At 69.3% G+C, this 219,423-nt stretch carries 221 protein-coding genes, 3 tRNA genes and 3 pseudogenes (2 of these 227 only partly in view); 109 read left to right on the top strand and 118 right to left on the bottom strand.

The genetic code is table 11. The features are described from left to right. Window positions 1-1,024 carry the 5' portion of a phytoene desaturase family protein gene (locus tag ACQUQ0_RS04240; protein ID WP_435183357.1) on the bottom strand. Its footprint begins 497 nt before the window's first position, so the window shows 1,024 of its 1,521 coding nt (coding positions 1-1,024); the start codon lies at window positions 1,022-1,024; the stop codon falls past the left edge of the window. Between the two features lie 103 nt (window positions 1,025-1,127). Between ACQUQ0_RS04240 and ACQUQ0_RS04235 the strand changes: the two genes are divergently transcribed. Continuing rightward, window positions 1,128-2,183 carry a Brp/Blh family beta-carotene 15,15'-dioxygenase gene (locus ACQUQ0_RS04235; protein WP_435183356.1) on the top strand — a complete coding sequence of 352 codons (1,056 nt, stop codon included), beginning with the start codon at window positions 1,128-1,130 and terminating at the stop codon, window positions 2,181-2,183. Window positions 2,184-2,252: 69 nt separating this feature from the next. Continuing rightward, window positions 2,253-2,879 carry a hypothetical protein gene (locus tag ACQUQ0_RS04230; protein ID WP_435183355.1) on the top strand — a complete coding sequence of 209 codons (627 nt, stop codon included), beginning with the start codon at window positions 2,253-2,255 and terminating at the stop codon, window positions 2,877-2,879. A gap of 100 nt (window positions 2,880-2,979) precedes the next feature. On the opposite strand, the gene ACQUQ0_RS04225 is transcribed toward ACQUQ0_RS04230, so the two are convergent. Next, window positions 2,980-3,303, bottom strand: coding sequence for an ASCH domain-containing protein (locus tag ACQUQ0_RS04225; protein ID WP_435183354.1), 324 nt, complete (start codon window positions 3,301-3,303; stop codon window positions 2,980-2,982). Window positions 3,304-3,475: 172 nt separating this feature from the next. Between ACQUQ0_RS04225 and ACQUQ0_RS04220 the strand changes: the two genes are divergently transcribed. Beyond that, on the top strand, window positions 3,476-4,600 hold the full coding sequence (locus ACQUQ0_RS04220; protein ID WP_435183353.1) for a sensor histidine kinase: 1,125 nt from the start codon (window positions 3,476-3,478) through the stop codon (window positions 4,598-4,600). Window positions 4,601-4,628: 28 nt separating this feature from the next. Here ACQUQ0_RS04220 and ACQUQ0_RS04215 read toward each other — a convergent pair whose 3' ends face one another. The 3 genes and pseudogenes from ACQUQ0_RS04215 to ACQUQ0_RS04205 all read right to left on the bottom strand — a co-directional run bounded on the left by ACQUQ0_RS04215 (window position 4,629) and on the right by ACQUQ0_RS04205 (window position 6,562). Beyond that, window positions 4,629-5,144 carry a nucleic acid-binding protein gene (locus ACQUQ0_RS04215; protein ID WP_435183352.1) on the bottom strand — a complete coding sequence of 172 codons (516 nt, stop codon included), beginning with the start codon at window positions 5,142-5,144 and terminating at the stop codon, window positions 4,629-4,631. Between the two features lie 23 nt (window positions 5,145-5,167). Further along, on the bottom strand, window positions 5,168-5,392 hold the full coding sequence (locus ACQUQ0_RS04210; RefSeq protein ID WP_435183351.1) for a hypothetical protein: 225 nt from the start codon (window positions 5,390-5,392) through the stop codon (window positions 5,168-5,170). A 534-nt stretch (window positions 5,393-5,926) separates the two neighbouring features. Then, window positions 5,927-6,562 (bottom strand): annotated as a pseudogene (locus ACQUQ0_RS04205) (IS6 family transposase). Window positions 6,563-6,662: 100 nt separating this feature from the next. On the opposite strand from ACQUQ0_RS04205, the gene ACQUQ0_RS04200 reads away from it, so the two are divergent. From ACQUQ0_RS04200 to ACQUQ0_RS04185, 4 genes are all read left to right on the top strand, one after another. Beyond that, window positions 6,663-6,902 carry a hypothetical protein gene (locus ACQUQ0_RS04200; RefSeq protein ID WP_435183350.1) on the top strand — a complete coding sequence of 80 codons (240 nt, stop codon included), beginning with the start codon at window positions 6,663-6,665 and terminating at the stop codon, window positions 6,900-6,902. A 90-nt stretch (window positions 6,903-6,992) separates the two neighbouring features. Beyond that, window positions 6,993-7,760 carry a hypothetical protein gene (locus tag ACQUQ0_RS04195; RefSeq protein ID WP_435183349.1) on the top strand — a complete coding sequence of 256 codons (768 nt, stop codon included), beginning with the start codon at window positions 6,993-6,995 and terminating at the stop codon, window positions 7,758-7,760. Window positions 7,761-7,856: 96 nt separating this feature from the next. Beyond that, window positions 7,857-9,125 carry a saccharopine dehydrogenase family protein gene (locus tag ACQUQ0_RS04190; protein WP_435183348.1) on the top strand — a complete coding sequence of 423 codons (1,269 nt, stop codon included), beginning with the start codon at window positions 7,857-7,859 and terminating at the stop codon, window positions 9,123-9,125. Between the two features lie 77 nt (window positions 9,126-9,202). After that, complete coding sequence (locus ACQUQ0_RS04185; protein WP_435183346.1) at window positions 9,203-10,435, top strand: FAD-dependent oxidoreductase; 1,233 nt, start codon at window positions 9,203-9,205, stop codon at window positions 10,433-10,435. A gap of 66 nt (window positions 10,436-10,501) precedes the next feature. On the opposite strand, the gene ACQUQ0_RS04180 is transcribed toward ACQUQ0_RS04185, so the two are convergent. The 14 genes and pseudogenes from ACQUQ0_RS04180 to ACQUQ0_RS04115 all read right to left on the bottom strand — a co-directional run bounded on the left by ACQUQ0_RS04180 (window position 10,502) and on the right by ACQUQ0_RS04115 (window position 24,386). Then, a complete protein-coding gene (locus ACQUQ0_RS04180; protein WP_435183345.1) occupies window positions 10,502-10,756 on the bottom strand; it encodes a hypothetical protein in 255 nt (84 codons plus the stop codon). A 6-nt stretch (window positions 10,757-10,762) separates the two neighbouring features. Next, window positions 10,763-11,716 carry an SDR family NAD(P)-dependent oxidoreductase gene (locus tag ACQUQ0_RS04175; RefSeq protein ID WP_435183343.1) on the bottom strand — a complete coding sequence of 318 codons (954 nt, stop codon included), beginning with the start codon at window positions 11,714-11,716 and terminating at the stop codon, window positions 10,763-10,765. Window positions 11,717-11,808: 92 nt separating this feature from the next. Beyond that, window positions 11,809-13,605, bottom strand: a complete 1,797-nt coding sequence (locus ACQUQ0_RS04170) for an L-aspartate oxidase (RefSeq protein ID WP_435183342.1) — start codon at window positions 13,603-13,605, stop codon at window positions 11,809-11,811. Window positions 13,606-14,006: 401 nt separating this feature from the next. Next, on the bottom strand, window positions 14,007-14,615 hold the full coding sequence (locus ACQUQ0_RS04165) for a translation initiation factor IF-2 subunit beta (protein ID WP_435183341.1): 609 nt from the start codon (window positions 14,613-14,615) through the stop codon (window positions 14,007-14,009). A gap of 65 nt (window positions 14,616-14,680) precedes the next feature. Then, the gene (locus tag ACQUQ0_RS04160; protein ID WP_435183340.1) at window positions 14,681-14,989 is read right to left on the bottom strand and encodes a hypothetical protein; all 309 of its coding nucleotides are present in this window, start codon (window positions 14,987-14,989) and stop codon (window positions 14,681-14,683) included. 121 nt (window positions 14,990-15,110) lie between these two features. After that, a complete protein-coding gene (locus ACQUQ0_RS04155; protein ID WP_435183339.1) occupies window positions 15,111-16,229 on the bottom strand; it encodes a deoxyhypusine synthase in 1,119 nt (372 codons plus the stop codon). A gap of 80 nt (window positions 16,230-16,309) precedes the next feature. After that, window positions 16,310-17,005, bottom strand: a pseudogene (locus tag ACQUQ0_RS04150) (bacteriorhodopsin). A gap of 2 nt (window positions 17,006-17,007) precedes the next feature. Then, window positions 17,008-19,365, bottom strand: coding sequence for a methyl-accepting chemotaxis protein (locus tag ACQUQ0_RS04145; RefSeq protein WP_435183337.1), 2,358 nt, complete (start codon window positions 19,363-19,365; stop codon window positions 17,008-17,010). Between the two features lie 209 nt (window positions 19,366-19,574). Beyond that, on the bottom strand, window positions 19,575-20,366 hold the full coding sequence (locus ACQUQ0_RS04140; protein ID WP_435183336.1) for a Nif3-like dinuclear metal center hexameric protein: 792 nt from the start codon (window positions 20,364-20,366) through the stop codon (window positions 19,575-19,577). Window positions 20,367-20,422: 56 nt separating this feature from the next. Then, window positions 20,423-21,292, bottom strand: coding sequence for an arginase family protein (locus ACQUQ0_RS04135; protein WP_435183335.1), 870 nt, complete (start codon window positions 21,290-21,292; stop codon window positions 20,423-20,425). 6 nt (window positions 21,293-21,298) lie between these two features. Further along, on the bottom strand, window positions 21,299-21,673 hold the full coding sequence (locus ACQUQ0_RS04130) for a translation initiation factor IF-5A (protein ID WP_372391264.1): 375 nt from the start codon (window positions 21,671-21,673) through the stop codon (window positions 21,299-21,301). A 106-nt stretch (window positions 21,674-21,779) separates the two neighbouring features. Next, window positions 21,780-22,220 (bottom strand): DUF5518 domain-containing protein, encoded by a 441-nt coding sequence (locus ACQUQ0_RS04125; protein ID WP_435183334.1) that lies wholly within the window; start codon window positions 22,218-22,220, stop codon window positions 21,780-21,782. A 107-nt stretch (window positions 22,221-22,327) separates the two neighbouring features. After that, complete coding sequence (locus ACQUQ0_RS04120) at window positions 22,328-24,010, bottom strand: ABC1 kinase family protein (protein ID WP_435183333.1); 1,683 nt, start codon at window positions 24,008-24,010, stop codon at window positions 22,328-22,330. Between the two features lie 7 nt (window positions 24,011-24,017). Continuing rightward, on the bottom strand, window positions 24,018-24,386 hold the full coding sequence (locus ACQUQ0_RS04115; protein WP_435183332.1) for an Hsp20/alpha crystallin family protein: 369 nt from the start codon (window positions 24,384-24,386) through the stop codon (window positions 24,018-24,020). Window positions 24,387-24,538: 152 nt separating this feature from the next. On the opposite strand from ACQUQ0_RS04115, the gene ACQUQ0_RS04110 reads away from it, so the two are divergent. Next, window positions 24,539-25,837 (top strand): molybdopterin molybdotransferase MoeA, encoded by a 1,299-nt coding sequence (locus ACQUQ0_RS04110; protein ID WP_435183331.1) that lies wholly within the window; start codon window positions 24,539-24,541, stop codon window positions 25,835-25,837. Beyond that, window positions 25,834-27,747, top strand: coding sequence for a molybdopterin biosynthesis protein (locus tag ACQUQ0_RS04105; protein WP_435183330.1), 1,914 nt, complete (start codon window positions 25,834-25,836; stop codon window positions 27,745-27,747). The genes ACQUQ0_RS04110 and ACQUQ0_RS04105 overlap by 4 nt, the downstream gene beginning before the upstream one ends. Here ACQUQ0_RS04105 and ACQUQ0_RS04100 read toward each other — a convergent pair. The 10 genes and pseudogenes from ACQUQ0_RS04100 to ACQUQ0_RS04055 all read right to left on the bottom strand — a co-directional run bounded on the left by ACQUQ0_RS04100 (window position 27,725) and on the right by ACQUQ0_RS04055 (window position 36,350). Then, window positions 27,725-28,438, bottom strand: a complete 714-nt coding sequence (locus ACQUQ0_RS04100; RefSeq protein ID WP_435183329.1) for an HAD family hydrolase — start codon at window positions 28,436-28,438, stop codon at window positions 27,725-27,727. The genes ACQUQ0_RS04105 and ACQUQ0_RS04100 overlap by 23 nt on opposite strands. A 178-nt stretch (window positions 28,439-28,616) precedes the next feature. Further along, window positions 28,617-28,988 carry an LWR-salt protein gene (gene lwrS, locus ACQUQ0_RS04095; RefSeq protein WP_435183327.1) on the bottom strand — a complete coding sequence of 124 codons (372 nt, stop codon included), beginning with the start codon at window positions 28,986-28,988 and terminating at the stop codon, window positions 28,617-28,619. 5 nt (window positions 28,989-28,993) lie between these two features. Continuing rightward, window positions 28,994-29,269 (bottom strand): 4a-hydroxytetrahydrobiopterin dehydratase, encoded by a 276-nt coding sequence (locus ACQUQ0_RS04090; protein WP_372391279.1) that lies wholly within the window; start codon window positions 29,267-29,269, stop codon window positions 28,994-28,996. A gap of 71 nt (window positions 29,270-29,340) precedes the next feature. Further along, window positions 29,341-30,684 carry a glutamyl-tRNA reductase gene (hemA, locus tag ACQUQ0_RS04085; RefSeq protein WP_435183325.1) on the bottom strand — a complete coding sequence of 448 codons (1,344 nt, stop codon included), beginning with the start codon at window positions 30,682-30,684 and terminating at the stop codon, window positions 29,341-29,343. Then, a complete protein-coding gene (locus tag ACQUQ0_RS04080; protein WP_435183323.1) occupies window positions 30,669-31,373 on the bottom strand; it encodes a precorrin-2 dehydrogenase/sirohydrochlorin ferrochelatase family protein in 705 nt (234 codons plus the stop codon). Before ACQUQ0_RS04080 ends, hemA begins: the two co-directional genes overlap by 16 nt. A 70-nt stretch (window positions 31,374-31,443) precedes the next feature. Next, complete coding sequence (gene ahbB, locus ACQUQ0_RS04075; RefSeq protein ID WP_435183321.1) at window positions 31,444-32,511, bottom strand: siroheme decarboxylase subunit beta; 1,068 nt, start codon at window positions 32,509-32,511, stop codon at window positions 31,444-31,446. A gap of 66 nt (window positions 32,512-32,577) precedes the next feature. Beyond that, on the bottom strand, window positions 32,578-33,960 hold the full coding sequence (locus ACQUQ0_RS04070; protein WP_435183319.1) for an MEDS domain-containing protein: 1,383 nt from the start codon (window positions 33,958-33,960) through the stop codon (window positions 32,578-32,580). A gap of 155 nt (window positions 33,961-34,115) precedes the next feature. After that, window positions 34,116-34,979, bottom strand: a pseudogene (locus ACQUQ0_RS04065) (MFS transporter); the annotation flags it as partial. Beyond that, a complete protein-coding gene (locus tag ACQUQ0_RS04060) occupies window positions 34,976-35,887 on the bottom strand; it encodes a methyl-accepting chemotaxis protein (RefSeq protein WP_435183318.1) in 912 nt (303 codons plus the stop codon). The gene ACQUQ0_RS04060 and the pseudogene ACQUQ0_RS04065, both read right to left, overlap by 4 nt. Window positions 35,888-35,951: 64 nt before the next feature. Then, window positions 35,952-36,350: a DUF5778 family protein gene (locus ACQUQ0_RS04055; RefSeq protein WP_372391300.1), complete on the bottom strand. Its 399-nt coding sequence runs from the start codon at window positions 36,348-36,350 to the stop codon at window positions 35,952-35,954. Window positions 36,351-36,461: 111 nt separating this feature from the next. Between ACQUQ0_RS04055 and ACQUQ0_RS04050 the strand changes: the two genes are divergently transcribed. Together ACQUQ0_RS04050 and ACQUQ0_RS04045 are read left to right on the top strand one after the other, a co-directional pair. Then, window positions 36,462-37,370 (top strand): MBL fold metallo-hydrolase, encoded by a 909-nt coding sequence (locus ACQUQ0_RS04050; protein WP_435183316.1) that lies wholly within the window; start codon window positions 36,462-36,464, stop codon window positions 37,368-37,370. Between the two features lie 53 nt (window positions 37,371-37,423). Continuing rightward, window positions 37,424-37,714, top strand: a complete 291-nt coding sequence (locus ACQUQ0_RS04045; RefSeq protein WP_435183314.1) for a hypothetical protein — start codon at window positions 37,424-37,426, stop codon at window positions 37,712-37,714. Between the two features lie 203 nt (window positions 37,715-37,917). On the opposite strand, the gene ACQUQ0_RS04040 is transcribed toward ACQUQ0_RS04045, so the two are convergent. Next, a complete protein-coding gene (locus tag ACQUQ0_RS04040; RefSeq protein ID WP_435183312.1) occupies window positions 37,918-39,855 on the bottom strand; it encodes an aldehyde ferredoxin oxidoreductase family protein in 1,938 nt (645 codons plus the stop codon). Between the two features lie 202 nt (window positions 39,856-40,057). Here ACQUQ0_RS04040 and ACQUQ0_RS04035 point away from each other — a divergent pair, with 202 nt between their 5' ends. The 3 genes from ACQUQ0_RS04035 (at window position 40,058) to ACQUQ0_RS04025 (ending at window position 42,968) form a co-directional block, all read left to right on the top strand. After that, window positions 40,058-41,155, top strand: coding sequence for an archaeosine biosynthesis radical SAM protein RaSEA (locus ACQUQ0_RS04035; RefSeq protein ID WP_435183310.1), 1,098 nt, complete (start codon window positions 40,058-40,060; stop codon window positions 41,153-41,155). Between the two features lie 90 nt (window positions 41,156-41,245). Next, window positions 41,246-42,538, top strand: coding sequence for a hypothetical protein (locus tag ACQUQ0_RS04030; protein WP_435183308.1), 1,293 nt, complete (start codon window positions 41,246-41,248; stop codon window positions 42,536-42,538). Then, window positions 42,531-42,968, top strand: coding sequence for a type IV pilin N-terminal domain-containing protein (locus ACQUQ0_RS04025; protein WP_435183307.1), 438 nt, complete (start codon window positions 42,531-42,533; stop codon window positions 42,966-42,968). Before ACQUQ0_RS04030 ends, ACQUQ0_RS04025 begins: the two co-directional genes overlap by 8 nt. Before the next feature lie 25 nt (window positions 42,969-42,993). On the opposite strand, the gene purQ is transcribed toward ACQUQ0_RS04025, so the two are convergent. The 3 genes from purQ to ACQUQ0_RS04010 all read right to left on the bottom strand — a co-directional run bounded on the left by purQ (window position 42,994) and on the right by ACQUQ0_RS04010 (window position 45,096). Then, window positions 42,994-43,671, bottom strand: a complete 678-nt coding sequence (purQ, locus tag ACQUQ0_RS04020) for a phosphoribosylformylglycinamidine synthase I (protein WP_435183305.1) — start codon at window positions 43,669-43,671, stop codon at window positions 42,994-42,996. Window positions 43,672-43,726: 55 nt separating this feature from the next. Then, window positions 43,727-43,981, bottom strand: a complete 255-nt coding sequence (purS, locus tag ACQUQ0_RS04015; RefSeq protein ID WP_372391315.1) for a phosphoribosylformylglycinamidine synthase subunit PurS — start codon at window positions 43,979-43,981, stop codon at window positions 43,727-43,729. A gap of 80 nt (window positions 43,982-44,061) precedes the next feature. Continuing rightward, window positions 44,062-45,096 carry a phosphoribosylaminoimidazolesuccinocarboxamide synthase gene (locus ACQUQ0_RS04010; RefSeq protein WP_435183303.1) on the bottom strand — a complete coding sequence of 345 codons (1,035 nt, stop codon included), beginning with the start codon at window positions 45,094-45,096 and terminating at the stop codon, window positions 44,062-44,064. A 195-nt stretch (window positions 45,097-45,291) separates the two neighbouring features. On the opposite strand from ACQUQ0_RS04010, the gene cofH reads away from it, so the two are divergent. The 3 genes from cofH to ACQUQ0_RS03995 all read left to right on the top strand — a co-directional run bounded on the left by cofH (window position 45,292) and on the right by ACQUQ0_RS03995 (window position 48,540). Continuing rightward, on the top strand, window positions 45,292-46,719 hold the full coding sequence (cofH, locus tag ACQUQ0_RS04005; RefSeq protein WP_435183302.1) for a 7,8-didemethyl-8-hydroxy-5-deazariboflavin synthase subunit CofH: 1,428 nt from the start codon (window positions 45,292-45,294) through the stop codon (window positions 46,717-46,719). An 83-nt stretch (window positions 46,720-46,802) separates the two neighbouring features. Continuing rightward, entirely contained in the window at window positions 46,803-47,948 is a 1,146-nt protein-coding gene (locus tag ACQUQ0_RS04000) for a tubulin/FtsZ family protein (RefSeq protein ID WP_435183487.1), read from the top strand. Window positions 47,949-47,991: 43 nt separating this feature from the next. After that, entirely contained in the window at window positions 47,992-48,540 is a 549-nt protein-coding gene (locus ACQUQ0_RS03995; RefSeq protein WP_435183301.1) for a metal-dependent hydrolase, read from the top strand. Window positions 48,541-48,657: 117 nt separating this feature from the next. On the opposite strand, the gene cofG is transcribed toward ACQUQ0_RS03995, so the two are convergent. The 5 genes from cofG to ACQUQ0_RS03970 all read right to left on the bottom strand — a co-directional run bounded on the left by cofG (window position 48,658) and on the right by ACQUQ0_RS03970 (window position 53,867). After that, window positions 48,658-49,836 carry a 7,8-didemethyl-8-hydroxy-5-deazariboflavin synthase subunit CofG gene (gene cofG / locus ACQUQ0_RS03990; protein WP_435183300.1) on the bottom strand — a complete coding sequence of 393 codons (1,179 nt, stop codon included), beginning with the start codon at window positions 49,834-49,836 and terminating at the stop codon, window positions 48,658-48,660. A 196-nt stretch (window positions 49,837-50,032) separates the two neighbouring features. Next, the gene (cofC, locus tag ACQUQ0_RS03985; protein ID WP_435183299.1) at window positions 50,033-50,755 is read right to left on the bottom strand and encodes a 2-phospho-L-lactate guanylyltransferase; all 723 of its coding nucleotides are present in this window, start codon (window positions 50,753-50,755) and stop codon (window positions 50,033-50,035) included. Between the two features lie 28 nt (window positions 50,756-50,783). Further along, window positions 50,784-51,569: a hypothetical protein gene (locus tag ACQUQ0_RS03980; RefSeq protein WP_435183485.1), complete on the bottom strand. Its 786-nt coding sequence runs from the start codon at window positions 51,567-51,569 to the stop codon at window positions 50,784-50,786. Further along, window positions 51,538-52,719, bottom strand: a complete 1,182-nt coding sequence (locus tag ACQUQ0_RS03975) for a tubulin/FtsZ family protein (RefSeq protein ID WP_435183298.1) — start codon at window positions 52,717-52,719, stop codon at window positions 51,538-51,540. Before ACQUQ0_RS03975 ends, ACQUQ0_RS03980 begins: the two co-directional genes overlap by 32 nt. Window positions 52,720-52,940: 221 nt before the next feature. Further along, on the bottom strand, window positions 52,941-53,867 hold the full coding sequence (locus ACQUQ0_RS03970) for a complex I NDUFA9 subunit family protein (RefSeq protein ID WP_435183297.1): 927 nt from the start codon (window positions 53,865-53,867) through the stop codon (window positions 52,941-52,943). 134 nt (window positions 53,868-54,001) lie between these two features. Here ACQUQ0_RS03970 and tmk point away from each other — a divergent pair, with 134 nt between their 5' ends. After that, the gene (gene tmk, locus ACQUQ0_RS03965) at window positions 54,002-54,601 is read left to right on the top strand and encodes a dTMP kinase (protein WP_435183296.1); all 600 of its coding nucleotides are present in this window, start codon (window positions 54,002-54,004) and stop codon (window positions 54,599-54,601) included. On the opposite strand, the gene ACQUQ0_RS03960 is transcribed toward tmk, so the two are convergent. Further along, window positions 54,598-54,930: a hypothetical protein gene (locus ACQUQ0_RS03960; protein ID WP_435183295.1), complete on the bottom strand. Its 333-nt coding sequence runs from the start codon at window positions 54,928-54,930 to the stop codon at window positions 54,598-54,600. The genes tmk and ACQUQ0_RS03960 overlap by 4 nt on opposite strands. Window positions 54,931-55,092: 162 nt before the next feature. Then, complete coding sequence (locus tag ACQUQ0_RS03955) at window positions 55,093-55,323, bottom strand: Lrp/AsnC ligand binding domain-containing protein (protein WP_372391339.1); 231 nt, start codon at window positions 55,321-55,323, stop codon at window positions 55,093-55,095. 113 nt (window positions 55,324-55,436) lie between these two features. Here ACQUQ0_RS03955 and ACQUQ0_RS03950 point away from each other — a divergent pair, with 113 nt between their 5' ends. After that, entirely contained in the window at window positions 55,437-56,126 is a 690-nt protein-coding gene (locus tag ACQUQ0_RS03950) for a potassium channel family protein (protein ID WP_435183294.1), read from the top strand. Further along, on the top strand, window positions 56,126-56,356 hold the full coding sequence (locus ACQUQ0_RS03945) for an Lrp/AsnC ligand binding domain-containing protein (protein WP_372391343.1): 231 nt from the start codon (window positions 56,126-56,128) through the stop codon (window positions 56,354-56,356). Before ACQUQ0_RS03950 ends, ACQUQ0_RS03945 begins: the two co-directional genes overlap by 1 nt. Window positions 56,357-56,389: 33 nt before the next feature. Here ACQUQ0_RS03945 and ACQUQ0_RS03940 read toward each other — a convergent pair whose 3' ends face one another. Then, window positions 56,390-56,902 (bottom strand): DUF5813 family protein, encoded by a 513-nt coding sequence (locus ACQUQ0_RS03940; protein ID WP_435183292.1) that lies wholly within the window; start codon window positions 56,900-56,902, stop codon window positions 56,390-56,392. Window positions 56,903-57,207: 305 nt separating this feature from the next. On the opposite strand from ACQUQ0_RS03940, the gene ACQUQ0_RS03935 reads away from it, so the two are divergent. Then, a complete protein-coding gene (locus ACQUQ0_RS03935) occupies window positions 57,208-57,585 on the top strand; it encodes a 30S ribosomal protein S8e (protein WP_435183291.1) in 378 nt (125 codons plus the stop codon). Window positions 57,586-57,643: 58 nt separating this feature from the next. On the opposite strand, the gene ACQUQ0_RS03930 is transcribed toward ACQUQ0_RS03935, so the two are convergent. Beyond that, complete coding sequence (locus tag ACQUQ0_RS03930) at window positions 57,644-58,645, bottom strand: PhoU domain-containing protein (RefSeq protein ID WP_435183290.1); 1,002 nt, start codon at window positions 58,643-58,645, stop codon at window positions 57,644-57,646. Window positions 58,646-59,031: 386 nt separating this feature from the next. On the opposite strand from ACQUQ0_RS03930, the gene ACQUQ0_RS03925 reads away from it, so the two are divergent. The 5 genes from ACQUQ0_RS03925 to phoU all read left to right on the top strand — a co-directional run bounded on the left by ACQUQ0_RS03925 (window position 59,032) and on the right by phoU (window position 64,399). After that, window positions 59,032-60,081, top strand: coding sequence for a phosphate ABC transporter substrate-binding protein PstS family protein (locus tag ACQUQ0_RS03925; protein ID WP_435183289.1), 1,050 nt, complete (start codon window positions 59,032-59,034; stop codon window positions 60,079-60,081). A gap of 63 nt (window positions 60,082-60,144) precedes the next feature. Then, on the top strand, window positions 60,145-61,104 hold the full coding sequence (gene pstC, locus ACQUQ0_RS03920; RefSeq protein WP_435183288.1) for a phosphate ABC transporter permease subunit PstC: 960 nt from the start codon (window positions 60,145-60,147) through the stop codon (window positions 61,102-61,104). Window position 61,105: 1 nt separating this feature from the next. Beyond that, window positions 61,106-62,755 carry a phosphate ABC transporter permease PstA gene (pstA, locus tag ACQUQ0_RS03915; RefSeq protein ID WP_435183287.1) on the top strand — a complete coding sequence of 550 codons (1,650 nt, stop codon included), beginning with the start codon at window positions 61,106-61,108 and terminating at the stop codon, window positions 62,753-62,755. 11 nt (window positions 62,756-62,766) lie between these two features. Continuing rightward, entirely contained in the window at window positions 62,767-63,639 is an 873-nt protein-coding gene (pstB, locus tag ACQUQ0_RS03910; RefSeq protein ID WP_435183286.1) for a phosphate ABC transporter ATP-binding protein PstB, read from the top strand. Between the two features lie 82 nt (window positions 63,640-63,721). After that, a complete protein-coding gene (gene phoU, locus ACQUQ0_RS03905; RefSeq protein WP_435183285.1) occupies window positions 63,722-64,399 on the top strand; it encodes a phosphate signaling complex protein PhoU in 678 nt (225 codons plus the stop codon). 12 nt (window positions 64,400-64,411) lie between these two features. Here the strand turns inward: phoU and ACQUQ0_RS03900 are convergent, their stop codons facing one another. Continuing rightward, window positions 64,412-65,749 carry a KaiC domain-containing protein gene (locus ACQUQ0_RS03900; protein WP_435183284.1) on the bottom strand — a complete coding sequence of 446 codons (1,338 nt, stop codon included), beginning with the start codon at window positions 65,747-65,749 and terminating at the stop codon, window positions 64,412-64,414. 231 nt (window positions 65,750-65,980) lie between these two features. Here ACQUQ0_RS03900 and ACQUQ0_RS03895 point away from each other — a divergent pair, with 231 nt between their 5' ends. From ACQUQ0_RS03895 to mptA, 5 genes are all read left to right on the top strand, one after another. Continuing rightward, window positions 65,981-66,805: an NAD(+)/NADH kinase gene (locus tag ACQUQ0_RS03895; protein WP_435183283.1), complete on the top strand. Its 825-nt coding sequence runs from the start codon at window positions 65,981-65,983 to the stop codon at window positions 66,803-66,805. Between the two features lie 212 nt (window positions 66,806-67,017). Then, window positions 67,018-68,262, top strand: a complete 1,245-nt coding sequence (locus ACQUQ0_RS03890) for an NAD(P)/FAD-dependent oxidoreductase (protein WP_435183282.1) — start codon at window positions 67,018-67,020, stop codon at window positions 68,260-68,262. Window positions 68,263-68,415: 153 nt separating this feature from the next. Further along, window positions 68,416-68,646, top strand: coding sequence for a hypothetical protein (locus ACQUQ0_RS03885; protein WP_435183281.1), 231 nt, complete (start codon window positions 68,416-68,418; stop codon window positions 68,644-68,646). A gap of 51 nt (window positions 68,647-68,697) precedes the next feature. Next, entirely contained in the window at window positions 68,698-69,141 is a 444-nt protein-coding gene (locus ACQUQ0_RS03880; protein WP_435183280.1) for a DUF7124 domain-containing protein, read from the top strand. 130 nt (window positions 69,142-69,271) lie between these two features. Beyond that, on the top strand, window positions 69,272-70,210 hold the full coding sequence (gene mptA / locus ACQUQ0_RS03875; protein WP_435183279.1) for a GTP cyclohydrolase MptA: 939 nt from the start codon (window positions 69,272-69,274) through the stop codon (window positions 70,208-70,210). An 8-nt stretch (window positions 70,211-70,218) separates the two neighbouring features. On the opposite strand, the gene ACQUQ0_RS03870 is transcribed toward mptA, so the two are convergent. Continuing rightward, window positions 70,219-71,037, bottom strand: coding sequence for a TrmB family transcriptional regulator (locus ACQUQ0_RS03870; protein WP_372391382.1), 819 nt, complete (start codon window positions 71,035-71,037; stop codon window positions 70,219-70,221). A gap of 97 nt (window positions 71,038-71,134) precedes the next feature. After that, complete coding sequence (locus tag ACQUQ0_RS03865) at window positions 71,135-72,865, bottom strand: DUF255 domain-containing protein (protein WP_435183278.1); 1,731 nt, start codon at window positions 72,863-72,865, stop codon at window positions 71,135-71,137. 106 nt (window positions 72,866-72,971) lie between these two features. Between ACQUQ0_RS03865 and ACQUQ0_RS03860 the strand changes: the two genes are divergently transcribed. Together ACQUQ0_RS03860 and ACQUQ0_RS03855 are read left to right on the top strand one after the other, a co-directional pair. Continuing rightward, a complete protein-coding gene (locus ACQUQ0_RS03860) occupies window positions 72,972-73,460 on the top strand; it encodes an FxsA family protein (RefSeq protein WP_435183277.1) in 489 nt (162 codons plus the stop codon). A 122-nt stretch (window positions 73,461-73,582) separates the two neighbouring features. After that, a tRNA-Ile gene (locus tag ACQUQ0_RS03855) sits at window positions 73,583-73,656 on the top strand. Window positions 73,657-73,869: 213 nt separating this feature from the next. Here ACQUQ0_RS03855 and ACQUQ0_RS03850 read toward each other — a convergent pair. Then, complete coding sequence (locus tag ACQUQ0_RS03850) at window positions 73,870-74,499, bottom strand: hypothetical protein (RefSeq protein ID WP_435183276.1); 630 nt, start codon at window positions 74,497-74,499, stop codon at window positions 73,870-73,872. A 107-nt stretch (window positions 74,500-74,606) separates the two neighbouring features. Here ACQUQ0_RS03850 and ACQUQ0_RS03845 point away from each other — a divergent pair, with 107 nt between their 5' ends. Then, on the top strand, window positions 74,607-75,440 hold the full coding sequence (locus ACQUQ0_RS03845; protein WP_435183275.1) for a hypothetical protein: 834 nt from the start codon (window positions 74,607-74,609) through the stop codon (window positions 75,438-75,440). A gap of 128 nt (window positions 75,441-75,568) precedes the next feature. Continuing rightward, window positions 75,569-76,546, top strand: coding sequence for a transcriptional regulator (locus tag ACQUQ0_RS03840; protein WP_435183274.1), 978 nt, complete (start codon window positions 75,569-75,571; stop codon window positions 76,544-76,546). Between the two features lie 45 nt (window positions 76,547-76,591). Here the strand turns inward: ACQUQ0_RS03840 and ACQUQ0_RS03835 are convergent, their stop codons facing one another. The 7 genes from ACQUQ0_RS03835 to ACQUQ0_RS03805 form a co-directional block, all read right to left on the bottom strand. After that, window positions 76,592-76,846, bottom strand: a complete 255-nt coding sequence (locus ACQUQ0_RS03835; RefSeq protein ID WP_435183273.1) for a glutathione S-transferase N-terminal domain-containing protein — start codon at window positions 76,844-76,846, stop codon at window positions 76,592-76,594. Between the two features lie 94 nt (window positions 76,847-76,940). Beyond that, window positions 76,941-78,344, bottom strand: coding sequence for an aryl-sulfate sulfotransferase (locus tag ACQUQ0_RS03830; RefSeq protein ID WP_435183272.1), 1,404 nt, complete (start codon window positions 78,342-78,344; stop codon window positions 76,941-76,943). A gap of 95 nt (window positions 78,345-78,439) precedes the next feature. After that, window positions 78,440-79,846: an NCS2 family permease gene (locus tag ACQUQ0_RS03825; protein WP_435183271.1), complete on the bottom strand. Its 1,407-nt coding sequence runs from the start codon at window positions 79,844-79,846 to the stop codon at window positions 78,440-78,442. Between the two features lie 104 nt (window positions 79,847-79,950). Beyond that, window positions 79,951-80,670 (bottom strand): phosphoribosyltransferase family protein, encoded by a 720-nt coding sequence (locus tag ACQUQ0_RS03820; protein WP_435183270.1) that lies wholly within the window; start codon window positions 80,668-80,670, stop codon window positions 79,951-79,953. 95 nt (window positions 80,671-80,765) lie between these two features. After that, window positions 80,766-81,293 carry an orotate phosphoribosyltransferase gene (gene pyrE, locus ACQUQ0_RS03815; protein ID WP_435183269.1) on the bottom strand — a complete coding sequence of 176 codons (528 nt, stop codon included), beginning with the start codon at window positions 81,291-81,293 and terminating at the stop codon, window positions 80,766-80,768. A 266-nt stretch (window positions 81,294-81,559) separates the two neighbouring features. Beyond that, window positions 81,560-82,102 carry a CDP-2,3-bis-(O-geranylgeranyl)-sn-glycerol synthase gene (locus tag ACQUQ0_RS03810; RefSeq protein WP_435183268.1) on the bottom strand — a complete coding sequence of 181 codons (543 nt, stop codon included), beginning with the start codon at window positions 82,100-82,102 and terminating at the stop codon, window positions 81,560-81,562. 97 nt (window positions 82,103-82,199) lie between these two features. Next, window positions 82,200-82,352 (bottom strand): hypothetical protein, encoded by a 153-nt coding sequence (locus ACQUQ0_RS03805; protein WP_372391652.1) that lies wholly within the window; start codon window positions 82,350-82,352, stop codon window positions 82,200-82,202. A gap of 137 nt (window positions 82,353-82,489) precedes the next feature. Between ACQUQ0_RS03805 and ACQUQ0_RS03800 the strand changes: the two genes are divergently transcribed. From ACQUQ0_RS03800 to ACQUQ0_RS03790, 3 genes are read left to right on the top strand one after another with little or no spacing between them, the layout of a single operon-like run. Next, window positions 82,490-83,077 (top strand): DUF502 domain-containing protein, encoded by a 588-nt coding sequence (locus ACQUQ0_RS03800; protein WP_435183267.1) that lies wholly within the window; start codon window positions 82,490-82,492, stop codon window positions 83,075-83,077. A gap of 54 nt (window positions 83,078-83,131) precedes the next feature. Continuing rightward, the gene (locus tag ACQUQ0_RS03795; protein WP_372391447.1) at window positions 83,132-83,344 is read left to right on the top strand and encodes a hypothetical protein; all 213 of its coding nucleotides are present in this window, start codon (window positions 83,132-83,134) and stop codon (window positions 83,342-83,344) included. 14 nt (window positions 83,345-83,358) lie between these two features. Next, the gene (locus ACQUQ0_RS03790; RefSeq protein WP_435183266.1) at window positions 83,359-83,565 is read left to right on the top strand and encodes a hypothetical protein; all 207 of its coding nucleotides are present in this window, start codon (window positions 83,359-83,361) and stop codon (window positions 83,563-83,565) included. Window positions 83,566-83,658: 93 nt separating this feature from the next. On the opposite strand, the gene ACQUQ0_RS03785 is transcribed toward ACQUQ0_RS03790, so the two are convergent. The 3 genes from ACQUQ0_RS03785 to ACQUQ0_RS03775 all read right to left on the bottom strand — a co-directional run bounded on the left by ACQUQ0_RS03785 (window position 83,659) and on the right by ACQUQ0_RS03775 (window position 86,146). Further along, window positions 83,659-84,588, bottom strand: coding sequence for a branched-chain amino acid transaminase (locus ACQUQ0_RS03785; protein ID WP_435183265.1), 930 nt, complete (start codon window positions 84,586-84,588; stop codon window positions 83,659-83,661). Between the two features lie 89 nt (window positions 84,589-84,677). Then, complete coding sequence (gene ribB, locus ACQUQ0_RS03780) at window positions 84,678-85,439, bottom strand: 3,4-dihydroxy-2-butanone-4-phosphate synthase (RefSeq protein ID WP_435183263.1); 762 nt, start codon at window positions 85,437-85,439, stop codon at window positions 84,678-84,680. Beyond that, window positions 85,436-86,146, bottom strand: coding sequence for a DUF120 domain-containing protein (locus tag ACQUQ0_RS03775; RefSeq protein ID WP_435183262.1), 711 nt, complete (start codon window positions 86,144-86,146; stop codon window positions 85,436-85,438). Before ACQUQ0_RS03775 ends, ribB begins: the two co-directional genes overlap by 4 nt. 257 nt (window positions 86,147-86,403) lie before the next feature. Here ACQUQ0_RS03775 and argS point away from each other — a divergent pair, with 257 nt between their 5' ends. Next, entirely contained in the window at window positions 86,404-88,158 is a 1,755-nt protein-coding gene (argS, locus tag ACQUQ0_RS03770; protein WP_435183261.1) for an arginine--tRNA ligase, read from the top strand. Window positions 88,159-88,207: 49 nt separating this feature from the next. Here argS and ACQUQ0_RS03765 read toward each other — a convergent pair whose 3' ends face one another. Both ACQUQ0_RS03765 and ACQUQ0_RS03760 read right to left on the bottom strand, forming a co-directional pair. Continuing rightward, the gene (locus ACQUQ0_RS03765) at window positions 88,208-88,354 is read right to left on the bottom strand and encodes a hypothetical protein (protein ID WP_372386432.1); all 147 of its coding nucleotides are present in this window, start codon (window positions 88,352-88,354) and stop codon (window positions 88,208-88,210) included. A gap of 169 nt (window positions 88,355-88,523) precedes the next feature. Next, window positions 88,524-89,993, bottom strand: a complete 1,470-nt coding sequence (locus ACQUQ0_RS03760; RefSeq protein WP_435183259.1) for a P-loop NTPase — start codon at window positions 89,991-89,993, stop codon at window positions 88,524-88,526. Window positions 89,994-90,152: 159 nt separating this feature from the next. Between ACQUQ0_RS03760 and prf1 the strand changes: the two genes are divergently transcribed. Next, window positions 90,153-91,403 (top strand): peptide chain release factor aRF-1, encoded by a 1,251-nt coding sequence (gene prf1, locus ACQUQ0_RS03755; protein WP_435183257.1) that lies wholly within the window; start codon window positions 90,153-90,155, stop codon window positions 91,401-91,403. A gap of 207 nt (window positions 91,404-91,610) precedes the next feature. Here prf1 and ACQUQ0_RS03750 read toward each other — a convergent pair whose 3' ends face one another. Further along, a complete protein-coding gene (locus ACQUQ0_RS03750; RefSeq protein ID WP_435183256.1) occupies window positions 91,611-92,093 on the bottom strand; it encodes a DUF6276 family protein in 483 nt (160 codons plus the stop codon). A gap of 132 nt (window positions 92,094-92,225) precedes the next feature. Here ACQUQ0_RS03750 and ACQUQ0_RS03745 point away from each other — a divergent pair, with 132 nt between their 5' ends. Then, window positions 92,226-92,972: a CPBP family intramembrane glutamic endopeptidase gene (locus ACQUQ0_RS03745; RefSeq protein WP_435183254.1), complete on the top strand. Its 747-nt coding sequence runs from the start codon at window positions 92,226-92,228 to the stop codon at window positions 92,970-92,972. A 28-nt stretch (window positions 92,973-93,000) separates the two neighbouring features. Here ACQUQ0_RS03745 and ACQUQ0_RS03740 read toward each other — a convergent pair whose 3' ends face one another. After that, window positions 93,001-93,459: an NOB1 family endonuclease gene (locus ACQUQ0_RS03740; RefSeq protein ID WP_435183253.1), complete on the bottom strand. Its 459-nt coding sequence runs from the start codon at window positions 93,457-93,459 to the stop codon at window positions 93,001-93,003. A gap of 25 nt (window positions 93,460-93,484) precedes the next feature. Further along, the gene (locus tag ACQUQ0_RS03735; RefSeq protein WP_372386438.1) at window positions 93,485-93,739 is read right to left on the bottom strand and encodes a PRC-barrel domain-containing protein; all 255 of its coding nucleotides are present in this window, start codon (window positions 93,737-93,739) and stop codon (window positions 93,485-93,487) included. Between the two features lie 183 nt (window positions 93,740-93,922). Between ACQUQ0_RS03735 and infB the strand changes: the two genes are divergently transcribed. After that, window positions 93,923-95,752, top strand: a complete 1,830-nt coding sequence (infB, locus tag ACQUQ0_RS03730; RefSeq protein WP_435183252.1) for a translation initiation factor IF-2 — start codon at window positions 93,923-93,925, stop codon at window positions 95,750-95,752. A 21-nt stretch (window positions 95,753-95,773) separates the two neighbouring features. On the opposite strand, the gene ACQUQ0_RS03725 is transcribed toward infB, so the two are convergent. The 4 genes from ACQUQ0_RS03725 to ACQUQ0_RS03710 all read right to left on the bottom strand — a co-directional run bounded on the left by ACQUQ0_RS03725 (window position 95,774) and on the right by ACQUQ0_RS03710 (window position 98,629). Then, a complete protein-coding gene (locus tag ACQUQ0_RS03725; protein ID WP_372386440.1) occupies window positions 95,774-96,154 on the bottom strand; it encodes a DUF5811 family protein in 381 nt (126 codons plus the stop codon). Between the two features lie 94 nt (window positions 96,155-96,248). Continuing rightward, window positions 96,249-96,719 (bottom strand): pyruvoyl-dependent arginine decarboxylase, encoded by a 471-nt coding sequence (locus ACQUQ0_RS03720; RefSeq protein WP_435183250.1) that lies wholly within the window; start codon window positions 96,717-96,719, stop codon window positions 96,249-96,251. Between the two features lie 105 nt (window positions 96,720-96,824). Then, window positions 96,825-98,054 carry a proteasome-activating nucleotidase Pan2 gene (gene pan2, locus ACQUQ0_RS03715; RefSeq protein ID WP_435183249.1) on the bottom strand — a complete coding sequence of 410 codons (1,230 nt, stop codon included), beginning with the start codon at window positions 98,052-98,054 and terminating at the stop codon, window positions 96,825-96,827. 65 nt (window positions 98,055-98,119) lie between these two features. Beyond that, window positions 98,120-98,629 carry a deoxyuridine 5'-triphosphate nucleotidohydrolase gene (locus tag ACQUQ0_RS03710; protein WP_435183248.1) on the bottom strand — a complete coding sequence of 170 codons (510 nt, stop codon included), beginning with the start codon at window positions 98,627-98,629 and terminating at the stop codon, window positions 98,120-98,122. Between the two features lie 229 nt (window positions 98,630-98,858). On the opposite strand from ACQUQ0_RS03710, the gene ACQUQ0_RS03705 reads away from it, so the two are divergent. The 7 genes from ACQUQ0_RS03705 to engB all read left to right on the top strand — a co-directional run bounded on the left by ACQUQ0_RS03705 (window position 98,859) and on the right by engB (window position 104,472). After that, entirely contained in the window at window positions 98,859-100,835 is a 1,977-nt protein-coding gene (locus ACQUQ0_RS03705; RefSeq protein WP_435183247.1) for an aconitate hydratase, read from the top strand. Window positions 100,836-100,999: 164 nt separating this feature from the next. Beyond that, entirely contained in the window at window positions 101,000-101,494 is a 495-nt protein-coding gene (rimI, locus tag ACQUQ0_RS03700) for a ribosomal protein S18-alanine N-acetyltransferase (protein WP_435183483.1), read from the top strand. 66 nt (window positions 101,495-101,560) lie between these two features. Continuing rightward, window positions 101,561-102,010 (top strand): DUF5810 domain-containing protein, encoded by a 450-nt coding sequence (locus ACQUQ0_RS03695; protein WP_435183246.1) that lies wholly within the window; start codon window positions 101,561-101,563, stop codon window positions 102,008-102,010. Between the two features lie 207 nt (window positions 102,011-102,217). Further along, entirely contained in the window at window positions 102,218-102,688 is a 471-nt protein-coding gene (locus tag ACQUQ0_RS03690; RefSeq protein WP_435183245.1) for a DUF5809 family protein, read from the top strand. Then, the gene (locus ACQUQ0_RS03685; RefSeq protein WP_435183243.1) at window positions 102,685-103,254 is read left to right on the top strand and encodes an NUDIX hydrolase; all 570 of its coding nucleotides are present in this window, start codon (window positions 102,685-102,687) and stop codon (window positions 103,252-103,254) included. The genes ACQUQ0_RS03690 and ACQUQ0_RS03685 overlap by 4 nt, the downstream gene beginning before the upstream one ends. A gap of 41 nt (window positions 103,255-103,295) precedes the next feature. Next, entirely contained in the window at window positions 103,296-103,793 is a 498-nt protein-coding gene (locus ACQUQ0_RS03680; RefSeq protein WP_435183242.1) for a redoxin domain-containing protein, read from the top strand. Window positions 103,794-103,851: 58 nt separating this feature from the next. After that, window positions 103,852-104,472, top strand: coding sequence for a GTP-binding protein EngB (gene engB / locus ACQUQ0_RS03675; RefSeq protein ID WP_435183240.1), 621 nt, complete (start codon window positions 103,852-103,854; stop codon window positions 104,470-104,472). Between the two features lie 148 nt (window positions 104,473-104,620). Here the strand turns inward: engB and ACQUQ0_RS03670 are convergent, their stop codons facing one another. Next, the gene (locus ACQUQ0_RS03670; RefSeq protein ID WP_435183239.1) at window positions 104,621-104,971 is read right to left on the bottom strand and encodes a hypothetical protein; all 351 of its coding nucleotides are present in this window, start codon (window positions 104,969-104,971) and stop codon (window positions 104,621-104,623) included. Then, window positions 104,926-105,906, bottom strand: coding sequence for an NUDIX domain-containing protein (locus tag ACQUQ0_RS03665; protein ID WP_435183238.1), 981 nt, complete (start codon window positions 105,904-105,906; stop codon window positions 104,926-104,928). Before ACQUQ0_RS03665 ends, ACQUQ0_RS03670 begins: the two co-directional genes overlap by 46 nt. 143 nt (window positions 105,907-106,049) lie before the next feature. Between ACQUQ0_RS03665 and ACQUQ0_RS03660 the strand changes: the two genes are divergently transcribed. Further along, window positions 106,050-106,802, top strand: a complete 753-nt coding sequence (locus ACQUQ0_RS03660) for a coenzyme F420-0:L-glutamate ligase (protein WP_435183237.1) — start codon at window positions 106,050-106,052, stop codon at window positions 106,800-106,802. Continuing rightward, a complete protein-coding gene (locus ACQUQ0_RS03655) occupies window positions 106,795-107,817 on the top strand; it encodes a 5,10-methylenetetrahydromethanopterin reductase (RefSeq protein ID WP_435183236.1) in 1,023 nt (340 codons plus the stop codon). The genes ACQUQ0_RS03660 and ACQUQ0_RS03655 overlap by 8 nt, the downstream gene beginning before the upstream one ends. A 15-nt stretch (window positions 107,818-107,832) precedes the next feature. Here ACQUQ0_RS03655 and ACQUQ0_RS03650 read toward each other — a convergent pair whose 3' ends face one another. Continuing rightward, window positions 107,833-108,078, bottom strand: coding sequence for a hypothetical protein (locus ACQUQ0_RS03650; protein ID WP_435183235.1), 246 nt, complete (start codon window positions 108,076-108,078; stop codon window positions 107,833-107,835). A gap of 89 nt (window positions 108,079-108,167) precedes the next feature. Between ACQUQ0_RS03650 and ACQUQ0_RS03645 the strand changes: the two genes are divergently transcribed. Next, window positions 108,168-108,497 carry a DUF7573 domain-containing protein gene (locus ACQUQ0_RS03645; RefSeq protein ID WP_435183234.1) on the top strand — a complete coding sequence of 110 codons (330 nt, stop codon included), beginning with the start codon at window positions 108,168-108,170 and terminating at the stop codon, window positions 108,495-108,497. Between the two features lie 24 nt (window positions 108,498-108,521). Here ACQUQ0_RS03645 and ACQUQ0_RS03640 read toward each other — a convergent pair whose 3' ends face one another. From ACQUQ0_RS03640 to ACQUQ0_RS03625, 4 genes are all read right to left on the bottom strand, one after another. Next, window positions 108,522-109,733, bottom strand: coding sequence for an MFS transporter (locus ACQUQ0_RS03640; RefSeq protein WP_435183232.1), 1,212 nt, complete (start codon window positions 109,731-109,733; stop codon window positions 108,522-108,524). 187 nt (window positions 109,734-109,920) lie between these two features. Next, on the bottom strand, window positions 109,921-111,621 hold the full coding sequence (gene mutL / locus ACQUQ0_RS03635) for a DNA mismatch repair endonuclease MutL (RefSeq protein WP_435183230.1): 1,701 nt from the start codon (window positions 111,619-111,621) through the stop codon (window positions 109,921-109,923). Further along, window positions 111,614-114,523: a DNA mismatch repair protein MutS gene (gene mutS / locus ACQUQ0_RS03630; RefSeq protein ID WP_435183228.1), complete on the bottom strand. Its 2,910-nt coding sequence runs from the start codon at window positions 114,521-114,523 to the stop codon at window positions 111,614-111,616. Before mutS ends, mutL begins: the two co-directional genes overlap by 8 nt. A 2-nt stretch (window positions 114,524-114,525) precedes the next feature. Continuing rightward, window positions 114,526-114,771 (bottom strand): hypothetical protein, encoded by a 246-nt coding sequence (locus tag ACQUQ0_RS03625; RefSeq protein ID WP_435183227.1) that lies wholly within the window; start codon window positions 114,769-114,771, stop codon window positions 114,526-114,528. A 144-nt stretch (window positions 114,772-114,915) separates the two neighbouring features. Here ACQUQ0_RS03625 and ACQUQ0_RS03620 point away from each other — a divergent pair, with 144 nt between their 5' ends. The 13 genes from ACQUQ0_RS03620 to ACQUQ0_RS03560 all read left to right on the top strand — a co-directional run bounded on the left by ACQUQ0_RS03620 (window position 114,916) and on the right by ACQUQ0_RS03560 (window position 128,224). Further along, a complete protein-coding gene (locus ACQUQ0_RS03620) occupies window positions 114,916-115,890 on the top strand; it encodes an AAA family ATPase (RefSeq protein WP_435183226.1) in 975 nt (324 codons plus the stop codon). A gap of 18 nt (window positions 115,891-115,908) precedes the next feature. After that, complete coding sequence (locus ACQUQ0_RS03615; protein ID WP_435183224.1) at window positions 115,909-117,123, top strand: DUF58 domain-containing protein; 1,215 nt, start codon at window positions 115,909-115,911, stop codon at window positions 117,121-117,123. Continuing rightward, complete coding sequence (locus ACQUQ0_RS03610) at window positions 117,120-119,333, top strand: transglutaminaseTgpA domain-containing protein (protein WP_435183222.1); 2,214 nt, start codon at window positions 117,120-117,122, stop codon at window positions 119,331-119,333. Before ACQUQ0_RS03615 ends, ACQUQ0_RS03610 begins: the two co-directional genes overlap by 4 nt. Window positions 119,334-119,491: 158 nt before the next feature. Next, window positions 119,492-119,785: a stress response translation initiation inhibitor YciH gene (yciH, locus tag ACQUQ0_RS03605; RefSeq protein ID WP_372386461.1), complete on the top strand. Its 294-nt coding sequence runs from the start codon at window positions 119,492-119,494 to the stop codon at window positions 119,783-119,785. A gap of 122 nt (window positions 119,786-119,907) precedes the next feature. Beyond that, a complete protein-coding gene (locus tag ACQUQ0_RS03600) occupies window positions 119,908-120,744 on the top strand; it encodes a hypothetical protein (protein ID WP_435183221.1) in 837 nt (278 codons plus the stop codon). A 161-nt stretch (window positions 120,745-120,905) separates the two neighbouring features. Then, a complete protein-coding gene (locus ACQUQ0_RS03595; RefSeq protein ID WP_372386463.1) occupies window positions 120,906-121,157 on the top strand; it encodes a hypothetical protein in 252 nt (83 codons plus the stop codon). Continuing rightward, a complete protein-coding gene (locus ACQUQ0_RS03590) occupies window positions 121,157-122,707 on the top strand; it encodes an SLC13 family permease (RefSeq protein WP_435183220.1) in 1,551 nt (516 codons plus the stop codon). Before ACQUQ0_RS03595 ends, ACQUQ0_RS03590 begins: the two co-directional genes overlap by 1 nt. A 245-nt stretch (window positions 122,708-122,952) precedes the next feature. Beyond that, window positions 122,953-124,275, top strand: coding sequence for an amino acid ABC transporter substrate-binding protein (locus ACQUQ0_RS03585; RefSeq protein ID WP_435183218.1), 1,323 nt, complete (start codon window positions 122,953-122,955; stop codon window positions 124,273-124,275). Window positions 124,276-124,280: 5 nt separating this feature from the next. Next, window positions 124,281-125,168 (top strand): branched-chain amino acid ABC transporter permease, encoded by an 888-nt coding sequence (locus ACQUQ0_RS03580; protein ID WP_435183217.1) that lies wholly within the window; start codon window positions 124,281-124,283, stop codon window positions 125,166-125,168. After that, window positions 125,165-126,223, top strand: a complete 1,059-nt coding sequence (locus ACQUQ0_RS03575) for a branched-chain amino acid ABC transporter permease (protein ID WP_435183216.1) — start codon at window positions 125,165-125,167, stop codon at window positions 126,221-126,223. Before ACQUQ0_RS03580 ends, ACQUQ0_RS03575 begins: the two co-directional genes overlap by 4 nt. Further along, entirely contained in the window at window positions 126,216-127,019 is an 804-nt protein-coding gene (locus tag ACQUQ0_RS03570) for an ABC transporter ATP-binding protein (RefSeq protein ID WP_435183215.1), read from the top strand. Before ACQUQ0_RS03575 ends, ACQUQ0_RS03570 begins: the two co-directional genes overlap by 8 nt. 95 nt (window positions 127,020-127,114) lie before the next feature. Continuing rightward, complete coding sequence (locus ACQUQ0_RS03565; protein ID WP_372391489.1) at window positions 127,115-127,810, top strand: ABC transporter ATP-binding protein; 696 nt, start codon at window positions 127,115-127,117, stop codon at window positions 127,808-127,810. Window positions 127,811-127,813: 3 nt separating this feature from the next. Continuing rightward, the gene (locus ACQUQ0_RS03560) at window positions 127,814-128,224 is read left to right on the top strand and encodes a universal stress protein (RefSeq protein WP_435183214.1); all 411 of its coding nucleotides are present in this window, start codon (window positions 127,814-127,816) and stop codon (window positions 128,222-128,224) included. Window positions 128,225-128,417: 193 nt separating this feature from the next. Here the strand turns inward: ACQUQ0_RS03560 and ACQUQ0_RS03555 are convergent, their stop codons facing one another. Beyond that, entirely contained in the window at window positions 128,418-129,413 is a 996-nt protein-coding gene (locus ACQUQ0_RS03555; protein WP_435183213.1) for a site-specific integrase, read from the bottom strand. Between the two features lie 460 nt (window positions 129,414-129,873). Here ACQUQ0_RS03555 and ACQUQ0_RS03550 point away from each other — a divergent pair, with 460 nt between their 5' ends. Further along, complete coding sequence (locus ACQUQ0_RS03550) at window positions 129,874-131,106, top strand: Fic family protein (RefSeq protein ID WP_435183212.1); 1,233 nt, start codon at window positions 129,874-129,876, stop codon at window positions 131,104-131,106. A gap of 297 nt (window positions 131,107-131,403) precedes the next feature. Here the strand turns inward: ACQUQ0_RS03550 and ACQUQ0_RS03545 are convergent, their stop codons facing one another. The 8 genes from ACQUQ0_RS03545 to ACQUQ0_RS03510 all read right to left on the bottom strand — a co-directional run bounded on the left by ACQUQ0_RS03545 (window position 131,404) and on the right by ACQUQ0_RS03510 (window position 141,558). Continuing rightward, window positions 131,404-132,891, bottom strand: coding sequence for a methyl-accepting chemotaxis protein (locus ACQUQ0_RS03545; RefSeq protein WP_435183211.1), 1,488 nt, complete (start codon window positions 132,889-132,891; stop codon window positions 131,404-131,406). Between the two features lie 1,304 nt (window positions 132,892-134,195). Beyond that, a tRNA-Ala gene (locus ACQUQ0_RS03540) sits at window positions 134,196-134,267 on the bottom strand. Between the two features lie 162 nt (window positions 134,268-134,429). Next, the gene (gene rpsJ / locus ACQUQ0_RS03535) at window positions 134,430-134,738 is read right to left on the bottom strand and encodes a 30S ribosomal protein S10 (protein ID WP_049985148.1); all 309 of its coding nucleotides are present in this window, start codon (window positions 134,736-134,738) and stop codon (window positions 134,430-134,432) included. After that, entirely contained in the window at window positions 134,739-136,004 is a 1,266-nt protein-coding gene (gene tuf / locus ACQUQ0_RS03530; protein ID WP_435183209.1) for a translation elongation factor EF-1 subunit alpha, read from the bottom strand. A 301-nt stretch (window positions 136,005-136,305) separates the two neighbouring features. Continuing rightward, entirely contained in the window at window positions 136,306-137,268 is a 963-nt protein-coding gene (locus ACQUQ0_RS03525) for a homoserine dehydrogenase (protein WP_435183208.1), read from the bottom strand. Then, window positions 137,265-137,897, bottom strand: coding sequence for an amino acid-binding protein (locus ACQUQ0_RS03520; protein WP_435183207.1), 633 nt, complete (start codon window positions 137,895-137,897; stop codon window positions 137,265-137,267). The genes ACQUQ0_RS03525 and ACQUQ0_RS03520 overlap by 4 nt, the downstream gene beginning before the upstream one ends. A 204-nt stretch (window positions 137,898-138,101) precedes the next feature. After that, window positions 138,102-139,226, bottom strand: coding sequence for a sensor histidine kinase (locus ACQUQ0_RS03515; protein WP_435183206.1), 1,125 nt, complete (start codon window positions 139,224-139,226; stop codon window positions 138,102-138,104). Window positions 139,227-139,368: 142 nt separating this feature from the next. Then, window positions 139,369-141,558, bottom strand: a complete 2,190-nt coding sequence (locus ACQUQ0_RS03510) for an elongation factor EF-2 (RefSeq protein ID WP_435183205.1) — start codon at window positions 141,556-141,558, stop codon at window positions 139,369-139,371. A 200-nt stretch (window positions 141,559-141,758) separates the two neighbouring features. Here ACQUQ0_RS03510 and ACQUQ0_RS03505 point away from each other — a divergent pair, with 200 nt between their 5' ends. Further along, the gene (locus ACQUQ0_RS03505) at window positions 141,759-142,526 is read left to right on the top strand and encodes a DUF5781 family protein (protein WP_435183203.1); all 768 of its coding nucleotides are present in this window, start codon (window positions 141,759-141,761) and stop codon (window positions 142,524-142,526) included. Window positions 142,527-142,627: 101 nt separating this feature from the next. Here ACQUQ0_RS03505 and ACQUQ0_RS03500 read toward each other — a convergent pair whose 3' ends face one another. From ACQUQ0_RS03500 to ACQUQ0_RS03455, 10 genes are all read right to left on the bottom strand, one after another. Then, window positions 142,628-143,242, bottom strand: a complete 615-nt coding sequence (locus ACQUQ0_RS03500; RefSeq protein WP_372386476.1) for a 30S ribosomal protein S7 — start codon at window positions 143,240-143,242, stop codon at window positions 142,628-142,630. Between the two features lies 1 nt (window position 143,243). Then, entirely contained in the window at window positions 143,244-143,672 is a 429-nt protein-coding gene (locus ACQUQ0_RS03495; protein WP_372386477.1) for a 30S ribosomal protein S12, read from the bottom strand. 179 nt (window positions 143,673-143,851) lie between these two features. Beyond that, window positions 143,852-144,823 (bottom strand): mechanosensitive ion channel family protein, encoded by a 972-nt coding sequence (locus tag ACQUQ0_RS03490; protein ID WP_435183202.1) that lies wholly within the window; start codon window positions 144,821-144,823, stop codon window positions 143,852-143,854. Window positions 144,824-144,894: 71 nt separating this feature from the next. Next, the gene (locus ACQUQ0_RS03485; protein ID WP_435183200.1) at window positions 144,895-145,317 is read right to left on the bottom strand and encodes a NusA-like transcription termination signal-binding factor; all 423 of its coding nucleotides are present in this window, start codon (window positions 145,315-145,317) and stop codon (window positions 144,895-144,897) included. Between the two features lie 5 nt (window positions 145,318-145,322). Continuing rightward, window positions 145,323-146,570, bottom strand: coding sequence for a DNA-directed RNA polymerase subunit A'' (gene rpoA2, locus ACQUQ0_RS03480; protein ID WP_435183198.1), 1,248 nt, complete (start codon window positions 146,568-146,570; stop codon window positions 145,323-145,325). Beyond that, a complete protein-coding gene (locus ACQUQ0_RS03475) occupies window positions 146,563-149,487 on the bottom strand; it encodes a DNA-directed RNA polymerase subunit A' (RefSeq protein WP_435183481.1) in 2,925 nt (974 codons plus the stop codon). The genes rpoA2 and ACQUQ0_RS03475 overlap by 8 nt, the downstream gene beginning before the upstream one ends. A gap of 10 nt (window positions 149,488-149,497) precedes the next feature. Next, on the bottom strand, window positions 149,498-151,327 hold the full coding sequence (rpoB, locus tag ACQUQ0_RS03470) for a DNA-directed RNA polymerase subunit B (RefSeq protein ID WP_372386482.1): 1,830 nt from the start codon (window positions 151,325-151,327) through the stop codon (window positions 149,498-149,500). 1 nt (window position 151,328) lies between these two features. Continuing rightward, window positions 151,329-152,897, bottom strand: a complete 1,569-nt coding sequence (locus ACQUQ0_RS03465; protein WP_372386483.1) for a DNA-directed RNA polymerase subunit B'' — start codon at window positions 152,895-152,897, stop codon at window positions 151,329-151,331. Beyond that, window positions 152,894-153,121 (bottom strand): DNA-directed RNA polymerase subunit H, encoded by a 228-nt coding sequence (locus ACQUQ0_RS03460; RefSeq protein ID WP_435183196.1) that lies wholly within the window; start codon window positions 153,119-153,121, stop codon window positions 152,894-152,896. Before ACQUQ0_RS03460 ends, ACQUQ0_RS03465 begins: the two co-directional genes overlap by 4 nt. Window positions 153,122-153,471: 350 nt before the next feature. Further along, entirely contained in the window at window positions 153,472-154,764 is a 1,293-nt protein-coding gene (locus tag ACQUQ0_RS03455; protein ID WP_435183193.1) for a glucose-6-phosphate isomerase, read from the bottom strand. 112 nt (window positions 154,765-154,876) lie between these two features. Here ACQUQ0_RS03455 and ACQUQ0_RS03450 point away from each other — a divergent pair, with 112 nt between their 5' ends. From ACQUQ0_RS03450 to ACQUQ0_RS03430, 5 genes are all read left to right on the top strand, one after another. Continuing rightward, a complete protein-coding gene (locus ACQUQ0_RS03450; RefSeq protein WP_435183191.1) occupies window positions 154,877-155,410 on the top strand; it encodes a hypothetical protein in 534 nt (177 codons plus the stop codon). 69 nt (window positions 155,411-155,479) lie between these two features. Beyond that, window positions 155,480-155,971 (top strand): DUF5812 family protein, encoded by a 492-nt coding sequence (locus ACQUQ0_RS03445; protein WP_435183190.1) that lies wholly within the window; start codon window positions 155,480-155,482, stop codon window positions 155,969-155,971. Between the two features lie 91 nt (window positions 155,972-156,062). Further along, window positions 156,063-156,950, top strand: a complete 888-nt coding sequence (gene secF / locus ACQUQ0_RS03440; protein WP_435183189.1) for a protein translocase subunit SecF — start codon at window positions 156,063-156,065, stop codon at window positions 156,948-156,950. After that, complete coding sequence (locus ACQUQ0_RS03435) at window positions 156,950-158,536, top strand: preprotein translocase subunit SecD (RefSeq protein ID WP_435183187.1); 1,587 nt, start codon at window positions 156,950-156,952, stop codon at window positions 158,534-158,536. The genes secF and ACQUQ0_RS03435 overlap by 1 nt, the downstream gene beginning before the upstream one ends. Window positions 158,537-158,684: 148 nt before the next feature. Next, window positions 158,685-158,912, top strand: a complete 228-nt coding sequence (locus ACQUQ0_RS03430; RefSeq protein WP_435183186.1) for a DUF7511 domain-containing protein — start codon at window positions 158,685-158,687, stop codon at window positions 158,910-158,912. Between the two features lie 22 nt (window positions 158,913-158,934). Here the strand turns inward: ACQUQ0_RS03430 and rnhB are convergent, their stop codons facing one another. Genes rnhB through ACQUQ0_RS03415 form a run of 3 tightly spaced genes read right to left on the bottom strand, consistent with a single transcriptional unit; the run spans window position 158,935 to window position 161,625 of the window. After that, the gene (gene rnhB, locus ACQUQ0_RS03425) at window positions 158,935-159,645 is read right to left on the bottom strand and encodes a ribonuclease HII (RefSeq protein WP_435183184.1); all 711 of its coding nucleotides are present in this window, start codon (window positions 159,643-159,645) and stop codon (window positions 158,935-158,937) included. Further along, complete coding sequence (locus ACQUQ0_RS03420; RefSeq protein WP_435183183.1) at window positions 159,642-161,006, bottom strand: tRNA pseudouridine(54/55) synthase Pus10; 1,365 nt, start codon at window positions 161,004-161,006, stop codon at window positions 159,642-159,644. Before ACQUQ0_RS03420 ends, rnhB begins: the two co-directional genes overlap by 4 nt. 58 nt (window positions 161,007-161,064) lie before the next feature. Beyond that, on the bottom strand, window positions 161,065-161,625 hold the full coding sequence (locus ACQUQ0_RS03415; RefSeq protein WP_435183182.1) for a DUF4112 domain-containing protein: 561 nt from the start codon (window positions 161,623-161,625) through the stop codon (window positions 161,065-161,067). 154 nt (window positions 161,626-161,779) lie between these two features. Here ACQUQ0_RS03415 and ACQUQ0_RS03410 point away from each other — a divergent pair, with 154 nt between their 5' ends. The 7 genes from ACQUQ0_RS03410 (at window position 161,780) to ACQUQ0_RS03380 (ending at window position 166,870) form a co-directional block, all read left to right on the top strand. Beyond that, window positions 161,780-162,739 carry an ATP-binding cassette domain-containing protein gene (locus ACQUQ0_RS03410; RefSeq protein ID WP_435183180.1) on the top strand — a complete coding sequence of 320 codons (960 nt, stop codon included), beginning with the start codon at window positions 161,780-161,782 and terminating at the stop codon, window positions 162,737-162,739. Continuing rightward, on the top strand, window positions 162,736-163,545 hold the full coding sequence (locus ACQUQ0_RS03405) for an ABC transporter permease (RefSeq protein WP_435183179.1): 810 nt from the start codon (window positions 162,736-162,738) through the stop codon (window positions 163,543-163,545). The genes ACQUQ0_RS03410 and ACQUQ0_RS03405 overlap by 4 nt, the downstream gene beginning before the upstream one ends. A gap of 190 nt (window positions 163,546-163,735) precedes the next feature. Beyond that, window positions 163,736-164,641, top strand: a complete 906-nt coding sequence (locus ACQUQ0_RS03400; protein ID WP_435183177.1) for a S49 family peptidase — start codon at window positions 163,736-163,738, stop codon at window positions 164,639-164,641. Beyond that, a complete protein-coding gene (locus ACQUQ0_RS03395; RefSeq protein ID WP_435183175.1) occupies window positions 164,628-165,614 on the top strand; it encodes a DUF4350 domain-containing protein in 987 nt (328 codons plus the stop codon). Before ACQUQ0_RS03400 ends, ACQUQ0_RS03395 begins: the two co-directional genes overlap by 14 nt. Before the next feature lie 101 nt (window positions 165,615-165,715). Next, window positions 165,716-166,312 (top strand): tRNA (pseudouridine(54)-N(1))-methyltransferase TrmY, encoded by a 597-nt coding sequence (trmY, locus tag ACQUQ0_RS03390; RefSeq protein ID WP_435183174.1) that lies wholly within the window; start codon window positions 165,716-165,718, stop codon window positions 166,310-166,312. Window positions 166,313-166,315: 3 nt separating this feature from the next. Further along, window positions 166,316-166,732 (top strand): CHY zinc finger protein, encoded by a 417-nt coding sequence (locus tag ACQUQ0_RS03385; protein WP_435183173.1) that lies wholly within the window; start codon window positions 166,316-166,318, stop codon window positions 166,730-166,732. Window positions 166,733-166,797: 65 nt separating this feature from the next. Next, window positions 166,798-166,870, top strand: a tRNA-Pro gene (locus ACQUQ0_RS03380). Window positions 166,871-167,075: 205 nt separating this feature from the next. On the opposite strand, the gene ACQUQ0_RS03375 is transcribed toward ACQUQ0_RS03380, so the two are convergent. Next, complete coding sequence (locus ACQUQ0_RS03375) at window positions 167,076-167,420, bottom strand: hypothetical protein (protein WP_435183172.1); 345 nt, start codon at window positions 167,418-167,420, stop codon at window positions 167,076-167,078. Between the two features lie 146 nt (window positions 167,421-167,566). Continuing rightward, on the bottom strand, window positions 167,567-168,580 hold the full coding sequence (locus tag ACQUQ0_RS03370; protein WP_435183171.1) for a metal-dependent hydrolase: 1,014 nt from the start codon (window positions 168,578-168,580) through the stop codon (window positions 167,567-167,569). Between the two features lie 110 nt (window positions 168,581-168,690). Here ACQUQ0_RS03370 and ACQUQ0_RS03365 point away from each other — a divergent pair, with 110 nt between their 5' ends. The 4 genes from ACQUQ0_RS03365 (at window position 168,691) to ACQUQ0_RS03350 (ending at window position 172,001) form a co-directional block, all read left to right on the top strand. Next, on the top strand, window positions 168,691-169,086 hold the full coding sequence (locus ACQUQ0_RS03365; protein WP_435183170.1) for a VOC family protein: 396 nt from the start codon (window positions 168,691-168,693) through the stop codon (window positions 169,084-169,086). A 66-nt stretch (window positions 169,087-169,152) separates the two neighbouring features. Continuing rightward, window positions 169,153-170,463, top strand: coding sequence for an aryl-sulfate sulfotransferase (locus ACQUQ0_RS03360; protein WP_435183169.1), 1,311 nt, complete (start codon window positions 169,153-169,155; stop codon window positions 170,461-170,463). Window positions 170,464-170,516: 53 nt separating this feature from the next. After that, window positions 170,517-171,089, top strand: coding sequence for an NUDIX hydrolase (locus tag ACQUQ0_RS03355; RefSeq protein ID WP_435183168.1), 573 nt, complete (start codon window positions 170,517-170,519; stop codon window positions 171,087-171,089). Between the two features lie 93 nt (window positions 171,090-171,182). Continuing rightward, window positions 171,183-172,001 (top strand): CPBP family intramembrane glutamic endopeptidase, encoded by an 819-nt coding sequence (locus ACQUQ0_RS03350; RefSeq protein WP_435183167.1) that lies wholly within the window; start codon window positions 171,183-171,185, stop codon window positions 171,999-172,001. Window positions 172,002-172,102: 101 nt separating this feature from the next. On the opposite strand, the gene ACQUQ0_RS03345 is transcribed toward ACQUQ0_RS03350, so the two are convergent. Beyond that, window positions 172,103-172,378, bottom strand: a complete 276-nt coding sequence (locus tag ACQUQ0_RS03345) for a hypothetical protein (protein WP_435183166.1) — start codon at window positions 172,376-172,378, stop codon at window positions 172,103-172,105. 6 nt (window positions 172,379-172,384) lie between these two features. Further along, window positions 172,385-173,209, bottom strand: coding sequence for a M48 family metallopeptidase (locus tag ACQUQ0_RS03340; RefSeq protein ID WP_372386507.1), 825 nt, complete (start codon window positions 173,207-173,209; stop codon window positions 172,385-172,387). Window positions 173,210-173,500: 291 nt separating this feature from the next. On the opposite strand from ACQUQ0_RS03340, the gene tgtA reads away from it, so the two are divergent. Continuing rightward, complete coding sequence (gene tgtA / locus ACQUQ0_RS03335; RefSeq protein WP_435183164.1) at window positions 173,501-174,979, top strand: tRNA guanosine(15) transglycosylase TgtA; 1,479 nt, start codon at window positions 173,501-173,503, stop codon at window positions 174,977-174,979. A gap of 9 nt (window positions 174,980-174,988) precedes the next feature. Here tgtA and ACQUQ0_RS03330 read toward each other — a convergent pair whose 3' ends face one another. Further along, entirely contained in the window at window positions 174,989-175,510 is a 522-nt protein-coding gene (locus ACQUQ0_RS03330; protein ID WP_435183163.1) for a pyridoxamine 5'-phosphate oxidase family protein, read from the bottom strand. 159 nt (window positions 175,511-175,669) lie between these two features. Between ACQUQ0_RS03330 and arcS the strand changes: the two genes are divergently transcribed. The 6 genes from arcS to ACQUQ0_RS03300 all read left to right on the top strand — a co-directional run bounded on the left by arcS (window position 175,670) and on the right by ACQUQ0_RS03300 (window position 179,853). Then, the gene (gene arcS / locus ACQUQ0_RS03325; RefSeq protein ID WP_435183162.1) at window positions 175,670-177,505 is read left to right on the top strand and encodes an archaeosine synthase subunit alpha; all 1,836 of its coding nucleotides are present in this window, start codon (window positions 175,670-175,672) and stop codon (window positions 177,503-177,505) included. Between the two features lie 9 nt (window positions 177,506-177,514). After that, the gene (locus ACQUQ0_RS03320; RefSeq protein WP_435183161.1) at window positions 177,515-178,318 is read left to right on the top strand and encodes a carbon-nitrogen hydrolase family protein; all 804 of its coding nucleotides are present in this window, start codon (window positions 177,515-177,517) and stop codon (window positions 178,316-178,318) included. Window positions 178,319-178,366: 48 nt separating this feature from the next. Continuing rightward, window positions 178,367-178,774, top strand: a complete 408-nt coding sequence (locus ACQUQ0_RS03315; protein ID WP_435183160.1) for a hypothetical protein — start codon at window positions 178,367-178,369, stop codon at window positions 178,772-178,774. A 76-nt stretch (window positions 178,775-178,850) separates the two neighbouring features. Continuing rightward, a complete protein-coding gene (locus tag ACQUQ0_RS03310; protein WP_435183158.1) occupies window positions 178,851-179,138 on the top strand; it encodes a ubiquitin-like small modifier protein 1 in 288 nt (95 codons plus the stop codon). Continuing rightward, the gene (locus tag ACQUQ0_RS03305) at window positions 179,135-179,404 is read left to right on the top strand and encodes a hypothetical protein (RefSeq protein WP_372386514.1); all 270 of its coding nucleotides are present in this window, start codon (window positions 179,135-179,137) and stop codon (window positions 179,402-179,404) included. The genes ACQUQ0_RS03310 and ACQUQ0_RS03305 overlap by 4 nt, the downstream gene beginning before the upstream one ends. A gap of 8 nt (window positions 179,405-179,412) precedes the next feature. After that, the gene (locus ACQUQ0_RS03300) at window positions 179,413-179,853 is read left to right on the top strand and encodes a hypothetical protein (RefSeq protein WP_435183156.1); all 441 of its coding nucleotides are present in this window, start codon (window positions 179,413-179,415) and stop codon (window positions 179,851-179,853) included. Window positions 179,854-179,874: 21 nt separating this feature from the next. On the opposite strand, the gene ACQUQ0_RS03295 is transcribed toward ACQUQ0_RS03300, so the two are convergent. Beyond that, window positions 179,875-180,237, bottom strand: coding sequence for a DUF7562 family protein (locus tag ACQUQ0_RS03295; protein WP_435183155.1), 363 nt, complete (start codon window positions 180,235-180,237; stop codon window positions 179,875-179,877). Between the two features lie 143 nt (window positions 180,238-180,380). On the opposite strand from ACQUQ0_RS03295, the gene ACQUQ0_RS03290 reads away from it, so the two are divergent. From ACQUQ0_RS03290 to ACQUQ0_RS03270, 5 genes are all read left to right on the top strand, one after another. Beyond that, complete coding sequence (locus tag ACQUQ0_RS03290; RefSeq protein WP_372386517.1) at window positions 180,381-180,860, top strand: RNA-binding protein; 480 nt, start codon at window positions 180,381-180,383, stop codon at window positions 180,858-180,860. Window positions 180,861-180,965: 105 nt separating this feature from the next. Then, complete coding sequence (locus ACQUQ0_RS03285; protein ID WP_372386518.1) at window positions 180,966-181,325, top strand: cell division protein SepF; 360 nt, start codon at window positions 180,966-180,968, stop codon at window positions 181,323-181,325. A 108-nt stretch (window positions 181,326-181,433) separates the two neighbouring features. Continuing rightward, window positions 181,434-184,382, top strand: coding sequence for an excinuclease ABC subunit UvrA (gene uvrA, locus ACQUQ0_RS03280; protein WP_435183154.1), 2,949 nt, complete (start codon window positions 181,434-181,436; stop codon window positions 184,380-184,382). A 207-nt stretch (window positions 184,383-184,589) separates the two neighbouring features. Then, the gene (locus ACQUQ0_RS03275) at window positions 184,590-185,624 is read left to right on the top strand and encodes a WD40/YVTN/BNR-like repeat-containing protein (RefSeq protein ID WP_435183152.1); all 1,035 of its coding nucleotides are present in this window, start codon (window positions 184,590-184,592) and stop codon (window positions 185,622-185,624) included. 94 nt (window positions 185,625-185,718) lie between these two features. Beyond that, window positions 185,719-186,813, top strand: a complete 1,095-nt coding sequence (locus ACQUQ0_RS03270) for a geranylgeranyl reductase family protein (protein ID WP_435183151.1) — start codon at window positions 185,719-185,721, stop codon at window positions 186,811-186,813. A 122-nt stretch (window positions 186,814-186,935) separates the two neighbouring features. On the opposite strand, the gene ACQUQ0_RS03265 is transcribed toward ACQUQ0_RS03270, so the two are convergent. From ACQUQ0_RS03265 to ACQUQ0_RS03250, 4 genes are all read right to left on the bottom strand, one after another. After that, the gene (locus ACQUQ0_RS03265) at window positions 186,936-188,744 is read right to left on the bottom strand and encodes a PAS domain S-box protein (RefSeq protein WP_435183150.1); all 1,809 of its coding nucleotides are present in this window, start codon (window positions 188,742-188,744) and stop codon (window positions 186,936-186,938) included. Between the two features lie 5 nt (window positions 188,745-188,749). Then, window positions 188,750-190,249: an ATPase domain-containing protein gene (locus tag ACQUQ0_RS03260; protein WP_435183149.1), complete on the bottom strand. Its 1,500-nt coding sequence runs from the start codon at window positions 190,247-190,249 to the stop codon at window positions 188,750-188,752. 58 nt (window positions 190,250-190,307) lie between these two features. Further along, complete coding sequence (locus ACQUQ0_RS03255) at window positions 190,308-191,408, bottom strand: aminomethyltransferase family protein (protein ID WP_435183148.1); 1,101 nt, start codon at window positions 191,406-191,408, stop codon at window positions 190,308-190,310. Window positions 191,409-191,547: 139 nt separating this feature from the next. After that, on the bottom strand, window positions 191,548-191,850 hold the full coding sequence (locus ACQUQ0_RS03250; RefSeq protein WP_372386525.1) for a DUF6432 family protein: 303 nt from the start codon (window positions 191,848-191,850) through the stop codon (window positions 191,548-191,550). A 142-nt stretch (window positions 191,851-191,992) separates the two neighbouring features. Between ACQUQ0_RS03250 and ACQUQ0_RS03245 the strand changes: the two genes are divergently transcribed. The 7 genes from ACQUQ0_RS03245 to ACQUQ0_RS03215 all read left to right on the top strand — a co-directional run bounded on the left by ACQUQ0_RS03245 (window position 191,993) and on the right by ACQUQ0_RS03215 (window position 197,463). Next, entirely contained in the window at window positions 191,993-193,192 is a 1,200-nt protein-coding gene (locus tag ACQUQ0_RS03245; RefSeq protein ID WP_435183146.1) for a DUF7093 family protein, read from the top strand. Window positions 193,193-193,252: 60 nt separating this feature from the next. Next, window positions 193,253-193,633 carry a DUF5611 family protein gene (locus ACQUQ0_RS03240; protein WP_435183145.1) on the top strand — a complete coding sequence of 127 codons (381 nt, stop codon included), beginning with the start codon at window positions 193,253-193,255 and terminating at the stop codon, window positions 193,631-193,633. Between the two features lie 138 nt (window positions 193,634-193,771). Continuing rightward, window positions 193,772-194,230, top strand: coding sequence for a universal stress protein (locus tag ACQUQ0_RS03235; RefSeq protein ID WP_435183144.1), 459 nt, complete (start codon window positions 193,772-193,774; stop codon window positions 194,228-194,230). 110 nt (window positions 194,231-194,340) lie between these two features. Then, a complete protein-coding gene (locus ACQUQ0_RS03230) occupies window positions 194,341-195,309 on the top strand; it encodes an ROK family protein (RefSeq protein WP_435183143.1) in 969 nt (322 codons plus the stop codon). A gap of 129 nt (window positions 195,310-195,438) precedes the next feature. Beyond that, window positions 195,439-195,771, top strand: coding sequence for a NifU family protein (locus ACQUQ0_RS03225; RefSeq protein WP_435183141.1), 333 nt, complete (start codon window positions 195,439-195,441; stop codon window positions 195,769-195,771). Between the two features lie 49 nt (window positions 195,772-195,820). After that, window positions 195,821-196,822: a DUF5787 family protein gene (locus tag ACQUQ0_RS03220; protein WP_435183140.1), complete on the top strand. Its 1,002-nt coding sequence runs from the start codon at window positions 195,821-195,823 to the stop codon at window positions 196,820-196,822. A 116-nt stretch (window positions 196,823-196,938) separates the two neighbouring features. Further along, window positions 196,939-197,463 (top strand): TQO small subunit DoxD, encoded by a 525-nt coding sequence (locus tag ACQUQ0_RS03215; RefSeq protein ID WP_435183139.1) that lies wholly within the window; start codon window positions 196,939-196,941, stop codon window positions 197,461-197,463. A gap of 75 nt (window positions 197,464-197,538) precedes the next feature. On the opposite strand, the gene ACQUQ0_RS03210 is transcribed toward ACQUQ0_RS03215, so the two are convergent. Both ACQUQ0_RS03210 and ACQUQ0_RS03205 read right to left on the bottom strand, forming a co-directional pair. Beyond that, the gene (locus ACQUQ0_RS03210; RefSeq protein WP_435183138.1) at window positions 197,539-198,633 is read right to left on the bottom strand and encodes a sensor histidine kinase; all 1,095 of its coding nucleotides are present in this window, start codon (window positions 198,631-198,633) and stop codon (window positions 197,539-197,541) included. A 72-nt stretch (window positions 198,634-198,705) separates the two neighbouring features. Next, window positions 198,706-199,530, bottom strand: coding sequence for an MBL fold metallo-hydrolase (locus ACQUQ0_RS03205; protein WP_435183137.1), 825 nt, complete (start codon window positions 199,528-199,530; stop codon window positions 198,706-198,708). Between the two features lie 88 nt (window positions 199,531-199,618). On the opposite strand from ACQUQ0_RS03205, the gene ACQUQ0_RS03200 reads away from it, so the two are divergent. Both ACQUQ0_RS03200 and ACQUQ0_RS03195 read left to right on the top strand, forming a co-directional pair. Next, window positions 199,619-199,975: a hypothetical protein gene (locus ACQUQ0_RS03200; protein ID WP_435183135.1), complete on the top strand. Its 357-nt coding sequence runs from the start codon at window positions 199,619-199,621 to the stop codon at window positions 199,973-199,975. 68 nt (window positions 199,976-200,043) lie between these two features. Continuing rightward, window positions 200,044-201,279 (top strand): PQQ-binding-like beta-propeller repeat protein, encoded by a 1,236-nt coding sequence (locus ACQUQ0_RS03195; RefSeq protein ID WP_435183134.1) that lies wholly within the window; start codon window positions 200,044-200,046, stop codon window positions 201,277-201,279. 21 nt (window positions 201,280-201,300) lie between these two features. On the opposite strand, the gene ACQUQ0_RS03190 is transcribed toward ACQUQ0_RS03195, so the two are convergent. Then, window positions 201,301-202,692, bottom strand: coding sequence for an ATP-binding protein (locus tag ACQUQ0_RS03190; protein WP_435183133.1), 1,392 nt, complete (start codon window positions 202,690-202,692; stop codon window positions 201,301-201,303). A 118-nt stretch (window positions 202,693-202,810) separates the two neighbouring features. On the opposite strand from ACQUQ0_RS03190, the gene ACQUQ0_RS03185 reads away from it, so the two are divergent. Further along, window positions 202,811-203,944 (top strand): thiolase family protein, encoded by a 1,134-nt coding sequence (locus ACQUQ0_RS03185; RefSeq protein WP_435183132.1) that lies wholly within the window; start codon window positions 202,811-202,813, stop codon window positions 203,942-203,944. 9 nt (window positions 203,945-203,953) lie between these two features. On the opposite strand, the gene ACQUQ0_RS03180 is transcribed toward ACQUQ0_RS03185, so the two are convergent. The 5 genes from ACQUQ0_RS03180 to ACQUQ0_RS03160 form a co-directional block, all read right to left on the bottom strand. Further along, on the bottom strand, window positions 203,954-205,822 hold the full coding sequence (locus ACQUQ0_RS03180; RefSeq protein WP_435183130.1) for a cation:proton antiporter domain-containing protein: 1,869 nt from the start codon (window positions 205,820-205,822) through the stop codon (window positions 203,954-203,956). Between the two features lie 133 nt (window positions 205,823-205,955). Further along, the gene (locus ACQUQ0_RS03175) at window positions 205,956-207,917 is read right to left on the bottom strand and encodes an AMP-dependent synthetase/ligase (protein ID WP_435183129.1); all 1,962 of its coding nucleotides are present in this window, start codon (window positions 207,915-207,917) and stop codon (window positions 205,956-205,958) included. A gap of 91 nt (window positions 207,918-208,008) precedes the next feature. Then, the gene (locus ACQUQ0_RS03170; RefSeq protein WP_435183128.1) at window positions 208,009-208,743 is read right to left on the bottom strand and encodes a hypothetical protein; all 735 of its coding nucleotides are present in this window, start codon (window positions 208,741-208,743) and stop codon (window positions 208,009-208,011) included. A 42-nt stretch (window positions 208,744-208,785) separates the two neighbouring features. Continuing rightward, complete coding sequence (locus ACQUQ0_RS03165) at window positions 208,786-209,121, bottom strand: AzlD domain-containing protein (RefSeq protein ID WP_435183127.1); 336 nt, start codon at window positions 209,119-209,121, stop codon at window positions 208,786-208,788. Further along, window positions 209,121-209,864 (bottom strand): AzlC family ABC transporter permease, encoded by a 744-nt coding sequence (locus ACQUQ0_RS03160; RefSeq protein ID WP_435183126.1) that lies wholly within the window; start codon window positions 209,862-209,864, stop codon window positions 209,121-209,123. Before ACQUQ0_RS03160 ends, ACQUQ0_RS03165 begins: the two co-directional genes overlap by 1 nt. 121 nt (window positions 209,865-209,985) lie before the next feature. Here ACQUQ0_RS03160 and ACQUQ0_RS03155 point away from each other — a divergent pair, with 121 nt between their 5' ends. After that, window positions 209,986-211,323, top strand: a complete 1,338-nt coding sequence (locus ACQUQ0_RS03155) for a ribonuclease catalytic domain-containing protein (RefSeq protein ID WP_435183125.1) — start codon at window positions 209,986-209,988, stop codon at window positions 211,321-211,323. Between the two features lie 53 nt (window positions 211,324-211,376). Here the strand turns inward: ACQUQ0_RS03155 and ACQUQ0_RS03150 are convergent, their stop codons facing one another. The 3 genes from ACQUQ0_RS03150 to ACQUQ0_RS03140 form a co-directional block, all read right to left on the bottom strand. Continuing rightward, window positions 211,377-211,610, bottom strand: coding sequence for a DUF7385 family protein (locus tag ACQUQ0_RS03150; protein WP_372386544.1), 234 nt, complete (start codon window positions 211,608-211,610; stop codon window positions 211,377-211,379). Window positions 211,611-211,697: 87 nt separating this feature from the next. Next, a complete protein-coding gene (locus ACQUQ0_RS03145) occupies window positions 211,698-213,773 on the bottom strand; it encodes an ATP-binding protein (protein ID WP_435183124.1) in 2,076 nt (691 codons plus the stop codon). 41 nt (window positions 213,774-213,814) lie between these two features. Beyond that, complete coding sequence (locus ACQUQ0_RS03140; protein WP_435183123.1) at window positions 213,815-214,516, bottom strand: rhomboid family intramembrane serine protease; 702 nt, start codon at window positions 214,514-214,516, stop codon at window positions 213,815-213,817. Window positions 214,517-214,750: 234 nt separating this feature from the next. Between ACQUQ0_RS03140 and ACQUQ0_RS03135 the strand changes: the two genes are divergently transcribed. Together ACQUQ0_RS03135 and ACQUQ0_RS03130 are read left to right on the top strand one after the other, a co-directional pair. Next, the gene (locus tag ACQUQ0_RS03135) at window positions 214,751-216,067 is read left to right on the top strand and encodes a TIGR00341 family protein (protein ID WP_435183122.1); all 1,317 of its coding nucleotides are present in this window, start codon (window positions 214,751-214,753) and stop codon (window positions 216,065-216,067) included. Between the two features lie 78 nt (window positions 216,068-216,145). Further along, the gene (locus ACQUQ0_RS03130) at window positions 216,146-216,886 is read left to right on the top strand and encodes an SIMPL domain-containing protein (RefSeq protein WP_435183120.1); all 741 of its coding nucleotides are present in this window, start codon (window positions 216,146-216,148) and stop codon (window positions 216,884-216,886) included. Between the two features lie 31 nt (window positions 216,887-216,917). Here ACQUQ0_RS03130 and ACQUQ0_RS03125 read toward each other — a convergent pair whose 3' ends face one another. Then, window positions 216,918-217,892 carry an NOG1 family protein gene (locus ACQUQ0_RS03125; protein WP_435183118.1) on the bottom strand — a complete coding sequence of 325 codons (975 nt, stop codon included), beginning with the start codon at window positions 217,890-217,892 and terminating at the stop codon, window positions 216,918-216,920. Window positions 217,893-218,011: 119 nt separating this feature from the next. Here ACQUQ0_RS03125 and ACQUQ0_RS03120 point away from each other — a divergent pair, with 119 nt between their 5' ends. Then, window positions 218,012-218,401 (top strand): DUF5518 domain-containing protein, encoded by a 390-nt coding sequence (locus ACQUQ0_RS03120; RefSeq protein WP_435183116.1) that lies wholly within the window; start codon window positions 218,012-218,014, stop codon window positions 218,399-218,401. A 30-nt stretch (window positions 218,402-218,431) separates the two neighbouring features. Here the strand turns inward: ACQUQ0_RS03120 and ACQUQ0_RS03115 are convergent, their stop codons facing one another. Beyond that, a complete protein-coding gene (locus ACQUQ0_RS03115) occupies window positions 218,432-218,941 on the bottom strand; it encodes a DUF367 family protein (protein WP_435183479.1) in 510 nt (169 codons plus the stop codon). A 227-nt stretch (window positions 218,942-219,168) separates the two neighbouring features. Beyond that, a protein-coding gene (locus ACQUQ0_RS03110) for a HalOD1 output domain-containing protein (protein WP_435183114.1) crosses the window boundary here: on the bottom strand, window positions 219,169-219,423 show its 3' portion. The gene runs 48 nt beyond the window's last position; the window shows 255 of its 303 coding nt (coding positions 49-303); its start codon lies off the right edge, out of view; its stop codon occupies window positions 219,169-219,171.

Here is a 219,423-nt window from a genome sequence, read left to right as displayed (position 1 = left end):
CGAAGTGGTCGTCCCAGTCGGTCGGGAAGACCAGCGTGTGGTGGGCGAGCGGGTCGACGTCGCCCTCGACCCCCAGATAGAGGAGGAACGCCGAGGGCGCGTACGTCCGCGACGCCCAGTAGTCGGCGTCGTAGCTCCGGGCCGTCGGCGGCAGGAGGTCCCGCTCCACGTGCGCGGGGTTGGCGTTGCTGACGACGAGTTCGGACTCGACGGGGCCGGCGTCGGTCCCGAGCACGAAGTCGCCCGCCGCGCCCGTGATCTCCGCGACGTCGACGCCGGTCTCGATCTCGACGCCTTGCTCGCGCGCCAACTCTGCGAGCGCGTCGACGACACCGGCGATGCCGCCCTCGGGGTAGAAGACGTTCAGGTTCAGGTCGACGTGGCTCATGATGCTGTACAGCGCCGGGGTGTTGTGCGGCGAGCCGCCCAGGAAGACGAGGGTGTACTGGAGCAGCTGCTTGAGCTTCGGGTGCTCGACGAACCGGGAGACGTAGTCGTCCATCGTCCCGAACAGCCGGAGGCGGGGCGCCAGGGGCAGAAGCTCCGGGTCGACGAAGTCCCGCAGGCGATCGCGCCGCTCGTAGACGACCCGGTTCATCGCCAGTTCGTAGTTCCGCTCGGCCCGGTCGAGGTACTCCCGAAGCGCCTCGCCCGCGCCCGATTCGTAGGACTCGAACACCTCGTGGACGTTCTCGCGGTCGGGGCGGATGGCGACGCTGTCGCCGTCCTTCCAGAACACCCGGTACTGGGGATCGAGCCGTTCGAGGGCGTAGTAGTCGGTCGGCTCGCGGTCGAAGTGCCCGAAGAAGCGCTCGAAGGCGTCGGGCATCAGGTACCACGACGGGCCGGTGTCGAACCGGAACCCCTCGCGTTCGAGGACGCCGGCGTGGCCGCCGAGCCGGTCGTGCCGTTCGAGCACGCGGACGTCGGCGCCGGCCGCGCCGAGGTACGCGGCCGCCGCGAGCCCGCCGAATCCGCCGCCGACGACCGTCACGGTCGCGTCGTCCGGGAGGCGGTGTGACATACGAGACGGCAGGGACGCGACGCCCTTGCGCTCCGACCGCCGTTTTCAGTCGACTGGAATCGCGTCGGTCGTTTATGTGTGCCACGTCCTAACGTCCCGACTGATGAGCGCGATCGGCCTCCGTTCGGTGCGGCGGCGGTTTCTGCACAGCGACGCGCACCCGTCCCTCGCCCTCTCCCGGCTGTCGCTCCTCGCGTTGCTCGTCGCCTTCGCGGGCGCGAGCGCGGCCGGGATCGCGGTCCCGTTCGAGGCACAGATGGTGGTGTACCTCGTGGGGATGGTCGCGCTGAACCTCCCGCACGGCGGCTACGAGCACTTCGAGAACCTCCGGCAACGACGCCCCTCGTTCCGGTGGCGGTACGTCGCCGCCTACCTGGCCCTCATCGCGGGCTTCGTCGCCCTCCTGCTCGCGGCCCCGGTGGCGGGCGTCGCGCTCGCGATCGGCGTCGCGATGGCGAAGGGCGGCCTCGGCGGGCTGTCGGTCCTGGACGCCACTTCCGGGACCGACCACCTGCAGACGCGGCCGCAGCGCCTGCTCGCCGCGGGCGTCCGCGGCGGGGCCGTGATGCTCGTCCCGCTGGTGTTCCACCCGGGGACCTTCCGCACCTTCAGCGCGCTGATGGTCGGCCTCGTCGAGCCCGGCGGGCTCGCGCCCTACGCCGAGCACTTCGGGACGACCCGGGCGCTCGCCGCGGGCGGCTACGGCCTCGCGCTCGCGGCCCACGTCGGCCTCGGGTACGTCCGCGGCGGCGGGCGGTCGTGGCTCGTCGACGCCGGCGAGAGCCTGCTCCTGGCGTCGTACTTCGCGGTCGTGCCCGTCCTCGTCGCCGTCGGGCTCTACTTCCCGTTCTGGTACTCGGCCAGACAGGTCGCCCGGACGGTCACGGTCGGCGACGACGACGTCGGCGATCCCGAGTGGGACCTCGTCGGCGACTCGCGGGTGGCGCTCCGGGCCTGGGGCGTGCTCGTCGTGGGCGCGTTCGCGACGTTCGCGGTGCTGGCGGCGGTCTACTGGCTCGTCCCGAATCCCCTGGGGAACAGCGGCCTCCTCCCGGGCGCGGTGGCGTTCTGGAGCGTCTTCATCAGCGTCGTCGCCCTGCCGCACGTCGTGATCGGCTCGCTCCTCGACACCGAGCGCGGGATCTGGTACGTGCCCTGAGGAGCGCGACGGCGACGTCGCCGCCGCGCCGGCCGACGCGTTCACTACCGTCCGGCCCCTACCCCGCCCGTGCCCGATTCCCCGACCGTCGAGACCGCGCCGTGGGCGAAGACGGACGAGTGGACCGAGACGGCCTTCGAGAACCGATTCGTCACCGTGCTGTCGACGAACGCGGTCTACGAGGACCCCGCGTTCCTCGACCGCGTCGGGGCGCTGCTCCCCGACGGCGTCGACCAGTCCCCGCGGGCGGTCTTCACGACCGGCCTCTCATTCGACCCGCCGCCGCCCGGCGACAGGACGCCCGAGCGACTGCTCTCGGTCGCGGCGAAGTACGCGAGCCGGGAGTTCGAGACGAGCCTCGCCGAGGACGGCCTGCGGGACGTCCGCCTGACCGACTCCCAGGACCTCCGGCTCCACGGCCGCCGGACGGCGAAGGCGTTCCAGTACGACGCCGCGTACCCGCTCGACCCCGACGCCGTCGGGGCCCCGGGCGCGGAGCCGACGCTCGCGGTGCGCGTGTGGGCCGCGATCTGGCCGACCGCCGACGCCTTCGCGATGGCCGGCGGGATCTACCCGCTTGAGGACCTCGCGGATGCCGTCTCCCGGGTCGGCGGGGAGACGGAGGCGACGATCGAGGCCCGACCCGGCGGCGACCGCCGCGAGGTGCTCGATCGGATCCGCGAGGCCGCGACATAGGCGTCCGGCTCCGCGACGATTCATACTGTCGGACACAAGTCTGTGAAGAATTTCGCCGCCCTGGGCGGCGAATATCTTGAAACAGTTGTGTCCGACAGTATCAGTCCCGCCGCTCGAACCGATACGTGAGCACCTCGTCGCTGTCGTCCCACTCGAAGTCGCCGGGGTGGACCCGCTCCATTCGGCGCTTGTACGCCTCCAGGGACTCCGAGCCCTCCCGGCGGGCGTCGGCGTCGGTGAAGTCGCCGAGCGTCCGCCGCTCGACGCTCGTCACCTCGAACGTCGCGCCGCCGAGTTCGAAGGTGTCGCCCTCGCCGGCGTAGCGGTTGCTCGCGCCGCGCGTCAACTGCGACACGTCGCCGTCGAGCACGGACTGCTGGACGCGGTCGTTCGGCAGGAGGTCGTCGGGGTCGATTTCGGCCATAGCGGGCCGTAGGGGCGGCCGGCCAAAAGACCCGTCGGCTGTCGTGTGGTTCCATACTGTCTATTGTCACCGTTTGCCGCTGGTTCGCCACCCCGTTCCGGCGAACCGGCGGTAGTGGCTGGTAATGGACATTATCAAGTGGTGACCCGAACAACGGCCGGTATCCACGCAGATGAGCACCGACACGCCGGAGGGGACGGGAGGGAGACTGCCGAGGCTCGCGCGGGCGGCGCAGTACCGACCGCCGCTGCTGCTCGTCGCCGGGTGGGGGGCGCTGACGGGCGTCGCCCTGAGCCAGGCGGTCGTCGACCCCGAGCCGCCGGCGGTCCAGGTCTTCGAGATCGGCGTGCCGCTGTTGCTCCTCCTGCCGATCGGCTACGCGGTCCGGTACGTCGGCGGGTCCGAGCGCGCGACCGAGCGACAGTCGCGGATCCTGCTCGTGGCCTCTCTCTTCGCGGTGATCGGAGCCGGCGTCGTGTTCCTCACCTACCTGTCCGCCCTGGCCGACGGGGTCCGGTCCCACGAGCTGCTGTTTCCGATCCTGACCGGCGCCGCGACCGGGGCGAGCGTCGGCAGCCTCGCCGGGGTCAACTACGACCAGGTCCGGGAGACCCGAGCCGAACTCGAAGCGGAGCTCCGGCGGGGCCGTCGCCTCAATCAGCGCCTGACCGTCGTCAACCGCGTGCTGCGGCACAACGTCCGCAACACGCTGGCGCTCGTCTTCGGCCTGCTCGATCAGGTCCTCGACGGGGCCGACGACACCGAGGACACCGCTCGGCTCCGACGCGCGCGGAGCGCGCTGGAGACGCTCCACTCGAACACCGAGAACGCGCTCCACGTCGAGCACCTCTGGGACAGAGAGACCGAGACGGTGCTGACCGACCTCGAACCGATGCTCGCGACGGCCTGCGAGCGCGTCCTCGAGGAGGCCCCCGCGGCGACGATCGACGTCTCGGCGCCGTCGAGCGTCCGGGTCCGGGCGCATCCGCTGCTCCCGGTGGCGCTCGAAGAGACACTCGAAAACGCGGTCGAACACAACGACGCTGAGGCCCTGACCGTCGAGGTCGCCGTCACGCGCGGCGACGAGTGGGCCACGATCACGGTCGCAGACGACGGGAGCGGGATCCCGGAGTCGGAGATCGAGGCGCTCGGCCTCGACGAGGAGACGCCGCTGCAGCACGCGAGCGGCGTCGGCCTCTGGGTCATCAAGTGGGTCGCGGAGGCCTCCGACGGCGAATGGGCGATCCGCTCGACCGACGACGGGACGACGGTCGAACTGCGGATTCCGCGGGAGTGAAGACCCTCATCCGAGAATCCCGGTCTGTTCACCGCGCTCGCTGACTCTCTGAGACGCCTATGAATCGTGCTCGTTCCGGTGGTCGTAGCATCCGGATGCCGCGCTCGACGACAGCCTCGGACACGAAGAGGCTCGTCTCTCGCTGGAGCGCCCGCATACGCGATGCCGCGTCGTCCCGGTCCAGTAACCCACGGCTGTACCCGAGTGCGACGACACCGATCGAGCCGTGTACGTCGATGCCGTCCGCCGACGCCGAGTCCCGGGCGGCGAGATCGTCCGTCGGGAGAACGATCTCACGGTCCCTGGCGACGGCGATTGCGGCGCGTTCACCCGGATCCAGTTCGTCGGAGTCGACGCTGCTCTCCTCGGCGTCGACGAGGTCGTACGAGAGATCCGAGATCCCGTCCGGAAGACCGCCTCGTTCGATCTCGTCGTAGACCGTCTCCGGGATCAGGAGCGTCTCAAACGCCGACAGGAGAGCTAGCGAATCGATTTCGGCGAGGTGAATGAGCGATCCCGCGTCCGAGACGGCAGCGAGCGTCACGCATTCAACGCCCAGTCTACGTCTTACTCGACGAGGTCGCGCTCCCGCTCTGCACGTTCGACTTTCGCCCGGCCGACGCGTTCGACGGCCTCCTCGCGGTCGACCTCGCCGTCGAGGTACTGGGCGAGCACGAGGTCTTCCCACAGGTCTTCGAGTCCGCGTTCGAGCGCTCGTTCGAACACCTCGGACTCCGGAAGATCGCGAGCCTCCGCTATCTCACGGACCCGGTCGGAAATCTCGGCGGCCATACCGACCGATTGCTTGGCGACGGTCTTAAATCCGTGTCTGCCCGCTCACTGGGGGCTGACCGAACTGTTTCGGGCTACGACAGGAGTTCCTCGGCTACGTCGATCGTCAAAAATGCCGGCCTCGGCACTCACGACTCACAATCTATCCATAGTGAATGTGTTTAGCGGGGCTATAGACGCCGCTCAATCCGTAATCCGTTCACTCTCTCTTGCTACTCCGGCACTTCGGACGCCCCCTCCGTCAACCGGCCATCGGCCCGTCACGCGGTCACGACTCCCGGGTGTTCTTCCACGCCGGGTAGAACTCCAGTACGGCGATTGCGCTAATCACGACGCCGGCGAGGAGCATCAGCATATCCGAGTTCGTGTCGTTCATACCCGTACTCGGTGTCGTAGCTACGAAACGGTTTGGCAAGGGTCCGGCCGTTCGCGGCCGTGGGACCCCCGTAGACGGAACGGCCAGATGTCCGAGATGTCCGCCCGGAGCGCGGCGACGCCAATCCCGCAGAACCGCCGTCTCTGACACGGTAGTGTTCAGATAAGCTGGTTCCATGCGAAGGCGAACGCTTGCAGCCAATTTTCGACGGTGTTTGCTTCGGCGTGGCTGAAACAGTTTGAGAACTAGTTGGTTCGGCGTTTTAGTTCTCGAAGCACACGTTCGACGCTGTTCCGATTACCATGTTTTTCCTATCTGTAATCGAGGCTGTGGCGGTGGAGAGCTGCTTGCAGCCACGGTGCTGAATCGACGAGAAAGACTGCATCATCGACGAGATGTTTGTCGCGGAGTTCGGCGAGGAACATCTCGGTAATCGCTTGATTTCTCGCCGGAGAGAGCTTGATGTGCAGCAAGCGGTTCGTGTCGGAATCGACAGCAGCGTACAGCCAGAACCGTTCGTCGTTGAGCTGGATCACGGTTTCGTCAACCGCGACGTGATCCGGATCAGCGCCATCGGTCGGCTGTAGATCGGCCTTCTGCACCCAGTTGTGAACGGTCGTTCGGCAGCGTTCGACACCCAACCTATATAAAATCGAAATTGTATACAAAAGTGATGGTCAAGCCAGATGGAGTCGGATACCAAGCTTCATCGCAGGCTCGGGTGTCGCCTCTCGCTCCAGAAAATCTAATTCGAAGCAATCGCTACCTTCGTTGAGGCGGGCGATTTCGAGCATGAACCACTCAAAGATCGTTCCGCCTCACTCTTCATCCTTATCTGAACACCGCCTCTGACACGAGGACAAGTGCTATCCCTGTACAGCCCCAACGGTTGTTATGAGTCAGTCAGATAATGAGACGGCTGTCGAAACCGTGGATGGAGTCGGAACTGATGGCCTCAGTCCTGCCGTGCTGGCGTCGGTCGGGTCGGTCGCCCTCGCGCTGTACTTCTACTACGTGAGCGGCGACAAACAGCGCGGTCAGTTCGTCGGGCTCTGGCCCGTCACGATTCTCGGCCTCGCCTCGTACTTCAAACTGGAAGAAATCAAGCAACTGCTGGCCGGAAGCGACGAGTAAGCCGACCGCCCCATTCGGCGGAATCCTACGCCGGAGCCACGTCGGTTCCGGTTTAGGAACTCTTGTGGCCGTAGGAGTCTGATTCAGTATATGAGTATCCACGAGGAGAATTACCACGAGAACGCCGTCGCCGCCATCGCCGACCGGCGGTACGAGGCGGCGGGCAACGCCCTCGCGCGGGCCGGGTGGACGACACTCGCAGAGCCACGTCCTGGGCAGGACCCCTTCGACGCCGACGAGAAGGGCTGGGTCGGAGACGGGGTTACCCACCTGCTGACGAGCGCCATCTGTTACCGCGTCGCCGGTCGCCCGGACCGGGCCGCCAGTCGGGGTACCGAGGCCGGGGCGGTTGCGACCGACCTCAAGACGGCGCTTTCCCATCCCACACAACAGGCCTGCCTCTCGGAGTTGGTCGCCGATGCGCGACTCGTCGGCGGGTCGGACGACGCCGCCGAGGCGTACGAGGACGCCGCTGACGCCTACCGCGAGGCCACCGAGTCGGTCGACGACCCGCACGACTGGAGCACGACGCCGCTGTTCGTGGCGGCCGCGACGCCGCTCCAGCAGGTCGCGCGAAGCACCGCGAACGGGGAAATCGCCGTCTCGTGGGAGGACCTCCACGGGTCCGACCCGTCCGCACCGGGCCGGTTCCTCGCCCACAGGGCGACGTTCAAACGCCAGCGGTTCCCCACCCTGCTCGACGCGGTGGTCACGGAGGGCTACCTCGCCGCGCCACGCGGGACGACGGAGTACAACAATGCGAGCTATCAGTGTCCCCGGTGTGGGTCGACCGACGTCAACTGGGTCGCCGAGAACGTTCTCTGCCTGCGGTGTTCCACGCCGAGCGAGCGTAAGTAACCGCTTCCGTCGCGTCCGTTCGTCCCCGGTACGCTCCGGCGCGTTCGGGGGAGACGAACCTGTCACCTTAGACCCCGGAGCCCCTACACCGGAGAAATGGCCGACACCGAGCGACAGTACGACATCGTCGTCTGGGGTGCCACGGGCGTCGCCGGCCGCCTCGTCGCCGAGTACCTCACCGAGCAGTACGACTCCGACGTTGTCGCACTGGCGATTGCCGGCCGGAACGAGGAGCGCCTCGACTCGCTGGCAACCGACCTCACCGCGGGCACCGAGTGGGACGACGTGCCGATACTCCTCGGCGACGCGACCGACCCGGAGAGCCTTCGGGCGATGGCCGAACGCACGGCGGTCGTCTGTACGACCGTCGGGCCGTACACGGCGTACGGCACGCCGCTGGTCGAGGCGTGCATCGACGCCGGAACCGACTACTGCGACCTGACCGGCGAGGTGAACTGGATTCGCGAGACGGTCGACCGGTTCCACGACGCCGCGGTCGAGGCGGAGACGCGCATCGTTCACAGTTGCGGGTTCGACTCCGTGCCCGCGGACATCGGGACCGCACTCGTCCAGTCGTTCGCCCGCGAGGAGTTCGGTGCCCCCTGCGAGACGGTCCGCATCTACGTCGAGGACGGCAGCGGGGGTGTCAGCGGCGGCACGCTGGCCAGTTTCGGCGAACTGTTCGAGGCAGCCGCCGATGACCCGGCGGTTCGGCGGGCGCTGGCGAACCCGTACTCGCTGGCCCCACCGGGCGAGCGTGAGGGCGTCGACCCCGGCGAACAGCGACGGCCCCGGAAGGATTCGCTTCGGGGCGGGTGGACGGCACCGTCGCCGATGGCTCCCGTCAACGAACGCGTCGTCAGGCGGAGCAACGCCCTCCTGCACTATCCGTGGGGGCGGGAGTTCCGCTGTTCGGAGGTGATTCCCACCGGGCGCGGCCTCAGGGGTGCGGCGACGGCAGGGGCGGTTGCCGGGGGTCTCGGCCTGTTCTCGGCGGCGATGGCCGTCGGCCCGCTCCGGTCGGGCATCCAGGAGTACGTCTTCCCCGACCCCGGCGAGGGACCGACGAGCGAGGAGACCGAACAGGGGTACTTCACGGTCCGGGTGCTCGGCCGCCGGACGGCCGACGACGACCCCTTCACCGTCGAGGCGGAGTTCGGGGCCGACTGGGGGCCGGGGTACGGCGCAACGGCCCGGATGCTGGGCGAGGCCGGGATGTGCCTGCTGGAGGACGACACCGACTCGCCGCTCTCCGGGGGCGTGTTGACCCCCGCCTCGGCAATCGGGACGCCGCTGGCCGACCGCCTGCGAGCGGTGGGGTTCACCGCGATCGTGAGCGAGGCGACAGGGGCGGGAAGCGAGTGAGCGCAACCCGCGTCAACACCGTTCCGACGGCGTGTCACGTCCGGTAGAGGAATACGTGCGGAGCCAAACTGATACCTATGTCTACAGATACCACGGTGCTGGTCGTTGGTGGCGGCGCGACCGGCGCTGGCGTCGCCCGCGACCTCGCACTCCGTGGCGTCGACGTCACCCTCGTCGACCGTGACGGGCTGGGTGGCGGGACCTCGGGGCGGTCCCACGGACTGCTGCACAGCGGCGCGCGGTACGCCGAGTCCGACCTGGTCGGCGCTGAGGAGTGCATCGAGGAGAACCGGATACTCAAGGATATCGCGGGCGACTGCATCCGGGACACCGGCGGACTGTTCCTCCAACTCGCCGCCGACGACCCGGCGTACTTCGAGGAGAAACTCGACGCCTGCGAGGCGGCCGGCATCGAGACGAAGGTACTAGACGCGACAGCGGTCAAAGAACTCGTCCCGGCGGTCACGGACGCCGTCGAGCGGGCCATCCGCGTCCCGGACGGGGTCATCTACCCGTCCCGACTGGTCGCCGCCAACGCCGCCGACGCGGCGGCCCACGGGGCGACCGTCCACCCGGACGCGCCGCTGACCGACCTGACGCTCCGGGACGGCGACGTCCAGCGCGCTCACCTCGGCGGGGAGGCGTCGCAGACGCTGGACCCGGAGCACGTGGTCAACGCGGCCGGCGCGTGGGCGGGCCAAGTCGCGTCGATGGCCGACCTCCAGGTCGACATGGCCCCGGCGCGGGGCGTGATGGTCTCGGTCGATTACGACTCGCTCGGGCCGGTCCTGAACCGGTGTCGGGCCCCCGACGACGGCGACATCGTGGTCCCCCACGAGAGCGAGGCGGTGCTCGGGACGACGAGCGTGCCGTCGCCGGACCCCGACGACTACGAGCGCGCCGACTGGGAGGTCCAGACCTGCATCGACGAGTGTGCGGCGATGCTCCCGGCGGTTGCCGACGCGAGCGTCGAGCGCACCTGGTGGGGCGTCCGCCCGCTCTACGCCCCCGACGAGGCCGAGGCCGACCGCCGTTCCATCTCGCGTGGCTTCGTCCACCTCGACCACGCCGACGACGGGGTTGGGAACATGGCGACCATCATCGGCGGAAAGCTGACGACCTACCGGCAGATGGCCGCGGCGACGGCCGACCTCGTCTGTGAGCGCCTCGGCGTCGAGGCGACCTGCGAGACGGCCGAGCAGAGGCTTCCCGGCGCTGACGACGCCGACCAACTGGACCGATACGTCGCCCGGTACGACGGGCAGGGACCGACTGACCAGGACGTGGTCGCGTCCCCCTCGGACCCGTAACGCGGTTCAACCGGCGGGCCCACACAGCCTCCGCCGAATCGAGAACGCGGTCGCCGGCTTCTTGGACTACGGCGTGTTGCCGCCGTGCTCGCGGTACCAGACGCGTTCACCGACGGGCGACTCTCCCTCCTCAATATCCAGCCGACTCACGAACAGGTCGCGAACGGCGAGCGTGACGACGAGGTCTATCGCCTCACCGGCCTCGGGGGTGACCGTGACGACACAGTGACCGTCCTGCTCCGCAACCGACGCGATACGCCCGACCGACCACCGGTCGCGGTGGTGAGCGGGTTCCCGTGCGTGAATACGGTCGTGATTCACGGGGAATCAGGGCTCGCTCGGGTCCGTTCCCTCGTCGGCCGCGATAGGGTTCTGGTCGCGTTTTGCCAGTGGCTCCTCGATGTCGAGCATCCTCGCGCTCTCGGTCCAGAGTCGTCGCGCGGCCTCGCCGTCCCGGGCGGCCGCGGAGGGTGTGCGCGCCTGCTGGCCGAAGAAGTACCGTCCGGATACCTCCGCAGTGCGTGGGGAGACGCCGACGAACAGGATTTCCGCGGCCCCGTCGGCGACGGACGTGACCCCGGGAAGCGCTTCGAGTCGCTGGAACAGGCCCGGAAGGGGGCCGGGGAGGAACCGAGCGAACCCACTCCCGGGAATCGCGCCCGGATGGATACTGTTGGAGGTAACCTCCCGGCCGGCCACGTCGAGTCGTCGAGCGAGTTCCCGGGCGAAAAGTACGTTCGCGAGCTTCGAGTGACTGTAGGCCGTAAACCCGGTGTAAGGGTCCGAGCCCTGCACCCGCTCCAGATTCAGCGAGGCCCCCTTGTGAGCGCCGGAGGCAGTCGTGACGACCCGAGCCCCCTCGGAGAGCTGGTCGAGCAGGTCGGCCGTCAGGAGGTACGGCGACAGATGGTTGACGTGGAACGTGTACTCGATGCCGGCGTCGGTCAGCCGCCCGTCCCGAAACAGGCCGCCGGCGTTGTTGACGAGGAGGTCGAGGCCCTCGGTCTCCTCGCGCACGGCGGCCGCGAGGTCCCGGACCGCGTCGACATCCGCGAAGTCCGCCTGCACGAACGTCGCGTCCGCACCGGTTCCGGCGAGTTCCTCGACGACCGCCGCGCCGGCCTCGGGGTCGCGGCCGTGGACGATAACGTCCGCACCGAGTCGCCCGAGGGCGAGCGCCGCGGCGCGGCCGATGCCGCTGGTCGACCCCGTGACCAATGCCTGCAGTCCGGTACAGTCGACCTCGGACACGCCCGCGAGACGTTCTGGGTGTTCACTCATTACCAGTGACAGGGGCCCGACGGTCAAAACACCCCGACCTCGAGCCGGAGGACTTCGGGTCGCCGGGCGCTCTCGACGGTGTTCTCGGCTGACTACTCGAGTTGGTGGTAGTCCAGTTCGTGTCCCTCGTCGAGCGCGGCTTGTACGGTCTCGCTGGGCGTTCCGACCGTCTCGGTGTGCGTGGACATCCCGCCGACGTCGGCCCGTTCGTAGTAGATGTTCCGCCGCCAGTCCGGGTCGGTGTCGGGGTAGTCGGTCCGGTAGTGTGCCCCTCGGGATTCCGTCCGCTGGAGGGCCCCGCGCAGGACGGCCTCCGCAGTCGTCAGCATGAACCCAAGGTCGACGGCGAACTCGAAGGAGTCGCTCGTAATCGGGCCGACATCGAGGTCCGAGACCCGGTCCCGCAGTGTGTCGAGTTCGCGGAGTCCGGCCCGCAGGGAGTCCTCGTCGCGGAGGATGCCGGCGTGCTCCCACAGCAGGTTCTGCAGGCCGGTGAACACGCTGCTGACCTCGTGGGTGCCGTCACGCCCTGCCAGCGCCGCGAGGTCACGCAGCTGCGGTTTCGCGTAGTCGTCGACGACGTGGTCCGGAAGCCGACCCGGCCCGTCGACACGCTGGGCGATTCGTTCCCCGGCGACGGCCCCGAACGCGACGGTTTCGGCGAGTGAGTTGCCGCCCAAGCGGTTCGCGCCGTGGACGCCCGCCATCGTCTCGCCGATGGCGAACAGGCCGTCGACGCTCGTCTCGCCGTGTTCGTCGACGGCGACGCCGCCCATGCCGTAGTGGGCCGTCGGCGCGACTTCGACCGGTTCGGACGCCATATCCACCCCGAGGTCATCGAACCGCTCGTACATCCTCGGGAGGCGTTCGCGGATGAACGACCGGCTCTTGTGTGAGAGGTCGAGGGAGACGCCGCCGTTCTCGGTGCCCCGGCCCTCGGCGACTTCCTGTGCGATGGCGCGGGCGACCACGTCGCGGGCGTCGAGTTCCATCTGGTCCGGGGAGTACCGCTCCATAAACCGCTCGCCCTCCGCGTTGTAGAGGTGGCCCCCCTCGCCGCGGACCGCCTCTGTAACGAGGCGGCCGCTCCAGGGCTCCCACTCGGGGTCGTCCTCGTCGACGGCCATCCCCGTCGGGTGGAACTGGACGAACTCCATATCCATCAGGGCCGCGCCGGCGTCGTAAGCCAGCGCCGGCCCGTCGCCGTTGTTCTCGTCGTCCCTCGACGTGTGGCGGTTGTAGATCGCCGCGTACCCCCCGGCCGCGAGGACGACCGTTCCGGCGTTGATGAGCAGGTAGTCGCCGGTGTCCGCGTCGAACCCGACTGCCCCGTACACTCGGTCGCCGTCCGCGAGCAGGGTCGTAATCATCACGTTCTCGCGGTAGGGGACCGATAGCTCCTGTGCCCGGTCCACCAGCGTGTTCAGCATCGACTCGCCGGTGTGGTCGCCGGCGAACGCAGTCCGCCGGAACGACTGGGCACCGAAGAAGCGCTGGTCGAGTTCGCCGTCCTCGGTCCGGGAGAACGCCATCCCCCAGTCGTCGAGTTCCCGGAGCAGTCCGGGCATCCGCTTCGTGACGGTCTGGACCTTTCCGGGGTCGTTGAGGAAGTGCCCCTCGTTGAGCGTGTCCGCGGCGTGAATCGCCCACGAGTCCTCCGGGTCGTGGGTCCCGAGAGCGCCGTTGATACCGCCGCGGGCCCACGTCGTGTGGGCGTCGCCGTGGCTCCGTTTGCCGAGCACCAACACGTCGTCAACCCCGCGCTCGGCGAGTTCGATGGCGGCGCGGGCGCCCGCCGCGCCAGCCCCGATTACGAGAACCGATACGTCGACGCTGTCGTACTCGGGAATGCCGGCACGGGCACTCCCGGTTTTCGGTGAATCACGCACACTAGGGGGAAGGTGCCAGAGACCGATAGGGGTTGCGCGCGTGCGCGCGAGGCGCACCGCTGGTTCCGTAGGCTGGGGACGATTCCCGACTGCTTACAGCGAGCGTTCCCGTGCCTGTTGGAGAGACGTAACGGGACAGACATAGACGGAGGACGACATATCCATCTGACTACTTAGAGTGACTCTCTTCGGCCTGAACCGTCGACTCTCCCCTCAGTGGGTGGCAGAGGCGATTGCGCAACGTTCAGTTCGCTTCGCGGATATTGGCGCGGAAAGCTGGCCTCGGCACTCATAGGGCTCGTCGTCGTCGAGCGCCACCCCGACTCGGAGCGGTGCCGTCGTCATCGGCCGTCCGAAGCGAGGGCGGCGACTCAAAAGAGCGTTGCGAGCGTGGCGGAGCGTCAGACCACGCGAGCGAACGCGAGGGTGCCACTCGTGCGCTCGATGAGCGCGCGGACGGTCTGGCCCTCCTGCGCGCCGGAGACGAAGATCGTGTATTTGCCCTTCTCGGCGACGCCGTCGCCCTTCCGGCCCGTGCCGGTGATCTCCAGTTCGTAGGTCGTCCCCTCCTCGACGGCGGGGCCCGACGACGACTGGGTCTTGGCGGCGCGCTTGGCGACCGGGCGGAACGCCCCGCAGGCCTCACAGCGCAGCATATCGACGCCGTCCTCGGTCACGAGGCGGGTGTCGGGGAGGCCGCACTCGGTACAGGTGACGTACTCGGCGACGTACTCGTCGATGGCGGCCTGGAAGTCCGCGACGGTGAACGAGCCGTTGTAGCGCGCGCGGTCGCCGTTGAACTGGCCGTTTGTGCCGAGTTCGCGCTGGACGTTCCGGTGGACGTGCTCGGCGTCGCGGCCGAGGGCGTCGGCGATCTCGCCGAGGTTCGTCAGCCGGGTGAACGCCCCGTCGGTCTCGCCCGCGGGATCGGGGACGTCGAGACGGGACTCCTCTTCGTTTCGCTCCGGGAGCGCGTCGATCGCCCTGTCGAGAGAATCAGCGTAGTTCATACCACACAGAACCGCCGGGGATGTATAGCCGTTCCGTGTGTCGCGTTCGCGAGCGACAATCGACGCTACTCGTCGCCCGGCGAGATGACGACGAGGTTCGACTCGTCGACGAGGTTCGCCAGCCGATCGGTGGCGCGCGGTTCGAACTGGCGCTGGCAGCGCTGCGTCCAGGAGTCAGTCCCGGAATCGGGGTCGGCCGAGCGCGGCTCCGGTGCCGCTCCGGAAGCGGGGGCCTCCGGTGAGGTCGTCGTCGACGGTTCGGGCGTCGTCGACGGCGCGTCGGCCGTCGAGGCGGCGGACGGACGCGTCTCGGTGTCGTCTTCGGTCGGTCGATCGGTGCGGTTCGGGCGTGCGTGTTCGACGTTCGTGCTCACGGGCGGTGGGATCGGATCGGGCGGTCGTACGGCGGTACACGGCTCGGAGAAGGATTACTCGTGTACGCGTACGACGGGCATACGACGACCGACGCCCCAGTATATAATAAATGTTTATGATCTACTCGCCGGCGCGCTCGCGGGCCGCGGCGACGACGAGCGGCAGCGTGACCGTGGCGTCGGCGACGACCGTGACGTTCCGGGCGGACTTCTCCAGTTTGCCCCACGATCGGGCCTCGTCGAGCGTCGCGCCCGAGAGGCCGCCAGTGCGGTGGGAGTCCATCGTCAGCTGGACCGCGTAGTCGTAGGCGTCCGGGATGGTCAGCATCGTCTGGAGGACGTAGTTCTTCGGAACGCCGCCGCCGACGAGCATCGCGCCAGCGCGCTCGGCCTCGAACGCGAGGTCCGAGAGGTGGGACATGTCTTCGAGGGCGTTCAGGCCGAACTCGGAGGTCTGCGAGTAGATCCACGCCTGGATCCCCAGCACCGAGTCCTGGATCGCCGGGCAGTAGATCGGCACGTCGTGCTCGTAGGCGGCCGCGGCGATGCCGGCGTCCTCCTCGACGTCGCGCTCGCGGTTCTGCTCGGCGTTCGCCCGGCCGAGTTCGGCGGTGAACTCCTGGATCGAGACGCGGCGCTCGACGGCCGGAAAGACGTTGTCGCGGAGGTGCGACTCGAACAGCGCGAAGTGCTCCTGGGGGAGGTAGACGTTGTAGATCCGGTCGACGCCCTCGTCGCGGAGGTGCTCGTCGTGGTCCCGCGCCGTCTCGCCGGTCGGCTCCGCGTCGGGGTTCGCGGGGTGAGGGTCGTGCGGCTCCGCGCGGCCGTGGTGGTGTTTGCCGCCGATCGCCTCGATGGCGTCGTGGGTGAGGTTCGCCCCGGTCGTCACCAGGACGTCGATGTGGCCGTCGCGGATCAGGTCGACGACGACCTGCCGCATCCCGGCCGGGACCATCGCGCCCGCGAGCCCGAAGAAGTTCGTCACGTCCTCGTCGGCGAGCATCTCGGCGTAGACGTCGACCGCCTCGTCGACGGTGGCCGCGCCGATGCCCGCCTTGCCGTACTCGTCGGCGAGCTCGCCGACGGACATCCCGCCGCGGACCCGCGCGTGACCGATCGGCGCCTCGTGGAACTCCTCGCGGTGGGACTCCGGCGCGTCGTCGGCGCCGTGCGGTTCGGCGTCGTGCGACTCGGCGTCGTCGGGACCCTCGCCGTCCGGACCGTGGTGCTCGTCGCTCATAGTGCTGCTGGACGGGCCGAGCGGTTATGTCCCGCGATTCGTCGGCGGCGGGGGGAAGAGAAGAGAGCCGCGAGCCGCGCTCAGTCGGCCGTCACGCTCATATCGGAGCGCGCGTCCGACAGCGCCGTCATCCCGCGGACCGCGACGGCGACGAAGCCGACCTTCGAGACGAGGTCGAGATAGGTGAACACGAGCGTCTGCGTTTCCGGCAGCAGCAGGCCGACGCCGGTCGGCGCCAGCAGCCACACGACCGGGTACAGCGTCTAGACGATGACGGTGAGGTTCCGGAGCGTCGTGAACGACGACTCCTCGCGCGGCGTCGAGAACGTCGCCCGCTCGGGCAGCGTCTGCACCAGCAACTGGACGAGCACGAGGTACGCGATCGTCCCCAGGCCGAAGAAGACGTACTGGAGGAGCCCGGCCACCGCCGTCGCGGCGATCCCGGCGAGCACGACCGCGACGTCGACGGCGACGAGCCGCCGGAGGACCCGCCGGCCGGGCCGCGAGAGCAGCCCGAGGTAGAGGACTATGAGCGGCGTCGTGAGCAGCCAGTCAACGTAGCGGACGATCTCGACGCTCTGGGAGCCGACCGCGATCGTCCCGTAGCCGAGCGCCATCAGCAGGTACGCCACGGCCGCGATGCCCGTCACGCCGAAGAGGACGGCGTTGAGCTCGCGGTGCTCGTCGGTCGTCACGAGCCGATAGCCCGTCGGGAGCGACCCCGCGGTCATCCCCGCGATGCCGATCCACAGCCACAGGCCGGTGGTGAACTCCATACTCACTCACCCCCTCCGGTCTCCCACTCGCCGGGCCAGTCCGCGTCGCCCCGGCGGGTCGAATCCGGCGTACCGCCGTCGGTGCGGTGCGAGTCCGGCGGCGTCCCGCCGTCGGCGCCGACGCGTCGATCCGACCCGGGCGCCGCCGAGCCGGGAGTCCCGGTGCTGAGCCCCGTGCCGGCGTCGTCGGGGACCGTGAAGTCCTCCAGCGCCGTCCGGAGTTCGCGTGCCTGTGCCGTCAGCCGCTCTGCCTCCTCGCTCACTGTCGTCATCGTGCTCGTCTGTTGTTGGGCCGCGGCGGCCGCGTCGGTCGCCTCCTCGGCGGTCTGGTCGCCGATCGCGGCCACGTCGTCGACCCGATCGACGACCGCAGTCGCCGACGAGGCCTGCTGGGCCGTCGCGTCGCGGATCTCCTGGATCGAGTTGTCCGTCTCCTCGACGGCGGCGGCGACGTTGTCGAGCGCGTCGATCGCGTCCTCGACGGTGTCGACGCCGCTTTCGATCCGTTCCTGGGTCGAGAGCATCGCCTCCGTCGTCTCGTCGGCGCGCGCCTGGATCCCCTCGATCCGTTCTTCGATCTCGGCTGCCGACTCGGCCGTCTCCTCGGCCAACTGCTTGACCTCGTCGGCGACGACCGCGAAGCCGTCGCCGGCCTCGCCCGTCCGCGCGGCCTCGATCGAGGCGTTCAGCGCGAGCATATTCGTCTCCTCGGCGATCTCGCTTATCACCTCGACGACCTCGCCGACGGCGTCGAGTTCGTCCGCCAGGTCCGTCACCTCCTGTGCGGTCTCGGCGGTCGTCTGCTCGACGGCGTCCATCTCGTCGACGGCCGCCTCTGCGTAGGACTGTCCCTCGTCGCCGAGTTCGGCCGCGCGCTCGGAGGCCTGGGCGACCTCGTCGACCGTCGCGGCGATCTCCTCGGCGGAGGACGAAAGCGCGTCCATCTCGGTCGAGACCTCGTGGAGCGCCTCGGTCTGCTGTTCGGCGCCGTCGGAGATCTCGGTCGTCGCCGTCGTCACCTTCGCGGAGGCCGCCTGGACCTCCTCGGCGCCCTCGTCGACGTGCTCTGCGGTCTCGACGACGTGCGCGGAGAAGGCCTTCACCTCGGCCATCGTGTCGGCGACGGCGTCGAGCATCTGATTGAACGAGACGGCGATGTCGGACATCGCCTCGTGCTCGGTGTCGGGGTCGAGCCGGCGAGTGAGGTCGCCGTCGGCGACGTCGTCCATCACCTGACCGTACTCCGCGGCCGTCGATTCGAGCGTCTCGTTCTTCTCTTCCATCGCCCCGATCTGTTCGCGGAGCGCGGTCCGCATCTCGTCGAAGGAGCGGTACAGCGTCCCGAACTCGTCGGTCCGCGTCGTCGAGAGGTCGACGTCGAGGTCCCCCTCGGCCATCGCGTTCGCCCGGCGGGCGAGATACCGGAGCGAGACGATCGAGTTCGACCCGACGACGACGCCGACGAACGCGAGGCTGATCAGCGCGAGCAGGATCAGCCCGAGGATCGAGGAGGTGATCTGCGAGCCCAGCGCGTAGGCGTTCGCGCGGTCGGACCGCACGAGGACCGTCCAGTCGAGCGACTCCATTCCCGCCCCGGCGACGAGCAAGTCGCCGCGGCGTTCGAAGCCGCCGTCGGAGAGCGACGCGAGGTCGCCCTCGTACTGGCTCAGCAGCTCGACGTGGTGGCCGTCCTCACCGCTGTCGGGGTGGGCGATGACGCGGCCCTGGCCGTCGACGACGACGGTCGAGCCCTGCCCGGCGATGTCGGCGAACTCGGCCGCGTGCGCCCTGAGGTTGATCATGTACACGAGCATCTTCCCGTCAGTCCCCTCGATCGGCGAGATCACAGAGAGGACCGGGAAGTCGACGACGGGGACCCGGAACGGCGAACTGACGTAGGTGTCGTCCGGCCCGGAGAACGTCGGCGGGTCGGTCGCGAAGGGCGCGCCCTGCTCGGCGGCGTTTACGCCCTCCATCTTCGGCATCGAACTGGCGCGGATGGTCTGGGAGTCGGCGTCGTAGTAGTGGACGGCGACGACGCCCTCGGGGACGGCGTCGCTCTTGACGGTCTCGCGCAGGTGCGCGGAGATCTCGCTCACGTCGCCCGACTGCAACACCGCCTGTGTCGAGTGCAGTCGCGTCTGTCGTTCGATTCCGCTGATCCAGGTGTCGAGCTCTGCGGCCCGGGTCTCGGCGGAGGTGGTCAGTTCCGTCCTGACCTCCTCTTGCAGCGTCGCCGAGGTCTCCTCGTGGACGACGACGCCGAACCCGACCACGAGGGCGACGACCGCGAGCAGCGCCACGGCGAGCTTCGCCCCGAAGCTCGACCTGACGGACTCGAGCGCTCCGTTGTGTGACATCTACACGTGATAGCCCGGTGTGAAATAAAAAGCCACCCCGCTGATTATCGGCGCTGATACTGCTCTACTAACTGTTGTGGCCGAATCCCGGAACGGCGGTACTGGAGCGGAAGGTCGCCGGCCGCCTCATAGTGAGTACTCTCACTGTGTACCGCCGAACGCCAGCCCCGGTGACGGCGCTCGGCGGGAAGAGACGAGCGTAATCAGTATCAGAGCCCCGTCGGATGCGAGAGGACCGTCGTCTCGACGCCCCAGTCTCCGACCAGGTCGGCCAGACGCTCGACGCCGAAGGTCTCGGTGGCGTAGTGGCCGCCGAGGAAGACGTGGATTCCGGCCTCGCGGGCCTCGTGGTAGACCTGCTGTTTGCCCTCGCCCGTCACGAGCGCGTCGACGCCGGCGTCGGCGGCCTCGCCGAGCCAGTCGACGCCCGAGCCCGTGACGACGGCGACGTCGCGGATCTCCGCGGGGCCGAAGTCGAGCACCTGGGGCTCCCGACCGTCGGTGTCGAGGTCGGCGAGCCGCGAGCGGACGTCGTCGACGGCGTAGGGCTCGGGCGCGCGGCCGCGACGCCCGATCGTCACGGGCCCCAGTTCGCCGAAGGCCGCCTGCCGTTCGAGGCCGAGGTGGTCGGCGAGCCCCGCGGCGTTGCCGAGCGAGTCGTGGCCGTCGAGCGGGAGGTGCGAGACGTACAGCGCGATGTCGTGGTCGACGAGCGCGGAGACGGCCTCGTACGCCCGGCCGGTCACGCGGTCGAGCCCGCCCCAGACGAGGCCGTGGTGGGTCACGAGCAGGTCCGCGCCCGCCTCGGCGGCAGCCTCGATGGTGGCCGCGGCGGCGTCGACCGCGAAGGCGGCGCGCTCGATCCCGGGCGAATCGTCCCGAGGAGTGTGCTGGAGGTCGCCGGGGCCGACCTGGAGGCCGTTGGCGCTGGCGTCGACGTCGGCGTACGCGTCGGTGTCGAGTCGGTCGTCGAGTCGCGCGGTGAGCGTCGCGAGGTCCATACCCCGTGTTCTCGGCCTCCGGGGAATAGGTCTTGTTTCCGCGGTCCGCGGACCGATCAGTCGTCCGCCGCGTCGGCGTGCGCGTAGACGAACTCCCGGCAGAGCTTCGCCGCCAGCGACGCGGCCTGGCCGTCGTCGCGGTCGTTGACCTCCACGACGTCGAAGCCCGCGGCGCGGGGCGCGACGGTCCGCACGACGTCGCGGAGCGCTCGGGGATCGAGGCCGAACGGCTCGGGCGTGCCGGTGCCCGGCGCGAACCCCGGGTCGGCGGCGTCGACGTCGACGCTCAGGTACGCGGTGCGGTCGCCGACGGCGGCGGCGAGATCGAAGCCCGCGACGTCCTCGGGCGCGACGACGGTCACGTCGTCGGCGGCGGCGCGCTCCCACTCCCCGGGGCTGCCGGTCCGGGCGCCGAGGACGATCGCCTCGTCGACGTCCGGATGGGCGCTCCCGCCGTCGCTGTCGGCGTCTTGGTCCGAGTCCGCGACGCCGTCGAGGATCCGCCGCGTCACCGTCGCGTGGCTGTAGGGGTTGCCGTCGTAGTCGGCCCGCAGGTCGAGGTGGGCGTCCAGACAGACGAACACGTCGGGATCGACGGCCGCGACGCCCGCCGAGGAGACGGTGTGTTCGCCGCCCAGGAGGAGCGGCACGGCGTCAGAATCGACGACGTCGCGGAGTTCGCCCGCGAGCCACGACAGGTACTCGGGCGCGTCGTCCCACGCGCGGACGTCGCCGTGGTCGTGGACGGAACAGTCCGAAAAGCGCAGGTCGGTCCGCCGGTCGTAGTCGTCGAACGGCCGGGCGAACCGCCGGATTCTCTCGGGGCCGAAGCGGGCCCCGGGTCGGAACGAGGTCGAGATATCCAGCGGGGCGCCCACGACGACGTACGCGGCGTCGGTACGCGATGCGGTCGCCCCGGGGAACATCGCCGATCAGACGATCTTCCGCTGGCCCTCGTACTCGAGGTACTCGATCTCGTCGTCGGGCGAGAGGTCCTCGTCGTCGGGGACGCGCATCGTGAACGTCTCGTAGGTGTCTAAGTCCATAATCTGGGCGTCCTCGCCGGTGACCGAGACGACCTGGCCCCCCTTTCGCTCGATGATCGGCACCCAGACCTTCGCGTCGACCGGCTGGCTGAGGGATCGCTTCTTGCCGTCGAAGACGCCGCGGCCCTCGATTCGGGCCTTCGCGCTGCCGTGTTTCCCGGGCTTGGCCGTGCTGTAGGCGTTGATCTTGCACGGGGAGTCTTCCATCATCACGTAGCTGCCCTCTTGCAGTTCGCGGACCTGCTTTTGCTCTTTCGCCATATCCCGGGATTGTCGTGTGGCCGGTATAAACGGTTTGGAAACGCGCGGGAGCGCCGGAATCGCCCGATCCGCGACCGAGCGTCTGCGGATCCGGGTCGAGACCGGCTCACGCCTCGTCGGCGTCGCCGTCGGCGCGCCGGCGCTGCGGTCGCTCGCCGTCGCGTCGTGCCCGCTCGTCCTGACTCCGCGTGTAGCTTCCGATGGCCCCGGCGGCGACGTTCGGGAGGCTCGCCGTCAGGAGAATCGCCGCCGTTGCCTCGCCGGCGCTGTCGAGGTAGGGTACCAGATACTCGATCGGAAACGGGAGCGGCGCGTCGGTGACGACAGAGAGGGCGACGAGTCCGGGGATCAGGACGATCCCCCACGCCATCGCCGTCAACAGCCCGTGCCAGGCGCCCTCGGCGGACCCGCCGCCGGCCAGATAGCCCGCGAGGGCGCTCCCGGCGAGGCCGCCGAGCAGCGTCACCCGGCCGGTCCAGGCGAAGACGAGCGCCTCGCTACAAGCGGCGAGGGCGAACCCGCCCGCGACGGCGCGCCACCGCGTCATAGCCCGCCGGTTTCGGCCCGCACCGAATAAAGCTACCCTCCGAGTGATCAACTCTGATAACCGAGCGGCCCGAAGGGCCGCAGCGGGAGCGGAATCGACAGGTCCCGCTACTCGCGTCCCTCGCGGCGCTCGCGCATACTCTGCCGGGTGAACTGCGGCTTGGCTCGGATGCCGCGCTTCCGCCGGAAGGAGCGGTACAGCGCGATCAGCGGCGGGATCGTCAGCGCCGCGGCGACGGCCGCCGGTAGCACGCTGGACTGGTCGAACGCGTAGAGGATCGCCGTCGAGAGCGCGCCGACGGCGACGAACAGGCCGTAGACGATCCGGCGGGCCAGCTTTGAGAGCACGTCGTTTTCGTCTTCGAGCCGGACGTTGACGGTGAGGTTCTCGTTTTCGACCCGATCGAGCGTGCGGTTCAGCTTCGGCGGCACCTCGAAGAGCGCCCGCGAGGTGTCTCTGACCTGCTCGCCGCCCTGCTGGATCAACTCGCGGGCGGTCTGCTCGTAGTAGCCCTCGTCCTGGAGGTAGTCGGTCGCGACCGAGATGAAGTCGAAGTCGGGATCGAGCGTCACGCAGACCCCCTCGACGACGGTCGCGACCCGGAGCACCAGCGCGAGGTTCCGGGGCAGCCGCAGGGGGAACTCGTAGATCGTCGACTCGACCTGCTCGATGATCTGCTGGACGCGGTACTGCTCGATGTCCTCGCCGCGGGCGTCCGCGATGGCCAGTTCCATCACCTCGCCCATCACCTGCCGGTCGGCCTCCGGCGAGAGCGTCCCCATCTCGATAAGGGTATCGAGGATGGCGTCGATGTCCTGGTTCGCGACCGCGACGTAGAAGTCGATGATCTTCTCCTGGATGAACGGCTCGACCGTGCCGGACATCCCGAAGTCGTAGAAGATGATCTTCCCGTCGTCGGTCACGGCCAGATTCCCCGGGTGGGGGTCGGCGTGGAACACGCCGTCGTCGACGATCATCTGGAGGTAGACGCGCTGGAGGGTCGTCGCCAGCTCCGTCCGGTCGATCCCCTTTCGGTCCAGGGTCTCGACGTCGTTGATCTTCGTCCCCGGGAGGTACTCCATCGTGAGCACGCGCGGCCCCGAGCGCTCCTCGATCGGCTTCGGGATCAGGATCTCGGGCGTGTCGGCGAAGTTGCCGCGGATCTCTTCGAGGATGCGCCTCTCGCGGCTGTAGTCCATCTCCTGGCGGATCGTCTTCGCGAACTCGTCGGCGAGGTTCTCGAGCGAGAAAGCCCGCCCCTGGCCGATGAACCGCCGGACGAGCGGCAGCGACCAGCGGATCACCCGGAGGTCGGCCTCGACGAGGTCCTCGATCCCCGGGCGGCGGATCTTCACCGCCACGGGGTCGCCCTCGTGGGTCGCGGTGTAGACCTGCCCGAGGCTCGCGCCGCTGATCGGGTCCCGGTCGAAGTCGTCGAAGGCGTCGTCGACGTCGCCGAGTTCCGCCTCGATGACGCGCCGCGACTCCTCCCAGGGCGCCGGCGGGACGTCGTCCTGGAGGCTCGACAACACGTCGATGTACTCCGCGGGGAGGATGTCGGGGCGCGTCGACAGCAGCTGTCCCAGTTTGATGAACGTCGGCCCGAGCGTGAGAAGCGAATCGAGCAGGACCTCGGCCCGCTCGATCCGCGTCTCGGGGTCGACCCGGCGGCTCCCGCCGAACAGGACGTACTTGCGGCGGTCCCGGGTGTAGGCGACGATCAGGGGGAAGAACTGCCGGACGACGACGAGGAACCGCCAGTACGCGCGGAGATTCACCAGCGTGACCACCCGACGGTTACGCGTCGTCTCCGGCCGACGTGATCGGGATCGTCTGCTCGGGGGCGGCGTCGCGCTTCGGCAGGCGGACCGTGAAGACCCCGCGGTCGACCTCCGCCGACGCGCCCGCGCCGGTCGCATCCGGCGGCAGCGGCAGTTCGGCGTCGAGGAAGAGCGGCCGGTCCTCGGAGACGTAGCGGAACTCCGGCGGCACCGCCTTCTCGCGCCGGGCCTCGACGACGAGCCGCCCGCGCTCGACCCGCAGGTCGGCGGTCTCGGCGGTCACGCCGGGGAGATCGAGTACGATCAGGTAGGCGTCGTCGGACTCCAACAGATCGGCGAACACCGACTCCGGAAGCTCCTGGAGTGCGTCCCGCAGTGCTGACATACGCCGGGGTTGGGGCGGCGGATCGAAAAAGGCCGCGGTCGCGTCGGCCGAAATCGGCCACAAGAGTCATATCGGAGTAGCGGAGCGCCTCGCGCGAGCGGGGATCGACCGCCGTCGCGGCTCTTTTTGTACTCGCGCGCGGACCGTCCCGTATGGACTCCTCGGACGCAGACGAGACAGCCCACGACCGGCGGTCGGCCGGGTTCAAAGACCGGACCCGGCTGGCCGTCGCCCGCCGCCGGCTCCTGGAGGCGGCGACGCCCCACGAGCGGACCGAACGCCTCTCGCTCATCCCCGCGGACGGCCGCGCGCTCGCGGAGACGGTCACGTCGCCGACCGCGGTCCCGGACTACGAGCGCGCCGCGATGGACGGGTGGGCGGTCCGCGCCAGCGACACCTTCGGCGCCTCCGACCGCTCGCCGGGCGTCCTCCGCGTCGCCGACGCCGACCCGCAGACCTCGCCCGACACGAGCGTCGGCCCCGAGTCGGCGGTGCGCGTCCATACGGGCAGCGAACTCCCCGAGGGCGCCGACGCGGTCGTGATGATCGAACACGCCGACGAGGTCGGCGGCGACCTGGAGGTGTTCGACGCGGTGACCGAGGGCGAGAACGTCGCGCCCGTCGGCGAGGACGTCGCCGAGGGCCAGGAGCTCTTCGAGCCGGGCCACCGGCTCCGCCCCTCCGACCTCGGCCTGCTGAAGTCGGTCGGCATCGACCGCGTGACCGTCTACGAGAAGCCCACCGTCGGGGTCGTCCCGACCGGCGAGGAGCTGGTACAGGAGGACCCCGGGCCGGGCGAGGTGATCGAGACCAACGGCCTGACCGTCTCGCGGCTGGTCTCCCGCTGGGGCGGCGTCCCCACCTACCGCAACGTCGTCACCGACGACGAGGCCGCCCTGCGCGCGGCGATCCAGCGCGACCTGACGAAGGACGTCGTCGTCACCACGGGCGGCTCCTCGGTCGGCGAGCGCGACCTCATCCCCGAAGTCGTCTCCGAGCTCGGCGAGGTGCTCGTCCACGGCGTCGCCCTCAAGCCGGGGCATCCGGTCGCGCTCGGCGTCGTCGAGGACACGCCCGTCGTGATGCTCCCCGGCTACCCCGTCGCGGCGATCATCAACGCCGTGCAGTTCCTCCGGCCCGTGCTGAAGCACGTCGGTCACCTCCCGGACGACCCGCCACCGACGACCGGGGCGGTCCTCGACCGAAAGATCCCGAGCGAGCCCGGGGTGCGGACGTTCGCCCGCGTGCAAGTGGACGACGGAGTCGCGGACGGGGACGACGCGGACGAGGGACCGGACGCGCTCCCGACCGCGACCCCGACGCGCGCCTCCGGCTCGGGCGTGCTCTCCTCGGTCGCGCTGGCGGACGGCTGGGTCGCCGTCCCCGAGGAGCGCGAGGGCTTCGACGAGGGCGAGACCGTGACCGTCGAGCGCTGGGAGTGGTCCGCGTGAGCGACCGCAAGCAGTTCCGCGACCTCGTCGACCCGGACGTCGCCCACGACGCCATCGACTCGCTCGACCTCGCGCCGGAGCCCGAGGCGGTCCCGCTCTCGGAGGCGCGCGGCCGCGTGCTGGCCGAGCGGGTCGACGCCGACCTCGACGTGCCGGGCTTCGACCGCGCGACCGTCGACGGCTACGCCGTCCGCGGCCGCGACACCTTCGGCGCCGACGAGGCCGACCCGGTGACGCTCAATCTGGTGGGCACGGTCCACGCGGGCGAGGAACCGGACGTCCCGATCGGCGAGGGCGAGGCCGTCGAGATCTCCACGGGCGCGGTGATGCCCGACGACGCCGACGCGGTCGTGATGGTCGAACGGACCGAAATCGATGGGGAGAGGGTCCGCGTCCGCACCGCCGTGGCCCCCGGCGACAACGTGATGGTCGCCGGCAGCGACGTCGCCGCGGGCGCGCGGGCGCTCGGCCCGGGCACGCGACTCACCGCCCGCGACGTCGGCCTGCTCTCGGCGCTCGGCCGCGACGCGGTCCCCGTCCGCGGCCGGCCGAAGATCGGCATCGTCTCGACGGGCGACGAGCTGGTCCGGCCGGGCGAGGAGCTGAACAGCGCGCGCGGGGAGATCTACGACGTCAACAGCTACACCATCGCCGCGGGCGTCGAGGCGGCGGGCGGCGAGGCCGAACTCTACCCCCACGCCGGCGACGACTACGACGAGATGGAGCGGCTCCTCCTCGAAGCGGCCGACGAGTGCGACCTCGTGCTCTCGTCGGGGTCGACCTCCGCGTCGGCGGTCGACGTGATCTACCGCGTCGTCGAAGAGCGCGGCGAGCTCCTCCTCCACGGCGTCGCGGTCAAGCCCGGCAAGCCGATGCTGATCGGCGAACTCGGCGACAGCGCCTACGTCGGCCTCCCCGGCTACCCGGTCTCGGCGCTCACGATCTTCCGGACGTTCGTCGCGCCCGCGATCCGCGAGGCCGCCGGGCTTCCGGAGCCGCAGACCGCGACCGCCAGGGGAAGAATGGCCGTCCGCGAGCGCTACAGCGAGGGGCGGCTCCGCCTGATGCCGGCCGGGCTAGTGACCGACGCCGACGGCGAGACGCTCGTCTATCCGGTCGACAAGGGCTCGGGCGCGACGACCTCGCTCGTCGAGGCCGACGGCGTCGTCGCGGTCGATCCCGACACCAAATATCTGGACCGGGGAGAAGAGGTCGAGGTCCAACTGTTCTCGCCGGATGTCCGCGCGCCCACCCTCTTGGCCGTCGGCGAGGACGATCCCGCGCTGTCGCGCGTACTCGACGCCCTCGAACGACCGCGGTTCCTCCCGCTCGGGAGCCGCGAGGGGCTCCGCCGGCTCTCCAATTCGGTGCCGGACGTCGCGGTCGTCGCCGGGCCCACCGAGAGGGACGTCGAGACGGTCGACCTCGGCGGCTGGGAGCGCGAGTGGGGCCTCGTCGTTTCCGACGGGAACCCGGATGCCGTCGACGGCCTTTCGGACCTGATCGATCGCGACCTCGCGTTCGTCAACCGCGGCCGCGACGCCGGGCTCCGGGCGAGCCTCGACGCCGCCCTGTCGGATCTCGCCGACGAGCGCGGCGCGTCGCTCGCGGACCTGACCGGGTCGATCCGCGGCTTCGAGGCCGGCACGAAGGGCTTCGAGAGCCCCGCGCGAGCGGTCGCGCGCAGCGAGGCCGACGCGGGGCTCGGACTCCGGGCGACCGCCAAGAAATTGGGGCTGACGTTCGTCCCGGTCGGCGTGGAGGACGTCCGCGTCCGAGCGAACCCCGACCGGGTCGAAAAGCCCGGCGTTCGGGAACTGGAAGCGACGCTGGCCGAGACGGGCGTCTACGAGTCGCTGCCTGGCTACGAGCGGGCGTGGCGGGATTCTATTTCCGAGCGGGGTCGCTGACCCCGCCGTCGGCGGCGACGTCGCGGTCGGGGCCCAGCGGGAGGTCGTCGAACGACGCGACGCGGTAGTCCGCGAGGACACAGCGGCCGCGCCGGTCCGGCGAGTGCCGCTCGACGTGGATGCCGTCGAGCCCCGCGTTCCAGGCCGCGCCGACGTCGCTCGCGCCGTCGCCCGCGAGGACGCCTCTTCCCGGCGTATCGGGGTTCCGTCCGAGCCGTTCGATGGCGTGACGGACGGGCGCGGGGTCGGGCTTCCAGCCGAGTTCCGGCGTGCAGGAGACGAAGGCGTCGAACCAGTCGCCGACGTCGAGGTGGTCGATCACGGGCTCGGCCAGGAACGCCTGGCAGTGGGTCACGACGCCGACCGGGCGGCCGGCGGCGACGAGGTCGGCCACGAGCGCCGCCGCGTCGTCGTGGAGGTAGGTCGCCTCCGCGCGGGCTTGCGGGTCCTCGACCGCGTGGAACGCCGGCCAGAACTCCTCGGGGTCGATCCCCCACTCGCGGAGCTGCGGGTCCCGCGCGCCGCCGAGGCCGTGCCAGAGGACCTCGGCCTCGCGGTCGGTGAACTCCCGGCCGATCCGGTCGCCGACCCGGTCGAACACCTCGCGGGTGTAGGACCACTCGGCGTCGACGAGCGTGCCGTCGAGGTCGAACAGCCAGAAGTCGTAGTCGGCGGGAGCGTCGGAAACCATCGGACCTCCTCTACGGAGCGCCGGCGTAAGTCGATTTCGCCGCGCCGGGCGAGCGTTTATATATCAAAATGGAGCCACCGACGGCGTGCGCTGAGTGCAGCCCCGGGCCGGGCAGCGGTCGTTCGGCACGACGGTCCGGGAGCCGGATGCGGAAGTGCCGACTGTTCGCCATCGCGACTCAGCCGTCGATGACTCGCAGACTGGAGCCGAGGTGCCGGTGAAGCACCTCGCGGGGACCATCGCCGCCGAACGCCTCGGGTTGGGACTCGATGGCGTCCGCCAGCGCCGTCCGGTACGCCTCGTCGAGGCGGAGTTCGCTGAACTGCACGTCCTCGACCGGCGCCGCGACCCACGATTCGGCCAGGTCGCGAGCGTACGCCCCGTCGTTCACCGCGCCGCGCCAGAGCGCGTCGCGGAAGAGCAGCCAGCCCTCCTCGCCGGGGTCGGCGGCCTCGACCTCGACGACCGTCTCGACGGTCGCGGGGGTGACGGCCACGTCGTCGCGGGCCCGCAGGCGGACCGTGACGCGGAAGACGTACGCGGCGCGCACGTGCCTCAGTACTCGGCGTCGAAGAGGTTCGCCAGTCGGATGTCCTGGCCGGTGATCCCGCCCTCCTCGTGGCTCGTCAGGCGCACCTCGACCTCCTTGTAGCCCACGCGGATCTCCGGGTGGTGGAACTCCTCTTCGGCGACCTCGCCGACCTGGGTGACGAAGGCGATGCCCGAGAGGTAGTCGTCGAACTCGTAGGTTCGGACGATCTCGTCGCCGTCGCGCTCCCACTCGCCGGGGAGTCGCGTCCGGATCTCGTCGTCTGAGAGTAGCTCGGCCATACCTAGGGTGTCTCTCGCCGGGCGGATAACGTTTCGCCTCGGACCGACCGCGCCGGCAGAACCGGGCGGCGTCAGTCGTCGGAGATGCTCTCGAGAACGTACTGCGGGACCTCGGAGTCGCCGCGCTCGGGGTCGTTCGATCCGGCACCCGTACGGCCGGTCGGAGCGTCCCCGAACTCGGGGTTGAAGAGCGCCATCGCGGTCTGGATCGTCGACCAGTCGTCCTCGACGGCGGCCTCGCGGAGGCTCTTCGTCGGCGCCGAGAGCAGCTGTCCGACGAGCGCGTCCGCCATCGACTCGACGATCTCGCGTTCCTCCTCGGAGAGGTCGCCGTCGGAGTGCGCTTCGAGCCGCGAGAGGGCCGTCTCGACCTCCCGGGACTTCACCCGCTCTGCGGCCTCGTACATCTTGCTGATCGCCTCGTCGGCCTGCCGCCGCTTGTAGGCGTCGAGCAGCCGGTCGAACTCCTCGTCGATCATCGCTTCGACCGCCTCGGCGGCGTCCTGTCTGATCTCGCGGGTCTCCTCTGTGACCGACTCCAGGGCGTCGATGTCGTGGACGACGACCTCGTCGACGGTCGCGGCGTCGGGGTCGACGTCGCGCGGCTGGGCGAGGTCGATGAGCAGCGTCTCGCCCGCGCCGTCGACGTCCCCGGGGCCGAGGAGGTACTCGGGGTGGCTCGTCGCGGTGACGACGATCGTCGCGTCCGGCAGGACGTCGCCGACGCCGTCGATCGGGATCGCGCGGGCCTCGGTGTCGACCGTCTCCGCGAGGTGCTCGGCGTGCGGCACCGTGCGGTTGGCGACGATCAGTTCGGCCACGCCCGCGTCGGCCAGCGCCTCGGCGGTGAGCTTGCCCATCTCGCCGGCGCCGACGACGAGCGCGACCGCGCCCGCGAGGTCGGCCTCCGTCCCGGCGAGTCGGACGGCCGCCGAGCCGATCGAGGTCACGCCCTCGTTGATCTCGGTCTCGGTCCGGGCGCGCTCGCCGACGTGGACGGCCTTGGTCAGCCCGGTCTCCAGGATCGGACCGAGGGCGCCGAGTCCCCGGGCGGTCTCGACCGCGCGCTTGAACTGGCCGAGGATCTGGTCCTCGCCGAGAACGAGCGACTCAAGCCCCGCGGCGACGCGCATCAGGTGGACGAGGCTCTCCTCGTGGCCCGTCTCGACGACCACGTCGTCGTCGACGCTCGACTCGAACGGGGCGAGCGCGCGCCGCCCGGCGGCGACGCTGTCGGCGACGACGTAGACCTCGGCGCGGTTGCACGTCTGGATGGCGAACGCCTCGCTGACGCCGTCGCGACTCAGCAGATCCTCGATCACCGTGCGGACGTCCTCGCCCGCCGCGGCCTCGATCTGGTCGACGCTGGCCCTGTCGTGCGACACACGAGCGCCACAGATCACTCCGGTTTCCATCGGTCACCCCCCGTGTTCCGTATCACGCGTGTCGCCTCTCGGCGAGGATTGGACGCCCCCGTACGTAAAGCCTTCCAAACTTCCGGGTTTCTCACAACCGCCCGAATCGCATCACGACGCGTCGCCGGATCGAGGTCGGAAGCGCGGAGCTCCCGCCGCAGGTCCGCCGTCAGTTCGGCCATCGCCTCCGCGCCGTCGATCTCGGCCTCGATCCGCTCGCGGAGGTGCTTCGCGAGCGCGGGGCTCCGCCCGCCGGTCGAGATCGCGACCCGGACGTCGCCGTCTTCGGCGGTCGCAGGCACGACGACGTCGCGGTGACCGCCGTCGTCGACCGCGGCCGCCGATTCCGCGTCTCCTTCGTCGCCGTCGACGCTCGCGCTCCGGTCGGCGCGATTGAGGAGGACGCCGCGCTCGCGACTCGCCGCGGCGACGGCGTCGTTCACGCGCTCGCTGTCGGTCGCGGCGACGACGAGCGCGGGCTCCGTCCGGTCGAACCACGCGGGGACGTCGTCCGGATCGGGGCGAGCGCGAACCAACTCCGCGCCGCCGAAGTCGGCGTTGGCGAAGTCGGGACTGACGACGACGACTCGCGCCTCCGCAGCGAAGCGGCGCGCCTTCCGCGCGCCGACTGAGCCGCCACCGAAGACCAGCACCGTCTCGCCGGTGAAGTCGTGGTACAGGGGGATCATCGGCTGACACCTCCGTCGCGACGTCGGGGGCGTCCCCGACTGCGGTCGTCTGCCCGTGTACTGTCCGCGGTCACTCTGTGTTCGCCGCCGCGCGTTCGTCCAGACGGATGCCCGTCTTCTTCAAGATTCGCGTCGAGAACAGCGTGTCCCAGTCGCCGTCGTCGACGTCCCAGTGTGCTTCCATCGTCTCGCGCACCCGCTCGATGCGGCGGTCGCTCTCCGCCTCGGAGCGACCGTGGGTCATCGCGAAGAAGTTGTACGGCCAGACGCCCTCGTGTCGCGGCCGGTGGTAGCAGTGGGTGACGAAGGGCAGCGAGGCCACCGCGGGGCCGACCGTCGCGAGGCGGTCGTCGGGGACGTCCCAGACGGTCATCCCGTTTTCCGTGTAGCCGAGCGCGTAGTGGTTCGGGACGACGCCGACCCGACGGACCTTCCCCTCGCGCTCGAAGCGCTTTATCCTCTCGACGACGCACTCGGTGTCCTGGCCGATCGCGTCGGCGACGTCCGCGTACGGCGTCGCCGTGATCGGCAGTCCGCCCTGAATCTCGACGACGAGGTCGCGCTCGGCCGGCGTCAGCGTCTTTCTCCCTTCGGGCGTCACGTCGGGCCCGAGATCCGAGCGGTCGACGTCGCCGTCGGCGATCGGCCCGTCGACCAGGAACTTCGCCTCGACCCGAAACTCCTCCTGCTTCGGCAGATTGTACGTCTCCTGGCCGGTCTCGGCCTCGATCTCGGCGAGGACTTCCTCGACTCGGTCCTCGTCGGCGACGCTGACGACGAACCACATATTCAGGTGCGGGTGCTCGCGCTCGTAGTTGTGTGCGACCTCTCGGTGGGCGTTGACCGCCTCGGCCACCTCCTCGAAGCGCTCCTCGGGCGCGTGCATCGCGACGAGCGTCGCGGTCCCGCCGATCTCCTCGGCGTTCACGAGCGCCCCGAAGCGGCTCAGCGTGCCCGCCTCGTCGAGGTCGCGGACGCGCTCGACGAGCTCGTCCGCGGTCACGTCGATCCCGCGCTCGCGGAGGGCGGCCGCGGCCGGCTCGAACGGCCGCTCGACGACCGGAAAGCCGCCCTGGAACGCGTTGATGACGGCGCGGTCGAGGTCCGACAGCGCCGCCTCTCCAGCTGTGTCGCTCATAGCGATCGTTCGGGGTCGCGCGAGGATAAGCGTCTCGGAGGCGTCCGATCAGGACGCCGAGACGGGTCAGACGACGGACGACGCGGGGAGTTCGATGCGGACCCGGCACTCGTCTTCGCCCTGCGGGAACGCCAGCGACCCGTTGGAGTTCTCGGTGATCCACTTCACCATCCAGAGCCCGATCCCGCGGCCGTGCAGGAGCGAGGTCTCGCGGCCGCGCCGGAGCGCCCGCTGGTCGTCCTCGGGGATCGGCTCGCCGGGGTTCACGACGTCGATCGCGACGGCGTCGCCGCGGCGCCGCACCGAGACCGACACCGACGGCGGCGTGCGGTCCTGGTGGCGGACCGCGTTCTCGATCAGTTCCTCGACCGCCCGCGGGAGGTCCTCGTCCGCGATCACCGTCCACGGCTCGTCGACGGCGGTCGCGATCCCGGCGTCAGGGTACCGCTCGGACAGTTCGTCCGCGACCTCGTCGACGACCTGCCCGAGGTCGAACGGCTCCAGTTCGTCCCCCGAGAGCGTCTGTTCGACGTACCGGGCCTTCTCGGAGGTCCGGGAGATGTTCTCGGCGTACCGCCGCGCGGTCTTGATCCGCTGGCGGTCGGATTCCGAGAGGGCCTCCTCGGGGCGATGGAGGACGTCGCCGAGATAGCCGAGGACGACGTTGATCTCGTTGCGGATGTTGTGCCGCAGCGTCCGGTTCAAGACCTCGATGCGCTGTCGGCGGCGGCCGACCTCCCGCCGCGCCTGCGCCAGGCTGTAGGTCTGTTCCAGCAGCAGCTCCGCCTCCGACTGGTCGGCCTTCGACGCGCGGAACTCGCTCGGCGGCACGTAGAAGGGGTTCTCGCAGATCCGACCCCGGTAGACGATGTGCTCGTGCGTCCACAGCGCCTTCGACACCGACTCCGGATCGAACCGCGCGAGGTCGTACTGGCACATCGCCCTGACGGGCAGTTCGGGCGCGCGGGCGTCGAAGTCGGCCTCGAACTCCAGGATGTGGTCGAAGGAGTAGTCGGTGTGGAAACACCACGTGTTCTCCCCGGCGACCGCGAGCCCCCCGTAGCCGTCTTCGACCGCGTCGCGGGTGGCCGCCTGGAGCGAGTCGATCATCCGATCGGGGTCGAATCCCCCGTCGAGATACACCTCGCTGGCGTCCTCGATCAGGAGGTCGCCCGCGTCCCGACGCCGCTCGACGTCGATGTCGATCATCCGGAGCGCCGCCGCGATCTCGTTCGGATCGTTCTCGTCGTGCAGGTAGAGGACGCGCCAGCCGTCGTCGAGCTCGCGCTTCGCGAAGGCGGCGCAGGTCGCGAGCTGGGCCTCGACGGAGTGGTAAAACAGCGCGAGGTGCCGGGGGAGGTCCCGCCCGAGGAACTCCGGGAGGACCGCCTCCGGCGACAGTTCCGGCGTGCGGTCCTCCGTCCAGGCCTCCGCCGCGTTAGACCCCATACGCGACCCGTTTCCACGGGAGGCACATCTATCTTTGCTGTCGAGCGGGCGCTCGCGCCCGCGCCACCCTCAAATCACATAGCGTTTGACACCTTGAGGTTGGACGGATCGTTCTCTCCGAGGCGGCGAATATCTCGAAACAGTATCCGACAGTCTCAGTCGTCGGACGTCACGGCCGAGCTCTTCCGCGCGACGACGCCGTCGTCGGTCGCCCGTTCGGCGCGGTGCGGCTGGAAGACCCACGCCGCGAGCAGGACGATCGGGATCATCGAGACCGCGACGATCGAGTAGCCGAGGTGGAGGTTCGCGAGGAACGGTGCGGAGTAGACGAGCGGGTAGACGATCCCGCCGACGGTGCCGACGCCGCCGACGACGCCGGCCACGGCACCGGAGCTGTCCGGGAACATCGCGGGGACCTGTGCGAAGATCGCGCCCTCGGCGAAGGCACAGCCCATCCCCACGAGGAAGCCGGTCCCGACCGCCAGCAGGACTTGCCCGCTCAGGCCGGCGAGCGTCATCGCGAACATCATCAGGACGACGAAGCACAGCGAGACGAACGTCCACTGCTCGCGGTACCGACCCGTGAAGAACGGGAGGATGTCGCGCTCGTTCCGCGACAGCCGGTCGCTCACATACCCGCCGATCGGCCGGAGCAGCCCGGCGGCGACAGAGAAGGTCGCCGCGAACGTCGACGCCAACACGAGGTTCTGGGTGTTGAAGCCCTCGCGGTAGTAGGTGGCGAGCCACCCGTTCATCGACAGCTCCAGGCCGAAGGTCATCACCTAGGCCAGCGCGAGGACGAGCGTCCCGTACCGCGTGGCCGTGTAGAGCCACTCCCTGATGCTGGCGCTGTCCTTCGTCGCCTGGCGCTTGGCCTCGCTCTTTGCGGCCTCGCCGAAGACGAAGTAGACGACGGCGAGCCCGATGGCGACGACGCCGGTGTAGAAGAACGCGGCGCGCCAGCTCGTGTCGAACAACGGGCCGGCCCAGCCCGTCGGGAACACCCCCGGCAGGATCAGGCGTCATCGAGCAGCTGCCGGAACCCGTCGTTGACGTCGGCGACCATCGCGGCCTGCTCTTCGACGGCGGCGCTTATGCCGTCTGTCTCCTCGCTGATCTCCTCGGCGTTCGAGGCCGTCTGGTCGACCATCGACGCGATCTCCTCGGTGCTCGCGGCCTGCTCGTCGGTCGCGTGGGCGACCTCCTCGATTCCGGCGCTCAGTTCGTCCATCGAGTCGTCGATCTCTTCGAGGCGCGACAGCGTCGATTCGACCTTCTCGCGGCCCTCGTCGACGGCCGACTCGTTTTCTTCCAGCTCCTCGACGGCCTCCTCGGTGTCGTCCTGGATGCGGTCGACCAGCTCTTCGATGTCGTTGGCGCGGTGCTGGGACTTCTCGGCCAGCGACTTGATCTCCTCGGCGACGACCGAGAAGCCGTCGCCGGCCTCGCCCGCGCGGGCGGCCTCGATCGAGGCGTTCAGCGCCAGCAGATTCGTCTGGTCGGCGATGTCGTTTATCACCGCGACCATCTCGTCGATCGCCTCGACGCTGTCTTCGATCGCGCGGACGCGGTCGTCGAGCTCCGCGGCGGAGTCGTCGATCCGGTCCATCGCCGTGCGGGTCTCGCGCGCGGCGCTCCGGCCCTCGGAGGCGAGCTGATTCACCTGCTCGCCCTCGCTCGCGACCTCCTCGGCCGAGGAGGCGATCTCTTCGACCGCCGCACTCATATCCGATACTTCGCCCTGGACCTCGGCCATCCCGTCGGCCTGCTCCCGCGAGAGCATCGCGATCTCCTCGGTGCGCGAGGCGATGTCGTCGGAGGTGTGCTGCAGCTCCTCGATGGCGTGAGCCGCGTCTTCGACGTCTTCCTGTCCGTGAGCGGCCGCCGCGTCGGTGGCGGCGTTCGCGTTCGACTGGGGACGAGACACGCCTGGATCGACGCCCGGGCCGGTGAAAAGCGCACTGGCCCCGAGTATCAGATCCGATACTCGGTCAGGGGACGGCCGTCACGCGGTCGACGTGGTCGATCGCCGCCAGGTCCTCGGCCAGGTCGTCCTGGTCGGGGCCGGCCTCGTAGTAGAACACGATGTCGAAGGTGCCCTCCCGGAGGAGCTGTTGGCACTCCCAGACGAACGAGTCGTCGTCGAGGGTGAGCCCCTGGAACTGGTTCGAGGCGAAGTCCTCGGTGTCGTTGCCGGCGTAGATGTAGGTCTCGCCCTTTTCGGCGTGGTCGGCGATCACGTCGTTGACCGTCACCGTGAGCTCGTGCATCTCCAGGTCCTCGTCGCTCCCGAGGTCCGTGTGGACGATCGCGCCGACGAGTTCGATCTCGCCGGGTTCGAGGAGTTGCAGCGTCCGCTGGTAGAGGTCCTCGTCGAGTGTCTCGCTCATACCCGAACCCTCGAACCGGCGTGATAAACGGGTGGCGGTTTCCGTCGCGGCCGTCGTGTCTCTCGGCCCGCGGGACGGAACGCTTTTTTCGCCGCGCGTCGCGGATCCGCTATGGCTATCGGCGATCTCTCCCCCGTCGACGGCGCCGAGGACGTCTACTACGTCGACGTCGGCACGCACGGGGTTCCGCGACACGGCGCGGTCTACGTCATCGACGCCGACGAGCCCGCCTTCGTCGACACCGGGCTCGGACGCAACCGCGAGCACCTCCTGGAGGCGCTCGACGAACTCGACATCGACCGGGAGGCCGTCCGGCACGTCCTCCCGACGCACGCGCACCTGGACCACGCGGGCGGCGCGGGCTACCTCGCGGCGGCGTGTCCGAACGCGACCGTGCGGACCCACGAGGTCGGCGCGCCCCACCTCGTCGACCCCGAGCGCCTCGTCGCCGGGACGAAGGAGGCCGTCGGCGAGATGTGGGAGTACTACGCGGAGCCCGAGCCCGTGCCCGAAGACCGGATCGAAGGGCTCGAAGATGGCGACGAGATCGACCTCGGCGACCGGACCCTCTCGGTCATAGAGGCGCCGGGGCACGCGCCCCACCAGGTGGTCTTCCACGACTCGCGGGACGACCTGCTCTTCACCGGCGACGCCGCCGGGATCTACGTCCCCCAGCGCGATACGGTGCGGCAGACGACCCCGCCGCCGCAGTTCGACCTGGAGGGCTGTCTGGCGGACGTCCGGACGATCGAGGACCTCGCGCCAGCGACGCTCTGTTTCGGCCACTTCGGGCCGCGGGCGTACGACCCCGACCTGATGGAGGAGTACAAGCGCGCGCTCGTCGAGTGGGTCGAGGCCGTCCGGCAGAAGCGCGACGAGCTCGGCGACGACGAGGCCGTGATCGAACACTTCGCCGACCACTCGGAGATGGTCGAGGTCTGGGGCGAGCGCAAGGCCCGCGCGGAAGAGCGGCTGAACGCCAGCGGCGTGCTCGTCGCGCTCGACCGCGACGCGGCGTGAGAGGGGATCGTCGCCGGGTGAACGTTTTGTCGCTCGGCCGAGAATGTGGGCGTATGCTCTGCACGGCCCTGGCTCGAATTGTCGGCCGCCTGGGATCCCGCGAGCGCGACGGGATCGGGACGGGCGACGACGCGGACGTCGGCACCGCCGGCCCCGACGGGAGCGCCGGGAGCGAGTCCGAGAGCGGGAACCGTGGCGACGAGTCAGGGGGCTCGCGCTCCGTCCCGTCGGTGCTCGACTGGTCGGTCCGCTACGGCCACGGCGGCGCCGACGCCGAGGCCGACGGGGAGCTCGCGCGGGTCAGCGAGGAGGCCGACCGGCTCTCCCGTACGCGCGAGAAGTGACGGCGCCCGCGCGTCGGGTGACCTCTGACCGGAGGCGCCGCTGTGTCGTTCGACCAGCGCGATGAAAATCGGGGCGCGTGGTTCGACCCCGCCCGCGTCCGCATGCGGCCGCCGTTCCGGCGTCGCGCGCCGCGACGACGCCCACGATCCGGGCTCAGGACCGGATCGGCATCAGTGTTGCCGTCCGAGGGCGGCGGGTGCGATCAGTCGTCGGCCGGGGCCGGGCTGTCGCCGCTGGAGACGCCCGTGCCGGGGCCGACCTCGATGCCGAGCTCGTCGAGGCGCTCGTCGGGGACGACGCCGTCGACCCACTCGCGGCGCTCGTAGTACTCCTCTTTCATCTTCTCGAGCTCGCAGAGCTCGCCCTCGACGCCGCCCTGGCCGGGGATCGCCTCGTCGCCCTCGACGAACCGACCCGGCAGCGAGTCGTCGTCGCCGTCGAAGCCGACCAGGTTGTTGTAGTAGCGTTCGAGGGTGTAGATGCGGTCGCCCGCCTCCATCAGTTCGTCCTCGGTGACGTCGCGACCGGTCATCCCGTTGTACTGCGCGACGTACTCGTCGATGCCCTCGGCGAAGGCGTTGAATTTGCAGATGTCGAAGGAGTCCGAGATCGCGTGGAGGTCCTGGAAGAGCGCGCAGAGCTCGCCCTTGCCCTCCCACTCGCTCGGGTCGACCTTCTCCGGGATGCCGAGGATTTCGGCCGACGGCGTGTAGCCGCGCAGGTGGCACGCGCCGCGGTTGGAGGTGGCGTAGCCGATGCCCATTCCCTTCATCGCGCGCGGGTCGTAGGCCGGGATCGTCTGGCCCTTCACCGCGAGGGAGTTGTCGTGGGCGTCGCGCGCCTCGGCGATGCGGCGGGCGCCCTTCGCCAGCAGCTCGCCGAGTTCGGAGCTGTGGTGTCCGATCTCGTCGAGCAGCTCGATCATGTGCTCGGCGTCGCCCCACTCGATCCCGTCGTCGAGGTCGTCGAGCTTGCCCTGCTCTGTCATCTCCATCGCCATCGCGATCATGTTCCCGGCCTCGATGGTGTCGATGCCGAGGTCGTTGCACTTGTTGATCATCACCGCGATGGAGTCGCGGTCGTCGTTCATCGAGTTCGGGCCGAGCGCGAACGCCGACTCGTACTCGTAGGACTCGCCGCGGACGTTTAGCTCCTCGCCCTTGTGCTCGTAGGTAACCTCGGTCTCCTTCTTACAGGCGACCGGACAGGAGTGACACGTCGGCTCGTCGACGAGGATGTTCTCGCGGACGTTCTCACCGGAGACGTTCTCGGCGTCGATGTTGGGTTCGCTCGGGTCCGCGTCGGCCTCGGAGTGGGTCGAGGTGTACCTGCCATTTCGCGTCGGCAGTCCGTCCATCTCCTCGGTGAGGTTCATCAGGACGTTGGTGCCGTACAGCGAGAGGCCGCCCTCGTTGGGGCCGGTGACGTCGGACTCGCGGATGAGGTTCATCGCCTCCTGGTAGCCCTCGGTGAACGTCTCGGGATCGGCGGGCTTGGGCATCCGCGTGCCCGATTTGATCACGATGGCCTTGAGGTTCTTCGAGCCCATCACACAGCCCGTGCCGCCGCGGCCCGAGGCGCGGTCGTCCTCGTTGACGATGCAGGCGTACTTGATGCCGTTCTCGCCGCCCGGACCGATCGCCATCGCCGAGAGGTTCTTGCCGAACTGGCCGTCGTGGTCCGCCTCGATCTTGTCCATCGCGTCGTGGACGCCGAGGCCCCACAGGTCGGAGGCGTCCCGGAGTTCGACCTCGCCGTCCTCGACGTAGGCGTAGACCGGCTCGTCGGCCTGCCCCTCGAAGAGCAGGCCGTCGAAGCCCGACCACTTGAGTCGGGCGCCGGACCAGCCGCCGTGGTGGGAGTCGGTGACCGTCCCCGTCAGCGGCGATTTCGTACAGACGGCGATGCGACCGCTCATCGGGGCCTGGGTGCCCGTGAGCGGGCCGTTCATAAACGCCAGCAGGTTCTCCGGGCCCTCGGGGTCGACGTCGACGCCCTGGTCGAAGACGTACTTCACGCCGAGGCCGCGTCCGCCGATGTACTTCTTCGCGTCCTCGTCGTCGATGCCCTCGTACTGCACGTCGCCGCTCGACAGGTCGATGCGCGCGACGTGATCGTTGAATCCGCCTAAATCTGTCATAGTTATTGCCCGTGTTTACATAGGGCCCGAATTCTGTTAGGCGTTGCCACGAGCGAATAACGACATTCGGTTACGGCGCGGACCGACGCGTCGGCGACGGGATCGACGGACCGCACACAGGACCGCAGACAGGCGTCGCGGCGCGCTCGCGGGGGCCGCACAGACGGAGGAGATATACCGGCCCGCCGGCTACGGGGCGGTAATGAGTCAGCCGAGCCCCGAAATCTACGAGCGCGGGAAGGGGATGGACGCCCACAATCAGGTGATGCGGGAGATCCGCTCGCAGAAGGACAAGCACTACGACCCCCACGAGCCGACGCGCGTCTGGCTCGACGAGGACAACACGCCCGACGGCGTGGTGCAGTCGCTGACGATCATCCTCAACACCGGCGGCTGTCGGTGGGCCCGCGCCGGCGGTTGCACGATGTGCGGGTACGTCGCCGAGTCCGTCGAGGGCGGTAGCGTCGCCCACGACGCGCTGATGGACCAGATCGAGGTCTGCCTGGAGCACGAAGCCGAAAACGCCGACGAGCCCGCCGACCTGATCAAGATCTACACCTCCGGGTCGTTCCTCGACGAGCGGGAGGTCGGTGAGGAAACACGACAGGCGATCGCCGAGACGTTCGCCGACCGGCAGCGGATCGTCGTCGAGTCGCTCCCCGACTTCGTCGAGCGCGAGAAGATCGCCGACTTCACCGACGTCGGCCTGTCGACGGACGTCGCCGTCGGCCTGGAGACCGCGACCGATCGCGTCCGCCACGACTGCGTGAACAAGTACTTCGACTTCGCGGACTTCGAGGCCGCCTGCGCAGAGGCGCGCGACGCCGACATCGAAGCGAGCGGCGTCGACGCCGGCGTGAAGGCCTACCTCCTGATGAAGCCCCCGTTCCTCTCGGAGTCGGAGGCGATCGAGGACATGGTGTCGTCGATCCGGCGGTGCGCGAAGGTCGACGGCTGCCACACCGTCTCGATGAACCCCACGAACGTCCAGCGGTACACGATGGTCGACGAGCTATTCTTCGAGGGCGGCTACCGCCCGCCGTGGCTCTGGTCGGTCGCGGAGGTGCTGGACCGCACCGCCGACGTCGACGCGATCGTCGTCTCCGACCCCGTCGGACACGGCTCCGATCGGGGCGCGCACAACTGCGGCGAGTGCGACGACCGGGTGCAAAAGGCGATCAAGGACTTCGACAAGCGGCAGGACCCCGCGGTCTTCGAGCAGGTCGCCTGCGAGTGCGAGGCCACCTGGGAGTACGTCGTCGAGGCCGAGACGAGCTACGGGATGCCGCTGTCCCGCTGATACTGAGCATCCTCAGTATGAGAGCCGCCGATTCCGCGATTCGATAACGGCGTACCAGCATTAATAGCCCTGGCCCGCCGAGGGGGCGGTATGGAGTTCCGGCGGGACGACCGGGGGGTCTCGGGGGTGATCGGCGCGGTCCTCATCTTGGGGTTTCTGATCATCCTGCTGTCGATCTACCAGGCGTCGTACGTGCCGAGCGAGAACGAGGGGATCGAGTTCGCGCACAGCCAGCAGGTCCAGAACGATATGCTGGAGGTGCGGAACGCGATCCTCTCGGCGGACGCCAGCGGCGAGACCACCTACAGTTCGGTCAAACTCGGGACCCGCTATCCCGTCCGGGTCCTCGGCATCAATCCGCCGCCGGCCTCGGGAACGCTTCGGACCGGTCCGCCCGAGCCGGTGAGCGTCGTCGACGGCGGCGGCACGCCGGTCTCGGACCTCTGTCCGTCCGCCGGGACGATCCAGACGCGGACCCTCGAATACGACCCCGGCTACAACGTCTATCAGAACGCGCCGACGATCGTCTACGAGAACACGGTCCTGTACCTGAACTTCAGCGGCCGGACGGTGCTCCTGACCGGCCAGCAGCTGGTTCAGGGCGACACCGTGACGATCCGCCCGCTGAACACCAGCCTCTACGAGGTCGGCGTGGGACGGACCTCCGTCGAGGCGGTGCCGGGGAACGTCAACGACCAGGGAATCGACGACGCCAACGTGACCGTTCCGACGGGGCTCAGCGAGGACGCCTGGGAGGGGCTCCTGTCCGGCCAAGTCGACCCGGCGAACGTGAACGTCTCCAACGGCAATCTGACGGTCGATTTCTCCGGCGACGTCACGGTGGCGTGTTCGCCGATCGGGCTGAACGAGGCGCCCGCCGGCGGGGCGCGGCAGACCGATGGCGGCGGAATCAACCCCGCGGGGCCGAACGAGGTGTACCTGCAGTCGATCGGACAAGTAGAAAATCAAGATACAATCAACATTACTTTGAATAATACCGCCAATCGGGATACTAATATTACGCAGGCCCGGATGTCGTTCTATTTCAGTGCGAAGGAGACCGGAGGAGGTTCGGTTGACCCTTATGACATCCGTAACGCGACTACGGGTGCGGTGTATGCCGATAATTTCTACATTAGAGACCCAATGCAGCCACTCGATCCGGATATCGAGCTTTCCGGAAATAATACCGAGACAACGCTCTCATTCGTATTTAACGGAGGACAAAGGATAGAGGAAAAAGATTTCTTCGTCGTCGAGTTCCGCTTCGAAAACGGCGAGAAGGCGACGTACTTCGTCGATATCCCGAAGCTAAACGGCAATCCTGGAGGTTCTGATTCAGGAAAGAGTCAATCCGCTAGTCCGGGGGGAGGCAATGCTTGATTCCCGTGCGCAGAGCGAAACGATCGGCACGCTCCTCATCACCGGGATCGTCATCCTCTCGACAGTCACGGTGGGCGTGGGACTCCTCGCCAGTTACGAACACCAGGTGAGTGCCGAACCCCCGCCGGCGGATTTCCGAACCGAACTGAACGCAACGTCCCTCACGCTCACGCACGTCGGCGGCGAGGACTTCCCGCTCGCGGAACTCGATCTCGTGCTCAGGAACGAGACCGCCGAGCAGCGGTACGACCTGGACAGTCTGAACGAGTCTCAGCCCGATCTCGACGGCGACGCCCTGTTCGAGGGCGGGGAGTCGGTGACGGTCAACGCCTCGCACTCACAGTCCGGGCGGATCCGGATCCTCCTGATAGAGACGTCGGACGGCGGCGCGGTCCTCTACGAAGAGTACAAGTCGGTGACGGGCGAGTGAAGACGACGGAGATGAAAACCGCCGCTCAGGCGAACGCCGACAGCACGCCCTGACCGTCGGTGCTCCGGCCGAGGTCGGGGAGCGTCGCCCGCTCGGGGTGGGGCATCAGCACCGCGACGTGGTCCGACTCGCCGGTGATGCCGGCGACGTTGCCGCGGGAGCCGTTGGGGTTCGCGGTATCCGTTATGTTGCCCGCCGGATCGCAGTACCGAAAGAGGATCCGGTCGTCGGCGACGAGGTCGTCGTACCTCGACTCCGAGATCTCGAAGCGGCCCTCGCCGTGGGCGATGGGGACCTCGATCACGTCGCCCTCGTCGTAGGCGGCCGTCCACGGCGTCTCGGCGTTCTCGACGCGCAGGTGGACGGGCTCGCACTGGAAGCGCGCGCTGGCGTTCGTGGTGAACGCGCCGGGGGTGAGCTTCGACTCGCAGCCGATCTGGGCGCCGTTGCAGACGCCGAGTACGGGCGTTCCCGCCTCGGCCGCCGCGCGGACGTCGTCCATAATCGGCGAGCGCGCGGCCATCGCCCCCGCGCGGAGGTAGTCCCCGTAGGAGAAGCCGCCCGGGAGGACGACGCCGTCGACGTCGCTCGGGAGGCCATCTTCGTGCCAGACGCGCTCGGCGTCGACGCCGAGGTGCGAGAGCGCGCGGACGGCGTCGCGGTCGCAGTTGGAGCCGCCGAACTGGACGACAGCGACTGTCACGGCGACCACCGCTCGTGGGGAGCGACGAGAGTCGCCGTCGGTGAGACTGCGACAGTCATTCCGCTTCCGCCACCTCGACGTCGTAGTCGTGGATGGTCGGGTTCGCCAGCAGCCGCTCGGCCATCTCGTCGGCCCGTTCGGCCGCCGCCTCCGCCGAGTCGGCGTCGAGGTCGACCTCGAACTGGTCCGCCGAGCGGAGCGCGTCCAGCTCGAACCCCAGGCGTTCGAGCGCGCGCTTCGTCGTCTCCGCCTCGGGGTCCAAGACGCCCCGCTTGAGGCGGACGGTCACCGTCGCGGTGTAGGTCGTCATCGGGCGAACGTGCGCGGTCGTGTGTAAAAGTCGTTTTGGACTGGCTCGGGTGTACACGAACGTGAACTGGTCGGCCGGAGTCAGAGGTCGCGGACGCGGTCCACCGCGGCCCCGACGTCGGGGGCGTCGAACCACTCCGTGCCGGTATAGGCGTTCGTGCCCGCGGCGTAGAGGTCCGAGACGGCCTGGAGCACGTCGTCGGGGAGCGGGTCCGGCGAGCGCTCGCAGAGCCCGCGCCAGTCGGCGACGCCGCCCTCGCGCGCTCGGGACTTCGCGGCGGAGACGGCCTCGACCCACTCGGGGTCGGTCCGCTTGTAGTACTGCCGGACGACCTCCTTGGAGACCTCCTGGCAGTCGTACGAAAAGCGGTTCTCGTCGAAGGTGCCGACGACGTCGGCGACCCGGATCTCGCCGTCGTGGTAGAGACACTCGATCTTGCCGTCCTCGTGGACGAATCCCCTCCTTTCGGCCTCGCGGTTCAGCAGGTCGTTGACCGCGAGCGCGACGTCCTCCAACGCTCCGAGGTCGGCCGCGCCGGCGATCCGGTCGGCCTCGTCTCTGGAGAGGTAGCGATCCTGTTCTTCGTACTTCGTCGAGAACTCGACGACCGGCTCGGGCAGGTCCACGACCTCGTCGGGCCAGGCGTCGGCGTCGAGGCCGTACTCTTCGGGACTGCCGCGCGAGCGGAGACTCGACCCCACGGGGACGGTGTTCCGAAAGACGATCTCCAAGGGGATCAGGTAGTTCTCGCCCGCCGCGTCGTGGTAGGCGTCGTAGTCGTACTCGTCGTCGCCGAGGTACGGGAGGTCCGGGACCTGCGTGAGTTCGATCGCCATCTCCGTCGGCGGCGCGTCGCAGTCGCCGAGCGGGACCGGATCCGTGGCTTCGGAGTCGGGATCGGACACGCCGACGTAGTGGGTCGGGATCCCCTCCTCGTCCAGCCGCTCGAAGTTGTACGCGCCCATCGTACACAGCGACGCCCCCTTTTCCGGTATCAGATCGGGCATCTCGCCCCAGTCGAAGACGGAGTACTGATCGGTGAAGACGAACCGCCCGCGGCCGAGTTCGTCCGCCGTGGGCTCCGCCTCCACGCGGAACTCCTTGACGCTCGTCATACGCCGAACTGGCGTCGGCATCGCACAAGAAGGCTTCCACTGGCGTGTGTAGGCACCGCGTCCGTCGGACCGATCTATTCACGATCGTGACTACTGCATCCGGCGCGGCCGTCGGTCACGCGCTTCGTCGAACCGTCGAGGCCGGACCGCCGCTACCGCCCAGCTTTTTGTCCACCGACCCCGTGTCATCCGGGTATGCGCGAGACGGCTGGACGAGGGGACGGCGACGCAGATTCCGGGCCCGAAACGGGCGCCCGCGACCCCGACCTCGACTTCGAGATCGTCCCCGAGACCGACCAGTCGTTCGAGAACGCGCTGGCGAAGGCGCGGGCGGGCGAGCGCCTGACCGTCGACGACGGGATCGAACTCATCACGACCGGCACCGACCGGGCGGGGATCGACCCCGTGCGGAAGGAACAGGTCCTGGAGGCCGCAGACCGCCGGCGCGCCGAGGTGGTCGGCGAGGACGTCACCTTCGTCGCGAACCTCAACAACAACGTCACGACCGCCTGCAACACGGGCTGTCTGTTCTGCAACTTCAAGGACACCGCCCACCGGTTCGAGAGCGACCACGACGGCGAGCACGCGGGGTTCACCAAGACGCCCGCGGAGTCGCGCGCGATCGTCGACGACGCCCTCGATATGGGCATCTACGAGGTCACCTCCGTCTCGGGGCTCCACCCCGCGTTCGCGCTGAACGACGAGCATCGGGAGATCCTCGCGGCGTCCGACGACCCCGCGCGGGAGGTGAACTACAAGCCGCCCGCCGTCTACGACACCGACCCCGGCACGTACGTCGACCAGATGCGCGCGATGTCCGTCGGCGGCGTCCACCTCCACTCAATGACGCCCGAGGAGGCCCAACACGCCCGCCGCGGGACCGACTGGTCCTACGAGGAGGTCTACCGCGACCTCGCGTCGGCGGGGCTGGATTCGGCGCCCGGGACCGCCGCCGAGATCCTCGTCGAGGAGGTCCGCGAGGTGATCTGCCCGGGCAAGATCTCCACAGCGGAGTGGGTCGCGGCGATGGAGGGCGCCGTCGCCGCCGGCCTCGACGTCACCGCGACGATGATGTACGGCCACGTCGAGAACGCGGCCCACCGGGTCCGCCACCTCAAGGTGATCCGGGACCTCCAGGACCGAGTCGGGGGAATCACCGAGTTCGTCCCGCTGTCGTTCGTCCACGAGAACACGCTGCTGTTCGAGCGCGGCGTCGTCGACGGCGGCGCCAGCGACGCCGAGGACGAGCTGGTGGTCGCGGTCGCGCGGCTCTTCCTCGACAACGTCGAGAACGTCCAGTCCTCGTGGGTCAAGTTCGGCGACGCGAAGGCGCTCAAACTGCTGAACTGCGGCGCGAACGACTTCATGGGGACGATCCTCTCAGAGGAGATCACCACCCGCGCGGGCGGCACCTACGGGGAGTTCCGCTCGTTCGACGACTACGTCGAGATGATCGGCGCGATCGGTCGCCCGGCGGTCGAGCGCTCGACGGACTACCGGACGCGGCGGCCGATCGACCCCGACGACGGCCCGCACGGCCCCGAACTCGGCCCGCGTGCAGACGGGACGCCGATGCTCGGGGCGTCGAGGGAGGCCGACGAGGGGATGGCCGCGGACGACTGACGCCGCGGCGAACGATCGCGGACCGGACGGCGCCGGAGTCTTTTACCCGACCGGGCCGAACGGGAGAGTGAAATGACATCGCGATCATCTGGGTCGGACAGGCGGGCGGGAAGGTCGCGGACGCGGTCCTGGAGTACGAGTCGAACAGCCGGACCGACTTCGTCACCCAGGCCGTCGCCATCAACTCGGCGAAGGCGGACCTGCTCGGCCTCCGTCGAGTGCCGGTGGAAAGGCGGATCCTCATCGGGCAGTCGCGCGTGAAGGGCCACGGCGTCGGCGCCGACAACGAACTCGGCGCCGAGGTCGCCGAGGAGGACCTCGACGAGGTGACCGCGGCCGTCGACGACGTCCCCCTCCACGAGGTCGACGCGTTCCTCGTCGTCGCCGGGCTCGGCGGCGGGACCGGCTCGGGCGCAGCGCCGGTCATCGCGCGCGAACTCGGCCGGCTCTACACCGAACCGGTGTACGGACTGGGGCTCCTCCCCGGGAGCGACGAGGGGGGAATCTACACGCTGAACGCGGCGCGGTCGTTCCAGACGTTCGTGCGGGAGGTCGACAATCTGCTCGTCTTCGACAACGACGCCTGGCGGCGCTCGGGCGAGAGCCTCCAGGGCGGCTACGCCGCCATCAACGAGGAGATCGCGCGCCGCCTGGGCGTCCTCTGCAGCGCCGGCGAGGTCGACGACGGCCCCGTTCCCGAGTCGGTCGTCGACGCCTCCGAGATCATCAACACCCTCGCGGGCGGCGGCGTGACGACCGTCGGCTACGCGAACGCGCACCTGGACCGCCCCGCCCGCGGCATCTTCGGCCGCCGCGAGGCGACGCCCGACGAGACCGAGGTGGTGAACCGCATCTCGACGACGGTCCGCCGGACGACCCTCGGGAACCTCAGGCTCCCGGCCAACGTCAAGAGCACAGAGCGGGCGCTCCTGATCGTCAGCGGCCCGCCGCAGTACCTGAGTCGGAAGGGCTCCGAGGACGCCCGGCGGTGGCTCGAAGACGAGACGGGCACGATGGAGGTCCGCGGCGGCGACTACCCGATCCCCGACTCCGAGTACGTCGCGGCGCTCGTGGTGCTCTCGGGCGTCACCGACGTCCCCCGGATCAAGGAGCTCCAGGAGGTCGGCCGCGAGACCCAGCGGAACCTCGAAGAGCGCGCGGCCGAACGCCCGGAGGCGCTCCGGAACCTCGTGTGGGGCGGCGAGGGCGGTATCGACCCGCTGTTCTGACCGGGAATCAGACTCAAGGCCGTCGCGCCCCTTCCGTCGCCCGATGATGGTCACCACCCACGTGGCGGCCGGGTTGCTGCTGGCGACGCCCGTCGCGCTCCTGGCGCCGGAGTTCGCCCTCCCGGCCGCCGCCGGCGCCGTCCTGGGCGGCGTCGTCCCCGACCTCGACCTCTTCGTCGGGACCCACCGGAAGACGCTCCACTTCCCCGTCTACTACTCGGTTGCCGGCGTCGTCGCGGGCGTCGCGGCCGTACTGGCGCCCGGCCCGTTGACCGTCGCGGTCGCGCTCTGTCTCCTCACCGCCGGGATCCACTCCGCGTCGGACTGGCTCGGCGCCGGCGACGAACTCCGCCCGTGGGAGCGCACCTCCCAGCGCGCCGTCTTCCTCCACCCGCGGCGCCGGTGGCTCCGCCCGCGGTACCTCGTCCGGTACGACGGCGCCCCCGAGGATCTGGTTCTCACGGTCGTCCTCGCGACGCCTGCGGCCCTGGCGTTCGAAGGGTGGCCGCGCGCGCTCGTCGTCGGGGGCGTCGCCCTCGCGGCGGCGTACACGCTGGTCCGCAAGCGCGTGCCCGAGTGGCTGGGGATCTGATAGTGATTGCTCTCGTCTCGTACCGCCAAACGCCGTCACCGGGGGTGGCGTTCCGGCGGTAAACAGTGAGAGTAATCACTATGAGACCGGAATCCGAGGCCGAGAGCCGAGCGCGCGTCAGTCGGCGGACCCGCTCTCCGTCGAGGGAGAATCGACCGCGAGCGGGCCGTCGCGCCGCGCCACGCCGCGGTACCGCTCGCCGTGGACGTCGTCGGCGGTGATCGCCGCGGCGATCCGGTCGGAGAGCCACTCGCCCGCTGCGACCCGTCCCGCGAAGTCGGCGCGCCTGATCCGGTCCGGGAGGTACCGATCGTAGACGGGCAGGCGCTCGTACAGCGGCACGCCCGCGTCGGCGGCGATCTCTTCGAGTTCCCGCAGCGCGGGCCAGGCGTAGTCGGGGTTGATGTAATCCTCCGTCACGGGCGAGACGCCCCCGAGGTCGTCGACGCCGCAGTCGATCAGGTCCCGCGTCGGCGAGAGGTTCGGCGGGACCTGGACCGACACGTCCTCGGGAAGGGCCGCCCTGGCCATCGCGACCGTCCGGCGCATCGTCTCGACCGAGGGCCGCTCGAAGTCCGAGCGTTCGTTCGGGACGACGTTCTGGACGATCACCTCCTGGACGTGGTCGTAGCGCTCGTGGAGCGCGCGGATCGCCAGCAGGCTCTCGGCGCGGTCGCGCCACGTCTCGCCGATGCCGACGAGGATGCCCGTCGTGAACGGCATCCCCACTTCGCCCGCGGCGCGGATCGTGTTCAGCCGCTGGCCGGGCGTCTTCCGCCGGGCGCCCGCGTGGGCGTCGACGTCGGCGGTGGTCTCCAGCATCACGCCCATACTGGCGTTGACGGGCGCGAGGCGCTCGAAGTCGGCCTCGGTGAGGTCGCCGGGGTTCGAGTGCGGGAGCAGCCCCTCATCGAGCGCGATCTCACAGCAGTCCCGGAGGTACGCGAGGACGTCGTCGTAGCCCCACGCGGCCAGCTGCTCGTGGATCTCGGTGTACCGGTCGTCCGGCCGGTCGCCGAAGGTGAAGAGCGCCTCGGTGCAGCCCGCGTCGGCGCCGACCCGCAGGCGCTCGCGGACCTCCTCGGGGGAGAGCAGCGAGGCCTCGCCGGGGACGTCGTAGTAGGTGCAGTAGGTGCAGGTGTACCGGCAGGCGGTCGTGAGCGGGAGGAAGACGTTCCGCGAGAAGGTGAGTTCGGGCGCCGGCGCGACGTCGGACGGGCGGACGTCCAGCAGTCGCTCGACGTCGGTGTCCGGAATCTCGATGTCGACGTCGTACTCGGCGGCCGCGGGGAACATCGTGCCCTTCCTCGGCGGGCGACGTACAAAAACTGTCGCTCCGCGGCGAAGGTTCATATACTGGCGCGCGGCCAGCGGCGGTGTGCGCTGAGAGACGCCCCGGGTCGGGTCGCGGTTGCTCGGCACGTCGGCGCGGGGGCGGTTCGGAACGGAGTGCCGACTGTTCGCCACGAGAGCCGTCACGGGAGCGGACGGGCTATCCGTCCGATCGCCGAACCGCGACGCGCGATTCGCCGCCGGTATCGATCACGAAGCCGGCCTCGCGGAGCCACGCCGCCGATCGGCCGTCGCCGTGCAACAGCACCTCGACGAGGTCGTCCGGCTCGTCCACGTCGGTCGAGAGCCGCATCGAATCGACGGCGTCGACCGAGAGCCCCGCGTCCGCGGCGATGCGGCGGTGATCCCGGTAGGAGGTGCCGTGGTAGTCGACGCGGAAGTCGGGATCACGGACGACGAGCGCGTTCGTGCCCCCGCCGCGTCCCGGCGCGATCGCGACGTCGCCGCCGGCGCCGGACAGCCGCGCGAGCGCCGCGGGCGTCGCGAGCGCGAGGTCCGCCATCACCACGGCGAGTTCGCCGACGCCGCCGTCTCCGAGGCGCGAGAGCGCGGCGTTCACCGCGGGCGTCAGCGGTCGCTCGTCAATCGTCCTCGGGAGGTCATCGAGCGGGTCGGCGTCGGAGTCGTCGAGGGGATCAGCGTCGGCGCCGTCCACCGAGCCGCTGGGATCGCCGCCGAGGTCATCGGCGGGCGGATCGAGCGGGCCGGGGACGAGCAGTTCGGGGTCGTGACCCGCCGCCCGGATCGCCGAAACGACGTCGCGGAGCATCGCGAACGCGAAGCGCCGCCGCTCGTCGGCGTCGAGGACGGGTGCGAGCCGGGTCTTCGGGTCGCGAGCGGTGAAGGGGACGAGAACGCGCATCGACGCGAACGGAGGCGAAAAGGCCCGATCAGCCGAGCTTGTCGTGGCCCTGCTGCTGGGAGCGCCAGTACAGGAAGCCGCCGACGGCGAGGCCGATCACGACGAGGGCGCCGACGCCGTACAGCGCGTACTGCATCAGCTGATTCGACTGCTGGGTCTGCTGGGCCTGCTCTTGGGCCTGTTTCGCCAGGTCGATAGCGAGGGCGAACTCCTCTCCGTTGTACGCCTCGATGGCGTTCCCGAGGATCCGTTCGGCCTTCTGGGAGTTCACCTGGGAGACGGCCGTCTCGGCATCCGCGATGGCCTTTCGAGCCTCCCTCGACTCCTGGGTGTAGTGGGTCGCCGTCCAGTTCTCGATGGCGTTGCTCGATCCGCCCGTGCGGGTCTGTTCGAGGGCCATCACGACGAACGACTGCGGCGGCTCGTAGGAGTACTGCTCGACCTTCGGGACCGTCCCGGTGATCCGGACCTCAACCTTGCTCGTCCCTTCCGAGGCGGAGACCTCCGCGCCGGAAAAGGACTGGCCGTCGAACGATTTCTGAGAGACCTTCGCGCCGGTCTGGTCGTAGTACGACACCGTCCAGGTGACGTCCGTCAGTTCGGTGCTCCCCGCCAGCGTCCACGACTCGAGGGTGGGGTTCTGGTACAACTCGGTCAGCGTGACCGTCGCGGTGACCTGGGTGCCGACCTCTGCGTCGCTCGTGACGTTCGTGTCACCGACCGAAACGGCGGCGGCGGGGACCGAAGCCACAGAGAGGACGAAGAGACAGGCCAGCGCGAGCTTAGAAAAGCGACTCCAGCTCGTCTTCGTCATCATTAATCAGATTCTCCAAGTTCTCTTCGCTTTCCTCCCGGATGTCATCAATGTTGTCCTGTGCCTCGATGGCGACCTGCTGGAGCTCTTTGATGCGAGGCACGTTCGTCACCCCCGAGAGGAGGATGACGGACGCGACGCGGTTCGAGTCCGTGATCGGGTAGTCGCCACCACGGACCTCCATACTGCCGGTCTGCTCTTCGATCCACTTGCGGCCGCGCTCGATTCCCTTCCGGTTCAGGTGCCGCGGCGGGCCGGCCATCACGAGCAACGCCCGCTCTGCGCCCTCGATCTCACAGGGGAGGGTGAGACGCCCGAGGGCGGCCTTGCGGACGAGCGAGGTGATCCGGTTCGTCGTGTGGGCGGTGTCGAGGTCGTCATCCTCGTCGCCGCCGGTGAGCCGCGAGAGGAGCCCGCCGCCGGAAGAGTCGTTTTCGACCGTCTCGGAGGCGTACCCGACCGTCGAGACGCCGCCGCCCGCGAGGGTGTTGATGATCTCCGAGGAGTCGACGACGCTTTCGGCGACCTCGCCGCCCTGGCCGATCTCGCCGGCCCCGAAGAGGACGCCGAAGCGGGTGACGATCTCCTCGTTGATCTCGTCGTAGCCGCCCTGGACGGACTCGCCGGTCTTCCGCCAGGCGTCGTTGTCGAAGACGAGCAGATTGTCGACCTCCCGCACGAACGTCTGGAACGACCGCGCCGCGTTCAGCGTGTAGATCCCCCCCTCGTCGCTCCCGGGGAGGATGCCCAGACCGTAGACGGGCTCGGTGTAGATCCGCTGGAGATGCTTCGCGAGAACGGGCGAGCCGCCGCTTCCCGTGCCGCCGCCGAGCCCGGCGACGACGAGGAACGCGTCGATCTCGTGGACCGGGATGCTGTCGATAGCGCCTTGGACCTCGTCGATGTCCTCCTCGGCGACCTCGGCGCCGAGTTCGTTGTCGGCGCCGACGCCGTGGCCCTTCACGCGCGACTGCCCGATGAGGACCCGCTGGTCCTTGGGGATGTGCTCCAACCCCATCAGGTCGGCCTTCGCCGTGTTGACCGCGACCGCCGCACGGACGATGCCCGAATTGTGGCGCTTGTCGTACTCGACGAATTTGTCGACGATCTTTCCCCCGGCCTGCCCGAAACCGATCATTGCAAGCTTCATTTGTCGGGTCCCCTCGCCATTGGGTGTAACCCAGTGCAAACGCGGACATAAACCTTGTGATGGTCCGAAAAGGACGGAACCGCGGTCGGATCGTAAAAATCGACGGACTGCGACGGGGTATCAATCGGCGCGTAGTGTGAGCTCCGCGAAGCCGGTCGGCCTATTTCTCAGTTTTTATATTTGGACCGACTGATCTCGGCGCCCGATCGAGGGGCCGTGCCTCACCCGGACGTCGCCGCCGCGTCCGATTCGACGCGGCCCGCCCGTCCGTTCAGATACGCACTCAGCGTCGTGAGTTCGCCCGTTCCGACGCCGAAGGCGCCGACGTCGTTGTCGTCGGTGACGTTGTCGAACCGCAGCGAGCGGTACTGGTCTTTCCCCATCGGGAAGCCGGGGATCGCATCGCCCAGCGTGAGCCCGATCTTCGCGAGCCCCATCGGCACGGGGAGGATCGTGGTCGGGCGGCCGTCGGCCTCGTGGATCATCCGGGCGATCTCCGCGAGGGTGAGCTTGTCGGGGCCGCCGATCTCGTAGGTCTGGTTCGCGTGCTCGTCGGACTCGATCGCGTCGGCGAGCATCGGGACGAGATCGCCGACCCAGACGGGCTGGAACCGGGTCTTGCCCCCGCCCGGCAGGGCGCTGAGGTACGGCGGCGCAAGCAGTTTCGTGAAGGAGACGAACTCCCCGCCGTCGCCGAAGACGACCGAGGGGCGGAAGATCGTGTACTCCAGGACGGACTCGGTCACGATCTCTTCGGCCTCGCCCTTCGAGCGGATGTAGGCGGTCGGCCCGTCGGGGTCGGCGCCGAGCGCGCTCATCTGGACGAGGCGATCGACCTCGTGCTTCTCGGCCGCGCGGACGACGTGTTCGGTGCCCTGGCGGTGGACCAGGTCGTGCATCTCGTCGCCGCCGTCCGGCTTGAACAGCGGCGAGAGCGCGACGAGGTTGTAGACGGCGTCCTTCCCCTCGAAGGCCTCCGTGATCGAGTCGTAGTCCCGGACGTTGCCCATCACCTTGTTGACGCCCGACGGGAGGTCGTCGCTACTCGGACTCCGCGAGAGGGCCGTCACCTCGTGGTCCCGAGCCTTCAGTTCCCGGCAGAGCGCGCTTCCGATGAACCCGCTTCCGCCCACGACGAGGACGTTCATACTCCGGACGTCGCGCCATACGGCCGTAAAGGTAACTGCCGATCGGGACGCCGTCGGCGGGCGGTCGAGCGGTCGCCGGCACCGCCGCGACGGGACTCGGAGGATTTTACCGCGCGCCGCCGCCACCTCCGAGTATGCTCCTCACGCTGGAGGGTCTCGACGGGAGCGGGAAGACCACCGCCTGGGAGGCGCTGCGCGAGACCTACCCCGAAGCGGTGTTCACCCGCGAACCGACCGGCTCGTGGTACGGCGAGGCCGTCTCGCGGTCGATGCGGGACGACGACGCCGACCCCCTCGCCGAACTCTTCCTGTTCACCGCCGACCACGCGGACCACCTCTCGCGGGTCGTGCGCCCCGCGCTCGCCGACGGGAACCTCGTCGTCTCCGACCGCTACTCGGACTCGCGGTTCGCCTACCAGGCGGCCGCGCTCGCGGAGTCGTACCTCGCCGGCGGCCGCGACCCCCTGGAGTACATCCGGGAGATCCACGAGGCGTTCTCCCATCCGCCGGACCGGACGATCTACCTCGACGTCGACCCCGAAGTGGCGGCCGAGCGCGCCGGCGCGACGAACAAATTCGAGCGCGCGGAGTACCTCTCGCGGGTCGCCGAAAACTACGAGCGGCTCATCGAGGCCGAGCCGGACCGCTTCGTCCGCGTCGACGCCGCACAGCCGCTCCCGGCGGTCCGGGAGGCCGTGATCGACCACGTCGAGGAGTTCGTCGCCGAGAGCTAGGAGCCGTCCCCGCGGCGCTCCGGGAGCTCGTACTCGTCGGGCGCGGGAACGTAGAGCGTGTCGATGGTGAAGCCGAGCGCCAGCGGGAGCCCCACCGCCGCCCCCAGGAGCGCCGTCGGGCCGAGATCGAGCCCCGCGCCGATCGGGAGGACGCCGAAGAAGACGAGCGTCGTGACGAGGAGCGCCACCGGGATGAGCACGAACGAGTAGATGACATAGCCCCACTGCGTCTTCAGCCGGAGCCGGAAGAAGCGGGTCAGCACCGCCGCCAGGAGGGTGTGGATGACGAGCACCGCGCCGAACAGCACGAGGCCGACGACCGAGACCATACCCGAGATACGAGCGCTGTGACCTTTACGCGTTCGGCTCGGCGCGCGGACGCGTCGGAGCCGGGGACGGCGCCCGCGACGCGGCTCATAGTGAGTACTCACACTGTTTACCGCCGAACGTCGTCACTGGGAGTGGCGTGCAGCGGTAAGAGACGATCACTCTCAGTCCATCGCGATGTACGTCGTCGTATCGGTGACGCCGTCGAGGCGCTGGACCCCCGACGACGAGGCGTCGAGGACGTCGTAGACGCGCTCGCCCGTGGTCTCGGCGATGATGTCGTACGCGCCCGCGACGATGTGCGCCTCCGTCACCGCGTCGAGCTCGCGGACCGCCGCCAGCGACCGCTCGACCGCCCCGGCCTCCGTTTCGATCATCACGAACGCGTCGACCATACGGCGCTGTATGGTGTGGTGTCACATAGCACTTGCGACGTCGAACGGGAGGCGCGGGGAAGACATAGATTGCAGAGAAACATTATTGGCGGGCGGCGGCGTACCGATGTGGTATGCGGTTCGTTATCATTGGTGCAGGTCGGGTCGGACTCCGCACTGCTCGGGTCCTCAGGGAGGAGGGACACGAGATCACGATCGTCGAGAGGGACCGCGACAGGGTCGAGCGCGCCCGCGACGACGGCTTCGAGGTCGTCCACGGCGACGGGTCCCACGAGGCGGTGCTCGCGGAGGCGGGGATCGAAGACGCCGACGGGATCGGCGCGCTCACGAGCGACCTGAACGTGAACTTCACGGCGTGTTCGATCGCCAAACACCACCGGACCTGGACGGTCCTCCGCGTCGACGAGGAGCACCGCGAGGAGGTCTACCAGAAGTACGCTGACGAGGTCGACGAGGTCGTCTACCCCGAGCGCCTCGGCGCGCTCGGCGCGAAGAACGCGCTCCTTGGCGGGTCGATCCGCGCCATCGCCGACGTCGCCCAGAGCCTTCAGGTGGTCCAGATGACGGTCAGCGAGTCCTCGCCGATGCGCGGGTACACGATCGAGGAGGTCGCGCTCCCCGCGAAGACCCGGATCCTGGCGTTCGGGAAGGCGGGCGAACCGATGGGACTGCCGCTTTCGGACGACTCCCTCGAAGCCGGCGACCGCCTGGCGGTGCTCGCGGACTTCGAGGTCCTAGAGGAGGTCCGGCAGCTGATCGTCGGCGAGACGCTCGCGCCCGAGACCGACGAGGGAGTCGCGTGATGGTCACCGCCTACGTCACCGTCACGGCATCCAGCGGCGACGTCGACCGGCTCAAGCCCGCGATGGCGGGGATCGACGAGACCATCGAGCGGGTCGAGGTCGTCGCTGGCGACGTCGACTACGTCGTGAAGGCGCGGGCCGACGACGTCTCGGCACTCAAGGACGTCGCCGCCGCGCTCCGCGAACTCGACGGCATCGAGGGCACGGAGACGCACATCGGGATGGAGTGAGAGTCCTCGCTATGAGCGTCCGCCGCCCGACGCCTACAGCGGCGTCCCGCCCTCGGTCCCACCGCCGGCGTCGGCCGCGCGCTGGATCAGGTGCGTGACGGGCTCCGTGTAGTCGTAGCCGGGGATGATGCCCTCGACGTAGGTCCCCTCGACGTACTCCACGACCGCGACGGCGTCGTCCGCGCCGCGCGCCGCGTCGAGGTCGGCGAGCTCCGCGCGCACCGCGGCCTCTCCCTCTCCGCGGTCGACGTCGACCGCGACGTCGTCGGTCCCGTGCAACACCCCGTCGACGTCTTCAAGCCGGAGCGAGAGGGTGTCGAACCACCCGTCCTCAACGACCGGCGCGACGCGGTCGGCGGTGACGGCGTCGAGCATCGGGACCCGGACCTCGACGGCGAAGACGGCCCTGCCTTCTCGGCCCCCGATCTCGACGTCCGCGTCGAAGACAGTCGAGGTCACGGCGTACCGGCCTTCTGACCGCCGCTCGTAGGAGTCGTGGTTCTCGACCGCCCGTCGGGCTCGCGACTCGGCGTCACTGTCGCTCATCGACGGAAGAAGCGCCGGGAGCGACAAAAGCGTCTCGTGTCGCAGAGCGCCGACGGGGACGTGTCAAACCGAGAAAACGCGTTTCCGCGTGCGGCACGCTTAAGTGGCATCCGCCCAATCGATCAAGTGACGCTTCGTCTGGAGGGCCGAAGCGTCAGCGGGGACCAATTCAGGGCGGCAGTAACCGTGCGGGGCGTTCCCGGACGGTTGCTTCCTTTTAGGCGAAGTGCGCATCCGAGCGGCTGCGCCGCCTCGCGCATCCGCGATGCGAGCGATTGAAGTACTCACCCGGACAGATACCGGGTATGCAGGACCAAGGACGCTCCAAGCGGAAGCGGACCGGCGGCCGACGCCGGCGCTCGCACAAGAAGACGCGCCACCAGCTGGGCCGCCAGCCCGCCGAGACCACCGTCGGCGAGCCGCGCTTCCAGACCATCGACTCCCGCGGCAACGACACGAAGGTCCGCGCGCTCTCGACGGACGTCGCGCAGGTCGCCGAGGACGGCGACACGACCGAGGCGCAGATCGAGAACGTGATCGAGAACCCCGCGAACGTCAACTACGCGCGCCGGAACATCATCACGAAGGGCGCGATCATCGAGACCAGCGAGGGCACCGCCCGCGTCACCTCCCGCCCCGGCCAGACCGGCCAGGTCAACGCGGTCCTCGTCGACGAGGAGTGACGCCGTCTTCTCTCCGTTCTCCGCGACCGCGAGCGACAGCGCCGGCTTCCGGCTCCCTTTACGGGGTCGGCGCGGCCTTCTGGAGCGCGGTCTCGGCGACGTTGCCGCCGTAGTCCGCGCTCCGCGAGACGGAGTCGACGATGAGCCCCAGGAGCTGCGCGCGCGCCGGATCGAGGTCGCGCAGGAGCTCGTCGATCCGCCGCGCGCGCTCGTCGATCTCCTGAACGGACTCGCGGGCCTCGTTGGCCAGCCGCGTCGCCTCGTCGCTGTCGTCGGCCAGGAGGGCGTCCATCCCGCCGTCGACGATCTCGCGGGCCTCCTCGTGGAGCTGGTAGAGGGCGTCGATCACCTCCTCGGGGACGGGACGCTCGAACTCCAGGGTGAGGTGGGCGATCTTCGTGGCGTGGTCGGCGATGCGCTCTAGCTGGCGGGCCGCAGACTGGTAGTCGAAGCAGACCTCGCGGGGGAGGCCGAGTTCCTCGGCGGCCTTCGGCGTGCGGAGCGTCGCGCGGAAGATGCGCGAGACCACCATCCAGAGGCGGTCGACGTCGTCGTCGCGCTGGATCACGTCGCGGGCCATATCCGTGTCGAGTTCCGCGAGCGCGTCGACAGCGTCCGAGAGCATCGACAGGGAGATGAGTCGCATCCGGCGGACGGCGGTGTGGATCGACAGCTCCGCCGAGTCCAGGAGGTCGCGGATGACGACCGAGTCGCGGGTCTCCTCCAGCACTTCGAGGCCGACGAGGCTCTGGGTCGCCTCCCGGATGGTCCGGCGCTGGTCGGTCGTGATCCGCGAGCTCTCGAGGTTGATGATGTCGAAGCCGCTCACGTACATCGTCATCACCGCGCGCGTGAGTTCGTCGCCCTCCAGGTCCGTGACGTCGAGGGTACCCTCGGTGCGCTCGTCCTCGTTCGCGGGCGCGAGAAACAGCGAATCGCCCTCGGGGTAGAACTCCACCACGCTCCCCGCCGAGACGTCGTTTTCGGTCGCCCACTCCTTCGGGATCGAGACGGTGTACGTCGAGCCGCCGGTGACCTGCACCTTCCGCGTTTCGACCATACGCGGGCATTACGAACCTCGGAATATAAATGTGCCTATGGATATATAGTTATCAGTCATCGGTCCGATCAGTTCGGTGTCTCGTGCGCTATGAGGTGTGCTATTGATCCACGTATAGACGTCTGTGAAGACCCCCCGTTCACAGCGCGTTCCTTCGCGGGTGTTCGGACGATGGCCCGGTCAACTGTTATTTAGCGTTTCAGGCGTTTTAAGCCATTTTACGGGCCTTCGACCGATCCGATTCCCGACCTCCCGCGCCGTCGGAAGCCGGAAGTGAGTCGGGAGCGAGTGCGACTCGCTTGCGAGAGGTCGTCATACGTACTGCTATTTTATCTATATAGTCATATTAGTAGACGTTTTATCCGTCATCCGAGTACTCGCAGTCGATGACGCGCGACAGCACGCAGACACGTGGGTTCTCACGTCGGAAGTTCATCGCCGCCTCGGGGGCGCTCGGCGTCGCCGGGCTCGCCGGCTGTACGCAGAGCAACACGGGCGGCTCGACTTCGGAGCCTACGACCGGGTCGGGTACCGCTTCGGGCACCGACGGCGGCTCCGGCGCCCTGTCCGGCGACATCTCCATCGCCGGCTCTTCGACGGTCTTCCCGCTGGCGACCGCGATGGCCCAGCGGTTCCAGGAGAAACATCCCGAGGTCGACATCAGTCTCCAGTCGACGGGGTCTGGCGGCGGCTTCGCGAACTACTTCTGTACCGGAGAGACCGACTTCAACAACGCGTCGCGGCCGATCCAGCCCGAGGAGAAAGAGCAGTGCGCGAGCAACGACATCGAGCCCGTGGAGCTCAAGGTCGCGACCGACGCGCTGACGGTCATCGTCAACAACGACAACGACTGGATCGGCGAGGGCCTCACCGTCGAACAGCTCGCCGAGATCTGGTCGGCCGAGTCGCCGCCGGAAACGTGGGCCGACGTCAACTCTGATTGGCCGGACGAACCGCTGGAGCTGTACGGCCCCTCGGAGGCCTCCGGGACCTTCGATTACTTCGTCGAGGCCATCCTGGGCGAGGAGGGACCGGGCCACCGCCAGGACTACTCCCCGACCGAGCAGGACCGGACGATCATCCAGGGCGTGCAGGGCTCCAAATACGCGATGGGCTACCTGGGCTTCGCGTACTACAGCGAGAACCAGGACGCGGTCCAGGCGGTCCCGATCGAGAACGACGCGGGGAACTACGTGGAACCCTCGCTCGACACCGCGCTCTCGGGCGAGTACAATCCGCTATCGCGGCCGCTCTTCACCTACCCCAAGGTCTCGGCGCTGCAGGAGGAGCACATAGCCGCCTTCGCGCGCTTCTGGCTGGAGAACGCCACGAGTCGGGAGATCGTCGCCAACGAGGTCGGCTACGTGCCGCTGAGCGACGAGGAGCAGTCGGCGATGCTGTCGCGGCTCGACGAGGCGGTCGGCGGGTCGAACTGACATCGGCGACCCCTCAGACAGGTAACGAAGCGCTTTTTCGTACCCCAGTAATTCCACCATACAATGAGCACAGACGAGTTGGAGGCCGACCTCACCCGGCAGACCGAAAACTCACCGCGGGAGCTCCTGACCCGGACGTTCTTCTTTCTGTGCGCCGGCCTCTCTATCGTCACCACGATCAGTATCGTCGTGTTGCTCGTGACCGAGGCCGCGAAGTTCTTCACGATCACCGCGCCGCTGATGGGCGTGACGGGGCAGACGGCCTCGCTCGTCGACTTCCTCACCGGAACGACCTGGCAGATCAACAGCGGGCAGTTCGGCGTGCTGGCGCTGGTCTCGGCGACGCTCATGATCACGATCGGCTCGGCGGTCATCGCGATTCCCCTCGGCGTCGCGACCGCGATCTACCTCAGCGAGTACGCCAGCCAGCGGGCCCGGTCGGTGCTCAAGCCCGCCCTGGAGATCCTCGCCGGGGTCCCGACGGTCGTCTACGGCTTCTTCGCGCTGGTCTACATCACGCCCGCGCTCTCGACGGTCTTCCCCAGCATCGGGACGTTCAACATGCTGTCGGCCAGCATCGTCGTCGGCATCATGATCATCCCGATGGTCGCGTCGATCTCCGAGGACGCGATGTCGGCCGTCCCCGACGACCTCCGGCAGGCGGGCTACGGGATGGGCGCGACGAAGTTCGACGTCGCGACGGGCATCGTCGTCCCCGCGGCGCTGTCGGGCATCTTCTCCTCGTTCATCCTGGCGCTCTCCCGCGCGATCGGCGAGACGATGGCCGTCACCATCGCCGCCGGGTCGCGGGCGCGGTTCCTCAATCCCCTGAACCCCGCCTCCTACCTGGAGGGGGCGCTGCCGATGACCGCCGCGATGGTCCAGCTCCTCTTGGGCGACATCACCGGCGGCGGTCTCGCCTACCGGAGCCTCTTCGCGATCGGCCTGGTCCTCTTTGTCATCACCCTCGTCATGAACGTCATCAGCGACTTCGTCGCCCAGCGGTACCGGGAGGAGTACTGAGATGGCCGCAGAGAGCAAACGGATCGAGGACTTCGGCGAGGTCAGCCGCACCGTGGGGACGGTCTTCCGTTACTTCCTCCTGGCGGCGACGATGTTCGGCATCGTCACGCTCGCGGTCCTCCTCGTCTACGTCGCCAACGACGCGATCCAGCCGCTGACCGCCGATCCCGGCTGGTACCTCGTCTACTTCCTGACGCTGATCGCCCCGACGGCGGCGGTCGGCTGGTACGTCCGCCGTCGGGACCGCGAGGCCTTCGTCTTCGGCGTCTTCCTCGTCGGCCTGCTCGTCGTCTCGCTGATGTTCAGCGGGGGCGTCGGTCTGCTCGTGATCGACGTCGTACCGCCGCTCGTCGCGTTCGCGTTCGCGATCGCGCTCGTCGTGCCGACCGCGATTTCGGTTGGCCTCACGCGGTACGCCCACCGGATCGCCTTCACGCCGCGGCTCGCGCTCACGACGCTCGCGTTCTACCTCTCCCTGCTCGGGATCCCGGGCCCGCTCGGCGGCGTGCTCGGCGTCCCCCAACTGGTCCCGAGCCTCGCGCAGGCGATTCAGGGTATCCCCGTCATCCCGATCGACTGGATGATGGTCGGCACCGTGATCGGCGGCGCCGCGTCGGGCGCGACGGCCGCGTACGTCGCGGGCGTCCGCGACGCCCGAACCGGGCTGTACGCCGGCGCCGCGGCGTTCGTCGCCGTCCTCGCGAGCGCCGTGGTCGGGCCGCTCGCGAGCCTGAATCCGGTCCCGGCGATCGTCGTCACCGGCGTCGCGCTCGTCCCGACCGCGACGTACGCCTGGCGTGGGGCGTTCACCGAGGAGCGCCGGCCGGCCGGCGTCGGCTTCGCCGCGGTCGTGATCGGCGGGGCGCTCGTCGGTGCGTTCGCCGTCGAGGCGCTCGGCTTCGCCGGTCCGCAGTCGTGGGTCGACTGGCAGTTCCTCACGAGCGCCCACAGCGGGAACGCGGAGGAGGCCGGGCTCTACCCCGCGATCGGCGGGTCGATCCTCCTGATGGGGACGGTCGCGGCGCTGTCGTTTCCGATCGGGGTCGGCGCCGCGGTCTACCTGGAGGAGTACGCACCCGACAACGCGCTCACCCGCTTCGTCGACGTCAACATCTCGAACCTCGCGGGCGTCCCCTCGGTGGTCTACGGCCTGCTCGGCCTGGGCGTGTTCGTGACCTACCTCAGCCAGCCGCCGGGGACGGTGCTCGTCGGCGGCGCGACGCTCGCGCTGTTGATCCTCCCGATCGTCATCATCTCCGCGCGCGAGGCGATCCGCTCTGTGCCCTCGGACCTCCGCCAGGCCTCCTACGGGATGGGCGCGACGCGGTGGCAGACCGTCCGCAACGTGGTCCTGCCGGAGGCGTTCCCCGGCATCCTCACGGGGACAATCCTCGCGCTGGGGCGGGCGATCGGCGAGACCGCGCCGCTGATCATGATCGGCGCGCCGAACGTCGTCTTCAACCTCCCGAGCACGCTCTCCTCGAAGGTGAGCGCGATGCCGCTTCAGGTGTACGCGTGGTCGGGCCTCTTCGCGAGCGAGGACTTCTACACGAAGGCCGTCCCGGCCGGGGTGGTGGTCCTCCTCGCCGTCCTCCTGGCGATGAACTCGGTCGCGATCGTGCTCCGGAACAAGTTTGAGCGAACAGGGTGAGTTACGACACAATGAGCCAACAGAACACGGACGAATCGAGCGGCGGTGGCGACTCGCCGGACCCCACGGACGACGAGATGCTGATCCAGACCGACGTCAGCGAGAGCGTGTCGTCGTCGGGGTCGACGCGGCGCGAGACCGTCGTCCGCGCCGAAGACGTCAACGTCTGGTACGGCGACGACCAGGCGCTCCAGGACATCACGCTGTCGATCCCAGAAAAGAGCGTCACCGCGATGGTCGGCCCCTCGGGCTGCGGGAAGTCGACGTTCCTCCGGTGTATCAACCGGATGAACGACCTCATCGACAGCGCGCGCGTCGAGGGCGACCTCTACCTCCGGGGCAAGAACGTCTACGACGACGACGTCGACCCCGTGGCGCTCCGGCGACGAGTGGGAATGGTCTTCCAGAAGCCCAACCCCTTCCCGAAGAGCATCTACGACAACGTCACCTACGGGCTGGAGATCCAGAACAAGGGCGGCGACTACGACGAGATCGTCGAGCGCTCGCTGAAGCGGGCCGCCCTGTGGGACGAGGTGAAAGACCAACTCGACGAGTCGGGGCTGGACCTCTCGGGCGGCCAGCAACAGCGGCTCTGCATCGCCCGCGCGATCGCGCCCGACCCCGAGGTCCTCCTGATGGACGAGCCCGCCTCGGCGCTGGACCCGGTCGCGACCTCCCAGATCGAAGACCTCATCGAGGAGCTCGCCCAGGACTACACGGTCGTCATCGTGACGCACAATATGCAGCAGGCCGCGCGGATCTCCGATCAGACCGCCGTCTTCCTCACCGGCGGCGAGCTCGTCGAGTTCGACGACACCCAGAAGATCTTCGAGAACCCCGAGAGCCAGCGCGTCGAAGACTACATCACGGGCAAGTTCGGGTAGGTCGCCGGACGTCGGCGCTCCGGGGCGTCGATTCCAGCGCCGCCGCGACACTATTATACCACCGTCCCGCCTGCGAACAGGTATGCCCAGACAGGAGTACCAGGAGTCCCTGTCGAACCTCCGCGACGACGTCCTCTACATGAGCGAGATCGTCGCCGAGCGCCTGCGGTGGGGACTCGACGCGCTCGCACAGAAGGACCGGGAGACCGCCCAGGAGGTCATCGACGGCGACGACGAGGTGAACCGGATGTACCTCGAACTCGAAGGCGATTGCGTCGATCTGATCGCGCTCCAGCAGCCGGTCGCCTCCGACCTGCGGTTCATCGCGGCCACGTTCAAGATCATCACCGACCTCGAACGCATCGGCGACCTGGCGGTGAACCTCGCGCAGTACGCGCTGGACGCCGACCGGGACGTCTTCCCCGAGGTCGACGTCCAGCAGATCGGCGTCGAGACCTTGGAGATGCTCGACGACGCGATGGAGGCCTACGCCGAGGAGGAGCCCGAGGCGTGCTACGCGGTCGCCGAGCGCGACGACGACCTCGACGCGATGTGCGAGGCCGCCAGCACGACGGTCGTCCGCGACCTCATCGAGAGCGACCCGTTCGGCGAGGACGACGCCGACGCCGAGGCGTACATGCAGGACATCTCGCGGCTCCTCCTGACGATCCGGGACCTCGAACGCGTCGGCGACCACGCGGTCAACATCGCCGCGCGGTCGCTGTACATGATCGAAGACGACGCGGAGCTGCTGTACTGAGGCCGGTTCGGCTCAGAAGATGTTCGCCTGACGGTAGACGCTGATCCCGGCGCCGGTGAGCTCGTAGGGCTTCGTCTCCCGGGAGTGGTTCGCGTCGCGGATCTTCTGAATCTCGACCGCCAGCCGCGTCTCCCGGAAGTCGCTCGGGCGGACGTACTGGAGGACGAACACCGCGTCCGCGAGGTACTCGACGATGCCGAAGCGGGAGACGTAGGCGTTCTCGGGGCTCGCCTCGGAGGTCATGAGCGTCGTGATGCCGGCGTTCTTCAGCGCGCGGGTGAAGCCGAACACCTGGCTGCGGCGCTGCGGCGCGCTCTCGTACATCATCTCCAAGAGCGAGACCGAGTCCAACACCAGCCGGTCGGCGCCGAACTCCGAGATCAGGTCTGGGAGGTCGCTCTGGATGCTGTCGAGGCTGTTCGCCATCTCGATGGGGTCGATGTCGACGATGGCGAGCCGGTCCTCGTCGACGTAGCGCTCGAACTCCCAGCCCTTCTCGGCCGCCGTGTCGAGGATGCGCTGGTGGCTCTCTTCGAGGGTGATGTAGACGGCGTCCTCGCCGTGTTCGAGCCCGTGGTTCAGGAACTGGAGGCCGAAGGTCGTCTTCCCCGTCCCGGCCGACCCGATCGCCACCATCAGCGAGCGCCGCGGGACGCCGCCGAGGATCATATTGTCGAGGCCGTCGATCCCGATGTCGAGGCGTTCGAGTTCCGACTCGAACTCGCCCGCGTCGGCGTCGAACCCCTCGGGGCCGTCGTCGAAGTCCGCGAATCCGAAGTCGTCGCCGCCCCCGAAGTCACCGCCGAAGTCGTCTCCGAAGTCGTCGCCGCCTCCGAGGCCGCCGAACTCGGGGTCGCCACCGCCGGTGCCGCCGGTCCCACCGGCCCCACCGGAGTCGCCGAACGGATCCTGCCTGTCCGGCCCGGATCCGACGTCCGGCTCCGGCGCGTCACCGAGCGCAGACGCGAAATCCTCCTCGAAGGGGTTCTCGTCGGGCGGTTCGTCGGCGGCCGAGTCCATCTGGTCGTCGGCGGCCGATTCGATCCCTGGGTCCGAGCCGTCGCCGCCGACGTCGGATTCGCCCGTTTTCGAGTCTGTACCTGTGCCTGTGTCCGTGTTCGCCTCTTCCGTGTCGGCTTCCGATCCCGATTCCGATACCGGTCCCGCTTCTGCTTTCGCGTCCGGTTCGTCGGTCTCGACGATCTCGGTCCCGCCGTCGTCGGCGTCGGCGTCGACATCGGAATCGGCCGCTTCGTCGGCGTCCTCCGTCGCGTCAGCGCGGTCGGCGTCCCCGTCCGTCTCGGACTCGTCTCTGAGGGCCCGCTCGAACCAATCGTCGTCGTCACTCACGGCACTCACCCGAGCGCAGACCTCGGCTCGTGTCCGCGACCGCGCGACTGCGCCTGCGACCACGCCGCGAACGCGCTTGCATCCGTGCCATCCCCGTCGTCGAGGAGAGGGTCGGCCCGGCTATGAATGTTGCCCGTGGTGACGCGCGTCGGAGACGATCGGCGCGCGGTCGAGCGCGATCCGGTGCGTGACGGAGCCCTTTTTTGCCGGCGCGTCGAACCTCGCGGCGAGATGAAGGTGGCCATCGTCGCGCAGTGGGACAACGACCGCACGGCGCGGCTCGCGAGCGACATCCGCGAGCGGCTCCGCGCGGAGGACGTCACCGTCTGGATCGACGCGGCGACGGCCGCCGAACTCGACGTGTCGGGCCACGCCGTCAGCACGTTCCACATGGCCGATCTGGTGGTCAGCATCGGCGGCGACGGGACGTTCCTCTTCGCCGCCCACGGAGCGCAGGACACGCCGGTCCTCGGCGTCAACCTCGGCGAGGTGGGCTTTCTCAACGCCGTCAACCCCGAGGACGCGGTCGACGCCGTCCTGCGCGAGGTCCGGCGGTTCCGCGAGGACGGCGACCTCCCGACGCGGTCGATGCCGCGGCTCCAGGCCGTCGGCGAGGGGTGGACGCTCCCGCCCGCGGTCAACGAGGTCGTCGTCCAGGGCGCCCGACGGGGCCACGGCGGCGGCGCGACGATCGACGTCCGGATCGACGGCTCCCCCTACGCCGACGGCCACGCCGACGGCGTCCTCGTGGCGACGCCGACCGGGAGCACCGCGTACAACCTCAGCGAGGACGGGCCGCTCGTCCACCCCGGGGTCCCGGGGTTCGTCGTCACGCAGATGGCCGACGCCGACGGGCGCCCGCCGCTCGTCGTCGACCGCGACGTGACCGTGACCGTCGCCGTCGAGGACGCCGCGGAGGCCGTGGTGGTCGTCGACGGGCGGGTCCGCGAGCCCGTCTCGCCGCCCACGGAAGTGACGATCGGACTCGCGGACGACCCAGTTCGGATGGCGGGGCCCGCCTCCGACTTCTTCGAGGCGCTCGGGAAACTGGACTGACGGGCGGGAGGGGTCGCACGCCCCGGAGTGGGCGGGTTCGTTCGGTCCGAGACGGTCCGAGATGTGGAGTCGATCCATCGATTCTCGCGACCATATCGGTCAAAACCGGAGTCGAACCGACAGTATCGGTCGAACGGCTTCGTGTGCCGCCGAGTATCGCACGCTTTCGCGTATAGCAATCCACATTAACCCCGAACACGAATCCGTCGGATATGACTCAGTCGTACGTGATCATCGGCGACGGTGTCGCGGGCAGTTCCGCCGCCGAAACCCTCCGCGAGGAGGATCCCGACGCCGATATCACCGTCATCACGGACGAGGGCGAAGCCCTGTATAACCGCATTCTGATCAAGGAGTTCGCGAAAGGCAAGCTCCCCGAGGCGCCCATCTCGATCCACGACGAGTCGTGGTACGACGAGCGGGACATCGACCTCCAGCTCAACACGCTCGTCGTCGACATCGACGTCGACGGCCACACCATCGAGACCCACGAGGGCGAGGAGTACGCCTGGGACAAGCTGCTCGTCGCGACCGGCGGGACACCGACACAGCTCCCCGTCGACAACTCCGACGCCGAGGGCGTCCACCACTTCTGGACGTTCCAGGACGCCCGGGCGATCAAGAACCACATCGAGCAGGCGGACAACTCCGTCATCGTCGGCGCGGGCCTGCTCGGCATCGACCTCGCCGCCATCACCGCGGCCCAGGACGTCGAGGGCAAGTACCTGATGCGCGGCGACTGCTGGTGGCGCTACGCCCTGTCGGAGGAGGGCGCCGAGATCATCCACGAGGCGCTCCGCGAGCGCGACGTCGAGCCCGTCTTCCAGTCCGGCGTCGACCACTTCGAGACCGACGACGAGGGACACGTCACCACGGCGGTCGACCCCAACGGCGACGAGTACGACGCCGACTTCGTCGGGATCGCGATCGGCCTAAACTTCAACACCGAGATCCTCCAAGACACGCCGATCGAGACCGACGACGGCATCGTCGTCGACGAGTACATGCGGACGAACCACGAGGACGTCTTCGCCGCCGGCGACATCACGCAGTTCGAGGACCTCATCCTCGGCGAGCGCGCCCAGAACGGCGCGTGGGGCTCCGCGAAGGAACAGGGCTCCATCGCCGCACAGAACATGGTCGACTACGGCTCCGAGTCCTTCGAGTGGGTCTCCTCGTACTCGATCACCCACTTCGACTTCCCGTTCCTCTCGTTCGGCCACCCGACCCTGGGCGACGACGAGGCCGAGGCGAAGTACTCCGACACCGAGTGGCGCCGGCTGGCGTTCAAGGACGGCCGGATCGTCGGCGGCGTCCTCATCGGCGACCTCTCGCCGCAGTCGAAGTACAAGAAGCTGATGCGCGAGCGCCGCGCCGTCGCCGACCAGAAGGACGTCCTGATGCAGCAGAACTTCGAGCTGGACGAGCTCGAACTCGAAGAGGCGCCCGCGGAGTAGCGACCGAGCCGGTCGGACCCGCGCCCGCGACTGTTTTCCGTCGTCTTTCTCCGTCGTCCGTCTCCGTCGCCGACGTTCGCGTCCCACTCCCGTCGCCTGCCGTCCGTCGATCACCCCACAATGTTTATCATCTTTCCTGTCGTTTGGTAGCGTATGTCACGTTCTGATCGAAGCCGGAGCGGCGCAGACGCCCCCGCCGTCGTCGTCGAGTGCGACGGGGAGACGGTCGAGGCCGCCGATCGCGTACAGCACGTGGATCAGCTCCCGCCGGGCGACCGACAGGCGTTCCTCGACGTCGTCGACGGCACCGGCCGCGCGCTCGACGCCACGGAGCTCCGACCCGGGGACGTCGTCCGGTACACCGAGTACTACTGCGTGATCTGAGCGCCGTTGCGGACCGATGCAGTTTTCGGCGGGTAGGCGATAGGCGGAGGTATGAGCGACGAGCCCTCAGGCGGCGGCGCGCCGGGCGGCGGCGACGCCGATATGACGCTGGCGTTCGAGCTGGACGCGCTGCGGAACCTCGCGGACCCGAACGCCGTGTTCAACGACGCCCGACAGTGGACGGAGTACGTCGGCGTCGTGAGCGAAAAGCCCACCTACGTCGTCACCAACTACACCCGGAAGCACCGGGTCCGCCAGGACTTCTTCTCCGGGCCGCGCGGCGTCGAAGAGAGCCTCGAAAACGTCAAAGCGCAGTTCGACACCGATCGGCACGTCTTCGTCGGCGTCTCCGAGGAGGACAGGGAGATCGCCGAGGTCGCCGGCTGGGAGTACCTCCCCCTTCAGGACGCCGCGGAGGCCGCGGGCTGGCGCATCGCCGGCAGCGCCGCCAGCACCGACCCCTTCGAGTCCAGCGACCGCGACGACTGGCCCTGATCGGCCCGGGCCGCGATCCGCCCGTATCGACCGCCACATCCAAAAGCTATTTTTGCCGGGAACCGCCCGAAAACCCCGCATTCTTCGGCGAACGAAAGCGTTAATCGAATACCGTTCTACTTGTCCGACGATGAGTCACCAGCTTCCTGACGTACAGGCGAGCCAGCCCGACGTGACAGTGGGGCTGAGTCAGGTCGGCGTCACCGGCGTCGACAAGCTCGTCAAACTCGCCCGGGACGGCCGCCAGCGGCCGCTCGTCCTGATGGCCGAGTTCGAGGTGTTCGTCGACCTCCCCAGCGGTCGCAAGGGGATCGATATGAGTCGGAATATGCAGGTCATCGACGAGACCCTGGAGTCGGCCGTCTCCGAGCCGGCGTACCGCGTCGAGGACATGTGCGGCGACGCCGCCGAGCGCCTGCTCGCGAAGCACGATTACACCTCCACCGCCGAGGTCCGGATGACGGCGGACTTCGTCGTCCGCGAGGACACCCCCGCGAGCGGACTCGCGACCCAGAGCACGATCACCATCGTCGCCAGCGCCACGGCGACAGAGGAGGGCACCCGCGAGGGGATCGGCGCCGAGGTCACGGGGATGACGGTCTGTCCCTGCTCGCAGGGGATGTCGGCCTCGCGCGCCCGCGACGTCCTCCACGATCTCGACGTCGACGACGAGACCATCGACGAGTTCCTGGAGAAGGTCCCCCAGCCGGGCCACTCCCAGCGCGGCCACGCGACGCTCACGGTCACCGCCGACGGCTCGCCCGACGTCGACCTGATGGAGATCGCAGAGATCGCCCGCGACTCGATGTCCGCGCGGATCTACAACCTCGCCAAGCGCCCCGACGAGGACCACATGACCTACCAGGCCCACGCGGACGCGAAGTTCGTCGAGGACTGCGTGCGCTCGATGGCCGAACAGGTCGTCGAGGAGTTCGACCACCTCGACGACGACGCCGTCGTCCATATGAAGCAGTCGAACGACGAGTCCATCCACCAGCACAACGCCCACGCCGAGCGCGAGGTCACCCTCGAACAGCTCCGCAGCGAAGTGAACGGGCACTCGGAGTAGTTCCGTTCCTATTCCTCACCCGTCCCCAGCGAGAGCGGCTCCGCCGCCTCCCAGGTCGGGTCGAACATCTCCCGGACGTCGCCGGCGAACTCCGGGTCTTTCAGGTCGATCATCGCGAACGCCTCCGCGGGGTCAAGCGGGTTCGGCACCTCGATGCAGACCTCCACGTCGTCGATGAGCTCGAACGTCCCCGAGAGGTCCGGCGCCGTCCGGACCGCGAAGTCCGGGTGGTCGGCCAGCCGGTCGAGGTAGCGGTCGCCGACGCTCGACGGGAGCGAGTCGACCAGCTCCGGGGCCATCAGCACCGAGACGTCGACGCCGCGGTCCAGCGCCGCCTCCAGTTCCTCGGCCACCTGGTCGCCGACGACGCCCAGGTCGAACTGCGGCGACACCGATCCGGCGACGACGACGAGGGAGTCGTCCGCGGCGGCGAGGCGCTCGACGAGCAGTTCCATCGACTCGTCGGCCCCGACGGCGGCCGTCCAGAACTGGCTCTGGACGGGCTCTGCGGCCTCCAGTTCCTCTGTGAGTTCGTCGACGACGCTCTCGTACTGGCTCGCCTTCTCCCTGAGTTCCCGGCGCTTGTTCTCTAAGAGTCGGTCGAGCGCGGTGTCCGGCTCGACGGCGACGTACTTCTTCGGCCGGCTCGCCGCCTGGCTCCGGACCAGATTGTGCTGTTCGAGGCTGTTGAGGACGTCGTAGATCCGACCCATCGGCACGTCGCTGGCGCGCGACAACTCCTTCGCGGTTGTCGCGCCCGTCCGCAGCAGCGACCGGTACGCTCGCGCTTCGTACTCCGAGAGACCGAGGTCCCTGAGGCTGGCCATATCACTCACACCGAAGCCACGGGTAAAAACGAACCGGCGGTTTACACGCGTGTCTCGTTCTCCCGGTCCGCCGGCTCGATCCAGTCTCCCGGGTCGATTACGGGCCCGTGAGCGACGAGACGGCCGTCATCAGTTCGTCGGGCGTCGTCGCGTCGCGGGCGTCGTCGCCGACGCGGACCGTCGCGGTCCCCGCGTCGACGGCGGGCGCAGCGGGGACGACGACGGCCTCGTGGTCGCTCACGCGCAGCGCCGCGCGGTGGAGGTCCGAGCCGGCTTCGTCGCCGACGGCGACGACCAGGTCCGACCGGGTCAGCCGCGCCGCCACCGAGCCGTAGCCGGCGACCTGGATACCGATCCGGTCCCACGCGCCCGCGAAGGCGGCGATCCCGGCGTGGGCCGCGTCGCGGTAGTCCGATGCGGTCCGTCGGTCGGCGTCTCCCCCGCCGTCCGCGTCGGCGTCCGTCGCGCGGCAGAGCACCGAGAGGTCCAAGAGCGCCTCAGCCATCTCGACGCCGCCGTCCAGCGGCCGGAGCGGTTCGTCGAGGAGGCCGACGTCGACCTCGGGACCGTCGCGGAAGGCGCCCTCGGGCTCCTGGAGCGCGTCGACGGCCGCGTCGGCGACGCGGCGGGCGACGGCGAGCGGGTCGCCGGTCGAGAGCGCGTCGGGACCGAGCACCTGCCGCGCGGTGGTGAACGCCGAGACCACGCGGGCGTGGTCTTCGAGGAGCAGTTCGGGCGCGGCGCTCCCCTCGGCGTCCCCGTCGGCGGTGTAGTGCGAGACCACGCCCTCGTCGTCGACGAACGCCCGGTTCAGGGTATCGAGGACGCGCTCGGCGTATTCGGTAGCCCGGTCGTCGTCGGTGTAGGCGGCGAGCGTCAGGAAGGCGTCGGCCGCCAGCGCGTTCCCCCCGGCGTAGCCGGTGAGGTCGCGTCGGGGGCCGAACTCCGGCGCCCCGGTGTCCGCTCCGCCCTCGTCGTCTTCGCCGCCTTCACCGCCTTCGTCGACGGGGGCGACGCTCCCGCCGAAGGCGCTCCCGTTCCAGAGCCGATCGACGAGGAAGTCACGCGTGCCGACCGCCGGATCGAGCAGGTCGTCGTCGCCGGTGTAGAGGTAGCCGTTGGCGAACGCGCGGACCAGTGCGGCGTTGGCGTCCAGCACCTTCTCCGTGTGCGGATCCGTCCAGTCGCGGCCCTCGGCGTAGCGGTAGAAGCCGCCGCGCTCGCCGTCGTAGAGCGATTCGGCGATCGCGCCGAGCGTCTCTGTCGCCTGGTCGCGCGCCCGCTTGAGCGCGAACTCGACCGTCCGCGGGAGCGGGAACTTCGCGTCCGTTCCCCAGCCGGCGAACCGCGGGTCCCACTTCTCGTCGAGCTGGCCCGCCAGGTGCGACTCGATCCGCTCGTCGACCGGGCCGGCGGGCGTCGGCTCGCCGGCCAGCGCCCGCGGGATCCGGCCCGCGTCTTCCCCCGACTCCGCCCAGCGGTCGCGGACGGAGCCGAGGACCTGGCGCATCCCGTCGGGCGCGAGGTACGTCGCCCCCGAGATCACCTTCCCCGACGGCGTGCAGAAGACCGTCGAGGGGAAGCCGCCCATATTGTACCGCTCGCGCACCCGCGGCCGGCGGTCGACGTCGACGCGGATCGGAACGAAGCCGTCGTTGACGTTCGCGGCGATCCGCGGCTCCGCGTAGGTCTCGGCGTCCATCTCGTGACAGCTGTCGCACCACGTGGCCGTGAGCGCGAGCAGCACGGGACGGTCGGCCGCCGCTGCCTCCTCGAACGGCGCGGGGCCCCACTCGCGCCACTCGACGTGCGTCCGGTCGTCGGTCATACCCCCGCTCCGGCGTCGCTGGGGGTAAGCCCTTCGAGTAGGCGACGGCGACCGGAGCGACCGCGCCGACACAAGGGCTATGAACGGCGACCGCGAACGAGGGCGTATGCGAACGCGCTGGGTCATCGCGCTCCTCTTGGCGATCCCCCTCGCCGACACGCTCCTGTTGCTCCCGGTCGCGGGAGCGATCGGGTTCGTCCCGACGGTCCTGCTCGTGGTCCTCACGGGCCTCGTCGGAATGCTCCTCGTCCGTGCGGAGGGCCGGCACACCCTCAGAAAGCTCCAGCGGAAGGCCGCGACGGGGGAGGTCCCGACCGACGAACTCCTCGACGGCGGGCTGCTCATCGCCGCGGGGGCGTTCCTGCTCACGCCCGGCATCGTGACCGACGCCGTCGGCTTCGCGCTCGCCCTGCCGGTGACGCGCTACCCGATCCGCGAGGTCGTGAAGCGCTACGTCGTCCGGCCCTATCTGGACCGCCAGACCGGCGGCTTCGTCTCGGGCAACGTCTGGGTCGGCGGCTTCCCGAGCGGCGACGACGAGGTCGTGAACCTCGACCCCGAGGAGTACGGTCGACCCGGCGACGACAACTCCTGACGGGTCGCGTTCGTCGGCGACTCCGCCTCGTCGGGGACGGCGTTTTCGCGGGACGGCACCACCGGACTGCCGAAAGGAAACTCTTAAACTACTCATCGAACTACGAGTAGATGCGCTCGCCTGGGCCAATAGCTCAGTCAGGTTGAGCGCTCGGCTGATAACCGGGAGGTCCACGGTTCAAATCCGTGTTGGCCCACCTAACAACCGGGCGGTCTTCGACCGTCCGGGGTTGGGGCCGTACAACTCCCCAGCCACCTAACTTCGTGCGATACCATTACCCTGGAGACACGTCTCCGTTCGAGCCGGTACGGCTCACGGAGACCCGGACGTGGACAAAGGCGGTACGCTGCGACCGGCAGCCAGCGGTCACCCGATCGACGCCGGCTGGACCGAGAACGTCGCCGTGCAGCTACGACGAGTGCGTCTCGACCGCGACCTCGTCGACGTAGTGCTCCGCGTCGCCCTCCCAGATCACGCTCGTCCCGACCGAGAGATACAGCCTATCCAGCGAAAGCGCCGGCAGCGTCCACTCGAAGGTGTACTCCCGCCACCCGTCGGCCAGCCACAGCGGCTCCCGGAGGCCGCCGTAGGGCATCTCCCCCGGCGCGCTCGTGTTGAGCCCCGGATCCGGAAAGTCCGCCTCGGCCGCCGGCCGCTCGGGACCGAGGCGCATCACGGCGTCACGGAGGGTATTGAACGACTCGAACTCGCTCCAGAACTGCGCGGTCACGGTGATCCGGGAGGTCCCGTCCGTGGAGATCGATACCGGACGGGTCGCCCACGTCACGCCGTCGTCGTAATCGCCCTCGTTCCAGATCCGGAGCGACCGGTCCCCGCTCGCCGCTTGGGCGTCGGAGACGGCGACCTCCCAGTCGAAGTCCGCGAGGTCGACCTCGGGCCCGATCGCCGCCGCGGGCTCCCAGCCGTCCAGCCCCGACTCGAAGCCGTCGGTGAACGCCGGATCGTCGCCGTCGAGACACCCCGCGAGCGCGAGCGTGCCCGCGGCGGCGCCCCGACGCAGTAGGTCACGTCGATACACCCCGGAATCGAATCCCCGAACTGAAAAATAGCTGGCGGGGCGTGGGCGGGAGGCGTCGGCGACGCTGCCTGCGAACCTACAAGCCCGAAGCGACCGAGCGGTGGCGTATGGACCGTCGGCTCCGCGTCGGTGCGACGCTCGTGTTCGTCTTCGCCCTGCTCGTCGTCGGCGCCGCGGCGGGCGTGTCAGCGTTCTTCGAGGCGCAGAAGGACCGCAACACGACGGCGACGTACCACTACTCGACGGAGGTGAGCACGAACGGCACGCTCGCCGACGCGACGCTGTATCTCCCCCTCCCGGTCGATCCCGACGGGACGCCCACGGTGGAGTCGGTACGGATCTCGAACTACGAGGGCCCCGAACCGAACTGGACGGCGCGGGTCGCCGAGACCGACCGCGGGCCGATGCTGGCGATCGAAGCCGACGAGATCGTCGGCGAGGAGCGGTACTATCTCGTCACCGAGAACGGCTCGCTGGCCCGTCCGGGCACGGTCAGCCCCGCGGAAGTCCCCGAGAATATGACGGGACTGTCCCTCCGGCCCGCGCTGACCCGATACGAGATACTGGCCGAGGTCACCGTCGAGCCCTTCGGGAACGGTATCGAGAACGGACTCATCGAGACGCGATACCCGCGCGGCAACGCCAGTCTCCTCTCGGCGACCTACGCCTACGCGCCGGGGGCGTGCGGTCCGATCTGGGACGGTCCGGCAGAGACCTGCGCCGCGTTCCGGGTGGACCTCTACGCCGACTACGAGACCGCGCCGACGACGGTCGTCCGCGTCGGCCCCGTCGAACTCTGGGGCGTCAACGAGTGGGGATGGTTCTTCGCCAACAGTTTCAACGAATACACCCAGCGGGTCGAACAGGTCGAGTTCGAGGGGTCTCACGAGGGGTGGACGAGCGCCGGCGGCGAACTCCACGCCGGGCGCGGAAATTACTGATCGGAGGGTACTAAACACGCCGATCTCGGGTAATAAAGGCGACCGGAACGACGCAGTCGAATCGCCGGACGCGACGGCGGAACCCCGCGGCACAACGCATATATGCGGTGAAAGACTTATACACGGCTATGTCGCGGTCCGCGCTAGTCGGAAACGTCACGGCGATGCTGGAGGACGCGGGGTTCCTCGTCAGCGACCGCTGTGCGATCCGGCCGAAGAGTTTCGACATCGCCGCACGTCGCGGCGACGATCTCCTCCTCCTCAAGATCCTGGGGAACATCGACGCGTTCGACGGGCGGACCGGCGAGGAGATGCGGCGGCTCGGGACCTACCTCGATGCGACCCCGATGGTGATCGGGCTTCGGACCCGCGACGAGGACCTCAAGCCCGGCGTGGTCTACTTCCGGCACGGCGTTCCAGTGCTGAACCCCGACTCGGCGACGGAGCTGTTCGTCGAGGGCGTGCCGCCGCTGATCTACGCCGCCCCGGGCGGGCTCTACGTCAACATCGACGGCGACCTGCTGTCGGACGAACGCGAGGAGCGCGGCTGGAGCCTCGGCCAGCTCGCCACGGAACTCGGCGTCTCCCGGCGCACCGTCTCGAAGTACGAAGACGGGATGAACGCCTCGATCGAGGTGGCGATCCAGCTCGAAGAGCTGTTCGACCAGCCGTTCTCCAGCCCCGTCGAGGTGATGGACGGGGCCGAGGACGTCCGCGACGCCGAGCCGACGCCCGACGACCCCGACCCCGAGTCCGACGACGAGCACGTCGTCCACGTGCTGACGCGGGCGGGGTTCACCGTCCACCCGACCGCCCGGGCACCGTTCAAGGCCGTCAGCGAGGACGAGGGGCGCAGCCGGGACTTCACGCCGATGCTCACCGGTCACTCGCCGTTCACCCGGAGCGCCGAAAAGCGCGCCCGGATCATGTCCTCGCTCGGCGAGGTCACCCGGACGCGGTCGGTCTACTTCACCGAGGACCAATCGAAGCGCGACGCCGTCGAGGGCACCGCCCTGGTCAGTTGCGAGGAGCTCGCCGACATCGACGACCCCGATGAGATCCGGGACCTCATCCGGGACCGCTCTCAGGAGCCGACCGAGGCCTAAAAACGGGGAGCTTCGGTCTCGGGTCTCGATTGCGACGTGGGACCGTCAGGACGCGTCGCCGTACGTCTTCTCCAGGTACGCGACGATGTCGTCGCTCTCGGGCATCCCCTCGACGCCGTGTGGCTCGTCGACGAGGACGGGCACGCCCGTCTGGCCGCTGATCTCTTCGACTTCGGTCCGCTCTGCGTGGGCCGAGGGGACCATCACGGACTCGTACTCCAGGTCCAGTTCCGCCAGTTTGTCCTTGACTTTCGCGCAGTACGGACAGCCTTCGAGTTCGTACAGGACGAGATCTGACATCGCTCCCAGGTAGGAAAGCCGGTCTAAAGAGTCACGCGGTTGAGTGCGCGCGCGGCGCACGAGAGCACGCCGACGCGACTGCGGCCGGCGGCGGTCACGCCCGTCGGTCGGCGAGCCGCCGGATCCCGGCGAGGATCCGCCGCCGCGCGGCGACCAGTTCCCCGCCGGTCCAACAGAGCCCGACGAGGACGGCGCCGATGGTCCACGCGAAGTCCCAGCCGGACATCCAGACCGGGCGGAGCCACGGCGTGACGTGCGCCCAGCGGGTCGCGAACTCGGTCATCGGCCCCTCCAGGGGAGTCCCGGCGAAGGTCGCGCGGATCCGCCCCGCGAAGCCGACGCCGCCCTCGCCGCCGGCGGTGAGCTGTGCGCTGCCCGTGATCTCGTAGGTGCCGCTGGCGTTCAGATCGCGGATCGTCGGCCCCGACGACTCGGGGCCGGTCCCGATGCGCTCGGCGTCGTAGGGGCCCCATGTGGCGTAGTACTCCCAGACGACCTCGCCTCGGGGCGTGATCTCCATCACGCGGTGGTTGAGGGTGTCCGTGATCAGGGTGTTGCCGTTGGGGAGCCGGTCGGCGTCCCGCGGCCAGTTGAGCGACTCGCCGCCGACGCTCCAGGTCCGGACCCACTCGCCGCCGTCCTTCGCGTACTCGACGACTCGGTTGTTACCGCTGTCGGCGACGAGGATCGTCGGCGTGCCGTTCTCGCTGACGAGCCAGTCCGGGTTGTGCTGTTCGCGGAGGACCGAGTAGTTGTTGTCGCTGCCCAGCCGATCGACGATCTTCTTCGTGGTCATATTGACGACGATCGCCTGATCGAAGTTGCGCGGCGAGATGAGCAGGCGGTCCTCGCCGACCGGATCGACGTCGTTGACGTGGGACCAGTCGTCGTTGTAGCCGCCGTCAGTGCTCGCGGGGAAGTGGTTCTTGAAGTACCACTCCCAGGTGATCTCCCCCGTCGAGCGGTTGTAGACGACGACCCGGTCGTCGCTCACTTCGGCTGAGGCGTTCCACTCCCGCATGTTCGCGATGGCGATGCGGTTCTCGCCGATGTAGGTCACGTCGTGGGTGTCGGTCATATTGAACCGCTTCTGCCAGACGCGCTCTTGGGTCTCGGGGTTCAGCTCGAAGACGAGAGTGTCGCCCGCGCGTGGCGAGGAGACCAGGAGGTTCCCGTTCGGCAGCGGATCGACGTCGAAGAACCACGCGCCGCCGCCGACCCGATCGTCGTGGGTCCAGCGGAGGTCGCCGCGGGGGCCGACCGAGATGATCCGGGCGGGCTTCTTCGGGTTCGTGTTACCGCGGAAGGTGTACCCCTGCGTGCTGATCACCGTCGGGCCGCCGGCGGGACTCGTGATCGTACCGGGCTTCAGACTCGTCTCCTCGGCGGGATCGTACGTCAGCGCCGAGACCGCCGACGGCGCCAGCAAGGAAACGACGAGCAGGAGCGCGAGACCGCGGAGCGCTGTCTTCCGGGAGAGCGGCGACGAGAGCGTCACACCGCGGCATCAGAGTGTGATTATTGAATCTCTTGCGGTCGCCGGCGGCGACGGGCGTCGACGGGGGGCTGGCGACCGGCCGCGTCGGCGGTTCGCTACACCTGAGCGGTGAGGACGCCGCCGGTCCGGACGACGAAGTAGACGACGAACGCGCCCGCGAGCACCCAGTGGCCGAAGCGGAGGTCCTCGCGCCGGCCCGCCGCGAGCTTGATCAGCGGGTACGAGACGATGCCCGCGGCGATGCCGTAGGCGATCGAGTACGCGAAGGGCATCACCAGGATCGTCATCCCGGCGGGGACCGCCTGGGTGAAGTCGTTCCAGTTGATGTCGACGACGTTCCGGAGCATCACGACGCCGATGACGACGAGCGCGATGTGGGAGGCATACAGCGGGATCGCGGCCGCCAGCGGCACGATCGCGAGCGAGAGGACGAAGAGCACCGCGACCGTGAGCGCGGTCAGGCCGGTGCGGCCGCCCTCCTCGACGCCCGAGGCGGACTCGATGTAGGTGGTGACCGTGGAGGTGCCGAGCATCCCGCCGACGGTCGTCCCGACGGCGTCGGCCATCAGCGGCTTGTCGATGTCGGGGAGGTTCCCGTCCTCGTCGAGGAAGCCGCCGGCCTGGCCGACGCCGACGAGCGTGCCCGCGGTGTCGAAGAAGTCGACGAAGAAGAACGTGAAGACGATGAGCGAGAAGGTGAACGCCTCGACCTGGCTGAGTCCGGAGAGGAAAGCGCCCGCAAGCGGCGTGATGTCGTACTGGACGGCCCGCGACCCCGCGACGAGCCCCGCGTCGGGCGCGACCGGGCCGAAGGCGGTGACCGCCCAGCCGAGGACGGTGGTCGCGACGATGCCGATGATGATCGAACCGGGGATATCGCGGGCGTAGAGCGCGAACGTGAAGAAGAGGCCGACGACGGAGACGATCGCGACGGGATCCGAGGCGATGGAGCCCAGCGTGACGAGCGTCGCGGGGTCGTCGACGACGACGCCCATCGCCTGGAGGCCGATGATCGCCAGGAACAGGCCGATCCCGGTCCCGACGGCGAACTTCACGGGCTCGGGGAAGAGCCGGATCACGTACTCGCGGGCGCCGATCGCGGTGAGGGCGATGAAGATGAGCCCCTCGACCACGACGGCGGCGAGCGCGGTCTGCCAGGGGACGCCGAGCGCGCCGACGACGGTGAACGCGAAGAAGGCGTTGAGGCCGAGCCCCGGCGCCTGTGCGAACGGTCGGTTGGCGTAGAACGCCATCACGAACGTCGCCGTCGCGGCCGCGAGGATCGTGACGACCGCGAGCATCGACCGGACCTCCGCGGGGGAAAAGCCCGCGAGGATGATGCCCGGTTTCGCGTCCGGAATGCCGGCCAGGATCGAGGGGTTCACCACGACGATGTAGGACATCGTCAGGAACGTGGTCAGTCCCGCGAGAATCTCGGTGCGGAACGAGGATCCGTGTTCTTGTACATCGAAGAAGTTCTCGACGGAATCAACGAGGCCCATAATGCACGTCTGAGCATATTCCCGATCTGTATTATAAGGGTTGTCATATCGGGGGTCCGCGCGCCGCCCCGCGCCGCCCCGCCGGCGTTGCGGTCGCGGCCGCCTCACTCGGCGTCGAACGTCGAGAGCGCGCCGACGGGCGCCTCGGTGAGATCGCGGGCGCGCTCGATGCCCTCGTCGCCGACGGCGATGAGCGCGAAGACGCCCGAGACCTCCGCGTCGGCCTGGGTCGCGATGTCGAGGAGGAGCTCCTGGGTCTCGCCCGAGCGGATGAGGTCGTCGACGACGAGGACGCGCTCGCCGCGGGAGATGGCGCGGGCGGGGAGGTAGTAGGTGAGTTCGATCCCGGAGGCGAGCCGCTGGCGCGATTCGATGAACTCCTCGACGGCGGTCTCCTTCGACTTCTTGGCGTAGGCGACGCGGGCGTCGAAGTAGCCGGCCATCGCCGCGCCGAGGGTGATGCCGTCGGTGGCGGCGGTCAGGACGACGTCGGGGCGCTCGAAGCCGAGCGCGTTGGCGGCGACGGGTGCGACCAGATCGAGGAAGGACTGGTCGAAGACGATGCCGGAGTTGTCGACGTAGCCCTCGTCGTCGAACTCGACGCGGGCTTCGAGTTCGGCGGCGAGCGCGTCGCGGCCGACGCCCTCGACGACCTCGCGGGCGCGCTCGATGCCGGGGAGGACGTGGCCGTTGACGTAGCGGTTGAGGTCGCCCGCGGGGAGGTCGGTGAGCGATTCGAGTTCGTCGTACGTGCGCGTCTCCTTGAGCATCCGCAGGACCGCGACCGCCTGTAACTGGAGGGCCGCCTTCTCCGCTCTGTTCATATCACGATGTGCTCGGTTGCGTAAGTATGAATACGTCGATACGGAATACCGATAAAACAACCACGAACGTGGATTTGACAGCGAAAGAAAATCCGTCAGCGGTCGGCGTCGGCGAGCAGGTCCTCGGCGGTCACCAGCGCGTCGAGTTCGACGTCGGCCTCGGCCAGCCGTTCGCGCGCGCCCTCCTGGCGGTCGACGACGACGAGCACGCGGTTGACGACCGCGCCCGCCTCCCGGAGGGCTTCGACGGCGTCGAGCGCGCTCTTGCCCGTGGTGGCGATGTCCTCCAGCACGACGCCCTCCTCGCCCTCGGAGAGGCGGCCCTCGATGCGGTTGCCGGTCCCGTACTCCTTGGCCTGTTTGCGCGCGATGACGTAGGGGAGGCCGGTCTCGACGCTCGTGACGGCGACGAGCGGGACGGCGCCGAGCGCGACGCCCGCGAGCTTGCTCTCGTGAATCTTCTCGGCGAAGGCCTCGGCGATGAGTTCGAGGCAGTGGGGGTCGGTCTCGAAGAGGTACTTGTCGACGTAGTACTCGGAGGTGCCGCCGTGGGAGAGCTCGAACTCCCCGAACTTGACGGCGTCGGCGTCCCGGAGCGCGGTGATGAGTTCGTCGTTCGCCATTGGCAGAGAGAGCGCGAGGGAGGCGCTTAAACGGGACGATTCGGCGCAGAGAGTAGTGCGGAAGCGGCACGGAAGCGGCGCGGAAGCGGTGCGGAAGCGGCACAGAGGCGGCGCGGAGGCGGCGCGGAGGCGGGGCGGGGCGGGGAACACCCGTCGCTGTACCGCGAGACGAGCGAACGCGAGTCTCGCGGCCTTTTTCCCTCCAGGTTTTTGTCGGGGGTTCGAGGCCGCGCTCGCGCGGCCGAGGACCCCCGAAAAAAAGTGGGTTAGTAGGGCTCTTCCTTCAGTCCCAGCAGATACGCGATCCCGTTCGTCGCGACGTGAAGCACGGGCGTGAGCACGACCACGACGCCGAGGACGGCCAGCGAGAAGGTGTCGAGGAACCACCCGAGGTCGGCGAGGGCGGCACACGCGAGCGCGCCGGCGACGAAGTCCAGTTGGTCGACGACGGGGAACGCCGCGCCGCGCTCGCGGCCCGTCCGGCGCTTTATGAACGACGCCGCGATGTCGCCGAGCATCGCTCCGAGGGCGAGACCGAGCGCGGCGGGGAGGGGAAACGCCGGGACCGACACGCCCGTCAGTCGGACGACCACCGGGCCGAGGAAGTTGAGCGCCTGCGCGAGCGCGACGCCCGCGAGCGTGCCCACCGCCGTCCCGCGCCAGGTCTTGCCGTCGCCGAGGAGGCGGCGGCCGCCCATCGTCCGGCCGCCGTCGATCGGCGCCCCGCCGCCGGCGAGGACCGCGACGTTGTTCGGGACGTAGGCGGGGAGCATCGCCCAGAACGCGAAGACGACCAGATCGAGGGGCATACGTGTCGACTCCGCGGGGAGTCACAAAAGTGTCCCCGGTTCCGGTTCTGGTCCCGTCCCGGCCCCTCTCGGGAGTCCGTCGATCGCACCGCGGCCGTTATGTGAACTCCGCGAGGGAGTCGAAGCGGTCCCAGCACTCACAGTCCAAGTCGTCGATGGAGGTGACTTCGTCGGGGAGGTCCGAGATCGGCATTCCGTCGCCGACCTGCTCGCACCCGTCGGTGTGGATGGAAAAGTCGTCGGTCGCCATTACGGGCATACCTCCCGATAGCGACGGGGAGGCTCAAAAGCGTTCAGGCCCATTCTCGGGAACGATTCTCGGGCCGCGAGGCGCCCAGGGCGCGACAGCAGCCATTTAACCCCGCGGCCGCATCTTCGAGTCGACAAATGTCCTCGTGGAGGCGCGATTTCGCAAGCGGCCTGATCGTCCTGACGCCGGTCCTGGTTATCCTGTTCGTCCTCAATTACCTCTACTCGCGGATCGTCGACCTGCCCGTGATCCGGCAGCTGCCGGAGCCGATCGGGTTCGTCGTCGCCGTGACGGTCTTCGTGATGTTGGTCCTCTCGGTGGGCTACCTGATGCGGACGACGATCGGCCGGCTGTTCGAGGCGTACCTCGACGCCGCGATGAACCGCGTGCCGCTGGTCCGCGTGCTCTACAACGCCTCGAAGCTGGCGGTCGAGACCGCGGTCACGGGGACCGAGGACCTCCAAAAGCCCGTGAAGGTCGAGCCCTGGGAGGGGATGCGGATGACCGCGTTCAAGACCGGGAAGGTCACAGACGACGGCCGCGAGGTGCTCTTTATGCCGACGGCGCCGAACATCACCACGGGGTTCGTGATGGAGGTCGAATCCGAGGACATCACAGAGACCGACGAGCGCATCGAGGAGGCGCTCACGCGGGTGCTGTCGGCCGGATTCGGCGAGGAGGAACGCAGCCCGCCGATCGACATCGACGCGCGCTCCGAGGAGTAGTCAAAGACTGCCTCGGGGCAAAAAGCCCTATACGCGCCGCCTCGATCCCCGCGTATGGTCATCTCGACGACGTCGGTGTGGGACGAGGTCGCCGACGGCATCGCGGCCGAGTCCGTGATCGAGTACGAGAAGGCGACGGTGTACGGCGATTACAAACAGGAACGGGTGTTACACCAGGGGAGGATCCGACTGCTCCCGAACGGGTGGATCGCGCTGCCGACCGGGCGGCTGCTGTCGCCCGAGGCGGTGCATCACATCGATCCTTAGCGGGAGGGACGGCGATGAACGTAGGCTTCGCGCTCACGGGAGTCGTATTCGTGCTCGTCGGGGCCGATATCGGAAGGCGACCGGCGTATCACGCCGAGCGGTTCGGGAGATACAGTCTTGTCACCGGTGGAAGCGCCGGGTCGAACCGACTGACGCGCGCACTCGGCGCGTTCCTCGCGATCGCCGGTATCGTTCTGCTCGTCGGTGGTGTGGCCGTCTGAGTCGGTCGAGAGGGTTGTTGAGTCCTGCAAACTCACCTAAAGAGAGTACAGCGCGCCCGCTCGACGCGCGACCCCAGCGAAAAAGCGGGATTCTCAGACGTACGTGAACCACTCGTCGTGCTCGTCGGTGCGGCGCTCGACGAGGTCGAAGAAGGCCTGCTGGAGTTCTTCTGTCACGGGCCCGCGCGTCCCGTCGCCGATCTCGACGTTGTTGACCTTCCGGATCGGCGTCACCTCCGCGGCGGTGCCGGAGAAGAACAGCTCGTCGGCGGTGTTGAGTTCGCCGCGGGAGATCGTGGCCTGGTCGTGGACGGTGTAGCCGCGCTCGCGGGCGAGTTCGATCACCGTGTTCCGGGTGATGCCGTCGAGGATGCTCTGAGAGAGGCCGGGGGTGTAGATCTCGCCGTCGCGGACGAGGAAGATGTTCTCGCCGGGACCCTCCGCGACGTTGCCCTCCTTATTGAGGACGATCGCCTCGGTGAAGCCGTTGCGGCGGGCCTCCTCGCCGGCGAGCATCGAGTTGACGTAGAGGCCGGTCGTCTTCGCGTTCGTCGGGATCTGGCTGGAGGCGTGCTTGCGCCACGAAGAGATCATCACCTCGACGCCCTTCTCCAGGGCCTCCTCGCCGAGGTAGGCACCCCAGGGCCAGGCGGCGATGGCGACGTTCACGGGGTTGTCCTTGGGGCTGACGCCGAGCGAGCCGTATCCATAAAAGGCGACCGGGCGGATGTAACAGGACTCCAGGTCCTCCCGGCGGATGAGCTCCAGGGTCGCCTGGGTGAGCTCGTCGCGGGAGTACGGAATCTCCATATCGTAGGGCTTGGTCGACTCGTAGAACCGATCGAGGTGTTCCTCCCAGCGGAAGATTGCCGGGCCGTTCTCCGTGTCGTAACACCGGACGCCCTCGAAGACGCCCGTGCCGTAGTGGAGGCCGTGCGCGAGAACGTGGACCGTCGCGTCGTCCCAGTCGACGAACGAACCGTCCTGCCAGATCGTGTCGACGTCCATCTCGTCGAATCCCATAATCCGTCGTTTGCACCACGGAATATAAAACCCTACAGGAGCGGTCTCGGGGGTCTCGGCGCCGCTCGCTGGGGGACGGCGGCGGCCGCTCAGCCCAGCCGGCCGATGACGTCCGCGCCCTCGACGTAGACGAGGTCGTGCCGTCGGGCGTAGTCGAGCGCGTCGGTCGGCGTCCGCGCGCCGCCGGTCTCGGCGTCGAGCATCTCACAGACGACGACCGCGGGCGGAAGGCCCGCCGCGTCGGCCAGCGCGAGCCCCAGTTCGGTGTGGCCGCGGCGGTCGTCGAGCAGGTCCGGCGCGCCGCGGAGGACGTGGACGTGGCCCGGCGTGCGGAACTCGGCGGCGAAGTCCTCGGCGTCGTAGTCCTCGTTGGCGTCCGCGGCCGCGTCGGCGACGTCGGCGAGCCGCCGGATGGTGAGCGCGCGGTCGTCGTCGGTGATCCCCGTGAACGTCTCGCGGTGGTTCACCGGCAGGGAGAACGACGAGCGGTCGTCGTAGGCGAGGTCGTGGTCGGCGCTCGCCGGGTGGTCGAGTTCGTCTTCGAGGAAGGGCAGCTCGATCGCGTCGGCGACCTCGTGGGAGACGGCCGTGCAGATCAGCCCGCCCGCGTCGGCCCGGAGCCGGACGACGGCGTCGGCGTCGACCGCGCCCGCGGGGTAGACGATGTCGGTCTCGCCCTCGCGGTCGGCAGCGTCGTGGACGAGGACCGGCTCGCCCCGCCGGAAGGCGGCGACGGCGCGCTCGACCGCGCTCGGGTTCGCGCGCTCGCGGTCCGGTGCGGCCCCGCTTTCGCCCCCGCCGCGGCCGCTCTCGCGGTCGGCGTCGGCGACGTCGGTGGTCGAGTGGGTCATTCGACCGCCTCCACCCGAACCGTCACCGCGTCGTCGTCCGCGAGGTCGAGTTCGTCGCGGAGGCGCACGGGCGCGATGATCTCCAACTGGGTCTCGTCGTGGTGGGTCCGCTCGGGGACGATGATGTGGGTCGGCTCGGCGACGTCGCCGCCGTCCGAGACCGTCGCGGCGTAGCAGGTCGCCGGCCCGAACGTCCGCTCGTCGTCCTCCCAGCCGTCGATCGGGATGCCCGACAGCGACGACATCGCCGAGCGCGAGCGGATGCTCTCCTCCGAGAGGTCGACGTTGAGCGTGCCGGGGAAGGGCTCGTACCCGAGTCGTTCTTTGAACTGCTCCTTGTAGCCCGACAGCGAGATGTAGTGTCTGCCCTCGCCCATCCCGCTCGTGACCGTGCCCTCCAGTTCGACCGACGAGGGGTCCGAGCCCTCGAAGATCCGCCGGTAGTGGGAGTACTCGCGGTGGAGCGCCGCCTCGCCGGACTCGGTGAGCGACACCCACTGGCCGTCGGCGACGACGTCGCGCTCGATGTGTCCCGCCTGCTCCAGGCGCTGGAGACGGCGCGAGGCGGTCTGGCTCGACGCGTTCAGACGTTCGGCGAGGCCCGAACAGGAGATCTTGACCGGCTCCGACCGCCCGCCTTCGAGCGCGACGAACTTCAGCGCCGCGAGCTCGTCGTGACCGACGGTGGAGACTGCCGATTCTGACATTACCGGGGCTTGGAATCGGGCCGTGTTAAGTATAACGGGTATGAGATGCGTAACGAATCTGTTATGGAAGATCAGAAAGATTCCGAAACTGGGAGTCGTATCAGGATTGGACCGTCCGGATCCTAAAAGCGTCGGTCTCGGCGTCGGGCGACGGTCGGCCGGCCGCGAGTCGGCGAGGGCAGCGGCGACACCGCGGGGCCGAAGCCGCCGCGGAGGCGTTCGGAAAGGCCTTTAATCGCGGTTCGACAACGGCGGGTATGTTCAGAGCCTTCCGTTCGGAGGTGGAGGCGGCGGTCGAATCGGCGCTGTCCGCCCTCGACCTCCCGACCGACGACCTCGGGGTCGAAGAGCCCCCGGAGGATATGCCGGCGGCGCTGGCGTCGAGCGTCGCGTTCCGCCTGGCCGGCGAGGTCGGCGCGCCCCCGCCGGCCGTCGCCGAGGACGTCGCCAGCGAGATCGACCTCGACGGCTACGAGTACGTCGACCGCGTCGACGCGCAGGGCCCGTACGTGAACTTCTACGTCTCCGAGGCCTACTACGCCGACGCCCTCGACGCCGGCCGGGACGCCGGCTACGGCGAACTCCCCGCGACGGGCAAGTCCGTCGTCGTCGAGCACACGAGCGCGAACCCGACCGGCCCGGTCCACGTCGGCCGCGCGCGGAACCCCATCTTCGGCGACGCCGTCGCCCGCCTCCTCGAATACGCCGGCAACGACGTCGAGACGCACTACTACGTCAACGACGCGGGCCGACAGGTCGCGGTGTTCACCTGGGCCTACGAGACCTTCGACGAGTCGGACCTGCCCGACCCCGAGCGCGACCGCGCGGACTACGATCTGGTGCGCTACTACCGGAAGGGCAACGACTTCCTCGAATCCGACGACGACGAGGCGGTCGCCGACGCCGAAGCGGAGATCGCCGAGATTATGCAGGGCCTCGAAGCCGGCGACGAGGCGACCTTCGAGCGCGTCGCGACCGTCGTGGATCAGGTGCTCTCGGGCATGCGGACCTCCCTGGAGCGCCTCCCCGCGGAGTTCGACCGGTTCGTCAAGGAGACGGAGTTCATCCGGAACGGCGACGCCGACGAGGTCGTCACGCGGCTGAAAGACTCCGGTGCGGCCGTCTACGAGGAGGACGCCTGGCAGCTGGACCTCTCCGAATACGGCATCGAGAAGAACCTCGTGTTCCTCCGCTCGGACGACACCACCCTCTACACCACCCGCGACCTCGCCCACCACGAGTGGAAGTTCGACAACTACGACGAGGCCGTGACAGTCCTGGGCGAGGACCACAAGCTCCAGGCCGAACAGCTGGAGGCCGCCCTCGACGTGCTGGGCAACGAGACGGACAAGCTCAGACAGACGTTCTACTCGTGGGTGAACCTCCCGGAGGGCGGGATGTCGACCCGCGAGGGCACGGGCGTCGACCTCGACGACCTGCTCGACGAGTCGGTCCGCCGCGCCCGCGAGGAGGTCGAAGACCGCCTCGACACCCGGATCCGCAACGACGACCTGAGCGAGGACGACATCGACCGCATCGCCCGCCAGGTCGGGATCGGCGCGGTCCGCTACGACATCGTCTCCAAGCAGCCAACGAAGGGGATCACCTTCGAGTGGGAGCGCGCGCTGGACTTCGAGGCGCAGTCGGCGCCGTACGTCCAGTACGTCCACGCGCGGTGCTGCGGGATCGAGAGCGAGGCGGCCGAGGCCGGGATCGAGCCCGCCGCCGACGTCTCGGTCCTCACGACCGACGCCGAGCGCGCACTCATCGAAGCGATCGCGCGCTTCCCCGCGGTGATCGAGCGCGCGGCCGACGACCTCGAACCGCACGTCGTCGCGACGTTCGCCCGCGACTTCGCGGAGACGTTCAACACCTTCTACCGCGAGTGTTCGGTGCTCAACGCCGACGACGAGGCGGTCTCGGCCGCGCGGCTCGGACTCGTCGAGGCGGCGCGCCACACCGTCGCGAACGCCCTCGACGTCCTCGGAATCGAAGCGCCCGAGTCGATGTGAGTCGGTCGGCCCTCCGCTGAGGCCGAGCGAGTCGGGTCCGGGACGGCGCTTACAGGAACGGGAGCGCGATCGGGCCGACGGTCCCCGCCACCAGCGAGCCGCCGACGACGAACACCGCCGCGGCCCCGGCGCCCAGCGCCAGTAGTAGGAACAGGACGAGCCACCAGAAGGGAACGCGCGAATCTTTCTCTGCCATATCGACGACTCACCGCACCCGAATAAAAGAAGTTCCCGCTTCGGGCCGCACAGCGGGCGCCAGAGGGGACGGCCACGCCCGACCGTCTCGTGGTATTAGCCCACTGTGTACCGCCGAACGCTACCCCCCGGTGACGGCGTTCGCCGGGAAGAGACGAGAGTGATCACGATCAGCCGAAGAAGCGACCGAAGAGCCCCCGTCCGTTCTCGTCGCCGTTCTCGCCGTCTCCGGTATCGGCGGCGTCGCCGTTCGCGGCCGATCGGGTCGACGACGCGGTCGAGTCGCTCGTCGATGCGGCTTCGTCCGCATCTCTCTCGGAATCGGCGCCGTCGGCGTCCGCGTCACCCTCGGCGTCCTCGTCCGCCAGCGACGTCGTGTACACGCCGCTGTCCGGGTCGTCCGCGACGGCGCCCTCGCGGCCGGCGTCGAGTTCGTCGGGGTCCGCCGGCTCGACCAGCGGCTCGTCCGACGGGGGCGCTTCGGCGTCGTCGACCGCCGCGGGCGACTCCGCCGCGTCGGGGGCGGCGTCCGATGCTGATTCCGAGTCCAGTTCGGTGTCGGCCTTCCCGGCCGTCTCCTCCTCGTCGGCCCCCGCGTCGTCGGGCTCGACCGCGTCCGGATCGAGGTCGGCCTCGTGGGAGCCGGCGACGACGATGTCGTCACCGTCTTCGGAGACGTACTCCGCCAGCGCGTCCTCGGGAGGGCCCTCGTCGGTCTCGCCGTCGGTCTCGTCGTCGAGATCGATGTCGACGTCGGGGCTGGGGGCGTCGACCGAGACGTCCTCGTCCGGCGCGTCGGATTCCGGCTCCGAGGCGTTCGACTCCGCGGCGTCAGACGCGACGGCGTCCGACTCAACGCCGGCGCCGGCGCCGGGGTCGGCGTCGATCTCCTCGTCCGTGACGGTCGCCGCGAGCGTGCGGAACGCCGCCGCGGCATCGCTGCCGGGCGCGAAGGTGGTCAGCGGCTCGCCGGCCGCCGCGGCCTGCCCGATCTCGGCGGCGTCGGGGACCGTCCCGAGGATGTCGGCGTCGAGGTGTGCGGCCACCACCTCGGAGTCCGCGTCCGCCGGCGCGGCGCGGGTGAGGACCGCGCCCGCGACGGGGATGTCGAGGCGGTCGGCCACCTGGCGCGTCTTGTCGGTATCGCCGAGGGCGTCGCGGGTCGGCGTCGACACCAGGATGGCCTCGTCGACGTGGGTGAGCGGGACGACGGTGTCGTTGCTCAGCCCCGCTCCCGTGTCGAGGACGACGTACTCGTAGCGCTCCCGAAGCGCCGCCAGGACCGACTCCATCCCCTCTGGGTCGGCGCGGGAGAAGGCGTCGAGGCCCGGCGAGCCGGGGACGACGGCCATCCCGTGCGGCCCCTCGTGGATCGCCTCTTCGACGTCTGCGCCGGCGGAGTCCGACCCGCTCGCGCCGTCCGAATCGCCCGGGGCTCCGCCGTCGTCCGCCAGGACGTCGTGGAGCGTCACGTCGCCGAGGGAGACGCCGAGCGCGCTCGCGAGGTTCGCCATTCCGAGGTCGCCGTCGACGACTGCCACGTCCGACCCCGCGGCGGCGAGCACCGCCGCGAGGTTCGCCGCCGTCGTCGTCTTGCCGACCCCCCCTTTCGCGCTGACGACTGCGTATACACGGCCCATAGTCCTGTCTGAGACTCCCACGTCGGGGATATAAATCTGTCCGGGGAATGCGCCGCCGCGGCGGGGGCCGACGCCGCGAGGGCCCGCCCGCGAGGGGGTCGCCGCCGGACACGCCCGTAGTCGCAGGTTACTTACCCGCCGGCCGGGCTAGTGCTGGTAATGAGTACCGACGCCGAAGAAGTAAACGAAGACCGCCGGAAGTACGAATTTCGGAAGGTCATCGAGGAACTCAAAGACTACGAGGGTTCCGGCACGCAGCTCGTCACGATCTATATCCCCGAGGACAAGCAGATCTCCGACGTCGTCGCCCACGTCACCCAGGAGCACTCCGAGGCCTCCAACATCAAGTCCAAGCAGACCAGAACGAACGTCCAGGACGCGCTCACGTCGATCAAGGACCGCCTGCGCTACTACGACACCTACCCGCCGGAGAACGGCACCGTCATCTTCTCCGGCGCGGTCGACGCCGGCGGCGGCCAGACCGACATGGTGACCCGAGTGCTCGACAGCCCGCCCGAGCCGATTCAGTCGTTCCGCTACCACTGCGATTCGAACTTCCTCACAGAGCCCCTGGAGGAGATGCTGACCGACAAGGGCCTCTTCGGCCTGATCGTCCTCGATCGCCGCGAGGCAAACGTCGGCTGGCTGAAGGGCAAGCGCGTCGAGCCCGTCAAATCCGCGTCGTCGCTGGTCCCCGGCAAGCAGCGGAAGGGCGGCCAGTCCGCCCAGCGGTTCGCCCGCCTGCGGCTGGAGGCCATCGACAACTTTTACCAGGAGGTCGCGGGGATGGCCAACGACCTGATGGTCCCCAAGCGCCACGAGATCGACGGCATCCTGGTGGGCGGCCCCTCGCCGACCAAAGACGAGTTCCTCGACGGCGACTACCTCCACCACGAGCTTCAGGACCTCGTCGCCGGGAAGTTCGACGTCTCCTACACCGACGAGTCCGGCCTCTACGACCTCGTCGACGCCGCCCAGGACGTCCTCGCCGACCAGGAGGTGATGAAGGACAAAGCCGAGATGGAGGAGTTCTTCAAACAGCTCCACAACGGCGAGAAGGCCACCTACGGGTTCGGGCCGACCCGCAAGAACCTGATGATGGGCGCGGTCGATCGGCTGCTCCTCTCGGAGGACCTCCGCTCCGACGTCGTCGTCTACGAGTGTCCGAACGGCCACGAGGAGTACGAGGTGGTCGATCAGCGCCACGGCGACCCGGGCCACGTCTGCAGCGAGTGCGGCGAGGAGGGAGAAAAGACCGACCGCGAGGACGTGATCGAGCACCTGATGGAGATCGCCGAGCAGCGCGGGACCGAGACGAAGTTCATCTCCACCGACTTCGAGAAGGGCGAGCAGCTGTACGACGCCTTCGGCGGCGTCGCCGGGATCCTGCGGTACTCGACCGGCGTCTAGACACGCACCTTTTGCGCTGCGGGCTGCCGACGGCAGCCCTCGGCAAAAGCTGCACCAAAAGCACTTCGTCACCCCCTCAGCGCGGCGGAGCCGCGCTTCGAGGGTTCCTCGGCCCGCTCGCTCACTGCGTTCGCTCGCGGTGCAGCGGTGTGCTGTACTTCCGGCTTCAGCTTCTTCGCCACTGAGGTCTCCAGTCGACCCCGCCGTTCAGTATCCGAGCAGCGACTCCAACTGCCGGCGACGACGCCCCAGATCGGCGTGCGGGTCGACGTCGCTGTCGGCGGCGAGTCGGTCCAGCGTCAGGAAGACGTCGGCGCCGCCGCGCTCGGCGTGGTCGACGAGCGCCTGAATCGCCGCCCGGTTCGTCGCGAGCGCGTCGAGCAGGCCGAGGAGGAGCACGACCGCGACGCCGCCGTCGCCGTCGGGGATGGCGTCCGGGAGGTCGGCGGCGTCGTGATCGGTCTCGGGGGACGGGTCCGCATCGGCATCGGCGTCAGCGTCCGCATCCACGTCGGCGTCGGCATTCGCGTCAGCGTCCGCATCCACGTCTGCCTCGCCGAGCGCGACCGTCCGGAGACAGCGCGGGCAACTCCCGACGACGGCGGCGTCCTCGGGGTCGAACTCCCGCAGGGCCGGCGGGACCTCGACGGGGACGAGCGTGCGGTCGCAGTCGGGGCAGCGAGCGGCCATACTGTGGCTACGCCGCCGGGGGTGAAATACGCTGTCGGTCGGCGAGCGGAGCGCGTCCGGACGACGACAGCGGCCGCGAGCCGGCCCGGATCGGTATCCCTATTCGCGGGGCGGTCGTAGCCGCGGTCGAGAATGGCATCTGACGCCCGCTCGCTCGAGGACCCGCGGACGCACCTCCGCGCGCTCGGGGGCGCGCTCGTCGTCGTCGTGCTCGTGGTACTGCTGGCGTCGGTCGCGGTGTCGCTCGGCTACCCGCTCATCGACGCGGCCGGCATCGCCCGCGACGGCGCCCTGGGGCTGGCGCTCCGCAGCGCGTTCCAGTTCGTCGGCTTCGGCGTCGCCGGGGTCGGCTACCTCGTCGTCACCGACCAGACGGACTTAGTCACGGTGCGGTTCCCGACCCGCGCGGACGCGAAGTGGCTCGCGGGCGGCTTCGTCGCGCTGCTCGGACTCTACCTCGCGGTCTCGGGCGTTCTCACCGCGCTCGGGATCGAGGGGGCCGAGAGCGCGATCGTGACCCAGGGAAGCGACCAGCCGGTCTACTTCCTCTATCTGATCCCGGTGACGATCCTGCTGGTCGGGCCGATGGAGGAGCTGATCTTCCGGGGGATCGTCCAGGGGCTGTTCCGACGGGCCTACGGCCCCGCCGTCGCCGTCGCGGCCGCGAGCGCGGTGTTCGCGGCGGTCCACCTGACGTCCTACTCGGGGGAGGGGCTCTTGGCGACGCTCGCGACGGTCCTCGTGCTCGGGGGCGTCCTCGGGATCGTCTACGAGAAGTGCCGGAACCTCGTGGTGCCCGCGGTGGTCCACGGGCTCTTCAACACGGTGCAGTTCCTCGCCGTCTACGCGACGACCACCGGGGTCGTCAGCGGCTGGTGAGCGGTCGCGGGGGCGACGTCCGGTCGCCTCAGGCCGGGTTCTTCCGCGCCAGTTCGGTGCCGCAGATGGGACAGCGGTCGCGGTTCTCCTCGAACTCGCGGCCACACCCCTGACACTGGAAGGTCCACTCGCGCTTCTCGGAGATGCCCTCGCGGGCGATGATCTTCACCGCGACGTCGACGTGGTCGGCGACGTTCTGCATCCCGTAGTCGTCGGTGACGAGCGTGGCGTCGAGCTCGAACGCGGCCGCGAGCAGGCGGACGTCGGTCTCCGAGAGCGTATCGGAGTCTCCGGTCTCGCGGGCCGCGCGCTGGATCTTCTCGACGGTCCCCGCCGCGGGGATGTGGACGTGCATTCCGGAGCCCTCGTCGGCGTCATAGCGGTAGGAGGCCTCGCCTTCCAGTTCCTCCCTGACCATCGGAATGGACGCGATGTCGTCTGTGGTGTGGTACTCGTGGATGAACGCCGAAGAATCGAGAACCTGCATCTGAGCTGATCTCCGTTCGCCTGCGTTACTGTTGGACCACGACGCAGTCGTCGACGCTCTTGACGCGCGAGACTGGGATGCTGAACTTCTCTTCGCCGTCGTCTTGGGTCGTCTCGAAGCGGTGCTGGTCGATGCTGACGTCGTCGAACGGCGACACGAAGAGGTCGCCGATCGCGCCCGTCTTGAGATCCATCTGGATGTTGTGGAGGACGCCGATGTACGTCCCGTTCGAGGTCATCACTTCCTTCCCGGAGAGGTTCTCCGCGAGTTCGTCCGGCATACCCCAGGATACTGCGCACGCCTACATAAACTCCACGGGGGCGTCTGACGGAATCTCCGGTCACATCGGCATCTACGCGTCGAAACCGCCCGCGCGTTCGGTCGCCGACGTCCCGGACACGATGGACTTAACTACAGTCCAGCAGTCACCTATAGGCAAGGAACTTCTCCGGGGTGATTCTCTATGTCTGACACCGACGCCGATGCCGACGCCGTCGAGGGGGCCGAAACCGACGAAGCGGACGGACTGCGGACGCCGATCGTCGCCGTGCTCGGTCACGTCGACCACGGCAAGACGACGCTCTTGGACACGATCCGCGGCTCGGCCGTGAGCGAGGGCGAAGCCGGCGCGATCACCCAGCACATCGGCGCGACCGCCGTCCCGCTGAAGACGGTCTCGGAGATGGCGGGCGACCTGGTCGATCCGACCGACTTCGACCTCCCCGGGCTCTTGTTCATCGACACGCCCGGCCACCACTCGTTCACGACGCTGCGCTCCCGCGGCGGGGCGCTCGCCGACATCGCGGTCGTCGTCGTCGACGTCAACGACGGCTTCCAGCCGCAGACGATCGAGGCGCTGGAGATCCTCCAGCGCACCGGCACGCCGTTCGTCGTCGCCGCCAACAAGATCGACACCACCCCGGGCTGGAACCCCAACGACGGCGCGCCCATCCAGGCCACCTACGAACAGCAGTCCGAGGGCGCCCGGGGCCGCCTCGACGAGAACCTCTATGAGATCATCGGCGACCTCTCCGACGAGGGCTTTTCGGCCGACCTCTACTGGCGCGTCCAGAACTTCACGAAGAACGTCGGCGTCGTGCCCCTCTCGGCGATCACGAGCGAGGGCGTCCCGGACCTGCTTGCGGTCCTGATGGGCCTCTCCCAGCGGTACATGAAAGAGCAGATGGCCATCGACGTCACCGGCCCCGGCGCGGGGACGGTCCTGGAGGTGAAAGACGAGCGGGGGTTCGGCGCGACCGTCGACGTCGTCCTCTACGACGGGAGCATCCGCGCGGACGACGAGATCGTCGTCGGCGGCGTCGACGGCCCGATCGTCACCGAGGTCCGGGCCCTCCTCCAGCCCCGACCGAACGCCGAGATCCGCGTCGAAAAGCGGTTCGACAAGGTCGATGAGGTGCGCGCGGCGGCGGGGATCAAGGTCGCCGCACCCGAGCTCGACGACGCGATGGCGGGCGCCCCGATCCGGGTGATCCGCGACCGCGACAGAGCGGACGTGATCGAGGAGGTCGAGGCCGAACTCGCGGAGATCCAGGTCTCGACCGAGGAGGAGGGCGTCGTCGTCAAGGCCGACACGCTCGGCAGCCTGGAGGCGATGGCGAACGCCCTGCGCGAGGTCGAGATCCCCATCCTCCGCGCGGAGGTGGGCGACATCGCGCCCCGCGACGTCGCGGTCGCCTCGACCGCCAACGAGGCGAAGCACAAGGCGATCCTCGGCTTCAACGTCGACGTCCTCTCGAACGCCGAGGACGAACTCGACGAGAGCGACGTGACGCTGTTCGCCGACGACGTCATCTACCAGCTCGTCGAGGAGTACGAGGAGTTCGTCGACGAACTCGAACGCGCCCAACAGGAGACCGTCCTCGACAAGATCGTCCGGCCGTGTCGCTTCCGCATCCTCGAAGACCACGTCTTCCGACAGTCGGACCCCGCGGTCGTCGGCGTCGAGGTGCTCTCGGGCACCCTGAAGAACAACCAACGGGTCGTGAAGTGGGAGGGCAACGAGCCCACCCGCGTCGGCCAGCTCTCGGGGATCCAAGAGCAGGGCGAAGACGTCTCGGAGGCGCGCTCGGGGACGCGCGTGTCGGTCGCCATCGACGGGCCCACCGTGGGCCGCCAGATCGAGGAGGGCGACGAGCTGTGGATCGAGCTCCCCGAGAAGCACGCGAAGATCCTCGAACAGGAGCTGTCGGACGACATCCCCGCCGACGAGCTGGAGGCGCTGACGGGCTACCTCGACAAACACCGGAAGCGCGATCCGTTCTGGGGGAAATAGCGACCGGGACCGCGGGCGAAGCTACCGCGCCGTCGGCGTGAGGCCGTCGCCGACGGTGTTCATCACCTGGAAGGCGGCGGAGGCGGCGAGGCCGCGGGCCACCTCGTCGCGGTCCTCGTCTGTGAGCCCCGATTCGAGGTCCTCCTCGTCGGGGGTAAAGCCTGCGCTGACCGGGCGGCCCGCGGGGGGACGGACGGCGACGGTCGCCTGCGGGCCGTTGGCGCCGTAGGTGAGCTCGGAACCGACAGCGTAGCCCTCGGGCAGATACGCCTCCGTCCGCGAGACGATGCCGGCGACCGCGCTGCGGAGCCGGCGTACCTGCGCTGACGAGAGGTCGACGTCCTCGGGCTTGCCCGCGTCCACGACGCCGGGCGCGCCCGCGTACGGATTGTTTCCGTTCATCGGATGAATAGTCCCGGGTAGGGGGACACGCAGTATAAAAGCGTCGCAACCCCCAATACGTTCGTCGTCCGATCCCGCGGGCGTGGATCGCCTCTCAGAGGATCGGCTCGCTGTCGCCGTACACCGCGAGGGTGACCGCCGTGGTGTAGCCCTCCCCGTCGGCGTCGGCGGTCGTCACCGTCACCTGCTCGTCGACGAACTCCCACTCGCGGAGGTCGCGCCCGGACGCGAGCCCGACGACGACGCTCCGGCGGACGGCCGCGGGGTCCTCGCCGGCGGCCTCGTAGAAGAGCCCCGGACCGGGACCGGTCGCCCAGCCGAGCGCCGCCGAGACGGAGCCGACGCCGCCGGTCGTCGCGCGGGCCTCGACGACGGTGAGCCGCTCGCCGGCGGGGCCGAGGTCGGGTGCCGTGCCGACCTCCTCGACGGTGGCGTCGGCGGGGATGACAGAGGAGACGGGGACCAGATTGTAGTTGTGGACGTTCGCGTCCGCGAGGGCAGCGTCGTAGGAAGCCATCTTCGTGGCCGCATCGCCCACGCCGCGGACGACTCGGATGGTGCTCATACCCGAAGGCAACGCCGCGGAGAATAAGCGGTTACGATCCGGAGTCCCGGAGATCGGCGAGAGCGAGAGCGGGAGCGCGACCGACGGCCGGCGGGCCGGCAGGGCTCAGTACTGGTAGGTCGTCGGACCCGGGATGGTCGTCTGCTCGTCGGCGTCCTCGATCTTCTCGTAGGCGTCGTCGAAGTCCTCGCGGCGGATCTCGGTGCGGCCGTCGCGGATGGCGAACATCCCCGCCTCGGTCGCCAGCGCGGCGATGTCGGCGCCGGAGTAGTCCTCCAGCGACGCCGCGATCTCGCCGAAGTCGACGTCGTCGGCGACGTTCATCTCGTGGGTGTGGATCCGGAGGATGTGCTCGCGGCCCTCGACGTCGGGCTTGGGGACCTCGATGAGGCGGTCGAAGCGCCCCGGCCGGAGGATCGCCTCGTCCAGCATGTCGAAGCGGTTCGTCGCGGCCATAATCCGGACCTCGCCGCGCTCCTCGAAGCCGTCCATCTCCGAGAGCAGTTGCATCATCGTCCGTTGGACCTCCGCGTCGCCGGAGGTCTTCGAGTCCGTCCGCTTCGAGGCGACGGCGTCGATCTCGTCGATGAAGATCACCGCGGGCTCGCGCTCGGCCGCGAGGTCGAAGAGGTCCCGGACCAGCCGCGAGCCCTCGCCGATGAACTTCCGGACGAGCTCGGAGCCGGCCATCTTGATGAACGTCGCGTCGGTCTCGTTGGCGACGGCCTTCGCGAGCATCGTCTTACCCGTGCCGGGCGGGCCGTACAGCAGGACGCCGGAGGGCGGGTCGACGCCGACTTCCTCGAACATCTCGGGGCTCTTCAGCGGGTCCTCGACGGCCTCGCGGACCTCCCGCACCTGGTCGTCGATGCCGCCGATGTCCTCGTAGGCCACCTCGGGCGAGTCGTCGATTTCCATCGCCTGCGCGCGGGAGTCGGTCTCGTCGTCGAGGATCTGCTGGATGGCGAAGGAGTCGTTGATCGCGACGCGGTCGCCGGCCTCCAGTTCGGAGTCCAGGTGCGGCGACGCCTCGGTGAGGACCTCCTGATTGTTGCCGTGCTGTTTGATCACGACGCCGTCGTCTGTCAGTTCCTCGACGGTCGCGAGGTACAGCGAGGAGGTCTTCAGCGTCTCGTTGCGGCGCTTGAGCTTCTCGACTTCCTCCCGCAGTTCCTCCTGGCGGTCGGTCGCCTCCGAGAGGCGTTCGTCGAGCTCGTCGTTGACCGAGACGAGGCGCTCGTAGTGCTGGCGGATAGCCGCGAGGCGTTCGGCTTCCGACATCTCTGGATCCAGGTCCAGACGCGGCCGGTCTGGGAGCGACGGACTCCGGGACATCAGTTAGGCCGTCTTGGGGGTGGGCGTAAATGTGCTTTTGGGTACGCCCGGTTCCTGTCGCTTCCCTACCCGTCGAGCCGCTCGCGCTGGTAATCGCCGTCGTAGACCCCCTCGTGGGCGGCCTCCGCGAGGACGAGCTGGGCCACGCGCGCGCCGCGCTCGAGCCGGACCGGGTGGTGGACCTGCAACAGCCCCTCGCCGCGGCCCTCGTACCCCGCGTCCCAGACGGCCGTGTTGAGCATACACGAATTCCGCATCAGCGTCGAGCGCGGGTAGAGGAAGCCGACGTGGCCGTCGGGGATCGCGATCGTCTCCGCGTACTGGAGGATGTAGCCGCCGGGGTCGAGCGCGAAGACGTCCGCGCCCGAGGCGACGTCGTCGTCCGCGTCGACGTCGCCGTCGTCGACGGGCGAGATCGACTCGCGCGCGCCGACGGTCTTGCCCTCCCGACCGACGTAGCCGGGAGCGGCGGGTTCGAGGACGTCGCCGAGCGTGAGGTCGACGCCGTTCGGCTGTACCTGGTCGTCGGTGACGGGGTCGATGTGCTCGGCGACGAAGGAGCCGGAGCGGAACATACCGGTGTGGGTGCGATCCGTCCGCAAAACCGTTGCGTCTCGTGATGTGGAACGGATCTCCGTCCCGCCCGTCGGCGACTCCGTCGAGTCCCGGAGCGCGGAACCGAAATCCCACCACTGCGGCACTGTCTGTTCGTATCGAATTAGGACCAGCTATGTGTATAAGGGGCATATCTCCGACCTCAAACACGCGGGATTTATAGTTGTAGACGGTCGACTGCCGGCTGTTATGGGACAGACGCTCACGGAAAAGATTCTCGACGAACACCTCGTCGAGGGCGACCTCGAACCCGGAGAGGAGATCGGGATCGAGATCGATCAGGTTCTCGCACAGGACACCACCGGAACGATGGTTTGGCTCCAGTTCGAGGCGCTCGAACTGGACGAGGTACAGACGGAACTGGCCGCGCAGTACTGCGACCACCAGACGTACCAGTTCGACTTCAAGAACACCGACGACCACCGCTTCCTGCGGTCGGCCGCGGGGACCTACGGCGCGTACTTCTCCCGTCCGGGCAACGGCATCTGCCACAACGTCCACAAGGAGAACTTCGCCGCGCCCGGGAAGACGCTGCTCGGTTCGGACTCCCACACGCCGACCCCCGGCGGCCTCGGCCAGCTCGCGATCGGCGCCGGCGGCCTCGACATCTCCGTCGCGATGGGCGGCGGCGCCTACTACGTCGAGATGCCGGAAGTCGTCAACGTCCGCCTCGAAGGCGAGCTCCCCGAGTGGTCCAGCGCGAAGGACGTCATCCTCGAGATGCTGCGCCGGCTCTCGGTGAAGGGCGGCGTCGGCAAGGTCTTCGAGTACACCGGTCCGGGCGTCGAGACGCTCTCGGTCCCCGAGCGGACGACGATCACCAACATGGGCACCGAGCTCGGCGCGACCTCGTCGATCTTCCCGACCGACGAGAAGACGAAGGACTACCTCGCCCGTCAGGGCCGCGAGGACGAGTACGTCGAGCTCTCGCCCGACGAGGACGCCGAGTACGCCGACGAGATCGTCATCGACCTCTCGGAGATCGAGCCGCTCGTGGCGAAGCCGTCGATGCCCGACAACGTCGTGCCCGTCCGCGAGGTCGCGGGCGAGTCCGTCGAGCAGGTCATCGTCGGCTCCTGTACGAACGGCGGCTACGAGGACATCCTCCCGGCCGCGAAGATGCTCGAGGGCCGTCAGGTCGATATGAAGACCGAGATGATCGTCGCGCCCGGCTCGAAGCAGGCCTCGGAGATCCTCGCCCGCGAGGGCTGGACTGCCGAAATGATGGCGGCCGGCGTCAACTTCTCGGAGGCGACGTGTGGTGCCTGTATCGGCATCGGCCACGTGCCCGCCTCCGATTCGGTCTCCGTGCGGACGTTCAACCGCAACTTCGAGGGCCGCTCGGGCATCGAGGACGACTCGGTCTTCCTCGCTTCGCCGGAGGTCGCCGCCGCCGCGGCGATCAAGGGCGAACTGGTCGACCCCCGCGACCTCGCGGAGGAACTCGGCGACCTCGAAGCGCCCGGCGTCGAACTCCCCGAAGAGTACGACGGCTCGAAGACGGACATCATCGAGCCCGAGGAGGCCGTCGACGACGAGCTCGTCAAGGGCCCCAACATCGGGAGCGCGCCGATCGGCGAGCCGCTCGAAGCCGACATCGAGGGTGAGGTCCTCCTGAAGATGGAGGACAACATCACGACCGACCACATCATCCCCGCGACGTCGGACATCCTCAAGTACCGCTCGAACATCGAGAAGCTCTCGGAGTTCACGCTCTCGCGCGTCGACGACACGTTCGCACAGCGCGCGCTCGACGCCGACGGCGGCGTCCTCGTCGCCGGCGAGAACTACGGCCAGGGCTCCTCGCGCGAGCACGCGGCGATGTGTCCGCAGTTCCTCGGCATCGAGGCCGTCCTCGCGCAGTCGTTCGCCCGCATCCACAAGGCGAACCTCTTCAACTTCGGGATCGTCCCGCTGGCGATCGACGAGGAGACCTACGCGGACATCGACCAGGGCGACGACGTCGAGATCGTCACCGACGTCGCCGAGGCCGTCGCCTCCGGCGAGACCGAGTTCACGATCCGCGTGAACGACGACTGGGAGGCCACCGCCGAACTCGACGCCTCCGAGCGCGAGCGCCGCATCCTCGAAGCCGGCGGCAAGCTCCGCCTCACCAAGGAACAGTACAGCGAGGACAGCAGCGGCGCGGCGCCCGCCGACGACTGATCGGCACTCGCTGAGCCGCTATTCTTCCGTTTTTTCAGCTCCGGGAGCCGCGGGACCGCGAGTCGCGGTCGACGGCGCGAGCCAGCGGACTTTTGCCGTTCAGCGCCGAACCGAGACGCGTGAGCGACCGGGATTCCGAGCGACGGCGGGCGGGCCGCGAGGACGTGGCCGGTGACGATCCGGCCGAGAGCCGGGGGGACGCGACGCTCCGCCCGGTCGACCGCGCGGACCTGCTGGACGTACTCGCGATCGAGCGGGCGTCGTTCTCGGACCCCTGGCCCTACGCGGCCTTCGAGTCCGTCCTCGACGCGCCCGCGTTCCTGGTCGCGGTCCGAACGACGGGCGACGGGACCAAGGAGATCCTCGGCTACGTCGTCGGCGACGTGATGCCGAACCACGGCCGCGACATCGGACACATCAAGGACCTCGCCGTCAGGCCCGACGCCCGCGGCGAGGGCCTCGGACGCCGACTGCTGCGCGAGGCGCTCATCTCGCTGTCGCTGTCGGGCGCCGTCGTCGTGAAGCTCGAAGTCCGGGAGGGGAACGACCCCGCGCGGTCGCTGTACCGCGAGGAGGGGTTCGAGCCGACGCGGCGCGTGCCGAACTACTACAACGACGGCGAGGACGCCCTCATCCTCGTCACCGAGGTCGGCGAGTAGCCGCGTGACCGCGGCTCGTCGAGGGATCCACAGGCCCTTGTACGCCGCCGCCGTAGCGCCGACGAGATGGGATACGCCTGTCCGGTCTGCGAGACGCCCCAGCAGGACGCCCGGCACCTCGCGAATCACCTCGCCTTCACCGCGATGGTCCACGGCGACGAGCACGAAACGTGGCTCGACGAGCACGTCCCCGACTGGGCCGAGCTGGGCGAGGCCGACCTCGGGCCCGAGGTCGCGGAACTCGCTCCGGAGGCCGACTACGACCAGGTGTTCGAGGATACGGCGCACGCGCACGGACACGAGCACGACCACGGGCACGATCACCGGCACGGCGGCGCCGACTCCGGCCTGGGCGGCGTCGATCCCGCGTCCGCGGCCGCGGCTGGCCAGGGGTCGCTGGACGAGGAGACCCAGCGGATACTCGCCGAGGCGCGGGAACTGACCGCGGAGATGCTCGACGACGGGGATGACGGAGCCGATACGGCCGGGACGGACGAGTCCGACACCGAGGAGTAACGAGCGGGACGCTCTCGGAGGCAGTAGCGAACAGCCGGCAGTCGAAGAGCCCGCGCGGCGTCGCCGGGCAACCGCAGAGCCGCGCGGGGCGGGCGTCAGATCACGGCGGTGCTGGCCGCGCGTTCGGATATAAACGCTCGCGCCGCGGGGATCGGTCCGGCCGCGAGAGACCGAAAACGTTTGTTCGCGAGTCGCCGACGGGGGCGTATGGAATCGCACGGAACGCTGTCGCCGGCGTCGATCGAGGAGGCACGGGCCGCGTTCGAGGCCGCGGGCCCGACCGCCCAGCGGGTCGTCCGGGAGACGGCGAAGGCGATGGAGTTCGACCGCGAGGAGTACCGCGAGCGCGTGACGAGCGCCGTCGTCGAGCGGGTGCGGAACGCCCTCTTCGCCGATCGGCTGGCCGTCCGCACGGGCTCGCGCGCGGAGTTCGAGTCGTGGGTCGAGGACCACCCTGACTACGACGTCGAGACGATCGGCAGCGACGACGTCGACCGGGTCGCCTGGCACGCCGCGCCGTTCGCCGAGACGGCGCTGGCGGCCACGTTCCAGAACGAGCCCGAGGCCGCGGTGGAGACGCTCCGCCGACAGGCGTTCGGCCGGCTCTACCGGCCGCGGTTCGAAGGCGACGGAGGCGAGAACGACGGCGCGGAGGCCGCGGGAGGACCGGACCGATGAGCGACGACGGCCGGCGGCACGAGTCCCTCCCCGATCCGGACCCCGAGTGGTCCGTCCGGGAAGCCGCGACCGAGTACGAGACGGGGTGGTACACCGGCGGCTACGACCTCGTCGAGCAGCCGAACGGCACGACGAAGCGGTACTACTGGGCCGAACTCGCCACGGCGGTCGTCGTCGTCGCGGTCGAGGACGGCTCGCTCGTCTGCGTCGAGCAGTACCGGCCGACGATCCGCACGCGGCAACTGGAGCTGCCGGCCGGCATCGTCGAGGCCGGCGAGTCCTACACCGCGGCGGCGACCCGCGAACTCCGCGAGGAGACGGGGTTCGCCGCCGACAGCACAGCGCTCTTGGAGACCGTCTGGTGTGCGACCGGCGTCCTCAGACACCAGCGGGGCTACGTCTTCGCGACGGACCTCAGCCCCGTCGAGCAGGATCTCGACGACAACGAGTTCCTCTCGGTCCGCTCTCTCCCCGTCGAGGAGGCGCTCGACGCCGTGCGGTCGGGGACGCCGAACGACGCGACCCTGGAGGGGCTCCTCCTGGCCCGCGAGGAGGGACTCATCTGAGACGGGGACAAGGTGAAATACCGCCCCGCCGACTGCCCCCTATGGTCGACATCGGCGACGAAGCCCCCGACTTCACGCTGCCGCTCGCGGGCGGCGAGGCGTACAACGACATAGAACCGTTCACGCTCTCGGAGGCGATCCCGGACGGCCCGACCGTCCTGGCGTTCTACCCGGCCGCCTTCACCAGCGGCTGTACCGAGGAGATGTGCTCCTTCCGGGACTCGATGGGCCTCTTCGACGACCTCCACGCGCAGGTGTACGGCGTGAGCGTCGATCTCCCGTTCTCCCAGAACATCTGGATCCGCCAGGAGGAACTGAACTTCCCGCTGCTTTCGGACTGGGACCACGAGGTGATCTACGACTACGGCGTCGTCCTCGAAGACATGTACGGGATGCTCGAAGTCGCAGAGCGCAGCGTCTTCGTCGTCGACACCGACGGGGTCGTGACCTACAAGTGGGTCAAAGAGGGGGACAATCCCGACTTCGACGAGCTCGTCGGCGAGGTCGCCGACGCGGTCGCCGAAGTGGCGGAGGCGTAGCCGACGGACACGAGCGGGTGAACGTCACCGTTAACCCCGGTGACGGCCTTCCGCACGTATGTTCGAAGATCGCCCGGACTGCGAGGAGGTCGTCCTCGTCGGCCGGTCGAACGTGGGGAAGTCGACGCTGATGCGGGAGCTGACGGGCCACTCGAAGATCACCGTGGGCCAAAAGCCCGGCGTCACCCGGTCGCCGAACCACTTCGACTGGGCCTCGGAGGGATTCATGTTCACGGACCTCCCCGGCTTCGGCTTCATGTCCGGCGTCGACGAGGGCCGCCGCGAGCAGATCAAGACCGACGTCGTGCGGTACATCGAGTCGAACGCCGACGAGATCCTCACGGCGGTCCTCGTCGTCGACGGCAAGAGCGTCATCGACATCATCGACCGCCACTCCGGCCCCGACGAGATCCCCCACGACGTCGAGCTGTTCCACTTCCTGTGGGAGCTCGACGTGCCGACCGTCGTCGCCGTCAACAAGATGGACAAGGTCGACGACCGCGGCGAACGGCTGGACGACCTCTGTGATCGCCTGGGACTGCATCCGCCGTGGAAGCAGTGGCGGGAGACGATCGCGCCGATCAGCGCCAAGCGCGGCGACATCGACGCCCTGGAGGAGGCGCTCCGCACGAACTTCCACGAGCAGAAGCGCGACGACCTGCTGAAGTTCGTGAGTTAGCGCGGCGATCTACGGTCGAAAGGTGGCTCGGCGAGAAGGTGTCATCACAAGGGGCTGAGTGGGGGTAACCCTCGTCATCGCCACCGGTCGCATATCGACGTGCCCGACGCAAGAATCCCTCGTTTGGCGTCGAGCGCGGGCGCGGCGTTCACGTCCACTCTGCGTTCTCGGCGTGTTCTTCGGCGACGGCTCGAACGTCCGCGCCCGATAGCAGTCCCGCCTCGGTCGCGATCCCGTCGATCAATTCTCCCGGAGTGACCTCGAACGTCGGCGCGTGGACCGAGACGTCGCGGTCGCCGTCGTAGACGAGATCGGCGGGCGAGCGCTCGTCGGGGGCCTCGCGATCAGACACCTCAGCGCCAGACGGGCGGACTTTGTCCCGCGAGGCGACGACGTAGACCGGAACGCCGAGCGAGCGGGCCGCGAGCGCCAGGACTCTGGTTCCGGTCTTGTTCACGACGCTCCCGTCCGGAAACACGGAGTCGGCGCCGACGAGCACCGCGTCGGCGTCGTATCGGTCCAGCGCCGTCGGGAGCGCCGCCTCCGTGTCAGCGTCACCGCCGCGTCGGTCGCGTCAACGGCCCGCTCAGCGACGTCGACGCCCTCGCGCTCGGGGCGCGATTCGGCGACGAGCAGGCGGGACGGAGCCAATCGATCGATGGCCTCGCGGACCGTCCCCGAGCGCGAGAGCGTCGCGACCGCCGTCGCGTCGGCGTCGCGGAGGCGGCTCACCGCCGTCGCGGCGGCTTCCTCGTCGGCCGCGAGCGCCGCGTCGAGGGCGTCGATGGCGCGGTCGACGACCGCATCGGGATCAGGCGCCGCGCCGTCGGCCGCGCGGATCGACTCGGCGACGACGCGGTCGATCCGGTTCGCGATCGCCGCCATCCCCGGACGGGCCGCGCGGAGGTCGCGCGCGGTCGCGGCGACCGAATCCCAGTCGTCGGCGTCGGCCTCCGCGGCCGCGTCGCGGAGGGCTTCCAGCGCGCGGGCGGAGATCCACGCCGATCCGTGGGTGCGGTCGCTCTCGACGTCGTCGACCGTCGGCCCGACGCGGCGCCACGTCTCCCAGAGCCGCGGGACCGCCTCTCTGTCTCGGATCGCGGTCGGATCGATCCACTCGACGGCGGCGAGCTCCTCGTTGGGCGTCACCTCGCGGGTGTCGCTCTCGAAGAGGAACGGATGGACGGTGAACGAGCCCGCCTCGTCGTCGACCGCTAGGGGCTCGCCCGCGCGTACGAGGTCGAGGCGGTCGTCGGTCAGGCCGGTCTCCTCGCGGAGTTCGCGCCGGGCGTCCGCCTCGGCGTCGTCGGGGTCGCCCTCGACGTAGCCCGAGACGCCCGCCCAGCGCCCCGTGTACGTCCCGACCGCGTCGCTCCGGCGGGTGAGGAGGACCTCCCCGCGCTCCCGCACGAAACACGTGACCACGTGTGCCATCACGCCGTGATTCGGGTCGAGGGGTAACGGCCCTTTCCCGTCCCGGAGCGCGTCCGGGCGCAGGCGGGGACTCGAACGCGGGGCATACCGGAGACGCCCGCCACCACCTGTTCGCTTTTCACCGGGGCGCGCCCTCGGCCTGTATGGAGCTGTTCGCAGTCCCCGACCTCCCCGAGATCCGGGCGGGCCACGACCTCGCGGCGCTGATCCGCGACGCCGTCGATCTCCGCGAGGGCGACGTCGTCTGCGTCGCCTCGACGGTCGTCTCGAAGGCCGAGGGCCGGTCCGCCGACCTCGACGACTTCCCGGCGGGGCCTCGGGCCCGCGAGATCGCCGCACGGCTGGCGGATCACACCGGCGAGGAGAAGGACCCGCGGTTCGCCCAGGCCGTCCTCGAAGAGAGCGTCGAGGTGCTGATGGAGGCGCCGTTCCTCCTGACGGAGACGCGCTTCGGCCACGTCGGCGTCAACGCCGGCATCGATCGCTCGAACACGGCAGACGGCGACCTCTTGCTCCTCCCGAAACGGCCGAGCGAGAGCGCAGCGCGCATCCGATCCGGGCTCTCGGCCGACCGCGTGGTCGTCACCGACACCTGCGGCCGGCCGTTCCGACACGGCCAGCGGGGCGTCGCGATCGGCTGGGCCGGCCTCGCGCCGGGTCGGGACTGGCGCGGCGAGCGGGACAGGGACGGCCGCGAACTCGACGTCACCGTCGAGAACGTCGCCGACGAGCTCGCCGCGGCCGCGAACCTCGTGGCGGGCGAGGGCGACGGCGGGACCCCGGTGGTGGTCGTCCGCGACTTCGAGTGGGGCGACCACGGCGAGAGCGACGCCCACTTCCGGGAGGTCGAGACCGACTTCGTCCGGCAGGCGATCCGGGAGTGGTCGTATGAGTGACGACGGTGGCCGTGCGGGGCGCGACGGACCGACGCTCGGCGTCGAGCTCGTCCCCGACGAGCCGATTCCGGACGTCGTTGCCGAGGGCGTCGCGGCCGAGCGCGCGGGCTACGACCTCGCGTTCGTCACCTGCCACTACAACAACCGCAGCCCGTTCGCGACGCTCGCGCGGCTCGCCGCCGAGACCGATGAATTGGAGATCGGTCCGGGGATCGCGAACCCCTACGAGCGCCACCCCGTGACCCTCGCCGCGGAGACGGCGACCGTCGCCGACCAGGCGCCGGAGCGGACGGTCTTCGGCATCGGTCCGGGCGATCCCTCGACGCTCCGGAACCTCGGCCTTGACGAGGAACGGGGGCTCCGCTCCGTCCTGGAGGCGTTCGAGGTCGCCCGCGATCTCTGGGCGGGCGAGCGCGTCACCCACGACGGGACGTTCGAGGCGGCGAACGCCGGGCTGAACTTCGCGGTCCCCGGCGAGATCCCCGTCTACGTCGGCGGCGAGGGGCCGCATATGTGCCGGATGGCCGGCAAGCGTGCCGACGGCCTGCTGTTCAACGGCTCGCACCCCGACGACCTCGCGTGGGCGCGCGAGCGGGTCGAGGAGGGGCGCGCGGAGCGCGACGACGACGCGGAGGATTTCGAGTTGCTCGCCTACGCGAGCGTCAGCGTCGGACCGGACGCCGAGGCCGCCCGCGAGGCCGCCCGGCCGCCGGTCGCGTTCGTCGTCGCCGGAGCGGCGCCGCCGGTGCTGGGGCGCCACGGGATCGACGCCGATCGCGCCGAGACGATCGGCGAGCACATCAGCGCCGGGGCGTTCGGCGAGGCGTTCGAGCGCGTGACGCCGGCGATGATCGAGGCGTTCTCGGTCGCCGGGACGCCCGAGACGGTCACAGAACGGATGGCCGCGCTGTTGGATCACGCTGACGGGATCGTCGTCGGCTCGCCGCTGGGCCCGGACGCCGACGCGGCGATCCGACTGGCGAGCGAGGCGTTCGAGCGAGCCAGCGAGGAGTAGGCGCCGAAAAGGCAGTCAGCGGGCCGTGCGGTCGGCGGGCGCCTCGCGGGCGCTCGATCCGAGACCCGTGAGGAGGTTCACGAGCGCGCCCGCGGCGAGGTACGCGAAGTACGCGACCGTCGCGGTCGTCAGCGCCGCGCCGACGAGGAACGACAGGGCGGTGATCGGATCCACGCCGAGCAGCACCTCGAAGACGAAGATCCGGACGAGGTCGACGACGCTCGTGAGCAGCTGTACGACGAAGCCGAGTACCGAGACCATACCAGCGGTTTCGGACTCATCGTATATGTGTGTGCGGAATCGCGCAGCGAGTCGCCACCGCTAAGCCGACGCCGCCGCAGGGGTCTCGTATGGGCCGGGACCGGTCGCTCGACGAGTTCGTCGGCGGCGGAAGCGACGGCGCCGAGTCCGACTCAGACGGCGACGATCGCGACGCGAGCGTCGACGTCGACACGGATTCCGAGTCCGGTTCTGACCCCGATCTCGACGCAGATGACGGATCCGACGCCGATTCCGACGAAGCCGATCTCCCCGATCCGCAAGACGTCGAGCCGGCGGCGGCGACCTACCGGTGGGAGCCCGACGGCGCGGAGTGTCCGGCCTGCGGCGCGACCGTCGAGCGGCTCTGGTCGGGCGAGGACGGGAAGGGCCAGGTCTGTGCGGACTGCAAGGACTGGTGACGAGAACGACCGAGAAGAAGCGGGCTACCCGTCGCCGTCGGCGATCCGGAGCGTGAGGACGATCACGACGAGGATCACGCCGCCGATGAGCCAGTAGCCCTCGTCGAAGTAGCCGCGGTCGGCGAGCGTCCCGAAGAGCACGGGTCCGGCCGCACCCAGCGTCGCGGTCGCGGTGCGAACAACCCCCAGACCCGTCCCGCGGACCGAATCCGAGAAGGCGTCCGAGAAGTACGACTGCGTGATCGCCCCCGAGCCGAGCATCGGGCTCACGAGCGCCGTGACGCCGACGAGCGCGGGCAGTCCCTCCACGACCGGCAGGATCGCGAAGCCGACGACCGGACCGGCGAGCACCGCGACCAGCGACCAGCGGAGGCCGACCCGATCGTAGGTCGCGCCGGCGACCGGCTTCACCACGACGCCGACGGCGAAAAAGAGGCTGAAGAGCAGCGACGCCGTCGCCGAGGATAGGCCCTTCTCCTCGACGAGGTAGGTGGGGTACAGCCCCGTGAACGCCTGCCAGACCAGGATGTAGAGAAAGAGGATGAACGCGATGAGGACGACGTTCTGCCGGCGGAGCTCGGCGAGAACGCGCCGGGTGGTGTCCGTCGAGACCTCGTCGACGCCGCCCGCGTCGGCCTCTGCGCTGCGGGGCAGCGCGGCCCACAGCGCGACCGCCGCGACGACGAGCAGGGGCGTGATGAACCCGAGGCCGGCCTGCCAGGCGACCGCGGCCGCGATCGCCGCGGCGATCGGCGGGAGGACGGTCTGGCCGAGGTCGCCGGTCGCCATCGTGGCGCCGAGCGCGCTCCCGATCCGATCGGGGTAGAGGTCCGCGAGCATCGTGATCCGCGCGATCGGGTACAGCGACTGGCCGACGCCGACGAGCGCGGTCGCAGCGAAGAGAAAGAGCGCGCTCGGGGCCGAGACGACCGCCGCGATCGCGACCGCGACGACGACCGTGCCGGCGGTCATCACCGAGCGCTCGCTGTATCGGTCCGCCAGGATCCCGCCGGGCAGCTGGCCGAGCGCGGAGCCGAGCCACAGGACCGTGACCAGTAGCCCCGCGACCGAGAGGCTCAGGCCGTAGGTCTCCCGGAAGTACGGGAGCAGTACGGGGTAGATCATCCGCGCGCCGAGGAGCGTCCCCCACGTGCCGGCGATGGCGACGAACGGGCGGCCCTTCCCGTCGCCGAGGAGCGCCCGCGCTTCGCGACCGATCGAGGCGACGACGCTCATCGACGCGTCGCGGGGGCGTCGCCCCCGCGGGAGGGAATCGATAGGCGGCGACTCATCGGGCAGAACTGGTCGCGACGGTGGTAAATCGGTGTCGGATCGGGTCTTGATAATGGCTACTGTCACTGTTTACCGCTGGTTCGCCACCCCGTTTCGGCGAACCAGCGGTAATGACTGACAGTAGCCATTATCAGTCCATCCGCGTCCCGCGGCGGCCGAAGCCGCGGACGAGCGCCGCCTCGTCGATCGAGAGCACCGTCGGGCGGCCGTGCGGACACGCGTACGGATTCTCGCAGGCGCCGAGGCGCTCGATCAGCGCCGCGGCCTCCTCGGTCCCCAGATCATCGCCCGCCTTCAGCGACGGGTGGCACGCGAGGTCTTTCAGGAGCGCGTCGCGGCCGTCGTCGGGCGACTCGCCGCGCCGGAGGGCGTCGACGGCGTCCGCGACGCTCGCGGGGTCGGGGGCGCGGCCCATCGGGGCGGGGACCGCGCGCACCCGGACGGTCGACTCCCCGAACGGCTCGATCTCGTACCCCAGCGCCGCGAGGTCGTCGCGGTGGACGTCGACGGCGGCGCGCTGGGCGGGCGTCAGCTCCACCGTCGCGGCCGGGTCGACCGGCGCGCGCGGCGTCTCGCCGTCGACGGCGGCGCGGAGCCGCTCGTAGTTCACGCGCTCGTGGGCCGCGTGCTGGTCGACGACGAGGAGGTCGTCGTCGGCCTCACAGAGCAGATAGAGCTCGCGGAACTGCCCGATGACGTCGACGTCCTCGAACGCCGACTCCGCCTCCGAGAGCGGTTCGAGCGCGTCGTCGAGGTCCATCGAGAGGTCCTCGGTGCGGCGCCTGTCGGTCGTCGAGAGCGCGTCGCGGACGGCGGCCTCGACGCCCGCCGCGACGGCGTCGGGGTCGCGGAGCCGGACCTCGCGCTTCCGCGGGTGGACGTTGTGGTCGGCCCACGAGTCGGGCAGCGACACCGACACGACAGCGATGGGCGCGCGGTCGTCCGGCAGGAGGTCGCCGTAGCCCTCGACCACCGCGCGTCGGAGGCGGGCGTTCCGCACGGGGCGGCCGTCGACCGCGACGTAGACGTGCTCGCGGCGGGCGCGCGTGACCGAAGGCTGAACGAGAGCGCCCCGGAGCACCAAGTCGCCGGCCGAGCCGCCCTCGGCGTCGAGCCCCCGCTCGGCGTCGATCGCGACCGTTCTCGACGCCACCTCGCGGTCGTAGACGCCGAGCAGCGCGTCGTCGAAGTCGCCGGTCCCGGGCGTCGAGAACACCTCGCTGCCGTCGTGAGCGAGGGAGAACGAGACGTCGGGATTGACGAGCGCGTACCGCGAGACGGCGTCGCTCACGCGGGCGAACTCCGTCGCCGCGGCCGACAGCGACTCGCGACGGGCGGGCGCGTCGGCGAACAGCTCCCGGACGGTGACGGTCGTCCCGCGCCCGCGCCCGGTCGGCTCGACCAGATCGGCCCCCGGGCCGCCGCTCGCGACCACCCGGGTGCCGCGGGGGCCGCCGTCGTTCGTCAGGAGTTCGAGGGTCGCGACGGTCGCGACGCTCGGGAGCGCCTCGCCGCGGAAGCCGAGGGTGTCGACCGCCGCGAGCGACGCCCCGCGCCGGAGCTTGCTCGTCGTGTGCCGCTCGACGGCGAGTTCGGCGTCCTGCGGGCTCATCCCGCGGCCGTCGTCCCGGACGCGGATCCGCTCCCTGCCGTCGCCCGCGACGTCGACGTCGATCCGGGAGGCGCCCGCGTCGAGGGCGTTTTCGAGCAGTTCGACGACGACGTCCGCGGGCCGGGTGATCACCTCGCCGGCGGCGACGCTGGCGACCGTCTCGTCGTCGAGCCGGCGGACGGCGGCGTCGGCCTGCGCGTCCGGGCGCTCCTTACTCATTCAGTTCTCGCTGTAGGCGTTCCAGGGTGTTGAGCGCTTCGAGCGGCGTGGTCCGCGCCACGTCGAGGTCGCGGAGTTCGGCTAAGACCTCCCGTTCAGCCTCGCCGAGGTCGTCGAAGTCGCCGTCGATCGCCAGGCCCTCGGGGCGCCCGTTCGAGCCGGCGTCGAGGCCGTCGACGTAGGCCGCCAGCGTGTCTCTCGGGCCGTCAGAATCGTCATCGGCGGGATCGGCGGTCGAGACCGACGCGTCGGCTCCGGTATCGCCCGAGTCCGCGTCGGCGCCGTCCCTCTCGGTCGCGGCTCCGGACGTGCTCGCGTCGGCTCCCGGCGCCGACGACTCCCGCAGGTGCTCGCGGGCGCGTGCGACCACGCGATCCGGCACGCCGGCGAGCCGGGCCACCTCGACGCCGTAGGACGACGACGCGGCGCCTTCGGCGACGCGGTGGAGGAACGTCACGTCCGGCGCGTCGGTGTCATCGGGCGAGTCGGCGCCGTCGCCGTCCTTGCCCTCGCCTTTGCTCACCGTGAAGTGGAGATTGAACGCGTTCGGGAGCTCTTCGGCGAGCGCGGTCAGGTCGTGGTAGTGGGTGGCAAACAGCGTCGTGGCGCCGACCTCGTCGTGGACGAACTCCGTCGTCGCGCGGGCGATCGCGAGGCCGTCGGCCGTCGAGGTCCCTCTCCCCACCTCGTCGAGGAGGACCAGCGAGTCCTCGGTGGCGTCGTGGAGGATCTCTGTGAGTTCGGCCATCTCGCGCATGAACGTCGACTGGCCGCCCGCGATGTCGTCGGAGGCGCCGACCCGGGTGAAGAGGCGGTCCAGCACGGGCAGTTCGGCCGCGTCCGCCGGGACGAAACTGCCGGCCTGCGCGAGCAGGCAGACCAGCGCGATCTGGCGCATGTACGTCGACTTCCCGCTCATGTTCGGCCCGGTGATGACGGCGACGTGACCGTCGGCGAAGTCGATCCCGTTGGGGACGAACTCGGCCTGGGTCCGCTCGACGACCGGGTGCCGACCGGCGTCGATCGCGATCTCCTCGGCGCCCATCTCCGGGCGGACGTAGTCCGCGCTCGCGGCGACCGTCGCGAACGTGGCGAGGACGTCGAGCCGCGCGAGCGCGTCAGCCAGCGACTGGAGCCGCTCGGTCTCGGCGGCGACTTCGGCGCGGACGTCCCGGAAGACCTCGTACTCCAGGGCGTTCGCCCGCTCTGCGGCCGAGAGGATCTCGTCCTCGCGGCGCTTGAGTTCGGGCGTGTAGAACCGCTCGGCGTTCTTCAGCGTCTGCCGGCGAGTGTAGTCGTCGGGGACGCGGTCGAGGTTGGGGTTCGTCACCTCGATGTAGTAACCGTGGACCTGATTGTACCCGACTTCGAGAGAATCGATGCCGGTGCGCTCGCGCTCGCGCTCTTCGAGGGACGAAACCCACTCGCGTCCCTCGCGCTCGGTCGCGCGGATCTCGTCGAGTTCGTCGTCGAAGCCCTCCCTGATGACGCCGCCCTCGGTGATCTCCTGGGGCGGGTCCTCGACGATCGCCTCGCCGATCAGGTCGCGGACGTCCGCCAGTTCGTCCAGCGACTCCCGGAGATCCGCGAGGGCCTCGGACTCCGCGTCGGCGAGGGCGTCTTTCACCTCGGGGACGACGTCGAGCGTCGTCTTCAGCGCCCGGAGGTCGCGGGCATTCGCGCGCTCGCGGGAGACGCGGGCGGCGAGGCGTTCGAGGTCGTACACCCGATCGAGGTGGTCGCGGATCGTCTCCCGCGCGAGCGGCCGCGAGAGCAGCTCCGCGACGGCGTCGTGGCGGCGCTCGATCGCCGCCTCGTCGATGAGGGGCCGTCGGAGCCACGCTTCCAGTTTCCGGCGGCCGAGGGCGCAGGCGGTCCGGTCGACGGTATCCAAGAGCGTCTCGCCGCGGCCGGGGTGCCGCGAGTCGAACAGTTCCAGGCTGCGCATCGCCGTCGCGTCGATCCGGAGCGACTCCCGGAGGTCGTACCGGCGGATCCGCGAGACGTACGAGAGCGCGCCGTCGTCGCCCTGGGTGTACTCGGCGTAGTCGAGCAGCGCGCCGACCGCGCGGCGCTCGACCGGCGAGTCGAGGACCGCGGTCGGCTCCGCGACGTACCGCGAGAGCGTCTCGTCGGCCCGGTCGAGCGCGAACGCCTCGGGGCCGCGGTCGGTCAGCATCGTCTCGAAGCCGAGCCCCGACGGGTCGAACCCGAGCCCCGCGGGCGCGAGCACCTCCGCGGGCGCGAGCCGTTCGAGTTCGGTGCTGATCCGGTCGGGGCCGGCGCTCGTCACCCGGCACTCGCCCGTGGAGACGTCGAGGGTCGCGAGCGCGGTCCGGGGGTCGTCGCCGTCGCCTCCGAGATTCTTCTCCCCTTCCGCCTCGACGACCGCGGCCAGGTACGTCGCGCTCGCGCGATCCAGCAGTTCGTCGTCGACGACGGTCCCGGGGCTGACGACGTTCGTGACCGCGCGGTCGACGAGGCCGGAGGCCTCCTCGGCGTCTTCGACCTGGTCGGCGACGGCGACGCGGTACTCCGCGTCTAGCAGGGGTTCGAGGTACGAGGCGGCGTTGTCGATGGGGATGCCCGCCATCGCGTAGGTGCCCGTCGAGTCCTCGCGCTTGGTCAGCGTCACCTCGCAGACGCGGGCGACGACCTCGGCGGCCTCGCAGAAGGCCTCGTAGAAGTCCCCGACCTGGAAGAGGACGATCGCGTCGGGGTGGGTCTCACAGAGGTCGAGGTACTGCGAGAGCATCGGCGTGAGCTCCTCGCGGCGGTCGAGCAGCTTCTGCGGGGGGCCCTCCGGCCGGCGGTCGCGCTCGCCGTCGGCGTCGGTCCGGGTGCCGGATTCGCCCGGCTCCGGGGCTGGCTCCTCACTCGCGTCGGACCCTGCGCCGTTCATACCTACCGGACGGCGGCCGAAGACCAAAAGCGGACGGGAAGGGCGGCCCGCGGCGCGGTCAAGGCCGGTCGAGGAAGCCGTCGGCCCATCCGGTCGCGGTACAGATAGCCGACCGCGGACAGAGCGAGGACGGCGGCGGCGACCGCGACCGCGACGAGGTGGGCGAGAAAGCGGCGCTTGTCTCCCAGGGAGGCGAAGATCCGCACCGAGCCGAGCCGCGTCCGGAGCCGCGCCAGGCGTTCGCACACGCTCTGTCGGACGCCGCCGCGTCACTCGAACGGTACCCCGCCGACGCCAGCAAAGTTACGTGGTCGCGGGGGCTATGTCTTCCCAACAGCGCGGGCCGACGCATCGCGGTCGGCGCGGTCGGTGCCGCGCTCGCTGCCCCCACAATGACCGACGTAGACGCCATATCTGACTCGGAGAAGGAGTCGGGTTCGGTCTCCCCGCTTCCCGTCGACGAAGCGGCCGACCTGACCACGCGGATCGCCGACAACGTCGAGCGCGTCATCGTCGGCCACCGCGACGCGATCGAACACATCCTCGTCGCCCTCTTCGCCCGCGGCCACCTCCTCTTAGAGGACGTCCCGGGCGTCGGCAAGACGATGCTCGCGCGCGCGGTGGCGACCTCGCTGGACGGGTCGTTCAAGCGCGTGCAGTTCACGCCCGACCTCCTGCCCTCCGACGTGACCGGCGTGAACGTCTTCAACGAGAAGACCCGCGAATTCGAGTTCCGACCCGGCCCGGTGTTCGCGAACGTCCTGCTGGGCGACGAGATCAACCGCGCGCCGCCGAAGACCCAGGCCGCCCTCCTGGAGGTGATGGCCGAAGAGCAGGTGACCGTCGACGGCGAGACCCACCGCGTCCCGGATCCATTCACCGTCATCGCGACGCAGAACGACGTCGAGCCCGGCCGCACCTACGAGCTCCCGGTCGCCGAGGTCGACCGATTCACGAAGAAGATCCGGCTGGGCTACCCCAGCGAGGACGAAGAGACCGAACTGCTGGGTCGGCTCACGGGCGAACACCCCATCGAGTCCTTAGAGCCGGTGGCCGACGTCGGCGACGTCAGGCGCGCGCGGTCGACCGTCTCCGAGGTCACCGTCCGCGAGCCGGTCCGCGCGTACGTCTCGCGGCTGGCGAAGTACACCCGCGAGCACGCCCGCCTGGGCGCGAGCCCGCGCGGCGCCATCGCACTCGTCCGGGCCTCACAGGTGCGTGCGGTCTTCGAGGGCCGGGGCTACGTCACGCCCGACGACGTACAGACCGAGGCGCCGACGGTGTGGAGCCACCGCGTCCGGACCGACACGGAGGTCGACGGCGCGACGGTCGTCGAGCGCGCCCTCGAAGAGGTGCCCGTCGAGTGAGTGGTGAGTAGCGAGCCGATGCGACCGACACGACGCGGATACGCCGTCGCGGCCGTCGTCGCCGCCGCCGTGGCCGTCGGCGCGGCGTTCGGGGCGCGCTCGCTCGACGCCGTCGTCCTCCCCGGAGTCGTCGCGCTCGTCGCCGCCGCCGTGCAGGTCTGGCGCGCGCCGGCGCCGGGCGTCGAGCGCGCGCTCCCGCCGGCCGACGAGCCCGGAACGACGGGAACGGTCGAGCTCCGGCTCGACGCGCCGCGGACCTACCCCGCGACGATCCGCGATCGGCTACCGGCGGGCGTCGCCGTCGCGGGGAGCGGCGTCGACGGTGAGAACGCAGATGCGGGCGAGTCGAACGAGGCTAGCGAGGCCGTCGTCGACGCCGCCATCGGCGGGACCGTCAGCTACGAGATCGCCCGGCGGCGACGCGGGAGACACGACATCGGCCCCCTCGCGGTCGTCGTGACCGACGTGCTCGGGCTCTTCGAGCGCACGATCGCGCTCGACGTCCGCGAGGACCTGCTCGTCTTCCCGCGGGTCCGGCGGCTCTCGGGGTCGGCGGAGGCGAACCTCCGGGCGCTCACCCGGTCGCAGCGGGCGACCCGCCGCGACGAGTTCGACGACCTCCGCGAGTACGTGCGCGGGGACGCGCTCCGGGACGTCCACTGGAAGTCCTCGGCCAAGCGCGGCGAGTTGATGATCCGGGAGTTCACCGCCGAGACCGACCCCGACCGCGTCACCGTCGCCGCGGGCGTCGCCGGCGCGGAGCGGCCGCGCGGCGAGGCCGAAGACGGGGACGAGACCGACCCGAGCGCGGATCCGCTGGCCGACGCGATGGCCGAGGCCGCGGCGACGGTCTGTCTCGCGCTGATCCGCGAGGGCGCGAGCGTGCGGCTCTCGACGCCCGCCGGGGGGGTCGACGCCGGCGTCGACGACACCCGCGCGATGCTCGATCACCTCGCGGTCGTCGACCGCGGGCCGGTGCCCGCACTCGACGGCGAGCCCGACGTCGCGGTCGTCGTCGACGACGAGCGGACGGTCGTCCGGTTCGACGGGCGCGGGCACCGCTTCGAGTCGATGATCGGAGAGGCCGACGGCGAGGGGCGGCCGGACGGCCGGTCCGCAGTCGGTGCCGACGTCGCAGCCGACGCCGACGGCGCCGGTCCGGATGCGTCGAGCAGAGCGGGGCGAGTCGCGCCCGCCTCCGGGAGCCGCCGCGGCGGAGGGTCGTCCGGATGAGCGCCGTCGAGCGGCGGACGGACTGGGCCGGGCGCCTGCTCCGCGGGGGAACGCTCGCCGTCGCGGGGCTGACTGCGCTGACGTGGGCCTACGCGAGCGTCCTCTGGCGCGTGACCGACGTCGTCGGCGGAGGCCAGCAGTTCCTCGGCGTCCTCGTGGCGTCGTTCGGCCTGGCGCTCCTCGTGGGGCGGTTCGTCGGCGTCCGGGCCGCCGTCGGCCTCGCCTCGGCGCTCTTCGGGCTGGGACTGGCGGGGTACCTGCTCGCGCTCCCGCAGAGCCAGCTCCAGCTGTTGACGCCTCGGCGCGCGCTCGCCGACACGGTGGCGCTCCTGACCGGGCTCTCGATCCTCCGGCTCGTCGGCGCGGGCGTGTGGGCGACCGCGGTCCTCCCCGGCCCGGTCTTCCTCTCGTGGTACCTCGCGGTCCGGCGGCGGTACGTCGCCGCGGCCGTCGCCGGCGGGCTCGCGCTCGGGCTCGTCGTGCTCACCGGCGACGCCGACGGCGTGACGACGCTCGTGGGCGTCCTCGGCGCGACGGCGACCGTGGCCGCGGCGACGTTCGAGCGCCACGGCGTCGACGTCGGCGGGCTCGACGCCCTGACGGTCGTGCTCGCGGCGATGGTCGTCGCCTCGGCGACGCTGACGGTCGTGCCGGGGGCGGCCGGGTCGCCCATTCTCCCGGACCGCGGCTCGCCCACGGTGGAGGCGAACCTCGTCGAGTCGCGGGACCGGGTCGAGATCGTCGGGAGCATCCGCCTCTCTCCCAAAATCCGGTTCACCGTCGAGAGCCCCCGTCCGCAGTACTGGCAGACCGGCGCCTACGACCGCTACACCGGCGACGGCTGGGTGCGGACCGGAACGACGCGGCCCTACGAGGGACCGCTCCGCGGACCGCCGGGACCCACCGATCCGCTGGAACAGACCGTCACCGCGCGGGACTCGATGTCGGTCCTCCCGGCGGCGTGGCGGCCGATCTCGCTCGACGGCGCGGTGAGCGAACGCGCGGTCGTGACGCCGCAGGGGACGCTCCGACCCGGCGGGACGCTCCAGTCCGGCGACCGCTACACCGTCCGGAGCCGGGTCCCGCAGGCGAGCCCCGAGCGACTCCGGGCGGCCGGGACCGACTACCCCGACCGCGTCACCGACTCGTACCTCCAACTGCCGTCGAGCACGACCCAGCGGGTCCGCGAGCGGGCCGCGAGCGTCACCGCGGACGCCGAGACCCCCTACGCCGAGGCGGTCGCGATCGAGCGGTACCTGGAGTCGAACAAGGAGTACTCGCTCAGCGTGCCGCCGCCGAGCGGCGACGTCGTCGACACCTTCCTCTTCGAGCGCGACGCCGGCTACTGCACCTACTTCGCGACCGCGATGGTCGTGATGCTGCGCTCGGAAGGCGTGCCGGCGCGGTTCGTCACGGGCTACACGTCTGGCGAACAGACGGGCGACGGCGAGTACGTCGTCCGCGGCCTCAACTCCCACGCCTGGGTGGAGGTCTACTTCCCCGAGGTGGGGTGGGTCCGCTTCGACCCGACGCCCGGCGGACCGCGGGAGACCGCCGAGGAGGCGCGGCTCACGGAGGCCCGACAGAGCGGCGAGACGAACGTCGACCTCCCGGGGCCGAACGGGACCGTGACGCCGCCGGTCGGAGCGCCCGCGGGCGCGACCACGCCGCAGCTCCCCGCGGGAGCGACGCCGGGCGCGTCGAACGCGACGCCGGGGACGCCGAACGCGACGCCGACACAGGCCGGGAGTTCCCCGGCGAGCGATAGCGGGTCGGGCCCGCTGCCGGTGCCGCTCCCGTCGCTGCCCTCGCGCCGGATGCTCCTGATCGGCGCGGTCGCGCTCGTCGGCCTCACGGCGGGCGCGAGGCGGACGGGGACCGCCGGGCGGATGCGGCGGCTGCTCGCGGTCCAGTACCAGCGGCGCCGCGATCCCGAGACCGACGTCGCACGCGCGTACCGGCGGGTCGCGACCGTCCTCGAACGGAGGCACCGGCCGCGGCGGCCCGGCGAGACGCCGCGGGCGTATTTCCGATCGCTCCCCGACGGGCACGGCGGGGCAGCCGAGGCGCGCCGCGTCGGCGACCTCTACGAGCGCGCCAGGTACGGCGGCGGCGTCGACCGCGACGACGCCGACGAGGCCGTCGCGCTCGCGGACGAACTCGTGCGGTCGGCGACGCCGGTGCTTCGGTGGTTCCGGTCTCGCTCCTGATGCCGCGCGCGGTTCGATGCCCGGCGAGCGTCGGGGGTCGGCGGCGCCACGGAGCCGCGGCGGGCGGCCGGCGAGCGGGCCAAGCGACCGGGCGGCTGTGCGCTCGACGCGGGGTCCCGATACTGTTTAATATCCCCATCTTGTAGTTTCGGACTGTAATGTCGGAAGTCTGCTCGACGTGCGGACTCCCTGAGGAACTCTGCGTCTGCGAGGACGTCGCCAAGGAATCCCAGGAGATCACCATCCGCATCGACGAGCGCCGCTACGGAAAGGAGGTAACGATCATCGAAGGCTTCGACCCCAAGGACGTCGATATGGACAGTCTGTCCTCGGACCTGAAGTCGAAATTCGCCTGCGGCGGCACGGTCGAGGACGGCGCCATCGAACTGCAGGGGAACCACACCGGTCGCGTCGAGGACTTCCTCCGCGACAAGGGCTTCAACGTCGCCTGATCGGTACCGCCTGAGCGTCCCGCGTCGAGCGGCTTTTTCGTTCTTCACGTCGGGAGCCGCGGCGCTGTCGTGACAGCGCCCCGAACCGAAAGACCTCTGCGGGTGGACCGCGCCCATCGGATATGGTCGACTCGGACTGGTGGGTCGGCGTCGCCCTCCCCCCGCTGCTCGAAGTGGTCGGACTGCTCGCGCTGTCCCTGTCGGACACCGTCGACGGGCCCCCGACCGCGCTGGATGTCCTCCCCGCGGCGTTCGTCCTGTTGAGCCTCGTACTGATTCCCGTGTTCGCGATCGCGCTGTATTTCGACGCGCGAGCGGTCGCGCGGAGCACGGAGACCTGGACGCCGGATCCCCGCCTATGGGGTGTCGCGGGCGTGGTCGCGCCCGCGGTCGGGCTCGCGCTCGTCGACTCCCCCCTGCTCCTGTTCGTCGGGAGCGCGTACCTCCTCCGTCGGTTCCGATCGCGGGATCCGAGCCCCGCCGGCGCCGGCCCGGACGCCCACGAGGCGGTCGGGGAGACCGACGACCGAGACGCGTCGGCGGCGAGCGAGCGGCCCCGAGAGCGTGTCTCCCGGTGGTACTACGGCGTCGCGCTCACGGTCGCGGCGTTCGCCGTCCTCGCGGTGGCGGTGCCGCTGCTCGGCGCCGTGCTCGGCGTGTCGGCGAACGCGGAGTTCGTCTACGAGACGATCCCGACCGTGGGCGTCTTCCTCCCGCTCGTGGCGCTTTTGGCCCTCGTCGCGGCGATCCTCCTCGTCCCGGTGTTCAGCGTCTCGCTGTACCTCGACGTCCGGGCGGTCCGCGAGAGCGCGATCGGCTGGGCGCCCGACCGCCGGATCTGGGGCGTCGTCGCGGGCGTCCACCTCCTCAACGTTCTCGTGCCGATGACGTGGCTGCTGTCGGTGCCCGCGGGCGGGTACTACCTCTGGCTCCGCCACCGGCGGGTCGGGCGGCCGTAGATGAGCGGCGCCGCGCCCCTCGATGGCCGGGACGGAAGCCGTTCGACACCCAGAAGGAGAGTGGCGAGACCGACACACTCCAGGATAGCCTCGCGCGTGATTCCGGCGGGTCCGGAACGAATACTTATATGAACTTGTTTAATATTGGTGATCGATAAGCGATGGGACGCGGCGGGGGCGACGAAGTCGACGTCGGCGACATCTCACCAGACGCCTGGCGGCTCCTTCGGGTCGCGGCCGGCTTCGAGCAGCGGACCATCGAACGAAAACTCGACGACATCATGCAGGCCCACGTCTCGATGCTCGAAAACGACACCCGAAGCCTCTCTCGGGACCGCCTGGATCAGCTGTTCGAGCTGTACCGGACCAATTTGACCGACGAGCAGATCCGCGTGCTAGTGGAGCACTTCTGATGACACGGACGCTACGACTACCGGCGAACCGAACGGCCCTGGCGCTCCTCGTCGCGGTCGTCGCGACCGCCGCGATCGCGGGCGCGCCGACGCCGCCCGGCCTCGACAGGGCGGGCCAGCTGGCGCTGGCCACGATGGCGCTGGCGGCGATCCTGTGGGTGACGAAGGCGCTGCCGCTGGCGTTGACGGGGCTTCTCATCCCGGTCGTCCTGACGATCTTCGGCGTCTACCAGCGGATGGAGGCCGCGCTGTCCGGCTTTGCCGACCCGCTCATCTTCCTGTTCGTGGCCGGGTTCATGCTGGCGGAGGCGCTCCAGACGCACAACATCGACCGGCGGCTGGCGCTGCATCTCATCAACGCGCTGGGGCGGTCGCCGCGGCTGCTCATCCTGGCGATCATGCTCTCGACGGCGTTCCTCTCGATGTGGGTCTCGAACACGGCCACGACGGCGATGATGATGCCGGTCGCGCTGGGGGTGCTGGCGGGCGTCGTCGGCCGCGACGACCCCGACGAGGGAGCGGCCTCGAACATGCGCGTCGCGACGCTGCTCGGGACCGCCTACGCCGCCAGCGTCGGGGGCGTCGGGACGCTCATCGGGACGCCGCCGAACGTCGTCGCCGTGGCGTTCCTCGACCGGCTGGTCGGGATCGAGATCTCGTTCGTCCAGTGGCTCGCGGTCGGGCTGCCGATCGTCGCGGTGACGCTGCCGCTGACGTGGTATCTCCTGACGTTCTGGCTGTATCCGCCCGAGATCGACGACGTGAACGAGGCCCAGTCCCAGGCCGGGGAGTTCCTCTCCGAAGAGGGGCCGATGTCGACGCACGCCCGCCGCGCGACGTACATCTTCGCGGCGACCGCCGCGCTGTGGGTGCTCGGCGGCCTCGGGTTCCTGTTCGAGGGCGTGCTCCCGTCGGCGTGGCAGGTGACGCTGTTCGGCGGGGAGGGCGCGAGCGTCTTCGGGCTGGAGGGCCACCGCGGAATCCTCTACTTCGTCGTGGTCGGCCTGCTGGCGATCCCCGCGCTCGTGGTGAGCGGCGCCGACGACTGGGAGAACCTCATCGACATCGACTGGGGGACGATCCTGCTGTTCGGCGGCGGCATCTCGCTGGCCGACGCGCTGGGGGAGACGGACGCCACCGCGTGGCTCGCGCGGTCGCTCTTCGATACCGTCGTCGGCGCGCCGCTCCCGCTCGTGGTCCTCACCGTCGTCGTCTTCGCGGTGCTGGCGACGGAGCTCACCTCGAACACGGCCACGACGACCATCCTGGCGCCGATCCTCATCGGGTTGGGGAGCATCTTCGCCGGGACGCTCGGCGTCGATCCGATCCCGGCGTCGATCTTCCTGACCGTCACCGGAGCGATCGCCGCGAGCTTCGCCTTCGCGCTCCCGGTGGCGACCCCGCCGAACGCGATCGTCTTCGGGAGCGGCCACCTCGAACAGCGCGACATGATCCGCGCGGGGGTGCTCCTCAACGCGGTGATGACGCTCGTGTTGACGGTGATGGCCATCCTCCTCTTCGAGTTCGTCTGGCCGCGGGTCCTCTGGTAGCCCGAGTGCGGGACCCGTCCGCCGTCGCGTCCGCGAGTCTCCTTACGGTTCCCGACGCGTTGCCGGACGAGCACGGTCACGTGTAGTCGGAGAGCGGGCGATCAGTCCGGCCGTCCGCGCTCCCGAGCGGTCCGGACGACTACGTAGCCACCAAGACGTCACATATCGATCATTAACATTTATAACGGTGACATTCAATGGAACGCATAGGTCGTGTATCATCGATACACGCCGGTCTAGTACCTATGACGGACAAACAGGACCGACGGACGTTCCTCAAGGTTGCAGGGAGCACAGGCGCGATCGGAATCACCGGACTCGCAGGCTGTTCCGGCGGCGGGGGCTCGGACTCCGGCGGCGACTCCTCGGGCGACGGCGGCGGCTCGACGGACAGCAGCGGCGGGACGACCGGAAGCTCCGACGGCGGGCCGCAGACCATCACCCTCGGCGGGTCGATGAGCCTGACCGGCGACAACGCCGATCTGGGGCAGCTGTACAAGGACGCTTACGAGCTGACGATCCAGCGCATCAACGACAGCGGCGGCGTCGAGGCCGGCGACGGCAACACCTACGAACTGGAGATGATCCTCCGGGACGACGGGACCGACGCCTCGACCTCCAAGAGCATCTACCAGGAGCTCATCGACCGCGAGGGGGTCGACTACCTGCTCGGGCCCTACTCCAGCACGGTGACGCTCCCGGCCAGCGCGGTCGCGGCGCAGAACCAGAAGCCGATGGTCGAAGGCGGCGGCGCGAGCCCCGAGATCTTCGCGCAGGGCAACGAGTGGATCTTCGGCCTCCTGCCGACGGCGAACAAGTACGCGAAGAGCTACATCGACATGTGCCTCGCGCAGGACCCCACGCCGAAGTCGATCGCCATCCTCGCCGAGGACGGCACCTTCAGCCAGTCGACCGCACGAGGGGCCCGGAACAAGATCGAGCAGACGGACCTCGAACTGGTCGTCGATCAGACGTTCCCGTCGAGCACCTCGGACCTCTCGACGAATCTCGGCCGCGTGCGCGACGCCGGCGCCGACATCCTGCTGCTGTGTGCCCACCAGAAGCACAACATCATCATGGCGAACCAGATGGAGAGCCAGAGCGTCAACGTCGACGCCGCGATGGGGACCGTCGGCAGCCTCAACGAGTCGTTCAAGAACGAGGTCGGTTCCAACGGTAACTACATCTACGGCCCCTCGTCGTGGGCGACCAACGCCGACTTCCAGGACCCGGTGTACGGGTCGACCGGCGAGTTCGTCTCCGCGATAGAGGAGAACTACGGCTACACGCCGGACTACCACAGCGCGGCGGCGGAGTCGGTCATCCTGACGTTCGTCAACGCGTTCAAGAACGTCGACACGCTGGGTCCGACGCCCGTCCGCAACCACATCCGTCAGGCGAACTTCTCGACGGTCTACGGCAACGTCTCCTTCGACAAGAGCGGCGTCATCAACAAGAACATGCTCGTCTACCAGTGGCAGCCCGAGAAGGGCCTCCAGATCACCTACCCGCAGAACGTCCAGCAGTCCAAGCCCATCTACCCGATGCCCGACTGGAGTGAGCGCTGAGACAGATGGCGCTCACGCAGTTCGTCGTCAACGGCCTGCTCATCGGGGCGATCTTCGCGGGGGTGGCGGTCGGCTTCGCGCTCATCTGGGGCGTCGTCGACATCATCAACCTCGCCCACGGCGATATGGTGATGCTCGGCGGCTACACCTCCTACTGGGCGCTGAGCCTCGTCACCGGCAACGCGGAGGGCTCGCCGCTGTTGTTCCTGGCGACGATCCCGCTCGCGATCGCGGTGCTGTACGTCGTCGGGTACGTGCTCCAGCGGACGCTGGTGTCGCGGGTGATCGGGACCGACATCTTCCTCACGCTGCTCGTCACCTTCGGCATCAGCATCGCGATCCAGCAGCTGGCGATCCAGGCGTGGTCGGCGAACCCCCGGTCGATCCAGGTCGGCTTCGCCGATCCGTCGATCAACGCCGCGGGGGTCGTGATCCCGAAGATGAAGCTCGTCGCCTTCGTCGGCGCGCTCGTGCTGACCGCCGCGCTCTATCTGTTCCTGCAGAAGACGCGGACGGGGCGGGCGATCCGGGCGGTCTCGCAGAACCCCGAGGCCGCCGCGCTCGTCGGCATCGACGTCGAGCACACCCGAGCGGTCACGTTCGGGATCTCCTCGGCGATCGCCGGGGGCGTGGGCGCGTTCATCGCGACCATCCTCAACATCCAGCCGCAGATGGGCCTCATCTACACGCTCAAGAGCTTCGTCATCGTGGTGTTCGGCGGCGTCGGCTCCATTCCGGGAGCGCTCGCCGGCGGGCTCCTCCTCGGGACGGTCGAGGAACTGACCGCGGGGTTCGTCTCCTCGCAGTGGACGCTCGCGGTGAGCTTCACGCTCCTCATCGTCCTGTTGGTGGTCAAACCGCAGGGCCTGTTCGGCCAGGAGGCTGAACGATGAGCACCGGCGAATCCGACGGCGGCGAGGGACTGCTCCGGTCGATCGTCCCGCCCGCGCAGGTCGAACAGGTGTTCGACTTCTGCGACGCCCACGCGTGGAAGCTGCTCCTCGCGGTCGTCGTCGTCGGGGCCCTGCCGCCCTTGCTCGGGCTCCGGCAGGGCTACTACATGACCGTCATCTCGGAGATGTACCTCTTCGCCATCCTGGCGCTGTCGTGGGACATCGTCGGCGGACAGACGGGCTACCCGAGCTTCGGGAACATGGCCTTCTTCGGGATCGGCGCCTACACCACCGCGATCCTGACGAAGGATTTCGCCGTGGCGTTCCCGGTGGCGATGGTCGCGGCGGGGCTGCTCGCCGTCGCGTTCGCAGGGGTCATCGGCGCCGCCGTGCTCAGGCTGCGCGGGCACTACTTCGCGATCGCGACGCTCGGCGTCCTGCTCGCGGCCCAGCAGGTCTCGCGGATCATCGACATCACCGGCGGCGCGAGCGGGAAGATCCTGCTCGACGTCCCGCCGGGGACCGTGTTCTACTACCTCTTCTTCGGCGTGCTCGTCGCCGAGATGGCGGTCGTCTACTACCTCTCGAACACGCGGTTCGGGTTCATCCTGAACGCGATCCGCGACGACGAGGAGAAGGCGACCGCGATGGGGTTCAACACGGCCTACCACAAGACGGCCGCCTGGATGCTGGCGGCGCTCTTCACCGGCCTCGCGGGCGGGGGGTACAGCCTGTTCAACACCTTCATCAATCCGCAGACGGCGTACAACGGCGCCTGGAACGTCGAACTGATCGCGATGGCGCTGCTCGGCGGCTCCGGCACCGTCGCCGGCCCGGTCATCGGCGCCTTCGGCCTCCACACCGTCATCGAGTACGTCGAGACCGCCTTCGTCGGCTGGCAGCTCGTGATGCTGGGGCTCGTCGTGGTCGTCACCGTGATCGAGTTCCCCGAGGGCTTCGTCGGGACGCTCAGGGAGTACGCCGGCGAGATGGAGTACTACAAGCGCGGCGGGATGGCCGCCGTCGAGGACGAGGAGGTGTCGAGCGATGAGTAAGGCGACCGATCCGACCGACGCGGCGGACACGGAAGCGACCGCGAGGAGCGACGACCGGGCCGTGCTCCGGACCGACGGCGTCACGAAGCGCTTCGGCGGCCTGACCGCCGTCGACGACGTCGACGTGACGGTGAACGAAGGCGAGATCGTGGGGCTCATCGGCCCCAACGGCGCCGGGAAGTCGACGCTGTTCAACTGCATCACCGGGACGCTCCAGGCCGACGAGGGGTCGGTCTACCTCCAGGGACAGGACGTCACGGGCTGGCCCGAGTACAAGATCGCGCGGGCCGGCCTCGGGCGGATGTTCCAGGAGACCCGGATCTTCGGCGATATGACCGTCGAGAAGAACCTCCTCCTGGCGGCCCAGGAGGGCGGCTCCGAGGTGAGCAGTCTGCTCCGCCGGCCGGACGAGTCGCTGCAGGCGCGGGCCCAAGAGTTGCTCGAATACGTCGACCTCGGCGGGCTCGCGAAGACGCGGGCCGGGCGACTGAGCTTCGGCCAACAGAAGCTCATCGAGTTCGCGATGGAGCTGATGGCCGAGCCGGACGTCCTCCTGATGGACGAGCCGGCCGGCGGCATCAACCCCTCGATGCTGGAGAACCTCATCGAGTACATCCGGACCGCCAACGAAGACGAGGAAGCGACGATCTTCCTCATCGAACACAACATGGACTTCGTGATGGAAATCGCCGACCGCATCTACGTCCTCGCCCACGGCGAGCGGATCGCCGAGGGCACGCCCGAAGAGATACAGAACGACCAGCGCGTCCTCGACGCGTACCTCGGGAGGGAGTGATCGTGGCGACGACTTCCGACTCCGAGACCAAGACCGGATCCGATTCGGACTCGCAACCCAATCCCGAGACCGACCCCGGGGACGCGCTCTTGGAGATGCACGACGTCGTCGCGGGCTACGGCAACACGACCGTGCTCCACGACGTCAACATCGCCGTCGACGACGGCCAGATCGCCTGCCTGATCGGCCCGAACGGGTCGGGGAAGTCGACGCTGATGAAGAGCATCTACGGCTTCGCCGACGTCAAGGCGGGGACGGTCACGCTCCGGGGCGAGGACATCACCGGCCGCTCGCCGCAGGAGAACCTCGCCAACGGGATGAGCTACGTCCTGCAGGAGGCGAGCGTCTTCCCAGGGATGAGCGTCCACGAGAACATGCTGATGGGCGGGTACGTCTTCGAGGACGACGAGCGCGCCAACCGCCGCGCCGAGGAGCTCTACGACGAGTTCCCGATCCTCGGAGACATACGCGACCAGCGCGCCGGGACCCTTTCGGGCGGCCAGCGGCGACTGCTCGAACTCGCCCGCGCGCTGATGGTCGACCCGGAGGTGATGATGCTCGACGAGCCGTCGATCGGCCTCGAACCGCGCTTCATCGACGACGTCTTCGAGCGGATCAAGCAGCTCAACGACCTGGGGACGACCATCCTGCTCGTCGAACAGAACGCCGAGAAGGGGCTCTCGGTCGCCGACCGCGGGTTCGTGCTCGCGAGCGGCGAGATCAAGTTCACCGGTACCGGCACCGAACTCCTCAACGACGACGAGGTCGGCCGGCTCTACCTGGGGGGATAACCGATGTATCGGATCCTCCTCCCCGTGGACGACGACGCGAAGCGCGCCCGCGCGCAGGCGGACTTCGTCGCCGACCTCCCCGGCATCGACGACATCGAGGTCGTGGTGACCCACACCCTGACCGACGAGGAGGTCGGGGCGCCCGACGAACTGCGGAACGTCGACCGTGTCGATACGGTCCGACTCGTCCGCGACCGCCTCGAAGACCGCGGGCTCGACGTCGAACTCGTCGAGGCGCGACACCCGCCGGCCGACGGTATCCTCGAGATCGCCGCGGAGTTCGACATCGACCACATCGCGATGAGCACCCAGCGGCGCTCGCCGGCGGGGAAGGCCCTGTTCGGAAGCGTCGCTCAGACGGTGTTGCTCGACGCCGACGTGCCGGTCACGATCGTCACGACCGACGACGAATAGACCGGCAGTCGCGCGGTTTTCAAGCGTAGATTCGAGATTCCGGCCGCTCGGGAGTGATATCGAGTCGGAGACTTTTCAAAGACTAATCCGTTCCTTCGGAAAAACGCGTGAAACGAGTGGACTCGCTGGGAGAGCGCCGACCGGGCTCCGTTGCACAGACCGAATACGTGAGCCGAGTTGGCGAATTCTCTCATCAATCTGATTTATTCTGCAGGTGCTCACGACGGACAGCCATCATCTCGTCAGGCTGTCGAGCGTCGTAGTGGCGATACAACACGTCGAGCGAGACGTTCATCCGCTCCGAGACGACCTCCGGAGATACCCCGCGTGCGAGATGATCAGTAATCGAACCCCGGCGCCACCCGTGCGGCGACCTAGCTGAAGGACACTTGCTCGGCGTATTCGGCGTCCCGTACGCCTCGCACGACCCCTGCTCGCGGTCGTGCGAACACTCCTCGCACCGACACGGCTGCGTCCACCGGTAACTGGTATCCCGGAGCGTCGATCCACTCACCCGTCCCTGCCGAGTCGTAAACAGCGGTCGGCGGCCGTGATCGTCGCGCACCTCGATCCGATGGACGTCGATATACTCCTGAATCAGCCCGAAGAGCGCTTCTCCGAGCCAGATCCAGCGCTCGCCGTCCTTCTTGTTCTTCAGCGGCGTGTCGGTCTCCGGCCGGTGGTGGATCGCGAGCGCGTGGTCATCCTCGCGAAGGTCGTCGAGGTCGAGACTGCGCATCGCACCGAGACGGATCCCCGTCTTCCACCAGAGCGACATAACTGCGTGCTCTCGAGTAGCGCGATGATACCGCTCGAGATACTGGAGGATCTTTTCGGCGGTCTCGGTATCGACTTTCATGTCCCGGGCTTCCGCACCGTCGGCCACCTGCGGAGCGTGAACGCGTTCCCGACGCCCGGGCTCGACAGCGTCGAGATCGGCCCAGTACTCCAAGGCAACGCGGATCGCCGAGAGCTCCTTCTGGAGACTGATCGGCTTCACCTCCTGACGTCGAGAGTGGACGAAGTCCGCGAGATCGCGACCCGAGAGCTCGTTCAGGTTCTCGATCTCCTCGTCGTGGCACCACGCCAGGAACTGCTCCAGCGTCGTCTGGTTGTTCTGAAACGTGGACACCGCGACATTCGGCTCCCGGTGCTCGAGGAACCGCTCGACGCCCGCTTCCAGGCTCATCGGGACCAGGTGATCGCGAAGACGCTCGTGAGTCTCTTCCTATCTCATAGTGGTGATGCGGGTCCGATCTCCTCGGACTCTCCACTCACAAATCAATGCTACATTCAGCTTCGATATTACGAATAGCAGCCTACTGGGTGAGGAAGATGAGGAACAGATCTTCTGGGTGTCCCGTACCGTAGAATTAGGACCAGAGGGAATAGGTCTTGACTTCTTGACGCTCCTACAGATAATTAAGGCAATTGGGAGAACCGTGATTTGAGATAAGAGTATCCACGATCCGTTTACTCAAACGTGGCTACAGACGTCTAGAGAAACAATCCACAGAGGCGCTTACTCAGATACGGTATAGACGTCTAGAAAAACAATCCTCGGAGCCGCTTTACTCAAACACAACCGAGAGAATCTAGGAAAACGGTTTGGCACAGCCTTTTACTTAGAGCGGATGAACAGGAAGCTGATGAAAGACGGCTACCTCGTCGATACACCTGCCCCGGGGGTGTACCGGCCCGTCGATTCGAGCGCCCAGGTTCCGTTCTCCAAGTTCTACAAACCGGACGAACTGCCGCCGGCGATCGAGCTTTCGGACGACGTCGTGCAAGCATACGGCCGCGCGATACACTCGCTCGGCCGGCTCGATGGCTTCTGGAGCGAGATCGAAAATCCCGAGGCGGTCTTCGGCCTCTTCGTGTACAAGGAGGCCGAACAGTCCTCACAGGTCGAAGGGACCCGCGTCACGGTCTCGGATATGTACGAGGAAGGCGAGGACTCGAAGGACGTCCGCGAGGCGCGAAACTACGCGGCTGCGCTAAAGAAGGCCGCAACACAGCTCTCGGAGACCGGGCGATCGCGCGAGAGCCTCTCGATCGGGTTGGTGAAGCAACTCCACAGCGAGCTGATGGAGAAGGGGCGGTCCGACGAAGAAGACCCGCTGCCGGGTGAGTTTCGGCCGGGCTACGCGTGGATCGACGAGTCCGTTGGGTTCGGCAAACGGGTCCGGTTCGCGCCGCCGAAGCCCGAGATCGCGGCGGCGAGGATGGAGAATTTTGAGGAGTATATGCAGTCCGAGGGCGAATATCCCGATCTAATCGATATCGGAATTTTGCACTACCAGCTCGAAACGATCCATCCGTTCGTCGACGGAAACGGTCGCGTCGGTCGGCTGCTGATCGTGCTCTTGCTTATCGCGTCGGACATTCTGCTCCATCCGCTGTTCTACCTCAGCTCCTACATCCGTCGGAACAGAGACGAGTACACGGATCGAATCTTGGCCGTCAGCGAGGAAGGCGAGTGGAACGAGTGGTACCTGTTCTTCCTCGAGGGGATCAAAGAGCAGGCAGACGAGGCATTCAGTCGCGCGAAACTCCTCCTACACCTCCGCGAGCAATATCGGAGCCTGTACGAAGATGCGCGTCCGTCCGTCAAGGCTCTCCTGAGAGAGATATTCACCGAGCCTGTGTTCACGGTCAATCGCGCTGCGGAGCTGATCGATATGTCGTACCCGGCGGCCAATACGGCGGTCTCGATCCTCGAAGAAGACGGGGTCCTTCGAGAGCGGACGCAGAAGGAACGGTATCGCGAGTTCCAAGCCGATGAGGTCCTCGATGCGCTGAACAAAGATACAGACGAGATTCCGTCGCCGGAGGAGCTGATAGGGCAAGAGGAAGACCGGCTCGAGGATATCACTCAATAGGGCGTGGAAGTTTGCGTACGGCTCCACAAGCTGTGGGAAATATAGTAGCGTTTGCAAGTCTTCACTCACTCGATCGCACGCTGTCGTGCGATCGGATGTGTAATCAGTTGCAAACGCTACTGTAGTTGCCACGATGTTTGTTTTACGTCTCCACTGTGCAGCCGCCAGACTGCTCCGAGCCGACGACCCCGGCCGCGCCGTGTCTGGTACACCACGGTCGGCACACAGCTGCTTGCCGCCCGCCCTGTTTTTTGTTAGCCCTCAGTCTCATCCCGTCACCGGACGCAGCGAGTTCGGTCAGGATGCGTCCCGGCCGGTAAGCGCGTCGACGCGTTCGGAAAGGTCGGAGATGGCCGCCTCCTGTCGGTCTGTCGCAGCTACGATGTCGGCAACTGCTTCCGAAACCGTGTTCGTGTGGTCCTCCGCTCTCGCAACGAGTGTGTGGACCTCCTCGATGGACTCGGCTTGGTCGTCGGTCACGTCCGCTATTTGTGTGATACCCGCCGCAACCTCGTCGACGGCTTCCGCGATATCCTCGAGCGCGTCGAGAGCGCGCTCGATGTCTTCGTTCGCGGCACGCAACTGCCGGTTCGAGCGTTCCGCTGCGTCGACGACCTCGTCAGTTTGTTGCTGGAGTGCAGCGACGTGACCAGTGATATCGTCCGCGTGTGTCCCCGTGGCGTCGGCGAGTTCTTTGATTTCGTCTGCCACGACGCCGAACCCGCTTCCGGCTTCACCAGCACGCGCGGCTTCGATCGACGCGTTCAACGCGAGGATATTTGTCTGGTCTGCGATGTCGTTGATGACGGTCACGACATCCTGGATCTCGTCCATCCGCTCACTGAGTCCGTCGACGGTTTCGATCAGTTCCTCGCTCGTGGTCATGACCGTGGTCGTCGCCTCGTCTGCATCCGCACTCGCCGCCAGCCCACGCTCGGCAGCGTCCCGAGCGTTCGTTGCCGCCGTCGCGACCTCGTCGGTATTCGCAGCGACTTCCTCCATCGTCGCACTGACCGCCGTCGTCTCCGACTCGACACGTGACAGTAACTCCACCTGTTCGTCGACTTTCTCGTCGATGCGATCCGCGGCCCGCGTCGCGTCGCCGACGGTGTCTGTAAACGCAGTCGTCTGTCGTTCCAGACGCGTAATCAAATCCTCGAATGCTGTCGCCATATGGTTCAGGTGGTCGACGACGGCGACTGTCTCCTCGTCGAGGACCTCATTCGGGTTGTCGAAGGACGCCCTCGCACTCAGATCACCGTCTTCGAGTGTGTCGATAGTCCTCGACAACTCTGCGACCAGGTCAGCAATTGCCTCATTCCGTCGTCGTTCGTCCGTTCGGTCTTGAACGGTCTGAATCACTGCCGTCACGGTGTCGCCCGCCTTTGCCAGGGGTCTGGCTGCGACGTCGTAGTACCGGGAGCCATCGGACGTATCGACAGCCACAGTCGTTTCATAGACGTCGAGGTCGGCGTCTTTTCGATCGAGATCGTATCGTTCGTGGGCGTTTCCGGGGGCCTCGAGTACCCGCTCTGCCACGAGTGTCTCCCGTTCGTGTGCTCCGAACAGCGCCCGTCGTGCGTCGGAAAGATCCGCAATCTGCTCACGGTCGACTCCAGTGAGCGATTCCATTCCGGCGTTCCACGCGAGCACCTCACCACCATCTGCGACCATCACGACCGCTTGACTGACACCGTCCAGGAGCTTTTGATCGTCGAAGTCGATGTCGACCTGACTGTCATCCGATTCTCTGCCCTTCGCACCAGAACGAACGCCCTTGGCCATCACCGGGAAAATCGCCGCACCGGGGTTTAGTTCGTGCTATGTTCGATATATAACGTACGTATCTATGGATACAGTTCGGTTCGAGTTCTGCAAACCCACCAGAGCGGAAATACGTGGCCCGTTCGGAGTGGCAGACGGTGATTTGATGGTCTCGGTTGTCCCCGTCGAGTCACGGGCGTCTCACACCGAGAGGGCCAATAGATAGGGCAGATAGACAATATGTATCACCGCTAACAATATGTATCACCGCTATGGATCCGATGATCGTGGCTCGAGCGGTTCACAGCCTCTGGCGACGGGCGTACGAAACGGGTTCGTTGGGGCTCCTGAACGACGCTGACAACCCTGTTAACGGAAGGACGGTACTCCCGTCTCAGGCAGTATCCGGAGTGGTCTTCGGCGTGATCGAGCGCGGGTGCGCACCGAGAACCGGTCCGCAGGGTGCTCGCGAGCATCAGTCGACCAGCGCCGACGCGGGTTTGATCTGCGGTTCGTCGTCGCCCTCGCCGCCGGTCACGAGGACCTTGTCGCCGGGCTCGATCTCGAGCGCGGCGGCCGCTCATAGTTCTGCGACCTCCGTGACCTCGCCCTCGAGGAGAGCAGCACACCCGCGACAGACGTGTCTGCCGTCGACGACGACCCCGGCCTCGTTATCGCACGGACCGAAACAGTTCAGCGGTCCCCACCTCCGTCGGTAGCGAGGGGATCGGGACCGCCGTCGCGTAGGGCGCCGGGGTCAGCGAAGCGGTCTCGAGCGGGACAGCCCCGGCGGATATGAAGCGCGAGAGGAGCGCCGTCTCGAAGCGGTTCGCCGCAGAGAGGGCACTCGGTGGTGGCGATCCGGAGGTTCCCGCGGCTGTGACGCGTCGCTCGAGCGTCACGGCCGACACCTCCCGTCGTCGAGGGGGGGCAGTCCTGGTCAGACTCCTCGATCGGGAGTCCACAGAACTCGCAGATGAGCTGCTCGCGAGCCTCAAGGCTCACGGAACTCACCTCCGAGATCGCCGCTTCCTTCGGGGGCGGCGTGGGGATCGCGTCCGAAGGTGGCGAACTTCACATCCTTCGCGGGTTCGTTACACCGGCCGCTCAGTGAAGAATACCGAGCGAGACGCTCTCCAGCGAAGAACCGAAGCCTTCGTAAGAAGGCCGTAAAGTAGTGGACTCGCTGGGATTTGAACCCGGAGTGAGACGGACCGCTCGCTTGCTCGCGGTTGCGACTCACAGGGCTTCAAATCCCAGCTTCGTCGGACGATTTCCCGACGCTGGCGGCTCGCTGCGCTCGCCGGACAGCGTCGGAGAAATAGTGGACTCGCTGGGATTTGAACCCAGGGCCTCTTCCTTGCGAAGGAAGCGATCTACCACTGATCTACGAGCCCGCACTCGATCCGAGGACGGCGCGTCATTTGTACCTTCTGTTTCGTCCCCTGCGCGTGAGGCGATCACACGCGAAGAGGTGCGCGTGACGCTGACGCCTTAGCGCCGTGAGCCGACGTGTCGCGAGATCGCGGCGTCGGTCGGGGCGTCAGTCTCGGACCTGTTCAGTCCTCGAGGACGATCTCGATGCTGACGTCGTTCGGCACCTGGATCCGCATCAGCTGCCGGAGCGCGCGTTCGTCGGCGTCGATGTCGATGAGACGCTTGTGAACGCGCATCTCCCAGTGTTCCCACGTGGCGGTCCCCTCGCCGTCGGGAGACTTCCGCGCGGGCACTTCGAGCGTCTTCGTCGGCAGCGGGATCGGACCGCTGAGGTTGACCCCCGTCTTGTTCGCGATCTCGCGAACGTCGTCGCAGATGTCGTCGAGGTCGTCCGGGCTGGTCCCGGCCAGACGGACGCGTGCCTGCTGCATCTATCGCTCGTTGACGTCGAGGACCTTCCCGGCCGCGATGGTCTGACCCATGTCGCGGACCGCGAAGGACCCGAGCTCCGGAATCTCGCCCGACGGCTCGATGCTGAGCGGCTTCTGCGGTCGGACCGTGACGACCGCGGCGTCGCCGGACTGGATGAAGTCGGGGTTCTCCTCGGCGACCTCGCCCGAGGAGGGGTCGAGCTTCTGATCGATGGACTCGATCGTACAGGCGACCTGCGCCGTGTGGGCGTGGAAGACCGGCGTGTAGCCGGCGGTGATGACCGAGGGGTGCTGCATCACGACGATCTGGGCCTGGAACGTCTCGGCGACCGTCGGCGGTTCGTCTGCGGGGCCACAGACGTCGCCGCGGCGGATGTCGTCCTTGCCGATGCCGCGGACGTTGAACCCGACGTTGTCACCGGGGCCGGCCTGCGGCACTTCCTCGTGGTGCATCTCGACGGTCTTGACCTCGCCGCCGACGTCCGAGGGCTGGAAGGAGACGTTGTCGCCGGGGCTGATGGTACCGGTTTCGACGCGTCCGACCGGGACCGTCCCGATGCCCGAGATGGTGTAGACGTCCTGAATCGGCAGGCGGAGCGGCGCGTCCGTCGGCGGCTCCGGCTCCGGGAGGTCGTTGAGCGACTCCAGGAGCGTCGGGCCGTCGTACCAGGACGTGTTCTCGGAACGCTCGGCGACGTTGTCGCCCTCGAAGGCCGAGATGGGGACGTAGGTCGCGTCGTCGGAGTTGAACTGGACCTGCTTGAGGAGCTTGTTGACCTCGTCTTTGACCTGCTTGTAGGAGTCCTCGCTGTAGTCGACGAGGTCCATCTTGTTGATGCCGATGATGAGTTCGTTGATGCCCAGGGTGCGGGCCAGGAAGACGTGCTCGCGGGTCTGCGGCGCGACGCCGTCGTCGGCGGCGACGACGAGCACCGCGTTGTCGGCCTGCGAGGCGCCCGTGATCATGTTCTTGACGAAGTCACGGTGGCCCGGACAGTCGACGATGGTGAAGTAGTACTCGTCGGTGTCGAACTCCTGGTGGGCGATGTCGATGGTGACCCCACGCTCGCGCTCCTCGGCGAGGTTGTCCATCACGTAGGCGAACTCGAATCCGCCCTTGCCCTTCTCTTCGGCTTCCTCGCGGTGCTGTTCGATTACGTGCTCGGGGACGGATCCTGTCTCGAACAGGAGTCGCCCGACCAGCGTACTCTTTCCGTGGTCGACATGGCCGATGATGGCCAGGTTCTGGTGCGGTTTGTCACTCATAGGTGGGTCACGCGCTAAGGCGCTCTGTACCGCCTTCTTTGGCCAGAAAGCCCTAAAACCATTTCGATACGTAGACGGCCGAAACGCCGCAGTATCGCGGTTTGTGGGACCGTCTACCACGGGTCGCTGCCGCACTTTTCGACCGGATCGACGCGGAACCGAGTCACCGGAGCGCCGGCAGCGACGCGCGGCGAGCGCGAAAGCGGCCGAATGGATCGAAAACGAGCCGATCGCAAGACCGCGAAGGGACCGTGTCGGAATCAGTGCGAGATCGACGACGCGATTCAGGCGGCGGTGCCGCCTATCGGTCGTCCAGCCGACCGACGTCCCCCAGCACGGCCGAGGCGGTCTCCGGGCCGCCGGCGCCGCGGCCACTGAGGTTCAGTTGCCCGGCGTGGTCGGTCTCCAGCTGGACGATGTTCCGCGTCCCGGTCACCGCGAGGGCGGCGTTCTGCGGGACGAGCCGCGGCCCGACGCGGATGCCGTCTCGGGTCGCCTCCCCGACGAGCCGGATCGTCCGGCCGTCCTCGGCGGCCAGTTCCAGGGCGCTGCCGGGGACGTTCGTGATCCCTTCGACGTCGGCGTCGTCGAGGGTGTACTCCGTCTCGCCCTCGGCGAGGACGTTCGCGAGGATGACGCACTTCAGCGCCGCGTCCGTGCCCTCGACGTCGAAGGTCGGGTCCGCCTCGGCGACGCCGAGGTCCTGGGCCTCCGCGAGGACGTGCTCGTAGTCGATTCCCTCGGCGGCCATCCGCGAGAGGATGAAGTTCGCCGTCCCGTTGAGGACGCCCCGGGCCGCCTCGACGTGCGACGGCGAGAGGTCCTCGACCGTCGAGACGATCGGGATCGCGCCGCCGACGGTGGCCTCGAAGCGGACGTTCCCGGCGCTCTCGCGCTCCAGATCCCGGACGTCGCCGTAGCGCTCGGCGACCGGCCCCTTGTTCGCGAGGACGACGTGGCGGTCGCGCTCCAGGGCGGTCCGGAGGTGCGAGAAGCCGGGCTCGGCGTCGCCGAGCGTCGTCGGCGTCGCCTCGACGAGGACGTCGTAGTCGGCCTCCAGCGCCGCCTCGGGGTCGGCGTCGCCGACGCGTCCCTCATTGGACTTCCGGTCTAAGGCCGCCTCGGTGTCGATGCCCTCGGCGTCGACGGCCGCCGACGACGAGTCCGCGAAGGCGACGACCCGGTGGCCGTAGTCGGCCGCGAGGTCGACGACCGAGCCGCCGACCGCGCCGGCGCCGACGACCGCGAGCCGCTTGCCGCTCATACGGCTCCCCCCGCGAGGGGTTCGACCACGTGGAGGTCCTTCTCCTCGGCGATCTCGCGGACGAGGGAGATCGCTTCGGCGGTCTCGCCGGCGCGGGTGGCCATCCGGAGCCGGGCGCTGGAGGTGTCGCTGCGCCCCTCCGGCGCGTTGAGCGAGAAGTCCGCGATCGACGTCGAGGGGTGCTGTTCGATCCGACGGAGCGTATCGGAGAGGTCCGTGTCGACGAGGTGGCCCACGAGGACGACGACGACCTCCTCGGCGTAGTGTTCGGCGCCCGCCTGGACGACGTTGACGCCCTCGTCGCGCAGCGCGGCGACGATGGCCTCGAAGCGGTCCGGGGTCGCCTCGACGTCGACCTCCACGGGGATGCGGCCGCGCGGGGTGACGTTCCCCCGCTCGTGGAAGATCGACAGGAGGTTCCCGCCGTTCGCCGAGATGGGTTCCAGCGCCGCGAGCAGTTGCCCCGGCTGGTCGGCGAGTTCGAGCCGGATCGTGTGGGGCTGGGGCTCGCCGTCGGCGTCGGTGTCGGCGGCGTCGGCGTGGGACGTACGCGAGCGGGTCCCGCCGCCGGAATCGCCGGAGTCCGGTTCCTCGTCGCCGTCCGCGTCGGAATCGAGCGCGGACGTCACTGGCGGATCACTCCCTGGCGGGAGGGGGCCTCACGAGCCACGGTTCGGTGAGAGACGACGACTCGACGGTCCGTCCGGGCGACGGGTCGAGGTCGTGAGGTCGAAGCCGTACACATACCCGAACGTCAACTCCCGGACCGATATAAGCCTTCGTCGATGCACGCGTTGCCGGCAGCGAAAACTGCCGGCGTCTCGCCCGGCGCGCTAGATGCGCGGCAGCGAGATCGTCACCGTGGTCGCGTCGTCGTGTTCGGTGAACGACATCTCGCCGCCGTGGGTGTCGGCGACGGTCTTTGCGACCCACAGCCCCAGCCCGCTCCCGTGGGTCAGCTGTGTGATGTCGGCCTCGCCGACGACGACGTCCCGCTCGTGGGACGGGATGCCGTCGCCCCGGTCGGAGACCGAGAGCTCGACCGCGTCGGGGAGGACCCGGACCGACGCCTCGACCGGCGGGTCGCCGTGCTCGGCGGCGTTCTCCAGGAGCTCGTCCAGGGCCGTCCGGAGGCCGTCGCTCGCGCGGACCCGCGCGTCGATGTCGTCGGGCGCGTCCACGGAGAACGCCGCGTCGGGGAACCGATCCCGCGCGTGTGCGACCGCGCCCTCGAGTACCGCGACCGGGTCGGTCTCGCGGTACTCCTCGGGGCTCCGGTCCCGCTCGCGGGTGATCGTCTTCGCGCCGTCGGCGAGGCTCCCGACCGTCTCGGCGCTGCGTTTCAGCACGTCCGCGGACTTCTTGAGCCGCTCCTCGCTCGGGACGGTCGCGACGATGTCGGCGTGGCCCGCCAGCACCTGCGCCTCGTTGCGGAGGTTGTGCCGCAGGACGCGGTTCAGCACGGCCGTTCGGCGGCGCTCCCGGGCGAGCTGTTCGGCGCGCACCCGGCGGGCGTCGTAGACGCCGATGACGACGTGGGCCGCCGCGCCGATCGCCAGGAGGTTGCCGACGGTGAACATCGACGGCGCGATCCCGCCCGACAGTCGGTTCTGCGCGTGCGCGTGCGCGAGCATCACGCCGCCGAGGACGACGATTCCCAGGAGGTTCCAGATCGCGATCCGGAGCGCGTTGCGGTCGCTGAAGCCGCTGTAGTACAGCAGGCCGCCGACGGCGACGAGGCCGAGCGAGACGACGCCCCCGACCGCGCCGAGCACGACCGACAGCGGGCCGCCGCCCGAAAGCAGCGGAAAGAGGTTCGGTACGAGCAAGACGAGACCGGTGGCCGAGATGATGGCGCTCGCGAGGAGCCGGACGGCGGAGGGCCTCGCGAGAGCGACAGACTCCGGCGGCGAGGCGAACCCGACCCGATCGAGGAGCGTGAGGAGTTGTATGCGCATCTGCTGTTGGTTACTGGTCGGACACCCGGTTGAAATTATGGGGCCGAGTATCGGTGTCGATAGCGGACGCGAAAAGCGGAACCGCGTCGAACCGCGGGCCGACGGCGCGCGTGACGCGCGGAGTCACGCGGGCGTCAGATCGTCAGAACTGGTCGACCGACTGCGGGAGTTCGAGCTTCATACCCTTGCGCTCGCGGATCTCCATAATCTTCTCGCGCTGGAGGTTGTCCGAGAGCACGCGGAAGCCGGCGTTCTCGGTGTTCCACGAGGCGCGGCCCTCCGTCGCCGAGCGGATGTCCGAAGAGAACCCGATCATCTCTTCGACGGGCGCGATGCCCTCGATGACCATCAGGTCGCCCTCCTGGAACATGTCGTCGACGCGGCCGCGACGGCCCTGGATCTCGCCGGACGCCGAGCCCATGTGCTCGGAGGGAACGTCGATGCGGACGTTCTGGATCGGCTCCAAGAGCTTGATGTCGGCGTCGATCAGCGCGCGGTGGACCGCGTCGCGGACGGCGGGGATGACCTGTGCGGGACCGCGGTGGATCGTGTCCTCGTGGAGCTTCGCGTCGTGGAGGCGGAGCAGCGCGCCCTGGACCGGCTCGTTGGCGAGCGGGCCGTCGTCGAGCGCCTCTTCGAGCCCCTCGATCACGAGCTCCATCGTCTCGTTGAGGTGCTGGATCCCCTTCGTGTCGTCGATGAGGATGTTCGTCCCGTGGATGTGCTCGACGTTCTGGGAGGTGTCCTTGTCCATCCCGGCCTCCTGGAGGGCCTCGCGGCGCTCCAGTTCGGGCATGTCCATCGAGGCCTCGCCGAGCTTGATCGCGTCGACGACGTCCTCCGGGAGGGGTTCGACCGTGATGTAGAACTTGTTGTGGCGGTTCGGCGAGACGCCCTCGACCTCGCGGGAGGCGTCCTGCGGCGACTCGCGGTAGACGACGATCGGTTCGCCGGTCTGGACCGGGATGCCCTGGTTCTTCTGGATGCGCTGGGTGATCACTTCGAGGTGGAGCTCGCCCTGGCCGCTGATCAGGTGCTCGCCGGTGTCCTCGTTGATCTCCACGCGGATGGTCGGGTCCTCCTTGGCGACCTGCTGGAGCGTCTCGATGAGCTTCGGCAGGTCGTCCATGTTCTTCGCCTCCACGCTTTTCGTGATGACCGGCTCGGAGATGTGCTCGATCGACTCGAACGGCGTCATCTCCACCGACGAGACCGTCGAGCCGGCGATGGCGTCACGCAGGCCCGTGACGGCCGCGATGTTCCCCGCGGGGACGCCGCGGTCGAGCTCCTCGCGCTCGCCGCCCATAAAGATCCCCACGGACTGGACGCGGTTCTTGCCCGCCGTCCCTGAGACGTAGAGCTCCTGGCCCTGCTTGAGGGTCCCGCTGAACAGCCGGCCGGTCGCGATCTCGCCGGCGTGGGGGTCCATCGAGATGTCGGTCACCATAAAGACGACCTCGCCGTCGTCGTCGACCTCGCGCATCTGCCGGGCGAGGTCGGTGTCGTCGTCGCCGCGCCAGACGCGCGGGATGCGGCGGGGCTGGGCGTCGAGCGGGTCCGGGAAGTGCTCGGCGACCATGTCGAGGACGACGTCCGAAAGCGGCGTCTTCTCGTGGAGCTCGCGGCGCTGGTCGTTGCGCTCCATCTCGATGATCTCGGGGAAGCCGATGCCGGTCTCGGCCATCGACGGCGCGGAGACGCCCCACTTGTAGAGGGCCGACCCGAAGGCGACGGTCCCGTCTTCGACCGAGACCGTCCAGTCGTCGACGTTGTCCATGTCCTCGGTCATCCCGCGGATGAGCTCGTTGACGTCGCCGATGACGTCCATCAGCCGCTCTTGCATCTCCTGGGGCCCCTCCTGGAGCTCGGAGATGAGGCGGTCGACCTTGTTGATGAACAGCGCGGGCTTGACGCCCTCGCGCAGCGCCTGCCGGACGACTGTCTCGGTCTGCGGCATCGCGCCCTCGACGGCGTCGACGACGACGAGCGCCCCGTCGACGGCGCGCATCGCGCGGGTCACGTCGCCGCCGAAGTCGACGTGGCCCGGCGTGTCGATGAGGTTGATGAGGTGGTTTTCGTCCTCGTACTCGTGGGTCATCGACACGTTCGCCGCGTCGATGGTGATCCCGCGTTCCTGTTCGTCCTCCTCTGTGTCCATCATCAGCCGGGTGGCCTCGCCCTCGTCGGCGATCATTCCCGCCCCCGCGAGGAGGTTGTCCGTCAGCGTGGTCTTCCCGTGGTCGACGTGAGCGGCGATGGCGATGTTCCGGATCTGCTCCGGTTTGTCCATCAGTTGCTCACACTCTTGTACGATCTTCTTTCGTCGGCCCATTATGTGACCCTGTACCGGCAGGAGGGTCAAAAGGGTAGTGTTTTGCCGCCCGTGGAATCGCCGGATACGGCGGCCGCTGAGCGGGGTATGCACCCTTTTGACACAGTTCGGTGGTTCCGTTCGGCGACTCGGTCGAGCGCCCGCGTCCGGGCCGATCCGGAGTAAGAGTCTTATCGGGCCACCCCGTGAGAACGATACGCATGGACCTACGAGTGCGCGGCGACGTCCCGGCGGACCCGTTCCTCGGCGCGGCGGACCTCCTCGAAACCGAGTGCGACCTCGACCGGCCTGTGTACGTCGACGTCCGGACCGACCCCGACGAGCGGACCTGGGCGGCCCACTACGAGGACCGCCACGTGCTGAACATCTCCCGGCAGGCGGCGACGAGCGCGATGGCGCGCGAGCTCGCCGTCCACGAACTCGCACATATGGCCCGCAACGAGGAGGGGCACGTCTCGCATCACCTCCAGACCGAAGAGGCGCTCTTTCTCGCGCTCTCCGGCGAGTCCGTCGAACGCCGGAAGGTCGCCCACTGCTATCAGATCGCGAACCACATGAAGGACATCTACGCCGACGACATCACGCTCTCGGTGACGCCGCCCGAGAAGCTGGTCTCGTTCCTGGAGTCCGAGCTGGCGCGGGCTGTCGCGACCCGCGAGTCCCCCTCGCCGTGGCCGGACTCCCGACGGGTGACGGCGGGCTCGGACCCCGAGATCACCGCCGTCAACGCGGCGTTCGCGCTCGGCCTCGTCGAGCGCCACGGCGTCGTCGACCGCGACCACCGGCTCTACGACCTCGCGCACGCGGCCGCCGACGACGCCCCCGGCATCGACCTCCAGGCGTTCAAGCGGCGCTTCCGCTCGCTCGGCGAGGACCCCTCCGACAGCGAGTACCGGAAGGCGCTCGTGGACGCGACCCGCGCGTACGCCGTCGGCGAGCGCGGCGGCGGCGACGTCGCCGCCGACTGACCGAAGGGGCGCGGAGCCGTCGCTGATCGAGCGTCGAAACGGAGAAGATCGCAGAAAATCGGAGAACCGCGAACCGAACGCCGAACGAGAGGGCGAACGGCCTACCGGGCCGCTTCCGCGACGCGCTCGGACTCTTCCTTCTGGCCGATGGCGTACGACTGGACGTCGTAGTCGGCGGCGCCGACGAGCACCTGCGCGAGCGCCTCGGAGGCGTCCTGGGACGTCTTGTAGGAGCCGCGCTGGGTCCCCTCGGCGATGAACTTCAGCGCCTGATCGACGCGGCGCTGGGGCGCGACGTCGACGGCCTGCGGGACCGAGATGCCGCCGTACTTGAGGCGGACGGTCTCCTCGCGGGGCGCCGCGTTCTCGACCGCGCGCACGAGCACCTGCACCGGGTTCTCCTCGGTGCGCTCGTGGACCTCCTCGAAGGCCTCCTTGACGATCTTCATCGTCTTCTGCTTGTGGCCCGTGTTGTCCTCGGTCTGCATCAGCCGGTTGACGAGCCGCTCGACGATGCTGATCTCGGACTTCTTGAACTGCTTGGAGGCGTGGCGGCCCATCGTGTGGGCGATGGGCGTGACGTTGATGTAGCGCTCGGTCGAGGGGTCCGAGTACTCGATCTCGGTGACGTCCCAGACGCCGAACAGCTGGGCGTTCGTCTCCGCTTCCTCGCTGTCGGCGGGGGCGTCGGGTTCGGGGGATTCGCTCTCGGACATCTTAGCGCACCGGCTTTTCGGCGTTGCCGCGGACCAGTTCGATGAGCGAGACGCCGTTGACCTTCTCGACCTTGTAGTTCACGCCCGAGAGGTCGCCCATCGCGCGACCCTTCGCGCCGCCGATCCCGGCGATCGTGACCTCGTCGTGCTCGTCGATGAACGAGATCGCGCCGTCGCCCGGACAGAAGGCGGTGACCTGCTTGCCGTTCTTGATCAGTTGGACCCGGACGCACTTTCGGATCGCCGAGTTGGGCTGCTTCGCTTCGATCCCGACCTTCTCAAGGACGATCCCGCGTCCCTGCGGGGCCCCTTCGAGGGGATCGGACTTCGCACCGAGACCGCGCTCGCGGCGCGCGTACTCCGAGTCGGACCAGCGTCGCTTCTGCCGGTCCTGCTTGAGTTTGCGCGCGGCGTACTTGCCGTTCGCCATAGTGACCTGGAGTTCCCGGCGGAGCTACTTAAGCCTCCCTTTTCGAGCCCGGCGAGACGGACGCAGGGCCGATTAGCGACCCCTAAGGAGGATTCTGCGGCCGTCGTTCGGATTCGAGCCACCGCCGCTCCGGAGGGGAAAGCGACTGTCCGGCGTAGAGAGCGTGTCGTTGCCGGCGCTCACCGATCGTCGGAATCGGTCGCGTCGCCGTCGGCGCCGTCGGCTGAGCCCCGCTCTCCTGCGGCCGACGCGTCGCCCTCGACGTCGACGGACAGCTCGCCGCTGAGTTCGTGGCCCGACGGCGGCCCGAGCGTCAGGCCGACCTCGTCGAAGCGGGACTTCACGCGCCGCCGGAAGTCCGATTTGAGCGTCACCAGATCGACGTCCATCGGGTCGGCGACCCAGAACTCCGCCCGCAGGCGCACCGAGCTCCCCTCGAAGGAGACCAGCCGCGCGGTCGGGTCGGGCTCTTCGAGGATCCGGTCGTCGCCGCGGGCGACCTCGACCAGCTCCCGGAGCGCGAGCTCCGCGTCGTCGCCGTACGCGACGTCGACGACCTCGTCGACGCGGTAGCGCTGGCGCCCGTACGGCCGGGTGAGCGTGTTCGCGGTCAGCTCCGTGTTGGGGACGGTGACCGTCTCGTTGTTCGGCGTCCGGACGCGAGTGACCCGGAAGTCGACCGCCTCGACGACGCCCTCGCCGCCGGGCCAGGCGATCCAGTCGCCGACGTTGAAGTCGGGGTCGGCGACGAGGAAGAGCCCGCTGACGAGCGAGCCGACGACCTGCTGGCTCGACGCGCCCACGACGAGGGTGAGCGCGGCGGCGACGATCGAGAGGTCCGTCAGGAGCCGGCCGAAGCCCGCGCCCGCGATCCCGGCGACGAGCGCGAAGAGGATCACGAACGCGTGGAAGTACGTCTGGACGGCCGTCTCGATGGTCGGGTTGTTCCGGTTCCGCGCGACGACCACCCGGACGACCCCCGGGAGGACGAGCAGCCGCCCGATCGCGTACGTCGCGATCGCGGCGATCGCGAAGCCCGAAACCGCGCGCACGATCTCGGCGTAGGGCTCGCCCGCAATCCCGTCGACCGCGCCCGGAGGGACGAATTGCGCCGGCGGCGCGCTCGCGAGGGAGAGCAGTCCCTGATACACGTCTCCGACAGCGGGACACGAGTACAAAAAGGTGTAGTCGGCAGGGCCGATCCACTCGGCCCGCGGCCCGGCTACGTCAGCTGGATGTCGTCGATGTCGTAGTGCCGCTCGGCGAGCGTCCGCGCGGTCTCGATGTGCTTGCCCTCGGCGCCGATCGCGACGCCGCGGTCGTCCTCGGGCACCTCGACGTAGGCGACGGTCTCGCCGCCCTGCTCGGAGAGGGTGACGTGCCGGACCGCGGCGGGCGCGAGCGCGCTCTCGACGAACGCGGCGGGCGTGTCGGCGTCCTCGACGAGCTCGACGTCGCGGCCGATCGCATCCTCGACGGTCCGGACGTGTGCGCCGCCTGGGCCGATCGCCGCGCCCATCTCGCCGGCCGCGACCAGGATGACGACCCGCTCGTCGTAGCAGAGACAATCGCGGGCCGTCGCGCCCGTCTCGTCCTCGAAGAGGGCGATGTATCGCCGCGCCTCGTCGGAGAGCGTGATGCGCATCGGGGTCAGTCGTCCGCGCGGTCCGGGGCCGACGCCGAGGAGCCGCCACCGTCCGCCTTGAGCGAGCCCATCCGGAGGTCGACGTCGCCGGTGCCGATCGAGACGGGCTTGCCGACGATGACGTTCTCGATAACGCCGTCGAGGTCGTCCTCCTCGCCGTGGACCGCAGCGTCGAGCAGGTGATTGACCGTCACCTCGAAGGCCGCCCGCGCGAGCACGGAGTCCTTCGAGCCCGAGATGCCGTGGCGCCCGATCGATTCGATCTCGCCGCGGTTCGTCATGATGTCCGCGACGAGCATCAGGTGCCGGACGTTCACGTCGTCGAGGCCCTGCTCGCGCAGGGTCTCCATCGTCTCGTCGATGATCGCCTCGCGGGCCGCCTCGATCCCGAGGTTGCGGTAGATCTCGTGGATGTTGTTGCTCGTGGTGCGGGAGGCGTCGACGCCCTCGATCGAGAGCACGTCGCCGAAGGCCGACCCCTCGGTGTAGAGGACGAACTCCTCGCCGTCGGTCCGCTCGTTGTCCTCCTTGCGGATGACGACGCGGGAGATGTCCTCCAGCCCCTTGAACACGATGTCGCGGAGCTCTTCGACCAGCTGGAGGAGCCGCCGGTAGCTCGGCTCGTCGGGGCCGAACTCGATGACCGTCTCCGACCGACGGGTGTCGACGCCGAGGGCGTCCTCGATCGTCTCGGCGATCTCCTGGGCGACGGTGTCGACGTCGTCGACGGTCGGCCACCGCTCGTCCAGCGTGTCCTCGTTGAGGTCGACCTGGACGATCATATCCGCGACGTTCGTCGAGATGTCGCCGAGCGCGAGGATCTTCGTCGCCTCCATCTGCCAGACGACCTCGTGGGCGCGCTCGCGGTTCTCGGCGTACTCGTCTTCGAGGTGGACCGTCATCATCGGCGTGTCAGGGGTCTTCCGGGCGTCCACGAGCTCGATGAGCCGGGGCAGCCCCTGCGTGACGTCGATCTCGGCGACGCCCGCGTAGTGGAACGTGTTCATCGTCATCTGCGTCCCGGGCTCGCCGATCGACTGCGCGGAGACGGTCCCGACGGGGTCGTGGGCGTCGACGCGGGAGTCCTCGTACCGCGAGTGGATCGCCTGGGCGATCTCGTCGGCCTGCTCCGTGGTGACGCCCTCGCGCTCTTCGATCGTCTCGTAGATGCGGTGCCGGAGGCTCTCGGGCAGACCGTAGTCCCGCACGATCGCCTCGATGTCGTCTGTGACGTGGTCGTACTCCTCAGTCATCGGACTCCACCTCCAGACTCTGGGCCTTGTCGAGGCCCGGCCCGGCGTACTCGGAGATGTTCGTCGGCCGCTCCTGCCGGCCGAGGAACTGCTCCTTTTCCGCCTCGGAGTCGAACTCCGCGTCGAGGATGCGGTCGGCGATGTTCTCGACGTCGATCGGGTTCTCCTCCGAGGAGGAGACCTTCACGGGCGAGGTGCCGTCCTCGCCGAACTCGAACTGGACGACCGTCCCCGAGGTGTCGCGGACGGTGCCGTCGTACTGCGCTTCCAGCTCGGAGAGGGCGTTGATCAGCCGGCGCTGGAGGTACCCGGACTTGGAGGTCCGGACGGCCGTGTCGACCAAGCCCTCGCGGCCGCCCATCGCGTGGAAGAAGAACTCCCGCGGGGTCAGCCCGCCGCGGTAGCTGTTCTCGACGAAGCCGTGGGCCTCCGCCGAGAGGTCGTCCGGCTTGTAGTGGCTGAGGGTCCGCCCCTCGTAGCCGCGGTTGATCCGCTCGCCGCGGACGGCCTGCTGGCCGACGCAGCCGGCCATCTGCGTGAGGTTCAGCATCGAGCCACGCGCGCCGGAGCGGGCCATCACCACGGCGGGGTTGTCGTCGCTGAAGTGGTCCTCGGCGATCTCGCCCGCGGAGTCGCGGGCCTTGCCGAGCTGCTGCATAATCTTCATCTCCAGGGTCTCGTCGACCGTCCGGCCGGGGAGCGATTCGAGCTCGCCGGCCTCGTAGATCTCGATGAGCTCCTGGACGCGGTCGTAGGCGCTGCCGATCGCCTCGTCGACCTGCGCTGTGGCCTCGTCCGGGATGGACTCGTCGTCGATCCCGATCGAGAAGCCGAAGTGCATAATCGCGCGCATCGCCAGCGAGGCGACCTCGTTGACGAACACGCGGGCGCGGGTCTTCGAGTGGAGCTTCGCCAGGGTGTCGACGACCTCGCCGCCGAAGGCGCCGACGGCGTCCTCGTCGATCGTCCCCGAGACGAGCCGCCCGTCCTCGATGACGACCTCGTCGCCGGCCGAGGAGGTGAACTCGAGGTTCAGGTCGTCCGGCAGGAGCTCGCTGAAGAGCTGGCGGCCGGTCCAGTAGGGCTCGCCGGTCTCGTCCTCGCCGACCGGATCGGGGAGCGTGTCGATGCTCGTCGCCCGGAGCAGGTCGAGCGCCTGCGTCTCGGTGAACTCGGGGTTGCCGTTCGTGAGGAGGTAGGTGCCCGAGATGTGGTCCTGGATCGCGCCGATGATGTTCTCGCCGAAGCGCGGGCTGAGCATCTGCTCTTGGACGCGCATCAGGACGCGGGCCTCCGCGCGCGACTCCTCGGTCTGGAGCGCGTGCATGTTCATCTCGTCGCCGTCGAAGTCGGCGTTGTACGGCGGGCAGACGACGGTGTTGAGCCGGAAGGTCTTGTACGGCATCACGACGACCTCGTGGGCCATAATCGACATCCGGTGGAGCGACGGCTGGCGGTTGAAGATCACGATGTCGCCGTCGATCAGGTGGCGGTTGACCTCCCAGCCGGCGTCGATCTTCTCGGCGAGCTCCTCGCAGTTCTTCTCGGTCACCTTCAGTCGGCGCCCGTCGGGGCGCTTGACGTAGTTGGCGCCGGGGTGACCCTCCGGGCCGTTGCGGACGTACTGCTTGGCCCGGTCGAGGTTCCGCTCGGAGACGTTCATCGTCTGGGTCATCTCGCGGGCGACGCGCTCGGGGACGCCGACCTCGTTGAGCGAGAGGGTCGGGTCCGGCGAGATGACGGTCCGCGCGGAGAAGTTCACGCGCTTGCCCGACAGCGACCCGCGGAAGCGACCCTCCTTGCCCTTCAGGCGCTGGCTCAGGGTCTTGAGCGGCCGGCCGGAGCGGTGTCGCGCCGGCGGCGTGCCCGAGATCTCGTTGTCGATGAAGGTCGTGACGTGGTACTGGAGCAACTCCCAGAGGTCCTCGATGATCAGCTGGGGCGCGCCGGCCTCGCGGTTCTCCATAAACCGCTGATTGATCCGGATGATGTCGACGAGCTTGTGGGTGAGGTCGTCCTCGGAGCGCTGGCCGTTGTCGAGGGTGATCGACGGCCGCGCGGTGACCGGCGGGACCGGCAGGACGGTCAGGATCATCCACTCGGGGCGCGAGCGGCTCGGGTCGATCCCGAGGGTCTCGATGTCCTCGTCGGGGATGTCCTCGAACCAGTCGCGGATGTCCGAGGGCATGAGCTTGTTCATGTCCTCCTCGGTGAGGTCGACGTCGAGCGCCTTCTCGATCTTCTTTCTGTCGTCGCCGACGGGGCGGAACTCCCCGGAGAGGATGTCGTTCACGCGGCTGACGTCGAGGCCGCTCTCCTCGGCGAGCTCCGCCGGGGAGACGCCGCCGTCGCCGTCGTCGTCGGGCTGCATCGCCGAGGCGATGCGCTCGGAGTAGTCGCCCGCGAGGACGTCCTGGACCTCGTAGTAGGTGGTCGGCTTCTCGTGTTTGATGTCGTGCTGGGGCGCGCCGCAGTGCGGGCAGCGGCCCGCCTTCCGCGCCTGGCGCACGGCCGACTTCAACACGTCGGTCCAGTCCTCGCCGAGCTCCTCGTTGCGCTGGAGCGCGTCGCGGTACTCGTCCTGCTCGTCGGCCGTCAGCGAGAGGCGACCGCACTCCCGACAGGTCGAGCGGAGCAGGCGGCGGATGAGCTTGGTGAAGCCGACGTGGATGACGGGCGCGGCGAGCTCGATGTGGCCGAAGTGGCCGTTACACGAGCCCGAGTGCGACCCGCAGGTGCGGCACTCCAGGCCGGGGTCGATGACGCCCAGCCGGGGGTCCATCAGGCCCATGTCGATGGGGTAGCCGTCGTCGTCGTAGGTGTCCGCGGTGATGATCTTCGTCGCGGACATATCGCGGTACGTCTCGGGGTCCATCAGCCCGAACTGGATGGCGCCGATCTCTTTGGGTGTCTGCATTGACATTGTGTTAGACTGCGTCTTCGAGGTCCAGTCGCGGTCGGATGCCGAGCGCGATCATCTCGTCGAGGAGGAGCTTGAACGCGTAGCTGATCTCGATCTCGTGGATGTCGTCCTCGTCGCCGGTGACGGGGTCGTAGATGCGGCGCTGGCCGCGGTCCTCGACGGCGACCATCCCCGTGTCCGCGGAGATGTACACCGTCTCCTTGTCCGAGGAGTCGAGCAGGCGCTCCTGCAACACCATCGCGGCCCCGTGGCCGATGACGGTGTCGCGCTCCATCTCGCCCAGCCGGAGGCCGCCCTCGCGGGCGCGCCCCTCGGTGGGCTGGCGGGTGAGCACCTGCACCGGCCCGCGCGAGCGGGCGTGCAGCTTGTTGCTCACCATGTGGTACAGCTTGTGGTAGAAGATGGTCCCGACGAAGATCTCGGCCTCGATCTTCTCGCCGGTGACGCCGGAGTACATCACCTCTTTGCCGGAGGACTTGAAGCCGTGGTCTTCGAGCGCGCCCCGGAGTTCCTCTTCGTCTTCGCCCTGGAAGGCGGTGCCGTCGACGCGGCGGCCTTCGAGCGCGCCGACCTTGCCGCCGAGCATCTCCAGGACGTGGCCGACCGTCATCCGCGACGGCAGCGCGTGGGGGTTCAACACGAGGTCGGGCACAACGCCCTCCTCGGTGAACGGCATGTCCTCCTGGGGCGCGAGGTGGCCGACGACGCCCTTCTGACCGTGGCGGGACGCGAACTTGTCCCCGAGTTCGGGGATCCGCTGGTCGCGGACGGAGACCTTCGCCAGTTTGGAGCCGTCCTCGCCCTCCATCAGCGTGACCGTGTCGACGACGCCAGACTCGCCCGAGCGCATCGTCACGGAGGTCTCGCGTCGCTTCTGCGGCGAGAGCCCGCCCATATCGTCGGGCTCTTCGAGGAAGCGCGGCGGCGACGTCTTCCCGAGGAGGACGGAGTTCTCGTCGACCCGGGTTTCGGGGTTGACGAGGCCGTCCTCGTCGAGGTGGGTGTAGGCGTCCTCGCCGCGGGCGCCGCGGACGTCCTGGCTCGGGATCTCGAAGCGGTCCTCCTGACCGCCAGGGTAGCGGCGCTCTTCGCCCTCGTAGGTCCGGAAGAAGTGCGAGCGCGCCATCGCGCGGTCGACCGAGCCCTGATTCATCACCAGCGCGTCCTCGATGTTGAAGCCTTCATACGACATCACGGCGACGACGAAGTTCTGCGCCGCCGGCCGCTCGTCGAACCCGATCTGTTCTGTGGTCTGGGTCTTGACCATCGACAGCTGCGGGTAGTGGAGGAGGTGCTGGCGCGTGTCGGGCCGGATGCGGTAGTTCGCCGCCGGGAGCCCGAGGGACTGCTTCATCATCCCCGCGCCCATCGTAATCCGGGGCGAGGCGTTGTGCTCGGGGTAGGGGATCATCCCCGCGCCGATGCCGAAGATGAGCTGCGGGTCGATTTCGAGGTGCGTGTGATCCTCTGTGACCTCGTCTTCGTCGACGGCGACGTAGATGTCCTCTTCCTCCTCGGCGTCGATGAACTCGACGTAGCCGCGGTCGACGAGGTCCTCGAACTCTAAGGCGCCCTCCTTGACCGCCTGGATCTCGTCGTCGCCGAGCAGCGGTTCGCCGTTCTCGACGACGATCAGCGGGCGCCGCGCCCGCCCGGCGTCGGCGTTGACGATGACCTCGCGGGTCCGCTCTTTCACCGAGACGTTGACCATCTCGCTGACGTCGCCGCGACGCCGCGCCTCTCGGATCTGTTCTGCGAGCTGTTCGGGGTCGGGATGGGTCCCGACCAGACTACCGTTGACGTAGACTTTCGCCTCGCGTTGTGCCTGAGCCATGTTAGTCGTCCGCGGGTGTTCCGGTTGCCGGCCCCTCGATGCCGGGGATTCCTTCGACGCCCATCGACGCCAGTTCGCGCTTGAGGGCCTGTTCGTCCTCGATGTTCTGCGAGAGCTCCATCGCCTGTGCGAAGTTCTTCACCAGTCCGCAGTTCGGCCCCTCGGGGGTCTCGGAGGGGCAGATTCGACCCCACTGGGTCGCGTGCAGGTCGCGCGCCTCGAAGTGCGGCTGACTCCGCGACAGCGGGCTCCGGAGCCGCCGGAGGTGCGAGAGCACGCCCATGTAGTCCGTCCGGTCGACGAGCTGGGAGACGCCGGAGCGGCCGCCCACCCAGTTGCCCGTCGCGATCGGGTGTTCGAGCCGCTCTGTGAGCACGTCCGAGCGGACGACGGTGTTGACCGTGAGCTGGCGGTTCCGCATGTTCGCCCGTTCGAGCTGGTACTTCACGTCGCGGGCGAGCTTGTTCAGCGCCGTCCGGAAGAGGTCCTTCATCAGGTCGCCCGAGACCTTCAGGCGCTTGTTGGCGTAGTGGTCCTTGTCGTCGGACTCGCGGCGACCGAGCGCGAGCTCGAAGCAGGCCTCGGCCATCCGGCAGAGGTAGTACGCCTTGTTGATGCGGACGTCCTCGTCGTCGACGCCGTCCTCGTGGAGGTGGGGGAGGAGGTAGCGGTCGATGACGTAGTTCGCCCGCTTGAGCTGGTAGTTCTTGCCCTGGCCGCCGGCGACGCGCTTGCCGAGCGTCTCGATGGCCTCCTCTTCGGTCTGGACGTCGGCCTCCTCCAGGTTTTCGAGCATGAACTTCACGATCTCGGGGTCGTCGGAGACGCGGTGGACGATCTCCTCGTCGGATTCGAGCCCGAGCGCGCGGACGAGCGTCACGAAGTTCACCGAGCCGGAGACCGAGGGGAAAGAGACTTCGAGCAGCCCCTCGCGGTTGCGCTCACAGAGCACCAGCGCGCGGTACCCGCGGCGCTGGGAGAACGTCTTCGCGACCTGGATCTCGTCGCCGTACTTGGAGTCGTACTCCGCGAGGATCTTGTTGGGCGCGAGGTCCTCGCTCGTCATCAGCACCCGCTCGGAGCCGTTGACGATGAAGTAGCCGCCGGGGTCGACGGGGTCCTCGCCGATCTCGATCAGGTCCTCGTCGGACAGGCCGGCGATGTTGCACTTCGTCGAGCCGACCATAATCGGCATCCGGCCGACCTTCGTCTCGGTGGTGTCGACGACGACCTCCTCTTCTTCCTCGCCGCCGCGCACGATGGACATCTCCATAAACACCGGCGCGGCGTAGGTGATGTTCCGGAGGCGGGCCTCCTGCGGGAACAGCAGTTCCTCGGAGCCGTCGGCCTCGCGGACGCGCGGGGTCTCGACGCGGACGTCGCCGAGCTCGACGAAGACGGGCTCTTCGCCCTCCTTGTCGCCGATGTCGGTCTCGATGCGTTCCTTCTCGGTGACGACGTCCTGCATCCCCCGCTCCAGGAAGTTGTTGAACGAGCGGAAGTGGTGTTCTGCGAGCCGTTCCTCGGAGAAGTACTCGCGCGAGACGACGCGTCGGTCCTGTCGGTTCATTCGATCACCAGTCGGTAGGATACCGCTTTGTCTGTGGTTCGGGAGTCGCGGACGATCTCGACGACGTCGCCGGGCTCGGCCTCGTCGGGGAGCGCCGGGTCGCGCCGCTTGATCTTCGGGAGATCGGTGCGCTTGACGTCGTACTGCGTCAGCATCGACTCGACCTCCTCCTCATCGATGAGCGTGTGCTCTGGGACGAGCTCGTGTTGGCTTACGTCTACCATGTCTTGTGATGGGGTGTGGGTGGTGAAGAAGTTCTCACGGGATACTACAGCCCGGTTCGACTGGGAGCCATTTAACGCTTGCCAACTCCGAGTCGGAGAAGCGCGGCTCACCGCCACGGGGGACCAAACACCCGTGTTGGATCGAAACACGAACGTCGTGGATATAGATGTTGCGGCGAGCGCGGGGGCGGCGACGTGACCGCGGCACGATTTTATATACGAACACGCGGCCAGCAGCCCCGTGACCTGAGAGCGGTCCCGCGTCGGGCTGCGGGTGTCCGGTACGTCGGCGCGGGCGCGGTGGTGCCGGCTGTTCGCCCTTTTTTCCAGCCGAGCCCCGCGTCCGGCCGCTACTCGACGACGAGGCTCGTCCGGTCGTCGACCGCTTCGGCCTCCTCGAAGTCACCGCCGCCGAGCAGGCCGCGAGCGGCGCGTTTCCCCCACTCCACCGCCGGCTGGGTGAACGTCGACACCGACGCCAGCTCGCCGTAGAGCACGCAGGCGGCCTCCATTTCGTAGAGCAGCGAGCCGAGGCTCCGCTCGTCGACCGCATCGATCTCGACCCGGATCGCCGGCACGCCCGACGCCGCGAGGCTGGCCTCCGTCGCCTCGAACTCGGCGTCGAGCAGGTCGCCGAGCGAGGAGCCGCCGAGGTACGCCAGCCCGTCGAGGTCGGTCTCGGGGATGTCGCGGTCGACGCGCTCCCGCGGCCGGACGAGCGTGACGAGCTTGTCCCGCGGCCCGGCGCGGTAGAGCTGGAGCTGGGAGTGCTGGTCGGTCGCGCCGAGCGCCCGCGCCGGCGTCTGTCCGAGCCCGTCCTTGCCCAGGCTCTCGGCCCACAGCTGCGCGAACCACTCGGCGAACGTCTCCAGGCGCTCGGCGTAGGGCATCATCGCGTTCATGAGCGCGCCGCGTCCGGCGAGCGCGTACGCGGTCGCGCCGTACGCGTAGGCGGGCGTCTCGAACAGCGACCCGGAGAGTCCGTCCGCCGCCTCGGTCGCGCCGTCCCTGATGACGTCGAGGTCGTGGCCCTGGATCGCCGCGACGGCGAGCCCGACCGTCGAGAGCGCCGAGAACCGCCCGGGGACGCCCTCGGGGACCGGAAGCGACGGGAGGTCGTGTTCGGCCGCCAGCCCGCGGAGGTTCCCCTCGTCGCCGGTGGTGACGAACGTCCGTTCGGTCCAGTCGACGCCCGCGTCCGCCATCGCGTCGCGGACGACGAGGAAGTTCGCGAGCGTCTCCGCCGTCGTCCCCGATTTGGAAACCACGTTCAAGACCGTCCGGTCGAGCGGTAACGACGCCAGGAGTTCGGAGACGTGCTCGGGGTCGACGTTGTCGAGGAAGTACGCGTCCGGATCCGACGGATCCGAGAGCGCGTCGGCGAACGTCGCCGCGCCCAGCGCGCTCCCGCCGATGCCGACCGTCAGCACGGCGGCCGGATCGTCGAAGGGCGCGACGGCGCTCCTGATCGCGTCGAGGTCGACGGTGTCGGGGAGATTCAGCGCCGCGTAGCCGTGTTCGGCGTTCCGGCGACCGGCCTCGATCCGCTCGTGGGCCGTCGCCACCTGTTCGTCGAGCCGTTCGAGCGACGCCCGCGAGACGCCCGGGGTCGCATCGAGCGCGCTGCCGAGATCGACGTGCATACGCGTCCACTACCGCGCCGGGCGAAAAAGCGGTCGGTTGGAGGCGCGCCGGGCGAGGTCGCGAGCGCGCCGGACCGGTCCGTTGAAACGCCCGCGCGCCCTACGGCGGCCGATGGCATCCGACTACGGCGGCGTCGTCGGCGCGTATCCCTACGCCTTCCGGGCCAGCGAGTCGCGGCTGTTCAAACTCTACGTCGTCGTGAGCGCGCTCGCCATCGCCCTCATCGGCCTCTTCGTCGGCATCGCGCTGGTCGTCCTCATCGGCCAGACCGCGGCGGTCCAGGGCGGGTCGCTCACGCTCTCGCGGGCGTTCTACGTCGTGATCGGCCTGCTCGTCGTCCTCCCGGCCGTCGCGCCGACGCTCGTCGTCGCGCGTCGGCGGCGGAAGAACGTCGGGGCGTCGGCGCGCCACGAGGCCGCGCTCGCGGTCGCGGGGTTCGTCTTCCTGCTGTCGCTGTACCTCGGCCTGGTCGCGTCGATGCCGGAGACGTTCACGCTGGACGGCGAGACGGTGGCCCGGCCGGCGCCGTCGGGGATCTTCGCCCCGGCGATCGCCGCGCTGTACGCGATCCCGCCCGTCCTCTCGTGGATCGTCCCGCTCTCGGGTGCGTCGCTCGTCGGGGTCGCCCACTGGCTCTTCCGCTGATGCGAGCCGGCGCTCGTCGCCGAGCCCGCGACGAAACCCGCAAGTGCGCCGGCCGTCTACCGGCGGGCGATGACTGACGCCGATCCCACGAGCGAAGAGCGGATCGAGGGCACCTTCCTCGTGACCGCCGCGGACGACGCCTCGGCGGTCCTGAAGAACGTCGAGAGCGGACAGGTCCACACGCTGTCGTCGAACCCCGGCGTCGAGCGCAACGACGTCGTCGAGGGCGCCGTCTCGCCGGATCCGCCGATGAACGTCTCCTACCGGCTCGTCGAGACGGTCTCGCGGCGGTCGCTGTCGGTCGAGCGGAGCGAGGAGCCGCCGACCGCCAACAGCGAGGAGATCGCCGCGTCCCAGGAGGTCGGCGAGCTCACGCGGGAGCCGCGCGCCGGCGACGGCGAGATCCACATCATCACCGTTCCCGAGGGCGACACCGAGGCGGCCGTCGACGACGTCCTCGACGACGAGGAGGGGCTGCTCTCGCGGGCCGCCCGGCTCGACGTGGACCGGGTCGAGATCCGCTCGTCGCCGGGCGTGCTCTCGGTGCGGTACATGCCGTAGTTCGGGACGGACACCGGAGGGGCGAACCCGGTCGTGGCTCGCAGAGTCGAGCATAAGAAGGCTTATTCGGCGCGGCTCTCCACCGGCATCTATGGTCGAGTTTACGGTACCGGAGGTCGATTACACCCGGTACACGAACCGCCAGCTGGCGGCGATCCCGCTCGCCGTCCTGGTGGTGGCGCTCCTCGTCATCGCGGGCTGGTACGTGATGACGGGGTCGCCGGTGAATCAGGGCATCGCGTTCACCGGCGGGACGGAGGTACAGGTGGCGATCGACGGGCCACAGTCCGCGGCCGAACAGCAGATCAGAGACGCCTTCTCGGCCGAGCCCGAGTCGATCCGCTCGGTGCCGGCCCAGAACGTCTACATCGTGACGTTCCAGTCGGAGGCCGGCACCAGCGGCGTGAGCGCCACGGAACTGGAGCGACAGGCCGAGGCAGCGGGACTCGACGTACTGTCCATCTCCTCGGTCTCGGCGAGCTTCGGCGCGAACACACAGGTGCTCGCGCTCGGCGGCCTGGCGGTCGCCTTCCTCGGGATGAGCGTGCTCGTCTTCGCGATGTTCCGCGTGTTCGTCCCCTCGGTCGCGGTCGTGCTCTCGGCGTTCTCCGACATCGTCATCCCGGTCGCCCTGATGAACGTCCTCGGGATCGAACTGTCTCTGGGGACGGTCGCGGCGCTGTTGATGCTCATCGGGTACTCCGTCGACTCCGACATCCTCCTGAACAACCACATCCTCCGCCGCTCGGGCGACTTCTACGAGTCGACTTACCGCGCGATGCGAACGGGCGTGACGATGACGCTGACGTCGATCGCCGCGATGATCGTGATGACGATCACGGCGACGCTGTTCGGGATCCAGCTCCTGGCGGCGATCGGCACCGTCCTCGTCTTCGGGCTCGCCGCGGACCTGATGAACACCTACCTCCTGAATCTGAGCCTGCTCCGCTGGTACAAGTTCGAGGGGGTGTCCCGCTGATGGTCGACCTCCGCGACAACTGGCGGGTCCTCCTGCTCGTCGTGTTCATCCTGATCTCGGGGTTCGCGCTCTTCTCGCCGACGCTCGCGGCCGAGGGCGGCGGCAGCGGCAACGCCGCCACGAGCGGGATCACGAACCTCAAGTACGGCCTCGAACTCTCCGGCGGAACGCGGGTCCGCGCCCCGCTCGTCGGCGTGACCGCCGAGGGCGTCGATTTCGGCGGCGATAGCGCCCGAGCCGTCGAACAGGCCGTCGCGGCGGAGTTGGAAGACGCCGGACCCGCGGACGTCATCGCCCGGCCGGCCGGGGGGCAGGGCGGACAGCAGTCGCAGGCGGGCACGGGAGCGACCGTCGAGGTGACCGCCGAGGGCGTCACCACCGACGAACTCGCCGCGGCGCTCGATGCCGCGGGGTACGCCTACGAGACGGTCCGCGACGGCGTCACCGGGGCGACGCGCCAGGAAGTCGTGCGCATCCTCCAGAACAAGATCAACGAGGCAGGCCTCTCCGGCGGGACCGTCCAGCAGGTGACGACCGCGCAGGGCGAACACTACATCCTCGTCGAGGTCCCGAACCAGGACGCGTCGCAGGTCCGCGAGCTGGTCGCCGAACGCGGGACGGTCGTGATCGAGGCGTACTACCCCACGAACGGGAATTACACCCGAGAGGTCGTCCTCCAGCAGGACGACTTCCAGAGCATCGGGACCGCACAGGAGGGCCAGGGCACCGGCGCGTACGTTCCGGTCACGGTCAAGGAGTCCGTTGCGGACGACTTCCAGCAGGCGATGGTCGAAACCGGACTCGCCCAGCAGGGCGGGACGCGCTGTACTTACCAGCGGAACCCCAACGGCACCGAGCCGTGTCTCCTGCTCGTCGTCAACGGCGAGGTGACGAACGCTTTCGGGATGAGTCCCGGCCTCGCCGACACGCTCCGGAGCGGCGCCTGGGCGCAGGACCCCGTGTTCCAGCTCCAGACCACGAACATCTCCGAGGCCCAGCAGGTCTCGATCAACCTCCGCGCGGGCGCGCTCCCCGCCCGACTGGACTTCTCGCAGGACAGCGGCGGGACGGTCTCGTACATCTCGCCGAGCCAGGGCGCGGACTTCCGCGTCAATTCGCTCATCACCGGGATCATCGCCGTGCTCGCGGTCAGCGGCGTCGTGTTCGTCCGCTACAGCGACGCCCGCGTCGCGGCGCCGATGATCGTGACGGCGCTCTCGGAGGTCGTCATCCTGCTCGGGTTCGCCGCCGGGATCGGCTACCCGCTTGACCTCTCTGTCATCGCCGGCTTCATCGCGGTGATCGGGACCGGCGTCGACGACCTGATCATCATCGCCGACGAGGTGATGGCCGAAGGTGATATCAACTCCAGACGCGTCTTCCAGTCGCGCTTCCGGAAGGCGTTCTGGGTGATCGGCGCGGCGGCGGCGACGACCATCCTCGCGATGTCGCCGCTGGCGATCCTCTCGCTCGGCGACCTCCAGGGCTTCGCCATCTTCACCATCCTCGGCGTCCTCGTCGGGGTGCTCATCACCCGGCCGGCCTACGGCGACATCCTCCGGGCGCTGACGACGGTCGACCGCTGAGCGGTCGGCCACTCCCGCTCGGAGCGGGAGCCGAGTCGCCGGACGGCTCCCACCCTATGAGAATAGGCGCCTGTTTAAATGCGAACGCGCTTCAAAGTTAAACCGTACCGGGCGACGACCGATGCCGGACGCTCCGACGAACCCAACGATGCCCACTGATCCCCACCCCCTCGACGTCGATTCGCCCGAAGACGACCGCGGCACAGCCGGCGAGCCGACGCTCCCCAGCCGGCGTTACGTCGCCCGAATCGAGACCTACGAGGACGCCCCCGACGAGTGTACGATCTTCCCGCAGGACGCGGACGCCGACGAGCTCCCGACGACGTGGGTGTCCGCAGAGGCGGGCTCGTACGTCTCGCTCGAAGCGATGCGGTGAACCGCTCCCGGAGCGGCGCCGTTCAGAACTCCGAGAGCCCCGACTGCTCGGCGGCCGCGAGGACTTCCTCGGACGTCGACCACGACGCCCGGGCGCAGTCGGGGAGTTCGCCCGTCGCCTCGACGTAGCGCCGGAGGAACTCGCGGGTCGCCGGATCGCTCGGATACCCGCTCCCGACGGGGCCGTACTCTGCGAATTCGTCGTCGAGCGCTTCGATTCTGGCGTCGCGTTCGACCTTCGCGACGACCGACGCGGCCGCGACGAGCGGGTACGTCTCGTCGGCGCCGTGTTCGGCGTACACCGCGACCGACGGGCCGCCGTCGCTCGCGCCCTCGCGGACGCGACGCGCGAACCGCGACTCGCTCACGTCGCCCGCGTCGGCGACGACCCGATCGCCCTCGCGAGCGATCGCCGCGACGGCCTCGGCGTGCGCCGCGACCGTCAGGGAGTTCATATCCGTCTCGGGGTCGTCGATGCGCTCGGTCGGGACGACGGCGACGCCGACGTCGACGTCGGGAGACGTCCGAAGCGCCTCGGCGAGGTCGCGTCGCGTCGCCGGCGAGAGCCGCTTCGAGTCGTCGACCCCGTCCGGAATCCGGGCGGGCGCGGCGCGGACGGCGGCCGCGACCATCGGGCCGAGCACGGGGCCCTTTCCGGCCTCGTCGGTGCCGATGGCGACCTCGTCGGGGTGTGCGTCCGTCGCCCCCCCTTCGACGTCGCGGTCGTCGGTCATTCTGCGGCGTTCGGGGCGTCGGCGTCGCCCGCGTCGTCGGTGCTCTCGTCGTCCGTTTCGTCTCCGCGGCCGACTGCCGATTCAAGGAAGTACGACTCGTCCTCGAAGTCCCCCTCCTCGCCGTAGACCCCGACGACGTCCAGCGCCGTCACCTCGGCGTCGACGCCGAGCAGGCCGGCGATGCTCGGCTCGGTCCGTCCCTCGTCGCCGGAGACGAGTTCCTTGATGTAGAGGCCGCCCTCGCCGTGGATCTCGACGGTGGCGTGGTAGGCGTCCTCGCGCTCGCCGTCGGCCTCGTAGACCGACCGCTCGCGGGTGAGGTTCGCCCGGCGGTGATCGACGCGGTGGGGCGTGTACTGCTCGATCGTCGCGCCTTCCAGTTCCGCGAGCGCGTCGGCGAGGGCGTCGTCGTCGACGGCGTCGCCGAACTCGACCTCGGCGCGGTACCGCTTCGAGGCGTCCAGACCCTTGACGCGCTCGACCATCTCGTAGGTCGCGAGCCGCAGCCCCTCGACCTCGACCTTCCCCTCGGCGAAGGCGTTGATGTCGCCCTCCAGGCGCTCGGTGTCGACGCGGCGGCGCCGCGGCTCCATCACCTCGACGACGAACGGCCGGCCGGTGCCGAGCATCCGCGCGTCGACGTCCTCGCGGCCGGCGCCGTGGAACTTCGCGTCGGTGCCGTCCATCACGTCGCGGACGACCGGCGCGGTCAGGCCCTCGACGCTGTCCTGGTAGAGGTAGCCGGTCCCCTCGCAGGTCTCACACTGCTGTTTGCCGACGTAGCCCGAGCCGTCGCAGTCGCTGCAGGGCCACTCCGTCTGCGGGATGTCGCGTTCGAGCTTCCGGTAGCGCCCGTAGACGAACGCCGAGTGGACGTCGACCTCGACGCGGTCGGCTTCCAGGTCGAGCGTGAACTGGACGTCGGGCCGCCCGAACTCCACGGTCGTGTCGGTGCGGCGGCCGACACGCTTGCCGACCTCGCGGTTGAACTCCGATTTGAACAGTTCGCCCGCGTCGGGGTCGAGGCCGGCGGTCTCCCGGAGGAGTTCCTCGTTCTCCTCGATCAGCGGCGGGGTCCGAGTGCCGACCTGGTAGGTGTCGAACTCCGTATCCGAAACGGCGTCGGCACAGCGCGCGGCCCACTCGTCGAACTCGGCGCACCGGCCCTCGCAGACCCAACACGACTCGGTGTCGACCGGCTCGTGGGGCTCGTCGTCGTCGAGCGCGGCGGCGATCCGGAGGCTCCGGCCGCGGTCTTCGTTCGTGAGCCCGTGGCTCCGGTCGGCGAAGACCCGGCCGAGGCAGGCGTCACAGACCGGGTCCTGCGCGGCGAGCGCGCGAGCGTCGTCGAGGATGCTCATACCGCTACGAACGGGGCGCAGGGCTTCTGTCTTGTCCTTCGGCCCGTGAGGACGGCGGTCAGACGACGCCCGCGACGCCCGAGAGCCACCAGACAGCGGCGAGCCCGGCGGCGCCGACCGCGGCCGTCAGGAGGAGTATGCCCAGACCGAGCGCGGCCACGACCCGGCGGTCCCGGCGCTCGCCCCGCGGGTCGTCGAGCCGTGCTTCCAGGAGGCGGACGTTCCGGTCGTTCGCGCGCCAGACCGCGTCGAAGGCGTCGCCGACGAGCGGGAGCGAGCCGACGACGGCGTCGACGAGGACGTGGAGGCACATCCGCGCGAGCGTCGCCCGCGGGACGCCGAGCGCCGCGGCCTCGGCGATCACGTAGGCCGAGAGCGCGCCCGCGGCGGCGTCGCCGACGCCCGGGAGCAGCCCCAAGACGGGGTCGAGGCCGACGCGGACGTTCGTGCCCGGAATCGCGACCGCGCTGTCGAGCGCACGGCTGAGGCGACGGACGCGGGCCAGCCGCGCGCGTTCGGCCTCGGTCAGGTCGGCGGCGCGGGGTGGTCGGACGTCGGCGTCCTCGTCGCGGACGGGAGCGGGGGCGTCTCCGGGCGGCGACTCGTTCGCGCGGGTCACGGTCCGTAGACGTCCGGCGGGGGCATCGGCGTTTCGCTCCGCCGGCGGACCCGCCGCTTGATCGCTCGCGTCGCGCGCCCGCCAAGTCTCCAGAAGGCGGCCCGACCGGCCGCCTTCGTGGTCCTTAGGTCCGCCGAGCCCGAACCGGACGGCAATGGGAACGCCCGCGATCGAGATACGCGACCTGCGGAAGTCTTACGGCGACGTACAGGCGCTGGACGGGATCGACCTCACCGTGCCCGAGGGCTCCTTCTTCGGCCTGCTCGGCCCCAACGGCGCGGGGAAGACGACGTTCATCAACGTCCTCGTCGGCCTGGTCCGCAAGAGCGGCGGGACGGCGCGCGTGTTCGGCCACGACGTGGAAGACGACTACCGGGCGGCGCGCGACCGCATCGGCCTCGCGCCCCAGGAGTTCAACGTCGACCGCTTCTTCCCGATCCGCGAGGTCCTAGAGCACAAGGCCGGCTACCACGGCGTCCCGCGGGACGAGGCCGCCGAGAGGGCCGACGAGGTGCTCAAGCGCGTCGGCATCTACGACAAGCGCGACACCCGCTTCGACTGGCTCTCCGGCGGGATGAAGCGCCGCTTCATGCTCGCGCGGGCGCTCATCACCGACCCCGACCTCCTGATCCTGGACGAGCCGACCGCCGGCGTCGACGTCCAGCTCCGGCGCGAGCTCTGGGAGACCATCGTCGACCTCAATCAGCGCGGGACGACGGTCCTGCTCACGACCCACTACATCGAGGAGGCAGAGCGGCTCTGCGACGAGGTCGCGATCCTGGATTCGGGCCGCGTCGTCGACGTCGCGAGCCCCGAGGAGCTGATGAACCGCGGCACCGACGACGTCGTGATCAAACTGCGCGAGGCGCCGACCGCCGTGCCCGACTTCGCGGCCGAGGACGACCGCGTCGAGGAGGTCGACCTCGACGGGGAGCGCCTCGTCGTCACCGCGCGGCAGGGCGGCCTCGTCGCGCCCGACCTTGTCCGACGGCTCGACCGCGCGGGCCACGAGATCGTCGACCTGGAGATCCAGCGGACCTCCCTAGAGGAGGTCTTCGTCGAGATGACCCGCCCCGAGGAAGAGCGCGCGACGCCGGAGGTGGGGGTCGAATGAGCCCCGAGACGCAGAGCGACCGCGCCTCCGAGTCGGCCGGGCGCACGGGCCTCACGGGCTTCGTCTCGCTCCTGCGGCGTGAGGTCCTCCGATTCATCCGCCGGCCGCGCAACACCTTCGTCCCGCCGTTCATCACGAACGTCCTCTACTTCTCGGTGTTCGGCGTCATCCTCGGCGAGCGGATCGACGAGATCGCCGGCGTCCCGTACATCCTCTTCATCCTCCCCGGGCTGGTGGTGCTGGGCGCGATCTCGAACGCCTTCGAGAACACCTCGTTCAACATCTTCCACGGCCGGTGGAACCGCTACATCGAGGAGGTGCTGACCTCGCCGCTCTCGTATCGAACGATGGTCGGCGCGTACGTGCTGGCGGCGGCGATCCGCGGCGCGATCGTCGGGGTCCTGATCGCGCTCATCGGCGCGTTCTTCACCTCTGTCGGCGCGGCCCAGCCGTTCTACCTCGTCGCGTTCGGCGTCGTCATCACGGTGCTCTTCGCCGGACTCGGCGTCGTCGCCGGGCTCTGGGCCGACGACTTCGACGACCTGACGATGCTGAATCAGTTCATCCTGCGTCCGCTGGTCTTCTTCGGCGGCGTGTTCTACTCGCTGAACGAACTGCCGGAGACGGTCCAGCAGGTATCGCTCCTGAATCCGATGATCTACATGGTCAACGGCGTCCGGTACGGCTTCCTCGGCGTCAGCGAGGTCGATCCGAACGCCTCTCTCGCGGTCCTGACCGCGCTCGCGGTCGCGGTCGTCGCGCTCGACGTCGCGCTCTTCCGGCGCGGGTACGGCCTGACCGACTGATAGTGATTGCTCTCGTCTCTTACCGCCGAACGCCGTTACCGGGGTGGCGTTCGGCGGTAAACAGCAAGCGTAATCACTACGAGGCGCGAGTGGGGTTCGCTCGGGTGGTCTGCTGACTCCCCGTTGGTGAAATCGCATTTTGTGCCACACGAACCCCTTTAGGGCGACACCCATACCTCGGTGATGCAGTATGAGCAGTAACTCATCCGCGACCTCGGCGAAGGCGATATTCGTCGTCGCCGTCGTCGCGGCCGTCCTGGTGAGTGCGGTGCTCGCCCCCGTTGCCCACGACTACGCGACCTCCGCCCAGTCCGACGGGACGGTGTCGGTCATCACGGTCTCCGGCACCATCTCGTCGACGACGGTGGACGGGATCGCAGAGGACCTCCGCAACGCGCGGACCAACGAGTCCATCAAAGCGGTCGTCCTCAAAGTGGACAGCGGCGGCGGGGCCGTCGCTCCCAGCGAGCGATTGTACCTCGAAGTGTTACGAACAGCAGAAGAGATGCCCGTCGTCGCGTCCGTCCAGGGCGTCGGCGCCTCGGGCGCGTACTACGGGATGCTGCCGGCGGACGAGATCTACGTCCTCTCCTCCTCGCAGGTCGGGAGCGTCGGCGTGATCGGGACCGGCGGGACCGTCCCGCTCCCGGACTCCGTCATCCGCACGGGGCCCGACAAGGCCCAGCCGACGACCGACCAGCGACGGCGGACGATCGAGTCGCTCAAGCGGCAGTTCGTCGGGCGCGTGATGGAGCACCGCGGCGAGAACATCACGCTCTCGCGCGAGGAGGTCGCCTACGCGAAGACCTACCTCGGGCCGGAGGCCGTCCAGAACGGCTTCGCGGACCGGATCGGCGCGCTGCCGACGGCGATCGACCGCGCGGCCGAGATGGCCGGGATGGACAACTACGACGTGGCCAGACAGGAGCCGCCGAACTCGCTCGGCCTGATCCTCCTGGCCAGCGACACCGACAACGGGACGATGATCTACAAACGGAGCGATCGGACGAACGGCCTCGCCCCCGTCACGCAACCGCTGATGGTGGACGAAATCCCCTACTACGACCCGGAGGTGTCGGCGAATGCAAGCGCGTGACCTCACCCGTCCCGCGATCGCGTTCGTCGTCATCGTCGGACTGGTCGTCGGCGCCTCGGCGGTCGCCCCGCTCGTTCTCGGCGGCGGCACGCCCGAGGTGACGAACCTCGCCCAGCAGCAGACCGACGCCGACGCGGTCCGCGTCGCCGCCGCCGAGGAGAGCGGCGAGATCACGATGGACAGCGACGCCGAGGGCAAGACGATCCTCGTCGATCAGGCCCACGGGAACGACCTCTCCGACGAGAAGCTCTCGACGCTCGTGAACACGCTCGTCGAGAATGGCCACGAGGTCCGCGTCGTGACCCAAGACCAGGCCCGCGGCGAGGCGTGGAACGAGTCGCTCCGGAGCGCCGACGCGTTCCTCGTCGCCAACCCGAGCCAGCCGTACACGCCCTCGCAGCTCGCGGGCGTCCGCGCCTTCAACGACGCCGGCGGCCGGGTCCTCCTGCTGTCGGATCCGCCCTCCTCCGGCGGCTCGGTGATCAGCCTGCTCGGCCTGGCCGTCTCCCAGCCGTCGAGCGGCGGCCCCAGCCTGAGCTCGGCGTTCGGCGTCTCCGCGCAGTCCGGCTACCTGTTCAACATGCAGGAGTACGAGACCAACTTCCAGAGCGTCTACGCGACGCCCGGGAGCGGCTCGCTCTCGGAGGGCGTCGACCGGGCCGTCTTCCACGACGCGGCCGCGGTCTCGACCGCGGGCGGCCAGACCGCGCTGTCGACGGTCGAGGGGACGAAGCTCTCGACGACGCGCCGCGCCGACACCTACGCGGTGGCGGTGCAGTCCGGCGACGTCGCGATGGTCGGCGACACCGACTTCCTCGCGCCGACGAACGCCTACGTCGCGAGCAACGAGGCCTTCATCGGCAACCTCGCGGACTTCCTCGTGAGCGGCCAGAAGACCGGGAACGCCCCGGCGCCGCCGTCCTCGGGATCGCCGACGGGATCGACCGCGCCGACGCGGCCGACGGCGGTCTGAGACCCGCGGCCACCGCGGACTGAGATCGCCGCTCCCGCGGCCTCCGTCCGGTCTCGGAGCGAAAGCGCGCGATTCTTGACGGCGGCGCGTCGACACCGGCTATGCGACAGTTCCTGATCGTCGGCCACGACGCGCCCACGACGCCCGACTTCTCGCTCGACGACGTCGCGGGCGGCGCCGGCCGCCTCGACGTGCTCTGCCGCTGTGTCACGAGCGCGTTCTTCCTCTCGCACGCGATCCGCGAGGACGTGCGGGTCCACCTCGTCCTCGGCGACGCGTTCACCGTCCGCTTCGACGGCGCGGACCTCCGCCGGCTCAACCCCGACGAGCGGAGCACGGCCGCGCTGATCCGCACGGCGTTAGACCACCGTGAGGACGCGATCGGCCATATGCCCGCCGAGAGCACGCCCGGGGTCTCGATCCGCCGGATGGGCTTCGAGGCGACCCTCGCCGACCTCGCCGACGAGGCGACCGTCGTCGAACTCCACGAGGACGGCGCCCCCGTCGCGGACGTCGAGCCGCCCGCGGACCCGCTCTTCGTGCTCTCGGACCACCGCGACTTCAGCGGCGCGGAGGCCGACCTCCTGGCCGACGCGGCGGACGAGCGGGTGCGGCTGAGCCCCGAGATCCTCCACGCCGACCACGCGATCACCGTCGCGCACAATTACCTGGACACCGGCGGCTACACCACCTACTGAGAGATGACCGACGCCGACGCCGACGCGGGAGACCGCCGGACCACGCACGCGCCCGATCGCGACGACCGCTTTGCGGTCCCGCTCGTCGGCGTCGCCGTCGATCCGGAGACGCGCTGTGCGCACTGGGACGACGCGGTCGACGTCGCGGCGCTCCGCTTCGGCTGCTGTGAGGCGTTCTCGCCGTGTCACGCGTGTCACGCCGAGGCCACCGAGCACGACCCCGAGCCGTGGCCGCACGAGCGGTTCGACGAGCCGGCAGTGTTGTGCGGCGCCTGCGGGGCGACGCTCACGGCGCGGACGTACCTCGACGGCGACGACGCGTGTCCCGCCTGCGGCGCGGCGTTCAATCCGGGGTGTCGACGCCACCGGGATCGGTACTTCGAGGTCCGCGGCGACGGCGAACCGGACCTCGACACCTGACGGGCGCGGCGCGGGCTCTGACGGTTCGGAAGCGTTAAAAGAACGAACGACGACGGTACGAGTGCGGGCCGGTGGGGTAGCTTGGTATCCTTCGGCCTTCGGGTGGCCGTAACCGCAGTTCGAATCTGCGCCGGCCCACTTCTACCCCTGATCAACTGTGAGGAGCGTCAGCGACGAGCACGGTTCGGGGTGTCTGGTCGACGCGCAGATTCGAGCCAGTCAGTCGCGCGCAGCGAAGCGAGCACGTCTGATGCGGTTCGATATCTGCGCCGGCCCACTTCTCCCCCCTTCGTAACGATGAGCCGCCGCTATCGAACCATATTCGCCTTCGACGGAGGAACGCTCACAGCAGCGCCGCCACGATCACCGCGCCGTTCCACACCGTCACGACGAACCCGAGCATACAGAGCGCGAGCGGAACGCCGATGCTGTGCGGGTGGGGGACGATCCGGTACAGGCCGTAAAAGCCCGCGACGACGGCGATCTTCAGCGGTACGAGGAGCGAGAGCCCGTAGGTGTTGATCAGCCAGGCCACGAGCGGGCTCGTCTCGACGACCGTGTGCAGGTGATAGCCCGAGAGCGTCGTGACGACGTCGCCGACGAGAAAGAACACTATCGTCCCCTGCCACCAGAGGGGAGTCAGTCCGGACAGCAGTTCGATCGAGGAGTCCGAGTGGGTGTCAATCATCGTCGGGGGCCTTCGGTGCGGCTTTCGGTCGCGGGGAACGACCACGCGGCGGTTGACGCCGCCTGACGGATGGATGACGTGACGTTCGGAAATTTGATTAGACTGACGTGTACTAAGTGTTTGGTTTGTGCCCCGGTCACACGCGGTCACGCGGCGGCGTACGCGACGAGATATCCCGCTGCGGCGACTGTGAGCGCCGTGAGCGCGCCGACGATCGCGACGAATCGCGGGTCGCCGTCGGGCCGGGCGGACGATCGGATGCCGTCGTCCCCGCGGCCGGACAGCCAGATCCACCCGCCCACGAGGAGTGCGAGCGGAACGATCGTGAATCCGAGGACGTGCGCGTCGGCGATCGTCGGCCGCGGGAGGACGACCGCGGCCGGCGCGTACACGAGTCCGAGGCCCGCACGCGGGTCGACGGCGTCGCGGAGGGCGGTCGGCGACCCGCCCGGGGAGGCCAGCCGCGCGTAGACCGCCACGGCGGCCCAGACCGCCGCGACCTCGACGAAGAGGACCCCGAGGAGGTTCAGCGTCGGATCGACCGCGAGGACGACCCGCTCGGTCAGGAGCGGCGGGCCGAACGGCGACAGCAGCGGCGGCGGCGACGCCAGGAAGACGTCGCCGAACGGGTGGGTCAGAAATCCGACGCCGGCGGCGAGCATCGTCGCGGTAGGTGGAAGAGAGGTTCGTCGGGCGACGGCGGCCCCGACGACGGCCGCGACGAGGAGGAACGCGGCCGCGACGACCGCCGCGGAGAGCCTGACCGTCGAGCGGAAGCCCCACAGGATCGCGAGCCCAGCCAAGAGAGCGACGGCTGCGGTGACGACGGCGGACGGCGACGGGTCGGATCGGCGCGTTCGCCCAACAGCGAGGTGGCCCGCGCCGAAGGCGAGCGTCGCGGCGGCGCCGACGGGGAGCGGGTGGGTGACGACGCGGTGGACGCGGTTCGCGACGCCCCAGAACGCCTCCCAGCCCAGCGGGACCCCGCCGGCGACGGCGGCGGCGTACGTGGCGACGGCGTACGCGACGTCGAGGTCCGGGAGGAGCGCCGCGAGCGCGGCGACGCCCGCGAGCGCGAGCGCGGTCCGCGCGTCGCGGCCGGCGCGGCGCGCACCCCACCCCGCGAGGGCGAACGCGAGGCACTCGTGGCCGACGAACATCGCTCGTCTCGGCGCTGGCCGCCGGGCGAGATAGGTCTTGTCCTCGCGGGGCGTGTCCCGCCGGCGCGGCCGGCGGCGGATCTTTGTCGGACGAGCGCCAACGGAGGGTCGTGAACGGGACCGCCATCGACCACGTGAAACTGCAGATCCCCGCCGACGGGATCGAGACCGCGCTGGCGTTCTACCGGGACGGGCTCGGCTTCGGGATCGACGGGATGGGACTGTACGAGTCCGGCGAGAAGCCGTTCTTCTCGGTCCGGCTCGCGTCCGGGGCCGTGATCCACCTCGAACCGTCCGACGACTTCGCGGCGCCGTCGCGGACCGCCTACGACCACGTCGCCGTCCGCGTCGACGACACGATCGAGGGGATCGAGTCGGCGCTCGACGACGCGGGGATCGAGGTCGACCGCCGGCTCGACCCGCTGGGCGCGACGGGCGTGGCGCCCGCAGTGTACGTCACGGACCCGTTCGGCTACCGGATCGAACTGAAGGCCGAGCGGGGGTAGCCCCGCGAGCGCGGCGACCGACATCGAACGGTTTTTCTCGCTGTTGCCCCGTGCTACACCCAGTCGATGCGATCCAAGGTCCCCGGACTCGGCGGCTCCCGCTCCGCGGAGCGCGCCGGCGCGCTGCTCGCGCTCGCGGGCGTCGTCCTCTTCGTCTCCTCCCTCGTCGTCGGCGCCGCGCTCGCCCCCGACGTCGGCACCGCCGGCGACGGCGAGACGCGACGGACGCTCGTCGGCTCCCAGGGCGGCGGCCCCGGCCTCCACGAGAAGGGCTCGGTCTACCTGCTCGACGGCCGCGAGATCCGGTGGCGCGCCGGCGACACGGACAGCTATTTCGACGTCACGATGCTCCCGGACGGACGGGTGATGGCCGGCTTTATGGACAGCGGCTACGCCGACTGCGGTCCCTACGACGCCCCCTGTACGCACACGGGGTTCCGGATCATCGAGCCGAACGCCGGCAGCGAGGCCGCTCCCGAGGTCGTCTCCGAGTACTCCTTCCCGGTCCGGACGCGGAAGAACAGCGAGGTCCACGACGTCGAGCGGCTGTCTCCCGGAAAGTACCTCGTGACGGACATGGAGTACGAGCGGATCTTCATCGTCAGCGAGGGCGAGATCACCTGGCAGTGGAACGCCAGCGAGCGCTACGACGCGCCCGCGGACCCGACTCGGACCGACTGGCTCCACATCAACGACGTCGACGTCATCTCCGAGGACCGCTACCTGGTCTCCGTCCGCAACGCGCACCAGCTCGTGATCGTCGAGCGCGGCGAGGGCGTCGTCGAGGTGATCAACGCCGACGAGGACCGGAACCCCGACGAGAATCCGAACCCGAAGGGCGACCCGACGGTGCTCCGCCAGCAGCACAACCCCCAGTGGCTCGGCAACGGGACCGTGCTGGTCGCCGACAGCCACAACGATCGGATCGTCGAACTGCGGCGGAATCGAAGTGGGGAGTGGAACGTCGCGTGGGCCCTCTACGGCGCCGAGGGCGTGAAGTTCAACTGGCCCCGGGACGCCGACCGCCTCCCCAACGGCAACACCCTGATCACCGACTCGCTGAACAAGCGCATCGTCGAGGTGAACCGCACAGGCGCGACCGTCTGGAGCTATCAGACGCCGCAGGTGCCCTACGAGGCCGATCGGCTGCCCGCGGGCGAGACGGTCGGCGGCGTCGCCTACGCCGACGGCGGCGGCGCGACGACGATCGGCGAGGGCCGGGATGTGCCCGTGCTGTCGTTCCTGCTCGTCGTCCTCCAGACCGGTCTCCAGACGCCGTTCTGGTTCGGCGAGGCCCACGTTGCGGTCGCGCTCATCTCGCTGGCGTGCGTGCTGGCCGGGGCGGGAACGGCCCTGCGGGGTCGGCTCCGCGGGTAGGGCTGACCGCGAGGACCCCCCTGCTTCTTGCCCGTCGAGGTGGAGACACGGATATGGTCGACAGCGAGCCTTCCAGCGGCGACGACCTGGCCTGGACGACGACCGGGAGCGACATCGACTACGCCTGCCCGGGCTTCGAGGTCCGGCGCGACGACGTGGTCCTGCCGGACGGCACTGAGACGGACTTCCACTACGTCGACGAACCGCCCGCGGTGGTCGTCCTCCCCTTTACGCCCGACGGCGACGTCGTCCTCGTCGAGGAGTGGCGCCAGGCCGTCGGGCGCGTCAACCGCGGCCTGCCCGCCGGGACGGCCGAGTCCGACGACGCCGACCTCGACGCCGCCGCACGCAGAGAACTCGGCGAAGAGACTGGATACGAGGCCGACGCCGTCGAGCACCTCTTCGCCGCCGAGCCGGCCAACGGCCTCCTCAACAGCGTCCACCACTACTTCGTCGCTCGCGGCTGTGAGCCGTCGGGCGAACAGGACCTCGACTTCAACGAGAGCATCCGCGTCGTCACCGCCGACTACGACGACCTCCTGACCGAGGTCCTCGACGGCGGCGTCCGCGACGGCCGGACCGCGCTCGGCGTCACCCGCTACGAACTCACAGAGCGGTGGCGGTGATCGGAACGGGCGACGCTGGCGGGAACGGGCGACGCTGGCGACAGAACCGACGGAGAGACGAAGCGTTTTGACGCGGGGACCCGTACTGCGTGTGTGTCCTCCGAAATCGACTCACCGGGCGACGCAGACGAGGTCGCGCCCGACGGGGGGCGGCTCCGCGAGACCCTCCGCGCCCTCGCGGCCGCCGTGCTCCTGGCAGGCGTCGGCATCGCGGTCGGCGGGGTCCTGGTCCTCGCTGCCGCGGTCGTCTTGGGCCTGTCCGGCGTCGACGTCACGCCGCTCCTGAGTATCGTCCTCTCGCTTGCCCTCGCGACCGGCGTCGGCTTCGGCGGCGTCGCGCTCGCGTATCTCCGGTATCGCGGTCAGGGACTGGACTACGTCGGCGTCGCGGTGCCCTCTCTCCGCGAGGTCGCGTTCGTCATCGCCGGCTACGTGGCGGCGATGGGGTTCCTGGTCGTCGCGTCGGTGATCATCTCGACGACCGGCGCGGAGGCCGCGCCGAACACGGCCGCGGAGATCGGGAGGCAGAACCCCGAGATCCTGCTCCTCCTGGTGCCGGCGTCGCTGCTCCTGATCGGGCCGGGCGAGGAACTGCTCTACCGCGGCGTCGTCCAGAACCGCCTCGGCGAGGCGCTGCCCGCACCCGCCGCGATCGTCCTCGCGAGCCTCATCTTCGCGTCGATCCACTACTTCTCGCTCGCGGGCGCGCCGCGGGCGCGGCTGGTCAGCATCTCCGTGCTCGTGCTCCCGACGCTGGTCTTCGGGACGGTGTACGAACTCACCGACAACATCGTCGTCCCGGCGCTGATCCACGGGATCTACAACGCGACGCTGTTCTCGATGCTGTATCTCACGCTCCAGTTCGCCGGCTCCGAGCAGTTCCCGCAGGCGCTCGTCGCCGGAGTCTTCTGAGCGGCGCGGGCGAGTTCGGGTCTGTGTCCGAGTTCGGGCCCCGAGTCAGAATCCGAATCCGAGTCAGAATCCGGAACCCGAATCGGTCGACGGCGCGTACGCTACACCAACGTCCACGCGAAATAGAGGCCGCCGAGGAGGAACGCGACGCCGACGACCTGGACGAGTCGCCGCCAGCGGGTCGGGAACGCGTTCCCGGCGTCCGTGCCCGCATCCGCCTCTCCCGCCGAGGCGCCGTCCTCGCCGTACCGGCCGTATCGGTCGTCGGGCAGCCGTCCGGCGACCTGGATCCGGACGACGGTCTCGGGCGAGGCGACGAACAGCAGTCCGAGCGCGACCCCGAGGACGGCGGCCGCGAGCGTGCGGAGGTCGACCATCGGCCGTCACCCGCGCAGGCGCTCGATCCGCTTTTCGATCGGCGGGTGCGTCGCGAACAGGCGGGCGAGGCCGCGCTCCTCGCCGAAGATGCAGAGGGCGTTCACCTGCGAGTCGACCGCTGACTCCTGGGTCCGCTCGTTACCCCGGCTGATCTTCTCCAGGGCGCGGGCGAGCGGGTCGCCGCCGCCGATGGCGTCGGCGGCGTCGCTGTCGGCGACGTACTCCCGGTAGCGGGAGATGGCGAAGACGAAGAGCATCACGAGCAGTTGGGTGATCTGGCCGACGACGATCGCGAGGAAGAAGTCCGCGATGTCGTTGTCGCCGGTCAGGAGCACGGCCCACTGGGCGACGATGGCGACGATGGAGGCGACGCCCTGACCGAGCACCATCATCACCACGTCGCGGTTGCGGATGTGCGCGAGTTCGTGCGCGAGGACGCCCTCGACCTCGTCGGCGCTCAGCCGCGAGAGCAGTTCCTCGCTGACGACGACCGTGCCCGCGCCCTTGCGACCGACCGCGAAGGCGTTGGGGACGCCCATCCGCGCGATCATCAGCCGCGGCTTCTCGATGCCCATCGACTCCGAGAGGGACTCGACGCGGCGGTGGATCTCCGGGTACCGGTCCTCGGGCAGGTCCTCGGCGCCGACGCTCCGTATCGCCATCCACTTGCCGACCTTGTACTGGACGCCGACGAAGAGCACGCTCCCGAGCAACACGAGCGAGAGCGGCCAGCCGAAGACGCCCATCACGACCACGGCCGCGACGGCGTAGAAGGCGAACAGGATCGATCCGACGATCGCCATCCGCGCTTTCAGTCCGAGGTGTCTCATACGGGGTTTTGTCGTCCGCGCGGACACAAGAATCCGGTGGTCGGCGGCGAGCGGGGAATCGGCGGACTGCGCTCGAAATATTAGTCGGATGACCGCTCAGACGTGCGTTTATGTACGATGCCGCGGCCAGCGCCACCGTGATCTGACAGTCGCCCCGCGCCGAGAGTGGGTGTTCGGCACGGCGGCGTGGGCCTACGGATCGGGCGTGTCGACTGTACGCTATGCGGCCCGGGAGCGGCGGTGCCGACCGGAAAGCGACGGTTCTTACCGGCGGCTCCCCCTACCCGCGGTATGCGCGATCACTTCGAGGTCCGTCGGGGGGACGCCGCCGGGCGGATCGGTCGGCTGTCGGTCCCCCGCGCGGGCGTCACCGTCGAGACGCCGGCACTGATGCCGGTCGTCAACCCGAACATCCGGACCATTCCTCCGAGAGAGCTCGAATCCGAGTTCGGCGCGGAGATCCTGATCACGAACTCCTACATCGTCCACAGCACCGACGACCTCCGCGAGCGGGCCGTCGAGGAGGGGCTCCACGACCTCCTCGGCTTCGACGGCGCGATCGTCACCGACTCGGGCTCGTTCCAGCTCGCGGAGTACGGCGAGATCGACGTGACGACGCGGGAGATCCTCGACTTCCAGCACGAGATCGGTTCGGACGTCGGGACGCCGATCGACATCCCCACGCCGCCGGACGTCGGCCGGGAGCGCGCCGAGCGCGAGCTAGAGCAGACCGAGGCGGCCCTGCGGGACGCCGAGGCCGCCGACACCGGCGAGATGCTGGTGAACGCGCCGGTGCAGGGGTCGACGTACCCGGACCTGCGCGAGGCGGCCGCCGGCCGCGCGGACGCGACCGACCTGGACGTGTTCCCCGTCGGCGCGGTCGTGCCGCTGATGAACAGCTACCGCTACGCCGAGATGATCGACGTCGTCGCCGCGGCGAAGCGCGGCCTCGGCCGCGACGCGCCGGTCCACCTGTTCGGCGCGGGCCACCCGATGATGTTCGCGCTCGCGGTCGCGGCCGGCTGCGACCTCTTCGACTCGGCGGCGTACGCCATCTACGCGCGCGACGATCGCTACCTGACCGTGCGGGGAACCGAGCACCTCGAAGACCTGGAGTACTTTCCCTGCTCTTGTGCGGTCTGCGCCGCGCACGATCCCGAGGAACTGCGCGGGTACGGCGACGAGGAGCGCGAGCGCCTGCTGGGCGAGCACAACCTCCACGTGTCGTTCGCCGAGACCAGGCGCGTGAAGCAGGCGATCCGCTCGGGGAACCTCCTCGAACTGGTGGAGTCGCGGGCGCGGTCCCACCCGGCGATGCTCGACGGCTACCGCGCGCTCCTGGACCACGCCGACCAGCTGGAGCGCGAGGATCCGATCTCGAAGGGCTCGTTCTTCTACCTCTCCGAGGAGTCGGCGCGCCGGCCGGAGGTGCGGCGCCACCACGAGCGCGTGACGCGACTCAATCCGGAGGGGGAAGTGCTGCTCACCGAGGGCGGCATCCCCTCGGGCGACGCCTACGACGCGGCCTGGCGGGTCGTGCCGCCGTTCGGACCGTTCCCGCGGGCGCTCTCGGAGACGTACCCGCTCACGGCCGAGGTCCCAGATCGGAGCGACCGGCGCGCGCAGGAGGCGGCCGCCGAGGGCGTCCGGGAACTGGTCGAAGCCAACCCCGGTACCGAGTTCGTCCTCGCGCACGACGACTGGCCCGCGTCGGCGCTGGCTCGGGTCCCCGATCGGGTCGCAATCGAGACGCTCGGCGGCGGTCGGTAGCCGACGCAGTCACCGCTCATCGAGCGCGACGTCGGCCATCCGCTCGGAGAAGTCCCACGAGTGGAGTCGCTCCGGTGACACCCGGATGCGGACCTCCTCGCGGCCGGGCCCGAGCAGGCGGTTGCCCAGTTCGTTGTCGGTCCCGCCGAGGTACCGCTCGAAGAGCGCCCGGAGCAGTCGCTTTTCGGTGTCCGGCTCGATCGACGCCGTCCCGCGGCCGCGGACGCCGCGGTACGGGTAGTCGTTGGTCGAGACCTCGAAGGAGACCTCGGGCTCGTGGCGGAGGAAGTCCAAGACGTCCGCGTCGGCGCTCGTGGCACAGAGGATCTCCCGGGCGGCATCGGCGTCGTCGAGGCCCTCGGCGGGCGACCACCCCTCGTCGTCGACCGCGTCGCCGTCGGCCCAGACGTACCACAGCGAGAGCATCCAGGGGGTGCCGCCGGGCGTCCGGCAGCCGAGGCGAACGGGCACCCGGGCCGCCGTCAGGAACTCGTCGATCCCGGGGCGGGACCACGCGCCGGAGACGTGCATACGCGGGGATGGGACGCGGGGTGGCAAAAGTGCGCGGGCCGACCCGGGTTCGGCGGGGGCAGGAGCAGGAGCGGGAACGGGAGCGGGAGCGGGAGTGAGAGGCGAAATGAGGGCTCGCGAACAGACAGATAATTCACGCTCGACAGCGCATGCGGGTGTATGACCGATTACTTCGAGGTACACAGGCGCGACGGGGCCGCCCGCCTGGGGGAGCTCCGGCTCTCTGATCCGCTCCGGACGCCGGCGCTCGTCGACGGGAGCGTCGACGACGCGGGCAGCCTCTGGACGGACGAGCGCGGCGTCCCGAAGGGGTACAGGGAGATCCTGACGGTCCTCCCGCACCGGTCGTTCCCGGCTGGCACCGACGAGCGCGTCCAGGAGTCGTTCGCGGTCGACTACCCCGACGTCGACTACCCGAGCGCGGCGGTCGTCACGCCCGAGACGGCCGACGACTACGGCGCCGACGCGTACATCCTCTCGAACGCGAGCGGGTTCGTCGGACACGCCGCGGCCTTCCGCGAGGAGCTCACCGCCGCGCGCGAGGCGCTGCCGGCCGACACGGCGATCTACCTCTCGGGAGTCGCGACCCCGCGCAACGCCGTGACGCTCGTCTACGCCGGCGTCGACCTCCTCGACGCCAAGCGGGCGCGCGTCCGCGGCCTCGAAGGCTTCTATCTCACCTCGGAGGGCGAGTACTTCCTCGAAGACCTCGACGAACTGCCGTGTTCCTGCCCGGCGTGTCGCGGCAAGCACGTCGGCGAGGGCGTCCGCGGCGACGACCCGACGTCGGATCCGGCCGCCTTCGACCGCGAGGACTGCGCCGACCACAACGAGTACGCCCTCGAATCGGAACTGGCGACGGTCCGCCGGCGGATCCGCGACGGCCGCCTCCGGGACTACATCGAGGGACAGGCCCGTCACGACCAGTGGCTCACGGCGGCGTTCCGGGAGTTCGACCAGCAGTACGGCTACCTGGAGGAGCGGACGCCCGTCGTCCGCGACACCGAACTCGCCGCCGCGACCGAAGACAGCCTCCGGCGCGTCGAGATCCAGCGGTTCGCCGAGCGCGTGACGACCCGGTACCGAAACCGGTTCTCGAACCCCCTCGTGTTGGTGCCGTGTTCGGCCACGAAGCCATACAGCGAATCCCAGAGCCACGCGCAGTTCCACGACGCGATCCAGTACCGCGGGCACGTCGCGTCGATGACGTCGCCGATCGGCGTCGTCCCGATGGAACTGGAACTCACCTACCCCGCCCAGCACTACGACACCGTCGTCACCGGCCGGTGGTCCGAAGACGAGAAGTCGTTCGTCGCCGACGTCCTCGGGCGCTACCTCGACCGCAACGACTACCCGCGGGTGATCGCGCACGTCCCCGACGAGGGCTACCGCGAGATCTGCGAGCGCGTCGCGGCCGACGTCGACGTCCCCTTCGAGTACACCGTCGAGGACCACCCGACGACGACCGATTCGCTCGCGAATCTGATGTCGACCCTCGACGAGGAGCTGAAATACAGCCGCCGCGAGCGCCAGCACAACACTGTGAAGGCGCTCGCGGACTACCAGTTCGGCCCCGGCGCGGGCGACGACCTCTTCACGGACGTCGACCTGCAGGTCACGAGCCGCTATCCGAAACTGCAGGTCCGCGACGGCGACACCGAGGCGGGAGACGGCAACGACGACGGCCAGCAGTTGGCGACGATGGTCCCGCAGTACGGCGTCCTCTCGCTCACACTCGACGGCGCCCGCGTCTGGGCGGAGTCCGACGTGCCGACGAAGCGCGTCGAGATCGACGAGTTCGTCCCGCACGGGAGCGTGCTCGCACCGGGCGTCGTCGACGCCGACCAGGAGATCCGCGTCGGCGACGAGGTCGTCGTCGAGGGGCCGCGCGCCTTCGGCGTCGGCCGCGCGCAGATGTTCGGCGCGGAGATGGCCGAGTCGACCCGCGGCGAGGCGGTGCAGATGCGGCACGTCGAAGAAGTAGAGGAGTCGTAGGAGGCACGTATGCCGCCGACAGTCGCCGCGTGCCAACTCGACGTGAGCGACCTAGCCGTCGGAGCCAACCTCGGCGCCGTCGAGCGCCGGGTTCGGGACCTTCCGGACCGCGTCGACGTGGCGGTCTTCCCGGAGTACGCGCTCACCGGCTTCGTGGCCGACGACCGCATCCGGGACGTCGCCGTCGACCGTGACGGAGAGCCCGTAGACCGAATCGAGGCGCTGGCGCGTGAATCGACGACGGACCTCCTCGTCGGCTTCGTCGAGCGCGACGGCGACGCGCTGTACAACGCGGCGGCCTACGTCGCGGCCGACGGATCGAAGACAGTCTACCGGAAGCGACACCTCTGGGGCCGCGAGCGGGAGGTGCTCGAACCCGGCGACGACCTGGTGACGGTCGACTCGCCCGTCGGCGAGGCGGGAGTCCTCACCTGCTACGACCTCAACTTCGTCGAAGACAGCGCCGCGCTCGCGCGCCCGGAGGTCGAGGCGCTGTTCGTTCTCGGCGCCTGGCCCGCGGCCCACAGCGAGAACTGGACCCTCCTTCTGCGTGCGCGGGCGCTCGACGGCGTCCGGTGGGCGATCGGCGCGGGTCGGACCGGCAGGCGGAAGCTCGCCGCCGCCCGCGAGGTCGCGTACGCGGGCCGGTCGCTAGTCGCGCGCCCCGACGGCGGGCTCCGTGCGAGCCTCGACCGCCGCGCGGAGGACCTCGTCGTCGATCTCGATCCCGAGGCGCTCGCGCGGCAGCGGGACTTGGTCGGGATCTACGACGAGGAGGGCGGACGCGGCAGCGAGTTGGGCGCGAACGAGTGAGTCGCCGATGCCCGCGACTTTTTCATCCCGGCCTCCCTCGGTCGAGGTATGACGGACAACGCACCGGAGACGGACCGCGAGGTCTCCCTCGGCGTGCCGCAGGGGGTTCTCGAATCGCTCCCGGAGGACGGCCAGAACGCCGCGGCCGACATGAAAGAGGCCGTCGCGGGGTTAGAGCGAAGCCTCCAGGGAGCGATCGACTCGGCCGACTCGGACTCGGAGGCGGCGGGCTACGCCGTCGACGCCATCGAGCACCTCGAAGACCGGATGGAGACCTACGACGGCTTCGTCCCGGAGCTCCGCGCGTGGGGGCAGTCGCCGATCTACGCGATCGCGTGGCGGAACCTCTACGCCGAGGTGATCGCCCAGCTCTACGAGCACGAGTGGCTCGCGGACCACATCGACCGCGAGCGGAACTACCGGATGGTCGAAGACGGCATCCGGTTCGGGGACTGACAGGACTTCGGGACGGCGGCGTCCGCGACGCACACCAGCGCGCATCTTTTTTGCCGGCCGCGCTCCAGATTGGAGTATGTCGTTGCAACTGCGGTTCTTCGCCACCTTCCGGGAGGCGGTGGGGACGAAGACGATCACCCGCGACTACGACGCCGACACCGTCGGCGACGTCCTCGTCGCGATCGAACGCGAGTTCGAGGGGCTGGCCGGCGAGATTCTGGACGACGGCGCGGTCCGACCGCAGGTGAACGTCCTCCTGAACGGCCGGGACGTAGAACACCAGTCGGGCGTCGAGACGCCGATCGAACCGGACGACACGCTGAGCATCTTCCCGCCCGTCGCGGGCGGGGCGGGGAACGCGTGAGCGCCGAGTGGGAGACCCGCGAGCGGTCCTACCGGGGCATCTCAGTCCGGCTGGCTCGCAAGTACCTCGGAAAGCTCGGCGGCACCGCCGTCGACGACGAGCGCGTCGAGGCCGACGACTGGGCCGCCTCGCTGTCGGCCTCGAAGGTCTCGATCGGCCCGACGCTGGAACTGACCGAGGTGACGGTGACGTTCGAGGGCGACCCCGACGCCCTGGACGACCTCATCGAGCGCTTCTCGCAGAAGGCGATGCGCGCCGGGGGCTGAGGGGGACGATGATCGGCGACGGCGCCCCGCGCGGCGGTGACGGGCCCGAGGACGCGGACTCCGAGGGGCCGACGGTCCCGCTCGACGGCGACGTGCTCCTGTACGCGGGCGCGACCGCCAGCGTCGCGCCGGGAGAGCTCGGACCGCTGCTCCGCCGGGTGCAAGCGGCGCTCGGCGGTCGGATCGACCGATACCGACGGGCGTACGAGTGCGTCGCCGACGACGGGGCGCGCGCGGTGTTTCTCTGCCCCGAGGGCCACTGGGCTGAACTCGGCGCGGAGCTGGAACTGACCGACAAGGAAGCCGAAGCCGCCGAACGGGCGCACGCCCAACAGCTCCGGCGGATCGGCACCGAACAGGGTCGCCGGGGCGAACTGGAGACGGCCTTAGAGATCAGGGAGGCGGTCGTGATCGGCCGCGACGGCGGGGCGAAAGCGCAGGAGCAGTAGGAATGACGCGGTGAGGAGTCCTCAGGACTCGTTGCGCTCTTCGGCGGAGTTCGAGCGCTCCTCGACGGCCTCGTAGTACCGCGAGAGGAACTGCACGCGCGAGTGATCGGCGTCGTCGCCCGCGCCGTCGATCGACTCGGCGTCGGCGGCCGTATCGAAGGCGGCCTCGCGTTCGAGGTCGACCAGGAGGGCTTCGAGGTCGCCCCGGGGCTGGTGACAGAGGTCGCGGTAACACTCCTTGCAGAGGTGTTCGAACGACTTGCCGTGTCGCTCCCAGCGGTTGCCGTGCTTGTCGTACTCGCGCGCCTCCGAGCGGGCGAGCGACGTCCCGCAGGCGATGCAGACCACCGTCGTCTCATCCCGGTTGTTCCGGGAACGCCACATACGGAAGCCCACGACCCACCCGCACTTAGCGTTTTTCCGCGCGGCCCGACGGCGGGGGCGAGTCCGCAGGCCGGGGCGGGGACGGGGATCACGAGTCCGGCCGTGTCGCGTCATTTATCGGCCGGCGCGCCGTTCGGCCGTGTATGCAGGTCAAATCCCGACACCACCTCCGCGCCGACGAGATCGACGACCTGGAGGCGACCATCGAGGCGGGAACGGGCGTCGAACTCGACGGCGACACCTACGAGATGGTCGAACTCGCCGACGAGTCGTTCGACGTCGTCCTCGTCGACGGCGAGCCCGACGTCGTCCGCCTGGAGGGCGAACCGTCGCTGACCGTCCGGGGCGCGAACCGCCACGAGCCCACGAGGAACGTCGTCACCGTCGACGCGGGCGCGATCTCGTTCGTCAGCGACGGCGCCGACGTGATGCGGCCCGGCATCGTCGAGGCCGACGGCGAGATCGAGGCGGACGACCTCGTCACGGTCGCCGAGGAGACCCACGGGAAGGTGCTGGCGATCGGCCGGGCGCTCGTCGGCGGCGACGAGATGACGGGCGACTCCGGGAAGGTCGTCGAATCGATCCACCACGTCGGCGACGACCTCTACGAGTTTTCGGTCTGAGGGCCCCGAGGCCGCCGCTCCGGCCCGCAGTCACGGTCCAGCACCCGGGGCGTCAGACGCGCGTCTGACGTAAGAACTAACGTGTTACTGGCGTTTGGGAGTGGTATGGGGATAATGAGCAAGATCATCAGCGGGGGCGGACAGCACACGACCGACGAGTACCTCGACCTCGACGTCGAGGGGATCGAGGGGTCGACCGGCGAGGCCGGCGCCGGGATGCGCGTCCGCATCGCGACGATCAGCGGGAAACAGGACGTCATCGACATCAAGGACGCCGTCTACGACGGCGACCTGGTGATCGCTGACATCACGCGCCACACGACGAGCGACAGCACGATGGAACACATTATGGACGACCTCCGGCAGGTCGCCGAAGAGGTAAACGGCGACATCGCCCAGAAGGGCGACGATCAGGTCATCATCGCCCCCACCGGCGTCGGCGTCGCGCGGCAGAAACTGAACTGAGTCGCGCCCGCGGTCAGTCCCGTTCGGCGGTCGGACCCGAGCGACGACCGCCGTGTCGACCGCCGGAACCGACGAACTTTCCTCTCCGCTCTCCGTACCGCCGCCCAGATGAGCAAGGACTTCATCGAGGTTCGAGGTGCGGAGGAACACAACCTCAAGGACCTCGACGTCCGGATTCCGCGGGAGACGTTCACCGTCGTCACCGGGCTCTCGGGGTCGGGCAAGTCGTCGCTCGCCTTCGAGACCGTCTACGCCGAGGGCCAGCGGCGGTACATCGAGTCGCTGTCGGCGTACGCCCGCAACTTCCTCGGGCAGATGGACAAGCCCCAGGTCGAGGCCGTCGAGGGGCTCTCGCCGGCGATCTCGATCGACCAGAAGAACGCCGCCAACAACCCCCGCTCGACGGTGGGGACCGTCACCGAACTGCACGACTACCTCCGGCTGCTGTACGCCCGCGTCGGGACGCAGTACGATCCCGTCACGGGCGAGGAGGTCGGCGAGCAGTCCGCCCAGGAGATGGTGAGCCAGCTCCTCGAACTCCCGGAGGGCACCCGCGCGAAGATCGCCGCGCCGGTCGTCCGCGACCAGAAGGGCGCCTTCGAGGACCTCTTCGAGGACCTGGTCAGCGAGGGCTACGCGAGAGTGGAAGTCGACGGCGAGGAGTTCGACCTGACGCTCGACGAGCCGGACCTGGACAAGAACTACGACCACACGATCGACGTGATCGTCGACCGCGTGAAGATGCGGACGGCGGACCGCTCGCGGATCGCCGACTCGGTCGAGACGGCCCTGGAGGAGGCCGACGGCGTCCTGAAGGTGATCGTCCCCGACCCGCCCGCGGACGTCCCCTTCGCCTCCAACACCCGCTCGACCGGCGCACTCGCCGGGGAGGGCGACGACCGGCTCGTCGTCGAGTTCTCGGAGGAGCTCGGCAATCCGAACTCGGACTTCCAGTTCTCCGAGATCGAGACGCGCTCGTTTTCGTTCAACAGCCCGCACGGCGCCTGTCCCGAGTGCGAGGGGCTCGGCCAGACCAAGGAGGTCGACGAGGACCTCGTGGTTCGGGACCCCTCGAAGCCGATCAAGCACGTCTTCGAGGCGTGGTCGTACAACCGCTCCTACTATCGAACGCGGCTCGACTCGGTCGCCGAGCACTTCGGCGTGAGCGTCGACACGCCGTTCGAGGAGCTCGATCCCGAGATCCAGCGGCAGTTCCTCTACGGCACCGACGAGGAGGTCGTCTTCGAGCGGGAGACCCGGAACGGAACGAGACGGAAGACCAAGCGCTTCGAGGGCGTCATCCCGAACCTCGAACGCCGGCACGTCGAGACCGACTCGGAGTCGACCCGCGAGCACATCGAGGACTACATGGCCGTCACCACCTGCCCCGCCTGCGAGGGGACGCGCCTGAAGGAGCAGTCCCGGCACGTGCTCGTCGCGGGCACCTCGATCACCGAGGTGAACCGGATGAGCATCGGCGACGCGCTCGATCACTTCGAGGGCCTGGAGGAGGAACTCACCGACCGCGAGCGGACGATCGCCGAGGAGATCCTCAAGGAGATCCGCGCGCGCCTCGGCTTCATGGAGGAGGTCGGCCTCGAATATCTCACGCTCGACCGCGAGGCCTCGACCCTTTCCGGAGGAGAGAGCCAGCGCATCCGTCTCGCGACCCAGGTCGGCTCCGGGCTCGTGGGCGTGCTGTACGTCCTCGACGAGCCCTCGATCGGGCTCCACCAGCGCGACAACGACCGGCTGCTCGACACCCTCGAAGGACTGCGTGACCTCGGGAACACCCTGCTCGTCGTCGAGCACGACGAGGAGACGATGCGCCGCGCGGACAACATCATCGATATGGGTCCCGGTCCGGGCAAGCGCGGGGGCGAGATCGTCGTCCAGGGCGACTTCGACGACGTCTGCGACACCGAGGAGTCCGTCACCGGCGACTACCTCGCCGGGCGGAAGGAGATCCCCGTGCCCGAGGAGCGCCGCGACTCCGACTCCGAACTGCTGATCCGCGGCGCGCGCCAGCACAACCTCAAAGACCTCGACGTCGAGATCCCGATCGGTCAGTTCACCGCGATCACCGGCGTCTCCGGTTCGGGGAAGTCGACCCTGATGCACGAGATCCTCTACAAGGGCCTGGCCCGCGAGATGAACGACAACACCTCGGTGGATCCCGGCGACCACGACGCGATCGAGGGGATCGACGAGATCGAGACCGTCCGCCTGATCGACCAGTCGCCGATCGGTCGGACGCCCCGCTCGAACCCCGCGACCTACACCGGCGTCTTCGACTACGTCCGCGAGCTGTTCGCCGAGACGAAGCTCGCCAAGCAGCGCGGCTACGAGAAGGGCCGCTTCTCGTTCAACGTCAAGGGCGGTCGGTGTGAGGCCTGCGGCGGGCAGGGGACCGTGAAGATCGAGATGAACTTCCTCTCGGACGTCTACGTCCCCTGCGAGGAGTGCGACGGCGCGCGCTACAACGACGAGACGCTGGACGTCGAGTACAAGGGCAAGACGATCGCCGACGTGCTCGATATGGAGGTCTCCGAGGCGCTCGAATTCTTCGAGGCCAACTCCCAGCTCCGCCGGCGGCTCCAGTTGCTCGAAGACGTCGGCCTCGGCTATATGACGCTCGGCCAGCCGTCGACGACCCTCTCCGGCGGAGAAGCCCAGCGCGTGAAGCTCGCCGAGGAGCTGGGCAAGAAGCAGACCGGCGACACGCTCTATCTCCTCGACGAGCCCACGACGGGGCTCCACAAGGAGGACGAGCGCAAGCTGATCGAGGTGCTCCAGCGGCTCACCGACAACGGCAACACGGTCGTCGTCGTCGAGCACGAACTCGACCTGGTGAAGAACGCGGACAACATCGTCGACCTCGGGCCCGAGGGCGGCGAGCACGGCGGCGAGGTCGTCGCGACCGGCACGCCCGAGGCGGTCGCCCGGGCCGAGGAGTCCCACACGGGGCGGTACCTCCGCGATCTGCTCCCCGACGTCGACGCCGAGGGGCCGCGCTCGGACCGACGGACGCCCGCCAAGCCCGCCGACGACGACTGACCGCCGTTTTCCGGCCGAGCGTTTATATGCGATCGCCGGGCCAGACGCCCCGTGATCTGAGAGCCGTCCCGCGTCGTACAGCGGTCGTTCGGCACAGCGACGCGGGGTATACGGGGCAGGTGTCGACTGTACGCCATTCACGCGAGACAGCCGCGGCGTCCCCCAGCCGTCGCTATCTCCAAGTGAGAACGTCGCGTAATGACAGATATGAGTACCTGCTACGCCGCTTCGCGGGCGGGCGTGTTGGTCGTCGATATCGGCGCCACGGAAGCCGACGGCGACGCGGCCGGCGTCGCCGCGGGGCCGGCGCTGACGGACCACGACGTCGAGTGCCTCGACGCCGCGATCGATGTCCCCGAACGGGCCTTCTGCGGGACGTTCGACGCCGGCCTCCACCGGACGATCGACGGCGGTAAGTCGTGGGAGCGGGTCGGGAGCGAGCCGCTTCCGGAATCGGTGACGAGCGTGACGGTCGCACCGCACGATCCCGACGTCGTCTACGCCGGGACCGAACCGAGCGCCGTCTACCGCTCGACCGACGGCGGCGACACCTGGGAGGAACTCTCGGGGCTCACGGACCTCCCGTCGGCCCCGGAGTGGTCGTTCCCGCCGCGGCCCGACACCCACCACGTCCGCTGGGTCGAGGTCGATCCCAGCGATCCCGACCACCTCTACGTCGCCGTCGAGGCCGGCGCGCTCATCCAGACCCACGACGGCGGCGACACCTGGGAGGAGCGGTCGCCGACCACGCGCCGGGATACCCACTCGATGGCGATCCACCCGGACGCCCCCGACCGCGTCCGTGCCGCCGCGGGCGACGGCTACGCCGAGAGCGACGACGCCGGCCGGAACTGGACGTTCCCCCAGGACGGTCTGAAACACCGCTACTGCTGGAGCGTCGCGATCGATCCCGGCGACCCGGACCGGGTGCTCCTCTCGGCCGCGGCGAGCGCGCGCCGGGCCCACACGCCCGAGCGGGCGGCGTCGTACCTGTACCGGCAAGACGGGTCCGCGAACGAGGTCGACGCGACGTGGGAGCGCCTCGACGACGCGGGCGTGCCGACCGGCGAGGGCGTGCTCCGGCCGACGCTCTCGGGCGGGACCGAAGCCGGCGAGCTGTTCGCGCTCACCGACCGCGGGCTCTACCGGACGGGCGACGGCGGCGGCGCCTTCGAGCGGGTCGAGATCGAGTGGCCCGAGTCGTTCCGCGAGCGGACGACCCGCGGACTCGCGGTGGTGTGAAGCGAGCGGCGGCACCGAGAGGAGTCGCGATCGAGGGCACCGATGCGACAGCGACAGCGAAGGTATTTGCCGCCACACCCGATAGGGACGGGTGATGTACGATTTCGCGGTCGTGGGCGTCGGCCCCGCGGGGGCGCGCTTCGCGCGGGGTGCGGCCGAGGCGGGCTACGACGTCGTCGCCTTCGAGCAGGGGACCGTCGGGACGCCGCTGGCGTGCTCGGGCCACGTCAGCACCGACATCTGGGAGTACGTCCCCGACGACGCGAAGCCCGAACTCCTCCAGAACCGCGTGTACGGCGCCCGCTTCCACGTCGGCGGCCCGGGATCGACGGGCTACCCGTTCTACAAGCGCGAGGAGGTCTCGAACGTCATCGACCGCGTCGAACTGGACCGGACGCTTGCCGACTGCGCCCGAGAAGCGGGTGCCGACGTCCGCGAGCGCCACACCGTCGTCGACGTCGACGAGCGCCACGACGGCGTGGAACTGACGGTCTCGAACGCCGGCGAGACCGAGGCCGTCCGCGCGAAGATGGTCGCCGGCTGCGACGGGCCGACCTCGCGGGTCCGGCGCGGCTGTGACCTCCCCGAGCCGGGCGAACTCATCCACGGCGTGCTCGCGTTCGATCCCGAGCCCGACGGCGGCGACTTCGTCGACGTCCACCTCACCGCACCGCGCTTCTTCGCGTGGCGGATCCCCCGCGGCGACGCGGGCGTCGAGTACGGCCTCGCCGCGCCGCCGGGCGAGTCGGTGAACGACCTCTTCGACCGCCTCACCGACGCCTACGACGTCGAGACCGAGCACTTCTGCTCCGGCGCGATCCCGATCGGCCCGCCGGAGCGCGTCCACGGCCGGCGCGTCTTCCTGATCGGCGACGCCGCGGCGCAGACCAAGCCCTTCACGGGCGGTGGGATCCTCTACGGGATAACCGCCGCCGACTGCGCCGTCGACGCCGTCGACCCCGACGACCCGGCGACGCTCCGCGACTACGAGTCGGCGTGGCGCGCCGAACTCTCGCGGGAGATCGCGCTCGGCCGCTGGCTCCGCCGGGCGTACTCCCTCCCCGAGCCAGTCCAGCACCTCGGGCTCCGGATCCTCTCCGGCGAGATCGGCGTCCATATGGACCGTCCGACCTCGTTCTTCTCGGCGTCGCACCTGCGGAAGATGCTGGGGCTCGGACGCGAATCGTGAATGAGAACTGTGCGGCGCTGTATCCCCTCCCTGCTCGCGCCTCCCGTTCGGTCGGCGCTCGCTGAGGAAGGGGGCTTAGCGCCTCAATTCAGCTAACTCCCCGCGGGGTCGACTCGGCAGCATCAGGTGTCGCCGTCGTCGTCACCGTCGTCCACGTCGGTCTCACTGACCGTCCGGAACTGAAGTCGCACGGTGGCGGGCGTCGACTCGTCGTAGGCGATCTGTCCGCCGACGCGTTCCGTGGTCCAGCGGACCAGCCAGAGGCCGACGCCGCCGGCGTGCTCTGTCGGCTTCTCCTCCTCGCCCCCGAAGACGTTGCGCTCTTCGGGGGGGATGCCCGAACCGCGATCGGAGACCGAGAGCGTCGCCGCGTCCTCGTCCACGGTGATCCGGACGACGACCGGCGGCTGTCCGTGTTCGAGGGCGTTCTCGATGAGTTCGAGGACGCCCAGCCTCACGCTCTCGTCGGCCTGGACGATCGCCTGGTCCGGGAAGTCGGTGCGGATGTCGGCGTTCGGGTACGCGGCGGCGACTTCCTCGATGGCGTCCATCACGATGCCGACGAGGTCCCGGCGTTCGGCCGTCTGTGACGACTCGTCGATCACGTCCCGGAAGCGCCGCGCGCTCTCGCTCTGTCGGAGCAGGTCCTCGCCCGCGTCGGTGATCCGCTCGGCCACCTCCCGAACCGCCGGATCGTCGTGGTCGTCGAGCTGGTCCGCGTAGCCGAGCACGACGTTCATCCGGTTGCGGACGTTGTGGCGGAGGACCCGATCGAGCACCGACAGCCCCTGTTGCTGACGGACGGATTCGGTCACGTCCCGCTGGAAGCCGAGGTAGTTCGTGACCTCGCCGGCGGCGTTGCGGACGGGCATCACCTCCAGCGCGTTGTGGAACGGCTCGCCGTTCTTCCGGTAGTTGCGGATCGTCACCGACACGGGTCGCTCGGCGTCGATGGCCTGCCGGAGCTTCCGGACCGTCTCCTCGCTCGTGCCCTCGCCCTGGAGAAACCGGCAGTTGCGGCCGAGTGCCTCCTCCCGGTCGTAACCGGTGATCTCGGTGAATCGGTCGTTGACGTAGATCAGCGGGTTGTCCGGAAGCGAGGGATCGGAGATCGAGATGCCGACCGTGGCCTCGTCCATCGCGCGCCGGTAGAGTTCGAGCCGCCGTTCGCGCGCGATCCGTTCTGTCACGTCCTGGGCGAGGACGAGGCGTTCGTCGCCCTCGCCGGTCAGGACCGCCGAACACTCACAGACCGCCGTCGACTCGTCCGTCTCGAAGGCGATCGTCCGGGGAGTCGGGCGGGCCGGCGTGATGTCGGCCGGCGCGGTATCGATGATCTCCCGGAGCGTCTCCCGGTCCTCGCTCGCGACGAACGACGCGAGCGGCTCGCCGCGGACGGCCTCGCGGTCGCGGCCGAGCAGCCCCTCGGCGGCGCGGTTCATCGCCTTGATCGCGCCGTCCTCGACGAGGAACTTCGGGCTCGGCGCCAGCTCGAAGAGCCGCCGGTAGCGTCGTTCGGTCCGCCGTAGCTCCTCGTCGAGGCGACGCCGACGCGTCAGCGTGTCGATCCGGAACCGGAGCCGGGCCGGATCGAGCGGCGTCGTCACCACGTCGTCGACCAGTCCGTGGATCTCGGACGGGAGCCGATCGAACGCGCCCGAGCGCGTCTCGACGAGCAGGCAGGGCAGGAACGGTCGCTCCCGGGATCGACGCTCGCGGAAGTCGCCCGCGATCGCCCGGAGTCCGGCGGCGTCGGCAAGACAGATGTCGAACGCGGGGAGCCGGCCGCCCGGTCCCGCGTCGGGCGGGACCTCGACGAGCGAGTAGTCGGGCGCGTCACGGATCCAGTCCACGAGGACGCCGCGGTTCCCGGGATTCGAGACGGTCAGGAGGACGACCGTGTCGTCGGTTCTCGACGTCGATCCGGACATACAGGTCACTCGGTCGAATCCGAAGACGGATCGCCCCCGGCGCCGTCCTCCCCGAAGGGGTGGTCGTCCCCCCAGTCGGGCGCGCCGGAGAGGACCCCGCGGAGCCCCGTCAACGGATCGCCGACGCGGATCCCCGCGCCCGTGATCTCGAACTCCCGGAGCGTCCGCTCGAAGTCGCCAGTGCGCTTTTTGAGCACCCCGACGGCCTTGTGGAGTTCGCCGGAGACTTCGAGATACCGGAGGAACAGGATGTTGTCGGCGAGGTAGCTGATGTGGGTGCTCGTGGGCTCGAAGCTGCCCGTCACCGAATCGAGGTCGTCGATGAAGACGACCGTCACGCCCGTCCGCTTGAGGTAGCGGCCGAGCGCGTGGAGCTCGCGGACGAGGTCGTCCTCCTCGCCGCGGATCGAGAGCCGGTAGCCCGAGATCCCGTCGATCACGACGAACTCCGCGTCCGCGGTCTCGACCTCGCGTCTGACTCGGTGGGCGAACTCGTCCGGCGAGATGGACAGGGGCTCGACCGCCTCGACGACGAGGTCCCCGGAGGCCTCCAGGTCCGCCACCGGCAGTCCGATGCTCGACGAGCGCCGGTGGAAGGTGTCCGGAGTCTCCTCGAAGAGGTAAAAGAGGGCGCGCTCGCCCCGCGCGGCGGCCTCCGTGGCGAACTGAGCGGCGGTCGTCGTCTTGCCGACGCCGCTGGACCCGCTGATGACGGTGACCGTGCTTCGCTCGATCCCGCCGTGGAGGAGGTCGTCGAGCTCGTCGACGCCCGAGGGGAGGGTCCCCGAGCGCTCGCGCGGCTGGTGCGTGTCCGGCAAGAGCTTCGTGAACACCGCGATCCCGCCGTCCGAGATCCGCATCGTGTGCGCCCCCGAGAGGGAGTCAGACCCGCGGAACTTCGTCACCTCGACCGTCCGGCCCTTGGCCGCGTGGTCGAGGTGGATGCTCCCGTCGCAGAGGTATTCGAGCGTGTGCCGCTCGCCCTCCAGCGCCTTTTGGCCGCTGAAGAGCACCGTCGCCGACTGGTCGGTGAGATACTGGACGAAGCCCGAGACCTCCTGGCGGAACTGGTACTCGTCGGGCGTGAGATACTGGAGGTGCGTGAGGGGGTCGACGAACACCCGATCCGGCTCGTGGGCCTCGACGGCGTCGACGATCCGGGCCGCGACGTCGTCGCCCTCGACGACGTCCGGCTCGAACACGTCGTAGGACTGCTCGGAGACGAAGCGCTCGGCGCCCGGCGAGAGGTCCAGAAAGTCGATCCCGTCGGTGTCGAAGCCCAGCCCCTCGGCGTCGCGGCGGATGTCCTCGGGGTCCTCCTCGAAGGCGACGAACAGGGCGTCCTCGCCCGCGTCGACGCCCGCGGTGAGGAAGTGGAGCCCGACGATCGTCTTGCCGGTGCCGGCGCCGCCGGTCACCATATACGCTCGCTCCCGGAAGAGCCCCCCGCGGAGGATCTCGTCGAGCCCGTCGATCCCGGTCGAGACGCGGGCGCGTTCGCTCATTGGTGGATCGGAGCACCGCGAGGTATTGATTGTTTGGGCGGTCCGCCGTCTGTCCCGGTCAGGTGTCAGAGTACTCGGGGAGCCGCGCGGACGTCGCGCTCCCCTCGACGAAGGGAAGCGCCGCCCGGTCGGCGTCGACCGCCCCGTCGTCGGCGAGGATCGAGATCCCTTCGGCGAGGTCGGCGTCGAAGTCGACGAGCGCGAGCGCGATCGGCGCATCGAGCAGCGGACTCGCCGTCGCGCGCGTCACCGCGCCGACGACGTCGCCGTCGGCGCGGACGTCGGCGCCGGAGTCGGGGACGGCGTCGCCGTCGATCCGGAGGCCGGTGAGGCGCTGGCTCGGCCGGCCGCGGTTTTCGACCTTGGAGACGACCTCCTGACCGACGAAACAGCCCTTGGCGAAGTCGACGGCGTTGCGGAGGCCGAGGACGTTTGGGATCCGGTCGCGGAGTTCGGTCGCGAAGAGCGGCGTCCCGGCCTCGGCCGTGAGCGTCTCCCAGGTGCGGTAGCCGAAGGGGACGGCGTTCATCCCGAAGGTGAGAAGCGTCTCGAAGACCCGCTCTGCGGCGTCGGCCGAACAGACGACCTCGTAGCCCTCCTCGCCGGCAAGGCCGTCGCCCGCGACCACGGTGACGCCCTCGCCGCCCATCGACCCGCGGACGAACGACAGCGGCGGCTCCGGCGCGCCCGCCTTGTTGAGGACGCTCGCGACCTTCTCGGTCGACTTCGGGCCGTGGACGCCGAAGACGGCGAAGTCGGTCGAGGCCTCCCGCACGTCGACGTCCTGGATGAACACCTTCCCGCTCCAGTCGTCGGCGAGCGGCCCGGCCTGCGTCGGCGGCGTGAAACAGAGGAGGCGCTCGCCGGCGTTGTAGACGTAGAGGTCCGTCTCGATCCGCCCTTGGGGGTCGAGGAGGAGCGCGTAGACCCCCTCGCCGTCGTCGCGGGGGACCCGATTCGAGACGGTGTCGTCGACGAACTCGATCCGATCGTCGCCCTCGACGACGACGACGCCGTAGCCCATCTCGATCACGCCCGCGCCGTTGCGGACGGCCCGGTGCGTCCGCTCGGGGCGGCCGTAGTGGCGGACGAGCTTGCGGCCGTCGCGCTCTTCGAACGTGGCGCCGTGGTCTTCGTGTTGCTCCGTGACGACGGTCATCGTGCGTTCGTGGGGGCTCCGATGGGAAAACCGCAGCGTCCCGGATCGCCCGGTCGGCTTGATCGCCCGGATCACTCGGTCAGCCAGATCAGCCGGACCGCCGAGGCTCTCGGAGGCGGCGATCGACCGACGCCGGGCGCTAGAGGCCGAACTTCTCGCGCAACGCCTCGACGAACCCCCGCTCGTCGTGGCGCTCCTCCTCGGGATCGGGGACCACTTTCTCGTCGACGAGGATGACGACCCGGTCGTCGTCACCGTTCTGGACCGAGATCAGCCCGTCGCGCTTCAGGGCGGCGAGCGCCTCCTCGATGCCGTCGATGTCGGCGTCGACGGCGGCCCGCACCTCGAAGACGGTCATCCCCTCTTCGGCACGGTCGACGAGCGCGTCGAGCACCGCTACTTCGACCTCGGGGCGATCTCGGAACTCGCGCCGCGCTCTCATACGCGGACGTTCGCCCCCGTCAGGTATACGCTTACCGCCGCCAGCGCGGTGAGCGCGTCGGCGGCGCGCCCCGCGGGCTCCGTCTGCCGCCCGTCAGACGCAGGAGGTACACTTTTGGCGCTGACTGCCGGAACAGCGGGTAATGGGACTCAAGTGCCGTCTTCTCGGGCATACGTACGGGGAGCCCGAGGTCGAACGCAACCGGGAGGAACAGGGCGACGAGGTCGTCGTCACGATCCGCGAGATCCAGGCGTGCGAGCGGTGCGGCGACGAACAGGTCGTCAGTCAGAACAAGGAGGTGACGGCGATCCGCTCGCCCGAGGAGGTCGGGCTCGACGGTGACGCCGGGAGCGAAAGCGGCGACGCCGCGGCGGCCGACGCGGCCCCACAGGACGCCGCCGACGGCGAGGCCGCGGAGCAGCCGACCGTGACGCCCGCGGAGTCGACCGCCGACCCGGTCGCCGACGAGGGAGCGACCGCGGACGCGACGCCGGAGGCCTCCGAAGCGGAATCGACGGCCGCCGACGCGGCGTCGGCCTCGGCGTCGGCCGCGGACGACGGCGGCGTGATCGACGAGGCCGAGGCCGGGACCGGCGGCGCGAGCGACGGCTGGGAGACCGGCAGCGACGACTGGGAGGACGTCGAGCCGGACGGAGACGCCGACGACGCGGTCATCCTCGACGACGCCGAGACCGAGCGCGACGAGACGCAGTGGCCGGGGGAGACCGACACGGACCCCCAGCGGGCCGCCCGCGAATCGGCGGCGCGCGAGGAAGGGGCCGCCGGCGCCGAGCCCGACGCCGACGACGAAGTGACGAACGACGCCGAGATCATCGACGCCGACGACGGGCAGTCGGGCGCCGGCGCGAGTGCGGACGCGGACACCGGTCGCGAGCGCGGCGAGTGGGCCGGCCGCGAAGCCGGGTCGGCGTCGAACGGCTGGCCGGACCACGAGGGCGAAGACGAGGGCTACGCGGCGACGCCCGGCGGCGACGCGGACGTCGAGTTCGACAGCGGCGGCGGCCTGACTCCCGAGGTGAACGGCCACGCCGACGCCGACGACGACGCCGAGACGATCGAGGGGATCGCGGCCGGCGCCGACGACGCGCGGGCGGCCGCCGAGCGGAACGCGGGAGTCCGACCGGAGGCCGCCAGCGAGGGCGAAGAGGGCTTCGCACGCGCCGGGGAGTCCACGACCCTGGAGTCGGACGTGCCGGACGACCGGGTGGAGTTCTACTGTCCGAACTGCGGGCACAGCCGCGTCGCCGGGGCGTCGTCGATGCGCGCCGGCGACATCTGCCCCGAGTGCAAGCAGGGCTACATCGCCGAGCGCGAGCGGTAGCCGACCGGCCCCTCGATCGGTGACGAAACAGGTAAACCGCCACCTACCGAACCACGGCCCATGAAGGAGTACAAGATGCGTCGCGGGGAGACCCTCGAAGAGCGCATCCCGGACATGGAGGCGACGATCGAGGAGTACTTCGGGCCGATCACGGGCACCACCGAGTACAAGGGCAGCGACCTCTACGTCGTCGACGAGCCGGACAATCCCGTGTTCGAGCGCGTCGTGGCGGGCACCGTCTCCTACGGCAGCAAGAAGGACCGACTCGGCGTGGAGTTCGAAGAGCGCGACCCCACCGAACTCGGCCCCGACGACCTCGAAGCCGCGGGCGACGCCGTCGACGCCAAGAACGACTTCCTCCTGGAGGCGACCGGCCGCGACGCGAAGTCCCGCCGCGACTCGATGAAGCGCGCCGTCGAGGACGACGCGCCGGATTACTGAGCGCCGAGTGCGGAGCGCGCCAACCGAAACTCCGCGCGCTCGCGACCCCGCTTTCGTTCGCCGTCGCCGCGACCGGGGACGCGAGACGGACGACCGGTCCCACTTTTAATTCGGTGCGCCGAGTATGTCCACGGAGAGATGGCGATCGAAACGATCCTGTTAGCCGTCGGCCCGGACGAGAGAGAGCGCATCGACCGACTCGTCGAGGCGGCGATCGACGTCGCCGGCCCGACGGGAGCGAGAGTGATTCTCGGACACGTGTTCACAGACGAGGAGTTCGAGCGGGCGGTCGGGAACCTCGACAGAGACGTCGAGGTGGGCGAGATCAGCGCCGATGACGTGGCCGGGCGGTTCGTGAACGTCCGCGACGCCGCGGACCAACTGGAGGCGGCCGGGGTCGACTACGAGATCCGCGGCGCGATCGGCGAGCACGGGCGGGCGATCGTCGAGCTCGCCGACGGCGTCGCCGCCGACCGGATCCTCGTCGGCGGCCGCCAGCGCTCGCCGGCCGGCAAGGCCGTCTTCGGGAGCACCGCCCAGGAGGTGCTGCTCAACGCCCCCTGTCCGGTGACCCTCGTCAGGTCGGACACGCGGTGACGCGCGCCGGAGGCGGGTCGGGAACGCGGGGCGACGGGCGGGCCGCCACGCCCGGTACAGCGGCTCCGAACCCGCTTAGTTAAGTGTCGCGGTCACACGTATTCGACACGATGGCCTACTACGTGGGCGTCGACCTCGGGGCGACGAACGTCCGGGCGGTCGTCGCCGACGGCGACGGGACGGTTATCGGATTCGCAGACGACGGCACGCCGCAGGGGCCGACCGGGATCGCGATCACCGAGGCGGTCCTCGGCGTCGTCCGCGAGGCGTGCGGCCACGCGGGCATCGATCCCGAGCAGGCGAACGCCGTGGGAATCGGCTCGATTGGGCCGCTCGACCTCGCGGAGGGGACCGTCGAGGACCCCGCGAACCTCCCCGACACGATCGATCGCATCCCCCTCACCGGGCCCCTTTCGGTCCTCTGTGAGACGGATCGGCTCTTCCTCCACAACGACACGGCCGCGGGCGTCATCGGCGAGCGGTTCTACTCCGAGCGCAACCCCGACGACATGGTCTACCTCACGATCTCCTCGGGGATCGGCGCGGGCGTCTGCGTCGACGGCCACGTCCTCGCCGGGTGGGACGGCAACGCCGGCGAGGTCGGCCACCTGACGCTCGACCCCGAGGGCCAGATCACCTGCGGCTGCGGCCACGACGGCCACTGGGAGGGCTACTGCTCGGGCAACAACATCCCGAACTACGCCGAGTACCTCGCCGAGAAGGAAGACGCCGAGACGGCGCTTCCGGTCGGCGACCCCGACTTCTCGGCGGTCGACGTCTTCGAGCACGCCGACGACGACGCCTTCGCCGCGCACGTGGTCGAGCGCCTGGGCCACTGGAACGCGATGGGCGTCGCCAACATCGTCCACTCCTTCGCGCCGATCATCATCTACGTCGGCGGCGCGGTCGCGCTCAACAACCCCGAACGGGTGTTGGAGCCGATCCGCGAGCGGATGGACGAGATGGTGATGACGAACGTCCCCGAGATCCAGCTGACGAACCTGGGCGACGAGGTCGTCGTCAAGGGGGCGCTCGCGAGCGCGATGACCGAGGGGACGGGCGACCACACGCGGATGTGAGCGGAGGGGTCGCCGGCCGCGGGACGGCCGCGGCCTCTGGTATGGAAGATCGTGACACACTTTTCTCGGCTCGCATCGGCCGCGAGCACAACCGCAAAGTTCCAAACCCTCGAACGCGAAGGGCGTGCAATGAGCGAATCCGAAGGGTCGCTCCGCGAGCGCATCGAGACGTGGATGGTCGGACAGATGCCGATCATCCGGATGCACGGGGGCGAGAGCGTCGTCCGGAAGGCCGACCCCGAGACCGGCGAGGTCGTCGTCGAACTCGGCGGCGCCTGTGCGGGCTGTGGGATCTCCAACATCACCGCCGACAACATCAAGGCCGACCTCATCACGGACTTCGAGGAGGTCGAAGACGTCCGGGTGAAGGTGCCGAGCGCCGGCGACCACACGAACAGCACCGTCGAGGGCGGTCGCGGCGGCGAACTCCAGTACGGCTCCGAAGACCCCGGCCACTTCTGATACCGACGCCGGCGGACAACGTTTAGTCCGCCGAGACCGAGTGGGGACCGTGGCCGACGCCGATCCCGACCCCGATTCCGACCCCGGCGCGAGACGGGAGTTCGCCTTCGAGCTCGGGCTCTGTGCGCACCTCGAAGCGACGACCGACTGGCTCGTCGGCCGACAGCTCGGCGCGGCGGTCGAGCGCCCCGGCCGGCGCATCGTCGACGTCGTCGCCGTCGCGCCCGGGCCGGCGTTCGACGACCGCGCACGGATCACCGCCGAGACGGTCCCCGTCCGGGCCGTCGAGAGCGACGTCGGCGTCGGCGAGGCCGTCCCCAGGCGGCGAGCGGTCCGCGAGACGCCGGGGCTGACCGACGCGCTCGTCGACCGGGCGATCGAGGTGGGCTTCTTCGCGACCGAGCGCCGCAACGGGCGGGAGTACCTCCGGCAGACGACGCGCTACCCCGACGGGTGGTTCGACCGCCTCGTCGGCATCGAGAACAAGCCCGACCTGGGCTCGCCGGGCGCGCTGGAGCGCCAGCTTCGCACGGACGTCTCGCTGGGGCTCTTCGAGGCGGTGATCCTGGCGACCGAGAGCCACGTCACCCGCGCGCACCTGAACCGCATCCCCGACGCCGTCGGCGTCTGGCGGTTCGATCCCGACGCGGGCGAGCGGACCGTGATCCGCGAGCCGACGGCGCTCGCGACCGACGAGGGTGGCGTCGAACTCGTCGAGCGACGCCCGCTGGAGACCGAGATCTCGATCGTCGCGGCCGAGGCGAAGGCGCGTGCGCGGCGGCGGATCGCCGAGCGTGCCTACGGCAAGGGCTGGCGGACCTACGACCTCCCGGCGTGCGAACACGCGGCCGCGACGGACGACGGCCGCCCGTACTGCGCGCGGTTCGAGCGCGTCGTCGACCCGAGCCGGACGTGTCGCGACTGCGACGCCCGGGAGCCGGGGACCGCGCCGGCGGTCGACGCCGACGCGCTCCGAGCGTCGCGAACGGCCTGGGAGCCCGACCCGTCGGGCGTTCGGCGCCGTCAGTCCGGGCTGGACCGTTTTCAGTGACTGAGAATTTTTAGGAATAGCGCCTCGACGTTGAGATCACGGTTCTTAGTTGCTGAAAATCGGGGCGTGTTTATACCGTATTCCTCCCGCGATATGCAAATGTTAGGTGAAGGACGATGGCAACTTCAACCCGAACGACGCTCGGCAATCCGCTGGACTTCGACCTGCAGGGGACGATGGCGGGCTACTGGGTCGCGGTCCTGCGCGTGATCACCGGCTACTGGTTCCTCCACGCGGGCGTGACCAAGTACCTCGCCGCCGAACCGTTCAGCGCGCAGGGGTGGCTCGTCAACGCGCCCGCCGCGAGCCCGATCCAGGGCTTCCTCGTGTGGGCGGGCCAGACCCCCTGGATGCTGGAGTTTACGAACTTCATGATCCCGCTGGGGGAGACGCTCATCGGGCTCGGCCTCGTCGTGGGCGCGCTCGTCAGGCTGGCGAGCTTCTTCGGGGCCTTCCTGATGGTGTTCTTCTACCTCGGGAACGCCTCGTGGAGCCACGGCCTGGTAAACGGCGACCTGATGGGCCTGCTGCTCTTCGTGACGATGGGCGTCCTCGGCGCCGGTCGCGTCCTCGGCCTGGACGCGATCATCGAGGACATAGACTTCGCGGACACCCGGATCGCGAAGTACCTCCTCGGGTGACCCGAGGGCCCGATTCCGGCGCCACCAGTTTCCGTCCGTCTCCGGTGCGGAGCCGCGTTCTGCGTCCGTCGCTCGTCACGCGCTGTCGACGCCCCTGAACTCGAAGCGGGCGCCGCCGCCGTCGCTTTCGGCGACCGTGACCGTCCAGCCGTGCGCCCCGGCGATCTGTTCGACGATCGCGAGACCGAGGCCGCTCCCGGAGTCCCGCGAGGTGTAGCCGGCTTCGAGGACCCGGTCGCGGTCGCCCTCGGGGATGCCGGAGCCGTCGTCGGCGACGAAGAACCCCGAGCCGTCTTCGAGCGCGCCCACGCGGACGGTCACGTCGTCGCCGGCGTGTTCGATCGAGTTCCGAAAGAGGTTCTCGAAGACGTGGCGGAGCCGGTCCGGATCGGCCCGAACCGCCGCGTCGGTCTCGACCGCCAACTCCGCGTCGGCGGTGTCGACGGCGCCCCACGACTCGGTGGCGACGGAGGCGAGTTCGACCCGGCTCGTCTCGCCGACCGTCCGCCCCTCGCGGGCGAGCGTGAGTGTGTCGTCGATGATCGTCTCCATCCGGTCGAGCGACGATCGGATGGCCTCGATGTGGTCCTCGCAGCCGTCGCAGTCGGGCCGTCGCTTCTGTTCGAGCAGGGTGACGTGTCCGCTCGCGACGTTCAGCGGGTTCCGGAGGTCGTGGGAGACGACGCCGGCGAACTCCTCGAGGCGGTCGCGCTCGCGCTGGAGTTCCTCCTGCTTGAGCCGGATTCGCTCGGCCGCGAGCTCGCGCTCGATGGCCCGGGCCTCGAACACGCCGACCAGGAAGCCGACGCCGGCGCCGATGGCGAGCGCCCACCGCGCCCAACCGAGCGCGACGATCACGAGATCGGGCGGGAGGGCGACCATCAGCCCGACGTTGATGAGAAGGAAGATCGCGCCGCCGCCGAGCGTCCAGCGGACGATCCGCCCGTACCGGCGCTCGGACACCGTGCTCGCGGCGAGCCGGTAGCTCCCGTAGACGGGGCCGACCGCGAAGGGGAGCGACGTGACCACGCCGACGAGGAAGCCGTCCGGGAGCGGGCCGCCGCGCGAGAGCAGGGCGACGACCTCGATCGCGGCCACGAGGACGAACGCGGCGCCCAGACCCGCGACCGTGCGCAACGAACCCAGGTCGCGGTCAGGAACGCCAGGCATCGGCAGTCGGGTTACGACTTTCGCCGGCGGGTCAAAGTTCTTTCTCCGGTCCGGAACCGTTACCGAATTCGATTACAGGTCGTAGACCTCGCCGTCGACGGCCAGCGGTTCGGAGAACGCTTCCCCGGCCGGATAGAAGTGGGCGGTGTGGACGATCCGCGTCTCCGCGGCAGCGAGGTCCTCGGCGAGGCAGAGCGCGCCCTCGCGGGTCATATGCTTCGAGCCGAAGGTCCGGGGGACGCCGCGGTCGTCGTGGTGGTCGCCGCCGAGCGGGTGGTGCTCGCAGAGCGCGGCGGGGACGATCCCGTCCGCGAGGAACAGGTCCGGATCGCGCAGGACCGCCCGCGACGCCTCAGGGACGGCGTAGTTGGTATCGCCCGACAGCGAGAGCTTCGCGCCCGTCTCGGGGTCCTCGATCGCGAGCCCGTAGCAGACGAGCGGCGGGTGTTCGACGGGGACGAGCGTCACCTCCAGCCCGCAGACCTCGAAGGGCTCCAGCGGCGTCCGGGGGTGGACGCGCACCCGGTCGAGGTAGTCGTACTTCCGCGTCACGGTCTCGGCGACGCTCTCGCCCGTCTGCGGGTCGGTCTCGTCGGCGGCGTAGACGGGGAGGTCGTCGAGCAGCCGGTAGGCGTTGCCGAGGCCGTCGAGGTGGTCGAAGTGAATGTGGGTGACGATGCCGGCGTCGGGGAGCGGCACCTCCTGGGTGAGAAACTGGTGGCGGAAGTCGGGGCTGAAGTCGACGAGGAGCGACTCGCCGGTGCGCTCGTTCTCGACGTGGACCGAAAAGCGCGTGCGCTCGATCCCCCGGCGCCGCGCCTCGGCGCAGGTGTCGCAGTCGCAGCCGACGGTCGGCGTCCCAGTGGTGTCGCCCGTTCCGAGGAGCGTAACCCGCATCGCCTCGGAGTGAGAACCGAGCGGGCATATATTGTCGCCTCTCCGGTCGACGCCGGCCATTGAAATGCGACGGCGACGGAGGGCCGGTATGGTCCCCACCCGACGTAGGTACCTCGTGAGCGCGGTCGCGTGCTGCGGCCTCGCGGGATGCATCGGCGGCGGCGAGCCGGAGCTCGTCGTCGCGAACGGCTTCGACGAACGGATCACCGCCGACGTCACCGCGACGCGCGAGTCGGACGGGCGCGTCGTCGTCGACACGCGGGAGTCGGTGTCGGCAGCCGGGCGGGCCGCGTTCCAGTTGGCGACCGACGGCGTCGCGGCGTACCGGATACAGGTCGTCGCCGTCGACCGCAACGCGGGCGGCAGCGTGACCTGGCGCGTCGCAGAGAGCGACGGGATCGGGGCCCGCCTCCGTCCGAGCGGCGTCGACTTTTCGGAGCGGTGAGGGCGAGGCGCGGTTCGGCGGCCGGGGAAGCGGAAAGCACTTTCCGTCGGTGGCGGAAGCCCGAGAGGATGGTCCCCTCCGACTCGCACCCGCGGCAGTCAGATCTCAGGCGGCTCTCGCGGCGGCGGCTCCTCGCGCTCGCGTGTACCGCCGCGGCCGGCGGCCTCGCCGGCTGCAACGCCGTGACCGGCCGCGAGGATCCCGCCGACCTGCACGCCGGCGACTGGCACGCCTGCGGCAACGGCCCCGAGAACGGAAATCGCGTGAGCGGCGGCGCGCCCGAGCCCACCGAGCACGCGCCGCTGTACCCCGCAGACTGGTCGTACGCGCCGCCGGTCGTCGACGGCGAAATCGTGTACTTCGCCGCGGAGCGGGAGGCCGTCGCGATCGGATTCGACGGGAGGGAGCGGTGGAGCCGACGGCTCGGCGGCGAGGCGTTCGGGGCGCCCGCGCTCGATCCCGACCGGGGGCGCCTGTACGTGCCGACGCGCGGCGGCGAACAGGGCGGCTCTCCGAGCGACGGCGCGGACGCGGCGTCGGTGGTCGCGCTCTCGGTCGACGGCGGCGACGCCATCGACACCCACCGCGTCGGCGACGGGGCCACCTACGGCGTCACGGTCGTCGACGGCGACGTCTACGCGCGGAGCGCGACGGCCTGCGTCCGGCTCGGCCCGGACGGCACCGAGCGCTGGCGAGTGTCGCTGGAGCCGCTCGTCTACGACGAGTACAACCTCGGCGACTCGACCGCGACGCAGATCCCGCCTGCGGTGACCGAAGACGGCGTCTACGTCCCCGACCGGGACGCGCTCGTAAAACTCGACCGCGAGAGCGGCGAGGAGCGCTGGCGGGCCCCCGTCGACACGCCGTACGCCGCGTCGGTCGTCGACGACCGCGGCGTCGTCCAGACGGGGTGGCGGGAGACGATCGCGGTCGACCGCGCCGGCGAGGAGCGGTGGCGCCGCGATCTCCACAGCCGCGCCGCGGCCGCGGTCGACGGCGACGACGTCTACGTCGTCGCGGGCGACCTCTACGAACTCGACGCCGAGTCGGGGGAGCCGAACTGGCACGCGCACGTGCCGAGCGAGGGCACCGCCGCGCCCGTGGTGACAGACGACAGCGTCGTCGTCGCGGGGAGCGGCGTCCGGGCGTTCCGCCGGGACGCCGAGGGCGTCCTCAGCCCGGAGCGACTCCGCTGGCGGACGGACTCGGTTCACGTGACCGCGTACGCGTCGCCCGTGATCGCGGCCGGGCGGCTGCTCGCCGTGGGCCCGTTCGGATTGCAGGTGCTCGATACCGGAGACTGAGCGGCGAAACACCGCCGCGGTTCAGTGGTCGTGGCCGTGATCGTGATCGTGCGAGTGGCCGTCGGAGCCGCCGCCGTCGCCCGCGACCAGCTGTTCGCCGTCGGACATCATGTCCATATTCTTGAGGTTGTCGCGCTCTTCGAAGTCCTCGACGGCCTCGACGATGTCGTCTTGGGTGAGCGTCGTCCGCTCTTCGGTCAGCGCCTCCAACACGGCCTCGCGGAGGACCATCCGGAGGTCCGAGCCGGTGAGCCCCTCGGTCAGTTCGGCCGCCTCCTCGGGGTCGAAGTCGGCGATGTCCATCCGCTTCGTGATGATCCGGAGGATGTCCGCGCGCATCTGCTCGTCGGGCTTGGGGAAGTTCACGATCTCGTCGAAGCGCCGCCACGCCGCCGAGTCCAGCTGGTCGGGGTGGTTCGTCGCGCCGATGAGGATCACCTCGTCGCGGATGAGCGAGATGTCGTCGATGCTCTTCAGGAGGGTGTTGACCGCGCGCTTCAGCGCCGCGTGCTCGTCGGAGCGACGGGTCTTCGCCACGGAGTCGAACTCGTCGATGAAGAGGATGCACGGCGAGAGCCGCTTCGCCACCTCGAAGGTCTTCTCGACGTTCTTCGCCGTCTCGCCGAGGTACTGGCTCGTGATCATCGAGAGCTTCACCTCGACGAAGGGGAGGCCGAGTTCGTGGGCCAGCGCCCGCGAGACGGTGGTCTTTCCCGTTCCGGGCGGCCCGACAAAGAGGATCTTCCCGATCTCGCGCAGGCCGATCTCCGCGAGGTACTCGCGGTGTTCGATCGCCTGCATCAGCTTCTGGATCTCGCCCTCCTGGTCGGTCGTCAGCACGAGGTCATCGAGGGTCATCTCGATCTCCTCGGGGGCGCGGACCTGGACGAGGTCCAGCATCTCGGCGTCCTCTTCCTCGTCGAAGTACTCCTCCAGCAGGCTGTCGATCCAGACCCGGTCGGCCTGGATCGGGCGGGTGTGCTCGCGCGCCTCAGCGTGGGTCACGTCGACGTCGTCGCGGTCCTGGACGGCCGCGGCGATCGTCGGGTTCGTCTCTATCCGTTCCCTGTCGGCCCGGTCGAGGAACCACTCTATCGCCATCTCGGGCTGCGTCAGAGAGATCCGGCCGGAGAAGTCCTCGCGCTGGGTGAACAGCAGATCCGAGACCGCATCCCAGGGGTGTTCGACGCCGGTCGCCTTCCGGGCGACGCTCTCGGTGACGACGAGCGGTCGCTCGATCCCGACGACGCCCGAGTCGGGGTCGGCGTCGTCGTCCTCGTCGTCGGCATCGGGGTCGGACCAGAAGACGCGGCGGTAGCGGGGCGGGAGATCGTTCTCGTCGAGGTCACGGTCGTCGGTGTAGAGGTGCGCCGTGAGGAGGAACTCGACAACTTCGAGAGCCCGGTTACTCATCCCAACGGTGTTGCCGGGTCACGCGCATAAGCGCGTCGAAAGGACGCGGGGCGAAAACCCCGAGCACACGACTTCGGGTTCTGTGAGATTTATGCCCACGGCCCGCCCAGGATGTGGTATGCCGACACCTGTAATCGCCGCCGCGCGCCGAACCCCGTTCGGGAAGGCCGGCGGCGTCTTCGCGGACGTCCGAAGCGAGGACCTCTCTGTGGCGCTCGTCGACCACCTCCTCGACGAACACGGACTGGAGAGCGACGACGTCGACGACCTGATGTGGGGCGTCGCCCAGCAGCGCGGCGAACAGGACAACAACGTCGCCCGCGTGATCGCGCTGCTTTCCGACCTCGGAGAGTCGGTCCCGGCGACGTCGATCAACCGCTGGTGTGCCTCCTCGATGCAGGCGATCACCTCCGCGGCGGACGCGATCGCGGCGGGCAACCGCGAGTGCATCATCGCCGGCGGCGTCGAGTCGATGTCGCGGGTGCCGATGGACGGCGACTCCTACCAGCACCTCCACCCGGAGCTCTCGGAGCGGTACAACGTCTTCCAGCTCCAGATGGGGATGACGGCAGAGAAGGTCGCCGAAGAGTACGACATCTCCCGCGAGGCCCAAGACGAGTACGCGCTCCGCTCGCACCGGCGGGCCGCCGAGGCCACCGAGTCAGGGAAGTTCGCCGCGGAGATCGTCCCGTTCGAGGTCGACGGCGAGACGGTGACCGAAGACGAGGGGATCCGTCCGGACACTTCCCTGGAAGCGCTGTCGGGCCTGTCGCCGGCGTTCGCCGGCGACGGGACCGTCACGGCGGGCAACTCCTCGCAGATGACAGACGGCGCGGCCGCGACGCTCGTCACCTCGCGGGCGTTCGCCGAGGAGCGCGGCCTCGACGTCCTCGCCGAAGTCGGGACCAACGCCGTCGCGGGCGTCGATCCGACGGTGATGGGGATCGGCCCCGTTCCGGCCACGCGGGCGCTCTTGGAGCGCGCCGGCACCGACATCGACGACTACGGCCTCGTCGAACTGAACGAGGCGTTCGCGAGCCAGTGCGTCTACGCGCGGCGGGAACTCGGGATCGACGAGGAGCGGTACAACGTCAACGGCGGCGCAATCGCCATCGGACACCCGCTCGGCGCCTCGGGCGCGCGGCTGCCCGTGACGCTCATCCACGAGATGGAGCGGCGGGACGTAGAGCGCGGGCTGGCGACGCTGTGTGTCGGCTTCGGACAGGGCCAGGCGATCGAGTTCCTGCGGTAGGCGGTCGTCTTATTTGTCGGGGTGGACGAACTCGATCGCCTCCCGGACCTCTTTTTTGCCCCCGATGATCGTGATCCGATCGCCCTCCTGGAAGGTGAAGTCCGCGTCGGGGACGCGGGTGACGCCGTCGCGCTGGACGAGCGCGATCAGGCAGTCGTCGGGGAGTTCCGGGCCGATCTCGCGGACCGTCCGATCGATGATCTCCTCGGAGGTGACGTCGATCTCCTGGACGTCGCCCGAGCGGCCGATCTCGCTCATCCAGTCCATCATCGACGGGCGCTCGATGTAGTTGTCCATCGCCTGGGCGGTCGCGAGCGTGGCCGAGATGGTCCGGACGCCCAGCTCCTCAAACGCCTCGGCGTTGTCCGGGTTGTTCACCCGCGCGAGGATCGTTTCGGGCTCGAACTTCGAGCTCGCGAGCTGGGAGACGAGGAGGTTCACGTCGTCGTCGCCGGTCGCGCCGACGACGATCCGGACGTTCTCCGCGCCCGCCGACCGGAGGACGTCGGTGTCCGTTCCGTCGCCGTGATGGACGGTGAACCCGGCGTTGCGGGCGGTCTCGACGACCTGGGGGTCCTGTTCGATGAGCACTACGTTCTCTCCGCGGCCTTCGAGGCGTTCGGCGAGCGTCCGGCCCACCGTGCCGCCTCCGATGACGAGTACGCGCATTGGGATGATGTCGAGGTATTCGGCTATCTGACGGGCGAAACCACCTTCGAGGACGACCGTGACGAGGATGACGAGGAAGACCGTCCCGACGAGCGTGTCGGCCGCCTCGGTGAGCCCCGCGTTGCGGAGCTCGATGGCGAAGAGCGTCGCGACCGACGCGGGGATGATCCCGCGGGGGCCGACGAGGCTCATGAACCACTTCTCGCCGGTGCTGAAGCGGTCGCCGTACGCAGAGAGGAAGACGAGCGCCGGGCGGAGCACGAGCGCGACCACCGCGGTGACGAGCAGGCCCCGCGGCCCGATCGTCCGCAGGATGTCGAACTCCAACAGCGCCGCGAGCGCGATGAAGACGAACGAGAGGACGACGAGCGTCACGTCGCCTTTGAACGCCGAGATCTCCTCCTCGTAGGGGATCTCGGCGTTGCCGAGCAGGATGCCGGCGGTCGCGACCGCCGCGATCCCGGCCTCCGTCGCGATGGCGTCGGCGGCGCCGTAGGAGACGAGCGCGCCCGCGAGGACGAGCAGCCGGGCGTTCTGCGGCGCGTTCCCCGGCGAGAGGTCGACGTACCGGATCACGTACAGGAGCGTGGCCGCGACGAGGCCGCCGACCAGGATCCCGACGCCGAGCCGCTCTGCGAACAGTCGCAGGAGTTCGACCGGATCGGTGACGCCGGTGATGATCGCCTCGAAGATGACGACCGCGAGGATCGCCGCCGTCACGTCGTTGACGATGCCCTCGGTCTCGAGGACGGTCTCGACCCGGTCGCGCGCCGGGACGACCTCCAGGATCGGCGTGATGACCGTCGGCCCGGTGGCGACCAAGAGTGCGCCGATCAGGAACGCGACGAGCCAGGAGGTGTTGAGCAGGACGTTGACCGCGACGGCCGTCCCCAGGAAGGCGACGGCGGCGCCGATCGTGACGAGCTTCAGCGTCGCCGCCGGGGCTTCCCGGAGCTTCTCGATCCGCAGGTGGAAGGCGCCCTCGAAGACGATGATCGCGACCGAGAGGCCCACGATGGCCGACAGCGCGTTCCCGAAGGAGTTCGGACCGACGACGCCGAGCACCTCCGGGCCGAGGAGGATCCCCGAGGCGATGAGGAACACGACGCTCGGGACCCGATACCGGTCCGAGAGGATCTGCGAGATCACGCCGATCCCGATGATCGCCGCGACGATGGGGATGAGGTTCGCCCCGCCGCCGGTCGCCACTATGGTCCCTCCATTACCTCGGGATGGATCCTAGAGCGGTATAAATCCACACATTCCGGAGGGTTTTATCCCGTCCGACGCTGATGAATAGCTAAATGAAGGCGGCTTTCCGTGGACAAATGTGGGTTTTCGGTCAGTCGTCCTCGTAGAGCATCTCGATCTGGTCGCCGTATCGGTCGAGGATGTTGCGGCGCTTCTTCTTCATCGTCGGCGTCAGCGTGTCGCTCTCGGCGGAGAACTCCTCGGCGACGAGCCGGAAGCGCTTGATCCGCTCGTGGGATTCGAGGCCCTCGTTGACGGCGTCGACCTCCCGCTCGATGCGCTCGCGGACGCGGTCGTCGCGGACGACGGCCTCCGGGTCCTCGGGAAGGTCGACGCCCGCGCCGTCGGCCCACTCGCGGAGCCCCGCGAAGTTCGGGACGATCAGCGCGGAGACGAACTTCCGGCCGTCGCCGAGGACGAAGCACTGCTCGACGACGGGACTGGCGGCGAAGGCGTCCTCGATCGGGCCGGGCGCGACGTTCTTGCCCGTCGAGAGGACGATGAGCTGCTTGGCGCGCTCGCGGAACGCGAGGTAGCCGTCCGGACGCAGCTCGACGATGTCGCCGGTGCGGAACCACCCGTCCTCGGTGAACGCGCGCTCGGTGTCGTCGGGGCGGTTCCAGTAGCCCGAAGAGACGTTCGGCCCGCGGACGAGCAGTTCGCCCACGTCGCCGCCGGCCGCACCGGTCTCCTCGGGGACGAGGCTCGCGTCGAGGTCGACCTCGACGTCCTGGAGCGGCGGGCCGATCGTCCCCACCTTCGGCGCCTCGGGCGGATTGACCGAGACGACGGGGGCGGTCTCGGTGAGGCCGTAGCCCTCCAGTATCGGGAGGTCCATCGCGTGGTACAGCCGGCAGAGCTCCGGCGAGAGGCTCCCGCCGCCGCTGATGAAGAACTCGACGCGCCCGCCGAGCGCCTCGCGCACCTGCGAGAACACGAGCCGGTCCGCGAGGTCGTGTTTTAGCGAGAGCAGCGCGCCGGGGTCGTCCGCCGCCTGGTGTGCCCTCCCGACGTCGACCGCCCACTCGAAGATGCGCCGGCGGACCGGCGACGACGACGCCTGCGACCGGATCGCGTCGTAGAGCTTCTCGTAGACGCGCGGGACGCTCGTGCCCACGGTCGGCCGGACCAACTGGAAGTCCGCCCGGAGCGTGTCCGGGCTCTCGGCGTAGGCGACGGTCGCGCCGGCGGCGAACATCAGGAAGTGGCCCGCGAGCCGCTCGAAGACGTGCGCCAGCGGCAGGAACGAAAGCGTCGTCGACGCCGAGGACACCGAGGGCGTCGGACGGTCCGGCCGCGGGCCGAACCGCCGGTAGCACTGATTCACGTTCGCGCGGAAATTGCGGTGTGTGAGTTCGACGCCCTTCGGCTGGCCGGTCGTGCCCGAGGTGTAGATCAGCGACGCGAGGTCGTCGGGGTCGCGGGCGTCGAGCCACGACTCGTAGGCGTCGGAATCGATGGTCTCGGCCCCGCGTTCGTACACCTCGCCGAGCGAGAGGACGTCGTCGCGGTCGCGGACCGCGCCGGCCATCCCGCTCCCGTCGGGGAGGTCGTCGACGACGACGACGAAGGAGAGATCGAGGTCCGCCTCGACCGCGAGGACGCGCGAGAGCAGTTCGGCGTTCTCGACGACGACGCCCGCGGCGTCGGGGTCCGAGAGGAGGTACTCGACCTGGGACTCCGAGGAGGAGGTGTAGACGGTGGTGACGACGGCGCCGGCCGCGAGCAGCGCGAAGTCGGTCTGGGCCCACTCCATCCGCGTGTCCGAGAGGACGCCGACGCGGTCGCCGGCGTCGACCCCGAGCGACCGGAAGCCGGCGGCGAGCGCGCGGACGATCTCGCGCATCTCGGCGTAGGTCAGTTCGGCGAACTCGCCGTCCGGCGCCGCCGCGACGGCGCCGCTGGAGACGAGCGATCGGTCGTAGATCCCGCCCTTGTACCGCTGTGCGCCCGACGCCGCGTTCCGCTCGGCGCTTGCTTCGAACATCCGACCCAGCGTCTCGTCGCCGAGGGCGTCGTCATCGAACGCCGCCTCGGCCTCCCGCCACGACATACCGGGGGGACGCGCCGGGCGGAATTAAATCCATAGACCTTCCGTGCCGAGCCGTTGTTCACAGTTGAACCGGGGAGAACGCGCGCCGGGTTTACCCGCCGTCGAGGGAACGCGAATCGAACGGGATCCGTCGGACGACGGCCCCGAAGTGGGCACAGAGGCCGCCGAGTCCGCCGAGCGTGATCGCGGCCAGGAACGTCCGCGCCGCGGTCCGCCACGGCGGGAGGCCGACGGAGTCGCCGGCGACCTGGGCGGGTGGGAATCCGGTGCCGCCGACGCGGACGTAGCCTGCGTCGGTGACCGGAACGTCCCCCAGACCGACGCGGAACAGGAGCGCGAGCGCGACGAGCGCCGGGGCGTACCCGACGGCGACGGCCGCTCCGGCGAGGAAACTCTCACCGAGGGAGCGAACCGACGAGAGCAGCCACGCCGAGACGCCTCCCGCAGCGATCAGCAGTCCCACGGGGAGCGCCCCGAGCCACCGTGCGCCGGGACCCTCGATCAGTTCGACGAGGTTCCGGTTGATCACGGCGCGAGAGCCGTCGGTCACGTCGACGAGCGACACCGGGATCCCCATCGTCCCGCCGTAGGTCCAGACGGGAACGAACGGCGCGGGGACCGGCGCGCCGCTCGTCATCGACGTGACCGCGGGGAGACGGCCGAACGCGCCGTCGGTGGCGACGACGAGCCAGAGTCCGGTGACGGCAACGCCGACGGCGACCGTGCCCGCGCCCACGACGAGGGCGAGCGCGAACAGACACCGGACCGATCGAGGCGGATGCGGGTCGCGACAGCGGTCGAGGAAGGCGCGAGTGCTGGAGGGCACGGCGGGCGTTGGAGACGACGGCGCATAGAAGTACGGGGTCGCTCACACGACGAACCGCAGCAGCCACAGCGTCGCCATCCCGGCGGCGATGGTCGCGAAGACGTCCTCGACGTACCAGGTGGCCGCGGCCGCGACGATCCCGGCGAGGAGGCGCTCGTTGCCGACGAGCGCGATCGTCCCCCCGGGCGCGACGATCGCCGGGACCGCCAGCGCGGCGAGCACCGCGGGCGGCACGAACCGGAGCGCGTGGACGAGGCGGTCGGGGACGTCGTCGAGCCGGCCGAACAGGTAGATGAACGACCCCCGGATCGCGAAGGTGCAGACGCCCAGCGCGACGATCGCGCCCCAGATCGCGAGCGGACCGTACTCGGTGGGCATCAGTGCCCACCTCCCGGCTCCGAACCCGCCTCGTCGTCGGTCGATCCCAGGGCCGCGTCGGTGGCGACGCCGGCGACGACGCCGACGACGCCCCCGGCGATGAGGCCGAGGTTGAACGGCGCGGCGAAGACGCTGCCCGCGAGCGCGACCGTCCCGCCGACGATCGCCGCGACGGCCTTCGGCGGGGAGGTGACAGTCGGGACCAAGAGGCCCAGGAAGACGAGCGGGACCGCGAACTCCAGGCCCCACGAGTCGGGGACGCGCGCGCCGACGACGATTCCGAGGATCGTACAGACCTGCCAGAGGAGCCACAGCGACACCGCCACCGTGAGGTAGTAGTTGCGCCGCTCCGAGGGGGAGAGGTCCTCGTCGCTGTACCGGGCGATAGAGAGCGCGTAGGCCTGGTCGGTCAGGACGTACGCGCAGGCGGTCTTCCACCACGCCCGGAGCGGCCGGAAGCGCGGCGCGATCGACGCCGAGTACATCAGCATCCGGAGATTGATCACGACGCCGGTGAGGACGACCACCAGCAGTTCGGCGTTCCGTCCGAACAGATCGATCGCGGCCAGTTGGGACGCGCCGGCGAAGACGACGACCGAGAGGCCGATCGTCTGGAGGGGCGTGAGGCCGGCGTCGACGCCCGCGGCGCCGGCCACCAGCCCGAACGGGACGAATCCGATCAGGACGGGACCGGCGTCGCGGAGGCCGCGGGCGACCTCTGGCGGGAACGAAGCGCGGGACACGGCGGGACATCGAAGCGGGACGGCTAAACCGCTACCGTTTCGGGCGCGAGCGGGGCGCCGACGGGCCCGGTCCGTCGGCCCGTGCGACACCCCTAACTACCTCTCCCGAGTAGGGGCCGCTATGTCGAACGACGCGCAGTCGCAGGCCGGGACGGCCGAGGGGCAAGGCCCCGTCGAGGTCTCTATCGAGGTCGCCCGGCAGTTAGAGGAAAAGCGCGAGGAGCTCTTCGAGGAGTTCGAGATCCGGGACCGGTTCCCGTCCGAGGTCCGCTCGGAGGCGCGCGCGCGGACCGAGGGCATCCAAGCGGAGATCGAAGACGAGATCGACGAGCGGACGGACCTCCGCGACCTCACGACCTGGACGACCGACCCCGTCGACGCCCAGGACTTCGACGACGCGCTCAGCATCGAGGAGGGCGAGGAGACCTACACGCTGTGGGTCCACATCGCCGACGTCACCCACTACGTCCACCCGGGCTCGGAGATGTGGGCCGAGGCCGTCGAGCGCGGCAACACGGTCTATCTGCCCGGCTACACGATTCACATGCTCCCGCCGGTGCTCGCGGAGACGGTCTGTTCGCTCGTCCCCGAGGAGGATCGCCTCGCGCACACGGTCGAGATGGAGATCGACAAGGAGACGCTCTCGTTCGAGAACGTGGACATCTACAAGTCGGTCGTCCACTCCGACGAGCGGCTGACCTACACGCAGTGCGAGCGCCGACTCGACGACCCCGAGGCGCCGCTCCACGACGAGAACGCCCTGGTCTACGAGCTCGCCGACCAGCTCCACGAACAGCGCAAGGAGGACGGCTCGCTCGTGTTGAATCCGAGCCGCGACCGCGCCCACACGATCATCGAGGAGTGTATGCTGAAGGCCAACAAGGCCGTCACCCACGAGCTGATGTGGAACCGCGGCGTCGAGGCGATGTACCGCGTCCATCCCCAGCCGACCCCCGATCAGTGGGACGACGCGCTCAGAGAGATCAACGACCTCGACGGCGTCAACATCTCCGGCGCCAACTGGGACGACCCGCGGAAGGCCGTCAACGACGCCCTGGAGAACTCCGAAAAGCGGGCGCTGAACAAGATCCAGCGCGCCGTGCTGAAGGTGATGCCCCGCGCGAAGTACATGAACGACCCCTTCGGCGGGCACTACGCCCTGAACTTCGACATCTACGGGCACTTCACCTCGCCGATCCGGCGGCTCTCGGACCTCATCAACCACTGGATCGTCCACGAGAACGACGTTCCCGAGGACCTCGTGGAGCTGTGCGACCGCGCCTCCGAGCGCCAGAAGGACGGCGAGACGGCCGAGCGGCTCTACAAGCAGTTCCTGGAGGAGGTCGGCCTCGACCCCCACGCGGTCAACAACCGCGGGATCGTCACCGTCGACGAGGACGGCGCCGTCGTCAACGAGGAAGGCCTCCCGCCCGAGCGGATCGACCTGCGGGACGAGTGAGCGGGCGCGTCGTCGGCCACCTCACCGCCGGGCGGCGGTGACTGCCGATCGGCTCAGTGTTTGTGGGTGAAGAGGAGGACCTCGTCCTCGTGGGTGGTCACACAGAGGTCCAAGAGCATACTGAGTTCGAGGCTGTTGTACTCGTCCTCGCAGATGACCAGGTCGTCGAACGGCTCGCCGCAGGCGGGACAGGCGATGGCCACGGTGTTCCGGTACGTCGTCACCCCGCCGGCCGACTCGTGGGGCGTCAGCGACGAAGTGAGCTCCTCGTACTCTTCGTCTTCCATCGTTCCCACGAACGAGGCGGTCCATCATAATTCTACTCCTCGCGTCGGGCGCCGCGGCGCCGACGCCAGCGGCCGGCGACCCCCGACTCACTCCGCGAGCGGGAGTTCGACGACGAACACCGCGCCCTCGGGCTCGTTGTCCTCGACCCACACCGCGCCGCCGTAGGCGTCGACGAGCGACTGGACGAGGTAGAGCCCGAGGCCGGTCCCGCTGCTTTCGAGCCCCTTTTCGCCCTTCCCGAAGATGGCTTCCTTTCGGGAGTCGGGGACGCCCGGCCCGTTGTCGGCGATGCGGACCCGGGCGACCGCGTCCTCGTCGTCGACGGTCGCAGAGACGACCACCTCGGCGACGTCCTCGTCGTTGTGCTGGACCGCGTTCGAGAGGAGGTTCCCGAACACCGAACTGAGGAGGTCGTCGCCGCGCACCGAGACGTCGGGGAGCGACCCCTCGACGGAGACCGCGGCGTCGGTCGTCGCCGAGCGCAGTTTCTCGATCTCCCCGGAGAGGACGGCCCGGAGATCCACCGGTCGCGGCTCGTCGGCGTCGGTCAGGAGCAGGTCGGCGATGTTTCGGGCGGTCTCCGTGAGCTCGACCGCGTGGCTCGCGCTCTCGCGGATCTTCTCCAGGTGCTGGCGGTTCTGCCGGGTCGTCTCGTCCGTCTCCGCGTCCGCGTCGGGGAAGGACTCCGCCAGGAAATCGGCGTGGGCGGTCACGAGTTGGAGGTCGTTGCGGATGTCGTGGCGGACCACCTGATTCAGGACGTCGAGGTTGTCGCGCTGCTTGCGGAGGCGCTTTTCGTACTCCTTGCGGTCGGTGATGTCGATGTAGACGCCGAACTGGCGCGAGACGCTGCCCTCGGGGTTGATCGGGGCCGACCGGAAGAGGAAGTCGCGGACGCCGTCTTCCGTCCGTCGGCGGACCTCCCGGGTGAGCTGTTCGCCCTCTGCGGCCCGCTCGTCGATCCGCGCGGCCTCGGCGCCGATCTCGTCGTCGTCGGGGACGATCAGGTCGTTGATGTCCCGTCCGATCACCGCTTCGGCGTCGTAGCCGAAGGTCTCCTCGAAGGCCGCGTTGACGTCCCGGAGGTACGTCCCGTCGTCCGTGAGTTCGACGTTGACGATCGGCACGGGGACGCCCTCGAACAGCGCCTCGAAGCGGTCGCGTTCGCGTCTGAGCGCCCGCTCGCGCGCTCGGCTCTCGTCGCGGGACTGCTCGATCGCCCGGCTGACGCGGTTGAAGCTGCGCTCGATCTGCTGCCACTCCTCGGCGTCGTCGAGACTGATCTCGGAGCCGTAGCGTCCGGCTTCGAGCGCCTCGAACCCCGCGAGGAGGCGCTCGACCTGCTGGATGTTCGAGCGGTAGATCCACAGCCCGAACCCGAACAGGACCGCGAGCACCGCCACGACCGAGGCGGCCTGGAGGACCGTCACCGTTCGGATCGTCGACTCGACGTCGGCCCGGTTCTCGCGGACGCTGACCGTCCAGCCCGTCTGTGAGACCGTGACGTTGTGGGCGAAGCCGACCGTCTCGATCGGATTCGACGCGTAGATTACCTCCCCGCGCTGTGCGTACATCGTCAGCTGCTGTCCGTCGTCCAGCGTCGACGCGAACGACGAGAAGAAGGCGTGCTCCGAGAGGTGGAATGCGGCGTTCAGCGTGCCGACGACGCGGCCGTCGCGGGTGATCGGCGTGCTGACCGTGATGATGTAGTTGCCCGAGTCCGCCTCCACGGGGTCGCTGATGTACGTCTCGCCGGCGAGCGCGCGCCGGAAGTACGTCCGGTCGCCGAAGTCCGAGCCGATCAGTTCGCGGCGCGTCTCCGGGGAGACGTCCGAGACGATGTTCGTCATCGTGCCGTTGGCGGCGATGACCGAGGCGCCCGAGAAGTTCGAGCGGTTCCGAAAGCGCGCCAGCGCCCGGCGCTGGGCCGCGGTCCCGTGCCGCGCCAGGTCGGGGTTGTCGGCCGCGACCGCGACCGTCCGCTCCAGGGCGGCGAGCTGCTGGTCGAGCGACGAGCCGACGAACTCGGCCGACCGTTCGACCTCCGTCTGCTCCTGGGCGTAGAGCGTCCCCTTGTACTCCTGGAAGCCGACGAAGACGGCCCCCGCGAGCACGACCGCGACCAGCAGGACCGACAGGACGAAGGCGCGCTTGATCCTCACTACCGAGGCTCAGCGACGGTAGCAAATTGAATGTACTGATTCTACGGCGCCGGGCCCTCCACCCGTCGGTCGGTATTGGCGCGCCCCCGAACCGGCGTTCGCGCGGCCACCGCGACGCCGACGAGGACGCCCGCGGCGTGGCCGACGTTCGCGACGCCGGGAGTGCCGAGGAGCGCCGCCGCGAGGAGTTCGGCGGCGACGAGCGCGACCGCACACGCGCCGAACAGCGTCGCGAGGAGTTCGAGGTCGCTTACGCGGCGGCGACGCGGGAAGTACGCGACCGCGAAGCCGCCGGACGCGAAGACGACGCCGCTGATCCCGTAGACGGCGATGGTGGGGTCGGAGCCGAAGAGCAGGCTCCAGCCCGCCAGCGCGGCGATCGAGCCGGCGGCCGAGACCGCGACGAGGACCGCGAACCGCCGCGTCGCGAGCGTCGCCTCCGCGACGCGGCCGAAGGCAAAGAGCGTGAGCGCGTTCGGCACGACGTGGGTGAGGCCGCCGTGCAGGAGCGGCGACAGCGGCCACGCGAGCCACGGCGCCCGGAGGTAGACGTAATTCGTCGCCGCGAAGACCGACGGCGCGTCCCACAGGACGGTCTGGAACGACTGGAGGGCGTACACCGCACAGACGGCCACGACGAGGAGGTCCGTGATCGGCGCCGACAGCGCGCGGTGCTGGGCCACCACCGGTCGCAGGCCGTTCTCGAACGGCGTGAGCAGATTCGACACCGAGACGCGTCGCATCGGCGCGATAGTGCGGCCCGCGGGAGTATGAGTGCTTGGGCGGCGAGGGTTTATCACCGAAACCGGGACCAGGGTCGCTGTGACGTAGCATCAGCCCCGCGCCGAACAGCGGGTGTCCGGCACAGCGGCGCGGGCGAGGGCGGGTGTCGGCTGTTCGCAACCGTCCGAGCGGAGCGGCCGCGCCCCCACCCGCGGACCCGCCGGATTCTTGTCGCGTCGGCGTGAGCGACCGACGTGCGACTCGTACAGGTGATGGTCCCGACCGGAAAGCGCGAGGCGGTCCTCGACGTCCTCGACGACGAGGAGGTCGACTACGCCGTCTCCGACGAGACCAGCGGCCGCGACTACACCGCCGTGGTGACGTTTCCGCTCCCGACGGCCGCCGTCGAGCCGGTCCTCGACCGCCTGCGGGGCGTCGGGATCGAACGGGACGCCTACACCGTCGTCGTGCAGGCCGAGACCGTCGTCTCCGAGCAGTTCGAGGCCCTGGAGGAGCGCTACGAGACCGACGAGGAAGAGGCCGGCAACGGCGACCGGATCGCCCGCGAGGAGCTCGTCGCCCGCGCCGACGAGATGGCGCCGACGGTCCGGCCGTACGTCCTGATGACGGCCGTGAGCGCCGTCGTCGCGACCGCGGGGCTCCTGCTGGACTCGCCCGCGGTCGTCGTCGGCTCGATGGTCATCGCCCCGCTCATCGGCCCGGCGATGGCCACGAGCGTCGGCACCGTCGTCGACGACAGCGAGCTGGTGCTTCGCGGGGTCAAGCTCCAGGCGCTCGGCGGCGCCCTGGCGATCGGCGCCGCCGCCGTCTTCGCGTTCCTGCTCCGGGTGACGAACGTCGTCCCGCTCACCGCCGAGGAGGTCTTCGCGATCGGCGAGATCCGAGAGCGGCTCGCGCCCGATGTCCTCTCGCTCGTGATCGCGCTCGGCGCGGGGGCCGCCGGCGCGGTCTCGCTGTCGTCGGGCGTCTCCTCAGCGCTCGTCGGGGTGATGATCGCCGCGGCCCTGGTGCCGCCGACCGCGGTCGTGGGGATCGGCATCGCCTGGGGCGCGCCGCAATCCGTCGTCGGCTCGGCGGTGCTCGTCCTCGTGAACATCCTCGCGATCAACCTCGTCGCGCTCGTCGTCCTCTGGCGGCTGGGCTACCGGCCGAAGCTGTGGTTCCGCGAGGAGGAGGCGCGCGCGGCGACGCTCAAGCGGATCGCCGCCCTCGGAGCGGTGCTGCTCCTCCTGACGGGGCTGCTCGGTGCGTTCACCTACAGCGCCTACCGGACCGCAGACTTCGAGGAGGAGGCGACCGCGGCGATCAAGGCCGAACTGCCGCCGGAGGCGACGCTGTTGGATATGGAAGTCGTCTACGAGGGCTTCCCGCTCCAGACGCCGCAGCGGATCGTCGTCACCGTCGGATACCCGCCCGGAACAGATCCGCCGGCGGTCGCGAGCGCCATCCGCGACCGAGTGGCGACGCTCGCGCCGGACCCTATCGGACCGTTCGGCCACGCGGACGTCAGCGTCCAGATCCGGTACGTCGGCGTCGACGCCGCCGCGTAGGCGCGGGTCCGAGGCGAAGACGCAAATCCGCCTTTGCGCTAAGCGCGCGTTCAATACCCGAACCGTCGTTAGAGCGGTATGAATCGCCGGTTCGGGTTCGTCACGATCGCCGTCGCAGCGCTGGTACTGCTCGCAGGCTGTGCCGCGCCGCTTCAGACCGACAACGGAACCGCAACAGCCGCGGCTGACACGACCGGGGACCGCACGATCTCGACCGCCGGGACCGGCGACGCGTCGGCCGACCCCGACCGCGCGGTCGTGACGGTCGCCGTCACCGCCCGCGCCGAGACCGCCGAAGCGGCCCGGGGCTCGGTCGCCGCGGACGCGGCGCAGTTGCGTGAGGCGCTCCGCGAACTCGGAATCGCGGACGACGACGTGCGGACGGTCTCCTACAGGCTCTCGCCCCGGTACGAGTCGCTCGACGGGCGGAGCGGCGGCGGAGTCACGGGCTACGAGGCAGTCCACGCCTACCGGATCGAGACCGCGCCCGCCGAGGCCGGACGCGTCGTCGACACCGCCGTCGGCAACGGCGCCAGCGAGGTGTACGGCGTGTCGTTCACGCTGAGCGACGAGGCCCGCGCCGAACTCCGCGCACAGGCGCTGGAGCGCGCGATGGCGGACGCCAGAGCCGACGCCGACGTCGTCGCCGCCGCGGCCGGGCTGTCGGTGACGGGCGTCCAGTCCGTCTCCGCGGGCGGCGATTACGGCCCGGTCTACGAGAGCCGAGTCGCGGTCGACACCGGCGGGGCGGGGACGCAGTTCGACGCCGGTCCCGTGACGGTGATCGCACGGGTCGACGTCACCTACACCGCGGCGTAGGCCGTCGAAAAAGCGTTTTTCGCGGCGCCCGCTACTCCTGTCGCGACGGCGGGATGTCCGGCTCCCAGGCGACGGCTTCGACCGCGGCGTCGAGGACCTCGTCCACTCCGTCGCCGCCCTCGACGCTCATCTGGTAGTCGGCGTCGACGTCGGTCGAGCGGTCGCTCTTGTTGTTGATCGTGAGGACGGGCACGTCCCGCTCCCGGAAGCGCGTCGCGACTGCGTCGCGCAGTTCCAGTTGGGCCGAGAGCGGATAGCCGCAGGCCTCGCTGGCGTCGACGACAAAAAGCACGGCGTCCGCGAGGTGTTCGAGCGCGCTCACGGCCTGGCGCTCGATGTCGTTTCTGTCCTCCTCGGGGCGGTCGAGCAGCCCCGGCGTGTCGATGATCTGGTACCGGATGCGGTCGCGCTCGAAGTGCCCCACGTGGACGCTCTTGGTCGTGAACGGGTAGCGGGCGATCTCGTTGTGCGCCCGCGTCACCTGATTGACGAACGAGGACTTGCCGACGTTCGGGTAGCCGGCGACGACGATCGCGGGCTCGTCCGGCCGGATGTCGGGCAGCGTCTTCAGCGAGTCGCGGGCCTCGCCGATGCGCTGGAGGTCCTCGGCGACCTCCTCGACGACGTCGGCCATCCGCGCGAACGCCTGCTTGCGGTGCTTCCGCGCCGTCTCGGCGTCCGTGTTCCGGAGCTTGGGCTGGTACTCGCGTCGGAGTTCGCTGATCTGTCGGCTCGCCCAGGTCACCTCCGAGAGGCTCTGTCGCAGCTCGTCGACGTCGACGATGGCGTCCGCGAGTTCGTAGTAGAAGGGGTCGACGGTACCGAAGTCGGGCCACTGGGTCACGACGTTTTCGAGGTTGTCCGAGAGGATCGACGAGGCCGTCTGCAACATCGACTGCTGGGCCTCCAGCCCGGACTTCGCTCGCCCCGCGCGCGCCGCCCGCGAGAACGCCTTGTCAAGAAGCTCCTCCGACCGGGGCGTCGTCGGAAGGGACTCGAAAATCATTACCGCCCCGTACTCGGCCGAGGGGTAAAAGCGCGTCCGTTCGGCCGCCACGCGCGGGATCGCCGATTCGGGAGGCGTCGGCCCGGACCGTTTTAGTCCCGCGGCCCGTCGGCGGCGGTATGGAGACGGACTGGCGCGCGGTGGGGATCGGGTTCGCGGTGATCGTCGTCGGATCGATCGTGGGGGTCGCCATCGCGCCCCTCGGCCAGCTAAGCGCGGGGCTCTTCGGCGGCGTCGCCGCCGGGTATCTCGCCGGCGGCGGGATCGGCAACGGCGCGTGGAACGGCCTGCTCGCGGGGTCGATCTCGGGGATCGTCGTCTCGGTCGTGATCGGCCTGATCGGCCTGTTGATCGGCGGCGCGATCGGCTTCGCCGGTGGACCGCTCGGAGGGCCGCTGGGCGGGATCCTCGGCGGACTCGGCGCGTTCGTCCTCGGGATCGTCGTCACCGTCTTCTTCGCGCTCGACAGCGCCCTCGGCGGCGCGATCGGCGGGGTCGTCGCCGACTGAGCCGACAGCCGGACAGCCGCGCCCGAGCGGTCAGCCGTCCTCGCCGCGGTCGAGGTACTCCTGCTGGACGGCGACGACCGCCGCCGAGTCCGCGCAGTCGGCGTACCGGCGGAGCGGCTCGTCGTTCAGTTCCAGGAAGGTGTGGCCCCAGGAGAACTTCGAGAGCAGTCCCTCCGCGCGGTCGCGACGCCCGAAGATGGCGAGCGCGGCGGCGAGCGCCTCGACGGTCGTCAGCCGCATCGGGCGCCCGAAGTTGACGGGGTTCGCCGCCACGAGATACGGCAGCGCGCGGTGCTCGCCCGGGAGCGAAAAGCGCGCTTCGCCCGCCGACTCCCACGAGCAGTCGAGCGCGACGAGCGCCCCCGCTCCCGCGCCCGTGTCGGCGTCCGCGGGCGAGAGCGCCCGCTCGGCGTGGGGATTGAGCACGACGCCGTAGGGGGTCGCCCGGTCCGATCGGTGGAGTTCGACGAGATCGAAGCGGGCGAGCTTTCGCGCCGTACACTTCTCGGGGTCGTCGTCGCCCTCGTAGCGGACGTGCAGCGAGCCGCTGAACCCCGCCGCGGACCCGTCGGAGTCGGCGGCGACGCGTTCGTCCGCGGCGGTGTCGGGATCGGCGGTCACAGTCGTCGTATGCGCCGGAAGCGCGAAAAGCCTTCCTCACTCGCGCCCGCCCGAAACGCGGCTGTGATAGTGATTACTCTCACTGTTTTCCGCCGAACGCCGTCACCAGGGTGGCGTTCGGCGATAAGAGACGAGAGGACACACTATCAGGAGTGCATACCCGCTCGGGCGGTTCTGATCTCGACGGTGCCGTCGGCCGACACGCGCACCGTCCTGTTCGACATCGAGAAGACGACGCTGGCGTCGTCGTTTCGCACGGAGGAGAGGAACCGCTCTGCGGGCTCTGTGTCGACGTCGGTGTACAGCTGCCGCCCGTCCAGCGACTCCTCGCCGTCGAGCGCAGAGAGGATCGTCGCATCGAGTTCGTCCGGGCCGTCGAAGTCGTGGTGGGCGACGGTCTT

The sequence above is a fragment of the Halobellus sp. EA9 genome, assembly GCF_051195055.1.
Lineage (GTDB): Archaea > Halobacteriota > Halobacteria > Halobacteriales > Haloferacaceae > Haloquadratum > Haloquadratum rubicundus.
The sequence above is the reverse complement of the archived record's forward strand: the minus strand, read 5'-3'. Positions and strand labels throughout refer to the sequence as shown.

Excerpts from the sequence above, each read along its gene's own strand:
- ACQUQ0_RS04235 (WP_435183356.1), top strand. The coding sequence starts at position 1,128 with ATGAGCGCGATCGGCCTCCGTTCGGTGCGGCGGCGGTTTCTGCACAGC.
- ACQUQ0_RS04225 (WP_435183354.1), bottom strand. The coding sequence starts at position 3,303 with ATGGCCGAAATCGACCCCGACGACCTCCTGCCGAACGACCGCGTCCAG.
- ACQUQ0_RS04220 (WP_435183353.1), top strand. The coding sequence starts at position 3,476 with ATGAGCACCGACACGCCGGAGGGGACGGGAGGGAGACTGCCGAGGCTC.
- ACQUQ0_RS04210 (WP_435183351.1), bottom strand. The coding sequence starts at position 5,392 with ATGGCCGCCGAGATTTCCGACCGGGTCCGTGAGATAGCGGAGGCTCGC.
- ACQUQ0_RS04200 (WP_435183350.1), top strand. The coding sequence starts at position 6,663 with ATGAGTCAGTCAGATAATGAGACGGCTGTCGAAACCGTGGATGGAGTC.
- ACQUQ0_RS04195 (WP_435183349.1), top strand. The coding sequence starts at position 6,993 with ATGAGTATCCACGAGGAGAATTACCACGAGAACGCCGTCGCCGCCATC.
- ACQUQ0_RS04190 (WP_435183348.1), top strand. The coding sequence starts at position 7,857 with ATGGCCGACACCGAGCGACAGTACGACATCGTCGTCTGGGGTGCCACG.
- ACQUQ0_RS04185 (WP_435183346.1), top strand. The coding sequence starts at position 9,203 with ATGTCTACAGATACCACGGTGCTGGTCGTTGGTGGCGGCGCGACCGGC.
- ACQUQ0_RS04175 (WP_435183343.1), bottom strand. The coding sequence starts at position 11,716 with ATGAGTGAACACCCAGAACGTCTCGCGGGCGTGTCCGAGGTCGACTGT.
- ACQUQ0_RS04165 (WP_435183341.1), bottom strand. The coding sequence starts at position 14,615 with ATGAACTACGCTGATTCTCTCGACAGGGCGATCGACGCGCTCCCGGAG.
- ACQUQ0_RS04155 (WP_435183339.1), bottom strand. The coding sequence starts at position 16,229 with ATGAGCGACGAGCACCACGGTCCGGACGGCGAGGGTCCCGACGACGCC.
- ACQUQ0_RS04145 (WP_435183337.1), bottom strand. The coding sequence starts at position 19,365 with ATGTCACACAACGGAGCGCTCGAGTCCGTCAGGTCGAGCTTCGGGGCG.
- ACQUQ0_RS04140 (WP_435183336.1), bottom strand. The coding sequence starts at position 20,366 with ATGGACCTCGCGACGCTCACCGCGCGACTCGACGACCGACTCGACACC.
- ACQUQ0_RS04135 (WP_435183335.1), bottom strand. The coding sequence starts at position 21,292 with ATGTTCCCCGGGGCGACCGCATCGCGTACCGACGCCGCGTACGTCGTC.
- ACQUQ0_RS04130 (WP_372391264.1), bottom strand. The coding sequence starts at position 21,673 with ATGGCGAAAGAGCAAAAGCAGGTCCGCGAACTGCAAGAGGGCAGCTAC.
- ACQUQ0_RS04125 (WP_435183334.1), bottom strand. The coding sequence starts at position 22,220 with ATGACGCGGTGGCGCGCCGTCGCGGGCGGGTTCGCCCTCGCCGCTTGT.
- ACQUQ0_RS04115 (WP_435183332.1), bottom strand. The coding sequence starts at position 24,386 with ATGTCAGCACTGCGGGACGCACTCCAGGAGCTTCCGGAGTCGGTGTTC.
- ACQUQ0_RS04110 (WP_435183331.1), top strand. The coding sequence starts at position 24,539 with ATGGACTCCTCGGACGCAGACGAGACAGCCCACGACCGGCGGTCGGCC.
- ACQUQ0_RS04100 (WP_435183329.1), bottom strand. The coding sequence starts at position 28,438 with ATGGTTTCCGACGCTCCCGCCGACTACGACTTCTGGCTGTTCGACCTC.
- ACQUQ0_RS04090 (WP_372391279.1), bottom strand. The coding sequence starts at position 29,269 with ATGGCCGAGCTACTCTCAGACGACGAGATCCGGACGCGACTCCCCGGC.
- hemA (WP_435183325.1), bottom strand. The coding sequence starts at position 30,684 with ATGGAAACCGGAGTGATCTGTGGCGCTCGTGTGTCGCACGACAGGGCC.
- ACQUQ0_RS04080 (WP_435183323.1), bottom strand. The coding sequence starts at position 31,373 with ATGATCCCCCTGTACCACGACTTCACCGGCGAGACGGTGCTGGTCTTC.
- ahbB (WP_435183321.1), bottom strand. The coding sequence starts at position 32,511 with ATGAGCGACACAGCTGGAGAGGCGGCGCTGTCGGACCTCGACCGCGCC.
- ACQUQ0_RS04070 (WP_435183319.1), bottom strand. The coding sequence starts at position 33,960 with ATGGGGTCTAACGCGGCGGAGGCCTGGACGGAGGACCGCACGCCGGAA.
- ACQUQ0_RS04055 (WP_372391300.1), bottom strand. The coding sequence starts at position 36,350 with ATGAGCGAGACACTCGACGAGGACCTCTACCAGCGGACGCTGCAACTC.
- ACQUQ0_RS04050 (WP_435183316.1), top strand. The coding sequence starts at position 36,462 with ATGGCTATCGGCGATCTCTCCCCCGTCGACGGCGCCGAGGACGTCTAC.
- ACQUQ0_RS04045 (WP_435183314.1), top strand. The coding sequence starts at position 37,424 with ATGCTCTGCACGGCCCTGGCTCGAATTGTCGGCCGCCTGGGATCCCGC.
- ACQUQ0_RS04040 (WP_435183312.1), bottom strand. The coding sequence starts at position 39,855 with ATGACAGATTTAGGCGGATTCAACGATCACGTCGCGCGCATCGACCTG.
- ACQUQ0_RS04035 (WP_435183310.1), top strand. The coding sequence starts at position 40,058 with ATGAGTCAGCCGAGCCCCGAAATCTACGAGCGCGGGAAGGGGATGGAC.
- ACQUQ0_RS04030 (WP_435183308.1), top strand. The coding sequence starts at position 41,246 with ATGGAGTTCCGGCGGGACGACCGGGGGGTCTCGGGGGTGATCGGCGCG.
- ACQUQ0_RS04025 (WP_435183307.1), top strand. The coding sequence starts at position 42,531 with ATGCTTGATTCCCGTGCGCAGAGCGAAACGATCGGCACGCTCCTCATC.
- purS (WP_372391315.1), bottom strand. The coding sequence starts at position 43,981 with ATGACGACCTACACCGCGACGGTGACCGTCCGCCTCAAGCGGGGCGTC.
- ACQUQ0_RS04010 (WP_435183303.1), bottom strand. The coding sequence starts at position 45,096 with ATGACGAGCGTCAAGGAGTTCCGCGTGGAGGCGGAGCCCACGGCGGAC.
- cofH (WP_435183302.1), top strand. The coding sequence starts at position 45,292 with ATGCGCGAGACGGCTGGACGAGGGGACGGCGACGCAGATTCCGGGCCC.
- ACQUQ0_RS03995 (WP_435183301.1), top strand. The coding sequence starts at position 47,992 with ATGATGGTCACCACCCACGTGGCGGCCGGGTTGCTGCTGGCGACGCCC.
- cofG (WP_435183300.1), bottom strand. The coding sequence starts at position 49,836 with ATGTTCCCCGCGGCCGCCGAGTACGACGTCGACATCGAGATTCCGGAC.
- cofC (WP_435183299.1), bottom strand. The coding sequence starts at position 50,755 with ATGCGCGTTCTCGTCCCCTTCACCGCTCGCGACCCGAAGACCCGGCTC.
- ACQUQ0_RS03980 (WP_435183485.1), bottom strand. The coding sequence starts at position 51,569 with ATGACGAAGACGAGCTGGAGTCGCTTTTCTAAGCTCGCGCTGGCCTGT.
- ACQUQ0_RS03975 (WP_435183298.1), bottom strand. The coding sequence starts at position 52,719 with ATGAAGCTTGCAATGATCGGTTTCGGGCAGGCCGGGGGAAAGATCGTC.
- ACQUQ0_RS03970 (WP_435183297.1), bottom strand. The coding sequence starts at position 53,867 with ATGAACGTCCTCGTCGTGGGCGGAAGCGGGTTCATCGGAAGCGCGCTC.
- tmk (WP_435183296.1), top strand. The coding sequence starts at position 54,002 with ATGCTCCTCACGCTGGAGGGTCTCGACGGGAGCGGGAAGACCACCGCC.
- ACQUQ0_RS03960 (WP_435183295.1), bottom strand. The coding sequence starts at position 54,930 with ATGGTCTCGGTCGTCGGCCTCGTGCTGTTCGGCGCGGTGCTCGTCATC.
- ACQUQ0_RS03955 (WP_372391339.1), bottom strand. The coding sequence starts at position 55,323 with ATGGTCGACGCGTTCGTGATGATCGAAACGGAGGCCGGGGCGGTCGAG.
- ACQUQ0_RS03950 (WP_435183294.1), top strand. The coding sequence starts at position 55,437 with ATGCGGTTCGTTATCATTGGTGCAGGTCGGGTCGGACTCCGCACTGCT.
- ACQUQ0_RS03945 (WP_372391343.1), top strand. The coding sequence starts at position 56,126 with ATGGTCACCGCCTACGTCACCGTCACGGCATCCAGCGGCGACGTCGAC.
- ACQUQ0_RS03940 (WP_435183292.1), bottom strand. The coding sequence starts at position 56,902 with ATGAGCGACAGTGACGCCGAGTCGCGAGCCCGACGGGCGGTCGAGAAC.
- ACQUQ0_RS03935 (WP_435183291.1), top strand. The coding sequence starts at position 57,208 with ATGCAGGACCAAGGACGCTCCAAGCGGAAGCGGACCGGCGGCCGACGC.
- ACQUQ0_RS03930 (WP_435183290.1), bottom strand. The coding sequence starts at position 58,645 with ATGGTCGAAACGCGGAAGGTGCAGGTCACCGGCGGCTCGACGTACACC.
- ACQUQ0_RS03925 (WP_435183289.1), top strand. The coding sequence starts at position 59,032 with ATGACGCGCGACAGCACGCAGACACGTGGGTTCTCACGTCGGAAGTTC.
- pstC (WP_435183288.1), top strand. The coding sequence starts at position 60,145 with ATGAGCACAGACGAGTTGGAGGCCGACCTCACCCGGCAGACCGAAAAC.
- pstA (WP_435183287.1), top strand. The coding sequence starts at position 61,106 with ATGGCCGCAGAGAGCAAACGGATCGAGGACTTCGGCGAGGTCAGCCGC.
- pstB (WP_435183286.1), top strand. The coding sequence starts at position 62,767 with ATGAGCCAACAGAACACGGACGAATCGAGCGGCGGTGGCGACTCGCCG.
- phoU (WP_435183285.1), top strand. The coding sequence starts at position 63,722 with ATGCCCAGACAGGAGTACCAGGAGTCCCTGTCGAACCTCCGCGACGAC.
- ACQUQ0_RS03895 (WP_435183283.1), top strand. The coding sequence starts at position 65,981 with ATGAAGGTGGCCATCGTCGCGCAGTGGGACAACGACCGCACGGCGCGG.
- ACQUQ0_RS03890 (WP_435183282.1), top strand. The coding sequence starts at position 67,018 with ATGACTCAGTCGTACGTGATCATCGGCGACGGTGTCGCGGGCAGTTCC.
- ACQUQ0_RS03885 (WP_435183281.1), top strand. The coding sequence starts at position 68,416 with ATGTCACGTTCTGATCGAAGCCGGAGCGGCGCAGACGCCCCCGCCGTC.
- ACQUQ0_RS03880 (WP_435183280.1), top strand. The coding sequence starts at position 68,698 with ATGAGCGACGAGCCCTCAGGCGGCGGCGCGCCGGGCGGCGGCGACGCC.
- mptA (WP_435183279.1), top strand. The coding sequence starts at position 69,272 with ATGAGTCACCAGCTTCCTGACGTACAGGCGAGCCAGCCCGACGTGACA.
- ACQUQ0_RS03870 (WP_372391382.1), bottom strand. The coding sequence starts at position 71,037 with ATGGCCAGCCTCAGGGACCTCGGTCTCTCGGAGTACGAAGCGCGAGCG.
- ACQUQ0_RS03865 (WP_435183278.1), bottom strand. The coding sequence starts at position 72,865 with ATGACCGACGACCGGACGCACGTCGAGTGGCGCGAGTGGGGCCCCGCG.
- ACQUQ0_RS03860 (WP_435183277.1), top strand. The coding sequence starts at position 72,972 with ATGCGAACGCGCTGGGTCATCGCGCTCCTCTTGGCGATCCCCCTCGCC.
- ACQUQ0_RS03845 (WP_435183275.1), top strand. The coding sequence starts at position 74,607 with ATGGACCGTCGGCTCCGCGTCGGTGCGACGCTCGTGTTCGTCTTCGCC.
- ACQUQ0_RS03840 (WP_435183274.1), top strand. The coding sequence starts at position 75,569 with ATGTCGCGGTCCGCGCTAGTCGGAAACGTCACGGCGATGCTGGAGGAC.
- ACQUQ0_RS03835 (WP_435183273.1), bottom strand. The coding sequence starts at position 76,846 with ATGTCAGATCTCGTCCTGTACGAACTCGAAGGCTGTCCGTACTGCGCG.
- ACQUQ0_RS03825 (WP_435183271.1), bottom strand. The coding sequence starts at position 79,846 with ATGGGCCTCGTTGATTCCGTCGAGAACTTCTTCGATGTACAAGAACAC.
- ACQUQ0_RS03820 (WP_435183270.1), bottom strand. The coding sequence starts at position 80,670 with ATGAACAGAGCGGAGAAGGCGGCCCTCCAGTTACAGGCGGTCGCGGTC.
- pyrE (WP_435183269.1), bottom strand. The coding sequence starts at position 81,293 with ATGGCGAACGACGAACTCATCACCGCGCTCCGGGACGCCGACGCCGTC.
- ACQUQ0_RS03810 (WP_435183268.1), bottom strand. The coding sequence starts at position 82,102 with ATGCCCCTCGATCTGGTCGTCTTCGCGTTCTGGGCGATGCTCCCCGCC.
- ACQUQ0_RS03805 (WP_372391652.1), bottom strand. The coding sequence starts at position 82,352 with ATGGCGACCGACGACTTTTCCATCCACACCGACGGGTGCGAGCAGGTC.
- ACQUQ0_RS03800 (WP_435183267.1), top strand. The coding sequence starts at position 82,490 with ATGTCCTCGTGGAGGCGCGATTTCGCAAGCGGCCTGATCGTCCTGACG.
- ACQUQ0_RS03795 (WP_372391447.1), top strand. The coding sequence starts at position 83,132 with ATGGTCATCTCGACGACGTCGGTGTGGGACGAGGTCGCCGACGGCATC.
- ACQUQ0_RS03790 (WP_435183266.1), top strand. The coding sequence starts at position 83,359 with ATGAACGTAGGCTTCGCGCTCACGGGAGTCGTATTCGTGCTCGTCGGG.
- ACQUQ0_RS03785 (WP_435183265.1), bottom strand. The coding sequence starts at position 84,588 with ATGGGATTCGACGAGATGGACGTCGACACGATCTGGCAGGACGGTTCG.
- ribB (WP_435183263.1), bottom strand. The coding sequence starts at position 85,439 with ATGACCCACTCGACCACCGACGTCGCCGACGCCGACCGCGAGAGCGGC.
- ACQUQ0_RS03775 (WP_435183262.1), bottom strand. The coding sequence starts at position 86,146 with ATGTCAGAATCGGCAGTCTCCACCGTCGGTCACGACGAGCTCGCGGCG.
- argS (WP_435183261.1), top strand. The coding sequence starts at position 86,404 with ATGTTCAGAGCCTTCCGTTCGGAGGTGGAGGCGGCGGTCGAATCGGCG.
- ACQUQ0_RS03765 (WP_372386432.1), bottom strand. The coding sequence starts at position 88,354 with ATGGCAGAGAAAGATTCGCGCGTTCCCTTCTGGTGGCTCGTCCTGTTC.
- ACQUQ0_RS03760 (WP_435183259.1), bottom strand. The coding sequence starts at position 89,993 with ATGGGCCGTGTATACGCAGTCGTCAGCGCGAAAGGGGGGGTCGGCAAG.
- prf1 (WP_435183257.1), top strand. The coding sequence starts at position 90,153 with ATGAGTACCGACGCCGAAGAAGTAAACGAAGACCGCCGGAAGTACGAA.
- ACQUQ0_RS03750 (WP_435183256.1), bottom strand. The coding sequence starts at position 92,093 with ATGGCCGCTCGCTGCCCCGACTGCGACCGCACGCTCGTCCCCGTCGAG.
- ACQUQ0_RS03745 (WP_435183254.1), top strand. The coding sequence starts at position 92,226 with ATGGCATCTGACGCCCGCTCGCTCGAGGACCCGCGGACGCACCTCCGC.
- ACQUQ0_RS03740 (WP_435183253.1), bottom strand. The coding sequence starts at position 93,459 with ATGCAGGTTCTCGATTCTTCGGCGTTCATCCACGAGTACCACACCACA.
- ACQUQ0_RS03735 (WP_372386438.1), bottom strand. The coding sequence starts at position 93,739 with ATGCCGGACGAACTCGCGGAGAACCTCTCCGGGAAGGAAGTGATGACC.
- infB (WP_435183252.1), top strand. The coding sequence starts at position 93,923 with ATGTCTGACACCGACGCCGATGCCGACGCCGTCGAGGGGGCCGAAACC.
- ACQUQ0_RS03725 (WP_372386440.1), bottom strand. The coding sequence starts at position 96,154 with ATGAACGGAAACAATCCGTACGCGGGCGCGCCCGGCGTCGTGGACGCG.
- ACQUQ0_RS03720 (WP_435183250.1), bottom strand. The coding sequence starts at position 96,719 with ATGAGCACCATCCGAGTCGTCCGCGGCGTGGGCGATGCGGCCACGAAG.
- pan2 (WP_435183249.1), bottom strand. The coding sequence starts at position 98,054 with ATGTCCCGGAGTCCGTCGCTCCCAGACCGGCCGCGTCTGGACCTGGAT.
- ACQUQ0_RS03710 (WP_435183248.1), bottom strand. The coding sequence starts at position 98,629 with ATGTTCCGCTCCGGCTCCTTCGTCGCCGAGCACATCGACCCCGTCACC.
- ACQUQ0_RS03705 (WP_435183247.1), top strand. The coding sequence starts at position 98,859 with ATGGGACAGACGCTCACGGAAAAGATTCTCGACGAACACCTCGTCGAG.
- ACQUQ0_RS03695 (WP_435183246.1), top strand. The coding sequence starts at position 101,561 with ATGGGATACGCCTGTCCGGTCTGCGAGACGCCCCAGCAGGACGCCCGG.
- ACQUQ0_RS03690 (WP_435183245.1), top strand. The coding sequence starts at position 102,218 with ATGGAATCGCACGGAACGCTGTCGCCGGCGTCGATCGAGGAGGCACGG.
- ACQUQ0_RS03685 (WP_435183243.1), top strand. The coding sequence starts at position 102,685 with ATGAGCGACGACGGCCGGCGGCACGAGTCCCTCCCCGATCCGGACCCC.
- ACQUQ0_RS03680 (WP_435183242.1), top strand. The coding sequence starts at position 103,296 with ATGGTCGACATCGGCGACGAAGCCCCCGACTTCACGCTGCCGCTCGCG.
- engB (WP_435183240.1), top strand. The coding sequence starts at position 103,852 with ATGTTCGAAGATCGCCCGGACTGCGAGGAGGTCGTCCTCGTCGGCCGG.
- ACQUQ0_RS03665 (WP_435183238.1), bottom strand. The coding sequence starts at position 105,906 with ATGGCACACGTGGTCACGTGTTTCGTGCGGGAGCGCGGGGAGGTCCTC.
- ACQUQ0_RS03660 (WP_435183237.1), top strand. The coding sequence starts at position 106,050 with ATGGAGCTGTTCGCAGTCCCCGACCTCCCCGAGATCCGGGCGGGCCAC.
- ACQUQ0_RS03655 (WP_435183236.1), top strand. The coding sequence starts at position 106,795 with ATGAGTGACGACGGTGGCCGTGCGGGGCGCGACGGACCGACGCTCGGC.
- ACQUQ0_RS03650 (WP_435183235.1), bottom strand. The coding sequence starts at position 108,078 with ATGGTCTCGGTACTCGGCTTCGTCGTACAGCTGCTCACGAGCGTCGTC.
- ACQUQ0_RS03645 (WP_435183234.1), top strand. The coding sequence starts at position 108,168 with ATGGGCCGGGACCGGTCGCTCGACGAGTTCGTCGGCGGCGGAAGCGAC.
- ACQUQ0_RS03640 (WP_435183232.1), bottom strand. The coding sequence starts at position 109,733 with ATGAGCGTCGTCGCCTCGATCGGTCGCGAAGCGCGGGCGCTCCTCGGC.
- mutL (WP_435183230.1), bottom strand. The coding sequence starts at position 111,621 with ATGAGTAAGGAGCGCCCGGACGCGCAGGCCGACGCCGCCGTCCGCCGG.
- mutS (WP_435183228.1), bottom strand. The coding sequence starts at position 114,523 with ATGAACGGCGCAGGGTCCGACGCGAGTGAGGAGCCAGCCCCGGAGCCG.
- ACQUQ0_RS03620 (WP_435183226.1), top strand. The coding sequence starts at position 114,916 with ATGACCGACGTAGACGCCATATCTGACTCGGAGAAGGAGTCGGGTTCG.
- ACQUQ0_RS03615 (WP_435183224.1), top strand. The coding sequence starts at position 115,909 with ATGCGACCGACACGACGCGGATACGCCGTCGCGGCCGTCGTCGCCGCC.
- ACQUQ0_RS03610 (WP_435183222.1), top strand. The coding sequence starts at position 117,120 with ATGAGCGCCGTCGAGCGGCGGACGGACTGGGCCGGGCGCCTGCTCCGC.
- yciH (WP_372386461.1), top strand. The coding sequence starts at position 119,492 with ATGTCGGAAGTCTGCTCGACGTGCGGACTCCCTGAGGAACTCTGCGTC.
- ACQUQ0_RS03600 (WP_435183221.1), top strand. The coding sequence starts at position 119,908 with ATGGTCGACTCGGACTGGTGGGTCGGCGTCGCCCTCCCCCCGCTGCTC.
- ACQUQ0_RS03595 (WP_372386463.1), top strand. The coding sequence starts at position 120,906 with ATGGGACGCGGCGGGGGCGACGAAGTCGACGTCGGCGACATCTCACCA.
- ACQUQ0_RS03590 (WP_435183220.1), top strand. The coding sequence starts at position 121,157 with ATGACACGGACGCTACGACTACCGGCGAACCGAACGGCCCTGGCGCTC.
- ACQUQ0_RS03585 (WP_435183218.1), top strand. The coding sequence starts at position 122,953 with ATGACGGACAAACAGGACCGACGGACGTTCCTCAAGGTTGCAGGGAGC.
- ACQUQ0_RS03580 (WP_435183217.1), top strand. The coding sequence starts at position 124,281 with ATGGCGCTCACGCAGTTCGTCGTCAACGGCCTGCTCATCGGGGCGATC.
- ACQUQ0_RS03575 (WP_435183216.1), top strand. The coding sequence starts at position 125,165 with ATGAGCACCGGCGAATCCGACGGCGGCGAGGGACTGCTCCGGTCGATC.
- ACQUQ0_RS03570 (WP_435183215.1), top strand. The coding sequence starts at position 126,216 with ATGAGTAAGGCGACCGATCCGACCGACGCGGCGGACACGGAAGCGACC.
- ACQUQ0_RS03565 (WP_372391489.1), top strand. The coding sequence starts at position 127,115 with ATGCACGACGTCGTCGCGGGCTACGGCAACACGACCGTGCTCCACGAC.
- ACQUQ0_RS03560 (WP_435183214.1), top strand. The coding sequence starts at position 127,814 with ATGTATCGGATCCTCCTCCCCGTGGACGACGACGCGAAGCGCGCCCGC.
- ACQUQ0_RS03555 (WP_435183213.1), bottom strand. The coding sequence starts at position 129,413 with ATGAGCCTGGAAGCGGGCGTCGAGCGGTTCCTCGAGCACCGGGAGCCG.
- ACQUQ0_RS03550 (WP_435183212.1), top strand. The coding sequence starts at position 129,874 with ATGAAAGACGGCTACCTCGTCGATACACCTGCCCCGGGGGTGTACCGG.
- ACQUQ0_RS03545 (WP_435183211.1), bottom strand. The coding sequence starts at position 132,891 with ATGGCCAAGGGCGTTCGTTCTGGTGCGAAGGGCAGAGAATCGGATGAC.
- rpsJ (WP_049985148.1), bottom strand. The coding sequence starts at position 134,738 with ATGCAGCAGGCACGCGTCCGTCTGGCCGGGACCAGCCCGGACGACCTC.
- tuf (WP_435183209.1), bottom strand. The coding sequence starts at position 136,004 with ATGAGTGACAAACCGCACCAGAACCTGGCCATCATCGGCCATGTCGAC.
- ACQUQ0_RS03525 (WP_435183208.1), bottom strand. The coding sequence starts at position 137,268 with ATGAGCGGCAAGCGGCTCGCGGTCGTCGGCGCCGGCGCGGTCGGCGGC.
- ACQUQ0_RS03515 (WP_435183206.1), bottom strand. The coding sequence starts at position 139,226 with ATGCGCATACAACTCCTCACGCTCCTCGATCGGGTCGGGTTCGCCTCG.
- ACQUQ0_RS03510 (WP_435183205.1), bottom strand. The coding sequence starts at position 141,558 with ATGGGCCGACGAAAGAAGATCGTACAAGAGTGTGAGCAACTGATGGAC.
- ACQUQ0_RS03505 (WP_435183203.1), top strand. The coding sequence starts at position 141,759 with ATGGACCTACGAGTGCGCGGCGACGTCCCGGCGGACCCGTTCCTCGGC.
- ACQUQ0_RS03500 (WP_372386476.1), bottom strand. The coding sequence starts at position 143,242 with ATGTCCGAGAGCGAATCCCCCGAACCCGACGCCCCCGCCGACAGCGAG.
- ACQUQ0_RS03495 (WP_372386477.1), bottom strand. The coding sequence starts at position 143,672 with ATGGCGAACGGCAAGTACGCCGCGCGCAAACTCAAGCAGGACCGGCAG.
- ACQUQ0_RS03485 (WP_435183200.1), bottom strand. The coding sequence starts at position 145,317 with ATGCGCATCACGCTCTCCGACGAGGCGCGGCGATACATCGCCCTCTTC.
- rpoA2 (WP_435183198.1), bottom strand. The coding sequence starts at position 146,570 with ATGACTGAGGAGTACGACCACGTCACAGACGACATCGAGGCGATCGTG.
- ACQUQ0_RS03475 (WP_435183481.1), bottom strand. The coding sequence starts at position 149,487 with ATGCAGACACCCAAAGAGATCGGCGCCATCCAGTTCGGGCTGATGGAC.
- rpoB (WP_372386482.1), bottom strand. The coding sequence starts at position 151,327 with ATGGCTCAGGCACAACGCGAGGCGAAAGTCTACGTCAACGGTAGTCTG.
- ACQUQ0_RS03465 (WP_372386483.1), bottom strand. The coding sequence starts at position 152,897 with ATGAACCGACAGGACCGACGCGTCGTCTCGCGCGAGTACTTCTCCGAG.
- ACQUQ0_RS03460 (WP_435183196.1), bottom strand. The coding sequence starts at position 153,121 with ATGGTAGACGTAAGCCAACACGAGCTCGTCCCAGAGCACACGCTCATC.
- ACQUQ0_RS03455 (WP_435183193.1), bottom strand. The coding sequence starts at position 154,764 with ATGCACGTCGATCTCGGCAGCGCGCTCGATGCGACCCCGGGCGTCTCG.
- ACQUQ0_RS03450 (WP_435183191.1), top strand. The coding sequence starts at position 154,877 with ATGGCATCCGACTACGGCGGCGTCGTCGGCGCGTATCCCTACGCCTTC.
- ACQUQ0_RS03445 (WP_435183190.1), top strand. The coding sequence starts at position 155,480 with ATGACTGACGCCGATCCCACGAGCGAAGAGCGGATCGAGGGCACCTTC.
- secF (WP_435183189.1), top strand. The coding sequence starts at position 156,063 with ATGGTCGAGTTTACGGTACCGGAGGTCGATTACACCCGGTACACGAAC.
- ACQUQ0_RS03435 (WP_435183187.1), top strand. The coding sequence starts at position 156,950 with ATGGTCGACCTCCGCGACAACTGGCGGGTCCTCCTGCTCGTCGTGTTC.
- ACQUQ0_RS03430 (WP_435183186.1), top strand. The coding sequence starts at position 158,685 with ATGCCCACTGATCCCCACCCCCTCGACGTCGATTCGCCCGAAGACGAC.
- rnhB (WP_435183184.1), bottom strand. The coding sequence starts at position 159,645 with ATGACCGACGACCGCGACGTCGAAGGGGGGGCGACGGACGCACACCCC.
- ACQUQ0_RS03420 (WP_435183183.1), bottom strand. The coding sequence starts at position 161,006 with ATGAGCATCCTCGACGACGCTCGCGCGCTCGCCGCGCAGGACCCGGTC.
- ACQUQ0_RS03410 (WP_435183180.1), top strand. The coding sequence starts at position 161,780 with ATGGGAACGCCCGCGATCGAGATACGCGACCTGCGGAAGTCTTACGGC.
- ACQUQ0_RS03405 (WP_435183179.1), top strand. The coding sequence starts at position 162,736 with ATGAGCCCCGAGACGCAGAGCGACCGCGCCTCCGAGTCGGCCGGGCGC.
- ACQUQ0_RS03400 (WP_435183177.1), top strand. The coding sequence starts at position 163,736 with ATGAGCAGTAACTCATCCGCGACCTCGGCGAAGGCGATATTCGTCGTC.
- ACQUQ0_RS03395 (WP_435183175.1), top strand. The coding sequence starts at position 164,628 with ATGCAAGCGCGTGACCTCACCCGTCCCGCGATCGCGTTCGTCGTCATC.
- trmY (WP_435183174.1), top strand. The coding sequence starts at position 165,716 with ATGCGACAGTTCCTGATCGTCGGCCACGACGCGCCCACGACGCCCGAC.
- ACQUQ0_RS03385 (WP_435183173.1), top strand. The coding sequence starts at position 166,316 with ATGACCGACGCCGACGCCGACGCGGGAGACCGCCGGACCACGCACGCG.
- ACQUQ0_RS03375 (WP_435183172.1), bottom strand. The coding sequence starts at position 167,420 with ATGATTGACACCCACTCGGACTCCTCGATCGAACTGCTGTCCGGACTG.
- ACQUQ0_RS03370 (WP_435183171.1), bottom strand. The coding sequence starts at position 168,580 with ATGTTCGTCGGCCACGAGTGCCTCGCGTTCGCCCTCGCGGGGTGGGGT.
- ACQUQ0_RS03360 (WP_435183169.1), top strand. The coding sequence starts at position 169,153 with ATGCGATCCAAGGTCCCCGGACTCGGCGGCTCCCGCTCCGCGGAGCGC.
- ACQUQ0_RS03355 (WP_435183168.1), top strand. The coding sequence starts at position 170,517 with ATGGTCGACAGCGAGCCTTCCAGCGGCGACGACCTGGCCTGGACGACG.
- ACQUQ0_RS03345 (WP_435183166.1), bottom strand. The coding sequence starts at position 172,378 with ATGGTCGACCTCCGCACGCTCGCGGCCGCCGTCCTCGGGGTCGCGCTC.
- ACQUQ0_RS03340 (WP_372386507.1), bottom strand. The coding sequence starts at position 173,209 with ATGAGACACCTCGGACTGAAAGCGCGGATGGCGATCGTCGGATCGATC.
- tgtA (WP_435183164.1), top strand. The coding sequence starts at position 173,501 with ATGCGCGATCACTTCGAGGTCCGTCGGGGGGACGCCGCCGGGCGGATC.
- ACQUQ0_RS03330 (WP_435183163.1), bottom strand. The coding sequence starts at position 175,510 with ATGCACGTCTCCGGCGCGTGGTCCCGCCCCGGGATCGACGAGTTCCTG.
- arcS (WP_435183162.1), top strand. The coding sequence starts at position 175,670 with ATGACCGATTACTTCGAGGTACACAGGCGCGACGGGGCCGCCCGCCTG.
- ACQUQ0_RS03320 (WP_435183161.1), top strand. The coding sequence starts at position 177,515 with ATGCCGCCGACAGTCGCCGCGTGCCAACTCGACGTGAGCGACCTAGCC.
- ACQUQ0_RS03315 (WP_435183160.1), top strand. The coding sequence starts at position 178,367 with ATGACGGACAACGCACCGGAGACGGACCGCGAGGTCTCCCTCGGCGTG.
- ACQUQ0_RS03310 (WP_435183158.1), top strand. The coding sequence starts at position 178,851 with ATGTCGTTGCAACTGCGGTTCTTCGCCACCTTCCGGGAGGCGGTGGGG.
- ACQUQ0_RS03300 (WP_435183156.1), top strand. The coding sequence starts at position 179,413 with ATGATCGGCGACGGCGCCCCGCGCGGCGGTGACGGGCCCGAGGACGCG.
- ACQUQ0_RS03295 (WP_435183155.1), bottom strand. The coding sequence starts at position 180,237 with ATGTGGCGTTCCCGGAACAACCGGGATGAGACGACGGTGGTCTGCATC.
- ACQUQ0_RS03290 (WP_372386517.1), top strand. The coding sequence starts at position 180,381 with ATGCAGGTCAAATCCCGACACCACCTCCGCGCCGACGAGATCGACGAC.
- ACQUQ0_RS03285 (WP_372386518.1), top strand. The coding sequence starts at position 180,966 with ATGGGGATAATGAGCAAGATCATCAGCGGGGGCGGACAGCACACGACC.
- uvrA (WP_435183154.1), top strand. The coding sequence starts at position 181,434 with ATGAGCAAGGACTTCATCGAGGTTCGAGGTGCGGAGGAACACAACCTC.
- ACQUQ0_RS03275 (WP_435183152.1), top strand. The coding sequence starts at position 184,590 with ATGAGTACCTGCTACGCCGCTTCGCGGGCGGGCGTGTTGGTCGTCGAT.
- ACQUQ0_RS03270 (WP_435183151.1), top strand. The coding sequence starts at position 185,719 with ATGTACGATTTCGCGGTCGTGGGCGTCGGCCCCGCGGGGGCGCGCTTC.
- ACQUQ0_RS03265 (WP_435183150.1), bottom strand. The coding sequence starts at position 188,744 with ATGTCCGGATCGACGTCGAGAACCGACGACACGGTCGTCCTCCTGACC.
- ACQUQ0_RS03260 (WP_435183149.1), bottom strand. The coding sequence starts at position 190,249 with ATGAGCGAACGCGCCCGCGTCTCGACCGGGATCGACGGGCTCGACGAG.
- ACQUQ0_RS03255 (WP_435183148.1), bottom strand. The coding sequence starts at position 191,408 with ATGACCGTCGTCACGGAGCAACACGAAGACCACGGCGCCACGTTCGAA.
- ACQUQ0_RS03250 (WP_372386525.1), bottom strand. The coding sequence starts at position 191,850 with ATGAGAGCGCGGCGCGAGTTCCGAGATCGCCCCGAGGTCGAAGTAGCG.
- ACQUQ0_RS03245 (WP_435183146.1), top strand. The coding sequence starts at position 191,993 with ATGGGACTCAAGTGCCGTCTTCTCGGGCATACGTACGGGGAGCCCGAG.
- ACQUQ0_RS03240 (WP_435183145.1), top strand. The coding sequence starts at position 193,253 with ATGAAGGAGTACAAGATGCGTCGCGGGGAGACCCTCGAAGAGCGCATC.
- ACQUQ0_RS03235 (WP_435183144.1), top strand. The coding sequence starts at position 193,772 with ATGGCGATCGAAACGATCCTGTTAGCCGTCGGCCCGGACGAGAGAGAG.
- ACQUQ0_RS03230 (WP_435183143.1), top strand. The coding sequence starts at position 194,341 with ATGGCCTACTACGTGGGCGTCGACCTCGGGGCGACGAACGTCCGGGCG.
- ACQUQ0_RS03225 (WP_435183141.1), top strand. The coding sequence starts at position 195,439 with ATGAGCGAATCCGAAGGGTCGCTCCGCGAGCGCATCGAGACGTGGATG.
- ACQUQ0_RS03215 (WP_435183139.1), top strand. The coding sequence starts at position 196,939 with ATGGCAACTTCAACCCGAACGACGCTCGGCAATCCGCTGGACTTCGAC.
- ACQUQ0_RS03210 (WP_435183138.1), bottom strand. The coding sequence starts at position 198,633 with ATGCCTGGCGTTCCTGACCGCGACCTGGGTTCGTTGCGCACGGTCGCG.
- ACQUQ0_RS03205 (WP_435183137.1), bottom strand. The coding sequence starts at position 199,530 with ATGCGGGTTACGCTCCTCGGAACGGGCGACACCACTGGGACGCCGACC.
- ACQUQ0_RS03200 (WP_435183135.1), top strand. The coding sequence starts at position 199,619 with ATGGTCCCCACCCGACGTAGGTACCTCGTGAGCGCGGTCGCGTGCTGC.
- ACQUQ0_RS03195 (WP_435183134.1), top strand. The coding sequence starts at position 200,044 with ATGGTCCCCTCCGACTCGCACCCGCGGCAGTCAGATCTCAGGCGGCTC.
- ACQUQ0_RS03190 (WP_435183133.1), bottom strand. The coding sequence starts at position 202,692 with ATGAGTAACCGGGCTCTCGAAGTTGTCGAGTTCCTCCTCACGGCGCAC.
- ACQUQ0_RS03185 (WP_435183132.1), top strand. The coding sequence starts at position 202,811 with ATGCCGACACCTGTAATCGCCGCCGCGCGCCGAACCCCGTTCGGGAAG.
- ACQUQ0_RS03175 (WP_435183129.1), bottom strand. The coding sequence starts at position 207,917 with ATGTCGTGGCGGGAGGCCGAGGCGGCGTTCGATGACGACGCCCTCGGC.
- ACQUQ0_RS03165 (WP_435183127.1), bottom strand. The coding sequence starts at position 209,121 with ATGCCCACCGAGTACGGTCCGCTCGCGATCTGGGGCGCGATCGTCGCG.
- ACQUQ0_RS03155 (WP_435183125.1), top strand. The coding sequence starts at position 209,986 with ATGTCGAACGACGCGCAGTCGCAGGCCGGGACGGCCGAGGGGCAAGGC.
- ACQUQ0_RS03150 (WP_372386544.1), bottom strand. The coding sequence starts at position 211,610 with ATGGAAGACGAAGAGTACGAGGAGCTCACTTCGTCGCTGACGCCCCAC.
- ACQUQ0_RS03140 (WP_435183123.1), bottom strand. The coding sequence starts at position 214,516 with ATGCGACGCGTCTCGGTGTCGAATCTGCTCACGCCGTTCGAGAACGGC.
- ACQUQ0_RS03130 (WP_435183120.1), top strand. The coding sequence starts at position 216,146 with ATGAATCGCCGGTTCGGGTTCGTCACGATCGCCGTCGCAGCGCTGGTA.
- ACQUQ0_RS03125 (WP_435183118.1), bottom strand. The coding sequence starts at position 217,892 with ATGATTTTCGAGTCCCTTCCGACGACGCCCCGGTCGGAGGAGCTTCTT.
- ACQUQ0_RS03120 (WP_435183116.1), top strand. The coding sequence starts at position 218,012 with ATGGAGACGGACTGGCGCGCGGTGGGGATCGGGTTCGCGGTGATCGTC.